Below are 230,686 nucleotides of genomic sequence, written 5' to 3' on the forward strand. Positions count from 1 at the left end.
AGAGGAGATCTTTGAGACAACAAACGGTTGGGACAGCAATCCTAATAGATTAAGTGAAGGGGATTCCATAAGCTTGCGCTATTCTGTGAAAAGTCCAGAAAACGTTATTACTGAACTGGAGGAGGAATTTTAGCTTAATGTTATTAAAAAACACAATGCTGATACTATCAGATGTTATTGTTAACAGGCCAAGGCCAATTTGCAAGATATCTGTCAGGAATGGAACTAGCTGATATCGACAAATAGCTCTGTTTTATTAGTAACAGTTTTGGTGATCTGAAAATGCCGCTAATGGTCTGGTAATAGTAACTACTATTTCCAAAAGCCATAGTAATATCGAAAAGTAAAATGGATGAATATAAGCCCGAAAAGGCAATCTGGACAGAAGAAGATTTTGACTTGATGGGATGGCACGATAAGCTTAATTGCTATTAATGGGAAGTAGAAGAATTCATGAATAAAGTAGATAGTATAATACTGAATATACTTTTTAGAATACCTGCAGTAGTTTTGTGCGGATATTTCTTATGGTGCATGTTCACAGGTAAGTCTATAGAGGAATTAAAAAGCGAGGATGACTTAAAGGAGGCCTTCAAAGGGACAGTGGACACCTTATTCCATGAGAAACAGAATCACAATATTAAAGTTGCACTTTTAAGAAGTGGCTATCGTTACGAGATTTTGCCCAATTGGGAAAGATTTATAGAGGTGGGGGACTCCTTAGTTAAACTACAAAATGAGCTTATTGTTAGGGTTTTTAAAAAGAATGGAGGGGATACGCTGAGCTTGAACTATCAGGATACGTATAAGAATCAATAACAAGTTTTTATCTCTTCCGCTATTTTGTAAATAATCTAGAAATTATCCTCACGGAGCTGAGGTGAAAGGGCTATTTACCGAACTAGAAAGGTAAGAAACAAAAAACTCTCCGACCAGCAGCCGGCCGAAGAGCATTACACATTAACACCGGATCTTTTTCTATTTGTTTGTCTTACGTTTTATAGCATGAGCATAGAAACGAATGTCTGAAGTGGGCATTCCCCAGGAGTAGTATTTGAAATTGCAAAGCTGAATTTTTCTGATGTCTCCTCCAACTAGCTCGGGCAGGCCGGTATTAAATGGAGAACCGTTATAAAAACTATTCCAGACAAGTAGAGGGTCGTCGCCCTTGGCTTTGCTTTCCCCTTTTTTGTAAATACTAAACACGCTGAAAGGTTTTCTTCTTATCTCTCCCACAGGCGAAACATTATAAAACGTTGCCGGATAATCGAGCTCTATCCAATCCGACTGGTTATCATCCTCTTGAGAAACTTTTGTGGAAAGTGATGTAGCAAACACTTCTGGCGAAACTATTTCTTTGGATCGGCTATTAACAACTCCCGGTTCAAGGTATTGGATATACCAGTAGGAATGATAGATGTCAATCTCGCTAACAGGGAAAACGGAGGGATCTGCCATTGAGCTGTAGAAACTAAAATAAATCTTAGTACTATCCCTAAAATCATGCGTGATACCTTCTTTTAGAACTTGAAGTTTAAATTTCGCGGGATCATCTAAATCAGCGCTTATACTCTGAAAAGTATAATACTGCCCGGAGGAGAGCTCCATTACAGTATCTAACAGCAAAAATTCCTTCTTGTACCGGAAAGGCTTTTGATTTTCATTGTATCTGAAAAAGCTAATCCTGTGTTTCCCAGAACTAATTTGCATCCATGCGCTGAGGTCGGCCTCATTTATATTTGGACCTACAGGATTGAAGGTTTTATTTCCGGGAAACTCAGTTGTAGCTGTGCCGGAATATCTGTACACGCCGAATTGGAAATTGCTCCTGGGCCATAATACTTCAGCTGAACTTGCTCCAAAGGGATGCTGATCTTCCTTTTCGAAGTTGCCGTCTATTACAAAGTAGAGCTTCGGGTTGCCAGTAGGAATTCCGGTGGCCCCCATCGGGCCTTCACCTAAACCGAAATTTGTTTGTCCCTGAAATGCTCTAATATAAGCTGGATTGGAAATGGGCTTCATGTCTTCTTTTTTTTCGCAGGCCACAAGGAAAGCCATGATCAAAGCTCCAAAAACTGTATTCTTTAAAAGTCTCATAAAACTCGTTGTAATTTTATTGATTGCCACAATGTGAAGTCTACTTGTTTGAGTGGGGGATAACTATAATCCTCGCTTTATCGGCAGGCGAATCAGAAGCTGTGCGCCCAATCAGGAAAACGGAGTACAAATCAGGATCTGCCTTTTCTGGCCCGCCTTGTGTGTATGTGAACGGAAAATCGAGCTCCAGACCTTCTATTTTAGTCCCAGGCAGCGCTTCAGTTGCCGATGCGTTAACAAACGCACTAAGTTTAACCGGGAAATAATCACTCCAGGGCTCGAGGTCAAAGGCCGAATAATCAATAAAAGCTTCCTGAATGTTTTTCTGCTCCAGCAGGGTTCTTCCCTGTTGCAGGTAGGTGGTCTTTTCATCCCCAGGCTCCCACTGATTATTGGGTATTGACTCGTCATTATTTTTTCGAAAAGTAACGAAGGCCGCATCCGAAAAATTGAAATACTGCGTTTTTACACCCGCGAGTTCACCACTGGTCTTTAATCTATTCTGAATAACCTTCACTGCTGGTTTGCCGTTTTTCTCAAATAGAATAAGAGTAAGGTTATCATTACCCTTAACCTCTATTTTGTCTTCAATGATCTGCTGACCTGCAGATCGGATAGATACAGGGTGATCTCCAGAAGGTATTAATGAATACCCTGAAAAAGCTCCGAAAGCAAGAGCCCCTGTTTTTAAGGATCCTATATTAAGCTCGGCAGAAGTTCCTGAGGGCAAGGCATTCAGGAACATAAGCTTCCCAAATTGCTCCTGCTGATACACCTTTTCTTCTATAATATCAAACATATGGTATCCTTCAGAATAGCTACTTGCAGTAAGGCAGACCACAGTGTAATTTCCTCCTGGTTTAAGAAAAACGGGTGTTGTAGCTTCTCTACCGCCAGCAATTTGGGTAAGGAAATTCGACAAGATCTGAGATCTGACGTTATTATCGTTATCCTTTACGGCTAGTCGATAGGTGCCATAAGGTAGTTCGATAAACGCCGACCTTTGTCCCAGTGGAACATCCTTTATCAACTCTCTTCCCTGGCTTAAATGAAGAGAGCAAAATTGTGCTGCGGTAGCCCTTGCAGGAAAGATGGACCCATAGTCAAGGTTTAAAAGTCTTATTTTGAAATGCCCAGGGGAAGGGGCTTCATTGTTCTTGGGAAATTCCTTCAAGGCATAGGAGGCCGATCTTGAATTATTATGGGTAACTCTGCTACCCGAAGCATAATAATAGATATCCTTATTGCCATTAGATATTACTTGGTTTACTACAGGCACGCCAGTCTGAAAAAAATGAAGTCGCAAGGTATCGTTAGTGAAGGCAGAGGTTGGAATGTTTACAGGGTTTCCTGGTTTTATGGAGCTTGAATTGCTGCTGATAAAACCTGTACTCTCATTCCAAATCCCTAGTTGAAACCCAGGATAAATTTTCGGGCTTCCAGTCATAGGATCTTCTTCGAAGTTAATACGGTGAATCCCCTCGTTTTCTCCTTTGGCCACGTTGTATAGCGTTACCTCTGAAAGTTCATTAACAGGAACTTCGTACAGATGGTCTGTTTCTTTACACGAGCCCAACAGTGCTAATAATGTAATAAATACTATTCTGATTGAAAGAAATCTTTTCATCGTTAAAAATTATAGTTTAAGCCAAGCATGAACTCTGTTCCTCTACGGTATTTTCTTCTGATATATTCTTCGTTATAGGTACCATATTTTCCTCCTCTTCCAGGTTTAGCGTACACCCTTTTAAAGTCAGGATCGAGAATATTCTTAGCAAAGCCGGTTAATTGAAGTCCTTTGTAAATCCTTTGCTTGAAAATAGCGTCAAGAACACCGGCAGGCTGCTCATACACGTCGGGGCCTCCGTTTAACTGAATCTCCACCAATCGCTCTCCGATCTGATTAAACTGGACGTTGAAGATTGAACCTGACTTTTTGTTATCGTAAGAAAGGCTGGCATTGATAACGTAAGGAGGTTGTTCAAATACCGGACTTTCATCTGGTGCATAACGATCGATCAGGCGGGCTGAGCTAAGTCTGTCTTTATTAAGTTTAACAGAACTGTTTGCAAGCATGAGTGAGCTACTTAAGTTGAAGTTGCGAAAACTTCTTCCCAATACGCCCAGATTTTTCTGTATCTCAAACTCTAATCCTATCACCCTACCGGTTTCTGAATTATTTTGATAGGATACCGATGGGGTAAATGCAGGGCCATCTGCTGCAACTCCTGAAGGCCCGCTAAACACCTTCTCAAGTTGGTTCTTGATCTTTTTGTGGAATACGGATACTGACAATACATCCGCCAATGCTGGAAACCATTCCCATCTGAAATCGAAGTTTTGTGCAGTAGAATTAATCAGGTCGCGATTACCTCTAACAAAAGCATTCTCGAAGGCATCGAATTGTGTAGTGGGAACGAACTCCCTAATTTCGGGCCGCTGAAGAGTGCGGGAATAGGCGGCACGGAAATTCATTTTTGGACTGTGCCTGTAAATAAAGGTTCCCGACCAGTACGGTTTAAAGTCTGTGTTATACCTGCTTCCGGAGAGCGAATCCTTCTGGAGTTTAGTAAAATTGCTTTGATCAATACCTATTCCAATGGTATCTACCACCCCGTGCATACGGGTTTGTTCGAAGCGTACCCCTCCAACAAGTTGAAATTTCTCCTTTAAGCGAATATCCAGCATCTGGTACATGGCGTCAACCTTCTGACTTCCAGTATAATTATTACGTGTTGGTCTTACATTGTAGAGGTGAGCGGTTTCGAAGCCAGTTCCCTCTCCTCCTGAAGCACCTTCGCGTATTCCAATATTCCCTGGCGCAACCAGCGCATTCAGGTCTCCATTCAAATACATTAACTGGCCAGCATCGGGCAGACCGAGTACTTGTTCGTTATAGTTACGCGAACGCTTTAGAAAGAAATAGCCGAACTTTAAATTCAGTTTGATATCGTCGTTTACTTTGAACTCTCGTGTTAAGTCGGCGAAATAGTTTCGGTTTCTCTCCTTCATGTTTCTGAAATACCGTCCGCTTAGTTCATCTCCATCTGGAAAGCTATACTCAGGGTAGCTCACTCTGTTCACGTCGTATACCTGGTTGGTATCAGTTACCAGGTTTACACTTCTAAAGTCGGGATCGTTTTGAATAGCATTTGAGCCGCTGGCGTTCCAGTTAAACCTCCAAGCTGATGCGGCTTTTCCAAGCTTATGTTCACCTTTAAATTGGAGGGTATGAAAATCACGCTCGGTGGTACGCAGGTTATAGATCTGGTTTCCAATATTAAACTTTTTCTGGGAAATTAGATTTGAAGATGGATATCCTCCAATAAGGTTCATGCCGGTAGCTTCGGCTCCCTTGCTGCCAACATAATGCGCACTTACCTCATGCTCGTTTGAGATCTTATACGCAACCGCTGCAAGTCCTCCATATGTTACTTGTTGAGTCCCGCTGTGTTCCCGGTAGTTTTGATACGGAAGCAAACGTATGTTATTAGGTGTAATAAAGTCGGGAATTTCGGTTCCTGTATTATAGCCTCCTGTTGCAGCGCCTCCGTAGAAGGAATAAGTATTAAATTCTCCACCCTGGTTTGCGTCTGTCCGACTAAAGTAGTTTGCACCGAGAATTACGCCAAGTTTCCTTTTAAATACAGTGTAATTGTTTCCAATCGTGAAGGAATACAACTGATTAGCATCGGCTTTTTTCAATGAGGTGGTAAGTACTGGATCAAAACTCTCCATAAGCCTGTTGAGCCTGAGGGCTTCCTGGTAGTTTGCCATGCTGCCGGCGCTGTTTCTAAATACAGACTGAATGCCACCTTCCACGTTCATGTATTGGTACCGAAGGTCCTTAAATTCTGCGGATAGATTTCTACGGCTAATTAGCTGACCAAATGTGCCTAGGTCGCTGCCCTGAAATGATGTGAAGTTACCATCGGCACCAATACGGTTATTAAAGCCCGAGGAGGCTGTAAAATTTATCGTAAGTTGTTCGGGAATGGATTTCGTTTTAAGCTCTACTACCCCAGCGGTTGCATCTGCGGGTTTATCTGGAGTAAGGGTTTTAATTACCGAGATGTTGTCGAGTAACATTGCGGGTATCAGGTCAAGTGGCACGGCGCTTCTATCCGCATTGGCTGTTGATAAGCGAGCACCATTAAGCTGTGCTACAATATTTCTGTCGCTTAATCCTCTGATGGCAACGTATTTTCCGTCTGAAACAGATACTCCCACTACTCGTTGCATTGCCTCCGAAGTACTTATACTGCCTGCCTTTGTAATACCCTCTGCACTAATACCATCCTGAACAGAGGATGATTTCTTCCGATCCGATAAGAGTGCTACGTCTGAGGCCGATGACCGCCGCCCGTGGATGACCACTACTTTCAGTCCTTGATTTACCTCTTTTAGCTTAACTGATATTTGCTCTTCTCCTGAGTATACCACTGTCTTGGTTTCAAAACCAAGGAATTGAAAAACAACTTTGTCGCCAGGTTCAACGGGAATTGAAAAGGTGCCGTTTACATCGGTAACTGCTGACCTTAGTTTACCCTCAACTTTTACAGAAACTCCCGGGAGGCTATTTCCTTTATCATCGGTAACCTTTCCCTTTAGGTGTTTAGGAGGAACTACCGATTTTTTCTCTTCAATTACTATGTAATCCTTTACTAGTTTGTAAGTAAGATTTGTTTGAGAAAGGATCAGTTTAAGCGTATTGGATACACTGATATCTTTCTGACTTATATTAACCGTTTTTTTTGCTTTGCTTACGGTTTGATTCAGGAACGAAATCTTAACACCACTTCTTCTTTCCAAAGCCACGAGGCTTTCAGCCAGGCTGGCATTGCTGATATGGAAATCAATTTTAAGATTATCAATATTTTGCTCTTTTCCTGGATTGGCGTACAGTATGGAGTAATTGTTAAGGAAAAGTAGCAGGGTAAAAAAAATCCTTACCCCGCAAAAGCGAGCACGATGGTACTGTTGTAGTACTTTTTGCATATTTTTGAAAATGTAACGGAATTATAGTTTAATACTGTTATATCAGAAGCATGGCTTCTATTCATAGCCAGCATTAACCCTGAGGCTGTCAATCCGTGGGTTAAGCAGGGCATTCGCCGTCCGCAGCATTTGCGGACGGTTTTTTCTACTATTTCTTTATTTCATTCTCCTCCTTCTTTTCGAGTAAAACTGTTTGGTTTTGTATTTTATAGTTAATATTTGCGGTACTTGAAATGATTTCTAGGATGTGCTTTAAGGGCTCAGTTCCATCGGCAGACAGGGTTAGCCGGTAGGCTTTCAGGTCATTGTTGACTATATGTATTTGGATATTATACCAGCGACTAAGTATAATTGCAATTTCTTCAAGGCTAGTGTTATTAAAAAAGAGCTTGCCATCCTTCCAGCCTTTAATTTCAGAAGGATCCAAATGGCCTCTGTTTACATTTCCATTGATTTCATTAAAGGCAATTTTTCCGCCAGGTGATAAATTAGCCAAAGCCTGCATTCTCCCATCGTGAGTTTCACTTACCCGTACCTTTCCTGTTGCTACAGCAACCACTACTCTTCTTTCGCGGGAATCAATTTTAAACGAGGTGCCTAATACCCTGGTTTGTATACTACCTGTACGAACTAAAAAAGGCTTTTTCTCATCTCTTCTGACTTCAAAAAATGCTTCTCCCTCCAGCCATACCTGTCGTTTGTCTTTTCCGAACTTTTCGGGATAGGACAAACAGCTGGCCGGGCCGAGGTACACTACCGAACTGTCAGGCAATACAACTTTTGAACGTTGGCCTGCAGGGTTTAGCTGTTCAACATTTTTTACCAGTGGAGCAGAATCTGATTGATTTTGAGATTTCCAGAACCAGGTTAGGATAGCCATCAATAGGCAGGCAGCAGCAGCATAGAAAAAGCGATAAATTGTGGGATTTCCAGTGGAACTATTACTCGCTTTCAGGGAATAAAAGCGCATTTTCCACCTTCTGAGTTCAACTTCTGGAAGGTCAGGGGCACTAAATTGTTTCCAATCCTCATCCAGCAAATGCTCTAGTTCTTTTTGCCCCTCAGCTTGCTGTAAGAGTTGCCGAACCTGCTGCAATTCGCTTGCATTGCATTGCTGGTTTATATACTTTTTAAGTAACTTTCTATTAGAATTTTCTGTCATAAAAACAATCCGATCTCAAGACGGATCATTTATAATGACGAGATAGCCCTATCTACCCCCCAATCTATTTTTAAAATTTATTTGATAGTAATAAGAAATAAAAGAATTCCCGCGACACCTGTCTTTTTTAGATATTGCTTCAAGAAATTCAATGCTGCGGTCATATGGTTTTCGACCGTTTTAGAGGAAATATTTAATTTTTGGGCTACTTCCGAAACAGATAAAAACTCATGACGACGTAATTCAAATACCTTTCGTCGTTGTTCGCTTAACTGCCCCAGTGCTTCGCAATATATTTTTTTGGTGTCTTTAAAATGAGCCTGAGCATCGGTACTGAAGCTAGAGCTGAGGTGCGTAGCTTCCTCAATTGGTTCGGTTTGTAAAGATTTCTTACGGTAATGATCTACAATTTTATTCCGCACGCTCTGGTACAAGAAAGCTTCAATATTCTCAACGGCGAGGAATTGTGTTCTTCTTTCCCAAAAGTTCAACATTACATCCATAATCAGATCTTCCGCCTTATGCTCATCTCTAAGATGCTTGCAGGCAAAAAGAAATAGTTTATGAAAATACTCCCTGAAAAGGAGGTCGAAGGCTTTGCCTTCGTCTTCTTTCAAGTACTTTGCTATTCTGTTATCTGCGTGATCTGTTGGTCGCATACCGATGAGCCGGCAAGCTAGGCTTATCGTTTTTACCAAAAGTTAACGCTGAATTAAATTTTTAGTGGTGTAGTAATATTTTTGCGTAGATCATCCCCTCCCTGTTATTATTAAAGATAATTTATTCCTTCCAGGAGATGTTATTCTTGATAGGTTTAGCTGGAACTCCTGCAGCAATAACTTCGTTTGGAATAGTGCCAGAGACAAGTGACATGGATCCTATAACAGAACCATTGCCAATACGAGCACCCTTCAAAATCGAAACCATGCGGCCTATCCATACGTGTTCGCCAATGTATATATTCTTATCCAGGTTAATTCGTTCTCCATCTGCGTTATAAATTCCATGACTATCGGTCGTCCTAACGTCTATTTTCGTTGAGAACAGGCATCTTGCACCAACTTCTACATTTGTTCCATTGTGCACAATAAAATCCGCGCCGTTAATACGCGTATTATTTCCGATTTTAATAGAATTCCCATCCCCGAACAGCTCAATGTTTCCTGTAAAAAATACACCCTCTTCCAGCTCCACTCTATTGTTATTCCCTCTTACCTTGATCGATGCATTTCTAAGACGGCACCCTTTACCAATAACTACCTTTGAATTTCCTTTAATTCTTATGGATGTATACAAAATATTACCAAGTATCTCAACCGAGCTTTCTTTGCTTTTTTTTATTGAATTTGTTACTCCCCATCTATTTCTTACTGAAATAAAGAATGTTTTTAGTTTTGCTTTCATGAAGTAGATATTTAATGTTTAATCGAATTACTTATTAAATGCGTAGATGCATAAGGGATAATAAGAATTATAGCGATAATTATACAAGTTTAAAAAAAAATTTTCTGTTAAATTAATGAAAATACTCTTTACTGATAGTTGAGAAGAGGTTAATTAGATTCAGTATATCTTTTTTATGAAACAAAGCCTTACCTCTTATTTGAACTTTTTTTCCATTAAAGAAATTTCTATATATTTAAATCATCAAATTAGAGATAACCTAAAGTATTTAACATGACAATTTCAGCCTTAAAACAATCACTCACGGCGTTAGCAATAATGCTTTTTTCCATTTCGTGTAGCAAAGACGAATCAACCGATCAGAAACCACCTGAAGTGACGTTAAGCGGGAAGGGAAAAGTATCCTATTTCGCAAAGGCATCAGGTTCGGCAACAAGCGGAATTGTTAAGACATTAGAAACCCCTGCATCATCTTCTTACGTTAAGTGGTCCTCAGCCTCCATTTTTATTGAGAAAATAGCTTTCGTGGGTAAAAATGGCAGTGTGATTGATACCACAATAACTGTTAATAAAAACTTAAACATCCTTAACTCAGATGTTCTGACAGGGGTTTTTAATCTACCTGCAGGCTCCTATAAAGATGTGAAAGTAAAGTTGTTTTTGAAGAAAGCGGGCTTTCCCGAACTGGCCTTTAATTTAAAAGGCACATTCGTTAATAAGACTGGTGGTACTGATAGTATTATGCTGGCTAGTTCTATGCCTTTTGAGGCTAACTTGGGTGTTAACGATTTCACAATTACTGCGTCTGACAATTATAAAGTTGTTTTTAACTATAATCTTGATAAAGTATTAGCAGGTATATCATCTACAAAACTACAAGAGGAAGCCAGAAGTCACCTTTCTGGGGGCAAAAAAATGTATTCTATTTGGAAAGGCGGAAGTCAGGATGAACCTTTATACAATGAAGTAAGTGCCAATTGGCAGACTGTTGCCACTGCAGTAATCTCTAAAGAGTAAACGACAATAAAGGGAAAAGAGCGGTTCGGTGAAAATTTTATTTCTATCTGAATTATGAATAACAACCATATCAACTACATAGAGTTGAAAGCCAAAGACCTTGAGGCAATAAAGAAATTTTATACACTAGCTTTTGGCTGGAATTTTACTGATTACGGTCCAGATTATGTTGCCTTTAATGAAAGTGGATTAGAGGGTGGTTTTGAAAGATGCTCAGAAGATGTTGTTAATGGAGCATTAGTGGTTCTTTATCACAACGACCTTGACAAAATTAAAGCGGACATTGTCGAAGCAAAAGGTGAAATATCAAAAGATATTTTCTCATTTCCTGGGGGCAGACGCTTTCATTTTCTTGACCCATCAGGAAATGAACTGGCAGTATGGTCAGATCAATAGGAATTTGAATAGAGATTTTGCCTTTAAGGGTCAATTGATTTTTTTAAAAAAAAAATAGTCGCTAAACAATATGCTATAAACTCTTGCGTTATTGTATCATAATTGGTTAGTTGGCTTGCGTCCCCATGATGCGGCCTTTCTTTTTTAAAGCATTCATTTCTTTCTTTAGGGCAATTATTCAAAACCAGTAATGGTATGGCTGGTTCTTATATTAAACCTTATAGTTATGAAGTTCACTGATCAAAATCCATTAAGTTATTTCCTGAATGAGCTATTTTCACGCTACAGGAAAGCCGTTCCTGCAGTTGACACGATTACTAATGCGCTAATAGAACATCAAGTAGTTGGGTCGCAGCAAGAGATCGTTAATGATCATGTGGCCTTCCGAACGCTCGGGCTGCCTTATCTTGGCATTGGCTCTTTTGAAAAGATCTTCCTTCGCCATGGCTATAAAAAAATGGAGCAGTACCATTTTGAAGAGAAAAAGCTTAACGCCTGGTGGTATGCTCCGCCAGCTCCCGTTTATCCTCGCGTATTTCTTAGTGAACTTCTTGTAGGAGAATTATCTTCTAACGCACAGGAAATCATCAATGGATACACCAGTCATATTCAAAAGGATCCCGTTGATGAACTCGATTTGAATTCAGGCGAACAAATTGCCGAATATCTGCACAGGCCGCTGTGGGACCTGCCGACAAAGAAAGACTATGAAACCTTGCTTGGCGAAAGTGAATATGCCGCCTGGGTTATCTACAACCGTTACTATTTGAACCACTACACTATTAGTGTTCATACCTTGAAACCGGGCTTTAGTAAACTCGAGCAGTTCAATGCTTTTGTTGAGGGACTTGGGATAAAACTTAATGATGCGGGCGGTAAGATTAAAACAAGCGGCGATGGGCTTTTAAGGCAAAGTGCCACAGTAGCGAATATGGTGAAGGCTGTGTTCGCAGGCGGAGAACAAAAGGAAATTGCAGGTAGCTATGTGGAGTTCGCCGAACGCAGCATTATTCCAGGTACCGAGCGTTATCGTGATGGTTTTGAAACCTCTAATGCGGATAAAATATTTGAGAGCACTTACACTTCACAAATCAAATAAGTAGTTCTTTATACTAGAGAAGCCCTTTCCCGGGTGATAAACTATGGCAAGGCTAGTAAGGCTCGAATATGATTGACAGGATAATTAGGGCTACAAGCATTTATGCAAATGCTTTACCTTTGGTTCCAGGTTTATTTAAATAAGATGAAGCTTGATGGCGAATGGTACACGGATAAAACTTCCCGCATCCTTTATGCGACAGATGCATCTGCGTATCGCGAACTACCTCTGGCTGTTGCTATTCCCAAAACAGAGGCTGATCTAAAAAAGCTTATTGCTTACGCTAAAGCAAATAACACTTGCCTGATTCCAAGAACAGCCGGCACCTCACTTGCTGGGCAGGTGGTAGGGAATGGAGTGGTAGTGGACGTTTCAAGATATTTTACAAAGATATTGGAAGTCAATGCTGAAGAACGTTGGGTACGTGTACAACCGGGTGTTATCCGGGACGACTTAAACCGTTACTTGAAAGCGTATGGATTATTTTTCGCCCCTGAAACCTCTACTGCTAACCGTGCCATGATTGGAGGGATGGTAGGAAATAATTCCTGTGGTTCAAATTCTGTAGTTTACGGAAGTACTCGTGAGCATTTACTATCAGCAAAAGCAATACTTTCGGATGGATCGGACGCCGTTTTCCAATCCTTATCTTTTTCAGAATTTATTGATAAATGTGACGGGGATTCCCTTGAAGCTACTATATATCGAAATATTCGTTCTCTATTGGGAGACTACCAAAATCAGGTTAGGATCCGTGAAGAGTTTCCCAAGCAGCAAGTGAGCCGGCGAAACACCGGATACGCTATTGACCTTTTACTTGATACTAATCCTTTCACGGCAGAAACCAAAAACTTTAATTTCTGTGAACTACTTACCGGGAGCGAGGGTACCTTAGCCTTCTTTACCGAACTTAAGCTTAACCTTGAGCCCATACCCAGGGGCGTCAGTGGTTTGCTTTGCATCCATTTAAATAGTATCAGCGATGCACTTCAGGCAAATATTATTGCTTTAAAACATCGTCCTCAGGTTAGTGAATTAATTGACCATTATATCCTGGACTGTACTCTGGAAAATCTGGAGCAGTCGAAAAACCGGTTCTTTGTAAAGGGGAATCCTAAAGCAATACTGGCTGTTGAATACCTCGCGGATAACTACGAATCAGTACTAGCCATTACTGATACAGTCGAGTCTGAATTACGTGCCCATAATCTTGGTTACCATTATCCTGTACTTTTTGGGGAGGATCGTAAAAAGGTTTGGGAGTTGCGTAAGGCTGGGCTTGGTTTGCTGAGTAACCTCCCTGGTGATGAGAAAGCAGTAGCCGTGATTGAAGATACTGCTGTGGCCGTGGAGGACTTACCTGATTATATCCGTGAGTTTAATGAGGTACTAAAGAAATACGATCTATATTCTGTCCACTATGCTCATGCCGGGTCAGGCGAATTGCATCTCCGTCCCATCATCAATTTGAAAACTGCTGAGGGGCAAATGCTTTTCAGAACTGTTGCTACAGAAGTTGCGGAACTAGTCAAGAAGTATAGAGGCTCTTTAAGTGGAGAACATGGAGATGGTAGGTTAAGGGGGGAGTTTATTCCCTACATGATCGGTCGCGAGAACTATAATTTATTGTGTGAGATAAAGAAAGCCTGGGATCCTGATAACATTTTTAATCCAGGAAAGATCACGGCGACTCCTCCTATGGATAAGCATCTCCGCTATTCCCCTGGTCAACATGTTCCTGAGATTAAAACTGTTTTTCGTTTCCAGGGGCAGAACATCCTGCAGCATGCCGAGCAGTGTAATGGCTCTGGCGATTGCCGTAAATTAGCCTCAGCGGGTGGGACAATGTGTCCTTCTTATATGGCTACTCGTAATGAAAAGGATACAACACGGGCAAGAGCAAATGTCCTAAGGGAGATTCTTACTTCCTCTACGAAGATAAACCGCTTCGACAGTGAGGAAATCAAGGAAGTGATGGAGCTGTGTATAAGTTGTAAAGGATGCAAGTCGGAATGTCCATCAAGTGTGGATATGGCTAAATTGAAAGCTGAATTCTTGCACCAATATCACCAAAGTCACGGTTTTTCCCTGCGTTCCAGACTTATCGGAAATATTGCTTCCATAAATAGGCTGGCAACTCCTTTTTCAAAGCTCTTCAATTTTCTTAATAATCTTTCCTGGGTTAAAAGCTTGCTGGGATTTTCTACTTATAGGTCATTGCCCAAGCTGCACTCATTTACGTTAAGAAGCTGGCTTCAAAAGAATCCATCTCCAACAGGTCGCCTAGTTTATTTATTCTGCGATGAGTTCAGTAATTATAACGATGTTACAATTGGGATTAAAGCAGTTGAATTGCTCCAAGGGCTAGGATACGAGGTGCATATTCCCTATCATAAGGAAAGTGGAAGGGCGGCTATTTCCAAAGGCTTACTGCATAAAGCTAAAACTTCAGCTAATCATAATGTTAAATTACTATCTACGCTTATTTCAGAAGAAACCCCGCTTATTGGCATTGAGCCCTCTGCAATTTTAACTTTCCGAGACGAGTATCCCGACCTGGTAGATGAGCATCTTGTGCCTGCTGCTCGCAAGTTAGCGCTTAACGCATTTTTAATAGAAGAATTCTTGGAGCTTGAAATGCAAAAAGGGAATGTACGGAAGGAACAATTTAAAGACGACGTCCGAAAAGTTAAGCTCCATGGGCATTGCCAGCAGAAGGCCTGGTTAGCGACTGGTGCCAGCAAGACAATCTTGTCTTTCCCTGAGAATTATACTGTTGAAGAAATCCCTTCTGGTTGCTGCGGTATGGCAGGTTCCTTCGGGTACGAGGCAGAACATTATGAGGTCTCAATGCAGATTGGAGAACTGGTACTATTTCCAGCGGTTAGGCAGTCTGACGAAGACACAATAATTGCAGCACCTGGAACTAGCTGTAGACATCAAATAAAGGATGGAACCGGGCGAATGGCTTTACATCCTGTAGAAATACTTTTTGAGGCTTTAAAGTAAATCTTTTACATAGACCAGGGGGAGAGGTAAGGTCAGATACTGTGTGATATAACTATCCCGGTTCTTACACAAAGGCCGGGATAGTAAATATTAAATGCTATTTATTAGCAGCAAGTGAATACTCGCTATTAAAGCTACGTGGATTAACAATTGATCCAGCAGGAATTGCAGTTGTACCCAATGTTGTGCCTGTCCCCTGAGCTGTATGAATTCCAGTCGCAGATCTGATAACATTACCAGGTACTCTGTTTGTAGAAGCTATCCAGGTAGTACCTAGATGTGTTCCAGTTCCTTTAGCGAAATTGGTTCCAGCGGCAGAGCGATTCAAAATCACCTTCGAGAAATTTGTAGAAGGTATATGATTTGTTCCCAAGTGAGTTCCAGTGCCTTTGGCTGTATGAGCACCGGTTGCGCTCCTAATTACAGAACCTGATTGTACCGGTTTATTTACATTCCATGTATAGTTTGCTCCGCCTTTTTGTGCGAAGGCTTTAGTACCTGCGAAAAGAGCAAATACCATCGCAACACCAACTAATCTCTTTGTTACTCGTTTCATAATTGTCTTAGATTTTGTTAGGTACTGTAATGCAATAGATATGCCTTTTTATAACAAAGATTTGTATCAATACTATTAAATGGATCATATTTAGAGCTACTTTATACAGGAAAATGAATTTACATGGTAACCTGTATTTCTCTATCAATTTTTTACATCTTCTCCTATAATTTTAAAAGTTTTATATGTTGGCCTTCCTGGTAGGATTTGAAGATAATCCAGTACGATGATCTCAAAAATTATCTTGTCCTAAGCCATATACAGGCTCTTATCAAATTTTAATTTTTTGTCCTGCAAGAGTTCTAAAAAGGCCTACATTTGCGCCTTCATTTTTGTGAACGGTCTTCTACGGCATTTCTCCCATTGTTATGAGTAATTTTCTTTATGGCTTAGATTTCGGAACTACTAACTCTGTTTTATCCATTTATGATGAAGATAAAAAAGAGATCATTGAAACGATAAGGGTTCCTTCGCTTATTTATTTTCCTGAGAAATTAGCATCTGCCGATGATAATTATGTTATAGGGGAAGAAGCAATCGTTGCCTATCTCGAAGAAGGAATGAAAGGACGGTTTATTAAATCAATCAAGCAAATACTTTCCCGTTCCAGTTTTATTGAAACACGCATTAATGGTAGAAGATATAATGCTTCTGATTTGGTTTCTCTGATTCTTAAGGATCTAAAATCTAAGGCTGATCAAATAACAGGAGAAGATTGCAGGAAGGCTGTTATTGGTCGCCCTGTTTTTTTTGATGATGATAATACTGCTAAAGATTCCCTGGCACAAACGCGACTGAGCAAGGCGGTTGAAATTGCGGGCTTTAGTAATGTTCGTTTTCAATTCGAGCCTATAGGTGCTGCTTTTGCTTATGAGCGCACCATAGAAAAGAAGGAAAGCGTACTGGTAGCCGACTTAGGTGGAGGAACTACCGACTTTACTTTTGTGGAACTAGATCCGGATCAAGCCAGGGTAAAAGATCGTCGAAATGATATGATAGCCAGCGGAGGTATTTATATCGGCGGAGATTCTTTCGATTCATCCTTTATGTGGATTAAGGGTACCCCTTACTTTGGTAAGGACACTTTATATGAAGCTACGCCAGGTAAGGTACTGAAAGTGCCTATTTCTTTATTCGATAACATCTGCACCTGGGATAAGATGAATTTCTTCAATAGCCTTAGGATAAAAAGGAGCATGGAGGAATATTACCATTATTCTAACAATGATCCAAAGTTCAGGAACCTTCTTACACTTATAGACAATAATTTGGGATACTCCGTCTTCCAATCTATTGAGAAGACAAAGATCGGTCTGTCTGTAGAAGATGTTTCACAATTCCAATATTCTAACATGGGAATTGAAATAAATGAGGCGATATCTATTAACGACTACAATGAGGTTATCCGCAAAGACGTTCAAAAGATTTCGGATTATCTGGACAGGTTTTTAAACGAGAATGGGATAGAAGCAGCTTCAATAGATAGTTTGTTTTTAACAGGTGGAAGTTCTATGGTAAAGGCTGTGAGAGACCTTTTCGTTACCAAGTTCCCAAATAGCAAAATAAATTCAGGGGATAACTTTATTAGTGTAGCAAACGGACTAGCTTATAGCGGCTACTTGTTTGAAGATTAGTTACAATAAGTTCTGAATCTTTGAGCGAATAAAAACAATTACTGGTCCCCCTGTTTAAGGAGAATGCGCGTTACCATATTTCTTTGAAGAAAAGTTAACGAAGTACTTTTTATTACTCAAATTAGCTCCATTAAAATAACATTTACTAAAAATTTATAAGTGATCAGTAACTATCAGGATTTCTGGAGCTGGTTCCTCCAGCATGAAAAGTCTTTCTACAAAGTTGTTAAATCAGGAAAGGATATAGAAAACGGTTTTTTTAAACACCTGTCGCAAAAGCTTGGGGAATTGGGGGAGGGGTATTACTTTCTTACGGGAATGCTTGATGAAGAGACCGTTGAACTTGTTCTAACAGCTGATGGGATAATTGAAAGGATTGTTTTTGTTGAGGAATTAGTTAATGAGGCTCCGGTGATTCCTGGTTGGAAGTTTACATCTTCAAAACCTCCCGTTGATGTTAAAGGTATGGCCATTAATCTGGATAATATTTCTGTTAGTCAGGATTATTTAAGCTTTTACCCTAACCTTCATCCTGATTTCCCTGATGAAATTGATATAACTATTGTCTGTGAAGGTTATACCCCTGAAAACGCCAATAAACTTGCTACTGCTGTTTATATCTTTTTAGATAATTATCTTGGTGAACTTCGCTCTGTAACTGTGATTGACAATCATTCTATTGTTGGTCCTGACCAGGCAAAAGCTGAACGGATACCTATTGAAAAGCTGAACGAATATTTGCGATGGAGGGAAAATGAGTTCGTAGAAAAATACGATGGCTTACGCTACAATACCGAAGACGACGAGTATACTCAGTTAAAGGCAGAGTTTCCCGATGGCAAGCCATTGTTGGTTACAATAAATTCAACGCTGCTTGATTGGGACCGTAAAGCCTCGCATCCCTGGATTTTTACTCTTGAAATTTATTACGACGGAAAGACAAATGATGGTTTGCCGACAGAGGAGCTCTATCAATTGCTTGAAGATATCGAATTAGAAGCTGAAGAGTATCTTCCTGATTTTGATGGCTACCTTAACCTCGGCAGAAAAACCGGTAACGGGGAAAGGGAAGTTTATTTTGCCTGTAAAGATTTTAGAAAACCTTCTAAGGTTGCAGAATACCTAATTCGCAAGTACCAGGGACAGCTGGAAATGGATTACTCTATCTACAAAGACAAATATTGGCAGGCTTTTAACAAATATCGCGTTGTATAATTAACATTATTAAAACGGCTGTAAAGGTTATAAACCGTTGACAGCCGTCTCGAAAGATATTTCTTTAGGCATCCGGTATTTCTGGCTCTACCAGTTTTATTAGTTTTTCCAGTGACTCCTGCCAACCCAAGTAACACATTTCTGCGGGTATAACGTCGGGAATACCTTCCTGTAAAACTTTTAATTCTGTGCCTACCATAGTTTTTTGAAAGGATATGGTATTAAGGATTTCTCCCGGTAAGTTAGGATCATCAAATTTGTCACTGTACTTTAGAAACTCATTCGGCCTAACCTCAAGATATTCACCGCCAAATGAATGAGTGCCGCCTGTGCTGAAATTGACAAAGGACATTCTAAATTTTCCGCCTTCCTTCACCTCCATTTGATGAACGGTGCAAAGAAAGCCGTATGGTGGAAGCCATGAAGCTATCGCAAGTGGATCAGTGAAGGCCTTGTAAACTTTCTCTGGAGATGCTTTAATTACTCTGTGCAGCGAAACTGAGTTACTTTTCATGATAAAATTATTAATGTTTATATCTGATTATCTTTTACAAATGTGAAGGAATAAACCGAGAAGCAGGAGGTGAGTATGCGACAAAATAGAGTCCGTTTGCGCCTCTTTAAATAATTCATCTTCTTTATCCATAATTTATTCAGTTCTGGACTTTCGGAGGCTATTGCGAATTACCCATTTTGTATTTACATTCGTCTTAAACCCCCTAAACTACGCTAAGGATGAGTTCTGATACTTTTAATTACAGGGAACAATTAATATCTATTTTCTGGGATCTTGATAATACTATCTCTAACCTGTTTCAAATGGGTTTCAATATTGGACTGGAGGAGGAGTGGCGGGATTTTAAGGAATCAATTAAAGAAGGCGATGCTATCCCTATTGATCTGGAGTACCTGCGGGCAATTGAGCACCCCACGTTAAAAGGAATTATTGAAATGATAGAGATCCTGGTAGAAACACGTAACTCGTTGGCTAACATTAATCAGCTTACAGATGAAGAACTTGTTTTGCCAGAAGGAATTTATGAAACAGAAGCTATTGAAGAGCAGGAGGGTCCACATGCGCACTATCTGGATGTTTGGATACAAGGACTATTTGGAGATTTAATTAATTTGTTCGAAGCTATATGGATCCTGGCCCACGGTACGGAGCCTCCGTCGGAAATTTACGACCAGTTTACCGAAAATTATTATGAAGGTGGTTTGGAGATAGAAAGTGACGATGAGAACGTACGATTTCTTCTCGAGGCATTAAACAGGGTTTTATTTACAAATGGGGGAACCGAATATTATGCCTGAGTTACTATAACGGGTATCTCAATATAAGAAATGAGCACTTATCTTAAATAAGTGCTCATTTTCTGTTTCTAATCGCCAATAAAAATTGCAGGAGGATCTAGTCTCCTTTACTTCTCCCTATACAATACCATTCCAGCATGGTAAAGAATGCCATCTATAAAATCACCATCGGCAGTGAAGCCTGTGTCATCTTTATAATCGATATGATCTTCTGAGATTTTATAGCTGCCCTGGTAAGCACTTTTTTTATTTCCTCTGGCTTCATCGTACCTGCCGTTTGGTAGAAGATGGTGTCGTATGTACCCATCGGCAGTTACCCACATTCCCGTGTAGCCTTTATTAGCTGGCATACTCAAAACCTGTTTTTGTTGCTAATTCTTTCCAATCTTCCAAATCCTTATTGAGCAAGTTTATTTTATCCTGCGCCAACTGGTAGGAGTCTTCGCCAAGGAAGAGATGAAGAGGAGGGTTTTTGCTTTCACTTGCTTTGATAATTACTTCAACAGCCTTTTCTGGGTCGCCAGGTTGATTGCCGTTGATATCTTCCTGATGCATTTGTTGAGTTTGTCGCACTTCCTTGTAAGCTTCCAGTGGGTTTTCGGGTGTACCAAGGGAACCGCTGGTAAGGAAATCAGTTCTGAAGTAGCCAGGAGAAACCAGAGTGGTATGTATTCCAAATGGTTTTACTTCAGCAGCTAATGATTCTGTAAGCCCGTGGACGGCGAACTTGGTAGCGCAGTAAATGCCGAAGCCAGGGAAAAGGCCGCTAAATCCGGCAATAGATGCGATATTGATAATATGTCCCTGCTTTTGCTCTCGCAACTGCGGTAATGCCTTCCGGATCACATTAAGGAGACCGAACACATTGACATCAAAGTTTTCCCGGGACTCGCGGTCGCTCAGTTCTTCTAAACTACCTACTAGTCCATATCCTGCGTTATTCACCACCACATCTAATCTTTCAAATTTGCTTACTGTTCTGGTAATTGCTTCCTCCACACTCTCTTCTGATTTAATGTTAACCGCGAGAGGCAGGAAGCTTTCAGATTCTGCACTAACAGCCTTTTGTAGATCACTTAAGTTTCTCGATGTTGCAGCTACCTTATGGCCAGCATCTAATAATTGTTTAACCAGGCTTAGTCCTAATCCCTTAGAAGCACCTGTTACGAACCATACTTTTTTAGTTTCCATGATATTTTTATCTGTCTTTTATTTAATTATTTATCCATTATATGCCATTGACCGAGCGAGCTCTTCACCTAATTTGAATTCTTGTGTCAGAAAATCCAGTTTTCGCATTGCTCTTGTATAGGCATCTTCGCCTAGAAGGAGATACAGTGGAGGCTCGGGTTCTTCGGCTGTTTGTATAATAGCCGCTGCTGCCTTTTCAGGATCTCCAGCTTGTTGTCCATTCATCTGGAGATATTTTTCATGAGATGCCCGTACACCCTGATATTCCTTTAGCGGACATTCGGGAAGAACAAGAGATTCTTTAGTCAGGAAACTTGTTCTGAATGCCCCTGGTGCAACTATTGTCACCTTCACTCCAAACTCTTTTACATCTTCAGCTAATACTTCCGTAAGTCCCACCACTGAGAATTTAGTAGCGGCATACATAGCCCAACCAGTTGTTGCAGCAAATCCAGCAATTGAAGACACGTTGAAGATGTGACCTGATCTTTGGTTTCGCATAAAGGGCATTACATGTCTCACTACATTCAGAGTGCCGAAGACATTTATTTCAAAACTATCCCTGCTTTCTTTATCACTCAATTCCTCGATACTACCTCCAATGCCATATCCAGCATTATTAATGACAACATCAATCCTGCGAAAGGTCTCAACAGTCTTTTCTATTGCATCTTTAACACTCCCTTCATTAGCAAGATCAACCTGTAGTGGAAGAAAGGAAGGAGAATTTATCCCTACAGCTGTCTTAAGTTGCTCCAAATTCCTTGATGTGGCTGCAACTGACTGTCCCTTTTCTAATAATTGCCTTACAAGGCTCAGCCCGAAACCTTTCGAAGCTCCTGTTATAAACCATATTTTTTTGCTTTCCATGTCTGATCTTTTGATGATTCAAAGTTAGCTCGCTTTTAGAGGGGCAGATTGTGAGATTCAATGAGATAGTTGCAAAATTCAAACAAGGGTAGGGGAGCAGGGAAGGAAGGAATGAATGAATGAATGAATGAATGAATGAATGAATGAATGAATGAATGAATGAAGGAAGGAAGGAAGGAAGGAAGGAAGGAAGGAGTGATAGAATGAGTGAAGGAGGGAAGGAGGGAATGAATGAAGGAAGGAATTGTTATTCTATTACGTCAAAATTACGCCGCCTGGTTATTACGGAATCTGCTTGGCGTTAATAAAGTGTGTTTTTTGAAGAAGTTGTTGAAGTGAGCCGGGTCTTCAAAGCCTAGGGAATATGCGATTTCTGATATATTCCAATTCGTGTGTTTCAGTAGAGCCTTTGCTTCAGATGTTAAACGTTCTGCTATCAGTAGGGTAGTTGTTTTTCCTGTTGATTCTTTAATGGCCCTGTTCAGGTGGTTTACGTGAACCGCCAGCTGCTCGGCGTAATCTTTTGCAGAACGCATAGTCAGGCGCTGTCCGGGACGCTCAATAGGGAACTGTCTTTCAAGTAGTTCTGTAAATACTGCAGTTATCCTCGACTTGGCGTCAGGGTGATGATATAAGGTTTCTGTTGGGCGTGACTTTAAAGCGAAATGGGTGATTTCGGTAACATAGTTCCTTATCAAATCCATTTTAAAAGCATAGTCTGAATTAATCTCCTCCAACATCTTTAAAAATATTGAGCTTACATGTTTGTCTTGATCAGCATCAAGTTTATAGGCAGGGCTCCCGCCCGGAGCATACATGGGAAGGTCGCCAAGTCCTCCTCTTATTTTTTCTGTGAAAAACGATTTTGAGAAAATACAGAAGAAACCTGTTTTATCTTCAGAAAGAGACTCCCAGGTATAGGGAATGTTCGGATTGAAAAACATAAGTGTGGAACCTGAAATTTCAACGCTCTTATCTGCATAATGATACCTGTTTCTCCCTCTAATAAGGCTGATTTTATAAAAGTCGCGGCGACTGTAGTTTACGGGACGCGCATTAGGGCCGTGGCAATCCTCCAGCCTGAACACATTGAAATGCCCGGTCTCCTGGTTTAGATTTCCCGGTAGACGATCGAACTTGATCCTGTAAAAGTCCTCAATTGTCTCTGTTTTCATAGATACATTCATCCTTGTAAACTTTAATAAAATTACCCATTCAGCAACAAGTTAAAGTTATGACGAAAAATTTAAATGAAATTGTATAATTCACATAATGACTTGCGAAATTCAAACAATCCAGATTGGAACAATTCTAGGACAGAAACGTTCTTTATTAGCATTATGAAAAAACTTCAAACTATAGGACTCCTACTATTATTAGCGGGAATTATCACTGGTTGCGGTAATAACACCAATAAAACCCCAACTACAGTCGAGAATGGAGAAGATACTAAGGAAAATCAGAAAACCACGGAACAAGAACCTTTAAAAGGTTGCTATATAGGAGTACTAAAGAGGGATACATTCCAATTAGCTATAACGGCTGTTAATGGAAATACCGTTGAAGGAAGTTTGTTGTACGACTTTTACGAGAAAGATAAGGCGAAGGGAACAATTCAGGGCCAGTTTTCCAATGGATTATTACTGGCAGACTATACTTTTCAATCGGAGGGAATTACTTCTGTAAGACAGGTTATCTTTAAAAAAACAGCTACAGGGTTTATTGAGGGCTATGGAAATACCAAGTCGGAGGGAGGGAAAGATTTGTTAGTCGATACCGCCGGAGTGAGTTACGATAATTCACTGGAGTTAAAGAGATCTGATATTTGTTTACCTTGAAAATTCTTTACATAAAACATTAAATATAAGTAGCTTAAATGTTTTCTTTTATATATTTGATTGGGTATAAGGAATGAGTGCAGGATTAATTAGTTAATAACAATACGAGGCAGGTACCATTCAACATTAAAAAACATGAAATCTAAAGTCTTTTTTCACAACTTTTTTTTAGCTGCTGGCATTATCTGGACCCTTTCGGCCCTGTCAATTCTTACTTTTGAACTTAATTTTCAGCCACGGGAAATTTTTCTAACGCTGATTTTTCCGCTGGCTTATGCCGTGGTAAGGTTATTTGATCGCGGTATCCCTCAGAAAGGATGAGTTCTCCGGTGATTCCCTTACATTCCCCCTAAAATTCCATTAATTTCTTCCTCGGTGCTTCTCAGTTTCTGTTGACAAAAGTTGATCAACACTGAAGCCCGCTTTACTTTCGTTGCAAGTTCGTCAATAGATACCTGCTCATTGTTTATATCCTGATAGATCTGCTCCAATTCTTTGTAGGCAGCCTCATAGTTCAAAGTCTCTTCCATTGTATGTTTCTATATTTTTAACTTCTGTGTTTATTAGTGTGTTATGTCTTATTACCTGGATTGTTTCTCCTGGTTTTAGTTCTTCCGAATCGGAGAGGATCTTCCCCTTTTTCTTCAATAAAGCGAAGCCTCTCTTTAATATTTTATTAGGGCTTGCAGCCGCAATACCTTCACCCAAACGCTCCAATGCTTTTTTTTGATCTATAAGCAAACGAGGAAGGGTAGAGCTTAATTGCGTTTGCAGTAGAGAGCTTTTTTGCTTTTCTTCCTTTAAAACCTGCTGCACCCGGTAACCCATTCGGAGCACTTTCTCCTGCACATTTTTCTCGTGCTTATGAAGGATATTTCTCGCTTTATTATTTAAGTTATACTGCCGCTGTTTCAAATCCTGTCCAGATTCGCTAAGCAGTTGCCGGGATCCTTCAACAATCCTCTCTGTTCTTCGGTCCAGCTCCTGCTCCCGCCGGTTTAGTTCCTGCTTTACCGACCTTAGGAAACCATCTTGCAATAAATGCAAACTTCTGTTATTCCGGGCTAGGAGATCCTGTCCCTTATTCTGAATACCTCCCGCCAAAAAATTCACCTGCTTTTCAAAGTTATTGTTATGATCGAGGATAAATTGTGCTGCAATACTCGGTGTTTTCGTATGGACTCTTGCAAAGAAATCGCAAATACCCTGATTCATATGGTGACCAATACCGGTGATAACCGGGATAGGGAAAGTGGCGAGGGCGAGACTGAGATGATAATCATCAAAAGGTAGAAAATCAGCAGGAGCACCACCACCTCGGGTTAGTACAACCACATCATAATTAACTTTTGAAATTCTTATTTTACTGAAGGCATCATAGAGGGAGGACTGAGCCCCATAGCCCTGTACCAATACGTTATATAAGTCGACCCTAAATTTGTACCCAAACTCATTGCTTTGCAAACAGTGACTAAAGTCAGAATAAGCGTCAGAACTAGCTGAAGTAATTAAGGCGATTCGTTGTATCGCCCTTGGTAAGCCCAGTCGTTTGTTTGGTGTTATAAAACTCCCGTTTTGAAATTGGATAACATGAGGATGATCCGCAAGAAGCTTCTTAAGAGTTTCCTTCCTTTGCAGCTCTATGCCTCCCAAGGTCAGCTCGGCATCGATCTCGCATAGCACCAGACTTAAACCGTAAACTGGATGATAGTTAATGGTTACCCTAGCTCCAACTTTTATTCCCTCTGTAAACTTTTGGCCTGTTACTTTTTCAAAGCCGGCTATTGCCATAGTACCTTCTCCCATAAAAGCGCAGGCTCTGATTTGTGCTACTTTAGCACCTTTGTCTAGTTCAATGAGATCGAAGTAAATATGACTCCCAATCTTCCTTACACCAGCAACTTCTCCCTTTACCCAGTATGAGGAAGGGAAACGCTCACGGATGGTATTCTGAACCTGGGTAAGCAGTTGCTTTAGTGAAATGTAAGATGCGGGCATGTTGTGATGCAAAGATAAGAGGAATGTTACATGATTCTGCTTATCAAATTTGAGGCAATTCTATTAGGAAAAGATATTATTCTGCATATTCGCCTTCTGGATACTTCAACCAAATGAATCCTTAATAGTAACCAAATTCAATGAAAAGACAATATTATCTATACATGATGCAGGTTTCGCTGCTTCTATTTTCCTGCTTATTTTTCTCTTGCGCCAAGTCGCTCAACCCAAGGAGTAATAAGGTAAAATACTCTCAGGAAATGGTGGAAAGAAGAGCATTAAAGAGTTTCTTTTCTAATCGCTCGGAGCAACAGTTAGCAAAGGCACATTGGGATTATGTTCCAGGTCTTGTCGCCTTTAGTGTTTTGAAGGCTTGGGAGCAATATCCTCAAAAGGAGGAGTATTACAAGGTGGTAAAAGCTTATGCCGATCATTGTCTTCAAGGGAAAGACACAATTGCGGTAGGAGCAAGCAATATCGACGACCTGGCAGCAGGAAAGATTTTTTTCACTCTTTATGAAAGGGAAATGAAAAAAGGAAATAAGGCTGATGCTGAGCGTTATAAAAACTGTGTTACTTTTCTAAGGAATAAATTGAAATATCAGCATAGCCGCATTGGTTCTGGCAAACCTGGTACCGGAGGTTTCTTTCATAAAGCGCAATATCCTAATCAAATGTGGTTAGACGGTCTTTATATGGGTCCAGCTATGTACGCCGGATGGCAGGGGACTTTTGGGACACAAGAAAGTCGCGAGGAGAATTACAAATCCTGGTCTGACATAGCAATGCAGTTCAAAATCCTCAACGAGCGGACTTATGATAAATCAAAACAGTTGAACTATCATGCATGGAGCGCAGACCCTCGGGACGAAAATTCTTTCTGGGCAAGAAAGGAAGGAGAATACAAGGGATGTTCTCCGGAATTTTGGGGTAGAGGAATGGGGTGGTTCTTCGCTGCATTGGTAGATGTTCTGGAGCTTATGCCTAAAGACCATCCAGATTATCAGGCCCTTGTTCAAATAACAAATCAGGTTGCTAAAGGGTTGGCCCGTCATCAGGATAAACGCAGCGGCAACTGGTATCAGTTACTGCAGTATGATGAACATAAAAGAGCCGATGACAAAGGTGATCTTATCAATGGCGAGGTTGTTAACAAGTGTGACAATAGTAACTATCTTGAGTCTTCAGCTTCGTCTATGTTCACGTATGCTTACCTGAAAGGTATCCGCTTAGGTGCTTTGGATAGAACGGAATTTATGCCTGTGGCAGAAAAGGCCTATAATGGCTTATTGACCAATTTTATCCGTGAAGGAGTTAATGGCGAATTAGACATCATTCAATCTTGCGCATCAGCAGGATTAGGCCCGGCCAAAGACAAATCGAGAACAGGAACTATCAATTACTATTTATGCGGAAAGGATGTTACTGTTACCCAGAATGAAGGAAAAGCTATCGGTCCGTTTATTTTAGCTAGCTTGGAATACGAGCGTAGGTAGAATGCTTTAGTCCTGACATTCAGCATACATTTCCCTACAATAAATCCAGAAATTAGGGGTTTATACTCTTAACTTGTTCACAAAATTCGGGTCTTATGAGAAATGCGTTAATGATGATCTTCACTTTCTTTGGATGCACAGCACTTGCTCAGGAAAAAACGTTAGACAAATTAGTTACAACTAAGCAGGAAACTGCGGAGGTGAAATTAGCCGGAGATGTTACTGTTTCTGCCAAGAAAAGTACTGAAATGGAGGGTGCTAAAACCTTAATCACGAAAGCAGAACGTCAAACCATCGGCCGCCTTAAGAACGTTTACAAAATAGATGAAGGAATCTTTCGATCTGAACAACCTGGGAGAAATGATTTTAGTGCTTTAGAAGAGATGGGGCTTACTGAAGTATTAAGCGTTCGTCGCTTTTGGAACGATGATAGGAAAACAAAACATACTGGCTTGAAAACTCATCATATATCTATGAAGGCTGGAGATATTGTTGAACACAAAGTAGTTAAAGCTTTGAAGGTTATCAGAGACAGAAAAGGACCTCTGTTGATTCACTGCTGGCATGGTGCCGATCGCACTGGAATGCTTGTGGCAATGTATCGCATGGTTTTTCAAAATTGGCCTAAAGAAGCAGCGATAGATGAAATGACAAAAGGAGATTTCGGTTTCCATTCTGTTTATGGCAATATCATAGATTTTATCAACGAGGCAGATATCCCGAAAATCAAAGAGAAGGTTCTAGGCAAAAATGCTAGTGAAGCAGTATTTGCTGCTGAATTTGAATAATTTACTACCAGGAACTAATAATACTTTTTCCTAATAATTTGTGTGGTACTACCGGCAAGCGAAGCTGATAGTACCACATTTTTGTTTAGCGCTGCTCCTCGCTTTTTAGGTAGTTTTTGATATAAAAGCGATACAACTGCAAGAGGATTACCACGGTATAGCATGCTAGTGTTAACCACAGTACAATCTGGGAATATGAAGAATGTGTAATAGATAAACCAACATATGTGATCATCCCGATTATTCTTAAAATTCCAATTAGTTGTTTCATTGTCGTTCTTGTTTATCTCCTTACTTTATATATGTCTTTATTTTTTCTTCAAGTTGTCCCTCTCCGTAACCTACCCATGATCCCAGTACTGTTCCTTCTGGCGAAATCATCACATAATGAGGGATTCCATTCACACCATATCTGGCGGCTATGCCTGCCATTCCTTTACCGTCATTCAAATTTTCCCAGGATACTTTATGCTGTTCAGAAGCCTTTTGCCAGTTGGCCTTTTTAACGTCTACAGATAAGCTTACTACAGTTAGTTTGTCCTTGTATTTTTCAGACACCTCCTTTAGTTCTGGCATAGCTGCGATACACGGGCCACAACCCATGCTCCAAAAGTCAAGTACCAAATATTTTCCTTTATAATCACTTAAAGATCTCTTTTGTCCAGCTAAATTTGAAAATATAGTGTCGGCCATGGGCTCCCCATTTTTAACCACCTTAGGAGGAAACAAATATGCTTCTATCTCATAACCCTTGTCGGTTTGTTTTTGATTAGGGCTTAGTCGTTTATATAATTCAATAGCAGGTCTTCTTAGAGCATTGTTTTGGTACCTTGCAGTCATTGCAACACCATGTAATTTATCTATCCAAATAGTTGTAACTGGAAGAGTTTGCAAAATTTTAATATCTTTTAGACAAACAAGATTGGATAGAGAATCCTCCATACGAATAATAGAATCTGCGCTGCGTTTGAATTTCTGTTTTTCATTCTCGTCCGAAGGTATTCCCTTGTTGTAAAGAATATTTCTTTTAATAGAAAGCTCCTGTAGTTGATCCAATTGTAACATGGAAGCTTTAGTGAAAAGACTTGCTTCTTTCTGTTCCTTCAAAGGGCTCTCTACCGTCCAGGTTCTAAGTAGTTTATTATTTCCGCTGATTTTTATGGTAATACCGGGGCCAGCCCATAGTTCTAACCATTGTGAAGGGAAGCCAGGGCCTCGTCCTAAAAGAATCAGCTTTGTCACTTGATCTACCGTTCCTCTAAATTTAAAAACACCAGCCCTTACTGTATCAGAAGCAATAGGTTTTAGAAGGTTTCCATCATCCTCGTTTAGTGTTATAGGAGTGCCATCTTCAAGCCCTTGCACGAATCCTTCAATCCAATACTGTTTCTGAGCTTTTGCTAACATTGACAACAACATAAAGGTTAGGGTAATTATGGGTTTCATAGCAGGAAAGTTTTATTTAAAGGTAAGAAAATAAATGTGTGGAAAAAGGAAAAGAATTTCTCGTTACAAAAAATGACTTTAATAGAGACCTTCAGATTTAAACGATTACTTTCAAGAATCCATTACTAGCTTAAATTATAATTGCTAAATTGACTTTTGAAATTATCCACAATAAACATTTATGAAAAATACTTTGTCACTTTTTTGCTTGCTTCTCGCTGCTTGTACCGGAACTCCAAATCGAAAGGCTGAAACAATTCGGGTTACCGGAGAGGGAAAGATCCGAGCAAAACCAGACCTTGTAATATTAACAATTCAAGTCGCATTTACTCAACTGAGAATGGCCGACGCGGTGAAGATGACCCAGAATACTGTTGATTCGGTTCTTAATATTCTTGAAAAATTTGGCACCAATGAGAATGATATAAAAACCAGTAGTATATCGGCTAATAAACATTATGAGTATAATGGAAGAGCCAATGTATTTACGGGTTATCAGGCAGAACAATCTATTGACTTCGTACTTCACGACATAAAAAAGTTCACAGTATTAACCGGAAAACTTTTGGAAACAAAGATCAGTAGTATTTCGAGAATCCAGTTTGACCATTCGAAATCTGACAGCTTGTTCCGGGAGGCCGATCTCCTGGCGTATGATGATGCTTTCCAGTCGGCCAAGAAGTTAAGTGACCGGGCAAACGTAAGTTTAGGTAAGCTTGTCTTCTTGAGCAATGCAGGAGGATCGGATACGAACGGAGATAACTACTACGGCTCTAATGAAGAGATTCAAACCTTTGCTAAAGGATATGGAGGGAACGGTTTTAAAATCTCACCAGAAGTGATGGAGTTTAAACGAACTGTTATCTCTGAGTACGAAATAGAATAGGTATACCAATAAACATCAGTTGGACCCTGGGTTGGCCTGGTACCGAAGGTGAGATAAAAAGTTCTGTAAGAGCAATTCGGATGAAGTTAACAAAAAAGCCAGTATCGAGACTTACAACTTCTTCAGAGCGATCTTCCTTAACTGGTTATTTTCCTCGTTCTGGGCAACTTTGGCAAGCTCTCTTTTATCAGTGAGCTTTTTGATCGCCATTTTCCTTAATTGGGTATTTTTCTCGTTTTCGGCTACATTTCCTAATTCACGCTGGTCTGTAAGTTTAGAGATAGCAAGTTGTCTTAATTGCCGGTCTTTTTCATGTTCAGCAACTTTGCCTAATTCCCTCTGGTTTGAAAGTCGCTCGATAGCAAGTTTCCTTAGTTGCTTGTTTTGCTCATGCTGTGCTACCTTACCTAACTCCCGTTGATTGGTCAGCCTTTCTATGGCTAACTTTCTCAATCTTACATTTTTCTCGTCCTCCGCAATGTCGCCAAGTTTGCGTTGACCGAGGCGCGTTTCTGATTTTTTGTAAGATGTTGATGCTAACTCTTGTTTAGATGAACATGCTTGTAAAGCTGTTACAAAAACTAGTAAGTAAATGAAGTTCCTCATGATTTGATTTTGCCTACTTTTCATTGGAGAGAATAAAGGTAATTAAGTTTAATCTCCGTATGCATTTAAAATACTTTTATTAAGTAGTGGACGTCTCAGTAGTTATAGGAATCGCGCGATCAGCACAATTTCTTTAACGTAACTATATATCCGTGCGGCTTAAAATTTCGTGGATCTTTGTATCTAACTCTTTAGTTGCGGCCTCAAGTAATCCTAATTCATCAGTTTTTCGAAGAGCGTTAGATTCTTTCATTAGCGACACTATTCCAAGGATTGAGGATACCGGACGTCGGAGCTCATGAGCTTGAATAAAAGCAATAGTATTTAGCGATTCACTTTTTTGGCGAGAAAGGTGTTCGTGCTTTACTTTTGAGGTTATATCTGAAAAATTAACTGATAATCCGAATATTTCCCCTTCTGTAGTAAATGCCGGTTCGATTTTAAGCAAGTACCAAAAATAACTGCCGCCAACCTCTAAATTGACTTCATCAAATACCGCCGTTCCTCCCAAGGCCTTTCTACAATCCATATAGAATTTACTGAAACTTTCCACAGGAAAATAATAGGTAATCGATCTTCCCTTTTCTGGTATTTCTCCATTAAGCTCCTTTACAAATCTTGCCCAAGTTTTATTAAATGCCAGAATCTCAAAGTCCCTTGATAAGAGTAAGTGATTATCAATAGAGCTTTCGAAAAAGGAGCGAAGTTCGTTTTCCTTCTTCTTTGCATCATCCAATTGTTCCCGGATCAGCTTCAAACTCTCGTCCAATTCAAGCAGGTAAACTACCTGCTTAGAAAGCATCTCTAAAGTCCGTTTCTGAAGGTCGCTTAATTCTCCCGGTGCCTGGTCAATTACACAAAGGCTTCCAAGATGGTATCCCTCCGAGGTGGTTAAAGGGCTTCCTGCATAAAAACGGATGTGAGGATTACCTGTTACCAAAGGATTCAAGGCAAACCGCTCATCCATTTGTGCATCTTTAACAACCATGAATGCTCCATTGTCAACCACATGAGTACAAAATGAATCTTGTCTTGAGGTTGTATCCGAATCGAAACCTTGTTTAAACCGGATATATTGAATATCCGTATCAATGAAGGTGATAAGAGCTGTAGGGGTCTTACAAACTTCTGCTGCAAGTTGAACAATCGTGTTAAGCTCACGCTCTACTTCGAATTCCCTATCAACAAACCGTTTTACCTGTTCTATTCTATTTTGCTCTTTTTCAGCCTGGATCATACCTCTGATATTTGATTTTCTATCGAATACCTTATACTATCTCTTAAATAAAAAAGTTTAAGATTGGTTTTGATATAGGTATTTTACTCTCAGTATTTGTGGCTGAAGTTTTTGCGAATTAAAAATATTGTTGAAAACGCTACAACAATTTATCTCGATGGTACCATAGACAGATGAATAAAGAAGCCTTTACCCTTTTCCCATTTAACAAGTCCCTCCTTTGCCAGATGAGTATAAGCCCTCATAGGGGTAGCTTTAGAAATGCTTAAGCTACGACTCAGTTCTACAATTGATGGAAGGGGCAAATGCGGCTCAAATTTCCCTTGTTTAATACCTTTTTTTAGTTGAACAGCCAATTGTTGATAAAGCGGCTTTGATGAAACCGAATCCAGTTTTAGCGACAGGCCTGACATAAGCTTTGATGAATAATTTAATAATTGATTATGTCCGAAGGTATGAAGGATAGGGAAATTTAACCCGTACTATACGTCCTGAATTTCCATCCTTAACGTTTCATTTTAGGAAAAAAAAGCGTTCCGGAGGCTTTTACACGCATATTTACTGGCGTATCTGGTCTTTTTGGTATTCGGAAGGGGATAATCCAAATTCCATTTTAAAGCACCTTCTGAAATGATCTGCATTGGCGAAGCCGACTAAAAAGGCTACCTCGTTTACATTAAATTTACGATCACTTAGTAATTGCTTTGCTCTTTTCAGTCTAATCTCTTTTATCAGATCAGCCACATTCAAACCACTAAGGGTTTTAATCTTTCTATACAACTGGGAGCGACTTATTCCAATGCTGTTACAAATAGTTTCAACATTTAATTCGGGGTCAGCAATACGTTCTTCAACTAGCTTGAGAAAGTTTTGGAGGAGCTTGTCGTCAGAGGAAACAGGAGCATCATTTGTTGGTTCTAAGGAGATCTGTTTCCTGTACTTCTCTTTTAAGTGTAGCCTCGACAGCAACAGGTTCTTTACGCGGGCCGTTAGATGTGCCAGGTTAAAAGGCTTGGTTATGTAATCATCGGCTCCTGTTTCATAACCTTCAATCTCACTTTCAATAGGTGTTTTGGCAGTAAGTAAGATTACCGGAACATGGGCTGTTTTGGGATTTGTTTTAATTCGTGCGCAAAACTCTTTTCCATCCATTTCAGGCATCATCACGTCTGAAATCACAAGGTCAGGAATATTTTTTTCTGCAAGTTCGAGCCCTTGTTTACCATTCGATGCTTCCTGTATATCGTAAAAGGGCTCGAAATGCTGACTAAGGTAATGTCGCAAGTCGGGACTATCATCAACGATCAGGAGTAACGGCCGGGCACCATTAATTAAAGCAGGATTTGAGTTACCAGGATCAAATAGGGAAGTAGTAAGGTCGCTGGGATATGTTTGTTGAGTTACCTGTACATTTTCTTCCCTTAGCTGTTCGTCATTAGCGGTTGCAGCAAGATTCATAGGAATAGCCACAGTAAATGTCGTCTTAAATAGCTCTTTATATTCTTTGGTTGAATCTATTGATCTTGAGCTTACTGTGATTGATCCACGATGTTGTTCAACTAGTCCCCGGGAATAGGCAAGACCAAGTCCCGTACCCCCTGTAATACTTGATTTACCTTGTTTAAATGGCTCAAAAATCACTTCCTTATCACTCTCTGGAATTTCTCTTCCTATATTTGACACAGCTATAATAACGAATTCTGTAGCATCCCTGATTTCTGATTGGAGATCTACTTCAATTATGGTATTTGATGCTCCGAACTTAATTGCGTTCGAAAGAAGATTGGAAAATATTTTTTCGATCTTATCCTCATCATAAATCAATACAATAGGGTTCTGAGGTGAGTTAAGCCTAATTGTCTTATTGTTTTCCTTCAAAAGTGGTTCAAAGGATATTATCAATTGCTTTATTAAGACCTCCAGATTATGCTGTTGCAGGTCAAGAGTCGTATTCCCTGTTTCCAACCGTCTGAAGTCTAGAAGTTGATTTACCATTCTTAGTAATCTCTCTGCATTGCTTCTCAATATCCGCAATTGTTCAGAAAAGGCAGCTGGGTCATGGACCAGGGTAGGTAGTTTTTCCAGTGGGGCAAGAATAAGTGTTAAGGGCGTTTTTACTTCATGCGAGACGTTTGTAAAGAACTGCAATTTTTGCTTCTCCAGTTCCTGCTCTTTGCTTTTCATCAACACCTGATTTTGTAAGGCATTGAAGCGAGAAGAATAGAGATGATAGATATAAATCAGTCCACCGGCAAGAAGAATATAGAAGAGGTAGGCGATGTTGCTTGCCCAAAAAGGTGGTTGTATAATGATTGAGAGTTGAACAGGCTTTTCATTCCAAATACCGTCACTATTGGATGACTTTACCTGAAAGGTATACGACCCCGGATCGAGATTTGAATAAGTAGCGACACGCCTTTTGGCATCAGTATAGGTCCAATCCTTGTCAAAACCATCTAGCTTATAAGCGTATTTGTTACCGTTAGGATTGGCATAATGCAGGCCTGCGAATTCAATAGAAAAGCTTTTGTCTTTATAGCCAAGTTGCAATTCTGCAGTAAGGTATAAAGGTTTTCTAAGAATCACCCGCCCGTTCACTTCCTGGTTTATTTCAATCGGATGTCCCAATATTTGCAGTTCTGTAAGAACTGTTCTTGGCAAGGTGCGATCAGTGCTGACTTTATCGGGATTGAAGTAATTTACACCGTTGTTAGATCCAAAATAAAGAATTCCCTCAGAGCTGTTTCTGAAGACAGCTTGCTCAGAAAAATCATTGCTCTGTAAACCATCCTGTATCGAATAGGTCCGAAATACCCCGGTTTTCTTCTCCAGCCTTGTAATCCCTTTCTTGTGGCTAATCCAAAGGCGTCCACTACTATCTTCGGTAATTGCCGCTATCAGAATTCCCTCTAATTCCGAGCCTTCAAAATATCGTGTGAATTTTTTCGAAGAGGGTGAATAGCGTTGTAAACCACCCCCGGTTCCTATCCATATTTCACCGTCCTTGTCCTCGTACAAGGAGTAAATATGATTATCTATAAGATCATTATTTTTGCTAAGAGATGCCAAAAAACGGTTTACCAGTTTTACCGTATCTCCAACAGGCTTTAAAACACTAATTCCACCAGTTTCTGTTCCTACCCATATTAAACCACTATTGTCTTGTAAGATGCACTTCGCGTCTCTTGTATTCAAGGTCTTTTTATGATGATATTTGATTAGAGTATCCCTTGAAACAATAAATTTGAAAATCCCCTCACGTCGCGTTGCTATCCAGATGTTACGGTCCTTGTCTTCAATAAGACCGAATACCGTATGTGTATATCTGTTAATACTTTCAAACCCACGAGTTTTGCCCGACCTTCCATCGTACTTTAACAAACCTTTTCTGCTTCCAATCCACACATCACCTCTACTATCACATAAAATAGATCTTACTTGGTTAAAGCTTAGTCCAATTTTGTCAGGCTTACCCAAGCTTAGTTGCCTTGTTCCTTTTGCACCAATGATAGTGATGCCTTTGTCGTAGGTTCCTACCCAAAGGTTTCCCTTTGAATCTTTGCCTATTGCAGTTACAACATTATCTGCAATGGAATTGGGATCTTGCGGATCGTGATAGTAATACTCGAAAGGTTTAGCCTTGATATTTGCTTTGCTTATACCCTTATTGAAAGTGCCAAGCCAAAGAATGTTGTTCCCTCCTTTATAAAGGTAAGATATGTTCAGGTCTCGAAGTGCCCAGGGATCCGTAGCATTAGTAAAATAGTATTTTTTCTGATTAGTCTTTGTATCGATCTGAACAAGATTTGTGTATTTCTCTAGTCTTAGAATATAATGCCCCAGGTTGTATTTGACCATTCTTCCATAAATTCTGCGGGAAAAGCTATTTACAAAGGCCTCGGGCAGTCTTTTGGTACTTATCCTGTCGAAGTTATCTTTCTCGTAATTATACCGGCAAAGCTCGTAACCTGCTTGCGTAGCCACCCAAATATTGCCTTTTGTGTCTTTAATTACGTTATCTATCTGGTTGCTATTGACACTATTTATATCGGCAGGATTAAAACGATAGATTTTAAACTGATAGCCATCGTAGCGACAAAGTCCATCAAGCGTTCCAAACCAGACGAAGCCATATTTATCCTCCGCAATTCCAAAAACTGTGTTTTGCGGCAGGCCTTCTTGCGTACTAATATTTTGAAATTTTAAATTAGGAAGTTGTGCGAAAAGCCCAACATTACTCAATATAAGCGCAATGAACAGAAACGGAAAATAGTGCCTCTTAAACCCCTTCATTGTAATATAATGGCCTTGAAGAATGAATTTTATTATTTCATTCTCAATTGTGATAGTATTTTCTCCTTTAATACATTTCAGACACTAAATATACTCTGTACTAATACTGTTTTCCAATTATTCTTTAAACATGTTTATAACCCAACGAGCTGCCCGTTATAAAGACAGCTCGTTGGGTTATAATTCGCTATGGCGTCCTCTAAGTTACTTCAGCCCAAAATCTTCCCACCTGTAAAATTGAAACGTTTTATCATCACTCATAGCCACAAACAATCCGTGTTTGAAATCTTCATTAAGCCGTACGGCCACAACATCCGATCCGTCGCTTGAAAGGGTAGATACCTTAATGGATTTTAATAACGTATGAGTATGCTTACCGCCACTACCTTCCCGGCTATAAACCTTGAATTCATTAGCGCTTTGATCTGATACCAGTATATAGCCTTTTCTTTTCGAGGTTTTATAAATACTGATACCTTCATTATCTTCCCGATATCCCTCAGTACCAAAAAGAGCAAGTTCCTCATTACCTTTGTTGGGGTCAGCAAAATACTTTCTAATACCGAACTGCTCGTCTGAATAGTATACATAGCCTAGTTCATTATCTACCGCAATAGCTTCTATTTCTTTTTTACCACTATATTTACCAAACTTTCGTACCAATATGGCTTTCACCTGTCCTTTGCCGTCGTCTTCCAGCAAGTATTGCCACAGATAGCCGTCTTTTGGCCCCGTCTTCCTACCAACAATCGCATAGATTTTACCAAAGGCATTTTTATATAGGGCAATACCCATAAGGTCTCTGTATTCTGGTTCGCTTTCATTAACAAAGACTGGTATGCCTCCGTTATCCACCGGCTGCATGTCGGGCAGAGAGAAGATGCGAAGATTATGGGTCATTCTTTCGGTCGCGACTGCTATATCTACCTTCCTGTTTCCAAGCTTTAAACCGTAAGCAATGTCGACGTTGTTAGGTCTTTTTAAACCTTTTACCGTTTTTTCCGGAACAATTTTACCCTTAAGATCAAACACATACAGGCCACCGTTTTCATTTTTATCGGTTCCTATTACCAGCGATTCGCCAGGCTTTTTTGAATTTACCCATATTGCCGGGTCGTCGGTATCGAACTCAACTGGTTCTGTTATATATAATGGCTTTATTACCTGGGATGATGTAGGGGGGCTAACAGGGCTCTGTCCAAGCTTTCCGTTTGAACAGGACGTGAAAAAAGCAAGAGTCAATGCAGCCGCTGATATTTTATATGGTTTTAAATCGAACATTCTTTAATGGATTATTCCTTGCTACTTTTCAAGTTTGAGGCTTACTTCTTCGGTTTCTATGTCATCGTATTCGCCCTTAAGGGTAAGAGTAAGGACTTTCCCTACCAATTTGAATGAGCCTTTGTAGCTAAACTCTTTTTCCTGGCCATTCTCCTGTTCCACTTCACCCTCAAGTTCAAGGTCGCCCTCCAGTTTATCATCTTCAATTTCCTCAAGGTCGGCCTCTATTTCAATTTCTTTATTTTTAATTTCTTTCTCGCCGCAATCGTCAACTTCTTCAGTTTCCTTTAGTACCACAACAGCTTTCAGCTCGCCGTATTCAAATTCGATCTCAATTTCCTTAACATCGTTTACTGATAGCTTGCGAATATCTTCGTTAACCAGCCCGAAAAGGCTTAGGAATTTTTGAAACTCTGCCGGGTCTTTAATGTCCAGCTCATATCCACCATAAATACCTTCATCATCCAGTACTTTATATTCAAAAGTATTAGAGGTATTAACCACTACTTTCTCATTTCCAGCCTTTAAACCGCTTAATTTGATTTCTAAGCCTCGTGAATTAGTGTTAAAAACTTTGTCGTCGAAAAGTTCCTCGTCTGTTTCAAACTCAACTTCTATTTCCTCTACTCCGGCGGGGAAGGTTACACTGCCTTTTCCCGTGTTCTTATCAAAAACAAGTTTAAGGTCAATATCCTGATCTTCAGAGGTTGTACAGTCGTCTATCTCATAAAAAGCTTTTGCATCCTTAATATAAGAGGAGAGGGTATTAAAACCCTTTAAGTCGGTAACCTCGAAAGATACAGTTACATCTTCTTTCAACGGAATTACTTTTCCGCCTAACTCTTCGCGATCGGGGTCTACACGGTCAGCCAAGGTTATTTTAAAGCTGAATTTATCTTCGTCTTCAAGACCTCCATCCCCCTCGTCCGAAAGTAAAAGGATCTGAGGAAAGTCGCCTTCCACAAGGGGACTAACAAGATTGTCGTTTTGTTTATCACAGGCTGAACATGCCAACAACATGGCGCATGCCAGATAATTGATCTTTTTCATTTTAAATTAATAGGATAGGGTTAGAAATTAAACTTCACGCCAAAACGCGACCAGTAGGAGTAGTATTCTCTTTGAATTAGTTGGGATTTATTCCCCTGATACATTTCAAATGGTGCATTGGTAAGGTTTAGGAATTCACCAAAAAGGCGTATTTGTCTGGTAAACGCATAACTCGCACTAGCATCCACTTGTATCCTGCTTTTTACATAGATATCTTCATTTTTTGTTCCGCCAACCTCCGACAACCTACTACCATTCAGGTTAATAGAAGCACGTAGGTTAAGCTTCTTTCGCTCGTATGCTAAAGATCCATTCCCTACACTTTCGGCTTGACCGGGTAGGCGTATTTCTTCTGTAACATTAGCCGATTCAGCATTAGCGCTGCGACTCTGAATAGTAGCTTTAGAGTTAGTATAGGTATAGTTCAGGTATACGCTGAAATCTTTTAATGCGGGAACAAAATTAAGCCTCCTTTGGAAAGCCAATTCAAATCCGGTAAGCTTGGCTTTGTTACCATTTTGCGCTTGTATAATATCAATTGCAGAGATCGATGGTGTTCCTGTTAGTGGATAGGGAGAATTGAACAATACTTTGCGATAAATAAAATCGTTTAACGACTTGTGGAATACCCCCGCTGATACTATCCCTACAGATCCAAAGTAGTGCTCAGCCATAAGATCATAATTAACTGCACCCACTGGTTTTAGTGCGGCATTACCAACATTTGCAATCCTATCTTCGCGGTTGATCTCCTGAGAAGGAATGATCTCAGAGAAATTAGGTCGGGCATATGACCAAGTAAGGGCAGCACGCAGGTTACTGAACTTATTTAACTCGTATTTCAAGTGAAACTGCGGAAGCAAGAAGTCATAATTGCTTTTTCCCGATACTGGTACGATATCCTCAAGATCGCCTGCCTCATCAATCAATACATCGCTTGAATTATATCTTACCCTGGTTTGTTCGTAACGAACACCGGCAAGTACCATCAGCTTTTTGATCTGCTGCCTTGCCATAAAATAGGCCGCCGTTACATCTTCTTCTGCAGAGAAAGCTTCCAGAGCTTCATCAATTGCCTTGTCTTCTATTTCAAGTTCAAAATTTGCCGGATTAGCATTGTAATAATTTATCAGGGAATTAATGGCAAGAGGACGTCCAAGATCGTATTTTCCTGAAAGAAACTCGTCTTTAACCGGATCTCCAGTAAATGCATCAAGATTAGGAACTCCCCCCAAATTGCCAAAGGTATTTTGTTTGATCCTATAACTTTTTGATTTTGACCTGATCTTGGCTCCAAACTTAATTAGTCCTGTACTTTCATTCAACTTGTAGGGGAGGCCGAAGTTAAATTTTGCAGTAAGATTTTTATCCTTTGCAAGGGTATTTCCGAAGCCGATCTCGTCAAATTCGTAGGATGAATTATCTGTATAGTTTGCCGCAACAATACTGGGATACCTGGGATTTGTAAAGCTTAAGTTGCTTGGGATACCAGCCACAAAAGATGCTTCGTTGTCGTAAGGGGTATGTTGTTCACCATAGCTGTATTGTGCCTCATAGTCCAAAAAGAAACGGCTGAAAGTATGCTTAGCACCTGCATTTAGTGAGGCAACAGATTGAGCTTCAAAACGATCTTTTGTAAGCTTTTCAATTTCCTCATCTTCAGGAATGAACACATATCTTCTACGCCACTCCCTGTCAGTAAAGCGAGAATAAAGCGATTTGAAATATATTTCATGTTTGTTATTGAATTTATAGTCGAGCGTAGAGCTTAAACCCAGCCGGGTACGCGTCAATTCATAATCTCTTAGCTCCACCTCGTTATCTGCAATTGCCCTCTCTACGTTGTCTGAACCAAGGTCGTTATGATAATAATTACCATTCACCATTACACCGAACTTCTGATTCTTTCCAAGACGCTGCCCGTACTGTAATTGCCCCTGCAGGTTACCTTTTTGCATCAGGTTATTATACCCACTACCTATCGAACCTACTATTTCTGGTTTGCTTGTTTGTGCAGAGCGGGTAATAAGGTTGATTGAGCCTCCTATGGCATCTCCGTCCATATCCGGTGTTAAGGCTTTTGATACCTCTACCGAAGCTAATTGGTCTGAAGGGATCGCATCCAAAGCAACGAAGCGAACATCGGCCTCAGGAGAAGGAATTTGTTCCCCGTTGATACTGGTATTAGTGAATTGAGGTGCCAGACCGCGAACAGCAACGTAGCGGCCTTCCCCCTGATCTCTTTCGAGTGTTATTCCAGGAACACGTTGTAGAGCTTCAGCTGCATTAGGATCAGGGAAACGCCCAATCTGATCTGCAGCTACAATATTTTTAATGTTGTCGGCATTTTTTTGTTGGTTGAGGGCCTTTGCTTGTCCTTGTGTGTACCCATTCACAGCCACGTTTCTTAATTGATGCTGTAGATTGGCCAGGGAGATATTAACTACCTTAACTTCCTTATCCTTCAATTGAACCTGGATAGTCGTGTCACGGTACCCAAGATAGCGAATAGATAAGCTAACGGTTCCGGAAGTGGTGAACAGTTCATATTCTCCACGAAGGTTACTAGTTGTTCCCTGATTGCTGCCACTAAGCACAACAGTAGCACCAGCAAGGGGATGCATACTTTCGCGTTCTGTTATTCTTCCTTTAACTACGCCACGTTGGGCCATTGCCAAAGAACCCAGCATTAAGATTGGAACAGAAATTAAAAATGATTTGAAGTACATATGATTTTAATTGTGCAGCAAAGATTAGGTAGCTCTATTTTCCTGGCAATTTTCAGGCGTTACAAAAAGGAAACAAGGCCTCGAAGTGCGTTAACAGGAAGGCAACAAACACGTGTTTTTGTCTTTCTTTCTATTGAAAGACAGAGTGTTATGGTGTTTTCTTTTGCCATTATCCTTTTGTTAACCATGTGTTAGCTTTAATGTTTAGAGGTTCTGAAGGAAGGCACTTAGGTTTTCTCCTTCCTCAAGGTTTAACTTTTTCCGCAAACGGTAACGAGCAATTCTAAGGCTGTCTTGCGATATTCCAAGCATTGTTGCAATGTCTGCAGAGTTAAGATTCATTTTAAGAAGGGCCACCAAACGATAATCAGAGGATGTAAGAGCGTTGGAATGTTTTTTTAGCCGATCGAAGAAGTTCTCATGTACACGCTCGAAAACGATCCTGAAATCTTCCCAGTTCTTATCCTGGTTGTTATTCTGGTTAATCAGATTGATCACCTGTTTTAATTCTTTGCGTTGATCCCTCTTGTCATCCTTGATCATCGCGTTAAGTTTGTCCTTTAACTCATCAAGCAGTTGGTTCTTTTTAATAAGGTGCAGCGTGTGACTGGTAAGTTCTTTGCTCTTTAGTTCCAACTCGCCTTTAAGACTTTCTTCCTTAAGGTGCTTACTTCGAAGATCAAACTCAAGCGACTTCTTCTGACTTTCGTATAACACCCGGTTCTGTTCATTAAGTTGTTGTTCATTTTTAATCTTCAGTCGCTGCCTGCTAATCACACTTATACCAAGGCAAACTAATAATATGGAGATCAGGATAGTGGAAAAGATGATAAGGAGGTTCAGTTGCTTGTCGTTCTGGAATTGTGCTATTGCATTGTCCTTCTGTTCTATTTCGAATAAGGTCTGAAGAACCATCTGTTGATTTTTATTGTCCTCTGAAAAAATCGTTTGGTATATCTCTCTTCCCGCGTCACTATAATAATAGGCGCTATCATTCCTACCCATTAGGTTGTAGGTTTTTGAAAGATCTCGATAAGCGCTTGCCAACTGATAGTGTTCTTTCATCCTTGTAGCTAGATCTGCAGCTTTGTGGGTGTAAAGTAAGGCCTGACGGTAATCGGCGCTTTTACGGTAAACGTCACCCAGGTTATTCAAAACCTCTATCTGGGCCATTTTATCACCTTGATTACTGTTATATAGCAAAGCGAGCTTAAAATGCTTCAGGGCCGAATCGAGTCGCATTTTATCCTCGTAGAGACTCCCTATATTTTCGTGTATCTTGGCAATTCCAGCCTGTGCCTGTGCTTTCTTATATTGTTCTAAGGCCTTGTTTTGAAAATCAAATGCCCTATTATGATCCCCGCTTTTCTCATATGCTTGTCCAATAAGACCCATAGATTCAGCAATTCCTATCTTATCCCTGATCCGGTTATAAATATCGAGAGCCTCTTTGAATATCTTTAATGCTACATCGTATTGGTGGGTGTAATAATAGGTGTTACCGATCTTATTGAGATTCTCTGCAGTTTCCCGGTCATATTTTTTCTTTCTAAAAAGAGCGTCGGCTTTGTAATAGTTATCCAGCGCCTGGGAAAATGCGGCTTGATGGTAAAAGATTTCGCCGATTTGCCTGTAGCACGCCCCGACGGTGTAAGTGTCGTCTTTGTTCAAAGCCTCCTGTAACAGACTTTTAATTTTAAGGTATGCAACATCAGGACTCTGATTGATCAGCATCTGAGTTTGTTGAAGTTTCTTGTCATACCGTCCTTGCCCGAAGACCAAGGATGCCGGCAGCAAGCAAAATGCAATAAGATAGAAAATGGATTTGTTAAGGCGACTTAAACTCATTGTGAATGCTTCATCATGGAAGCACAAAAGTATAGCCTGGAGGTTAAATAAAGATTATGCTAGTGTTAGCTGGTGTTTATTCAAAACAAGGGATTCTATAATCTGTATTAAGAAGAAGGGCAGTGGGGATAAATAATCACGTAACTTAAAACGCTACTATGGTTGAATTATTGATGGATTTTCCAGATCATGTAGCTGCTTACAGAGCAGTAGGATCAGTTAGTAAAGAAGAGTACGAAAGCATAGTGATGTCACGCGTTAATGAGGTGGCCGAAAAATATGGAAAGTTAAATTTCATAGTGCTTCTTGAAACCGATATGGACAACTACAGTATTGGTGCATTTCTAGAGTACCTTAAGATTAGCTTTCAACACTTTAGTAAGTGGAAGAGGATGGCAATTGTTAGCGACGAAAAATGGCTTAGGACTGCTTATGAAACTTTAAGCCTTCTTGTTCCTGGAGTTATTAAAAGTTATCCTTTGTCTGAATTTGATAAGGCAAAAGAATGGGTTTCTGGTCCGGCGGAGGTTTAACTTCTCTGCTTCGTAGTTTCCATAAAGAAATACTGTAAACCACATGTGCCAGCACAAGGTGCAGGTAGAAAGCCCTCTTGTTAATTTTTGGTCGATAACATGCTGCACGGAAAGATAACTCCCAAATTATAGAACCAGTAATTCCGCCGAATACACCAAAGGCAGCAGCATGCACGTAATTTGCTTTTGTGTCCTTATGTTTTAGAACGTAAAGCTGAATTGGCGACCACACGGCTCCCATGGTATAATGAATTAGCCACCCATCTGCTGTTAGCCTTTGCTGGCGCTTATCCTTCACCACCAAATGGTCTACAATTCCAGCCAGCAACTCTGGTTCCCGGTAGTTTTCCTTTTTCAGAGATGAAATAAGGTAACTAAAAGCAGTCATTATAGATGTTGCGACTGTACTGGTTAATAAGGTCCTTCTAATTTTCATCTGCCTCCTTATTCAATCGTTCTTTTTTGCGTTCCTCTCGTTTTTCCTTCCGTTCTTTCCTGCGAGTCTCCTTATCCTCACGATCCGGCCCGGCTATTGCTTTTGCAGCCTTAAGCAGTATGTTTTTGTCTGCACCTTTATCTTTCTGGTATACGCCCATCATCGCCGAAGACAACCCATCAACAGTAGCATCAAACTGAATTTTGAAGAACGATTGCCAGGCTTCACGCTTCACGTTAACAATCCCTTTTTTAAACTCTCCATTTTTTCGGGGATTATCGTTAGGTAGTACGGCATTAGACACAAAGGATAGAAAGCCTTTTTTATCAAGAGTATCCTTACCTCTGTCCTTTTCTAAAAAAGCAATCTTCATATCCGAATAATAAAAGTTAACTACCCCAGTGCCTGTGTACTCATTCATTTTAAGGTAAGTCTCCAGTTTATCAATACGACCTTTTCGTACCTCTATTTTACCTAGAGGTCTAGACAAGATGTTAAAAGCCCTGGCATCCATTGGGCCAAGAATTGAATAGGATGTGAAGCCCGCAGCAGGGTCTTTTAAATTAAATGTATACCATGATTCCATCACCCCCGCATTCATAACTTTCATTTTAGAATGTACTTGTATTGTTGGTTTTCGTTCTTTAGTCAGGCTGTGGTTGGTTAGATTATCTATTTCTGTAGTTGCTTGAGTTAAAGCCAGCGTCGAAACACTGTCTGTTTCCCGGGCAAGGATCCTGTAATAAATATCTCCCTTTATTATCTTCGTTTTACGGAAAGTAAGATCAAATGCAATAGTCTGGAACTTCTCCTGAGGATAGGCGTTTCGTCTGTTCTTTTCTTTCAGCGGGTAGTTATAATTGGAATAAATCTCCATCCATGACTTTGCTATGGTTTGCTTGTCAACAAACAATTGTTGTGTTTTGATGAACTGATCTACATCAATTCCGGTCCATGTAATTCTATCAAATTCCCAATGATAGCGATCTTTTGCAAAACCTGCTACTCTATGGAAGCTCGCCTTACTGTATCGTGGCATAACTGAAACATGGCCAATGAGTAGAGTTTTATTTGCGGGAAGCAAGGATACATTGTGTGAAATGATGTTGTAAAATTTGTCGGGCGTGGTCAAACGGAAATAGTCCATTGTTATATTCGTCCTTCCTTTTCCAATATCGTTTTTGGCCGGGCTGGTCTTCATGCCATTTATCACTATATCCATGTTTCTCAAATAATCCGTTGTGCCTCTGTTGCGATTATTGTATTTAAAGTCCAGGCTGCTGATCGTCATGTTTTTGACAGCCATCCTATTAAAAATCAGGCGGAAGGCCTTGTATAAAGCTGATGGATCGGAGGGTTTATTATTATAGGAACGAATCCTATTGTTTATTATAACCGATGGATTTCGGGCATAAATACTGTTTACTGCAAAATGGCGTCCTTTATCTGTTTCAGTAAACCCAATTCCTTTTAGTCGCATTTCAGGTACTACCACGCTTGAGACATTATTAGGGGCTTTTTTTTGAGCAATAAGGCGCTTGAGCACCTTTTGATCTGGGATGAGTCTTAGATCCTTAAGGTCGACATACCCAGAATCCATATTTATTTTGAACGTGGTGTAACTAATCCTGTAAAGACTGTCGCTTGCTTCTACCACCATATCCTTGATCTTATCTTCTAAAGCTTCCTTAATTCTCGGCGAAGTTTTTTCGATAAGTCTCTGTTTTATTTTTTTTGCAATGGGGACATCCTGATTATCAGTAGAAAAGAAAAGCCATAGAGCTACAGCAAGAAGCCCGGCAAGTATTGCTCCAATTCCCAGGCCCATCCACAGCTTTTCACTTTTTGTTTTCATAGTTATCGAGTGTCAAAACTCCTTGTTCAATACACCACCTAATACTCTTTTATTGAATAACTCTACCTTAAATATATCCAGCTGCGGCTTTTACACTGCTTCAACATAAAGGGATAACCATCTTTCGATAAAGAATGAGTTAAATCAAGCAAGCCTGCTTTTGGTATAGTTTTCATAGATAAAGTGTTTGCCTTATAACTCGCTTATTCTCATGTAGTTTAAGAAAGTCTTGAAATAGGTATTTATCCGGAAATTAAAGGAAGCATTAGTTTCTGTTCCTGCTAAGGTATAAAGGAAAGGGTTAGGGAGGAGACTCTATTAGCTTTATGAATAAACTCCAACAGATAAAGAGAGGAAATCACTAAAAGCCCCCGGGCACCGGGGGCTTGTTACTTTTAAGGATTTATTGCCGGCTTACTCTATAAATAACGCCATTGGTATCATCACCCACTAGCAAGGATCCATCTGTGTGAACAGCTAGTCCTACCAGTCTACCAAAATGAGCACGATTGTTATCTACAAGAAAGCCCGTTAGGAAGTCGTCAAACCTTACCGGCTTTCCATTTTCAAAATGAAGTCTCACCACTTTATATCCAACAGGTTTACTTCTGTTCCACGAGCCCCTCATAGTAACAAATGCATCATTTCTGTATTCTGCTGGAAACGCAGATGAAGTATAAAATACCATTTGCATAGGAGCTGCGTGAGCATCATAACTAAGCGATGGTAAAGTGGTCATGGCTAAATACTGTTGGAATGTAGCATCTCCCGGAGGAGGTTGAGTACCAGGATTATACTTTCCTTCATCATAGATGTAAGGCCAACCATAGAATGCGTTCTGCTTGATAAGGTTAACTTCCTCTTTCTGTTCATTGTCGCCTAACCAATCAATACCATGATCCATACCCCAGAATTCATTAGTTTCCGGGTGCCAGCCAAACCCAATGGTATTTCTCAGTCCCTTGGCATAAATGCTCATATTACTGCCATCAGCATTAGCTCTTACAATCGTAGCATTCATTTCATTAGGCTCATCACAGGAATTACAAGTACTTCCGACTGTAATGTACATCATCCCATCGGGACCGAATCCTAAGGTACGGTTCGGATGTTGTCCTCCGTCGGGAAGGTTGCTGATGATCATTTGAGGTTGCCCTAAAGTTCCGTCAGCATTGATATTTGCAGTATAAACTTCTCTTACAGCAGCTATATACATTTTGTTATTACGTATTGCTAGTCCATGCGCTTGTTTTATGGTTGCTACAATCTGTTTCACCTCCGCAATACCATCATTATTATTGTCTTTTAGCATTAATACAAGCCCAGCTTCACGGTCGGAGGCATAGACTGTGCCATTGCTATTAACCACAAGGATTCGTGGTTTACCTAATTGTTCGGCAAATTTGGCTACTTTGAAGCCTGCCGGTACTTTCAGCCGACTAACGTTTTCGGCAGTCGCCTTAACAAGGGCCGGACGAAATACATAACCGCTAATCTGGGCTGAAGTTGTTTCTTCTTCTGTTTCAGGAACAATAGTATCCCAGAAGCTGTCGCCATCTTTTTTACAGCTGTAAACCGCGCTTGTAAGCAGGAGTATCACTCCGAATGCACGGATTAAATTTGTTTTCATGTTAGATATTTTTTAAAAGTGTAATCAGGGGTTCAATACTACCTTAACGCAATCGTCTTCTTTCTTTTTAAAGATGTCATATGCATGAGATGCTTCACTAAGAGGTAGCTTGTGGGTAATAATATCGTCAAGCACAACTTTTCCTTCTTTAACCAATTCAATTAGTTCGTCAATATAGTTCAGAACCGGTGCTTGTCCCTGCTTTATGCTAATTCCCTTGTCGAACATCCGATGAACTGGGAAATTGTCAAAAGGAGTTCCATAAACACCAACTATAGTAACTGTGCCTCCGCGTCTTACTGCTTTAAAGCAGTTCTCAATTACTTTGCTGGTTCCTTTTTCAAAGTTTATGGTCGCTTTGAATTTCTCGAAGATGGTACGCTCAGCTTCAAAGCCTACCGCGTCTACACAAACATCCGCGCCCCGGCCTCCGGTCATTTCGCGAATAGCCTGGATAGGATCCACATCATGAGGGTTTATTGTTTCTACATTGTTTACTGCACGGGCTTTTTCCAACCGGTAGTTTAGAGGATCGATGGCAATTACACGGCTGGCTCCTTTAATCCAGGCTGCTTTCTGAGCCATTAATCCTACCGGGCCAGAACCGAAAATAGCAACAACTTCGCCGCCTTTCATTTGCGCCCAGTCAATTGCAGACCATCCAGTAGGAAATATATCGGTTAGGAAAAGTACTTGATCGTCGGTCATGTTATCAGGAACAATCCTGGGACTAATATCAGCATATGGCACTCTTACGTATTCGGCTTGTCCACCTGAATAACCCCCATACAAATCTGTATACCCAAAAAGGGCACCGCCTTTTCCGTCCATTAGGTCTCCTTCAGGACCGTAATATTCATAATTTGAGTTCTCGCAATGCGGAGAGGCCCCATGAGTACAAAAAAAGCACTGACCACAGGCAATAGGGAAGGGAACAACCACTCGATCTCCTTTTTTAAGACGTGTTACTGCTGACCCCACCTCTTCAACAATGCCCATAAACTCATGGCCCACGATCATATCTTTAACCTGCGGAATACCACCATCATAAATATGGAGATCAGACCCACAAATAGCCGTGGAAGTTACTTTCAGGATCACATCTCCCGGATCTTCAATACGAGGGTCGTCGACTGTTTCAACCCTGATATCTCCAGGTTTGTGAAATACTGCTGCTTTCATAGTAAATTTTTTCTTTTAGATGTAATGCTTTAACAGGTGATAGTCAGTGTAGTTCTGATTAATTTTAATCTGTGGTCTTTGTTGCAGGGTAGTATTGTATGGCTTCTTATTAAGAATCCTATGTGCTTTAATATAATTGGATTTAAGAAAATAATGAGATCGTCTCACTCACAATCACTGGTAATAGAAGGCCTGTTGGGGAAGGGCCAGCTACACATTGAAACTTTTTTATTACACTTAACTGGAACCATAATGCTTTTCTGATTTTTTGCTTTTTTTGCTTTCTTCTCAAACAAATGTTTAAACATCGTTTATTCTTTATAATTTCAGCCCGTAGTAAGAAAATGCTGATCAATTTATTCGTCACCTTCACCAATCCAATTTTTAATGAGTTTTCAAACGCGAATTAATAACTGGTTCAAAAAATTTAGAAAATATCTGTTGTTTTATCGGGATGGATATTTTGAATTACCATATTTGTCCAATTCTCCCGAGCTCATGATCGAGTCCCTTAAGCGGGTTCCTTTCACAAAACACGACCCATCTAACAACACCATTCAAACTAAGAGTATCTTCTCAGAGGGAACCTTTTACTATCGTAAAATTTCCGACGGCCTCTGGGTTTTAGTATCGGAAATCACGTTTAAAAAACACGTTGCAACCAAAGCATTAAAAGATAAGGGGGGATGCGATTACTATTTTCTTAATCACTTCAGATATAGTAGCAGGACCAGGGGAATTACAATAAATGGCCTCACTATTCCAAAACAAGGTTGGTCAATTTCTAAGCCGGGTACGGAAGTAAATAGCTATTTCAATCCAGGAGACAGCGGTGTTTTTATTAACATCGCTTTCAATGAGGAATGGCTGAAAAAAAATATCCGCTGGGATAAAGACAGCGAGTTCAGCAGCTTTAAAAAGTTTATTGATTCGAATAATACATTTAAGACTTGGGCCGATATCATTCCGGAAGGAAATAATCTTACAAACAATTTGTTGAATTATTTGCGCTCGGAAAATGAAAGCCTTGGCAATATTCAGCTAAGTATTGTGTGTCTTCAGCTTATTGCAAGTTTCCTTGCAAAAGTTTCAAAAAGCAATTATTCTAATGCTATGACTACAACCGAGGCAGACAGGAGGTTGTTAGCGAAGGCAGAGAAACTAATTACCGATTCGGTTACGCAACGGTTTCCAGGAATAGATACCATTGCCGCTGCTGTAAGTATAAGTCCGACAAAGTTAAAAACGATCTTCAAAGCCACGTACGGCGTTACTATGTTTCAGTATTATCAGGATAAACAAATGAAGGCTGCCACAGAACTTCTTAATGAAGGACGCACTGTAAAGGAAGTAGCTCTGATGATGGGATATGACAACCAAAGCAACTTTCGGGCTGCGTTTAAGAAGCATTACGGATACAATCCTTCTAATCTTTAAGGTTGATCTTCAGGGCAATAGTTAAATAAAGTCTTTTCTAACTACTTAAATGTCTTATCTAACTAAGCCATGAGCTGCCTTTGTTTCATCTTTGTTCAGTGACCAAGGGGAACAATCTATCTAAAACAATTTACTAAAATGCCTGTTATGGACTTGTCTCTCTTAAAATAATTAATGCTTTTAACTTATAATAATATAATAAATATCTACCATGAATTAAGCAAGCTTACATCTACCGTGAAAGCGATGCGCTCAAACTAATTCAACATAAAATTAAAAAAAACAAAAGGGTCAAGACAATAAGTCTTATGACGTGCAGCCCTGCAGCTACCTATGCCTCCGCCTCAATTCAAGGATACTTTCACATGAAGTTTCTGAAATGATATGAGCCGGAGGTTTTTCTTATCGAAATCTTTATATATTTAGCTAAAAATATAATGTATGATAGACGATAACCAAATCTTACACAAGCCATTCAGTGCAAGTATCAATATTTCAAAGATTGAGTACCCTGTTTCATTCCAGTTTAAGATAGGAACCTTTGCCAATGATTTTATAGCCACAGATGCTTCAGGCCGCACAATTGCATTTGTCCGTCAAAAGATGTTCAAATTCAAAGACGCGATAATGATCTATTCTGATGAAAGCAAAACCGAGCTACTTTACCAAATTAACGCGGATAAGTGGATTGACTTTAATGCAAGCTATTCCTTTTCGGATGGAAATGACATTCCATTAGGAAGTGTTGGGAGAAAAGGTATGAAATCCCTATGGAAAGCCAGTTACCAAATATTTGATGCCAGCAAGGTTTCTGAGTTTAATGTACGTGAGGAAAATCCCTGGGCTAAAGTTTTTGATGCCCTACTTTCGGAGGTTCCATTTTTGGGACTGTTCACAGGATATTTCTTTCATCCTAAGTACACGGTTGCTAATGAAAAAGGAGTGTTAGTTGCCCGCCTATCCAAAGAATCTTCATTTTTCGGAAGGAAATTCAGGTTGGATAAATTGGAAGATCTAGAGCCCGCTCAAAGTGAACGCATAATTCTTGGTCTTATGATGATGGTTTTGTTGGAAAGAAGGAGAGGGTAGATTATTACGCTTCCTCCTCAGGAAAGTTCAGGAAATCAAACTTGATATTTCCTGAACTTAAATAAATTGCGTTACACGCATTTGGCTATGTATATTGTCTCGATGGCAACTAAAATTAGCTTGCATACAAAATAAGCAAACTGAAAAAGGGCTGAATGCCCTTTCTGATCATTAATAAAAAGAACGATTATGTAATGCAAATATGGATGGTCATTATTAGCTCAAAATTAAGGTAATGCTATGAAATTTGTAAACTTGCTTTCTCTGGAGTATTAAAATAAACTACCACGCCAATTGCGTCCTCCGGTATTTTGAGCTTCTTCCATTTACGTAAAGTCTCAATGAAATGCTCTTACAAGAAACCTAATTGTTGTGAATTTTAAAAATTGCCCACATAATTGATTTGGAAATTACTTAATATTAATTCAAAGAAATCGACTAATTTAGACTTTCATTTCTGACCAAGTTGAGCCGATTTTGATGAGACTGATTGTTAAGTTATTTGCTTGTCCTGTATTGTTTCTACTATTATCTAACCTTGCAGGATTTTCACAAGACATTCAGTTTAAACATATCTCCTTTAGAGAGGGCCTCGCTCAAAGCCCTATTTCTACTATTTTCAAAGACAGTAAAGGTTTTATCTGGATTGGTAACTGGAAAGGATTGATCCGCTATGATGGCTATGAGTTTAAAACATTTAGTCACAAGGATAATGACAGCAGCAGTCTTAGTAATAACCGCGTGAACGCCATTTGCCAGGACAATGAAGAAAGGCTTTGGGTTGGTACCTCACATGGTTTAAACATTTATGATAAAAGAAACGAGACTTTCAGAGCTGTTGGAATCCAAAAGCAAGTCAAAGGAGGCGCTAATTACATTTCCTCGGTTATAAGGGATGAAATGGGAAATATTTGGGTAGGATCTTTTGGCGGAGTAAAGCTAGCAGACCCAACTCGTTTCACCGTTTCGGATGTTGAATCTTTTCGTTTTCAGAAGGATCTATATTCCGGGGTCGTTTTCACCTTATTTAAGGGTAAGCAAAAGCAAATTTGGGCAGGTACAAGAAAAGGGGTACAAACGTTTGATCCTGCAACAAAGAAGGTGCTTATGCTGCCAGAAGTTCTAAGGAAAAATGAAGCGTTGTCTAACGCGAAAGTCCTCGTCATCACTCAAGACAAGAGCGGAAATATGTGGTTCGGAACGGAAAGCTCGGGGCTCTTTAAATACGATAAAGAAGGTAGATCTCTTATTCAATACCAGCAAAGCGATCAGGGGGTAGGCCTGGCCTCCAACTGGATCAAAGGTTTACTTCCATTACAGGATAATAAGATCTGGATAGGCACCAGAGCAGGATTGAGTATATTCGATCCTTTAAAGAACACATTCAGCAATCACCATCATAGCCCTTTTAACACAAAGAGTTTAAGTGATAATACTATCTGGAGTTTTCTTGCCGATGATGCAGGAAGTATCTGGGTAGGTACTTTCGCCGGCGGGCTGAATATTTACAATCCATTAAATGCAAACTTTCAAAATATCGGAGAAAAATTAGGCCCAGGTATCGGGTTAAGCAATAGTGTAGTTAATGCAATCATTCCGTCAGGAGATGGAGGTTTTTGGACAGGAACACATAGCGGAGGCCTTAACTATGTTAATCCTAAGAAAGGAGAAAGTCGTAGCTATTCCATAAAAATGTATCCGAACCGCTCAAGCAATTATATCAAAACTTTAGCAGAAGATGGTAAAGGGAACATTTGGGTTGGTACTCTCGATGGATTGGCTTTATTCAATAAGGAAAGCAAGGAAACGAAGTATTTTTCATTTCCAGTAGAGGGAGCTAAGTTAAGTGGTAGTCTTGTTAATTTCGTTTTGCCCGACCGAGAGGGCGTATGGGCCGGTACAAACGGCTCGGGCTTACGTTTTAGAGCGCACGACGGTACTGTAATAACCTTTCAGAAATCCGAAGACAGGTACTCCATCGCAGATAACTTTGTAACTGCACTATTAAAAGACGCTAAAGGGAATTTATGGGTTGGTACCCAAGGTGGATTAAGTTATTTTGATGTGAGGCAGCAAAAGTTCACTCGCCGTTACCGGAAAGCGAAGGAGCGCTCTCTTAGTCATAGTACTGTCCTTTGTCTATTTCGTGATCGAAATCAACGCTTATGGATTGGGACGGAAGGCGGCGGATTAAATTACTTCGACCCAGCCTCAGAGTCTTTTTATTCCATCAATCAAGGCCTTGGTTTAAGTGATAATGTCGTCCATTCAATTATAGAAGATAATTCAAAGAATATCTGGGTGAGTACCGATGATGGCTTATTTAAAATACACTTCAATAAGTTTGTCGTGCCCTTTTCCAGGAAGAATGTTGAGGTAACTCAGTATACCGCAAATGATGGATTAGCAAGTAATCAATTTCTGACCAACGCGGCAATTAAAACAAAAGATGGGAAGCTGTTTTTTGGGGGTATTAACGGACTAACATCCTTTCATCCCGAAAAGATCCTCAAAAATAATTACAAACCTTTAGTGGTCCTTACTGATCTTCTAATTAAAAATAAGAAGGTAAACATCGGTGACGAGAATCAAGTTCTTGAGCATTCAATATCCGAAACTTCTGATATTACATTAGAGTACGACCAGGGCTTTATAACCCTTCGCTTTGCTGCTTTGAATTATGTAAATCCAGCTAATAATCGCTATGCCTATAAGTTGGAAGGATTAAAAAGAAATGATGACTGGAATTATTCGGGTACAAATAATACTGCAAATTACACCAATCTGGAGCCAGGGACCTATACCTTCAAGGTAAAGGCCGCCAATAACGACGGAATTTGGAATAATGAACCCACCGTCCTGAAAATAAAAGTATTGCCGCCTTTGTGGCGTACATGGTGGGCTTATCTACTTTACCTGATAACAATTACGATTGTTGCCACCGTAATCCTGCGGTTCCTTAAAATCCGCTCGGATCTGGAGCGGAACCTTTATTTTGAACATCGCGAAAACGAGCGTCAGAAGGAGCTATACCAGCAGAAGCTCGATTTTTTTACGAATATCTCTCACGAAATCAGGACTCCCTTAACGCTTATCGTTGGCCCACTTGAAAAGGCATTAGGAAGTTTAAGGAATAGTCCTTCGATTTTTAACCAGCTGAATATTGTAAGAAATAATGCCGAGAGACTGATGCGCCTGGTGAACGAGCTACTTGACTTTAGAAAAGCAGAGTCGGGCAATATGAAACTGCAGTTCAGTGAGTGTGATATTCAGAAATTTGTTGCAGAAATATTCTTGTCTTTCAAAGGCTTGGCGGCCACCCGTAATATTCATTATATGCTTATCCCAATCGACAAGCCTATCAAGGTTTATTTTGATAAAGATCAGTTGGAAAAGGTGTTATTCAATATTTTGTCAAACGCCTTTAAATTTACACCAGATAATGGGAAAATTACCGTAAAGCTGGAGGTTCATAAAGAAGTTGAAAGGGAATGGGTGAATATCATTATTTCTGATAATGGAAAGGGTATTCCTGAAGAGTTTCATGAGAAGCTTTTCGAAAACTTTTTCCAGGTAGAAGGCCGCGACTTTAGCATTGGAACAGGCATAGGACTTGCCCTGTCTAAAAGTATAATGGAACTTCATAAAGGCTCCATAAAGGTTAAAAGTCGTCTTCAGCAAAATGATAAGCCCGGCGAAACAAGCTTTACTGTTACACTTCTAATTGGGAAAGAACACCTTGAGAACGAAGTACTTGTTCCCGCCTATATGAATAGTGATAATGCAGATTTGTATCAGGTACAATCGGCGATAACAGAATGGATTGAAGATGATGTGAAAGTACCAGTTGAAAAACGGCATACAGTGCTGGTAGTAGAGGATAATGAAGATGTAAGACAGTTTATCAAAGATGCACTTAATTCACAATATCATATCCTTGAAAGTGCTGATGGTGTGGAGGGACTTTCTGCTGCATTTGAGAATATTCCTGATCTTATTGTTAGTGACGTTATGATGCCGAAAATGGATGGTCTTGACTTTTGCCGCAGAGTAAAAAATGACGAACGTACAAGTCACATTCCTGTGTTATTGCTTACTGCGCGTACAGCTTATATTCATCAGGTTCATGGCTTTGATAAGGGTGCTGACGCTTATATAACCAAACCATTTTCAGTACAGATCCTGCAATTACAAGTACGTAATATACTGGCATCGAAGGATGCTTTACGTCTCAAATACTCCTCACAGCTTATACTTCAGCCGCAAAATTTTACAGTAGAATCACCTGAAGAAAAATTCCTTCAAAGATTGATGGAAATAGTGGAGAAGAATATGGAAAGCGCAGAATTCGGAGTCGCCGACCTGGTAGATGAAATAGGAATGAGTAAAACTGTTCTCTACAAAAAAGTACAAGCTCTTACCGGTATTTCCATAGGCGATTTTATCAAATCTATCCGGCTAAAGCGCGCAGCTATGCTCCTCCAGCAAAATAAAATTGGAATTGCAGAAGTAGCCTACTCTGTAGGATTTAATGATCGTAAGTATTTCAGCAAGGAGTTTAAGAAACAATATAACTTATCACCCTCCGAGTATATTCAGCAGTTTAGTCCCGAAGAAGGTTAATACCCCAAAAATATTTTTCTACCCCTAAAAGCGGAAATCTGAACCCTTCCTCCTGCTTTAGTTAAATGCTTTTTTGTACTGTTCTTAACTGAAGATCTGTGATTGTGTATCTGCCTAACAGCAGGTACTAAGATTTGAAGAAGATCAAAAGCATTGCTCAAACTAAATAATTAACCATATAAACTAAATTTCATGAGAAAAAACAACCTCGCAGCTGTTGTAGCTGCCGCTATTCTTGCGGCTGTTAGCTTATCCTGTAAAAAGCCACAGACAGCGATCCCAGAAGATTTAACTGATTCTTCGAAGAACTCAAGCGGTAGTAAAGTCTCCGCTATAACGGCGCTCACTGCTATAGATAATATGGGAACAGGGTTTAATCTTGGGAACACTTTTGATAAACCAAGCCATTCTACTGATCCCAATAACATTAAGCCTATAATCGACCTTTATTATAATGCCGGCATGAGGCATATGCGTATTCCTATAACCTGGATGGATGAATTTACCAGCAGGCTAGCTGATGCCAACGGAAATCTTAATACCAATCACACGCGGTTGGCTCAATTAAATTCAGTAGTGGATTATGCACTCGGCAAGGGGATGTATGTAGTGATCAATGCTCATCACGAACATTGGCTTAAAGACAGTTACGATGGCTCTTCAAATTATAATACAAAGTTTACAACTTTATGGACGGGCATTGCGAATTACTTCAAAAATAAGTCAGACAAGTTGATGTTTGAGGTGCTCAATGAACCTGAAGGTAAGTTCGGGCAATGGGGAACATCAACTTTACCTACCAATAGTACAGCTATAAATCTAACACGACAGATCAATAAAGTGGGTTACGATGCAATCCGGGCAACCGGAGGGAATAATGCTACAAGAGTGATTATGATTTCGCCGAATGGACAGGCAAATGATGGGCAGCTGGACGATGTTTATCCTGCCAAAGCCGGTCTTCCAGGCGCAGGTAACGATCTCTATTTAGCTGCTCACGTTCATTCCTATGATCCATGGAACTTTTGCGGGCAGGAGGGAAGTAATTCCAACTATCCAGGCAGACAAGCTTTCATTAATGACATTAATACTACCGCCAGCCATGCAGGTGCTTTAGGTATCCCGGTAAATTATGGAGAATTTGGTGCGGGGAGAGTAAGTGCAACAGTATCCCAGAGAGATTCATGGCAGGTAAGGGAGTATTACCGCACTATGCGTACAACCATGCTTTCTCATGATATGGCTCCCACTGTTTGGGATGACAGAGGGTGGTTCTCACTTATTTCCGGATCAGGAAGCTCTTATAATTTCGTGAATTTTATCGTTCCGCATATGATGGCCGAATCTTTACTTGGCAAAACAGTAATTCTGCTTGGAAATAACTCAAAGTTTGTAGACGGCAAAAGTGGAAGTGCACCGATGTGGTGCAATTCAACGACAATAGGCAATTCTGAAGAGTTCCTTATTGAAGACCGGGGAAACGGCAAAGTAGCACTTAAAAGCTCCGGTTTCTACACCTCTTCGGAGAATGGCGCTACTACAGGGATGAATTGCAACCGTACTTCAGTAGGTGCAACGGAAGAATTCTGGGTGGTTTATCTTGGAGGTAATCAGATGGCCTTGATGGGCAACAACCAGAAGTTCGTTACTTCCGCAAATGGAACCTCGGTAATGACTACAACTTCTTCCAGTATTGGGGGCTGGGAAAAATTCAACTACACTGTTCAATAAGAATTAAATAACAAGATATGGTTTGAGGAAGGCGTCTGAAACAGACGCCTTTTTGGATAGAACTATACCAGTATTCAGATGAAAAAAGCCCCGGAACAATCATCAGGACGTTTTTACCCCTATTTTGGGAATCCAGGCACCCCTGTTTCCCCCGGTTGCAGTACATATTTGTCCAACCAATATGAACGAAGTATGAACAAATTTCAACCGATCACACCAGAAGGAATCAGACGTCACTATGTCGCACAGGTCACGTCTTAAGAAATTTCCTAAGCATTAAAAACTGAATTTTTTTAAGGTCTAATCAATTATTAACATGGAATTTTTTTACAAGAGATCCATTACTCTACTCATTTTGATCTTCAGTTCTGTGGCCGGAACTACCTTTGCTCAAACGCTCAGAGTAACCGGACTTGTAACAGACACTAAGGGTGAAACTTTACCTGCAGTAAGCATTAAAGTAAAAGGCAGTAACACCAGCACAGCAAGTGATATTAATGGGAAGTATAGTATCAGTGTTCCCAACGCAAATGCTGTTCTTGTATTTAGCTTCGTTGGATTCGAAACGCGCGAGATGCCAGTAGCCGGAAAGAGTACTATTAATGTTGCCCTTCAAACTACAAGTAAAGACCTTCAGGAGGTTGTAGTTGTGGCTTACGGTACACAGAAAAAATCCAGCTTAACTGCTGCTATCTCTACTGTTAAAGGCGAGGAAATACTAAAGTCACCAACATCTAACGTCACTAATAGTCTTGCTGGTCGCTTACCGGGCGTAACCGTTATTCAACGGAATGGGCAGCCGGGATTAAATGCTGCAGATATCAGGATCAGAGGGGTAGCCACTCCGTCTAACTCCTCTGCACTGATTTTTGTCGACGGGGTAGAAAGGTCTTCATTTGGCGACATTGATCCCAATGAGATCGAGTCGATATCTACACTAAAGGACGCATCAGCTACAGCGCTTTATGGTATCAGAGGAGCAAATGGAGTGGTTATTGTAACCACCAAAGCAGGTAAGGCTGGCCCTCCAAAGATTTCTTATAGTTCTAATGTAAGTATTCAAACGTATACCGCTATACCTAAGCAACTTAACTCCTATGATAATGCCCGTTTGATGAACGAGGCAATGGCCAATGATGGGCAAGCGCCACGCTGGACCGATGTGGAACTAGCCAAGTTTCAGGATGGCTCAGATCCTTATGCCTACCCTGATGTTAACTGGTTTGATTATGTTACAAGGAAATATTATCCTCAGACACAGCATAACCTGAACGTAAGTGGAGGTACAAGTCTTATAAAGTATTTTGCTTCAGTAGGATATCTTTTTGAAGATGGTATTTTTCGCGATCTTAAATCGCCTTACGGTTACAAAACAGCTCCTTCTTACAACAGGTATAACTTTCGATCCAATGTCGACTTTAATTTCACTAAAGACCTTACGGTTGGAGTAAGGTTGGGAGGCCGCTTAGGTAAGCGGTATCAACCTGCCGGGCAACGGGCATCCAGTGGTACCTTTAGTTACGACCACCTTCAGGGCATCATCTCCCGCATATTACAAACACCGTCATTTGCTTATGCTCCTGAATTGCCGGGAGGCCTTATTGCAGGTAATACCGACGTAGGTACAAATGTGTGGAACCCGCTGGCGGTATTAACTCGTTGGGGATATCGTGAAGACGAAAATAATGCTATCGAAAGTGTATTTAACCTGAATTACAAACTGGATAAGTTGTTACCCGGATTGGCGTTCAAAGGGTTATTTTCTTATGATTCTTATTTCAACGGAACAACGCGACGCAATGCTACCTGGGCAGAATATCTCTATAACCGGCAAAACGGCCAGATCTCGCTTAACTCTAATGGCACTCGTATAAACGATGAGCCTCCTGGCTCACTACTTGCTGATTTCAGTGGTAACGTAAATACTAATATCCAACTGGGTTTCAATTACTCACATAGCTTCGGCAGGCACAATGTCGGTAGTATGCTACAGGGGGTAAGGCAGTTGAACAGGACCGACCGCGATGGGGCTACCGATGCAGCACCCTTTGCGATGCAGGGTATAGTGTCAAGGACAACCTATAATTATGCAGAGAAATATTATCTGGAGTTTAACCTTGGCTATAATGGTTCAGAGCAGTTCGCCGGTTCCAAAAAATATGGTTTCTTCCCGGCTTATTCTGCAGGTTGGACTATATCAAAGGAGGATTTCTTTAAAGATCAAAAATGGGTTGATTACCTAAAGTTCAGAGGATCCTACGGTAAGGTTGGGAATGATAACATTGGCAATAACCGCTTCCTGTTTCTTACCCGTTATGAAACTACTGCAGGTGGTATTGGTTTCGGCTACCCTGGTCAAATTACCTCCACCCGCACTGTTAACCTGGCTCAACTTGGAAATCCAGGGGTAGAGTGGGAGACCGGTACTAAACGTAACTTTGGTTTTGAAGGGCGTTTTTGGAGAAACAGGGTTTCCTTAACAGCCGATATTTTCGACGAAACCAGGTCCGGAATACTTTTCCAGAGAAGCTCATCTCAAGGAAGCGGTATCCTTACATTCGGAGAAGATTATCCGGCTATCAATATCAATAAAGTTTATAACAAAGGATATGAAGTTGAACTAAGCTTTAATGATCGCTCTGGAAATTTGGGTTACGGTATCAGCTCTCAGCTATCTTTCGCCAGAAATAGATACGAGTATGCTGATGACCCTTCCAATACTCCAGACAACCTTAAGAACACTGGTCAGCGCATTAACCAATATCGTGGCTACATCACCGAGGGATTTTTCAATAGTGTTCAGGAGGTGAATGAATATATGACCAAAATAACGCCTATCGGGGGAGTAAGGCCGATTCCGGGAGATTTAAGATATCGCGATATGAATGCGGATAATAAAATCGATCAGGAAGACCGTGTACCTATCGGATATTCTAATGTCCCTGAGTATAATTACAGCATAACTCCAAATGTATCCTGGAAAGGTTTGTCGCTGTCGGTAATGTTCCAGGGCGTTGCAAATGTAAGTTCAGATGTAATTCTGACTGAGCAGAATAACGGTTTTCAGATGTATGAGCATCAGCTGAACCGTTGGACGGAAGCTACCAAAGCCACAGCAACATGGCCCGCATTACATTTCCGTGGTAATGGCTATTACAATTACCAGCTAAATGATTTCATTCTTCAGAACGCCTCCTATTTAAAACTAAGGAACGTAGAGTTTGCCTGGACGCTGCCTAAGAGGTGGATACAACCTGTTAAACTAAGTTCTGCGAGACTGTTTGTTAACGGGCAAAACCTGCACACCTGGACTAAATTCAAAATGTATCTTGATCCCGAGCAGATTAATACCTACAATACCGAGTTCTCCAGACAATCAATTTATCCATCATCCCGAATTTACAACGTAGGGGTTAACCTTCAATTTTGATTATATGAAAAGGTTATATACATACGCAGCCTTCGCGCTTGCGCTTGCCTTAACATCCTGTAACGATAACTACCTTGATCGTGCACCCGAAGTAGCGCTTCCGGAAAGTGCTGTCTTTGCCAATCCTACACTTGCCGCACAGTTTGCAGATAATGCCTATAATTTTCTTATTGACGACTATGCCAGGCTTAACGTCCATAGAGGCATTTCCGGTCAATTTTCAGATGAAGCTGTCTCTGCAAATAATGATGTGGCGGTTCGTACCATTAACTCTGGCGACTATCAGGCTCACGCCTATAGTGGTGTCACTAATGACATCCTTACTGTCTATGTTGATTCATACAAGGGCATCCGGATAGTAAATCAAGTTCTGGAACATTTAGATCAGATTCCTTTTCCTACTAGCGGCCGGGATCTGAGAAAGGAGTACCGTGGGCAAATGCATTTCCTAAGGGCATTTTATTACTCTGAGCTAGTGAAGCGCTTTGGAGGTGTGATCTTCGAAACAAAAGCTGAGGCCGACCCTAATGCTGATATTAGCAAGCCAAAAAGTACTTTCGATGAATGTGTAGCTTTTATTCTTTCAGACCTTGATATTGCAGATGCAAACCTTCCTCTTGAGTATCAGGATTCTGAGTACGGACGGGCAACCAAAGGGGCTGCTTATGCACTACGCGCACGATTACTGTTATTAGCCGCAAGTCCTTTACATAACCCTGAGAATGACCGGGCTAAATGGTCTGCTGCTGCTGCTGCCGCGCGCCGTTTGATGGTTGATCTGAATAATGAAAGGACTGTTCCTTATACACTCACAGGAACAGACTATAATCAGTTGCTTAATTATGCAAGATCTGACGAGTATATCATGATCAAACCGCGCAATGCGAGAAGCCGTGAGGGAATGTTAGTAGATTTCGTTATGTCGCCCCGCTCAGGGGGAGCTCAAGGCACCTTAAATCCTTCTCAAAACCATGTGGATCTGTATGAGATGCAGGCAACTGGTTTACCTATCTCAAATCCTGCATCAGGATACTCAGCACAAAACCCATATGCTGGCCGCGATCCCAGGTTCTATGCTAATATCTTGTATAATGACCGCCCATGGCAAGGATGGAGGATAGATATGTGGTCTCAGCACCCAACCGAGTCTGACTTTGTAGAAGGTAGCGTAAAGCATACTGTTACCGGCTATTACTGCCGCAAGTTCTGGCCTGAAGCTTACAAGGCTAACGCTACTAACCAGGCTTTTATCAACTATATATTTTTCAGATATGGTGAAGTACTGCTTAATTATGCGGAAGCGCAAAATGAAGCATTGGATGCTCCAGACGCGAGCGTTTACCAGGCTATAAAGCAGATAAGAGATCGTGCAGGAATGCCTGAACTGCCTGCAAGTCTCACTAAAGAGGAGATGAGACAGCGCATACGTAACGAACGGGCAGTTGAGTTGGCCTTCGAAGACATTCGATGGTATGATTTGCTCCGGTGGAGAGCAGCCGATGTAATTACCCAACCTATGCGAGCCGTCAGGGTAACAAGGAACAGTAACGGCAGATTTACTTATACATGTATCACGCTTCCTGAAAGTTACCAGAAAAGGCACGAGAGTTATATGGACTTATATCCCTTCCCACGAAATGAGGTCTATAAAAGTAACGGGAAGTTGATTCAGAATCCGGGATGGTAATCAGGAATTCTTAAACGCAGTACAATGAAATTCAAAGTTATAATCTATATCCTGCTGTGCAGCTTCTTTTACAGCTTCAGCAGCAAAGCTCAGAATGCTGCCAAACCTATCAGTGTGTCAGGTAAGGTAGCAGATGCGGATGGAAAACCATTGGAAGGAGTAAACATTCTTATCCAGGAAAAGAAAACAAACACAGTAACGTCGACCGACGGAAGTTTTGAGATTAGCGCCCTTAATACAGATGTTATCATCCTTAAAAAAACCGGATACATCACCGCAGAGCGTCGTGTGCTGGATGGTAAAGATCTACGTGTTACCCTACAGCAAGCTTTAATAGATGCCGGCGACGATGACAATGTCTTTATCCCTTTTGGGGTTCGCAAAAAAAGATATGTTTCCGCCTCTATAAGCACAGTTGCAGGTTCCGACCTTCCAAAGCTTCCTTTATCGTCGTTACCAAATACTTTGGCTGGAAGATTGCCGGGACTGTATGTGCAGCAGATGGGTTCTCGCCCTGGTATTGATGATGCATCCTTCACTATTCGCGGTCGCTCATCTTATAACAGTAATCAGCCTCCTCTTATCCTGGTTGACGGGATTGAACGGAGTTTTGATAATATGGATGTGAACGAGGTAGAAAGCATCAGCGTATTAAAGGATGCTGCCTCCATTTCCTGGTACGGAATGCGCGGAGCTAATGGTATTATTTATGTAACAACCAAACGTGGTAATCCTTCTGCAACCCGTTTCACATTTGATGCGCAGGGAGGTGTGCAAACGCCGGTATACACATCAAAAACACTTGATTCTTATACCTATGCGTCCTTATATAACCAGGCGCTGGCTAATGATGGAAACGCACCTTTATATACAAGTACGCAACTAGATGCCTATGCCACCGGCTCAGACCCTCTGCGCTATCCAAATAACAATTACAGTAGTATGTTTCTGAAGGATGCGTCCAGTGTGCAGCGATACGTTGCAACAGTAAGCGGAGGGAATGCTTTTGCCAGGTACTACGTATTGCTTAATCACATGAATCAGAATGGTTTGTTTGATAATGCCCGTACAGATAAGTACAAAACAAATGCAAATTACCAGAAGTATAACTTTAGGACCAACCTGGATCTACACATCACTAAAACTCTCGACGCTACGATCGATTTTGGAGGTCGCTCAGAAGTGATAAGATATCCATCTTCAGGTGTTCAAACCTTTATGGAGACTATCAATACCCTTCCTCCAAATGCCTTTCCATTAACCAATGCCGATGGTTCCTACGGTGGATCAGATCTATTCAGGAATACCCCCCTGGCAATGCTCCAAAGCAGTGGTAATATTAACGACCAGTCAAGAACCCTGCTCGCTACTATCAGCGCTAAGCAGAAACTTAACTTCCTGCCTGGCCTGTCGGCTAATATTCTTTACAGCTACGACATTATAGGAACCTACCAGTATGGAATAAGACAAACCTACGAGATCTTTAGTCAGGCCACAGATGGTACATACCAGAGGATTGGTACCGCAGAGAATGGCCCGATAGAATACCGGGATAACACCTTCGGAGGTAATCTCCGTAATAACGAGTTCTGGTTTGGATTTGACTATGACAACACCTTTGGCAAGCACGGCGTTAATTTCTCGACCAGACTTCATCGCACGGTTCAGGCTGCTCCCAATGTACTTGAGACACGTCATGAGGGCATATCCAATCGCTTGTCGTATGTTTACAAATCACGTTATTTTGCTGATTTCGTTGCTGCTTATACCGGATCTGAAAGATACGCTCCAGGCCGGAGGTTTGGTTTCTTTCCTGCAGTCTCAGCTGGCTGGATCGTTTCAGATGAAAGTTTCTTCAAACCTGTTTCTTCTGTACTGAACTACCTCAAGTTTCGCGGCTCATATGGTATTGTGGGAAGCGACGATATGGGTGTCAGGAGAGGAGCTTTCAATGACTTCTATAATCGCACAGGTACTGGCTATAATTTTGGAACAGGCTATAGTAATGCAAATGGTGCCGCCGAGATCAGTTTAAGTAATCCTTTTCTTACCTGGGAAAAGGCTAAGAAATCCAGTATTGGTTTAGATGCGCGTCTTCTTAAACAAACCCTAAATATCTCTTTTGATTACTTTAATGAAGACAGAGAAGACCTGCTGACTAACGACTTATCACCTCGGGTCCTTGGAATTGGTCGCATTCAGGTAAACAAGGGAGAAGCAAATTATAAAGGTTTTGAAACAGCAGCAAGCTATGTCAGAACTGTTAATAAAGTAACGTTTGCATTAAATGGAAACTTTACCAGGGTGAAAAGCAAGATCCTTGCATTGAACGAAGCTCCGGGATTACCTGCTTACCAGAGCGAAATTGGTCGTAATGTAGGGCGTTTAGCACTGTTCAATCGCGAAAATGATGTAGACTATCAGCGTATGTTCCTGGTATCCGACGGACTTTTCCGCACACAGGAAGAGATCGACAACGCACCTTCCCATACTTTTGGTGGAGGCGCAAGAATTGGAGATATCCGGTATAAAGATATGAACGGCGATAACAGGATAGATGCCAACGATATGGTCGCTTCTGATTATGCCGATATGCCCCGTTCTTACTACGGTTTCGGACTCTCCCTTAAGTTCAAAGGATTTGATCTCTCTGCAAATTTCCAGGGCGTTGAAGGACGCACCGTTTCTATAGCTAACATTGTAAATAGCGGCACTAATAATAATGGCTATATCAACCAGTTCTCCGCACAGAGATGGACGGCGGAAACTGCAGAAACTGCTATTTACCCAAGGCTTTCTATCGCTAACAGATCTAATAATACTCAGGCGTCCGACTTCTGGCTTCGCTCGGGTGATTATATGCGCCTGAAAGTAGCAGAGCTTGGTTATAGTTTCCCAGCGGAAAGTATTTTACGAAACAATCGCATCCGTGCGCTAAGATTCTATCTTACCGGATTCAATTTGTTAACCTTTAGCTCTTTGAATAAATTAAACATAGATCCCGAAATGCCTACTTCAGGGTATAATGCCTCTTATCCTTACGTGCGGACATTTTCAGCTGGCCTTAACCTAACTTTCTAAATCCAAGGAATATGAAAACAAGAAATTTAAAACTCGCCATACTACTTTTCCCATTCCTGATAGCAGGCTGTGAGAAATCAGATTTCCTGAACGACGGAAAGGACACAGGTGGCAATGAGGTAACCGAAGAGCAGTTTTGGAATCATCGCGACTGGCCGCGGAATTTCCTGAATAGTGCTTATTCACACCTTCCGGATGAATATAACCTTGATGGAGATGGAGCATTATTGGCTTCAGCATCTGATGAAGCCGTTAACTCGAATCCAAACTCTTCGGTTAATTGGATCAATAACGGCTCTTGGGGACCAGGGCGCACCTTCAACGATGTGTATGCTGATATGTATGAAGGAATTCGTAAAACCAATGTGTTTTTGGAAAATATTGAAAGAGCAAAGGCCATCGTTCCGGTGAAGGAGGAGGCTACCGAGGAACTTAACGAGAACAGTTACGGCCGTACTATTGAGCGACTCAAAGGACAAGCTTATTTTTTAAGAGCATTCTATCACTTTGAACTCTTGAAACGCTACGGTGGAGTCCCTGTACTCAACCGTTCTTTTGAGGCCTCCGAGGATCCTAATGTTCCTAAAAACGAGTATGATGAAGTGGTACGACAGATCGTAATGGATTGCGATTCGGCAGCTACACGTCTTCCTTTGTGGCACGGTACCTGGGATGCTGCTTTCCGCGGCCGGGCAACCAAAGCTGCTGCTCAGGCCCTTAAGTCCCGAACACTATTATATGCTGCAAGTCCTCTAAACAATGAGAATAATTCCCAGGAAAAGTGGCAGGCTGCTGCGCAGGCTACTCGCGACTTTATCCTTGATGCGGCAGGAGCAAATTCGCACAGGATCCATAGCAACTATAGCCAGGTCTTCACCCAGGTCTACAATCCGGAATATATCTTTGGTACCAGGGTCGACAACCGTAACGACATCGAAGCTAATAATGCACCCGTAAGCTACAACGGAGGAAAAGGCCGTACCAACCCCACTCAGGAAATGGTAGATGCATTCGAGGTGAAAGTTGGCAATAACAGCTACGCAATTTCAGACCCTGCTTCAGGATATACAGATCAAAACCTCACCTTGAACCGCGATCCCCGACTAGCTCTGAGTGTTATTATTAATGGGTCTAGCTGGAAAGGAACACCTTTGGTAGAAACCTTTGTTGGCGGGAAGGATGGTTTGAATGGTGGGGTGAATTACACAAGGTCTGGCTACTACCTGCGTAAGTTTATGCAATCGGCAGTGAATTATAATGTCACTCCAGCAAGTAATGCCCGTCGCCCATGGATCTTGTTTCGCTACGCCGAAATTCTCTTAAATTATGCTGAAGCTGTAAACGAATTGGCAGGACCAGATGCTTTACCAACAGCTTCCGATGCGAAAGCTTTTCCGCTTACGGCCCGTGCGGCAATTAATCAGGTGCGGGCACGTACAGGGATTGCGATGCCTCCCATACCAATAGGTCTGTCGAAGGATGCAATGCGTGAACGGATAAAGAATGAACGCCGGGTGGAGCTTTGTTTTGAAGGACACAGGTTTTATGATGTTCGTAGGTGGAAGGAGGGCGAAAAGTACCTGAATAAGCCAGTTACAGGTATGCGCATTACTAAGAACGCTAACAATACCTTCAATTATCAACGTTTCCCAATTGAAACACGTGTCTTTGAAGAAAAGAATTATCGCTTCCCATTCTCCCTGACAGACATTAACAGGCAGCCCGCCTTAATTCAAAATAAAGGCTATTAATACTATAAGCACATTCAATAAACAACACACTTATATCGCTGAAATACTCTTATTATGAAAATTAAAAGTTTTTTTTTATTGCTGCTTGCATTTACACTTACCGGGCACCTTGCACTTGCTCAGGGTTCGCTTATTCAGAATATTAAAGCCAGACAGATCCAGAGCCTTAATGGCCGCTGGAACTATATAGTCGATCCGTACGAAAATGGCTTCTATGATTACAGGAGAGAGGCATTTGATCAGACATCATCTGGCAAGGGTGGTTTCTACGACGACAAAAAGCCGAAAGATAAATCAGAACTTGTAGAATACGATTTTGATTTTTCACCGACCCTGAATGTTCCGGGCGACTGGAATTCCCAGGTGGAGAAACTGGAAATGTACGAGGGCACAGTTTGGTATCGTCGAAAATTTTCAGCTTCACCTAAAAAAGATAAAAAGTATTTCATTTATTTTGGTGCTGTAAACTACGAAGCCCATGTTTACCTTAACGGCAAAAAGCTGGGTATTCATAAAGGGGGATTTACACCCTTTCAGTTTGAAGTTACCAAACTTCTGCAAGAAGGAAATAATTCGCTTGTTGTGAAGGCTGACAATACCCGCAGGCAGGATGAAATTCCGACGATAAATACCGACTGGTGGAATTACGGAGGAATAACACGTGATGTTTTCCTTGCAGAGTTGCCTCAAACTTATATTGCTGATTATAAAGTCCAGCTGGCAATGCAGAACGAAGATATTATAGAAGCATCAGTGATACTGGCAGGTGCTGCAAAGTCACAATCCGTTAGCATTAAAATCCCTGAGCTTGGCATAAACACCTCAGCTAAAACAGACACTGCAGGGAAGATTTCTCTCAGCATTCCTGTGAAAAAAATAAGTTATTGGTCTCCCGAGAACCCTAAACTATATAACATTACTATCTCGTCGGGCTCTGAGAATTTGAAAGACCGGGTTGGCTTCAGAACTATTGAAACACGGGGAAAAGACATCCTGTTAAACGGAAAATCAATCTTTCTTCGGGGCATTTCCATTCACGATGAGAATCCTCTTTTGTCGGGTCGTCTGCGTTCTGAGGGTGATATGCGTATGATGCTGCAATGGGCAAAAGAATTGAACTGCAATTACGTTCGTTTAGCTCATTATCCTCACAGTGAAGACATGGTACGTTTGGCAGATGAAATGGGACTGCTTGTTTGGGCTGAGGTTCCGGTTTATTGGACTATCTCATGGAAGAATTCCGATACTTACGCTAATGCTGAAAAGCAGATGGGCGACCTGATCCACCGGGATAAGAATCGCGCCAGCGTTATTGTCTGGTCTATAGGAAACGAAACACCATTGAGCGAACCACGCCACCAATTTATGGGTAACCTGGCAGCTTTTGCCCGTTCTCAGGATAATACACGTTTGGTAGCAGCTGCCCTTGAAGTGCACCGTAATGGTACAGAGGTAATTGTAAACGATGTACTGGGCGAGAAGCTTGATTTGGTAAGCTTCAATGAGTACGCTGGCTGGTACTGGGGAGGCACACCAAAAGAGATCACTAAATATCACTTCAATATTAAGTACAACAAGCCTGTGGTGATCACGGAATTTGGAGGAGATGCGCTTGCTGGTTTTCACGCGGATGAAGACACACGTTGGTCTGAAGAATATCAGGAAGCCTTATACAAAAATCAAATCACAATGCTTAAAACCATTGATGGTTTGCGAGGAATGACACCATGGATCCTTACAGATTTCAAATCTCCGAGAAGACAACACCCTGTCTATCAAAATTTCTGGAATCGCAAAGGACTTCTTTCCGAAACCGGCGAGAAGAAGAAGGCATTCTTCGTCTTACAGTCTTTCTATACTCAAATGGCAGAAAAATATAGTAGTCAGAGTAGAAGTTTAAGCGCAGTTAAATAAGCCTTAATCAATGAGGACAATCTTAACAGCAGCTGTTCTAGCCCTGTTACTACAGGCTTCAGCACAAGATAGCACTGATTTTAAGCTTAAGGTAGCTGCAAGAAAGGGCATTAACCATGCTGATGGCAGTAATGATTTTACGGCTTACAAACAGTACTCCACACGAAGTTTAAGCACGCTTAATGGCTACAACTTCAAACCACAGCGTCTTAGTAAGTACGGAGGGTGGCTGGATCATAGAACAAAAGCAACCGGATTCTTTCAGGTGAAAAAGATCGATGGCCGTTGGTGGGCTATCGATCCTGAAGGGTATTATTATTTACACAATGCCCTAAATGCGGTGAATATGGGAAAATCAGAGAGGAATCAGAAGGCCTTGAAAGATAATTTCGGTACGCCTGGAAACTGGATGAAAGAGACACTTCGGCTTCTGCTAAGCAACGGGTTTAACGGGGCTGGTGCATGGTCAAATGTCGAGGCCATAAGAAAATCAGCCATCCAAAGCAAAAAGCCTTTGGCGTACACCATTAACCTCGATTTCATGAGTGCTTACGGTGATAAAAGAGGAGGAACATTTCAAGTGCCAGGCCATAAAGGCTACCCTAATAACGTGATCTTTTTATTCGATCCCGCATTTGAGGATTTTTGCAATGAATATGCAAAACGCCTTATTCAGAACAAAGACGACAAAAATCTTTTCGGATATTTTTCGGATAACGAACTGCCTTTAAGCCTGAAAAACCTTGAGGGATATCTTACTTTGAAAGATCAGACTGATCCTGGATACCTTGCCGCTAGCACTTGGCTCGAAAAAAAGGGAATCCGTAAAGAGCAGATCAATGACGAGGTTCGATCAGAATTTCTGGAATATGCCGCCGACCGTTATTTCTCTATAGTTTCAAAGGCTATCCGCAAATACGACCCCAATCACCTTTACCTCGGATGTCGTTTCTATGGTGGGCAACGCAATATTGCAGGACTGCAACGAGCGGTTGGAAGATATGCTGATGCGGTTTCTGTCAATTACTATAATCACTGGACGCCCAATATTTCCGAGATGAAGAAATGGGAAGAGTGGTCAGGGAAACCTTGCATTATCACCGAGTGGTATGTCAAAGGGGAGGACTCTGGTTTAGGGAACACTGCAGGAGCTGGTTGGATTGTAAAAACTCAGGAAGACCGCGGACTCTTCTATCAAAACTTTGTCCTCGGCCTGATTGAATCGAAAAGTTGCATTGGCTGGCACTGGTTTAAATACCTTGACAATGATCCCACTCAAAAGAACGCTGAGCCCTCCAATACCAACGCGAACAAGGGAATTGTGAATAATGATTATCAGGAATACACACCCTTGATTCAGAAATCGAAAGAACTGAACACACAAATGTACCCATTGACCGAATGGTTTGATAAGCATAATTAGAATGAAATTGAGTATTTACCAAAGAAGGCTGCTTATATATCTGGTAGCACTAGGCTTCTCCTGCTTTCCTGCATTTGGACAGAAAAAAACGATTAACCAACGGGTAGATTCCCTTTTAAAATTAATGACCATCGAAGAAAAGGTGGGTCAGTTGAATCAGTACTCTGGCAGGGAGGTAACAGGCCCTGTCACTAGCAGGCAAACTTACCTATTAAACGATATTAAGGCCGGCAGGGTAGGATCCATGCTCAATGTGCACGGAGTGAAGGATACCCGGGAGATCCAGGCCGTTGCCCTGCAATCGCGACTAAAGATTCCTTTGCTATTCAGCATGGATGTGATCCACGGCTATAAAACTGTCTTTCCAATTCCTTTGGCTGAGGCAGCGTCATGGGACCTGGAAGCGATTCGCACTTCGGCCCATATTGCGGCAAAAGAAGCCGCTGCGGTAGGCTTACATTGGACGTTCGCACCGATGGTCGACGTTGGCCGCGATGCAAGGTGGGGCAGATTGATGGAAGGAGCTGGCGAAGACACCTATCTCGGTAGCCTCATAGCACGTGCCCGTGTGCTTGGCTTCCAGGGTGAAAAACTAGGCGGAACAGATGCAGTAATGGCTTGTGCAAAACACTTTGCGGGCTACGGTGCGGCAATTGCCGGTCGCGACTATAATGCTGTTGACATGAGTAATCAATTACTTTGGGAGGCATATCTTCCGCCTTTTAAAGCAGCAGCAGATGCTGGTGTAGCCACTTTTATGAACTCTTTCAATACATTGAATGGAATTCCGGCAACAGGTAATTCTTATCTTCAACGTGATATTCTCAAAGGAAAGTGGGGGTATAAGGGTTTTGTAGTGAGCGATTGGGGTTCTATCGGCGAGATGGTACCCTGGGGGTACGCAAAGGATGAGAAAGATGCTGCCTTTAAAGCCATCATTGCCGGGAGTGATATGGATATGGAAGCAGAGGCCTACAAGAAGAATCTTGCAACTCTTGTGAAAGAAAAGAAGGTAGATATTAAACTAATTGATGATGCCGTAAGGAGGATCCTTTACAAGAAGTTCGAGCTGGGCCTATTCGATGATCCCTATCGTTTTTCAAACGCTGGCAGAGAGCAGAAGGTTTTGAATGACCCCCAACATAAATTGGTTGCAAGGGATGTTGCTCAAAAATCAATTGTGCTCCTGAAGAATGAAAAACAAGTATTGCCTCTTTCCGGAGCTGTAAAAACAATCGCCCTTATTGGCCCACTCGGAAAATCAAAAAGAGACCTTGAAGGCAGTTGGATCCCTCTTTCAGACACCAGTCTGGTAACCTCGGTTTACGAAGGACTTCGGAGTAAGATCAATCCATCCTCACAGATCATCCATGCCAAAGGCTGCGATATTACAGATAATGGCCAAGCCGGTTTTGCAGAGGCGATAGCGGCCGCAAAGCAAGCTGATGTAGTGGTAATGGCATTAGGAGAAAGCTATGATATGAGTGGAGAAGCAAAATCGCGCACTGATATACATCTTCCCGGAAAACAAGAGGAGCTTTTCGAAGCCGTTCAGGCCACGGGTAAACCAGTAGTTGTGGTATTAATGGCGGGCCGACCGTTGATCTTTCCAAAGATCACAGAAAAGGCATCGGCCATCGTGTACGCCTGGTGGCTGGGAGCAGAGGCGGGTAACGCTTTGGCTAATGTACTCACAGGAGAATACAATCCTGCCGGAAAACTGCCCATTTCCTTTCCCCGTTCGGTGGGACAAATACCAATCAGTTACAGTATGTATAATACTGGGCGGCCGGTAAAAAATCCTAAAGATATTAAATACAAATCGGCTTATATTGATTCTCCCAATAGTCCTCAGTACGGTTTTGGTTTTGGATTAAGCTATACTACGTTCTCTTATTCCAATCCAAAGATCAGCAAAACTACTATTAGGTCAACAGAGTCGGCAGAATTAAGCTTTACCATATCCAACACTGGAAATGTAGCTGGAGAAGAGGTGGCGCAACTATACATTCAGGACGAAATAGCTTCCGTAGCCCGCCCTCTGAAAGAACTGAAGGATTTCATCAAGGTAGCGTTAAAGCCCGGAGAATCAAAAGAGATCCACTTTAATATCAACAGAGAAAAGCTGGCCTTTTATAATAGCATTTTACAATGGACTGCCGAACCCGGAAACTTTAAGTTGATGGTTGGTGCCTCTTCTGACGATATAAAGTTTATCCAAAAGCTAGAGCTTAAATAGCCTCATAAATCATATTTCCAGGGGGTGGAACTAAACCTTCATCCCCTGGAAATATGAAGCTTTAGCTCCGGAATATTGATTTATCTTATCCAGCAGGAACCAAAGATCAAATGGTTTCTCTATGAACATATCCCAACCATAGTTACCCAATGAATTCAGGACCCTCGGATAAGCTGAAAGCATAATAACCGGGATTTCACTTGTTAACGGATTTTGTTTTACCTGGTGGCATAACTCCCCCCCGTTTATTGTAGGCAAAATGTAATCCACCACTACAAGGCTGGGCTGAAATTCCTGAACATCCGAAATCACGTCCCTGGTGCCCTCTATTGCTTTTACCTCCCAATTATCATCTCTTAACGTTTCCAGTAAGATCTCACGGAGATCTTTGTCATCCTCAATCAGGAGAAGGCGGTTATTGTTTTTCATATTGCTAGATTCTATTGCAAAGGTGAACAAATTGAAAACCATATTAAAGACGTGAAATACCCGTTTTAAAAGGTGTTTTTACCCGAATTGATAATAGTTTAAATCCTCTGAAATTAGTTGGTTTTTTCAGCGTTAGAGTTTCTACTTATACGATATGTATAGGACTTCAGTAGAAAGTACCGTAAGTTTTTTTAATACCCCCCCCCACACACACAAAAAAGATGAATTACTATTTTCTAATCTATTCCAGCATACCAAGCCGTGCCTTGGATGTTAAAGAGACCAATAAACTATTGGACAGCAGTGTAAAAACGAATAAGCGACACAATGTAACAGGAACTTTGTTGATGTTGGATGAAATGTATGTTCAGCTGATTGAAGGATCTAAAGGCGCGATTGATCAATTATATATGAATATTAGATTGGACAGACGTCATATGTTTGTTCAGAAATTGAAGGATGGCTATGTTGAAGAGCGGTATTTTCAAGATTGGGCAATGGGATATGATCAGCTTGATTTGAACATTGAGCAAGCAAAGAATACGGTGAATTTGGACGGTGAAAGGAGTCAGCGACTAATGCAGATTCTCCTTGGGTAGTAATTCCGTTAGATTAAAATGCCTTGCTCTTGCCCATTTGTTTTTTTCAAGATTCGCTTACCAAATTCTTTTTCCCTTGTTTAAGGGGTATCTAGTTTCTTAAAATGAACGATAAAACTCACTTTCATTCGCAAACCCGGTCAAGCCGCGAGCTCGAAAGCTTACTGCATCTGATAGATGCGGTTTCAGGGGTCGGAATTTATGAGGTGGATCTTCATACTAATACAATTTATTTCTCTGAAGGTATGTATAAGATTTTCGGGGAGGACTATAATTCTTTTGTTCCAAGCCTCGATTGGATAGATGGGCGTTCTAACCCTGATGATGCCATGATAATAAGGAGGATACTGGAAAGAGCAGCGATTGATAAGGATCCTTATTTTTACACCCGCAGGATAAAGCGAAAAGATGGATCCTGGAGAACCGTTGAATCACACGGGAAGGTAATCTCCGACAAAGGAGGCAATGCAATTAAATTTTTTGGGGTAGTTAAGGATATTACGGAGAAGGAAAAAGGTATTGATGATACTTTAGAACGTAAGGAAGCTGAAGCTGCGAATGCAAAGAATCTCGCTATTCTCGAGCAGTCAGAGCAGGTTGCCTCAATTGGTAGCTGGGAATACGACCTGAGCAGTAGAACAACCCTATGGTCAAAAGGCATGTATGTTCTTTTTGGGATCACTCCCGGAACCGAGGTTTCACCCCAACTATATCTTGATTTTGTAACAGAAAAGGATAAGCTCAAAGCCGAGAACCTGATTGACAAAATAACGAACAAATTTGTTCCCATCGATGAGCATATTGTAATTCAAACTGCTGAGCGAAAGAAATGCCTTCATATCAAAGCGGTGCCTTACAGCAATGAGTTTGGCGAAAAGATAAAAATGCTAGGAGTTGATATTGACATCTCAGAACGGAAAGAAGCAGAAGCAAAGCTGCGGCAGGCCGAAGAAGAAAAGCAAAACGCGATCCTAAATGCGGTAATGGAAACCCAGGAAGAGGAAAGGAGGCGTATAGCAGAAACCTTACACAATGAGTTTGGTCAGCTATTAACGGCAACAAAGTTTCAAATCAGGGGAAAAGCCAGGGAAGCCGAAAAATTACTTGATAGCGCGATTCAGTTAGTTCGTTCTATCTCCCACGAGCTTATGCCACCAATTTTGCAGGACTATGGCTTGGAGATAGCATTAAAAGACCTTTTTGATTCTAAGTTACCCGAATCGAACATTAAATATTATGTGCATATCACCGGTCTCAAGAAGAGAATTAACCAAATGACAGAGATCGCTGTATTCCGGATCATACAGGAGATTGTCAATAATATTGTTAAACACAGCAAAGCAACGCGGGTTGATGCAATGATAGAACGCCGGCAAGAAGATATATTTTTTAGGATATCAGACAATGGTATTGGAGTAAAGGAAACCGATCTCATCACGAAACGGAAAAGCTTTGGTTTAAATTATATATACAACCGCGTTCATCTTTTAAAGGGAGAAATAATTTTCGATTCAAAGCCAGGTAAGGGGTGCAGCCTAATTGTAACGATTCCCTATAAAGAGATTTAGAAGACCAAACCTTACTATTTTTCGCTGCTGCTACTAGCTACAGCTTTTAGTATTTCTGAAGAAAGCGGCTTCGAATAAAAACCTTTTACTGCCGAATAGAACTGAGACTTTGCCTTATCATTTGGATCAATAGAAGAAGTAACTATAAAAACTTTAATATCCTTGTTGATCAGTGCTCTCAGGTTTTCAAACATCTCAAGAAATTCCCATCCACTTACACCGGGCATATTTAAATCAAGTAAAATAATATCGGGCAGTTGACCAGTAGTATAATAAGCATCAACCAGGTCAATTAAAGCGGCCTTAGGATCAATATAACTACGGTAATCCTCCAACACTTTGTGATGTTTTATCAGCGCTTCTGCTAAGTAGTGATGGGTTGGATCGTCATCAATAAGTATAACCTGGTGCATATTTTCTAAGTGTAAATCCAATTTTATTGTTTAAGCGTCTTTTTAAAGCTTGAAATACAATAAACCAGGAGAGGTTTTAATTAATCAGTGGTTCTTGTACGGTATTAATTTCAAAAAGGTTTATAATTCTATTAGATATTACACTCAAATGTTAAGCTACCCTATGGATAGCTATAGGACAAGGTTAGGTGCTATATATACATGAAGGTATAGCGTAAAAATAAAAATGGCGAGAATAGGGTTCCGCTATAGTTAACCAGGAAAGGAAAGAGGTTGCCCGATGCCTATCTGAGCTTAAACTCATTTTTGTAATAGTACTTAATCTGCTTTTGTAAATACAAAATACTTCTTGGTGAGGAAGTTGAATACAGCTGTCAAACCCACAGCAAGAAACTTACTTGCTTTTATGTTTACCATTATTTGTTCTACAAAGAACCATAAAAGAAATTGGTTGAGCAGGGCACCCATTAGTGTGAAAACTGAAAAAAGAATAAAAGTATAGTTCTGACTATACCGGGATGAAACGAATACATGCTTGCGGGTAAGGTAGTAATTAGCAATGATGGCAACGCCCATAGCTGGATAGTTTGCTGTGGTATAGGGCACTCCCAGAACATCAACTAATAGGGAGAAAATACAGAATTCAATAAGAAAAGAGAAAACACCCACTATTAAAAAGCGTGTGATTTCATGTCTTGATAATTCTTTTAGACTTAAAATGCTCGTTTTATTCATAGCACGTTTTGTTCTTTTTTTGATATTTATAGAATATAAAGAGTATTCCCGGCATTTGCTCCGGGAATACTTTGGCAAATTCTAGTATTGAAAGGATTGCTTCAGGAACCAGTGTAAGGCCGGCATATCTACGTAGATCAGTAACATCACAAGGATGGTTACAAACGCAACGTACAGCATGAATTTTCTTTCCTTGTGCAGCTTCTCAGGGCCTTGGACCACCGAATTACGGTTTAGACCTAATTTAAGGTACCAGGCAAAGAGCAAGGCAATAAATGGAAAGCTTATCAGCAATTCAATACGGTGTTTAATTAGGAATACTCCCAGGAAGAAGGCAGCGGTAAGTGCATAAAAGAACATCGAAATAAGCAAGCTATTCTCAGTATAATACTTAAACGACTTCCGGTACAAACCTGCCTGTTCCGGGTCATTGATGAAGCGATACTCAGCGAAACGTTTAGTCGCCATCAAAAATGCTCCTCCCATCCAATAAGCAAGAATAATACTGCTAGGAGGGATAACAAGCCATGCCGGATCTGAAAATTGTTGAGGAAGTAAAGTGGCAGGAATAAAAATGAACCAACCAAGGGCTAGTCGTATCGGATTGTTTACCGATTCTGAAAGTACGTCGAGGTAAACTCTTTCCTTAGTTCTGAAGGGTCTCACGTTATACATAATTCCCATAAACAAAAGGAATGCTTCCAGAAGCAAGAAAGGAATGTTGATAAAATAAGAAAGTGTTAAACCTGCACCCGCCAGTAAAAGCCATTGTGCCATTACATACACAGGATTAAGTACTGTTTGTACAGCTGTCCTGTTTTTCTTAATTGGATGATGACGGTCAAATTCTGCGTCGAGATATTCGTTGATCACGTAGTTGGCAGAGGCAATCAAACAAGTACAGGCAATTCCTGTAATTGCTTTAAGTAGAAATGCCCCATCTATTGGTGTATTGTAAACCATGTAGGCAAACAACATGCCTGGCAGCATGAAGATGTTTTTAAACCAATGATCGGGACGTGCAATGGTAACGTATTCTTTAAACCCTGCAGGTCGGGTAGGGGATTCAATTCCAGGATGCGGAACAGCTAGAGGAGTTGTTTTCATTTTTCTTAGTTAGGTAGTTAATAGTAGATTCTGATTCTTTGGGGTGCGCGCATTTGGTGGCTCCCGGCTTGTAGGTGCTGGTCTGTGTATTTTCATAGGTGGTATTATTATCTTCGATGTTCGAAGAATGTTTTATTGTACTTCTGCGGAAGCGGGAGAAATTTCAGCAATCAGGTTTGTGTAAAAATCAAACGTGTTGAAAGGTTTTTTGTCGATAATGAGATAGGGCATTCCGGCGTTCATTGCACACTGGCCATCCAGTTCCTCCCGGTCGCCGATAAAAAGACAGCTGCTTGGCGGCAGTCCAAATTTATTGGCGATATAGAGCAAGGCCTTAGGATCGGGCTTTAAACGACTTATAAAAGGGTCTGTCGAGCTAATAATGAGATCAGCTTCCAGGTCCATTGCTTTAAGTTTATCTTCTGCTTTGTAATCAGAGTAAATTGCAACTTTCAAGCCCATTCCTTTCAATATACCGAACAGTTCTTTTATGCCAGGAAAAACACATCCTGGAAGGTATTGATTGGGTACATTAAACATCCACCGATCTACCAATTGCTTTATTTGCTCTGGCTTAAGATTTACCTTATCCGAACACCAGGTGTATTGCTCATTCTCCAGGTCTTCACAGGAATATCCAGGCCTTTTCTCCCTTTCAATGCGAAAATGGTATAAAGCCTGAAGTTCTTTGAATCGCCATGGACGCAATGAATAGTACTTCAATAAAATGAAAAGCATTTTTTTTCTTAATCTCGACTGTTCGTATAGTGTTCCGTCTACATCAAATATTACAGCCTTGATGTCTTCAATGTTGAGCCGCTTGTTCGCTTCCATTGTAATTAAATATTGAAAATACTACAACTTGTTCCGGTGAGTGTTTTGCTTTTTATTTGTACTATTTAATTATTGCGAAATTTATAAAAAATACTCTATAAAAAGGCCTTTTTTTATGAAATTTTATTTTTTAAAGTCTTTACCTTCGTTTTACATCTACTGCCCGTATTTTTTTAGGGCAAACATTTACCTGTTGAAAACGTATGCAAATAACAACAAGGACTGGAGCATTAAGTGGTGAAACCCAAACAAGCACTAAAGCTTTTACCTTTTCGAAATCAGCTTATAGAACATTAAGTTATGTTTTGATAGCCATTGGTATATTTTTTCGTCTCTTCCATTATATCTACAACCGGTCACTGTGGACAGACGAAATGTATTTAAGCCTTAGCTTTTTAAAGATGGATTTTCTGGAATTAGCGGTAAAGCCTCTTGAGTACCAACAAAAAGCACCCATTGGCTTTTTGTGGTTGGTGAAATTATCAGTCATGGCATTTGGAAAACAGGAAATGGCTCTCCGGCTTATTCCTCTCTTAAGTGGGATAGCTTCACTCTTCTTCTTTAAAAAAGTTGCCGAGCGTTTTCTAAGTACTGCTGCAGTCGCTGCCGCTGTTGGCATTCTCGCCTTGGCGCCACCTTTTATTTACCATTCGGTAGAAATTAAACAATACGGCGTCGAAGTACTTGTTACTATCCTTGCCCTTTATCTTTACGTCAGGTACCAGCATAAAAAGGAAATCCCTCAACTAATAGGTTGGGGTATAGGTGGAGCTCTTCTTATCTGGTTCTCCTATTCTTCAATTTTTGTCCTAACTGGAATGGCGTTAGCTATTACCATTAATAATATTATTCGTGGAAGATGGAAAAGAGCTTTTCTTCAGGCTATTCCATTCTCAATGTGGATGCTAAGTTTCCTCATGAACTTCTTCCTCTTTACCTACCAAAAAACAAATTCAGGGTGGTTAATCGACTGGTTTGACATCAGGCAAGCATACCTCCCTATTCCTCCTAAATCGTTTGCTGATTTGTCATTCCTACTGCAAATGCCATACAAGATGTTGTTTTACCCCCTAGGACTATTATGGGAGTTTGTGGATGTAGACAATGGAGTGGTTCGGATTATTGGTAGGATGGGTGTAATATCCTTAACATTGTGGGTTGTCGGTATGGTCTTTTATATCAGAAAGAATCCTAAGGTTTTCATGATACTATTTCTGCCAGTGCTGCTCGCCATGGTTGCCTCGGCTATTCGGCAATATCCCTTTTACGAGCGACTTATCCTCTTCTTATGTCCATTAATCATTATTTTCATTGCCAAAGGATTTGATCGTATTTCGCATACTTTTTCCAAAACAACCTATGTTCAGCCAGTTCTTCTATTTTTGCTACTACTCGGGCCGCTTGGTACTTCTGCCGCTCAGGTAGCTGATACTAATCTTTTTGGAGGATATAAAAGAAACTACCAAAGGGATTGCTGGCTATATGTTAACCAAAGGTTTCAGCCTGGGGATGCAGTCTATGTTTACTGGAACATTCGTTACGGTTATCTTTTCTATAAAGATTCGTATGATCTTAGATATGATGGAATTCGGGGGAACGATTACAGAAAAGTTTCTCAAAATGCGGAAGATTACTTGAATAACCTAAATAAGGATATTAATAACTTGAAGAAATACAAACGGGTTTGGATCGTGTACGAAAAGGATTACTGGGTGGATATCGGCGATTATGATGGACATCCAGAGTGGTACTGGAAAAATTATTCCCTTCGTAATAAAACACTCGAGCGTTTTTCCACTCTAGGAAAGCAGTCTGATGTTTTTGATACCAAGCAGGCGAGGGTTGTTTTGGTAACTGTAAAGCAATTAAAATAAAGAAGTCGAGGGGCTGCATTTCAGCCCCTTGATTTTTTCCGCTTCGTTAAAGCACCGGTATTTTATCTCGAATTTACTGGCAGCGAGACCCTCTAATTTACAGGAGAGACAGTATAAGCACCATGATACGGCATTTCAGATTCTCTCTTGATTAATGCCTTTGGATTATAACCCCTTCTTATTTATATTTACCACTAACAATTTATTGGTTCACACTTGTTAGTAATTGCCAAACCTTATGAATTTTGTTTTTTCAGCTCCAGCTTCCGCTAGTCGCTCCTTAAAAGCACTTTTAATTTCTTTTAGCATTATTGCCATTTCAGCATTTGCATCCAATGCAGCTCAAATTCCCAAGATCTTTTCCTCAGCTAATCCAACCTGGATCAACCCGATACTCGAATCAGCTCAAAGAGTAAATTCTCGTGAGGTAAGTGAAGGGTATTATTTCACTCTTGTGGATATGCAAGAGCATGTAGAAAAGGAAGTTTCCTACCTACATTACTGCAAGCAGATCATCAGTGAGTCGGGAGTACAGAATGCATCTCAAATTTCAGTTGATTTTGATCCCTCTTTTCAGAAACTGGAATTCCACAAAATCATTATTTGGAGAAATGGAAAGCCCTCCAACAGGTTGAATTTAAAAGCTTTTAAAGTAATTGCAAACGAGGAAGACCTTTCCCGTTTCATTTACCAGGGCACTTACTCTGCTTACCTTATCCTTGATGATATTCGAAAAGGAGATAAGATTGAATATTCATATTCCATTACTGGACGTAATCCTATTTTCAAAGGGAAATTTAGTAAGGAACTCTATCTCCAGGGATATACAGCTATTAATAAGGCTTATTTAAGTGTAGTTTGTTCTTCATCTCGAAATTTGAACTTTAAGTACTTCAACAAGGTTCACAGTCCTAAAATTGAAAGTTTTAATGGAATGAAACGTTACACCTGGGAGGCTTTAATGGTTAAGGCAGCAATCCAGGAAGAAAATCAACCTTCATGGTATAATGATTTTAAGAGGGTCCAAATCAGCGATTACCAGAATTGGAAAGAAGTAGCTATATGGGCTAATGAATTAAATAAGCCAATTACGAGTTTCTCAGGAGCACTTGCATCAAGGGTGCAGGCTCTGAAAAAGAAAAATGTAGGTAACCTTTCTGGTTACTTTCGTGATGCTGTTACCTTGGTTCAAGATGAGGTTAGATATATGGGAGTGGAGATGGGAGTTTATTCCCATAAAGCTCACAATCCTCAAAAAGTTTTTGACCAACGTTACGGCGACTGTAAGGATAAATCATTGTTGTTGATGTCTATCCTCGAATTTGGAGGTATCAAGGCAAATATGGCTTTGATTAATACCTATTACCAGGATAAAGTGGCAAGTTATTTGCCTTCACCTTTAAATTTCAACCATGCGGTTGTAATTGCCTATGTCGGTGGGAAGCAAATTTGGGTAGACCCTACCATTAGCGGACAGGGAGGCAAGGGTACGGACCTATGGTTCCCCAATTACCGCATGGCTCTTATAGTGTCTCCTGGTAGCAATACCTTAAGTACAATACCTGAGGTGGCAGCCGGATTTTCTACCATGCGGGAAACATTTACAGTTGATTCCGCGACGATGGGAGCAACCCTATATGTAAAGACAAAATATACAGGTAATATGGCCGAAAGTGTGCGATCGTCATTAGCAAATCAAAGCATTACAGAAGCTGAGAAAAGCTATTTAGACTATTATGCGCGACTATATAAGGAGATTGAAGCAGTTGATACGGTAAAGATTAATGACAACCGGGGCAAAAATGAACTCGAGATCGAGGAGTTCTACAAAATCGACAACTTCCTTAAAAGAGAAAAAGATAAGTCGGGGTGTAAGGGGGAGTTCTACGCCTACCAGATAGAAAACGTTCTGCCTAAGGTGGCTGCCACGAGAAAAAGTCCTGCCTACCTAAACTATCAGTACTCCATATCTTATACGGCTTCCATTGTACTCCCCGGTGGCTGGAGAATTGAGCCAGAGAACAAAGAAATATCACGAAGTCAGTACAGACTTTATTACCGCACATTTACAGTAGGAGATACATTAAATCTGGACTACCAGTACAGCCTTACTGCAGACCATATTCCAACATCAGATGTAAAACAGGTGGTAAAGGATGTCGAAGACATTGATAATAATTACCTTGGCTTTTCCTTTACTTATAACCCTGACGCGACAAAGGCTGGAGGAGGAACTAATTACCCCATGCTTCTCTTTGCCCTATTTATTTTAGCTTCAGGAGTTTATGCAATAATTCGTATAGCTACCATGCATACTGCAACCGAAATGCCTGAATACGAACCAGCAGGGATAGGAGGCTGGCTCATATTCCTGGCTTTTTCCCTTTTAGCAACAGTTATCAGACCGCTTTACTTTGTTATTAGTCAGGAATATTTTAGTTCAAATTTGTGGGCGGCATATGATGGCCGGCAGATGGTTACAGCTTTCAAAATTCTGCTTGTATTTGAAGTCGCAGGTAATATTCTTTTATCTCTGGGAGCCGCCTTTTGCCTGTTCCTAATGTATAAGAAGAGAGATATATTTCCAAAAGTTACCGGCGCTGTCCTAGGGTTCTCTTTAATTTTTGCGCTAGCAGATACCTTTTTGGCCTCCGTATTTTTGAATATAAAAGACACTACCGACGCAAATACAGTAAGAGGGATAATAGGTTCTTTTGTTTGGATTGCTTATTTATCTCGCTCATCCCGTGTAAAAGAAACATTTATAATTCCTTATCCTGAAGAATATTTTGAAGTGCAAGAAGAGGTGGAGAAAAAAGATGAAGAGATTGGAGTTTAAAATTTAAGAAATCAGCAGTTAAAACCTGCAATTCATGCTTATGAGCAAGCATTTAATTTTGCCCTTGGAAAGGAGCAATCCGACAATTTAAAAGAGGGTATTGAACGGGTAAAAAGCAAGTTCAGCAGTACGTCAATATTCGTATATAGCTGTTCTTAAAAAAAAGCGGTTATTTAAGTTTGGGTGAAGCTTTTCATTTCGCTTAGCCCGAACTTATTCTATGTAACCTGGTATCACTTGAATCTGAAGGAAAAAATATTATTTTCGTTTCAATATTTATCAGTTAACATCACCATTCTATCTATGGTTACAGATAACAAGCTGCCTATTAACATTCAAGAAGATATTCGTGCAATAACCGAAATTGAGGCAATTCCTGGCATATTGAAGGTAGTTTGCCATGCTACCGGATTGGGTTTTGCAGCTGTGGCCCGAGTTACTGATTTGCATTGGGTAGCATGCAGTGTAAAAGACGATATTGCTTTTGGCTTGCAAGCCGGAGAACAACTTCGTTTGGTAACTACTATTTGTAACGAGATTCGTCAACATAAACAACCCGTTGTTATCGATCATGTTAGCGAGGATGAAACTTTCGCCAATCATCATACTCCAGCAATGTATGGCTTTCAAAGTTATATATCCTATCCCATCTTCCGCCACAATGGTGAGTTTTTCGGAACCTTATGTGCTATTGATCCCAAGCCGGCCAAACTTAAAAATCCTCAAATTATGGAGATGTTTAAGCTGTTTGCCGAGCTCATTTCCTTTCACCTTCATACATTGCAACAAATCGAGGTAAGTAAATCTGAACTTCAGGAGGAACAAAAGACCGCAGAATTCAGGGAGCAATTCATTGCTATCCTTGCACACGATCTGCGTAATCCTCTGGGGGCAATCACCAGCGGAATTCAGGTGCTTAAACAAATGCCGCTTGAAAAAAAGGCTGATAAATTACTCGGCATTATTCAGAATTCCTCTTTTAGAATGCAGGCGCTGATAGAAAATATGCTTGATTTTGCCCGTGGACGCTTCGGCAACGGATTCTCGCTCCATCTACAATCAGAACCGGAACTTGACGTAGTATTGCACCACGTGATAGATGAGCTAAGAGTAATCTGGCCAAACCGCCAAATAGAAGTAAGTTTTAATGCTGATTTACCTGTTATTTGTGATAGTAAACGCATCGGACAACTATTTTCTAATATCCTTGGAAACGCACTGATCCATGGCGCGGCTGATAAACCTGTTTTTGTAACATCCGAAAGCAAAGAAAGTAGGTACATCTTAAAGGTTAAAAATTCCGGCGATCCTATCCCTTCAGCTGCAATGGAGCGATTGTTCAAGCCCTTCTCCCGGAGCGAAGTAAAACCAGGACAGCAGGGGCTAGGCTTAGGATTATATATCGCATCCGAAATAGCAAAGGCCCATGGTGGCAATCTTGTGGTAAGCTCTGATCCTGTAGAAACGTGTTTTAGTTTGATTTTATCATGCCGAGAATAAGTCTTTCCTGTTTGAAATCCTTGAAGGTTATCAAGGGAAATATAGTTATTCAAACGACAATTGGATTTAAGAACGTTCTACTTGAGGTAAAGTAAGCGCCTCCCCGGCGATGTTTCAATTTGAAATTGAGAGCCTTCAAACTACCATCCCTTGACTTAACGACAATTTTCATATAGCCTAAATACATATATTGGTAGAGGGAATTATCACAATGGTAGATTACATTTTTATTGTAACTAGTAAAGGGGCATTTTAGAATATCTAAGCGAATAAGATGAACAATCCTGAGATAAAATTACATTCTTACTTCTGGACTGGCTTATGTATTTCATTGATTACGGTCTATGCTTTGATTTCGACCCAATTACATAAAGATCCTCGGGACCAGATAACGGCAGTCTATGCTTCCTTCTCAATTATTATGTGGATAATGATACCCGGCTCCTTGATTTTTTATTTAAATTACTGTGTCTTGTTCAGACTAAAAGGAAAGAACCTTACCATTACAATTGCTTTTATCACAGTTTCATTTCTTCTTTTATTTGTATCGCGAATGATATTTGACCACAGATCATTCTGGACATCATTTGTAATTTCTATCCTCCCGGTAGTCATTGCCATGTGGGTACCATTTACCATTTTAAGTGCCATTGTTTATCTCATACAACGATCAAGAGTACAAAAGGAACTCAACAAGCAAATACTCAAACAAAGCGCGGAAGCAGAACTGGCATTATTAAAAGCTCAGTTGAACCCACATTTTTTATTCAATACGCTTAATAATATTGATACACTCATACAGGTAGACGAAAAGCAAAGGGCCTCCGAATCGTTGATAAGGATGTCTGAAATGATGAGGTATACTACCTACGAAAGCTCAAACGACATGGTTTTATTAGCTGATGAGATTGCTTACCTAAACAATTACATCGAGCTTGAGATGTTGCGATCGTCTAACAAGGAACTAGTAAAGCTTGATATAAGGGACGATGTAGGAGAGTTTAAAGTAGCTCCGATGTTGCTGATTCCATTTGTTGAAAACGCGTTCAAACACAGTTCAGACAAAAGATCCATTTTCGCCATCCGCGTGGGGCTGGAAATAGCTCAGGGTAATCTAATTTTTACCTGTGCTAACAAATATGATGAGAATAGTAAAGCCACGAAGGACAAGAGTTCGGGAGTAGGTCTGCAGAATATACAGCGACGCCTGAACCTTCTTTATCCTGATAAACATGAACTTTGTATCCTGAAAGAGAATGGAGTTTTTGATATAAGACTAATCCTTACCCAAAATGGAAATTAACTGCATCATCATTGACGACGAGCCCCTGGCGCGTGAAAAAATTAAGCAGTACGTAAGCCAGGTTCCTATGTTTAAACTTACCGGATGTTTTGAAGATCCGATTGAAGCACTCCTGTTTCTGAAGTCACACCCTGTTGACCTGATATTTCTAGACATTCAGATGGAGCAGCTCAACGGAATTCAGTTTATGCAAACAATATCTCATCCTCCTAAAATTATAATAACCTCGGCCTATAGCGAGTACGCCCTGCAGGGATTTGAGTTCCGGGTTAGCGATTATCTATTAAAGCCAATATCCTTCAGTCGCTTTATGAAAGCGGTTGAAAAAGTAATGGAAGAACTAAGGGGGAGTGAAATACAAACCTCCGGTATCTTTGTAAAGACGGAATACAGGATGGAAAGAGTTGATCTTTCAGAGATTATTTATATAGAAGGCATGAAGGATTACCTCAACATTGTTTGCGAGAAAAGGCATCTATTAACTCTCCAGAGTTTTTCAAATATGGAAAAGAAGTTGAATTCAAACTTCATCCGTGTACATAAATCCTATATCGTAGCCCTTGATAAGGTTAAAAGTATCGAAAGAAATATTATTCATTTAGATGGAAAGCAGATCAATATTGGTATTAGTTACCGTGATCGGTTCTTTCAATTGATAAATTCTAACAGATGAAGCCAGTTTATATTTACATTATTACTGTGGGTACTATTCTTAGTAGCTTATACTTCGGCGACAGATTGTTTAAACTCCAGCATAGCGAGCAACAGGTATACCATGTACAGAATTTTAAGGTCAAAGATTCCGTGTTTGTGGATGACGCCGTTGTTTTTACAGGCAAGAACATTTTTGGAGTGCAGGAAGCAATTCTAGTACCGGGGCCAGAGTCAACCGAAAACTTTATGTACATATACCTCCGTTTTTCTCCTGAATGGTTTAATGCGAACTTAAAACCCAGGCTAAAAGTAGGCTGGCCAAATAGGTATAAGGCAGAGAATAAGTTATTCGATAACGTAGTTCGGTGGCACAAAAATAATTTGAAACGAGTTTGGCATATAAACGATTTTCCGGTTATCGTTCCTGGTAATGAAGTTGTTGTCCTGCTAAAGGAGGCTTATGGAGGTGATTTGAAGGAGTATATCAAATAGAAATAAGGTATCTTGGCAACTCAAAAGAAATTAGTTCTACTACTTTACAGGCAAATTACTAGATTTCAAACCCTTTTTTCTTCAAGGCTTGGCAAATACTATTCTTAAATTTACCTGCTAAATGATCTCATAAAATGTTAAAACCCTCTTGCTTCGTATATCTCCTGACATATTTCTGCTTACAGGTTATAACCCTATCAAATGCTCAAGGACAAGTTGTTGATGATAGAATTATACCATCAGGAGCCATAATAAGACCGGATTTTAAAAAGTATTTTGATGAGTGCGAAGTGGAAGGTTCTGTTGTTATTCTCGATAACAATCGTAAGCAATGGTATATCTCAGATACGAGTAGTATATTCCTGGAAACTTTGCCTGCCTCCACCTTCAAAATCATCAATTTGCTAATCGCCCTCGAAACAAAAACTATTACTGACGAAAACCAGGTTATAAAATGGCAGGGATTGACAGACACCGTGAAGTATGGCAACAGGCCGGAAATATATCATGATATGTCTGTTAAAGAAGCTTTTCAAGTTTCAGCTGTTTGGGTTTTCCTGGAAATTACCAGGAAGCTTGATCGAAACATTTATATGAAATACCTCTCCGAATCCGGTTAAAGGAACTTAAACCTCGTAGAGCCGCAGATTGATTTCTGGAATTTTGGCCCAATGGGAATTACCCCTTTAAATCAGGTGGATTTTCTTAAAAGACTTTATGAAGGGAAATTACCATTCTCTAAAAGAAGCATAGACATTGTAAAAAGGGTTATGTTAACCGAACAAAGTTCCTCTTATACTATACGGGCTAAAACAGGCTGGGCAAGGTATAAACACCAGAACAATGGGTGGTGGGTAGGTTACGTCGAAACCAATGGCAACGTGTTTTTCTTTGCCACAAGGCTGCTCCAGGACCGGACCAAAAATCGAAAGGACTTTGCAGATTGTCGTAAGAATATAACCAAATCAGTACTAAAATCTCTGCAAGCAATTCAGTAAATAAGACAATTATTATAAGTAGGTTTAGAAAACAATGCCAAATCAGCAATAGGATACCGTTTTTACTGCCAATTATTCATCTATGATCGGTGGCACGTAGTTTGATTAAGTTGGTGTATCAGGATATTCTCACTGGGTAAATCAAGATATTCCCTGTTGGTTCCCGGTTCAACATATAAACGGTCCTGCTCTGAGCGAAATGCTCAGAGCACGAAAAGACCAGATAGTTCAAAGTCTTTCTTACAATCTCAAATTAGTCAAACATCACCAAATTCTCGCGCCTGCAATAGCTAATTATTTCTAAAAATCACAGTGATTAGAACGTTAGAAGCATGAAAAGAAACAGATTTGCGAAATATCAGGACGCGTTACAAGTTTTACAGATTCACCAGGATGAATCAGGTTGCTAGGGATGGTTCATTTCGATAAGAATGTAAGCGTATTCATTCTCGTAATCCAATAAAAACTCACTACGATCGAGTTCTTTAGCTAATCTTAAAATAGAAAGAGGTTTTTCCGGCCCAGGGAAGAACTTGTCCATGTCGAAGTTGCAAAAAATGGCCCACATAGTTACTTCAGCGTAATATTCCTGGTACGGCATCAATTCAAAGTCACGGTAACACATTTCGCAAGGGTCGTCATTCAATGCGGAGGAGATCGCAAACCATGCAAATTCTGCGGAAAGGAATTCTGTTTTCTTTAATCTGCAGGAATACAATGTGGTAGAGTTTTCCGGGGACACTGTTTCAGTAAATTGAACATGTTGAGCAGGTAAATCCTCATACTTGAGAAACTGCGACATCTGTTCTGACGATAAAAATTTTTCCTTATCCATTAAGCTTCAAACCAACTAGTGAGTAGGTTCATATAGTTTTTAGGTTTATTTGGCTAATGTACAAAGACATGATCAAAATAAGTTATTTATTAAAAATAGATTTTGATCGCCTTATAAATCAAGTCATATTTCTACCAGTACTTATGGTCTAGCTCTCTTCTTACCTCATGAGGAGGTTATAATTCGAGGGTAACTAAAGCTCGCCGGTTTACCTCAGTTTTAATATAGCCAATGAATCTATAGATTATTTCATTTGCTTCGATAAGATATTGTGCAGCCAGCTCTCTTTTGTACTTTGTTATTTTCTTGTCGTAAAAAAAATCATTATTTATCCTTGCTAGATCGATTTTTACTATTGTCTTAACATGTGCCGAATCTGGCAATTTAGAGGTAATAATCCTTGCGTTATCAACAAGCACTGTTAATTTATACATCCCGCTCTGCGCCTTAAAATCAGTTATTAAATCAATCACAAAAAGGTCGTCCTTTCTTACTGGTGTGTTATGCATGGTGGTTGCTAATAAAATTTTACCAGCCTCTTTATCAACTAGTCTGAAGTCATGCTCATCATTAGGCTCAAATGACTTAAGGAAAGCAGAAAAAATACACTTTTTCGTTACAATTGGATTATGGAGGTCTACCAATTCTTCCACAATAAGCTTCGAACCTTTAGTAGTAAAGGGTTTTAATTCGGCAGTCTGCGAATAGCTATTCAGAAATTCAATTACAAGCAGAGTTATGATAAGGCATTTTTTTTTCATGATAAAGAGATGGGTTTTGTAAAATAATTAAAAAAAGGATGCTGTCGATCTAATTCAACAAAATCCTTGGCATTAATAAGAGATAATGTAAAAATAAATAGAGTAACCAAAAGGACAAAAAGTTCCCTTGGGTATCCGAAAGTAATGATTATCATTAAAAGCTCCTACTGATCACTTTCATATACCCTTCATTATTCGACCTCTTAAAAATTATATCCCGGCATTGGTTGAATAACACAAAAGATTTTAATGAGGTTATCAGTTTTTCAATGGTAACTAGATCGAGTACAACAGGCTCAAAATGTAGATTGTGTACAATCAATACTTTAGCTTTTCGATCTGCCTTAGCGTCCATCCGGGCTATAAAGGTGTCTCCTGCAAGTATCGGAAGTGAGAAATAGCCATACTTTCTCTTATTGGCAGGGACAAAGCACTCAATCTGGTAGTCGAAATTGAAGAAATTCGCCAAGCGGGAACGGAACACATTAACTATATCAAAAGGTGAAAGAATAAACACATCATTATCTAATTCAACTTCGGTCTCCTGGCTTGCGAGCATATAGTGCGGACCTTTAATCCGCTCAATATTAACGATGTTAATCTCACCCTGCTCAACCATCTCTGCGAGAACATTTTTCAGCGGATTGCCTTTCACTCTTCTCGCATACCAGTTCATTTCTTTGGCTGAAGCAATCCCCATTGCCTTTAATGTGCGAAGAATAATAAAGCTAACAAATTCATTATCAGTCGGGACAGTCTGATCGGTTTCTGGAGGTACTAAGTTAAAGGGAAGATCATAGATCTTTTTAAAAGCCTTGTTTCGGCTAATCATGAGGTCTCCAATTAAATATAGCTTTTCGAGTACAACTTTGGAAGGTCTCCAATCCCACCATCCAGTGCTGGCTTCTATACGGTCATTTTCAAAATCTTCAACCATTACAGGACCGTTCCGCTCCACCATGTCCATAATTGTCTTTCTTAAATTATCCTGAGGGTTAGTGAAAGGTTTTCCCTGGGTCCTAAAAGCATTTTTTACTTTAAGAGAATAGCGGAAGTCGCGCATTGGTAAATAACCAGCATCGGAGAAAAAATACTCAAAGATCAGCCCTTCCTCTCCAAGTTCCGTTAGCCATTCGGTTTGGTAATCAGGGACACGAGCTTGAAGCACATGATGATGGGCGCGCTCAACAACATAATTAGTATCCAACTGCACAAAGCCCAAATGATCAATTACCTTGAAAACTGCGTCTTTTCCTGTTCCAAACTGCCCTTTCCTTGCTAAGCCGGCCGCTGAAAGAATAATTCTCCTTGCTTGTTTTTGTGTTAGTGAGATGGATTGCACGAGGTAAAAATAGCATTTGCTTTCAATGTATCCGCATATCGTAAAAACCACCTCGCGCAAATCAAGAACTTATCCCGTCGTAAATTCTAAACCTAACATTAATTTCTTACCTTCAGAATTTTAAACAAAATCAAGCGTTTATCCTTTAAAGGAATTGTATATCTGGAACTGTTATGATTTTATTAGACGGAAGTATTTTTGGAGCAAAGCAAATTCCTTTTGAGGAGATCACCAACCTTGAGAAAAATTCACCGCAATTAATTATTTATGCCATTCCTGCGATGGCTTTTTTTACTTTCCTCGAAATTGGTTATTCGTGGTATCTCCAAAACAAAAACTACCGTCTAAAGGAATCAATAGGCTCTGCCCTGGTTGGATTTGGAAGTGTAGGGATTGGTGTCTTTTTTAAGGTAGTAATCCTCTACGCAGCAGTTTGGATCTACAATTTAGTTCCGTGGCGCATGGAGTTCAACTGGTGGACCATCATTCCTTGTTATATCGTTTTCGACTTTTTTAGCTACTGGTCGCATCGTATATCTCATTTCAACCGGTTCTTTTGGGCTACCCACGTTGTTCATCACTCCGCCGAAACGTATAACTTGACGGTGTCATTCAGACTTAGCTGGATCCAAAACCTCAAGATCATATTCTTTGTGCCCGTTGCCTTGATGGCATTCCACCCCGTTATATTCTTCGTAGTGAGTCAAATTGCTGTACTCTTCCAATTTTGGGTACATACGGAGTATATTGGCAAACTTCATCCTGTGATAGAATATATATTCGCTACCCCATCCAATCACAGGGTGCACCATGGTTCGCAGGAGAAATACCTTGATAAAAACTTCGCTGCTACGTTTATCATTTGGGACAGGATATTCGGCACTTACCATGATGAAAATGAAAAGCCTGAATACGGCTTAACGAGTAAAATTGGCGACAGACTGGATCCAATATTCCTTAACTTTCATGAATTTGTAGATATGGCAAAAGACGTGAGGAAGGCAAAGGGCATTAAAGAAAAACTTTTTTATGCTTTTGCCAGTCCGGCTAAAATTCACGAACGAAAGCAAAAGTTAGGAACTTAACCATGAACTAGAATGAGTTCGTTGGGTTCAACCATTTTATTACCGCGAAGCTATAGGTGTTATTGAAGAGTTGATAGAAGTAGGCCGCTACCCGAAACGCGTAGCAGGCCTGATTCTTATTGAATACTAACTTAAACACCTACCTCAACATCAGCAATAGCTTTATCTAAAGCATTTTCCTGTATACCTGGAATGTTTAAACCTTCTGCTCGGTAAACAGTTACATCGGTCATTCCTAGAAAGCCTAGAACACTTTTAAGATAAGGAACTACAAAGTCATAAGGAGCATAAGGCCCAGATGAGTACACACCGCCAGTAGCTACCGCAATATAAACCTTCTTGCTTTTTACAAGACCTTCTGGACCTTCCTGACTATAGCGGAAGGTCTTACCTGACCGGGCAACATGGTCTATCCAGGCTTTAAGCGACGAATGTATAGTAAAATTATACATCGGTGCTCCAAGAACAATTACATCAGCCTCCATCAATTCTGAAATAGACTTATCAGAGTACAGAATGTTGTCGCGGTCATCAGAAGTGAGCTGTTCTTCGGGTGTGAAAAACGATTGTAGATGGGGCGCGTCAAGATGTGGGATGTTCTCGTTGAGCAGGTTCACCTCGTTTACCTTACTGCCTGGATATTTCTGCTGTAATTTTTCTACTATGGCTCTGCCTAATTGAATACTTACTGAAGCATCCTGGCGGGGACTTGAAATTAAGTGAAGAATAGTTTTCATTACTAATATTTTATAGAGTTTCGAATAAACCGGACATTTGCCGGTAATAACTTTAGACAAAGTTAGCCCTGGTGAATGGTTAAAAACCCTAACTTCCCTCCAGGGAAGCGCTTCCATCAAAGGAAGTGAGTACCTTTACATTTATGGAAATGATTGAAGATCAAATCATACATTCAGGGGAAACATGTATTACAAGCGTAAACTACATTAGCGACGCGCTGTACGTTTTGGGCGGCAAATGGAAGCTAGTTATTATTTTCTCACTTACTGAGTCTCCCCGACGCTTCGGGGAATTGCAAAAGATATTACACGGTATCGGTCCAAAGATGCTTGCTAAAGACCTTAAGGAGCTAGAGTTAAATGAGTTTATAGTCCGTCGTGTCTATAAAGGTTCGCCGGCAAAGGTTATTTATGAAGCCACTCCCTATAGTAAATCCTTGTCTAAAATACTGTTTGAATTGAGGGACTGGGGGATGCAGCACCGGGAAAAGATTAAGCAAAGTATGCGTAAATAATGAAGATCCGCTAAGCAGCAATCCATTACCATAAACTCTGTATGAATTCAAAAATAGTTACTCTTTAATTGCCATTCCGGCCAAAACTCACGAACCAAAGCAAAAGGCAGGATAGGGCTGGGATAATTATAATAACTTCCTTAAATAAACTGCGTACAAGTGGCCTGAACTACAATTTAGGTAAGTGGATAAAAAGGAAGAAGATAAAAAGAAGATAACCCAAATATCATCAACATCAATAGTAGTAGGTGTACTTTTAGCAGCTGCCTTTTACTTGCTGGGATTTAATTATTTAGGTGGTGCCATGGTAATCTATTGTTTGGTCATGTCGCTGCACTTATTACTGCTAAAAAAGGGATTCGTAAAAAATCCTACACTCAACAACACCTTTATAGTGAGCCTCTTTATTATCCTGGTAGTCTATTTGCAGGGACTAAAAGCTGGTGGATATATGTTTTTTCTGACGTTCTACATTGCTATTCCCTACATGATAGACACCACGAAAAAATTTAAAGAGGAAATGTTCCTTTATTTTGGTATCACTACTTTGTCCTTCCTTATTTGTATGTTCTTTGTGCCTGAAATAAGTACCTGGGAAAAAATTTCAGACGAACACTATCATTACCTTTTTATCGCTAATGGCCTATCCACAATAAGCATGGCATTAGGTTTTGTTTATCAGGGAGTTAAGTTTGCGAAACAACATGAAGATGCGCTAATTGCCGAGACCAATAATACTAAACAACTAAATGCCGACCTAAAAATTCAATCTCTCGAATTGCAGCAGCAATCAGATAATCTCCAAGCGCTGAATGAAGAACTGCAAACCCAGTCGGAAGAACTAAAATCTCAGGCCGAACATCTTTGCACAATGAATGAATTGCTGCAAACTGAGCGAGAACGGGCAGACATAGCCAATCAGGCAAAAAGTGTATTCCTGGCAACCATGAGTCATGAAATTCGCACTCCAATGAATGGAGTACTCGGAATGGCATCACTATTGGCTCAAACCCGGCTGGATGCAGAACAGGAAGAGTATGTAAACGTGATTAATAACAGCGGGGATGCCCTGCTACACGTCATAAACGATATCCTGGACTTTTCAAAGATCGAGTCGGGTAATCTTGAACTTGAAAAACATGACTTTAACCTTCGCCACTGTGTAGAGGCTGTACTCGATGTTTTTGCTAGTAAAGCAGGTCAACAAGGTTTAGACCTGGTGTATCAAATGGATCATTTGCTACCTGTAATGATAGTTGGAGACAGTATGCGTTTGCGACAGGTTCTAATCAACTTTGTTGGTAATGCAGTAAAATTTACTCAGCAGGGGGAAGTATTTGTAGAAGTCAATCTAGTTAATGCTGTAGGTGATGATCTTGACCTAAGTTTCAGTATTCATGATACAGGTATTGGGATCCCGGAAGATAAGTTATCCCGACTATTTAAGGCCTTCTCGCAAGTAGATTCTTCAACTACCCGCAAATATGGAGGATCGGGACTTGGCTTGGCTATCAGTGAACGTCTTATTAAACTTATGGGGGGAGATGTAAGCGTTTCCAGTACAGTAGGAGTAGGGACAACCTTTAAGTTCACTTTAAAAACCCGCGTAGCGCACAGTTCGGAAAGGCAATATGTAACACTAAGCACTGCAGGCCTCGATAAGAAAAAGGTGTTGATCCTAGATGATAATCAAACCAACTTGTCTATATTGCAAAAGCAGTTAGCTCTTTGGAATATTAAGGCCTTGCCTGCACTTTCCGGAGCCGAAGCTCTCGCCTTGTTGAAAGACCAGCATTTTGACTTGATCATCTCGGATATGCAAATGCCCGAAATGGATGGAGTAAGCTTTGCAAGGGCCGCGAAAGTTTTACATCCCGCAACTCCCATTGTTCTACTTAGTTCGGTAGGTGATGAATCACGTTCCAAATATCCAGAACTTTTTAACTCGGTAGTAAACAAACCTATTAAACAAGCGCAGCTAAAATCTATCGTGCAACAGGAACTGAAGCTAAAATCAGAAAACAGCCTTCCTGAAGCCGGAATGATTGTAACACTTAGCGATGATTTCGCTACAGCTTTTCCTTTCGATATCCTTATTGCTGAAGACAACCTAATCAACCAGAAGTTAGCAACTCGCGTCCTTAACAAATTAGGCTACTATCCAAAGATTGCAGCGAATGGGAAAGAAGCCGTAGATATGCTTAACGAGCACCCCTATGATCTTATCTTAATGGATATGCTGATGCCGGAGATGGATGGTATTGAAGCAACAATGACAATCAGGCTGAATAAAGATATTCAGCAACCTATAATCGTTGCTATGACTGCCAATGTAATGCCCGAGGATAAAGAAAAGTGTTTGAATGCTGGTATGAGCGCCTTTGTTTCAAAGCCATTCAAATTGGAGGATTTGAAGGATGTTCTTAAAGAAATGAGTAGCGTCCGCTGAAGAGCGCATAAAGGGAATTATCCTAATCCTCCTGCTATTCTTCAAGCTCCATAGGCACCTGCGGAAACTGTTTCAGGATCACCTTTTTCAGCTGCTCCTGATGTTCATCTCCCCAAAGCCCAATGGCATGGATCAGAGGTATCAATGATCTACCAAAATCAGTAAGATTGTATTCCACCTTTGGAGGCATCACAGCAAAGATCTGGCGCGTAATCAGTTCATGGTTTTCCAATTCTTTTAGTTGCATATTTAGAACACGCCTTGTAGCGTCCGGAATTTTGCGTTGCAGCTCACTCGGGCGTTTGTTACCCTCGTGAATGAACCAAAGTATGCGAATTTTCCACTTTCCATAAAGTACTTCTCCCACCAAGTCAAGCCCACAATTCAGGTATGGCAAAATCTTTCTTTCGTACATAAATACAAATATAACCCGGGCATTTCATTCGGGCAATAGGGATAAAATTCTCCCTATTTGAATCGTAAGTCCGTACTTGTTAGAGCCTTATGTACTATCGAAATTTGGACCAGAATCCAGCACAATCCAAAGCCCGTTGCAAACGGAGAAAGGCTAGGAGTGAAGGGTTCGTATGGCATAAATGAAAAATTAAATCTCATAAAACAGAAGTCCTATGGCACTAGAGTTCGAAAGTAAAAAAGAGTTAGAAGGTAAAATTGCCCTGGTAACAGGCGGCACCAAAGGAGCCGGTAAACCATTTTAAGGGTTGGCCTACGAAAACTCCTTATGAGTTTTATCTTTGGTTACCGGTTTAATTTATCAACAAACTAAAATGAATCTTAAACTTATCGCTTGTTTCTATTTATTTATGTCTGTCATCTTTATTTCTTGTAATAAAGACGAAAGGCCTCTTGAATTTCCCTTAACTATGAAAAGTCAAAAGGTTGAGAGGAAATCTGGTGTACAATTATTCACTAATCAACTGGAGGTGAAAGCGCCTGCTAAGATATCCGCTTTTGTTAACAACAGTGAGATGTTTAATGCAAACCTGATTGGAAAGCGGCTGGGGAACCTTACCTTTCGCAGTATTGATACAGCGTACTTTTCCAGTCCCGACTACCGGTATAGAGTAGAAAGGAAGGATGGGCTCAATTTATTCTACTCTCCTTATGTCGCAGACTACAGTTCCAATTACCGTCACCCTAGTTTGACCAGGTATGCCGATCCTTCAATTCAGGGCGGTGCTTATATTTATAGAAGAGAGATCCGCGTAGCGAGAGGTTCCTTAAACTCCCTAAGTTTTTCATGTTTTGCTTATAAACTGTCTCGAAACGAATATTTTCCAGAAAGAGGTGCAGCTCTGGCTTCAAGGGAGGAAGGAGTATTGTTCAATGAATTCAACGAGGAATTTGTAAAGAGCCTGGGTAAATACGATACACTTGCTATTCAGGAATTTGTAATAAGGGTAAGATAAATAAAGCTACCTGGATCTTCATTAAGCTCTTTCTAAGTTCAAAGTTGCAGTAGCTATTTTCAATGGCAAAAGATAACAGGTAACAAAAACCGGTTATCCTCGTAAAAGCCTATACACCACTTCAGATATTGTATACGTGAACTACTTCCATGATGGAGCCAGCCTTTTCTTTCATGAGAATCCTCAACCCATGTGGATTTTCCTGGCGAATACTTTACAAATAGTTGAGGTTAACGAAGCCGCAATTTCACAATATGGCTACAGTCGCGAGGAGTTTGTTGGCCTAACACTAAAAGACCTTCGCCCTCCCGAAGAATTGCCATTCCTTAGCGATTGTATCTCTAATTCTAACCCTCGCAAAAAGAATGTTTGGGAAACCAGGCACCTGGATAAGAACGGCAAGGCATTTTATGTCAAGGTTTACTCCTCACCATTTGACTACAATGGTCTTTCCTGCTGGCTCACTATTGTGCAAAATATGCAGGAGGCACTAGATTTCAAGCAGGAAATTGCTGATAAAGCTTACAAGTTACAGCAGGTAATGGATAACTCGGTAGACGTTATCTGCGCTTTCGATAAAGACGGTCGATTTATAGAATGCAACCAAGCTTCTATACAAGTCTGGGGATATAAGCCTGAAGAACTAATTGGACGCTTGTTTATGGATCTTGTAACTGAGGAAGATCATGAAGCTACCATTGAGGCTGGGAAAATGGTGATTAGTGGAAAGAATCTGACAAATTTTCAAAACAGGTATAAAAAAAAGGACGGCTCTCTTATTCCAGTAGTATGGTCAGCGCGATGGGACCCTAAAAATAGGATGTTGTTTTGCATAGCTAAAGACGCAACCGAAAAAGTGGAGGCAGAAAATCAGATCAAAAAGCAGTCTGAACGGGTAAAGGAAATTTTGGAGAGTATTACAGATAGCTTTTATGCAGTAGATTCTGATTGGAATGTGACCTACTGGAATTGCGAAGCGGAAAAAGTTCTCGGCATGCCTAGAGAGAAAATAATAAACCGCAACCTTTGGGACGTTTACCAAGACGCAATACCCTTGAAATTCTATTGCGAATTCCACCGGGCTATGAATGATCAGGTTTCGGTTCATTTCGAAGAATACTTTCCACCCTTGCAGATCTGGATCGATGTCTACGCCTATCCCTCTCAAAATGGTTTATCAGTATTCTTCAGAGACATTACTGAAAGAAAAAATACCCAAAAACAAATAGAAGAAAGCAAAGAGAGGTATGATCTTTTAGCTAGTGCGACAAACGATATTTTGTGGGATTGGGATCTTGAGAAGGATCACTTTCATTGGAGCAAAGCCTTTGGAATTCTTTTGGGGTATGAAACAACAGAAGGGCGTACGAGTAGCAGTTGGGTTTTTGAAAATGTTCACCCTGATGATAGGGAACATATTAAGGATAGTGTTTATAAAGCAACTGAAAAGCTGGGTAAGTGGGAAAAAGAATACCGCTTCAAATGCGCTGATGGTAGTTATAAGTATTTTGCAGATCGAGCCTTCGTCATGGAGGATAAGCAGGGAAAGGTTGTACGAATGATTGGGTCAATGCGCGATATTACTCCTTTAAAGTTGAAACAGAAAGAAATAGAGGCCAGAAATTTAAAGATCCTGGAAATTGCTCATTCAAACTCTCATCTGGTACGTAAACCGCTTGCCAATATTTTGGGAATTATTGATTTGCTCGCAGAGAAGGGAGATAATGAGTTACTGGATATGCTCAAGAACAGTGCTCATGAGCTTGACCATATCCTTAAAGATGTTGCAGAAAAAACTTCTCGATGGGATGACCTAACAAATATATAATTTCCCAAAATCCATCCCTTTAAAATATTCGTATCTCAGGTAATAATAGATACGAAATGAGAACAACCTTTACTACGCGTACAGCAGCTTTGTTTGTACTGCTCCTCGCAACAACTTTATTCAGCTGCAAAAAAGACAACAGCGATCCTCTAGCTGATAAGCCCGACCTGATGTTTACAGCACTAACATCTACAGGCACTCTTCAGTCCTACAACGCAAACAACCTTGGAATGATGCCAAATAGTATTAACATTACCGGTTTGCAAAGTGGCGAGACATTACTGGCCATTGACTATCGTCCCGCTACCGGTCAGCTTTACGGTTTGGGAAGCACTAGCCGCATTTATACTATTAGTTCCAGCGGAAAAGCTACAGCAATAGGCGCTGGTCCTTTCACGCCGGCACTATCAGGTAGCGTAGCAGGGTTCGACTTCAATCCTACGGTAGACCGTATCCGGATCGTAACCACCAGTGGTCAGAATTTACGCGCGCATCCTGAAACTGGTGCTGTTGCAGTTGTTGATGGAAATATCAATGGTGTAGCAGGCGCATCAATCTCAAGTGTTGCTTACACCAACAGTAAGGCTGGGGCAGCAAGTACCGTACTTTTTGATATTGACGTTACTGCTAAAAAGCTCTACAAACAAGACCCACCAAATGCTGGAACCCTTGTGGAAGTAGGTTCTCTCAGCTTCACAGGTTCTGCCACTGAGTCTTCCTTCGATATTTCTCCTTCAGGAATAGCACTTGCCTCCGTAGGGAATGGCAGTACTTCTGCACTTTACCAGATAAATGTAGAGAATGGAACAACTGTCAGTCTGGGTAACTTTCCTAATACCATTGTAGGTATCGCAATACCTACCGAGCCGGTTGCTTATGCTGTTGACGAGAGTAACAACCTGATGATCTTTAATCCTGAAAAGGCCGATATAATAACAAAAGCTATTACTGGTATGCAGGCAGGAGAAACTATTCACGGAATAGACTTCCGCCCCGTTAATGGTCAGCTGTATGCTTTAGGTAGCACCAGTAGAATCTATACAATTAACCTGTCAAGCGGAGCAGCAGCTCAGGTTGGTATGTCCCCTTTGGTTACTTTGCTTAGTGGAACTTCTTTTGGTTTCGACTTTAACCCTGTTGTAGACCGAATTCGTGTGATCAGTAATACGGGTCAAAACCTGCGTTTGGATCCAAATACCGGACTGATAGCCGCAGTTGATGGTTCATTAAATCCTGGTTCACCATCTGTAAGTGCTGGCGCCTATACCAATAACTTTCCCGGAACAACAACAACTACATTGTTCGATATAGATTCCGGAAACGATAAACTATACAAACAAGACCCACCAAATGCGGGCGGCTTAGTTGAAGTAGGCAGTCTGGGAGTTGATGCACAAGCAGCAAACGGCTTTGATATTGGCGGCACCTCAGGAATGGCTTACGCAGTGCTTACTGTAGGCGGCGCAACAAGACTATATACAATCAACACCACTACCGGCATGGCAACAGTTAAATCTGGCGTAAGCTTTAACTCACCAGTGCGTGGTTTTGCTATGGGATTAGGATTTTAAGATTCGTTTTTTTGATGCTTAGTAGAAAGCCGCCTGTGGTAGGGCGGCTTTTCTTTTTCCGGCAAAATGTTTTGTTTCCGAGCTGCTGAAAGCTATGCAATAAAGTTCCGAAAGTTTTAAACCTGCTACCTCCAGTACAGCCCGGCAGGCTAGCCCAACATTAAAAAATATACAAAGTTTAAAGTAAACAACATTTATCATAACATTACCTTAACTTCCAATGAAACAACGACCCTTACTTTTGGCCAATAAAACTTGAGAGAAATGAAAAACTTTTATTCAATTACCTTGTTGGCTACAGCCTTAGTTAGCAATGTTCTTGTTTCTTGTAAGCAGGATGAAACTAAGGACGAAGAGAACAAACCTGCACCATCAGTTGAGTTTAAAAATCGTTCAATTACCCCTGCCTTTGTTAAGATGGGCTCTGACTTTTCAAACGTGGGAGTTTACACACTAGTAAGTAGCGAAGACCCTATTCCAAATTCAGGCGATATGGTTTACGGAGGCGCTCCAGACGGCCAGGGTTTTATCGCGAATCCTGACGGTAGCGGATATATTATGGTTACCAATCATGAAAATACATGGGCGGTATCAAGACTTTATCTAGACAAACAATTAAATATAACCAAAGGGGAGTATATTGTAAATACAGACGGCGGTGGATTTAGACTTTGTTCTGCCACTATGGCTACACCTGCTGAGCATGGTTTTGGTCCTATGTTTTTAACAACAGGAGAATCCAATGTGAATGCCATGACGCATGCCATCGACCCTATTGCGGCTGCAGACCCTTCAAGAAACAACAGAACTAAACCAGCTTTAGGTAAATACAGTGGCGAGAATGCTGTTCCTCTTCATAAAAATGCTTATCCTGGAAAAACAGTGATCATCACTGGTGAAGACGCTTCTAACGGACAAGTTTATCTGTATGTTTCGAATACCGTTGGCGATCTGGACAACGGTAAGCTGTACGTTTTAAGAAGAACTGACTTGAATCAGGTTGAAACAGCAATGACCTGGAACAATACGTACAATGTTGAATTTGTTGAAGTTCCGAATGCGAAAAACTTAACCGGACCTGAAATTGAGAATTTAAATTCGACTCTTAAATCAATTCAGTTTGCCCGTGTTGAAGATTTGGATTATCGCAAAGGTTCTGCTGCTAACAACAGAGAGATCTATTTTGTATCAACAGGTGTAGCTGGTTCATCTGAAAAAACCTATATGGGAAGGATGTATCAACTGAAGCTGGATGCTAATGATCCGTTGAAAGGAACATTGAAAATTGCTGCCGATGGCGACGTTTCTCCAACCGGTGCAAACGTAAAGGGTTCGGATATTGTTAATCCAGATAATCTTTGTGTAACTGAAAACTACGTTTATATTCAGGAGGATGGAGATTCTTTCTGGCCTGAAGCCACACACAATTCCTTGATCTGGCAGTATAAAATCAGCGATGGAACCAAAAAAGTATTTATGGATATGACCCATGGCGACGCAAGTGTTTTAGGTACAAAATACAATCCTGCAGGCGCAAATCAATTAAAGAAAGGAATTTGGGAGCATGGAGCTATGGTTGATATTTCTGATGTAGTTGGAGTACCCGGCACATTTACTATCAATATCCATGCACATACTTGGGAAGAGGGAAATAAATTCTTAAATCCAAGCAAGGCAACTTCTGTTCAGTCTTACAAATCCGGAGGTCAAACACTTATCTTAAAGGGTGTTCCAAGGTAAAATATAATTACTGATAAAAGACCTTTCGTTTATATAAGCGAAAGGTCTTTTTGCTTATATAACGTTCAGTTTTGATGTATGACCAGAATACTGTTTTTAATTTTTACTTTACTATACGTTCTTTCTTGTACCAATAAAAGCCCTGAATCATTTGAAGATAGAATTCAGGCTAATATTGAAGCTAAAATTGATTCTTTAAATTTAACTTTAGAACAATTGGAGGAGGCCGGAAACAAAGAAACCCTCCTTTTAAACTTCAAACAAAGCAGAAAACAGTATAAGAACATTGAGCCTTTTGTTGAATACTATTTTCAAGGGCTCTCCAGAAGGATTAATGGGCCAGCCTTACCCGAAATCAAGACGGATGACAATATGATTAATGAGGCAGCCGGGTTTCAGGTAATCGAAGAAATAATTTATAGCGATAGCGTAGACCTGCAAGAATTAAAGAAACAAGTACGTATTTTAAGAACAGATTTAAATTTCGTACGTCAAAATTTTAAAGACCTTCCTGTCCAGAACCACCATTTTTACGAGGCAATTCAGCATCACATTATAAGAATTGCTACTTTGGGAATTACAGGCTTCGATTCTCCGGTAGCTTTTAACTCTATCGACGAGGCTAAGTATAGTATTGATGGAATTGAAGCGTTCTACCGGATGTACTGTGATGTGAACGACCATGAGGTTAGCACAAAGCTTATTGAATCGATAAAGAGAGCAAAACAGTATATCGAAAAGAATAATGATTTTGATAGTTTCAACCGATTGGAATTTATCAAATCGAGCTTAATGCCTCTAAGCATCACTTTTGAGGATGAATTTAAAAGCGTTCTAAAAGACGTCCCAAACTTTGGGGATAATAAAGTATTTTCCGGTCATCTTGCCGATTTAATGCAAGGAAAGAAATTAAATCCTGATGCCTTTTCGCCTTTTGCAGCCTCCAAATCAAGCGCTGAAAAAACGGCGTTGGGTAAAATATTATTTAACGACGTTCAGTTGTCAAGAAGTAATAGCATGAGTTGCGCCACTTGCCATAATGCAAAAATGGCATTCACAGATGGGAAAATCACTTCCAATGCAAACGTCCACAGCAACAGTATCAGGCGCAATTCTCCCACTCTGCTGTACGCTGCATTTCAAAAGTCATTCTTTTATGACATGCGCTCACAGGATTTAGAAAATCAGATTGAGAGTGTGATGAAGGACCCGGAAGAATTCAATCTATCTCCGGAAGAAATCAAAGAAAGGGTTTCTTCAAGTGACAAGCTACTAGAACTATTTAAAAAAGCATACCCCGATTCAAAGGCAATTACCCCTTTTGAGATCAGGAATGCCATTGCATCTTATGTTAGAAGCCTGATGCCCTTTAATTCGAAAATTGATCATTATTTCAAAGGTACGGGCAGTCTCAACGAAAGCGAAAAAAATGGTTTCAACCTTTTTGCTGGAAAGGCCAAATGCGCTACCTGCCATTTTATACCTGTTTATAGCGGAACGGTTCCGCCATGGTATAACAATACCGAGTCGGAAGTAATTGGTGTGCCTGAGAGTATTGCCTGGAGTAACGCGAAAATTGATTCTGACGTGGGCAGATATAAACAGAACCAATTAGAACCGCTTAAATTTTCGTTCAAAACACCAACGGTAAGGAATATAGCATTGACAGCACCATATATGCATAACGGGGTGTATAACACCCTGGAAGAGGTGTTGAAGTTTTATGAACTAGGCGGAGGCAATGGGATCGGAATGAACCTGGAGCATCAAACCTTACCCTTTGACAAACTGGCATTGAGCGAAAAAGAAAAACAAGACATCATTCATTTTTTAAGAACACTAACTGACGAAGAAAAATAGCAAAAGGCTCTTATTAAAGATCAGGAACTGTAGATGTTTTCTACTATCAAGGCCGTTTGCATTGCTGCAACAAGCATTTAATCTTAATTCATACTGGTCGTAGGCACTGCTACGACCAGTATCCCAATTATTTATATTAGCAAGTGAGAAGAATGTATGCTTTTCGCATTCGGCAGCACATGCACTTCGCGACATTCACAGTTGTATACTAGTATGATAAATTTAAAAAAGATTGTTGCTGTATTAAAGGAACGCACAAATTGAAGATCACTTTTATTTTACAAGATCCGAAATGGCCTGATAAACGTTTGAGGGCTCTTCCGCAAGTCTGTTAAATAAATAAAGGAACCATTCAGAGCCGTAAACAAAATAGACCTTCGCGGGATGTCCATTATTTTTCAATCTAGCCAGTCTTTGTGCCTGAATGCCATAGAGGCTTTCAAACTCATAATCTTCGTTCAGTGGGCTATGCAGCTCGATAAGTTTTTCAGACTGATCCTGAATGAGATCATCATGGGTTGCAATAGAACACTTGTGGCGTGTTGATAGCAAACGGTCTATATAGCCTAGGAAAGCAGTATTAAGTTCAGGAGATCTGCGCATTATCATCGATTCCGGAGCTTCGAAGGCTCCTTTAACAATCCGTATCCGACCGGGATACTTTAGGATTTCCTGGAAATCATCTTTCGTTCTATATAGATATGCCTGAAGCGTGATTCCAAGGTTTTTGTATTTCGGGGCCAATTCCGTGTAAACCCGAAGGACATCATCTGTCAATTTAACATTTTCAGCGCTAGCCATTACCTCTATATTACTTATCTGAGCCCTATTACAAAGTTTGGTCAAGTTCTCGAGCGCAAGTTCCCGCGACACAGTTAAGCCTATGTGGGATAGGTCTAGTGCTATCGATGTTTTTAATGACTGACTTGTTATAAGATCAGCTATTTTGAGAAATTCTTCTGTTGCCAATTCTGCAAGGGTACTAGTCGAGGTATTTTCGCCCATATACTCTACAGATGTTTTATATCCGCTTGAAAGGTACTGCTTCAGCTTCGAAGCAGCTTCGTCAAGAGTTTCTCCTCCTATATACCGATCGGCAGCTTTTCTCAGAATATGGTAAATAGTTTTATTCTCTAGGATGTAATTTTTAGCTTCCTGGTTCAACGCTATCTGTCTTAGCGCTTCTGATGCATTTTCAATTAATGTATTCATGTTTATAGTATTTGTATTAATAATGAAGTATTCTAGACCTTGAAGAGTGGTAGCAATGTGAGGCTAAAGTTTTCAAAAAGTCTTATCAAAAAACTTGAACCAGTTCAAGTTTTTTCAAGGCTGGAAATTGAAGATTTGCAAAAATATTTAATCTTCAAGAAAATGAAAATGTTGAACTCAACTACACAGTTATCAGGTTTCGCAGCGCGCATAATACTAGCTCTGGTGATTTTACCCCATGGTTTACAAATGGCCTTCGGGAACTTTGGTGGTTATGGTTTCAACGCTACCATGGCCTATTTTACAGAAAGCATGGGCTTGCCTTCTGTCCTCGGTATTGCTGTTATTGTGTTGGAAGTATTGTTGCCAATTCTTCTTCTCACGGGTTTTCTAGTGAGGTTTAGTGCTTTTGTTACTATGGTAATGTTCATCGGCATGATAATTACCAGTCACCTTTCCCATGGTTTCTTTATGAATTGGACTGGCCATCAAGGAGGAGAAGGGTATGAGTACCATCTCCTGGTAATCGGCCTTGCTTCTGTTCTTCTGTTGGACGGAGCCGGACGATTTTCTGTAGACCGGTGGATCTGGAATAGATATGCTCAAAAAGCATAAAAGAAATCTGGCTACATCCCCTAAAGATATTTGTTAAGTTTGCTTTGTGGAACTGCTTTTTGAATCCATTCGGAAACATGTAAAATTAAGTGCAGACGAGGCTCAAATGGTCCTGGAGCGATTTAAGACCAAGCAATATCGCCGCGGGGAAATTTTAGTATCACCGGGTAACGTTTGCAGGTATGACATTTTTATTCTTAAGGGTTCCATAAAGACTTATTATAGTGATATACGGGGAGCAAGCCATATTATCCAATTTGGAGTACCAGGATGGTGGGCTGGAGATTTTAACAGCTTCATAAAGCAAGTTCCAGCCACACTTACCACACAAGCGATGGAAGACACAACCGTTGGTCTAATATCTTACGGCGACCTCTCCAGTTTAATGAAAGAAATACCACAACTGGAGAGGTATTTCAGAATCATTATCCAAAACGCCTACGCTAATTTTCAGGAGAGGACTTTGCAAAACCTATCTGCTAATGCTGAAGAAAGGTATTTGAACTTCCAAATAAAATATCCCCAACTGGATCGTCTATTGCCCCAAAAAGAAATAGCAGCATACCTTGGGATGTCTGCCGAGTTCTTGAGCAAAATAAAAAAGAGACTTCATACAAAGTAATTTATTCATGAATTAAGCATGATTATTCCGGGTTGAGTAAGGGGATTAGTTTCCTATTTATGCATTGTCATAGGTTATTAAAAGCTATAAGCAATAGAAAAACCAAAGGCCTTGTTTCTCAGGCTTCCGTCTCGTTGTTCGCCACCTAGGTTAGGCTGTAGGTTTGCTAAGCCTATTTGCGTATTCATTAGGACAGAAAACTTTTCAAAAAACTCGTACCCCAGTAGAAAATTCACCTCATAGTCCCAAGATAATGAAATTCACATGCATGGAAAAACTAATTCAGTACACATTTTTGTGCCTGTATAAGATTCTCACCCCACTAAAACTTTTGCTTAACAGGGCTGTCCATAAAATGGATCGAATTGCCCGGCGCTGTTTTGGAACTGCTAATTATTTCAAGGGCTTTTTCCATGTATTCGTCCCGACCTTCTGAAATTGCTTTTATAGTTTGTTCAACCAGTATATCCGGTTGAATTCCTTTTGCCTGTAGTTGAGATCCATCCTGTTGGCGAACTTTCATTCCCGTAAATCGCACAATATAATTTCCGGGAAGCCTGAACATATTCACGTTGCCGTTAGCCCCGGCAGTAGGCTGTCCCACTATTGTAGCAAGTTTATACTGCTTGATAAAGCTCATATAGCTTTCTGCATAGCTGATTGCTCCGCCGCCAGTAAGAAAAACTACCTTTCCTGAAAGGTGCGGCTCCTTCGGTTTCATATCCCAGCCCATCGAATCAAAGCTCACTTTTTCATAGTCGGGATAACTAATTCTTGGCACAAACATCCATTTGTTGGTATCCTTCACGGTTAATAAGTGATTGATCAGTTCATGGTTTCCTTTAGGATAGCCCCGAAGGTCGCAGATGATCCCTTTTGCTTTCGACAAGTTAGGTAAGGCGGCCCTGATACTATCCATTGAGGCAGTGCTGATATCGATGTAATAATTATCGTCTCCTAGATATCGGATCGCCTCCTTATCATTCGTCGAACTAAACGGCGCTCTCTTAAGAACGACTTCTCTTTCTGCCTGGCCAACTTGTTGAACAACCAGGCGGATTTCCGAATCCTGTTTCCCCAGGAAGAGCTGTCTGAGGGCAACATCAGTTTTCCATTGCTTCGAACCCGAGATCCTGCTCCTCAATTCATCCAAAGCGTCCAATGCAGGCTTTCCATTTACTTTAAGCACGACATCTCCTGGTTTTAGAGGTACTTCCGGAATGGTTTTATCGTTATGATAAACTTTATCTATAACAATTTTCTCCTCAGCAAGGGTAAGAGCTACGGGAATTGTAAACCATTCGGGACTTTCAGGTCCACTGACGGAAACATGGCCATCTGCCAGTTTCTCAGTAAGCTGCTGCAGCAATATAAGATACTCTTTCCCGGTCTTAATGGTGCTGGCCGTTGTAAGGGAAGCCGGTAATTGTTCATCCCATCGCGTTTCAATCTCATCATGGTAGGGATAAAAATGCTTGAAGATATTCCATGTAGTAATTACCCCTGCCAGCCGAACATAAGGATCGGAAGGGTTAAATTGCTGCGGAGATGAAGCATTCATAGCACTTTGAATCGCTTTTAACGCAGTTGAATCGCCCACAGGATAGGTATGGGTGCTTGAGCCTTTTAATACAAGTGGAATCATTACCAAGATTCCGGATCCCAGATCCTTTTGTAGAAAATCGCCAAAAGCCGGTCTTTGCTTATATATAGCAGTGTCTATTGTCTCGTTTATCTTGTTTCTAATTAGCAAGGAACGTTTTCCATCTGTTGCAGCATCGTCAACTACTTCGTAAATATATCCGGGCGAAGCAGTGTTCCAATCCTCGGCTTTTGCAGCCGAAGTTTCAAAAGAAGAGTTTTTCAGTTCATGCACTTTCCATTTTCCCTGGTCTTCAAATTCAAGAATGAAATTATCCGCCCAAACTTTACCTTTGCCGCTAAGAAATACTCCAAAAGCTATTGCCATGGCGTCCTTATCTACAGTTCCCGTCGTTTCGTAACGCCCCCATTGGGTTTTAGTAACGGGACGGGAATCCATATTGTCAAAGAAGCCCATCTTATTACCGTCTCGATCTACCCTTACCCACATTTGTCCGCTACCTCCGGATCCATCGGTTTTAATCATAGAACGTAACCTGAAGCGTTTTCCTCTATAGGGAACTGCATCTATGCCTCTGGTTGCGGTACCAAAGCCATGAGATTTTATATTGTCGGGGGAGGATCTGTTAACGCGTACACTCTTATATAGTTGGTTATTAGAACCGCCAAAGCCGTAATGCTGCCAATAAATATCCTGCACTTGAGTTTCAGCAGGTGGTGTTAGTGCATTTTGGGGAAACTGAAAAGCAGGGCGGGCTGATATAATTACAGAAGGCGCAATAGGATTGAAAAGAAAATTAAGCTTCTTTTCTAGTTCTTGCCTGTTTTTTGCTGTTTCCACTGTTTTTGCACCATAATACAGGAAGCGGTCCCAATTTATTGTTGCTGCCACATCTGAAGGATGAAAATATCGAACGTAACCATACAAGCGGCCAAAGGTCGCCAAATTGTTGATCTTCTGCTGTCCGGGCACTTGAGGAAAAACCGTAAAGGGTAAAACAATAAGAACTAAGGATAGGAGATTTTTCATAATGCTTAGGATTAAAGCTTTGAAATTAACCGATTATTGTTTAATACCCAGAAATTTAACACAGGTTAACATCTTTAATTCCTTCGCGCCTTTTTTTGAAACTAGGTTTCCTTGTTTTTATTAGCATCGCTGCTGATAAACATTTCGTTTGCCGTTTCTGCCACAATATCCAAAAAGCGTTCGTAATGCTTAAGTACGTCGCTTATCAGTTCATTTTTCGTAAAATACTGCACATTATAACCTTCCCTCGAATCCCCAAAAAAGGTTTTGGGATAATAGATTTGCTTGTCCTGCAATTCAGGAAGGTTATGGTCGTCTATCAAGTGCTCTGAAACCATTCTTACCTGGCTTTTTACACCATAAATGAAATTGTTCACAACATCATGCGAGATCTCCAATTCAATCCTTTCAGGGTTCTGACTTGACTTTATCTTCACGTCAATGCCATTAGTAGCGAACTCTTTTTTAAGTTCCATAAAAGCTTCCAGGGCATTAACCTTTATGAACTCGTCAACAGATGGGCGGTTTTTAAACGAAATGATCTCCTTTAATCGTTGCCTCCACAAATCGCCCGACCAGGGAACAGTTGATACCGAAAAACCGCGTTGATAATACTTATAGTCGATCACAAGGCCTTTCATCAAAGCAACGGTAAACAGCAACATGATCAGTGAAAATGGTAAAGCAGTGATCAGGGTCATCGTTTGCAATGCTTGTAATCCACCTGCATTTAATAACATCAATGCTAGTACGGCTAATAAAACACCCCAGAATACCTTCTGCCAAACTGGCGACTTTCCCGAGTTTCTCGTTGCGATACTATCCATTACCAATATGCCCGAATCGGCCGAAGTCATGAAAAAGATAACGATGATGGTGATCACCAAAAAACTGGAGATAAACGGCATTGGCAGCAACTCCAAAAATCGGAACATCAGGGCGTCAGGATCGTTAACCAATTCGCTTAATGCCCCACCTGTAATGTTGAAGTCGAGCCAGATGGCACTATTCCCGAAAATAGAGAACCATATAAAATTAAATAAGGTGGGAAGGATCAGTACAGCGGAGACGAAGGATTTAATGGTACGGCCCTTTGATATGCGGGCAATAAATAAGCCTACGAATGGTGCCCATGAGATCCACCAAGCCCAGTAGAGGATACTCCAGTTGTAAAACCAGGGGAGCGTTTCCTCTTCGTACACGTGAGTATTAAAGGTGATATTAAAAAAATTGTTAATGTAATTACCTAAGCCATCCGTAAAGCTGCCGATCAAATACACGGTCGGCCCCACGGCTAAAACAAAAAGAAGCAGCACAATAGATGCTCCAATATTGATATTGCTAAGTATTTTTATTCCTTTATTCACCCCGGACGTTGCTGAAAAAATAGCAAATGAAACTAATACCGCTACAATTCCAACTTGGTATCCAAAACTCGTTTCAGGTAAGATCCCGAGGGTTTTCAAACCAGAATTAATCTGTACTACCCCAAATCCGAGAGTAGTGGTAATTCCGAAAAAAGTGCTGCACAAAGCAAAAACATCAATAGCAGTTCCCCATTTTCCATTTACTTTTCCTTTCAACAGTGGATAAAGGCAACTTCTAAGTGATAGAGGCAAGCGGTACCTGTATGCGAAATAAGCTAACGAAAGTCCAACAAGACCATAAACAGCCCAAGCATGGATCCCCCAGTGGAAGAACGTGTACAGTTGTGCGTTCTTTGCTCTGTTGATATAATATTTCCCAAAAGCTTCGGTTGAGTAATGAGAAATTGGTTCGGCAACAGCAAAGTACATAAGCCCAATTCCCATCCCCGCGGCAAACAACATAGAGATCCATGAAAAGAATGAATACTCAGGCTTACTGTCGTTAGACCCTAATTTGATGTCCCCGTATTTACTGAACATCAAATAGACCAAAAAGATCACAAATATGGTAACAGACCAAACATAAACCCAATTCAAATTAACAAAGATGAATTGTTTTATATGGTTTAAAACCTCCTCGGTACCCTGAGGGAAAAAGACCGAAAGGAGGCAAACGCCAATAATGAATGTTAGGCCTGGAACGGTAATGTCTCTGTCGAGGGTTGATTTTAAATTGCGTTGAACCATAGAACTTTATCCTTAACCTTCACAACAGGTTTTTTGTTGTCAAGATTATTTTAGGCTCCGATCTAAAGTACTGTAATATACATATGCGCCTGTTTTCCGCAGCCCTCTAAGCGCTATCACTCACGTAATTTACTTCAACTTAACCACCGCCTTCAAGGTAAAAATGGTATGAGCACTGAAAATCCCCAACGCGCCGTTATTGAAATTCGAATTGGGATTGGAGGGGGCTACAGGTGGACCGCCTTCTCCGGAAATTTGCGCAATGGCGAAGTAATATTTATAAACAGGCAAATCCAGCCCACGCATTTCAACTTCCAGGGAATCACCTTCTGCAAGCTCATCAAGATCGGTAAAAAGCGTTTCAGTAACATTATTCCCGTTAGTAAACCGGTCTTCGGTAAGGGATTCCTGTACTTCTTCATCCTTGGCTTTTATCCTGAACAAGTACTGATTTTTCGCTTCTTTGGGATCTTTGTAATAAGCAAGTGGAACAATCACTTCCTCGCCAAAAAAAGACAGTTTTCTAAAGCCCAGTGAATCCAGTTTTACGGCTAACGGCATGGTAGAACTTGCGGTATACACTTTACCTTCCACGTTTACATCAAGCACATATCTCGTTCCGGGCACTCCTGCAAACTTTGGACTTTTGTAAACGCCTTTTTCGGTTTCGGTGAAAGTAATCTTCTGTCCCCCGGGAGTACTTAGCACCACCTGGGCCCCTGAAAGACTATTGAACCTGTTTGTTTCAGTAAAGGGAATGGTTTTAGAAATCCTTACCACGTGATTGGTGTCCAAATCATTTACCTCGGCTTCAATAACCAGTTTAGGTTCTGAATCCTTTAGATCAATGTCTACTACTTTTTCACAACTTGCAAATAATATACCTGCAAGTAGAAGCAGCGTAAAAACCTTTGCTTCTGATTTCTTATATGTCAATGCGATCAATTGAGATACTTTCATAATTTAAAACTTGAAGTTCCAGGTAACAGATGGGATAATACCGAACAGTGTAGTTCGTACAGCTTGAGTCTTTGTTGCGTCATCCGGATCGTCCCTGAAGTCCATTGTATAAGTGTTTTGCCTGTTGTACAAATTGTAAATCCCAAACGACCAGCTCGACTGCAGTTTTTTCCCAGGCTTCGCTTCCAATGTAGCAGCCAGATCCAGCCGGTGATAATCCGGCAGACGGTCGGCGTTCCTCTCCGAATAATAAAATACAGTTTTGCCTTTCAACTGATATTTCCCGTTAGGGAAGGTAACGGCATTGCCTGTATTATAAACGAATGTTGATGAAAGTGTCCACCGCTTGCTTGCCTTGTAAATGCCCACCAGGGAAAGGTCATGAGTTCGATCCTGCTTTGACGGGAACCAGGTGCCGCCATTAATATCGTCAAACTGACGCTCCGTACGGGATAGGGTATAACCAACCCAGCCATTCAATTTTCCGAATCGCTTTTTAAGGAACAATTCTAGTCCGTATGCCCGGCCATCGCCATACAACAGATCACCCTCCACATTATTGTTACCTCGCAGATCGGTACCACTGCGGTACTCTATCTGATTAGCCATGCTTTTATAATAGACCTCTGCAGAAAACTCGTATCTGTCATTGTTAAAGTTCCGGAAGTATCCCACGGCCACCTGATCCGCAATTTCGGGTTTGATGTTGTTACTGTTCATTACATACAGATCAGTAGGAGAGGTGGATGTGGAATTTGACATCAAGTGCAAGTTCTGCGTGTTCCTCGTATAAGAGGCCTTTAGAGAACTGGATTTTCTCAACTGATAACTTGCAGAAATACGTGGTTCGGGGTTTATATACGTTTTAACAATTTCTCCTCCTGCATAAGTGCCGGTACCAATTGTATTTCCGTCCCTGTCATAGGTCCTAAAATCACCGGGACCAAAAGCTGAAAACGCACTGCCGCGAAGGCCGTAAGTAATATTTAGTTTGTCGCTAACCTTCCACTCATCCGAAATATAGATTGCAGTTTCCAGACCTGTGCGGTTTTGAATCTGATCATCATTTACCGACGAGGCCTCACTTGCCGTGATCTTACCAGGTCTTATGGTATGGTGTATCACATCAAGACCAAAGCGAAGATTATGCTGGTTCAGAGAGTATTGAAAATCCTGTTTAAGATTATAATCCTGGATAGCCGACTTTACTTTAAAATCGCTCTGCTCAATAAAGCTCTGAATTACGTAATTGTAATTGCTATAGATGAGCGATGTGTTTGAGAATAAACGGTTATTGAACAAATGGTTCCAGCGAAGAGTAGCGGTAGAGTTACCCCAATCGAAGCCGAAGGTTTTGTTCAGCCCTAGTTCATCCCTTCCAAAATACCCGGAGAGGTAAAGTGTATTATTCTCGTTTATGCGGTAATTCACTTTGGCATTTAGATCGTAGAAATACAACACGTTATTTCTAATGGAGGTGTCTGGAGCCAATTTTAGAAATGCATCAGCATAAGTTCTTCGTCCGCTGATAATAAACGAGCTTTTATCCTTGATCAACGGGCCTTCCACCTTTAACCGGGATGAGATCAATCCCAAACCACCTTCTACTCCGATGTCGTTCTGGTTACCGTCATTCATGCGGATATCCAATACAGAGGCCAATCTTCCACCATATTGAGCAGGCATTCCGCCTTTATAAACAGCTACATCTTTTATCGCATCTGAGTTGAAGGTAGAAAAGAAACCCAGGAGATGGGAGGCATTATAAACAGGAGCTTCATCCAACAGGATCAGGTTATGGTCAATTGATCCACCTCGAACGTAAAACCCGCTATTACCTTCACCTGCTGATTTTATCCCGGGAAGAAGCTGGAGTGTTTTGATAATATCACGTTCCCCAAATAAAACCGGAACATTCTCCACTTCAGCCATGTTCAGTTTGGCAAGCCCCATCTGGGCACTTGAAACATTAATGTCTTTTCGCTCTGAAGTAATTACCACCTCTGCCAGCTCATTATTTGCTTTTAGGGAAAGGTCGAAGCGAGTATTCTTATTTAGGTTTAAAGACCGGGTAAGAGTTTGGTAACCGATATAGCTAACTGTCAGACTATAGTCTCCCTTTGGTACGCTCAATGAATAATAACCGTATGCATTAGTGGTTGTAGCGTTATCTTTAGCTCCCCTAAGCTTTATCGTTGCACCAATTAAAGTTTCTCCGGAGGTAGAATCTTTGACGACCCCCGAAATAGTAAAGTTATTTTGGGCGAATCCATATCCCGCAAATGAAAGTAATGCCAGAATAAGTACGCCAACCTTTTTAAATTGATTCATCAACCTTTATTTGTCGTAAAAAATGTACCGCTAAGATGCGGTAAATTTTAATTTGTTACAGGATTTATGGAATCAATCTTGATGGCGGATGGTTAACGAAAAATACGAGCTGATGCTCAACCTATTCTGCTGCAGCTCTTCCTAGTCGGTCATTTATTGCCAGGCCAAGGCCTTCTTCAGGAAATACTTCAGCCAGGATAATGTCCAGTCCTTTAGAGTCAAGCTCATACAGAGCATTGAATAGGCCTTGTGCGGCTTCTTCCAGATTACCTGATGGCGATAAGATGAGCTGATGGGCAATAGCAGGATGGGTGTAATGAGTGTTGAAGGAAAGCACGCCTACTTGCTTTCCCTGCACATTAAGCAGGTGTTGTTTCACATCAGCAGTATGGATCAATTTTGCTCTTGGGGAGTAATGTTTTAGAAGCATGCCAGGTGATGCAGGGCTGGCAGATTCATGTGTGATAGTTTTTATCTCCACACCATCCAGTGCTGCTTCCAGCGCTTCTTTCGTTATTGCACCATGGCGATAAAGGTAAACACCGTCCGACTTAAAACCCACTACGGTAGATTCAATTCCTTTCTGGCATGGCCCCCCATCCAGAATAAAGGGAGCTCTTTCACCAAACGCTTTTCTAACGTTCTCTGCACTTGTCGGACTTATATAGTTCGAAGGATTGGCGCTTGGAGCAGCCAGCGGAAATCCTGTTTCCTGCAACAAGTTGAGAGCTATAGGGTGATTAGGCATTCGCACGGCAACCGTGTTACCTCCGGCGGTTATCACGTCTAAAATCGTATCTTGCTTTTCCAACACGAGCGTAAGAGGACCCGGCCAGAAATGACTGGCCAATTTTAATGCCGTATCCGGAATGTTCTTTGCCACTTCACTCAGCACTTCGAAGGATTTGATGTGTACGATAAGGGGATTGTTTGATGGCCGTCCTTTCAACTCAAAAATTGAACGTACCGCAGTAGCATCATAAATATTTGCAGCTAAGCCGTATACTGTTTCCGTGGGGATAACAACAACTTCCCCTTGTTGCAACATTTTCGCAGCTTTTGAAATTTCCGGACTAGACATGCCGCAAATTTACTGATCGTTGCAATATCATTGTGAAAATACTTTGGCGTAAACAAGTGTCAATAGTACTTTTCAGGATAGAATGAGGGCGAATTAGCACAAATCACAAAGTAATGCTTGTTCGCGATGAAGCAAATGGAGTGAATATAATTCATTACCTTGCTGTCTAGTCGCTTTCTTACATCAACACAATGACGAATAACATTTTTGAAGCCAGCCTTAAAACTATCGGTTTACTACATGTGAATGAGGATAGTCTTAAACTTATCAATTCTGAGGCTTACAAATCGTACATCAAGGCCATGTACTTACCTAAAGGATGCAGTATCAAAGTCGACTTTACTATTTACCATACTGGAGAGCCTTCGCTATTCTTTATAAGTCCCAATCAGGTTCTAAGTATTGAAGCTCTCTGCACGGAGCAGGGCTATTTTATATTTTATAATCGTGATTTCTATTGTATCCAGATCCATGATGAGGAAGTAGCTTGCGACGGCCTGCTGTATAATAACATTAATAATATGCCTATGACAGTGGTACCTGAGCAGGACGCCGCGTTCATCAATCATCTTTTCACCCAAATCCAAAGCGAGTTTGAGCTAAAAGATTCCTCACAAGAGGAAATGCTTCGCACCTATCTAAAGCAGTTGTTTATCAAATCCACAAGGCTTTGGAAAAAGCAGCATCTAAACGGGGTGCTCACCGATCAGAACAATGACCCTGACGCTTTTAGACAGTTTACCCAATTAGTTGAGGCCCATTATAAGCAGAAACATACCGTAGCAGACTATGCCGACTTGATGCTGGTCGCGCCTAAAACCCTTACTCATAAATTCAAACGGATGAATCTTCCTGCCCCAAATGATGTGATCAAGAACCGGATCATTCTCGAGGCTAAAAGACTTCTAGTACATACCACTCTGACTGCAAAAGAGATTGCGTATGAGTTAGGATACGATGATCCGGCTTACTTCAGCCGTTTGTTCTTAATAAAAACCGGCGAATCGCCTTCAGGATTCAAGTCGAAGTATTTAGGTCAAGGTCAACTGGATGCTGGTCCTGCATATCTTGCATCGGAGGCTTAAGGACTAAATTCAAATACATCCTCACAACTTTCTGTTAAAGCGAGCTCTCTAAGCAGCGCTATAATTTACCTTTTCCATCTGAAACTACACCGGTTCAGGGCTATTAAAATAGTTTTAATGGTACCAGGGAAAAATCTACAAGACACTCAGCTATATGTCCATTCCTCAGCCTCATGTTTCTGCCCACCTTTGTACTGTTCACTGATAACAATACAAAAAGAAACATAAATTAAAAGCTAAAACAATGAAAACACTTATCTTAACCATCAGTCTTCTAGCAGCACTAACCCTTAATAAAAACCTTAGTGCCCAGGTAAAGAGAACACCCGCTTCAGCAGGCAGAGCAGAGTACATCGAGGTAGAAAAGAATGTCAAATTACATGTGACAGACTTAGGTGAAGGACAGCCAGTTGTTTTGATCCATGGTTGGCCATTAAACGACGCTATGTATGAGTACCAATACCAATATCTTGTTAAAAAAGGATTCAGAGTGATCGGAATTTCATTAAGAGGATTTGGAAAATCAGACAGGCCTTATGGTAAGTATAACTTTGATGTTTTCTCAGACGATATTAAAGTTGTATTAGAGAAACTGAATATAGAGAAAGCCGTGCTCGGAGGCTTTTCAATGGGAGGAGCGGTAGTTACTCATTATACTGCTAAATATAATGGGGCGCATATCAGTAAGCTGGCACTGTTCGCTGCTGCAGCACCATCATGGAAACAACGGGCTGATTTTCCTTTCGGTGCGTCTGATGAAGCGGCCGCAGGTTTGATCAAAACAACAGAAACCAACAGACAACAGCTTATTGTAGACTTTGGAAACAGCTTTGGTGCCACTGAAAACAGCTTGTCGGCACCAGTGTCCAACTGGTTGGCCAGCATCAACTCAGATGCTTCACCTTATGCCACTACACAATCGATCACTGCATTAAGAGATCTTGACCTTCGTCCGGAACTAGCTAAGATCAAAATCCCGGTTGCTATTTTCCACGGAACAAAAGATAAGTTGTGTGAATTCGAATTCGCTAACCAACTGCATAAAGGCCTAAAGAACTCTTACATTGTTAAGTTCGAGAACAGTGGTCACGCATTGTTCCTTGAAGAAATGGATAAGTTTAACACAGAGCTTGAGAAATTCGCAAAATCATAAGAAGGATAAAGCTCTCCAATTACAGGAAGTTTAATTTCCAAAATAAAGGGAATAGGTGGCCGGTGCTAATCTATTCCCTTTTTTAGTAAAACACCTCGCACCGTTATGCTGAATTCATTTAAATATCTCTTGGTCTTTATAACCTCGCTGTCACCAGCACCAAAACAAGAACATCCCCACCTTGCACCGTCATGCTGAATTCATTTCAGCATCCCTTGAACTACACATTAATATCAATTATACCTATACTGTAAATGATTTAAAGTAAAAGCTTAACAATCAGCCCACACCAACTACTAATTGATTAGGTGAAACCCCATATTTCTTTTTAAAGATATAAGAGAAATGGGAGAGGTCTTCAAATCCAACTTCAAGGTACACCTCTGTGGGCTTCTTCTTTTTCTCCGCTAAATGATAATAAGCAAACTCGAGTCTTTTGTCGGTTAACCACTTCTGAGGGGTGGTATTAAATAGCTTTTTGAAATCCCTGTTGAATGTAGATAAACTCCGGCCAGTCAGGTATCCCAGTTTTTCCAGCGACATGTTAAACATGAAGTTCCGCTGCATAAAATCAACCAAATCGATCTTACCCGGAGCGTCGAAATTTGCCAGAACACTATCAACACCCGGATCGATCGTACGGAGGATACTTACAGCTTCTGTTATTTTCAGAGAAGCGATATCCTCTGGAAATTCACCCTTTACATCAAAGTAAGGTATTAGGGATGCTAAGCAGCTTTCTATTAATGGATGACCGCTGAAACTGAATATCTTTTGTTCCGGTTGCCTTTTCACCCTGACATCAATCTTCTCGTAATATTTCTTTTAGCGTTCAGTCGATAAATGCATCACCACGGTTTTATGAGGCAATCCGTTTTTGGGGTAATTAATAATAGTGGCCAATTGATTTCTAGGAATAAGAAAGATATCTCCTGTTCTGAAGTAAAAGGTTGTATCCCACTGGATAATCTTTGTTTCGCCTGAAATGAACCAGACTAGCATATGGTCGTCAAACATCAGGTCCGACTTGAACAGCTTGTCCTCATAAGACGATAGCTTAATCTCCTTGCTTAAGTACCGGGATATATGTTCCATTTTTTAAAGTTATTTATTTTAGTCAATGATATGAGTTCCTTTTTCAACTAGTTGGTTGCGAAGGATTTCTCGAACGAGGTGTAGCTGTAACAGATATTCCGCAAGTCCTGATAGATCTCGCACAACCTTGATGACTGATCATTATCGTCTTGTAAGATTTCCAGATCTTTGCCTGCACAGGCTTCAGAAAGTTCATCGGTGATCAAAAGATAGGAGGTTTGCGGAACCTTATTTTTTAGCAGCCGGTGAGCTTCCACAACCACTTGTCCGTATAGCTTTCTAAACCCACCCAGGTAATACTCGCTCATTGGTCCATAATGGGCTACAGCCTTAAGTTCCAGGTTCAATTTCAGGTTGTATTTTATTTCTAAAGTCGCCCTGGTTTGATCAAAAGCAGTTTTCATCGCTTTAAACTGTTCCATAATTTCATCGGTATCTGGTAGCTGTTGCCATTTGAAAAAGAATACTGCGTCGCCCTCGATCTCGGCTACCTCCAAATCCAATTTATTATTTTGGATGATTGATGAAAGTAGTTCATAGGTTATGCTTCTTCCCGTTATCTGGTCTGTGCTTCCCACAAGTTCTGTGAATCCGCTGATATCTGGTATAAATACCAGGCCCTTCCGGTCGGGCTGACCATTTGTGTAAGCCCTCTTTGTTACTGCTTTAATTCTGTTAAATATGTTAATCATGATAGTTTGTATTTTTTCATTATATCAGATAGCGATACCATTTAAGCCTCCGCTCATTAAGCCCACCGGGGAAGGGGCATTCAAGCTAATTCACTTCGAACCTTATGCCTGTCATCTGTTCGCTGAGGTTCCAGAGTTTTTTAGCATTTGTCTCATCCAGGGAGTAGGGTTGTACACCTCGTTCACCGAGACCGTTACCTGCTGTAAAATGGCCGAGGTCTAATTCCGCAATGTCTCCATCTTCGCAATAAACACCACCTATATCAGCTAGCAAGGGACTAGTGGCACACCAAATTGTTGTAGCTGCACCTTGAGGAATGCTTTTAAGACTTGCAAGGATCTCCTCACGCATATTGCCATTTTCATCAAAGAAGCCCATCTGTTTGAAAAGTTCCATGTCCGCTTGCCGACCTAGTTCTGTACCTGCGATAGAGCCAGGATGTAAAGAATATGCTCTTACATTAAAGGATTTGGCGCGATTATCCAGTTCAAGAGCGAACAGGTTGCTAGCTGTTTTCGACTGCCCATAACCCAGCAGCGTTTGGTATTCCCTGTGCTCAAAATTAGGATCTTCGAAATCGAAAGGCGCCATTTGATGCCCATAAGAAGATACATTTACAACCCTTGCACCACCGGCTGCTTTAAGCGCAGGCCATAACCTGGCTACCAGCTGATACTGTCCTAAGTAGTTTGTTGCTAATTGAGATTCGATACCCCGACTATCCCTTTGTAAAGGAACCCACATTATACCGGCATTATTAATCAGCAAATGAAGAGGTCTGCCCGAAGCAAGAAATTCACCTGCAAATGCATCAATAGTCTCTGGCTTGGTTAAATCCATTGCAGCGATCTCTACATTTGGAATGCCCTCTAAATTTCGCTTTGCTTTTTCAATGTCTCTCGCTGGAACGACCACCGTTGCCCCTGCTGATGCCAGAACCTTGGTTGTCTCCAGTCCAATACCTGTATTACCTCCAGTTACAATTGCTATTTTTCCAGTCAGGTCAATTCCTTGGATCACTTCAGCAGCTGGTGATTGAGCGTTAAATCCTGAGGCAATTGGAGTCTGTAACGCACCTTGATAATTGTTCTTTTCCATTTTGTTTTTTGTTAAATGATATAGAACAAATGTAGGCGGTTCAGGAAGGGGCAGTTTTGTTCAGGCAGTCAATTTACTTTGTTGAAAATGTCATGAGGGGAAGGGATTACGTTAGGGATTTTTGCGTTACAGGGGAATTAAGAAGAGTGGCGCAAAGTCGAATACTTAGTCCAAGCTTGAAAGGGAGAAATCAATAAGTAGGGTAGAGGTAAACCTGAAAGTTGAATCTCTTATCGAAACAGTTCAAATAAGAAGCTAGCAATTCCCACTCTAAAGAGATACAGACTAGTTATGAGAAAGGCAACTAACAGGTATGACTTTGCATGGCTGGAATTTCCCTTCATAAGATTAAAGTACAGCAATACAAAACAGACCATTAATACCGCCAAAAGAGCACCCCAATTTTCAATAAAAACATTTAGTGGCAGGCTTTCAATTCTCTGTGATTCTGCACCCTCTCCGAAAAGCAACCAATAGACAATAGGGATGATTAGCACATAAAGTAAGGAGCAGAGAATGAGGTTTAACAGGAAAACTATGGTAAAATGAAAGTATAGTGTTCTCGAATTAAGTATCCGTTTGATTGTTTTGGCCATGATATTCGACATCTGCAAATGTAATAAGCCGTTACTGTTTCAACTTCAACTGCAAATTACAGTATTTTTCAATAGAGTTAAACTTCAAGTCCTATAACGGAGTATTGTGGGGCTGATTTTTCAAACCCTGAAACCTGGACCACTAACACTCTGAATCACCTAGGGAAACACAGCAGCCCGTTGATTAACAATAAAAGCCGACCTTCTTTCCTTGTCGTGATCTTTGGGAATTGCCTCTTTATTGGGACCAGGTTCAACATGGTAATTGAAAGACAGTTCGCCGTCCGCTTTTTTCGAAACTTCAACCGTTTCAACTGAAACTATAGCGCCATTCATATCTGTTCCATACCAATGAGGCATCGGTTTTTGTTTCCAGGTAACCATTTTATATAGTTCCCCTTCATAATGCTGCTTGCTTTCATCCTTTGCAGATTGGAAGGCTAGATCGTTCCCATAAATAATAGAAATAGTGCCTTTTTTCTCATTAATAACAGAGCTGATCACTTTTAGCTCATCATTATCAAATAAATCTTCTGGAGCCAATCCAGGAGCATTATCGTTATTACATGACGATAACACCAGCGTCAGAGCTAAGGGATATAAGGCTATATTCACATAGGTTCTCATGGTATCACTTACTTTGTAGGAATATTAAAGACAAAATCATTCTCTGGTACTAATAGCTTGTGACAAGCAATGCAAGTCTTAGCAAAGGAGGCGGACTTTCCGAAAGGATTCAGCTCAAGTCCGTCGAATTTTGCAAATCCCCAGCCTTCTGTCGATGCATACTTTTTACTGTCCTTCACCATAAACTGAACGTTCTGAAAGTTCCCTGGAAAAATATTTCCCTCCTTATCTTCAATCTGTTTACCCCAAACAGCCTTAACCATCCTCGCACCATCAGGAAACGGAATTTCCTTGCTTTGTATAGCCTTCATCATAATGTCGTTTGCATACACCACCCGCATGCTTCCCCCGTCAAACTTGTCGGTAACACTTAAAACTTTCCATGTTTTATAATCATCTGAATAGGGGATACCCGTCAGCGAAATGGGATGTCTATTTCCGCCAGGAGTATTAGCCGCTGAGGAACCTAACGTTTTGATAATTTTTGCCGTATCAACCTTTGTTCTTCCAGGCAGCGTATTCACATAACGCTTCAAAACCGCCAGTTCAGAGGGACTTCCAGCTGCTTCCGGATGTACCATCCGGTACCGGTTTAAAGGCATTTTCTTTTGCTCTATAGCATTTACCATTTCCCAAAGCAGCACTTGTTGCAGTGGAGAAGGCAATTTACTCCATTCCGAAAAATTAAACCTTGAGCGGGCTTCATTCACATCATGAGCAACCAAATGCGATGCTGGTGCAATCCGGTCATACCATTTGGGATTGGACTGATTGGAATGGCAATCATAGCATGAGCGCTGCAATATATTCTTCACTTCCAGAGGAACATCAATTTCTCCCTCCGGAGGCTTATTTTCAATTTTTGGGGAGCTAAATTGGAGGCCTAAAAAAATAGCCAGGGCAATTGCTGCAATAACGAGAAGCTTTTTATTAAGGGTTAACCGGGAACGTAGCATTTTTTTCAAAGATTATTTAAGCTCAACGATCATTTCTACCTCCACAGCCATATTCAGGGGAAGGGTATTGGTTCCCAAAGCAGTGCGAGCATGCTGGCCCGATTCACCGAAGACCTTGATCAGTAGATCTGAAAAGCCATTGATTACTTTAGGCTGCTCATAAAATTGATTATCCGAATTCACATAGCCGTTAACTTTTACAATTCGCTTTACTTTATCCAGATCACCTAATTTCTGTTTTAATACCGCTATCTGGTTGATTGCGGTTAAGCTGGCTGCTTCGTAACCTTGCTCGGTGCTTAAGTCTTTCCCTAGTTTTCCGCTGATGTATTCGCCACTAGCTTTTCGTGGGCCTTTTCCTGATAGATAAAGTAACTTACCGACCTGCACAACATCGACATAACTCCCTATAGCTTCTGGCACAGGCGGCAACTCGAGATGCAATTGTTGTAATCGCTGTTCGTGCGACTGGGCGGAGGTTCGAGCAGTCAGCCATAATAGTATGGCTAGGAGAAAAATTGGTTTCATAGGATAACTGTAAATTCAAGAAACAACAACAGGCAAACGAAAGTCTGCCTGTTGCAAAAATGGATGCTATTAATTATTGTAGGCCAGCGTGTTGCTTTCCATAAACTTAACCAGCTCGGCATTGAATTTCTCGCGCTCTTCGATAAACAGGGCATGTCCGCTTTTTTCCAGAGGCACTAGTTTCGATTTAGTCAGAAGTTTATGCATCTGCTCTGCCAGATCATAAGAACAAATTTTATCATGAGAACCGTGCAGGATCAAAGTAGGGATCTTAATCTTTTTCAAGTCCGGTCGTAAGTCGCCGTCCCTAAGCGTTGCCAAGCATTGTCCCATAGCATAAGGAGAGGCTTGAGCTTGTATAGTTCCCAACCATGCACCTTGGCCCGGAGTAACACTTGATTCGTTTGCCGGAAATATCTTTCCGAAGTTTTCAAGTAGTTGTGGTCTGTCGGTATTATTCAAAGCAATCAGGCCGTTAACATCCTCTTTAGTCCATTGACCGTAGTTAAAATCCTCTCTCTTTGTCCAAACCGGGGCAGCTGCACCAAATAAAGCCATTTTAGAAACATGTGCACCGTTATGTTTAGCCACATAATGAATTACTGTTGCTCCTCCCATAGAGAATCCTCCAATGGTAGCCCCTTCGATCTTTAATTTATCCAGAACTACTTTAATATCGTCTGCAAAAACATCGTAATTGTATTTCCCGAACGGTTTATCCGACTGCCCGAATCCCCGTAGCGTAATACCGATAACCCGGTAGCCTTTTTGGATCAAATCAGCATACTGGTACTCGTACATAGCATCACTTAAAGGCCAGCCGTGGATCAATACTACAGGTTTGCCTTCTCCCAGATCAGTGACATGGAGTTTTACATTTTTTTCGACTTCAATAAATTCGGCTCTTCCTGCAGAAGCCCGTGCTACTTGAGCGCTGGCTTTGTAGGCAACAAGAGGAATTGCCAGTAAAAGGATTGTTTTTACTGTGTTTTTAAGAACTGATGGTGTTTTCATAATATTGTTTGCGTTAATAATTTACAGGATCTGGCAGGTCGTACCCTTAATTTTCCGGATCAACCCCTGTTATTCATATTCATATTTTTTGTTGCTGATTTAATCAATTAAAAGGTATGCCCGCTCATCTGTACCTGCACTTATCCTATTATAATGCCAATGCCAACGCTTGCATCCAAAATTTCAGAAAGGGGCTAATAGAGGCTTCCAGGACGACTTTCAGAAGGTTTTTATAGTATTAATGATTAGTCGCCCCCGGAGCTTTCTCCGATAATTTCGGATAAATCTCCATTATCTCCGAAGTAATCGGAGGGAAAGAAGTGTAAATCTGTTTTCAGCTAAGAGAATTTGATAGAAAAAATCCGATATCTTCGGAGTTTTAAGCAGAATAACCAGAAATGGGGGTTCTGCTTGTATATAATGTTTATTTACCAATGAGGTTTTATTGCCTGGTCGTTTATTTGTTATTAAGAGGGATGCTGTATAATTTCCCCATGCAGGCGCAGACTCTCATTCTGTTCCAGGCTCCTTCTTTAAAACAAAGTGCGGCAAGTAGTTCTACTACTCAAACCCGGGCAAAACAAGTAAACAATCGGGATGCTTCCCAATCCAATCTTACAGCAGAAGACTATATTCAATTAGGGAACAAATATTCCAATTCAGGTAATGAGCTCCACTTGAAAATTGAATGCTACAGGAAGGCGTTTGATCTTTATAAAAAAGAAGGTAATACGAAACAACAAGCTTCCACCTTAGAAGCCATAGCCCGGATGCACCATCAGCAGGGAAACCAACAACTGGCACTCGAAGAGTTGAAGCAAACCATCAGCCTTTATCGTTATAGTCATCATAACTCTTTTCATAATTCTTACGCCCTGCTATCCAGGGTATATAAAACATTAGGTAACTATCCTGAAGCTTTACGTTATGGTCAAGCGGCCATTAAAAACTCCCTCGATATCCATGATACCACAAGTCTTTCCTTCTATTACCTGCAGCTTGGATATCTATTCCATGATCTCAAACAGCCCGATGAGGCCTTAAAAAGTTGTGAAAATGCCATGCAGCATGTTCAGGAGTCAAGGAAGGACGATGATGTATACAATACGCTTTCTTTGGCGGTGAATGTTATGCTCGAGCAAAAAAAAGCAAAAGAAGCGCTTCATTATATTGGGAAGGTAACGAAAGATACTCCTCCAGGTTCTGTGAAAAGTGCTGCTATGGTCACCTTGTTCAAAGCCCAGTGCCATATTGCTCTGAAACAATATCCCTTAGCCAGGAAATTTATTATACGCTCCGAAGAATATTTGAACGAAATAGACAAAAGTAATGACCCTGCCTTTTTAAATGATTCTTACCGGATGGGAGTTTACCAGGTAGCTGGAGAACTGTATATGGCCACCAAAGAATATTCTAAATCCAGATACTATTTCAATAAGATGGTGCAGGTAAATGAACAGGTGAACTATTTAAGCGAGTCTGTACTGCATCAGTATCTATTATTTAAATTAGATTCGGCCCAGGGCAATTTTAAGGAAGCTCTACAACACCATCAACGCTACTTAGTATTAAAAGATTCAATCTTTAATGAAGCTAAAAGCCAGCAATTCGCTAACCTTCAAATACAATATGAAACACAGGCGAAGGTGCAAAGCATCGAATTGTTGACTAAAAGGAATGAAATGCAGCAGGCAAAGCTGAAACAAAAGGACTTCCAGCAAACCGTTTTCCTTATTGGCTCCGTTCTTTTGTTACTATTACTTATTCTGGTGTATAGCCGGTACCGCCTTAAACAAAAAAGTACCAAACTTCTTGAAGGCAAACAGGAAGAGATCAACCGGAAGAACGAATCGCTTCGGCAACTTCTGGAGGAAAAGGAGAGCCTTCTTCACAATAAGGATGAACTACTGGAAGAAAAGAGATGGCTCCTTAAAGAAGTTCACCATCGGGTAAAAAATAACCTGCAGATAGTCATGAGCCTACTTAACTCCCAGGCAGCCTATCTGGATGATGATAAAGCATTAACAGCCATTTCCGACAGTCAGCACAGAGTTCAAGCCATGTCCCTTATCCATCACAAACTTTATCAATCGGATAAAATGGGCACCATAGCCATGGATGAATACCTGAAGGAGCTTGTAAATAATTTGAGCGACTCTTACAGTTTGCATGATCGTATCCGGTTTCAATTAGATATTGCCCCTATAGAAATGGATGTCGCGGTTGCTGTTCCCCTCGGCTTACTCATTAATGAAGCCGTTACCAACTGCCTCAAATATGCCTTCCCTGAGCATAAAGAAGGAGTAGTTTATCTATCCTTAATTGAATTGAGTCGAACCCAATACCAGCTTACCATTGCCGATAACGGGATAGGAGTGATGGATACCTCCGACCTATTACCAGGAAGGTCTTTGGGGATGAAATTGATGAAAGGCCTAAGCAAACAGTTAGGTGGCAGTCTTACCCTTGACAATACAGAGGGTTTAAAAATAAATGTACTTTTTACTCCTACTTTAATTACGCAGTCCGATGGTCTCCAAACAAAATAATGCAGATTTTTCCTTATTGGCTAACCATATTGGTGGAAATGTTCTTATTGTAGAAGATGAATTCGTGGTGGCTAATGACCTGGAGATCATTCTGGAAAAGGCAGAATACCAGGTGACCGGCATTGCCTCTTCGGTAAAAGAGGCCCTAGACTTAATTGCCCATCAGAAACCCGATATTGTTTTGCTTGATATTATCCTGCAAGGGCAGGAAACAGGAATAGACCTGGCGGGGCAGTTAAGCCTGATGTGCATCCCTTTCATTTACCTATCGGCCAATTCTAATCAAAGTATTGTAGAGGCAGCTAAAACCACGCAGCCTTATGGGTTTCTGGTAAAGCCATTTCGCGAGAAAGATGTTTTAATAACCCTACAGCTAGCACTTTATCGTCATGCGCATAGTGTAGAGGCCTATTTGCGAAAGGAGCAGGCGCTGCAAATCGCTCTTTCCGATACGCTTTCCTCATGTGGCGACTGGAAACAGAAATTACATCAGATAGGCCAACTCTTCCAACCGTTCATTCCTTTTGATTTTCTGCTTGCTGGGATGGTAGGGAGCCAGGATAGCATTCCATTAACGGGTCTTTTTCGCATCGGTTTTGAAGAATTCCAGTACATCGGTATGCATGAGCTCTCTCAAATGAACGGCCTTGCTCCTGAAAAAGTTAAGGATATGCTGCCCGAATATTCTTGGGAACCCGGAATATCCGAAGGAGAGGATTTTACCATTAGGAAGAAAAGCGATCCATTTACCCAGCTCCTTGCCAAAACATTCCGCCTCGAGTCGACACTCAATCAGGTTATTGAACTGACCCACGGTGGTCTTTTGGTTATCTCATTTTATAGTCGCCAATCAACTATTTATCTTGGCAGACATTTGTCGTTACTAGAGCGATTGAAGAACCCATTATCTCTTACCCTCGACCGTTACCTGGCTTTTGAAGAGATAGAGAAGCTGAGACAAAAGCTGGAGCAGGAGAATCAATATCTACAGGAGGAAGTGAAAACGACCGTGAATTTCAATGAAATTATTGGCGAAAGCCCATCCCTGCATGTAGTGTTTGATCAGGTAAGACAAGTCTCTGGTACTGATACCTCCGTATTGATCCTGGGAGAAAGTGGTACCGGAAAAGAACTCATTGCCCGGTCCATCCATAATCTTTCTCCCCGTAAGAATAAATTGCTGGTAAAAATAAACTGTGCTGCGTTGCCTCCCAACCTGATCGAATCGGAGTTGTTTGGCCACGAAAAGGGCGCCTTTACAGGTGCAATCGACAAACGTATCGGGAAGTTCGAGTTAGCCAATGAAGGCAGCCTATTCCTTGATGAAATAGGAGAGATGCCGCTGGATCTTCAGGTAAAGCTCCTGAGGGTTTTGCAGGAAAAAGAAATAGAAAGAGTGGGAGGGAAAGGCCCTATCAAAACGGATGTACGTATCATCGCGGCAACAAACCGAAACCTGGAAAAGGAAGTTGCAGAAGGCAGGTTCAGACTCGATCTATACTACCGCTTGAACGTATTTCCAATAGTTCTTCCGGCCCTAAAGGAGCGAAGTGAAGACATTCCTTTGCTAGCTAACTTTTTCGGCCAAAAGCTCTGTAAAAAAATTGGCAGGCCCTTCCAGGGGATCAGTGACAAAGTAATCACGGAATTGCTAAACTATCAGTGGCCAGGAAATATCCGCGAACTGCAGAACATTATTGAACAGGCGGTTATTGTAAATGATGGCCAGAGTCCGCTGGATTTAGGCCGCCCTCTCGTAAACAAGATCACTTCCAATAGCAGTATTGGAGGGCTACCTTCTTTTGAGCATCCAAAAACCCTATCGGAGGTGAAGCAATTACAACAGGAAACAGAAAGGGAATATATCCTATCCATACTGAAGAAAGCCAATGGCCGAATCCGTGGTAAAAATGGAGCCGCAGAGTTATTGAACTTGAAGCCTACTACGCTAGAATCTCGGATGGAAAAGTTAGGCATCAGCAGATCAGACATCTAAACACTCAGCAATTACCTCATTCTGGGAAAATTTGTAATTTACCCTCTTGAATCATTATCACATGAAACTTACATCCGTACAAAACCTTCTCTCAGAAATAAGCAGGGCATGCAAGCGCTTCCCTGTTGAAGTTATTTTTGCCATTATTGCGTGTATTGCGGCAACTACCCTAATTCATAATGAGGATAAAAGCTTTTCGGTAAGCAGTTGGGGCTGGAGGGTAATGATGGCCTGTAATATTGGCCTGCTTACCAGCTTTGCCTCTTCGCTTTATTCCCGTTACAGAAATCTGGATAAAAAAGGGACTGCCATACTGTACCTCCTCAGCCTCACTATAAGTGTCACCTTCCTCTTTATACTTAATCCGATGGAGCAGGAGAGGGACATTGTCAGATTCTTCCTGATCAGCTTCTCGCTGCACCTTATGGTTGCTTTCGTTGCCTTTATTGGAAAAGCAGGCGACACGAATGCCTTTTGGCAATTTAATAAGACCATGTTCCTGCGCTTTCTGGCAGGAGTACTTTATTCTGCTGTTCTATACGGAGGTTTATGCGCAGCAATGGGAGCTACTAAATTCCTGTTTAACATTGATATTACCTGGAAGAGTTTCATGACCCTGTTCGCCTGGATCGCCATCCTTTTCCAAACCCTCTTTTTCCTTTCGGGAATTCCCGTTGATCTGCAGAAGTTGCAGGATGACCACGCGTACCCAAAAGGTCTCAAGCTTTTCACCCAATACGTTCTCATTCCCCTGGCCATCGTTTATGTGGTCATCCTCCTCTCGTACGAAGTGAAGATCCTCGTAGAATGGAATCTTCCTAAAGGTCTTGTTTCCTCGCTCATCCTCGGTTATGCTGTATTTGGTATTCTATCATTTCTATTAATATATCCACTACGCAAACAGGAAGAAAACAAGTGGATAGTTGCTTACAACAGAACGTTTTACTACCTCTTAATTCCATTATTAGCTCTCTTGTTTGTATCGGTGTATACCAGGGTTCAAAAGTATGGTATTACAGAGGAACGTTACTTCCTGATCATCCTTGCTTTATGGCTGGCTGGTATCACGGCCTATTTTCTGTTATCCCGCAAACAGAATATCCTGATCATCCCATTGTCTTTGTCGCTGGTAACCATTGCAGGAACTTACGGTCCCTTAAGTGCTTTCAACATTGCCGAGCGTTCGCAATTAGGCCAGTTAAAAGAAGTCCTTGAAAAGAATAAGTTGCTGAACAAAGGGAAATTAAAACCCATTACCTCAAAATTAGATTCTGCATCAAATGATAGAGTGATCCATTTAAGCAGGTACATGGTTGAGGAATACGGATTGTCAAGCCTTCAGCCTTTGTTGAACCAGGATCTGGAACTAGTAACAGATTCAATTAAAGAAAAACTTGAGCTAACTGAAAACAAGTATGGAGGCAACAGAAGAACTCACTCCTGGGATCTGAGGAACGCCGAGAGAGAATGGTTGGAAAAAAACTATAAGCTCCCCGTTGAATATACCGACTACAGTATAAGCTACCGGCATATTAAAGCCGATAACGGTAATGTTCTCCCGGCTGTTAATGCCGACTTTATAGTGCTTATCGATAACTCTTCCGATCTTTATCAGGCAACCACTCTTGCCGCTCTGGACAAAGATTCCTTGACCTTTCGGTTATCAGATTCCTCAATGACCATTGGTATTGAAAAGGACAGTATTAGTAGGAGTTTGATACCAATAATTAACAGACTGGAGAAGGTGAAACCTAGTCCGGAAATAAAAGGATCCGGGAAAACAAGCAGGATAGAAACAACGGGGAACTTAGTAGTACCAAGAGCCTCACTGACGGAAGAGTTTAAAATAGGCAAGTACAACATCAGGTTTTATATCAACGAAATTAACTACAGGATTTCGTCTCATGCTAAAGCAACAGGGAGGATTGAAGGGGTATTGATGATAAAGAAGCAAGAATAAAGCAACTACATCAGGTTAGAATGCCAGTATAGATGGAAAACTAAAATAAACGGATCTACCTATGGCAGGGAATTTATCAAAACGACTTAAGGACTTCATTGATGCACTACCGTTAAGAGAAGAATTAAGGATCCTTGAAATTGGGTGTGGATCCGGGGCCATGGCGAGAGAACTATCCAGAAGAGTTACCAAGGGGCAGGTGACTGCCATTGATCGATCAGCTAAAGCCATTAAGCTAGCTGTTTCTGGCTCAGCTCCTGAAATAGAGACCGGAAGACTTTCATTCAGAAATGTCGCAATTGAGAACTTCGAGCTTGAATCCGAAGAGGGTCCCTACGATATGGCAGTAGCTGTTCGGGTTGGTGCATTAGACGGCCGGCATCCCGAAATAGAAAAACAGGCGCTAATTAAAATAGCACAAGCCCTCGCCCCAAATGGAAAGCTATTTATTGACGGTGGAGACCCTCTAAAAGAAGTTTTACTGGATGAGTACCTTCCGCACTTGGATAAAGAGATTAGGTAGTATCTTCGCATTATTCAATGAAGAAGTATTTCACCCATAACGGCGTAAAGGAAGAAGGCCCTTTCACATTATCCGAATTAAGTACGAAGGGAATAAAAGCAGACACTCCAATATGGTTTGACGGTTTAAGTAATTGGACTGTTGCCGCTCTTATACCAGAGCTAGAGACACTCCTGGCGCCCAAAAGTACACCTCCGCCTTTTAAGCAACAGCAAAAGGCTGCTACACCCGCTCCGAAACAGCAAAAAGTAAGTACACCAGTCTCGAAGAGGGAAAAGGTGGCTCCCGCGAAGAATAATCCCGAGGAAGACAATAAGGAAGAGAAGAGTAACATGAAAATCTATGTCTGGGTTTTGGTGGTTACTTTAGCGTTCTTCTTATTTACCATAACAGTAACAGACGACGCAAGGCTACCTGCAATGAGTCAGGAGGCAACGCCAGAGGATACAAATTCACCAGCGAAAACTCCTGAGCAGGAGGAGGAGCAAGCATTAGAGAACGACAAAATGGTTTTGAGAAATGATTGGTCCAGCCACATTAGCGCCAAACCGAACGAGTATGAAGTTGACAAGCTTGGCGGGATATCGTTATTGGAAGTTAGGGTTACCAATAGCATGGCTTATCCCCTGGATGAAGTTAAGGTAGAAGTTAAGTACATAAAGGAAAATGGTGACGTTTTTGAAACAGAATACGTAAAGATTAAGAACGTCCCCGCAAATGGAAAAGCATCAATGCCCGCGCCGGATAGCAACCGGGGAACCAGCGTACAACTGAAAATCGTAGCTGTCCAATCAACAGCTCTTAATTTCTGCTACAATGCCGAAGTGGAATATACCAGTGCCGAGGATCCTTATCTTTGTAAGTAACTCTCGCCTAACAGAATGTAAAACTTAAAAAAAGATTTTCAGCGTAGGAAAAGCAAAGTATCTTCGCTGAAAAATACATCTATGACCTATTGGAAACTACCTTTAGTAGCGATTGCACTCGTTACAAGCACCCTTTTCTCTTGCCAATCAAATAAGGACGAAGAAACTACAACACTTCATACCCAGTCTTTTGAGATCAAAATTGATGGGAAAGTGATAAAAATGGCGCCGGATAAGCCAACGGATGGTACAGTTGTTCTTAGTGCTTTTGTTCAAGGATCTGAAAGAAATAGCCTTTCCATTAGTGCCACCCATAAATTAGAGGACTTTCAATTTGGTATAGACCTCAGGCAGATTCCCAGTTTAGTACCTGGCGTATACCCTGTATTTAAATGCCACGAGGCAGGAGCTGAGTGTGAGGACGATTATCAAAGTGCTCTTATCGGACGTTTTCCTTCATCCCAGGAGGCTCTATTAAGCGGGAAGCTGGCCTACCAGTCCCCAAAATTGGGACTTAAGCCTCTAATGCTCACTATTTCGAATGTGGAAGATGCCTATTGGGAAGGAGTTGGGAAGGTTAAAAAAATTAAGGGATCATTTGAAGGAACCCTGGCAAGATTAGAAAGAAACGCAAATAATGTAACCACGATAGCAGAAGCTACCAAAGTAGAAGGTTCATTTGACCTGTATTGTTTAGTTCAGAAAACTGAATAAGATGAATCGCTAATGGAGAGGTAGAAGATTCTCCTGGAATTAATTTGTAGCTTCTCCATTTACTAAAAGCTGAAGTACATTTTTTTATGTTAAGTAAAAGAGGTGAACGAATCTATATCGGTAAAAGTAAGGGGAAAAATATTTATATTATTCCTGTCGCGTTTTCATAACTTGCTTCGTCACTATAATAAACTAATTACCATGAGATACCTGAGCGCCCTATTACTATTATTGACTGTTATTTCCTGCACTAAAGATTCTAACAATAATGTCGAACCGCTTAACTCGTCATTTTTTTGGGTTCCTGACCTTATAGCAGATAGGGGAGATCAAAAGGTGGATTTAGTATTAAGAGATCCACGCCCGTATACAAGTTATTCTTCAGAACCAGCCACCCCCGATCATTTTGAAGTCTATTTCGGTACAGATAGCAGCTCGCTGAAGTTGTTTAAAAATGTTAAAGTGGGTACGGATAGAATCACCTTATCGAAGCTTAACAACAATGTTCCTTATTACTTCTTTGTAAAAACCTTCAAGGGTACAAAGTTCTATAATTCCGACACAGTAAGTGCTGTTCCCTCGGCTCCATTGGAAATTACGGAGGTATTTCCAGGAGAAATGCTTCAAGATCCATCCAAGTTCTCCTTCAATAATACATTTGTAGCTTCTCAAATAAACCCAGGCATTAAGGTAAGAAACCGCACTACCAATAGTGAAGTCAAAAACGAATCCAATGCTTCTGCCCCTAATTGGGCTCATCTGGTAAATAAGTTGGCTTTTTACAAAACAATCAAGGAGGGCAACACCGTATTTACTGATAAGATAATGGTTTACGATGCTGATGCTAATACTGAGGTTCTTGTATGGGACGTCGATCACAAGGAGTACGCAGTGAGCGGGATGGCTTTTTCGGCTGATGATAAAGCCCTTTTGATTAACACATTAGAGAAAAGAGCAGATAAGGCATTTATGAATATGTGGAAGATAGACCTTACAACAAAGGTTAAAACATCTATTGCTGATTTTGGTGCACTCAATTTTCACCCAACTGGTAGGATTTCTGCTGGTATAGATGGTAAATCTGTTTTAATAGATGGGGATTATAATCTCCCCCCAACATGGAGAAAGCGGGGTGGTATTTACAGATATAACTTTGAAACAAAGCAGCTGCAGCAACTTATTAATGGCCGCGGGCATGGTGGCAGCTTTGCTGAATCTCCTGATGGAGCTCATATTGCATTCGTAAGCAACTGGACCGGCAAAGATGAAGTTTGGTTATATAATACAACTACTAAAGGGTTAAAGCAATTGACTAATTCTTCCGGCCAACCTTTTTATTACACAAATGCAGACTTTAAATGGGGTGGGACAGATCTCTTAATCAACCTTTATTCTAATAACAGCCATAGCTTGTATAAGATAAAGCTATAGTCCCACTTTTCCAGTAGCCCAAAAAGCCTGGGTTATTATTTGCCTGGGCTTTATTCCACGTTGCTTTAATTCCTTTACAATTAGCTGGATTGCCTTTGCATTTCCAGTAAGGTAATAAACCGCCTCATTCCACCCAATTCTGTTTTCTAATTCCAGGGTATTAAACAGTTCGAGCGTTCGCTGGCCTGGGGTCGTTCCTTTTTCAACTGTTTTCACGTTCAATCCTAACTGTCTGGGAATCGTATCCAAATCACTAAGCTCAATTATACCGTCATAGGTTTGATTGTTACCATCAATCACTGAGGCCAAACTTCTATATATACTTAGTGATGTTTCGTCGCCAAAGAAGAAATGATGGCTTTTTTCAGCCTGATAGAAGGTTTTTCCTCTTGGTTCAATAAGCCGAACTTCGTCTCCGATCTTAAGTTCCGCTGCAAAATTACTACCTGGTCCCTTTCCGTGAAGATGAAATAAAACCCTACAAACGCCTGTTCTTCGATCGAAAAAACTAGGAGTATAATTCCTGAATTCTCTTTCTGTAACACGAAAGGCTAAGGCGTAGCCAACTTGGAAGTTGATACTTGAAAAATCGCCAGTAAACGTTACTTGCTTCAACTTGGGGTGTAAATACTCTACATCCGCAACCCTTACATAATGAATTTTGCTGCTAAAAGCTGTTTCAACTACATCTCCCAGCCATTTTGGTAAAGTAGGCATGATAATCTTATAAATAGACGGTTAACACCTGGACCGAACCTGTTATTTCTGATCCTTTAATATTTATTTTGATACAAACCTAGTTACCCTGAAGGTGCAATGGTATTGCAAAGAAGAGACGATTTAATACAATTTCTTAATGCCTGCTTTTACCAGAGTTTCTTTCCTTTCTTCATGTAACTAAACCGGGATTAGCCTACAAGGACCAGTAATTAGGCTACAAAAGCCATTTAGTGTTTGCCGAACTTTGTTGCTATAAGATCGAAATATTATGGAACATAGAGAAAATAAAGTATGGTTCATTACCGGCGCTTCACGTGGTTTAGGACGAATCTGGACAGAAGCAGCATTGGAAAGAGGTGACTTGGTGGCAGCAACCGCACGCAAAACAGAAGACTTGAGTAAGCTTAAAGACAAATATGGCGATAGAGTTCTTACTCTGCAACTTGATGTGACTAATGCCGAACAGGTAAAGGAAGTTGTTACCAGAGCCCATAGCTATTTTGGCCGACTGGACATCGTGTTGAATAATGCCGGTTACCCGCTTGTTGGTACAATCGAAGATGGAAACGCAGAAGATATCCGGGCCTTGTACGAAACGAATGTGTTGGGTCCGGTGACGGTAATTCAGGCCGCATTGCCTCTTTTAAGGGAGCAGGGTTACGGTCATATCCTGGGTACTTCCAGTAATTTGGGTCACATGGCTTTGCCCATCCTGGGTTATTATTGTTCTTCTAAGTGGGCTTTTGAGGCGATCTATGAAAGCCTTGCAATGGAAGTTTCTCAATTCGGCATCAATGTCACGATCGTTGAACCTGGCGCGTATGCAACCGAATTTGGTAGTGAACAGATTGGGAAGCTCTTCACGGGGAATGAAGTTTACCATGATTTCAAAACGAAATTTATGGAGGGGATGCGGGGCATGGAAAAGGGGAACCCTGCCGCTACACCGCAGGCCTTATTTAAGGTGGTGGATGCAGAAAACCCTCCGCTACGCTTTAACCTGGGCAGTCATAACCTGCCTGGTCTAAAAGCGGTGTATGCAGAGCGACTGGCTACCTGGGAAGCTTGGGACGAGATTTCCCGTTCAGCCCAGTGAAATGACAAAAATTGGACACCTGTCAGCATATAGTATGGATAGGTGTCCTTAATTTAGCTTTTATGAAAAAGAATGATCAACAGCCATTAAAATTGGAGTCGCTTACCGAAGCGCACCGGATGTTCGGCCTGCCTCAGCCTAAACATCCGCTGATCAGTCTGATTAATGGCGCTCATGGCGTACTTGAAGGAAAACTTTCAACACCGCATGTATTAGCTTATTACAAAATTGCGTACAAGCCAAAACTTGGCGGAAAGTTGAAATATGGCCAGAGTTATTATGATTTCGACGAGGGGGGCTTATTATTCGCTGCTCCCGGACAAATCATAGGGGGTAATGATCTGGAGGGATCTGTATGTTCTCAATACACCCTCCTTGTTCATCCTGATTTTTTCCTGGGTTACCCGCTTGCTAAAAAGGTTAAAGAGTATGGCTTCTTTTCCTACAGCACCAATGAAACGCTGCATCTATCGGAAGAAGAAAAGAATACGATTCTCGCTATCTTCGGTTTTGTAGAAAGGGAACTTGATAGCCGGATCGATAATTTCAGTCAGGACGTTATTATTTCTCAGCTGGAGTTATTGCTGAGTTATGCCAATCGTTTTTACAAGCGACAGTTCCTGACCCGGAAAGCCTCCAATGACAGTATTCTAGAACGCATGGAAGAGCTGCTGGATAATTATTTTAAAAATGGGCTGAGCGTTAATAAGGGTATACCTACCGTAGCGTACTTGGCTCAAAATCTTAACCTTTCTCCTAACTACCTGAGTGACATGTTGCGCTCGCTTACTGGCCAAAGTGCTCAGCAGCATATTCATGACAGGCTGATTGAGACGGCAAAAGAAAAGCTCTCAACCACAAGATTATCAGTTAGCGAGGTTGCCTATGCCTTGGGCTTTGAGCACTCACAATCCTTCAGCAAGTTATTTAAGACTAAAACCAAGCTTTCTCCCCTGGAGTTTAGAGCGTCGTTTAATTGATCCGTTTCCTGCATCATCTATTGCTTAACTCCTAACTCCTCCTGGATGAATGAATTGTCGCAAAAAACAATGATGATACTATAAGATCTTAGGATTTCAAGACTTAGTTCTCATCAATCACATAGATTGGAAAACCGCAGAAAACTTATACTATGTAGTCCAGCCAGCGGAATTATATTCTTACAAACGGGGGGAAATCAGTCAAGAAAATTTCTTCGGGAATTTTATAAAAGCGCATTAGAAAGATATCGTGACGTAAGTACGGAAAAAGGAGCAGGGCTTGTAGTAAATGGGCCGGTATTAATTTTAGATGGAAAGGCTATAACACAGGACCAAGAATATGAAGTGTTACCAAATATAAAATTGAATACTGTAGCAGGATTAAATCATACTATCATTTTTTGAGACTTGCATTTCTAATATTGCTCGCTCCATATACTATACCGGCAGTGTAAAATAAAAGGTACTCCCTTCGTCTACTTTACTTTCCGCCCATATTTCGCCATCGTGCCGCTTAATGATTTCACCACTCAGGTAGAGGCCGATACCGAAGCCCGCGATGTGCCTGTTTTCATCGCTTTCTACCCTGTAATAGCGCTCAAACAATTTAGGTAAATCTGTCTCGCTGATACCCCGACCTTCATCCTTCACACTGACTACCGCCTTTCCATCCTGTGTCGTGCAGGCGACCTGTATGGTGCTACTTTGTGGAGAGTATTTTGCCGCGTTGCTGATTAGGTTTTGTATCACCTGGGCAATCTTATCCCGATCAGCATTTACGATAGTGGGTTCAACAGGCGCAAAAACTACTTTATGGCTACTGATATGAGCCAGAGTATCTTCCTCCGTTTCTTTTATCAATTCGGCGAGATCAAAGTGCTTGTAGTCTATAAAGATCTGGGCTGATTCCAGCCGTGATACATTGAGGAAACCGTTGATCAGCGTAGTCATACGGCTAACTTGCTTATCAGCTTTATCGAGCATTGATACAGTTAGCTCATCCCCGTCTTTTTGGGCTTTTCGCTGTAATACCTGAACAAAGCTTTTAATAGAAGTTAGTGGGGTTTTCAGCTCATGGCTAACCATCGAGATAAAGTCATTTTTGCGCTGCTCGCTTTGCTTTTGCTCGGTAATATCAATAGATGCACTGACGTATCCCGCAAATGAACCGTCGGTATGCCAGCGTGCTGAACCATCAGCTAATAACCACCGGTACTCTCCATCTTTATTCAATATGCGAAAGTCGCCATGAAACGGACCTTTTACCTTGAATGCATCAAGGTAAATTTTAAGGTACCGCTCTTTATCTTCAGGGTGTAGCAGGTCTACCCAACCGTAAGCCATTAAATCTTCAACGGATCGGCCGGTTAATCTGCTCCATGCCCGGTTGAAATAAATAGCATTGCTTTCCTGGTCGGCCATGGCTATAAAGATATTGGTTCCCTCGGCCATGATACGAAAGCGGGCTTCGCTCTCTTCGACAGCCTGCTCCAATCTGATACGGCCCGTGATGTTTGTAGTGGTGTTAATGAGGTCGGCCACGTTACCTTCCTCATCAAAAATCGGTTCATTTAAGTTTGTCCAGTAGTGTGTTTCTTTCTTACCGGTATTGTCGACAACTATTTCATATTTGAATATGGGTAGCTCGTCGGGCTCCCTTGTTGTGATGACTCGCATAAATGAACTTTGAACGCTATTCTGCTCCGACGGATCACCCTCGCTTCCCGGGAACGCCTCAAAAAGGCCTTTACCCAATATTTCCCCGCGTTGTTTGTGCACGAGGTTTAAGTAATTATCACTGACCGCCAAAATGGTAAAACGGGGAGCGTCGGCCTTGAGCACCAAAGAACGCGGCGAGTTTTTGAAAAAATTATGAAATTCTTTACTGCTATAAAATGAATCGTTGTTTGATTGGCTCACGCACAAATGTATAAAAGCTTCGTAAGTAACAGAATAAATTGCCGTCGGTTTACGATTTAGGTTAATTAAATTAGGGATTGAACAACTCTCTGTAAGGACTGAAACTAAGTGACACGGTGGTAATCAAATATCCAAGCCGTGATGTCACTCTTGCTTACAACCAAGCGAGTTAGAAGTCAATTCATCGTTTTGTGAGACTGGTACTTATTTAGTATTTCATTGCTAAAAAGGGACGGGATGGAAAATCATCTTATAAGAATATCAAATCTGCCGGAGGTAATAGTGAGTAATTCTCCAGAATGCAGTTTAAAGACCAATTGAAAAGTTCCTGCTATAATCTTTCCATCGTAGTAAGTAATCTTGAGTTTATTTCCTGAATCATTTAAAAGCAGAACAGGCTCAGGATCTGAATTGTAATAGGCTAATTGTACGCTTTCTTCATTTTTTAGCTGGTACTCTCCAGTTTTAGGATCTTCAAATAAGAATAATAGTTGTGATGTTGAGTTCAACCCTTTCACGTATAATGTATTATTGCCCCGTACAGCACGAGTGGAAGATGTTTTGAAATCCTCGCTACGGTCCACCCACCGCTTACCATTTAAAAGAAATCCCATAGTACCATTGCCTGAATGAGTAGCAGGTGGTAAGGGAGAACCGTCTCCTTCACTTATTTTACGACATGAAAAAGCGCCAAAAAAACAACGAAAGAAAGGAGAGATAGGAAAAAGTAGAATTTTCTCATAATAAGGTTGGTAATAATAGTTGTGGCTTTGTATTCCTAAAAATACACTCAAATATCAGTAATCCAAATATAAAAAGGACCGCACTTTAAAAAAAGATAGGGTATCTTAACAATGGTTATTGTGAACCAAGAAGCGGACGTACGCGGGGTTACTACTCCAGGGCTTCCTATCCTTTTTTGAGATTTCAACTATCCTATGATTACCTCAGATATCCATATCAAAACACCTACTGCTAATTGGGCTATTTAAACCAGTCAGAGAATCTATGTGGAATTCTTACGGGTGAATTAATCAAGACATCAGTTATAATTACTTCAAAAATTTTCTTCGGTGGTTTGAACTTAAACCAAAAAACCTCATTACTTTTCTGCCATGAAGCCCATTCCAAAGAGAAAGCCTCAAAGTCATTTTTAAACACTAATCGGGTCCCTATTTCTTCTTTCTTGGCATTATATAGAACAAAATAGATCTGAAACCCCTTAAAATCGTAAATATGCTTTATTCCCCCATAATAAGTTCTATTTGGAGACCTAAACAATTTATTTTTGAAAAACCACTCATTCACAATTCCTAATTCTAGGCAACGGTTATAAGCATCAAGAAAAGAATCCTTATCCCAATTAAATTTCACTGCGCAGGCGATTATCGCTTCTAGTATCACATTAAGCAGTAACTTTTTTTTTGAATACTCATCTGTAGTGAGATAATGTTTACTATCAAAAGAGGAATAATAAGTTGCCACTTCTATTGGCAGAAATTCTATTCTAGGCTCAATCTTCTCCTCGCATAGATTAATATTTATTCTACGGTATTTCCCTGTATCCACTTTTTTTAGTTGCCGTAAGTAAAGGCTCACAATTGAATGTGCATTTCTTGAAGCTTCTATACTACTAACGACATCTATTTCAATAATATACAACATATCTATACATTAACCTTTGTTTTTAGACTCTTCTATTAAGCAGGATTAATCCTTTCCGATATTTTGCGTCCTTCTTCATTTCCATCGTTTTCTGAGACGTCAGGTAATGGCTAATGAAGACCTATTACTGTAATACTTTTCCTTATTAATCACCATATTATAAGCTGTCCAAGTCTCTCCGCTCACCTCCATGTGAGTTTCTAAACCAAATCTAATTTCAAATCCAATGCGTTGGTAACTTGCAATAGCATTGAGGTTTTAGTTGAAGACAGTCAAATCAACGGAATCGTGGCAAGTACTTTCAAATACACGATCTAATAAACTCCTTACAATAGCCTTACCCATACCTTGATTTCTTAATGTACTGTCTCCAATCAATATTCTTGAGAGTCTGGGAATCTGGTTCTGAAAATTTAGCTCACAGTGCCCAACAACTTCTCCTGTTGATATTAATCGAACCTTAAAAACTTGTCTTACTTTATTTGTTGAATATTGTATTAACTGCTCACGGGTCAACGGATATGTAAAAACGGGTCCCGCAAACTGGATCATTTCTTTTTCACTTTTTACCCAAGAAATAAGCCGGTCAAAATCTTCGTATCCAAATGTTTCTAGTTTAATCATGTGCGAATTATCATCGTTTTGAGGGACTTGCCTACATTTTCTCTGCGATTACTGCTAGTAACTCCGAGCATGGGAAGAAAACCACTTGGGCTAAAAGTGTTCCGATAACCCTGGCCACTACCATATAAATTATATACTTTCTGAAGGTGGATTCAGAGCATTTGCCCAATACCACATCGTCTGTCATTATTGATAAATGGGGATCAATAAATGTAAACATAAGGATAGTAGCGAAGCCATTAATAAAAGCAGATAGATTACTCGCCGTAGTTCTGTAATCAGGATTAATGTAAGATGCATATACCGCAGATAAAACACCTATAGTTAAAATCATAACGGCAACCACGTTTAGAATAAAAATTCTCCAGGGAAAACCATTGTCTAAACGTATCTGTGTAATATTCTCTTTTGCTGGTACTGTTAGGCTTTCCTTAAAATATAAAATCCCATTTTTTGAGAAGCCGTGCAGTAAAAGACGCGGGACGGATTTATATAAACTAAAGCTTAGAACAGCTTTTGAGAGTATCCGTTGAAATGTGGGGATCAGGAAAGCACCCAGAATAGTTCCAATGGTACACGATAAAATTACCCACCGAAAGGGCTCTATGTTACTGCTTATACCATTTTTAATATCATTTTCTACAGCCTTTGCAAGTAACGGCGCCTGGAACCCATTGGCTGTGCGAGATATTAATACCAAGATATTAAACAAGGCAAAGGATATTGCAATCCTTCCTGTCCGGATTCCTACAATTCTTACCGAGTAGGAAAGGGTAGTAATAATATTAATCACTAAGGTAAGAACCAGGACAATTGCGATCTGAGAGGTTATCATAGCACTATTAGAAAGTTCCTAAAATTATAAATAATCTACCGGTCTAATGGAAATTGAAAGCATCGTTTTTTGAGACAAGAGTAATGATTGATATGTAAGTTTGGAACGTCTTAAAGTAAGATAAGGATTCCGAACAAAAAACTTCGACTTGCATTACCTCCTTAAGGTATTAAGAAATGAAACCTATAGCAAATATGCTTATCGGAGCAGCAATCAACTTTTACCATTCCTTTCCAGGATATAACCTCTTGTTGTCGTAGTCCCAATCCATAAACAATCCTGCTGTTAATTTTTCATGGTTCGCTTTTATCAATTCTCTTGTAAGCCTTGGAATAATTCCAGTAATATCAAACCGCTCCAAATTCTGCAATTCTAAAATGGTCTCGTAGGAATTGTCAACTACAGATGAAGTTGTTAAATCTAGGTGTCTTAAATTTTTTAGATTACTATACGCCTTTAAACTTCTCAGTCGGAGTTTTTTTGGAGCAAATGCGTCCCCGCCCAAACGCAAGCCTTTCAACTGCGTCATTTGTCCAATTAGCTCATAATTCTCGACCTTGAATGAATTCTCGATCGAGAGTAATTGTAAATTTTTCAGTTCTAAAAGCGGGCTTATATCAATTAGTCGGCTAAAACTGTTCAAGTTTAATCGTTTAAGCTTTTGAAGCTTTGAAATACTAGAACTGTTTTCAACTGTTGAAGTCCAAAAGTGGAGCTGTTCGAGATTTTTCATTTTGCAAACTGCCTCAAAAAATTCTTGATTTACTCTATGTCGGACAGAGAGGGCCTTAACTGAGTCAAGAGTAGGAAGAACCTCTATCCATTTGTCCTCGAGTTCTTTTCTGTGCTTTAAGCTTGTACCAACTGGAAAGTCCATCGCCAAGGTATTTATTCCTAGTTCCGTGGCAGAGAAAACCTTCTCAGTAATTTCCTGCACATTCAAAATGTCGGGACCTTTTTCCTTCCTGGAATAGAACAAGTTTAATTTATGACGGTCTTTCATTCCTTTGCTTTTAACATCTTTATATAGGAGCTTTGCAAAACTCTCATATACCGGTTTTTATTTTAAGTCTAATTATTGCGGATACTATCGTTTTTTGAGACAGTACTTCGATTGAGCGACGTTATTTTTTTTTCAACCAGTGCCTATTTCCGCGATTTGGGAAATAAAACACCACGAGCAAGTTATTTTTATTCTCTTCTAAAATCTTTATTCTCTTGATATTTTCTAAATCATTTAGCTCATCCACAAGGTCAAATCCGCTCATTTCACCTAACACCACCTCGTAAAGTCCATACTTTCTAATTAGTTCTACGTTAGGGCGTCCCATTACACTTTTTCCAGTTACCTGCACTCTTAGATTGTCGTTGAAGTCATTACCATACGTTCTGTCTAATCCGAATCCAGTTAGTATAATTGCTATGAAAGGAATAAACATGGGCAGCATACTTAATCCTAAAAGAGTGGCTAAAGTCCATCCGTAAAATCTAACTCCTCTTTTACTCCAAAATTTTATAAGTATGTAAAGGGTATAGACTAGCCATATCCAGAAAAATATCCTGTCGGCCCAATATCCTTGCAGGCTAATACCTTTTACAATGTCAAGCACAAGGTTAAGGATTAAAGCTGCTGAGAGAATTAAGTAGATTAAGAAGATTCTTTTCATTTATTAATGACGCTCAATTTGTTTATATAACTCTAAAATATATTATAAAGGCAGGTTTTCGGAGGACCTCCTGTCATGAAGTTCATTAGGAAAACAAACGTCAAGTAAACAGCACATGCAATTATAACTGTCACCAGAGTTAGTGTTTTAACCCAAAATTTAACGTTTTCTTGATTCATCGCTTTTACATAAAACCTCTATTAACTGGGTAATTTATCCTTTTATGAGATAGTAGACGTAATGCTTTTTGACATTGTTTTAACCAGTCCTTTTCTTGAATAGCGACCACCGGCAATAGTTCAATTTCTGAGTACTTTTCAATTTCTTCTAAACACACTTTGGTTAGCTCTTGATCAAGTGTTCCGTATTCCAATATGAAGTGTACAGTCCAGAGTTGAACCAAATATTGTCCCTCCATCAGACCTTTCAGGGTGTGAGCAAAACTTCAATCTACAGTTGTTCTTACAGAATCCAGCTTTTTATACGGATAACTACTACTTTTATACCAATCGCCATTTGATTTGTATGCCCATAAAGCTACTTTTCCACCTATTGGCTTCCCAAGAATTGGATCGTAAATGCGACCGGTAACAATTGTAATCGTTTCCGATTCTTCTTCTTTACATCTTACCTGCAAGACTACAATCAAAAGTAGCAATAGGTATAATTTTGTCATAAGCTAATTTACATCAAAAAAACAAAAGACATTTAAATATCTGTTCTGTGGCTCTTCTAGACCATAACTCATACATGGTAGTATTGGGCAGGCAATTTAGTCCGCTGTTTCAGATTGTCGCCAGTCGAGAATATGTGTCAGGATTCCCTTATTCCAACAATCTAATGTTCCGCTTGCTGTTAATGAAAAAATATCTTTATTGTTTTGAGCGATAGTTTCTAAAGCCAGAACTGCTTCTCGTTCTAAGGTTGCTAATAAAGCCGTGGAAGTCCAAATTTTGACGGAGTCGTTGTTATGATTAAGTAGTTGATAAAATGCTTCCCGCGTTTCACTAGTACCTTTTCTAATCTGATTAATTGACTTCATCAAAGCTTTGTGAATCTTGTTCCCTTTTTTTGAATCACCATTCAAAATGCATTCCCCATGCTCACAAGCTAGTCTTATGTACTCTTGGATTGGATCGGTCATTGGTTTTTATCTTACTTGCCCTAACGGCTAAGGGTTTAAGTAGTGCCCGATTAGAAGCAATTCACTGTCACCCCGCACTAAGGTAAATAAAAAGAAGAAAAGGAACGAGATTTACGCCGCCCGGGCATAACATAAACACTGTATTGACTGCTGGGCTTTTTAGTCAGTCTTTTTGATAAACCTCTTATTTTCTTGGTGTGTAGCAATCTCGTCGCTAAGTATTACGGAGTCACCTTGGCGGATTACCTCAAAGCTTTCATCTTTTTTATTTTCGAAGTTTAAGTCCACTTGGTCGAAATCATGCAAGCTTAAATGCCATTTTCCCTTTTCGGTGCTAGGCGAGAGCGTTTCTTGTGTCAGCGAAAATGTACTATCGTCTAGTAGGGTTAATATCGTTTCATTATTTCCAAATAAAAAATAAGTTCCTACTAAATCTTTTATTAAGGTATTATGAGAACTGTTGCCGATAAGAAAATATAGTATTGGAAATAACAAAAAGAAAAACCTAAAACACATTTTAAAATTCTTCTTGTCGCCGATTTCTTAGTTCCTTGCAAAAGGAGCCCAACCCCCAAGGGTGGGACTAACAGCAAAAGTAAAGTTCCTATTGATTCCACGGAGGTTGTCGATTTTTTTAGGCTTGCAATTAACATCGCCTAAAGGCAATTGCGCTTACTTCCCATATATACGAAATTTTATCTAGCGTTCAAGAACTTATCTTCTTATAGCAATGGTGAACCAAGAAACAGATGTACACAGGCCTACTGTTCCAGAATGTAATCATTTCTTTTTCACTTTTTACCCAAGAAATAAGTCGGTCAAAATCTTCGTATCCAAATGTTTCTAGTTCTATCATCTGCAATTACTATCGTTTTTTGAGATCTTACGGCTTTTGGGGACCAGAACCATTTTGAGAATCTTTCCAAGAATATGCTCGGATATCTTCCTCAGGCTTTCGCTTTTCATAAACCGAGTTAATATCGCAGGTCCAGTCGTAGCCAGTACGCTCACTATAATATAGAATAAGTTTGTCATGCTTGATTTCATTTATTCTGGTAGATAAGTCATATAGAGCGTCGTTTACATCTTCTTCATGGTAGCAAGATATGTGTGTATGTATGTCTGTGCTTCCATCTGGATCTACCAAGCCAATTGTAATTTCAGAGTTATAAGTTGCAATCCAGATTGAAAATTCATTTGATAAGCTTCTAAGTTCGCAATCAAATGAACCGTCCACCTGATATTTTAGCGTCGGCAGGAACTCAGGGTATTTATTCTTTAAGAATAATTCAATCAATTCTGATAATCTAGTCTGGTTCACTCTGTGAATTTTTTCTGTGGCAAATATCCGAAGGCTTTAACAAATATGGCTATTCCTAGAATTAGCATAGTAATTGCAACCTGCAAAGGTTTCCTATCCTTTTTTGAGACAGTACTGTAAGTTATGACACCTATAAGTACAAACCTTTAGGTGACCAGAAGTCATTTTTTAGTTCCACACTCATTGTAAGCTTTGACGACAGCTTCTCTGTCTTTAGGAGAATATTTGTCTGTTTCAGTCCATGCTTTAAATAATTCTGGGCAGTCAGAAATCAGGCTTGCAATTCTCTGCCTAGGATTTATAACATTTAAATAAACAATCTTGTCGTCCTTAACCATTATTGGTAATATGGAAGTGGAGCCGTCATAAGGATGGGTTGAGTATAGATTGTAAAGTGAAAGTTTTCCTTTTATAACTTCATTAAAAAATCGGCTGTTGTCGCCAGTGAGAGAAACGAAAGTGTGGGACACACCTTGTTCGTCTTTAACAACAAAAGATTTTATGTCAGACGGGCCAAACTTTTTCTTTTCATTATTTTCAATTACTGTTAGGCGCTTTGCAAGAGCTGAAAAATTAATCTTTCCCGTAATTGTAGGGGTCGTTACTATTTGGCAAATAATTGTATCTCCACTTGTCGTTACGTAAGAGCCATCTTTCATTCTGCTTTGTGCTGCCAGTTGCAAAGTTGTGAAGAAAAGGAACAAGGATAATAGTACGATTTTCATGTTTTATAATTTCTGGGAACGTGTGAGGATAAACGCAATAGAGCTTTATTTCCCATATATACGAAGTTTTCTCTAAAGTTCAAGTGTTGAGGATATCATCGTTTTGTAAGACATAGGTACGTCTTCTTCAATGGTGGCGCTGTCCCTAAAAATCGTAGACAGTAACATCAACCAGCTTATCAACAATATGCGTAAATACGAGTGGTTCAATTTTATCCCATGATCCTCCAGCAAGACCACAGCCGATCCTAGGCATATGAACAGAAGCACTAAAGTCTTTAGCGAAATTTCCCACCTTGTCGAGCCCCGAAGCAACAGCATCATAACGGATTGGGGGCACACCATCTTTGTCTCTTCTTATATCCCGTTGCCCGATTACATTCGCTATCCAAGTATCCTTCTCTACCTGCACAAACTGCACTTCTCCTAGTTTGAAATTATCCTTCGATTTGTACCACTCGCGATATTTCTTCTCCGGTTCAGACCACTTCTGGGATAGGGCCATAACAAAACCTTTACCCCAACCACCTACGTCATTGCAGATATGAACGATAATTTTATTCCCCTTCGCTGTTGGGCTCGTTGCATCTCCTTTAATATATTTGATGTCTGTTATCATCAGTTACTATTTTTGTGCTTCGTACAATGTACTATCCTTTTTTGCGACTGACAAGCATGAGGGCTAAAAATTGAGAGGGTTGAATATCCTTCTTCCGTTTCCGCACTTAACTTGATAAAAACAGAGTAAACAAGGTAAACAAATCAAAAGCGATGTATGTACATGTTACTCCGTCGAATCGTAAGCCCATTGGGTTAAACGTAACTCGATGTTCAAGTGCCCGGCAATTCTAATGAATTGTGCAGGAAAACTGTCATGTTGAACCTCTATCTTTAATCCGTCTATTCTAGAATTATACGAAAAATCAATTGCGATACTGTCAATTGTCTTATCCATTTCCAGCTTCTCCAAATAATGCTTGTTATCTTTTAAAAAAGCAGTCGTTTCTTTTATCTGAGCAGGCAAGTCAGAATATTCTGCATTGCTAATGTCGTAAATTATTGTTGAGGTATTTCTCTTTTCGCCTTCAGGTTTAGTCTTTCTAAATGGTTCTCCTTTTCGATGAATTGTCGCTGGTCTCAAATCCCAGCCCAATATTAAAAAATCCGGATCAAGATCCTTACCCGATATTAGTAAAATCGCTCCCATTTCAGTCGTTAAGTATTTGTAACCTACGTTTCAATAATACATAAAATACCGTTAATGAGCAGAATATCGCAGCTACGGACGCATAAATATCATACCAGTCAAAGACCCGACCCCGCTGGTAATTATCTCTGATTTCATTAAGAATCATAAGTAAGAGAGTAATGGTACATGCAATAGGAAAGTGATTAACGGGCTTGTTCCGTCTGATTCTATTACTTACATAGATAAATGGTAAAGCGAATGCGAGTCCGAAATTTGGTACAAACCCCAGGATAAAAGATGCAGAATGATTATCAATAAAGGAGGCCCTTAAAAATTTAGATAGGTAGAGGGTAATACCAAAAATGATTGAACTGGTGATTATATTTTTCTCTTTTCTTACATCTATGTTGGTCATTGGCTTAAACTATATTATAAATAATTATGGCTTGCCACTAAAGTGCCCTCCATTCCAAAGGCTATCTGATTTAGGAAATATAATAGTATATGCGGGTAGAAAAAGTTGTGTTATAGACGCAGCCTTGCTTAATGCGAAAGGAAACCACACAAATAATGCCTCATCAAGCCTTATCAAATTTTCTGCTTTTTACCTACATTAGTACTTACAACTGGGGAGACGGTTTTATTGCAGCCAGCTTCTAGCGAAATGGTAACAATTGAAAACAATGTCAAGCGAATTGACAGGAAGTTAATAGAAAAGTACAATAATATACAATACGAATACACGGATTTTGAGTGCCATTAGCAAGTTGGGCATTTTGCTGACGACGGAAATGAAACCACAAATAAAATATATAGAATTAAAGACCAGCCATAACGATGATGGACCAGCATGGATAGCTGAAGTTGAACTTTCAAGATCCGGCAGGACGATATATTTTAATGGTCTTGCTCTCTTAGGTAAAGGTCATGGAGCTTGCACAGATTTAGAAACAGGTGACATCTACTGGATTTCAGGAATTAAGAAAAATGGGAAGGACAGACATAGAGCTGGCAAAGGGAAGATAATGGTCGATCGTAAGATTCTGGAGAGTTATTTGGATTTACGCGGCCTTAGCCTCCTTCACAGAAATAAGTATGAATTGATTGATATTCTTCCCACCAACAAGCGAAAGTTTGCTGAGATTGAAAATTCGTAATTTAAACAGCTTTAATAATCCAACGAACCTTGAAACAAGCCTAAAGATTTATCCAGCAAGGTCCATTCGAAACATCGGTTTCACCAGTTATAAGGTTGATTGTCGATGTCATACATTCGTTATAGCCGTTCACATAGCTTCTTATATCGACAATTTTTTCCAGATTATCTATTAATATGAGAGCTATCTCAAGAATAGTCATAAGTAATTAAAGGGTAGGGGCAAAAAGTCAAAAAGCCGAACAATATTCTTGATCGGCTTTTGGGCTGTTATGGAGCCTGAAGCTGCGTTGCATCGAAGTTAATTATTACGCGCTTTGACCGCCGTCAACGTTTAAGGTTGCGCCGGTAATATACCGGGCATCATCACTTGCCAGAAAAGCAACAGCTGCACTAATATCATCAGGCTCACCATAGCGGCCGAGAGCTACAGCCTGTACCATAGCAGCACTAAACGGCCCGTCAGAAGGATTCATATCGGTATTGATCAATCCCGGTTGAATGATATTCGCAGTGATGTTCCTAGTACCAAGATCTCTGGCCCAGCTTCGGGTATAGGCAGAAAGCGCTGCTTTTGTCGCCGAGTAATCGCTAATGCCGGGATAGGGTGATCTAGCCGCGCCAGTTGAGCCAATCGTGATAATCCTGCCTCCATCGTTCATTTTTGAAACTATTGTTCTTACAGTGTGCGCTACACCTATAACATTCACGTCCCACTGCTGTCTTAGTGCATTTTTGTCTACTGTCTCATCTTCAACTCCGCCAGTTACAAACAGGCCAGCGCTATTGATGAGAATATCGATGTTTCCAGATTCTGTTGCGGCAGCAATTGCAGCGTCAATCTGAACAGCACTACCAGTATCGGCTTTTATGGCTTTCGCTTTAACGCCGTAGCTTTCTATTTCCTTTACCAAAGCCTCTGCCTTATTTGCACTATTCACGTAAGTGAAAATTACATTAGCTCCTTCGGCTGCGAGCCTTTTTACAATTGCTGCCCCAATACCACGGCTTCCGCCAGTAACCAGCGCTGTTTTATTTGCTAATTTTAACATGATCTTGCTTATTTAAATTTTGTTAGTTCTTCTGTGATGTATTATGGATGGAATATTACTGACCCTGTTGTTTGACTGGATTCGAGATCCTGATGGGCTTTCGCCACGTCTGATAAATGGTAGATAGTAGGTTCAATTTTACCAAGAATACCAGTACTAAAGGCTTCAAACAGCTCTGCTGAAGCAGTGTCTACACTTTCGCGATCAGGCAAATATTGGCCGAGTGCCGGACGAACCAGTTTAATTTGATTAGCGGTAAGTAGTTTCTGATCGATAGAAGGTGCACCGGAGGCATTTCCATAAAGAACAGCCGTACCCCCAATTTTTATTAATTTGACCGACTCTTCAAATGTAGCTTTACCAACCCCATCAAATACCGCCTGCACACCCTCACCATGGATTATTGCATGGACAGCCACTCCTAAATCTTCTTTGTCAAGGGCTATTACATGATCTATACCTGCTTGTAAAACCCTCTCTTTTTTCGAAGAGCTCCCAACGGTTCCAATTACTTGAGCACCAAGCGCTTTTGCCCATCTGCTCACCAGCGATCCAACTCCGCCAGCTGCTGCGTGAACGATAACTACATCCCCTGGTTTTATAGCATAGGCCTGCTTAATCAACATTCTGGCAGTAAGTCCTTTGGCCATCAGAGAGGCAGCCTCGTCGAAGTGGATATTGTCAGGTATCTTTATTAAGTCACTTGCATTAATCAATCTTCTTTCAGCATATGCACCGATAGAGAAAAAATAAACCACCCTGTCGCCTTCTTTTAAATGAACAACATTTTCTCCAACAGCTTCAACCACTCCGGCTGCCTCTACGCCTATGATAGCAGGAAGCTGATTTACAGGGAAGCTTCCATTCCGAAAAAGAACATCGACAAAATTAAGAGCGATGGCCTTATGTCTGATCAATACTTCGCCGTTACCTGGTTCTCCAACAATTTGTTTTGAATATTCTAAAACGGATGGCGGGCCTTGTTTCTTGATTTGTACTACGCCAGTTTCTTCTGTTATTTTCATATTTTAATTTTTATTGCTGATTTGATATTTCAAAGTTGAGATTTCGCCGTGATGCTCAGCTTGACTTTCGCAGTAAATTGACATTGACTTTTATCAAGGGTAGTGGTCGGGTAACTGAGAATATTCAGCATTTTATTTTTTATTTTTGACCTTAAGTTGTTCATTTTCCATGCTGAAATTTCACGAAGATATTTTCGAGCCTTTTTTTGATTATATAGTAAACAAATCCAATCTCCCCATAAGTGAAGAAGATAAAAAGCTGATTAGGAATACATTTAAAATTAAACACTTAAGAAAGCGGCAGTATCTATTGCAGGAAGGGGACGTTTGTAAGTATATGGCCTTTATTGTGAAAGGAGCAGGGAAAATGTATATGGTGAATAAAAGCGGACAGGAAAACGTAATCCGTTTAGCAATAGAATCCTGGTGGTTAGGCGATTTCGAAAGCTACACCTTAAACTCGCCCTCCGTGTATAATATTGAAATGATAGAGGACTCTGACGTTCTATTGATTAATGATCAGAGTATGCAGGAGCTTATAGCTAAGGTTCCGCCCTTGGCGAAGATGATAAAAGAGATTGACCGTAACAGCGCAATTGCTACTCAACGTAGGATCCAGACGGCAATCAGCTTAGGTGCTGAGGAACGGTATGATGAAATGCTTCAATCTTATCCTGAATTTATCCGAAGATTTCCCCAAACAATGATAGCGTCATATTTAGGCATTTCCGCTGAAACCTTAAGCAGGATCAGGAAAAATCTATTACGTAAATAAAAATAAACTCTCAATTAGCAATTACACCTAAAAGATCGGATTTCCATTATTAATCGAGCCCCCTACATTGAAGCTCTAATGGAAAGGTTGTTACCAGATAAGATGCTTCTATAATTAGAACTGGCGGTAACGCTATTGGTGCGATCCCATTCTTTGTCTCGATGGCATCTTTTTTATTATATTTAAGATATGTTATAAATAATAAACGATAAAAATACAAGTACTTATGAGTCTGTAATATTCAGCAATTGTATTGTGATATTTCCTTTCTTTTGCGATCCCCCGGTCGGTTAATTTCAATTTCTTTTATTTATTAAACCTATTTAAACCCACAAAATCTTCATGAAAAGAAAGAAGTCTAGACAGAGTCCTGCGTTAAGCATAAGGACTAAGAAACGTATTATCAGAGTTTGCAAAGCCATAGACGCCCTGGGAGAGAATTCAGCAGATATTGTTGAAGGATTGGTTGCGATCTTTGGTACCCTGAACCAGCAGAAAGAACAGGGGGAGCAATTAAATAGCGAGGTACAAACAGTTATGTTAAATAAGAAGAGACAGCAGGTGTTTCGCGAAAGCTGGCTGGATCGGCAGGAGGTAATGCAACTGATGCCCATTAGCGATCGTAGCTTATACGACTTAACCAGGACAGGCGAATTACCTTCTTATACATTCAAAGGCAAGCTTTTCTTCAAGCTGGCCGACGTAGAAGCGCTTATGAAAAGGAGAGGTGGTGATGAAGGAGAAGATAGAATAGCGGTTTAATTCGTGAACTCTCATACAACAAAAATGTCCGGGCTATTCACCTGGACATTTTTTATTTAACCCCAATCAAGGACCATCGCCTTCCAGATCCTGGCCTTCATCTTTCCCTACCGCTGTACTGGATACAGCGGAGGCAACCAGTCCCGCTGTTACCAGGTAACCAGCAACTGTAGTTATCGCTACTGGCAAAGAAATAGGAGCGGAGAGGAGAGCTGAGCCGAGAGCACTGAGGATTAACCCAACGTTTCGGACCTTTTTGAAAAAGGGCGGCGTAGGGGATTTTAAACGGGCTATTATGGAGGATCTTTTCTTCATTATAGTAATGCTTTAAGTAATTTTAGTTGAAGTTTTTGTAGAGGTAGGAAGGACTGGTTTCTCACTACCGGCCACAACCTTCTTTTTCCTCATCAACGCTACTCCCGACTCTTCCTCAAAATGCTTCAATAAATAAACTTCCAGTTGCTCCAGGCGCTTTTCGTGGAAGTTGATGCGCTCGAATATTCTCACGCTTTCGGCGTTCATGTTGGCCTTGATCACTTCGGTGCTGGTGATGATCTCGCTGAGGTTTTGTTCTACCTTGCGGAAATCGCTATGCAGCTGCCGCACAAAAAAGGCGATGACTGAAAACAGCAGCGATAGTATCGCCCCTAAAATCAGATTGCTGTTGACTATACTTTCCATGTTTTTTTGAAATGAATGAATGAGAGAAGGAATGAATGAATGAGAGAATGAGAGAATGATGGATTGAAGGAATGAATGAGAGAATGAATGGATGAGAGAATGAGTGAATGAAGGATTGAATGAGAGAATGAAGGAATGAATGATTGAAAGACTGAATAGATAAAGATTTTTACCTTACGTGATACTTTATGTGGACTTCTCTAATCTGTTTCTTACTAATACCTCATTAAATCCTGCTTTAACCTCTTTTGCTAACATCTCATACACTTGCTGTTCTTCCCCTTAGCCATTCGAATGATCTTTATTGCCATTAGCTTTGATCATTTGGTGATTTAAGGATGGGCTCCCTGGTTCCAGGAAGCCCAATTCCTTAGGCAGTTACTGTTATTCGGCCTCCGTAGTACGTACGGGTCACTTCTTTGCCATTCGCTGAAGCCATGAACAAATAGGTTTCTACCTCCTTGCCATCCCATTCCGCTGGAAGCGTCATGCTCAAGGATCCATTCTCACGAGTGGCCTCGCTAAGAGTATACTCTACTTCATCTAACTCTGGGCAGAAGGCCAGGGTGAATACATTATCCGTTTTCAGAGATTTCCCTTTACCTGAATTGTCCGTCCAGCTAAAATCTACCTTCAACTCTGCTGCAGCTGCTACAGCCAGGTTAGTTGGCAAGAGTAATACACCACTGCTCAAGCTTAGGGCAGGGAAATCGACCAAAAACTGGGGATAGTTTCCGGTGATGGCATTCTTGATGTTTTCAGACAAAGCTACGTTGTAGGCAGTTGCCTTTTTGGCCTGATTCTTATAACCTACATCCAGTAAAGGGCGCAGAGGAGCCAGGAAGTCGGTCATCAGCGCAAAGCGATGTTGTTGTTCTACCTGAGCCTGGGTAGGCACCCTGTTCTTGTTGATCTTTGGCAGGCTCTTCAGGTAGTCGATGCCGCGCCAGCTGCTTCCTACTACATTCCCGATCTTTCCGTAAAAGTTTCCAAAAATTCCATTGCTAAATTTTCCCATGATGTTAAAAAATTAAACGTTAAAAATCTGTTAATTGGCCTCAATTACCGGTAATCTTCGAAAGCCTGAGACAAAAGTAGCGAGGGTTTTTGGTGTTTTTAGCACTCCTGGAGGCCCTTGCGGCGTTTTGCGGGGATATGCGGGCTTTTGCGGAGAATTGCGGAAGGATTGGTACTTTCTTCGGGAAGTGTTCGGAAAAAGGGGGTACTTTGTTCGGAAAATTGGGGGGACTTTCCGAACCTGTCTCGAACCTGTCCCGAAGCAGACCCTAACCTCACCATAACCGACACTCCCTAATTATTACCTGTAAAATACTTCCATTCAAAGTAAAAAAAGGTGCCATTTAGTGTTTGCTAAAATCTTACTACAAGCACTAATCAACCGTCCTGCCTACGCGCGAAATTTAAGGAAACCATAGCTAAACTGACATGATATATAGCATACGTGTATGTGTTGTATTTCAATTATTTAGATTAGTTTTTGCTTTGTTTTTTGATAAGGAATATTCTAGTTTCGCCACCTAAATATTTTCAATTTTTTTTAACGAATAAGTTATTTTTTATGAACCTTTTTTTGCAATTAGCAGCGGATGTAGAAGTCTTCGCTACAAACCTTAAGCCCTCTATCAACAATCACTTTACCTATAAGGAAATCATTAACGAAACGGAGCGATTGAAGACAGAACTAAAAGTTCGTTATTTCCAGGCAGGGTCAAAACCAGAGTTTCGGAAATTCACGGAATACCATCTGGAAAAGCTTTCTGAACTCTTAGGAACAGTCCGGGATATCGCTAGTGGAGTAGCCGCCAAATCAGGGGAAACTCATACGATAATTTCGTCTGAAAAGATGGCTGATGTTTTAGTGGTTTACCATAAGCTCCGGGCACTAATGGCCTTTTTTTATGAGATTTTTGGAAAATACCTCCCGAAAAATCATCATATCCCAGTGGTAAGTCAGCCAGTATTTATAAAGGAAGTAATGGGGTATAAGGAAGAAATCACCAGAAAGCTAACTCAGTCAGACCCACTATTAGCACAATGGCCCTTAAAACCATTCGACAACTTTGTTCAACTTAAAGAGTTGCGCACCTGGCACCAAGTTGACTATTGCCGCTCCCTACATCTGGCATTCGGGGAACTTCAAGCTGAAGGTACTGCCTTAAACACAGAGAAGATTCTCCGCTTTTTGGTAAAGATGAATTACAATTCTCCAGAATTTTATCGGTTTTGCATAGATCTTATCAAGAAGGAAGAAGTTTATCCTAATATCAAACGCCTGGAACACCTCAAGAAGGAAGTTGGGCAGATCCAGGTTAACAAGGGAATGCAGTACAGAAGCGATATGAAAAGCATTAAAAAGCAAATTCAATGTTGGATAAATGAAGAGATCCAATATTGGAAGGAATCGGAATTAATAAAAGAAATGGAGGAAGAGATAAAGGCTGCAAGCACTGATAAACCTGGTGTATCAGGAGGTAAGATAAATACGCGTTTCACTGAGCATGTTTTGGCCTTTAAAACATCAGTTGAGATAGAGGCGGGCCTACTTTTTGGTAAAGGGCATCCTCAAGGTGTGCTCAAGAAAACATTGGAGACCTACAATTGCATCAACCGGGATCATATATCCTATGAAAGCTTCAGAAAAAGATACTACGAACGCAATGTCGAAACTGCCAAGGAGTATAGACGACACCTACGCAAATGCCTTAACATAACAAATTTCTTTGTGTCAAATAACAGTGATACAGAGGATTAGGAAATTTTTGTCCACTTTGTACTTTGGCCGTTAGCTTTTGATTTTTTAACTATGCTTATTAATCAAAAATAAACGTATGATGAGAAAATTCAAAGGCGACCGCCTATCGAGAGTTTTTCCAGAGTTGCAGCGAAAACCTCACAATCAATTTAAACGAGAATTACAAATTCTACGCAACCTGGTTTCCCAGAAGCAAAAACTTAAAAGATCACAGCATTTATGAATTACATCTTGCACCTAAATGCCTTTTTCAAAAAGGCCAATGCCGATCCACGAATGAAAGCTTATCACATCAGTTTGTACATGGGCATTTTCCAGTTATGGAATGCAACGCATTTCCGGACCTCTTTTTACGTAAGCCGGCAGGAATTGATGGAACTGGCGAAAATAGGATCAACCACTACCTATCACCAATACCTGAAGGATCTGGACGCCTGGAATTACATCCAGTATTTCCCCTCCAAGGATATCTCCTCTGGCAGTCGCATTCGTTGCATCACATTTGCTACAAGCAGTCGCACAAGCAAAGCTACAAGCGATGATACAAATGCTGATACAAACAATGTTCTACAACTAGTACCTTCTAATAAACATATAGAAACTTTAGAAAACAGTACAAAAAGTATTTCAATAAAAAACATCAAAAAGTTTTTCGAGGAGAATGGTTCCACCAGCAGGCAGGCGAAGAAATTCATCGACTACTACGAAGCGCGGGATTGGATGATTGAAAATGAGACTGTCAGCAATTGGGAAGTACCAGCACGAAGCTGGATCGCCAAGGAGGAGGAATTCAGGAAGAGCCGATTGGGGAAATCAGAACCTGCCACGAAAAAAACTTCAATCATTGATTTAACTCCTAAAAATAAACGATATGACGAACCTTTGTAACACCAATCCTCAAACAGAACAGTCTAGCCAACAACCATTTAAAGTGCCCTCAGGTAAACCGGAATCTAATGCACGATACCTGGATTTTGATGAAGTTATCGAAAATATAAACCAAAATGGTTCTGATCTTTTTCGGAAACGCTATAAGGTGGATAAGAAGGATTACAATCCGGTTTACAAACTAGTGGTTTACCATTACCGTGATCAGCAGCATGCAGAAGAATTAGGAATAGATTTACGAAAGGGTTTGCTAACGGTGGGACCAGTGGGTTGTGGCAAAACCTCATTGATGCAGATTTTGCAGCACATGAAAATTATTGACAAACCCTATCAGATCGTTTCGGTACGCGACGTATGCATGAAGTTTACTGAAAAGGGATTTTCTGTAATACGGGAATATGGTGCAACCGCGCAAAAGCAAGCTCCCATTTTCTGTTTTGATGATCTCGGATGTGAACCCAATACCCGCTTCTTTGGAGCCCAAACCAATGTGATGAAGGAGATCTTGTTATCGCGCTACGATCTGTTTATGCAAAAAGGAGTTCCGACCCATGTAACCACTAATCTTTCAGCATCGGAATTAGAAAGCATGTATGGCAGTCGGGTCAGGTCGCGGTTGAGGGAGATGTTCAACCAGATCGTCTTCCCGGCAGATTCCTATGACAAAAGAAGGTTGTAGCAGCGCCGCAGAAAACTTTATCCGATAATTACCTTATTTCTAACAATGCACAATGAATACAATAACTTCCAATTACTTAAAACCCTTCATCAAACTCCACACACGTCTAAACAATACGATCAACAACCTCTATTACATGGCCTTTAGCGTGGGGCTGCAGTGGGAGTGGCAGGAACTTAAAAGCGAGATCAAAAACCGGGGTTGGTTACCATTAGATATGGCTCATCTAAAGGTAATAGAACATCCAGCAGTGCCGGGAATCATCCAAATGATAGAAATTCTGGAGGAAGCCAGGGAAAAGCTTGCTGAAAATAATAGGGTCAGCAAGGAAGAGGCGAAAATTTCCGTCGAAGTTGGTCCCATTCAGGACGGATGGTTATCAGAAGATTACAGCGAGGAAGAAAATATCGACATGTGGCAACAAAACCTGTTCGTTGATCTGCTTTCGATCTTTGAAGCCTGCTGGTTTATGGAGCATGATTGCAGCCCTTCCATGTCTGTTTACGACCAGTTTGGCAAGATGTATTTCGAGGGTTCTATTGAAATAAGCTCTGAAAATGAAATAGTGCAGCCGTTAATAGCAGCACTAAATGAAGTTTTAAAGGTGAATAAAAAGTCGGTATTAGCGGTAGTGGAATAGAATTAATTGAAAGGTAAAAATATTTCGATATGTGACGAAGATCATTGTTGATTATGCTGCTAATGTTGAGATTTAATTTATTCAATAAACCTGAACATATATGCTTCCAAACGCAAGCAACTATTATAAACTAATTATTCAGATCCTTAGTTACGTTAGCGATTCACTTTTTAAAACTCTTGTTATCAATTCTGATAACGCTCTCGCCCTACATCCCGTCTATACAAGGGTTCCGGAGAGATTTCGTGTGGTAGGTGGAACCCTTGTATTGAATTCTTTTTCTGTTAGCGGGAATTATTATGAAGTATTACTATAAACCTTAATATTCAAACAATGGAGCCAAACACCGAGGATTACCGAATGCAACTAGTGACAATTTACCATCGCCTCTTTTCAATGATGGTAAACCTTTATCGTGCAGGGTATCAAATTGCCATAAAATACGAATGGAAGGATTTGAAACATGATGACGGAACCCCAATGAAGCATTCTTATAGAATGGAATACTTGCAAACAGCGGAAAATCCGTTAGTTCAAATGGTTGTAAAAATGATTCGAATTGTTGATGAAGGTTACGCACAAGTAAGGTTTGCAAACAATCTCAGTGAGAAGGAGCTATATGGGGTAGAAACGACAGATGACGATGATTCAGACGACGAAGATTATGATGAAGAACTGGAAGTTCAGAATGAATTGGAATTACCAGAAGACGAGGAGTTGAACAAGGAGCCAAAACCTGAATGTATTTCAGAACCTAACTATTTAACGGTAGCTTGTAAGGTCATTCCCACTTTATTTATCGACATCGTATATCTATCGGGTAAACCGCTGGACCCTGAAATCATAGAAGAATTAAATAGAAATTTTTTGAATGGGAATCTCACTCTTAAGTCGGAAGATTTTAACGTACATTTTTTAATTGATATAGTAAATCGCTTAATGAAAACCGTGAGTGGTTTAATTGATGATTTCAAAGATCAATTAGATTGAGAAGTAATTGATGTGCAGTTTAAATTAAGCTTAATTTTTAGCTGCTATTGCATAAACAAATTCTCTTGCGCACTTTTATAAAGGAGTTTAGAATATCACAATTCATGGAAACATCAGAAAACCTAATCACTGTTGAAACAGAAGAAGTAGAATATCCTTTGCTGCTCGAACGATTTCAATCAACTTTTATCGACACCTTTTTTATCCTTGTGATGATGGTTGTTTTTAGCCAGGTGCTTGACTTTTTCAACAACCCGCCAGATTGGTTAAGAGTAAGTCTTTTTATTAGTATCTGGTTTTTATACGAGCCTCTGTGTACTGCTTTTGGTTGTACCATCGGTAATTATATGAAGGGAATCAGGGTTAGGAACAGGGAAGACCATACCGAACGGATCAATCTATTTCAGGCCTTTATGAGATATGTTTTTAAAATCGCACTGGGAGCTATTTCATTTTTATTTATTCTTTCAAATAATGAGAAGAGGGCATTGCACGATATGGTTTCGGGGAGTGTTGTGTTGAAGTTGCAGGGGTAAGGGAGGGGCTTGGACATTGATATATCAACAAATATTGACCAAGATGGGATTCCTGCTGGCTATTTAGATGACAAGGGTCTTTTCTATCAGCACAGTCTCAGTAGAGCTTTTTGTAATCTAGTTCAAGCAAGAGGAGCTGAGAATAAACTCACTCTTGACCTTATTTCGGAGCCTTTTATGAGGATCACGTTCTTTAACCAAAATTTCTATATTTAGCCTTCAATTACCTTATTACATCGTATGTTCGGTATAAGCTATATAAAATTCGATTCTATGACCTATGTTATCCATTACAAAAATGGAAGCATAGCAAAAGAGGGCAGGGGCTTGTCTTTTTTCTATTTCACTCCGAATAGTTCAATCGCAGCAATTCCGTTGGGAAGTAATGACCTTCCTTTTATCTTTAACGAGACCACTCACGATTACCAGAGTATCTCTATCCAGGGACAGATCACCTATAAGATCGGTAATCCTAAACAGCTGGCAGAAATGCTTGATTTTACCGTTAACGGCAGTGGAATCTATAAAAAGAATGATGCAGAGAAGCTTAATCAGCGTTTGATCAACGAAGCGCAGACTGCAACCTCCTCCTTTATCCATCAACTGGGATTAAAGGAAGCCATTCGTTCCGCAAAAATGATAGAGGAGAAAATTACGGAAGGGTTAAAGACCTCACAAGCTATTTCACTATTGGGGATTGAAATCTTAAGTGTCACTATCCTTGCCATCAAAGCTACTCCTGAAATGGCCAGGGCCTTGGAAACCGAAACGCGGGAGAAGCTTTCACAAGAAGCAGATCAGGCGGTTTATCAAAGAAGGAACTTCGCGGTTGAGCAGGAGCGCATTATCAAAGAGAGTGAGCTGAGCACAGAAATAGCTGTAGAAGAGAAACGAAAGAAGATCGATGAAAAGAAGATGGAGGCTGAGGTTCAGAAAGCCGACAATGATCGTAAACTTCGCGAGATGAGAATTCAGGCAGACATTGCGGTGGAGAACCAGCGTAAACTCCTGATAGACCAGAAAACAGAGAACGACCGGAAAGAAGCTGACGCACAAGGCTACGTGATTGAAACGACATTGAAGCCATATAAGGAAATGGATTGGAAGACCATCACTGCGCTTAATAATAATCCCGATCCTAAATTCAATATCGCACTAGCCTTCCGGCAGATGGCAGACAATGCAGATAAGATCGGAAACCTGAATATCAGTCCCGAATTGCTTGATTCTATTTTAAAAGAGAGTAGCGACAAACGATGAGTTATGAGTACGCCATTCTTGTAAAAAATAAAACCCGCCTGGAAGTACTTATAGAAAGATTTAATACCAAGGCACAGGCGGAGTTTTACATTGAGCGGTCGGGAGGGAACTTTAAAGAATATGAGATCGAGCATGACCGCTTTCAGGAATCGCTATCGTTTATTCAGAGGAAACTCTCGAAGGTAATAAAGAACAAGATCGTAGACCGTTCTTTCCTGCCGTCGTTTCTGTTTAATGAAACCCACCTGCTTATTGTAGTTGGGCAAGATGGACTGGTCGCGAATACTGCAAAGTACGTTAACGGAATTCCGATGATAGCTGTGAATCCCGATACAGATCGTTACGACGGCCTGCTATTACCTTTTCAGCCTAATAACTTTATCAATGCTGTAGAGAAGGTGATCAAAAATGATTTCAAGGCCAGAGAGGTTAGGATGGCAGAGGCAAATTTAAGCGACGGACAGCGGCTTCTTGCTTTTAATGACCTTTTTATTGGAGCATCATCTCATGTTTCCGCCCGTTATAAAATTACATATCGGGATGTTACAGAGAATCACTCATCGTCCGGCATCATCGTGTCTACACAAGCAGGATCAACTGGCTGGCTGAGTTCTATTTTCAATATGACTTTCGGCATGCAGCAGTTTATTCAAAAAAGCGATTCCAAAAAGAAGATCGCCAAGCTAAAGGAGCATCAATTAATGTTCGTGATCCGGGAGCCGTTTGAAAGTAAGAAAACGCAGGCGGGGCTTACAGCCGGTATAGTTACAGAGCAGAATAAACTCATTATCGAATCTTTTATGCCTACTAATGGGGTGATCTTCTCTGATGGGGTGGAAACTGATTTTTTGAGTTTTAATTCTGGGGCGATTGCTACTATTGGGGTGGCGAAGGAGACGGCGAGGTTGGTGGTTTGAATTTGTTTTATTTATGTTCACAAGATATTTCATACCTAAGCTTATACTGGTTAGTTTTCTAAGCTGTTGTGCTGATAGACCAACAAGCGGAATAAGCAACAATTTAAAAGAAAACTATTCTGTTATTGGTGGTGCCAGGGAAGCTGTTGATAGTAATTTCAATGATTTTATTGAGAAATTTAGCAGCGATACGGCCTTTCAAATAAGCAGAACAAGATTTCCTCTAAAAGTCAAATGGTACAACAATGAGAATGACAGGGACTCTTTGATTTACAAGGATAGATCAGCTTTTGAAATGATAGACTTTCGCAAGAAGAAGTCTGATACGAAGTATGATAAGTGGGAACAAAAAAGAATGGTAGACAAGGCCACATCTGCAAGAATAGAGATTCGTGGAATTGATAATGGTATTATGGTAGACTACCTGTTTGAGAAGATCAAAGGAGCCTGGATGCTTATTGAAATAGATGATGATTCTACATAAAGCTGCTGCTCAGGATCCACAGAGCGCTGAGGTTTTCGTAAATCGTGGTTTTTTGTATAGATTTTGAGTTGCCAATGGGAGAGAAGTATAATGAGTTCATAGCGGAACTGATTAGCCAGAATGAGAGGAATTGAAGTTTCTGTCTGGAATAATATATATCGCTGCAAACCTGTTATCAATTTAACCTACAGAAGGTTTACAATTTACATTTTTAATAAGATGAAATCGGGAAACGGTTGGGGGACACAGAGAAAGACAAAAGATCTATTTCAGAGATGCTTAAATTCTGGCCTGAATTGACAGAAAAATCAGAATAAACACAGCTAATTTGATGTATGGGACTTGATAGCGTAGAACTGGTAATGGAATGGGAGGATTTTTTCAAACTAAAAATACCGGATCTGGAAGCAGCAAAAATGGCAACCATTGCGGACGCGGTAACTTACATTTCCTCTCAAGTGGAATTTGTGGAACGCGGTGTTGATATAAAAGCTACAATGTTAAGCGACCTTGAAGGTATTTTCTCTCTCAAGAGTCATGTTTCGCTAGAAGAATTTTTACGGACTGGTGTTCCACCTGATGAAAAAGCGCTTTGGAAGAAAATGTCAGGCTTGTCCGGTTATGAATTACCAATACCTACCAATTCCCATCGCGTTGAAAAATGGTATGATAAGCTGTTGCCGAAAAAAGCTCCTTATGAGCCGGTAACGATAAACCGGTACATTGACCTAGTTTGTGCTGTTAATTATAATGCATTGATCCAAGGTTCCATTCAAAATCAGTATGAGGTAATGATAGCAGTTATGGGCATTACCATCGAAAAAAACGGACTGGATCCATTTGAAGTGTATTGGGACAGCTCTTTTACTAACGATTTGGGTATTGATTAATAGCCAGGCTTACAATTTCACTTCCTTTGACCCCATGTAGTGCTGTTAATTCTAATTTGTAACTCATTATTAAATCCGGATGTGCGATCATCTAATTGAACTGGAAAAAGATCTAAAAGATCGAGGAATTATTGAAACCTACTGGGGCAGGGCATGGTCAGTAGGTTGTTGGGAATGGGTCTACTTTGATTGCCAATTGGATCTTGAAAGCCTAAGACGCAAATACAAGTTTGAGAGTTTCGTAGTAGATCACAGATATGATGACAATAAATCTGGGGGACGTTCTATTTCTTCTTGCACTGTCTCGGTTTCAGGTTTGCATACTCAAAGCCGTACAAGTAACATTAATACGGTTTCAACAACTTCTGCAATTTGCGGTTCGCCTACTAAAACCACTGGCGGGCCCTGCCAGAGACCGGTTCGAATTGAGGGCAATTGTTGGCAGCATCGATAGGCAAAAGGTATTACAAGTTAAATAAAAATTTATTTTCACATATTTGAACACTTGTCTAATTTTCAAAATATTGATATAATTCTATTAATATCAAGGCTTGAATGGCGATGCATAGCTAATTCCCGCTACATTTGTAAAGATGGAAAAACTTAAAGTAAGTTCACTTGGCCCCATAAGCGAGGCTTCTATCAATTTTAATGATTTAACACTGTTTGTTGGCCCACATGCCAGCGGCAAAAGCATTCTGCTTCAACTGTTGAAATTACTCATTGATAAACAGCATATTCGAAGGACGCTCGAACAGTACGGTTTTGTTTGGGGGAATAGTCCAAAAGATGTCAATGAAAGATACTTTGGTGAAGGAATGTCTGAAATATGGAATGCAAATACTTCGATTAACTTTAATAGTAAAGCTTATACTCTCGATTTTCTGACTCCCAGAAGGAAAGAAAATATTAAAGATGCAGAAGAGAAGCTTTTCTATGTGCCGGCGCAGCGGGTAATGTGTTTTGAAAATGGCTGGCCTAAATTTTTCACCAGCTTTGAAGGATCGGTTCCATTTGTTTTGCGTGATTTTAGCGAATCATTACGGCAATACCTTGAGAACGAATTGGGGAGAAATGATGATGATATATTTCCCAAGTCGCAGCGCTTGAAAGAGCCATTGCGTAAATCATTTAACGATAGTGTGTTTCATGATGCAAAGGTGTTAATAGACAGGGGCAGCAAGAAGCAGTTGAAGTTGAATATTAGTGATAGCAACATTCCGTTTATGGCCTGGAGTGCCGGGCAAAAGGAGTTTATGCCATTGCTTCTAAGCTTTTATTGGTTATGCCCAGCTTCGAGAGCAACCACTAAGGATGGAATAAAATATGTAATTATTGAGGAGCCTGAAATGGGTTTGCATCCTCAAGCTATTAAGTCAGTTATTCTCCAGGTGCTCGACTTGATGTCAAGAGGGTATAAAGTAATTGTTTCTACTCATTCTCCTATGTTCCTGGAATTTGCCTGGGCATTTAATATCTTAAAAGATGTTAATGCTGATAAGAAAGCTCTCTATGAATTATTTGATCTTGAAAGTTCGGCACCCCTGAACCGATTGTTCAAGGATCAACTGGGGGAAAAGGGGATCAACACTTATTATTTTGACCGGGATAAGGATAAAGTATTGGTAAAGGATATATCCAGTCTTGACGCAGGAAGTGATGATCCGGCCGTGTCAGAATGGGGGGGACTTTCCTATTTCAGCTCAAAGGCAAATGATATTGTTTCTCGATTAGTTGCAGCAAATGGCTAAGAAAAATAATAGGTTTCAGATAGCTGTAGAAGCTACACCTGATATAAAAAACAGCTACATGCCGGGACTAAAGGCATTGGGAAATAACAGCAACAAAATTGAATTGGCTGCTACATGCGTGGGAAGTGTAGATATAGATAAAGCCGTAGAAAAGAAATATTCACGGTCAAATCGCTGGGATTATTGCTTCTCTTATAGAGAGCAAGTGTATTTTGTGGAGGTCCATCCTGCAAGTACAAGTGAGGTGGAAACCGTTCTGAAAAAATTGGACTGGTTAAAAAATTGGTTAAAATCGGATGCGCCAGAAGTAAATAAACTAAAAGCATCCGAGCATCCCTGGGTCTGGATCATGACCAAAGGGCAAAGCATCACCTCTGGGTCAAGGCAAGCCAGAAGATTAGCGATGAGCGGGATTAAGTTGACCTCGAAGTTGGTGCTAAAGTAAAAGGAGACATAATAGCTTGTTCCGGAAAGCAAATCCGAGCCCTATCTTTTTGTCTAGGAAATATTCTCCAACAATATTACATTTGAATTTCCTTCCTGAACTAAATGTATGATGCTGAGCACCAAGTCTGATCCTTATAACTGAAAAAAATGAATACTATCTCTATCCCGAGAGGAAAATGCCTTGGCTTTTGATTTTTTATGTCACATCCACGGGCAATGCATACCAACCTCCAACCAGACGCACAACAGAACTCCATAGCATTCATTGATACTGAAATAGATCCGAAAACTTCAAAGATACTGGATATCGGAGGTTTAAGGGCGGATGGCGGTACCTTTCATAAAGCATCGGTTCCAGAGTTCATTCAGTTCCTTAACGGAACCAGGTACGTTTGCGGGCATAACATTATCAAGCATGATATTAAGTATATAGGACGGGCACTTAATGAAGCCCAAATTTCTGACTATAGCGCCATTGATACTTTATATCTCTCACCCCTGTTATTTCCGTCCAGACCCTATCATGCCCTATTAAAGGACGATAAACTGCAGACGGAGGATGCTAATAATCCCCTGAACGATGCGATTAAAGCGAGGGACTTGTTCTATGATGAAGTAGCGGCATTTCGTCAATTAGACGATAAACTTAAACATATCTATTATTCCCTCTTGAATGACCAGAAAGAGTTTCGCTCATTTTTTTCATTCCTGGGCTATGTAAGTGAACCTATTGACACCGAAGTTCTGATCCGGCTGAAGTTTGGAAACGAAATCTGTGAGCAGGTAGACCTGAAGAAAATCATTTCAGATCATCCGGTAGCGTTATCCTACTGCTTGTCCCTTCTCAATTCTTTTATTACAAACCAGAAAACCTACTCCATCACACCTCCATGGGTATTGAAGAATTACCCAGAGGTGGAACGGATCATGTTTCGACTGCGGAATAAGCCTTGCCTGACGGGATGTTGGTACTGTGATCAGGCGCTGGACGTACATAAAGCACTGAAACGTTTTTTCGGCTATGATGCTTACAGAAGCTACGGGGGAGAGCCTTTGCAGGAGAAGGCAGTAAAAGCTGCCGTTAACAATAAGTCCATTCTGGCAGTTTTTCCCACAGGTGGAGGAAAGTCGATCACCTTTCAGGTTCCTGCCTTGATAGGCGGCGAAAGTTCCAGGGGATTAACTGTGGTTATTTCTCCGTTGCAATCCTTGATGAAGGATCAGGTGGATAATCTGGAAAGGGCCGGAATTACAGAAGCGGTAACTATCAACGGTTTGCTCGACCCGATTGAAAGGGCTAAGTCAATTGAGCGGGTTGAAGACGGCTCTGCTTGTATTCTTTACATCTCGCCCGAATCATTACGCTCAGGGACAATCGAACGATTGTTGCTCGGGAGAAAGATTGTACGATTTGTGATAGATGAAGCGCACTGCTTTTCATCCTGGGGACAGGATTTCAGGGTTGACTACCTCTATATAGGCGACTTTATCAGATCGCTTCAGGAAAAGAAGAATCTGGAGGATGGTATTCCTGTGTCCTGCTTTACAGCAACTGCCAAGCAAAAAGTGATTGAAGATATCCGTGAATATTTTAAGGAGAAGCTTTCCCTTGAACTGGAACTGTTCACATCCAAGGCTTCACGGACAAACCTTCATTATAACGTTTTTGAGAAAGACAACGAAGAAGAAAAGTATCAGGCTGTAAGAGATCTGATAGAAGAAAAGAATTGCCCCACCATCATTTATGTATCCAGAACGAGGAAGGCTTACTCACTTGCAGAACGATTAAGCAGCGACGGCTTCAACGCCCGACCTTACCACGGCAAAATGGAGGCTAAGGAAAAGACAGCCAATCAGAATGCTTTTATAGCTGGCGAAGTTCCCATTATTGTGGCTACGTCGGCCTTCGGGATGGGTGTAGACAAGAAGGATGTTGGCCTTGTGATTCACTTCGAGATTTCCGACTCGCTGGAGAACTATGTGCAGGAAGCAGGCAGGGCGGGACGTGATGAGAAGATGATGGCGGATTGTTTTGTGTTGTTCAACGAGGAAGACCTTAGCAAGCATTTCATTCTGTTGAATCAAACCAAGCTTTCCCTTAAGGAAATCCAGCAAGTTTGGAAGGCAATCAAAGACATTACCAGGCTTCGCTCTACAGTATCCAACTCGGCGTTAGAGATAGCGCGACAAGCCGGTTGGGATGATAGTGTAGCAGAAATAGAGACAAGAGTAAAAACGGCAATTGCTGCTTTGGAAGATGCAGGGTATCTAAAGCGGGGCCAGAACATGCCTCGTGTTTTTGCTAATAGTATTTTATCGAAGACCGCACAGGAAGCAATTGATAAGATCACCGCTTCGAAGCGCTTTGACGAGAAGCAAAAGGAAAAAGCAATTAGAATTATCAAGAAGCTCTTTTCCAGTAAAAGCAGGAAGCAAGCAAGTGAGGAGTCTGCCGAGTCCAGGATCGATTATATCAGCGATCACCTCGGAATCGTAAAAGAAGAAGTGATTAAAATTGTAAATCTCCTTCGTGAAGAGAAGATTTTAGCAGATGCAAAAGATCTTACTGCTTTCATCAGGAGAGGTGAAAACAAAAACAAGTCCCTGAGCATCCTTGAGGCATTCGTCAAGGTCGAAAACTTTCTGCTTCCCTATATTCATGATCAGGAAAAGGTCCTCCATATTAAAGAATTGAATGAGGAAGCAGAGGCAAAAGGCTTTGGAGAGGTAAGCACAAACAGGATAAAGACCATCCTCAATTTCTGGGCAATAAAGAATTGGATTAAGCGAAGGAACCTTGAACACCATAAAAACCATATCGCTGTACTTTCCCTTCATCCAGAGGAAACACTGAAGAAAAAGCTGGAGAAAAGGCATGAGCTTGCTACGTTCCTGGTGGGGTATCTCTATGAGAAAAGTCGCCTGGGTTTATCAGAGGAAGACAAAAACAAGGAAGAGGTTTTGGTTGAGTTCTTGGTGCATGAATTAAAGGCAGCATTCGAACGGGAGTGGAGACTTTTTGAAATGCAGGTATCGGTGGAGGAAATTGAAGATGCGCTTTTCTACCTGTCAAAAATTGAAGCCCTTAAAATTGAGGGTGGTTTTCTGGTAGTTTATAACAGTCTCACCATCGAACGACTGGAACAGGACAACAAGGTACGCTACAAGGTAGAGGATTATAAAAAGCTCAACCAGTTTTACGAAAGCAAGGTTCAGCAGATCCATATAGTGGGGGAGTACGCCAAGCAGATGATCAGCGACTACAAAAACGCGCTGCAGTTTGTGGAGGATTATTTCCAGTTAAATTATCAGGCCTTCCTTAGTAAATACTTCAAAGGCAGTCGCCAGGATGAAATCCGCCGCAATGTTACTCCCGCTAAATTCAAACAGCTTTTCGGTGAGCTTTCTCCCACTCAATTAAAGATCATCAACGATAACAATTCCAGGTACATTGTGGTAGCAGCAGGGCCTGGGAGCGGAAAAACAAGAGTGCTAGTGCACAAGCTTGCCTCATTGCTTTTAATGGAAGATGTAAAGCATGAACAATTGCTGATGCTCACCTTTTCCCGGGCGGCAGTCACCGAATTCAAGAAGCGCTTACTGAAGCTCATCGGCAATGCGGCAAATTTCATCGAGATAAAAACATTTCATTCCTACTGCTTTGATCTGTTGGGTAAGGTGGGCAGCCTGCAAAAGTCGGATGTGATCTTGAAAAAGACGATTGAGATGATCAGAAACAAAGAGGTGGAAGCAAGCCGCATTACAAAAACGGTTTTAGTGATCGATGAAGCACAGGACATGGATGAGGATGAGTTTCATCTTGTGAAGGCGCTGATGGAGCAGAATGAAGAGATGAGGGTAATTGCCGTAGGGGACGATGATCAGAACATCTATGAATTCAGAGGTGCAAGTTCCCAGTTTCTGGAACTGTTCCTCAAGAGTAAGCAGTCGGTTAAATACGAGCTTGTTGAAAATTACAGAAGTAAGAGCAATCTGGTTGAGTTCACCAATCAGTTTGTCAGCAGAATACAGCACCGTCTAAAAGAGACGCCGGTAATTGCCAAACAAAGGGACAATGGGACAATAAAAGTGGTGCAGCATCATGGCGGAAACCTAATTACACCATTGGTTCGAGACTTGGTAGCTGCCGAGTTAAAAGGCACAACCTGTGTCCTTACCAAGACCAACGAAGAGGCGTTACAAATTGCGGGACTGCTCCTTAAAAATAACATCCCTGCGAAACTAATCCAGTCGAACGATAGCTTTAGTTTATACAATCTCCTGGAAGTCCGATCCTTCCTGCAATCCTTGAACCTTGACGACGAAACTTATATTATCCCGGATGAGGACTGGGAACGTGCGAAGCGGGAGCTAGTGAACCGATACCACAAGAGCTCCAAGCTGGAAGTCTGCAAGAACATCATCAAGGATTTTGAAGCCACCAATCCGAAGAGAAAGTACAAAACAGACCTGGAGGTTTTTATCCGGGAATCGAGGCTGGAAGATTTCTTTAATGAGAAGGGAGATACGGTCTTTGTTTCAACCATTCATAAAGCGAAGGGGAAAGAGTTTGATCAGGTGTTCCTGATGCTCGAGAACTTCGACGTAGCAACTGACGCCGCAAAACGGCAGCTCTACGTTGCCATTACCCGTGCAAAGCAGAATCTTAGCATTCACCTTAATGGTCATTTCCTTGATAGCCTTACTGCGAATAATCTGGAAAGGGTAGATGATAGGGAAAGGTATTTACCACCCGTTGAACTAACCATGCAGCTCGGCTTTAAGGATATCTGGCTGGATTACTTTATTAATAGACAGCACCTTGTTTCTCATCTGACCAGTGGGGAATTGTTGACTGTAAAAGGCAATGAGTGTTTGAATTCGAAGGGGGAATGTGTTTTGAGGTTTTCTCAGAAGTTCCTGGAGCAAATTGAGGTATTGAAAGAGAAGAATTACGTTCTCAAAAGTGCCAGGGTGAATTTTATTATTTACTGGCTCAAGGAAGGAGCGGAGAAGGAGGTAAAGGTGGTTTTGCCGGAACTGGGGTTTGAGAAGGGGTAGGAAAAGTCCCAATTGGATATAATGTTTAAGATTTACTGTCTCAAACGGTCTTCTTTATGGAAGAACGGATATTGACTAATAGCTGTCATTAAAAATAAGTGCTTATTTCTAGTTTTATATTCTATGGCCTTGCGGAAGTAAGGTCATTTTTGTTTATGCCTTGTGCACGTAGTTCAGGGTTGGAATTTAAGCTATAGAAGGTGCTTCTTTTAACCTTCAGTTAATTGTAAATAAACTTTCACATGTTAGAACACTTATTTATTTTTCAAAAATTAAATCTTTAAGTATTACAGACGTTACTCCTGATATAGAAGTTGGTTAACAGCTTGTAAATAAGAAGTTTAAAAGTCTGTCGGCAATTTTGATTATTTGTACACCCATCAGGATTCGAACCTGAGACCGATGTTTTGATAATTAGATAACCTTTTACAGTTGTACCCAGAGCCGGAGTCGAACCGGTATGATGATTTAGATAAATATTAACAACGATAATACAAATATATTTTGGATTTGAATTCAAAATAGAATTATATATTACAATGAATCACGCAGTTCACAATAAACTTGTTTCCTTTATTTGGTCTATCGCCGACGATTGTTTGCGCGATGTATACGTTCGAGGTAAGTACCGCGATGTAATTCTTCCGATGGTCGTATTACGCCGCTTGGATGCATTACTAGAGCCTACCAAAGAAGCCGTAATGGAAGAATTGCGTTTCCAAAGGGAAGATGCAGGCTTTACAGAGCTGGACCCTGAAGGTTTAAGAGAGGCTTCCGGTTATGTTTTTTATAATACAAGTCCCTGGACTCTACAGCGACTTCATGATACAGCTTCCAACAACCAGCAGTTATTGGAAGCAAACTTCCGTGAATATCTGGACGGTTTCAGCGAAAACGTTAAAGAGATCATCGAAAAGTTTCACCTGAAAGCTCAGGTGAGGCACATGGCCAGTAAAGATGTGCTGCTGGATGTCTTAGAAAAATTTACTTCTCCCCGTATCAATCTAACTCCGTTTACCAAAATAGATCCTGACGGAAGGAAACTTCCGGAGCTAAGTAACCTGGGCATGGGTTACGTGTTTGAGGAGCTGATCCGCAAGTTTAACGAAGAAAACAACGAAGAAGCTGGAGAACACTTTACCCCTCGTGAGGTGATCGACTTGATGACGCATATTATCTTCGAACCCATCATGGACAACCTTCCTCCGGTAATGACCATCTATGACCCGGCTTGCGGATCCGGAGGTATGTTGACAGAATCACAGAACTTTATCAAAGATCCGGAAGGCTTAATTAAAGCAGAAGGCGCCGTAGAACTGTACGGTAAAGAGATCAACGACGAGACCTACGCCATTTGTAAGTCGGATATGATGATCAAGGGGAATAACCCTGAAAATATTAAAAATGGCTCTACGCTTTCTACAGATGAATTTGCAGGTATGAGTTTCGACTTTATGCTTTCCAATCCGCCTTACGGTAAATCATGGGCAGGAGAGGTAAGGTATATTAAGGATGGGTCAGACGTGATAGATCCCCGTTTCCAGGTGAAGCTGAAGGACTATTGGGGAATAGAGCAGGATGCCGATGCGACGCCACGTTCTTCTGACGGACAATTGCTGTTCCTAATGGAGATGGTAAACAAAATGAAGCCTTTAACGATAAGTCCCTGGGGTTCCCGAATTGCTTCGGTACATAACGGATCCAGTTTGTTTACTGGAGATGCAGGAGGTGGCGAAAGTAATATCCGTCGCTATATCATCGAGAACGATTTGCTGGAAGCGATTATCCAGCTTCCGAACAACCTTTTCTACAATACGGGTATCACCACCTATATCTGGATATTAAGCAATAACAAGGCAGACCAGCGCAAAGGCAAAGTGCAGTTGATCGATGCCGGACAAATGTATCGCAAGCTCCGTAAAAACCTTGGAGCCAAAAATTGTGAGTTCGCGCCTGAACATATTGACGAAATTGTAAGGGCCTATAAAGAGCTAGAAGCCAGAGAGCGGGCCCCTGATCAGGATTTGACGAGTAAGATCTTTGATAACAGCGACTTTGGGTATTACAAAGTAACCATAGAACGGCCTAAGCGATTAAAAGCTCAGTTTACTGCTGAACGAATAGCGGATCTCCGCTTTGACCGAAGCCTAAAAGAACCTATGCAATGGGCCTGGCAGGAATTTGGCGAGCAGGTGTACCAGGATTTGAAATCGCTGGAAAAGCCTATTAAAGAATGGTGTGAGAAGCAGGAGTTGAACCTTTCTAAGAAACAGGAAGAAGCCTTGCTAAAGCCTGCCACCTGGGAAAAACAGCAGAACCTATTGCGTGTGGCGAATTTTCTGCTGGATGCACTGGGTAACGAGGAGTATAACAACTTCAATGTGTTCTCGCAAAAGGTGGAGGAAGTACTGAAAGCACAAAAGGAAAAACTATCAGCCGGAGAAAAGAAAGCCATTCTGGATGCGGTGAGCTGGTACGATGCGGAAGCAGATAAAGTGCTGAAAGGTATTGTGAAGTTGAAGGATGATAAGCTGCAGTCTTTGATGGAACGCCTGGGATGCAGGGAGGAACAGCTACCTGAGTATGGCTATTACCCTTCCGATAAAAAAGGAGAGTACCTGGTGTACGAAACGGAAAGTGACCTCCGCGACTTTGAGAATATTCCTTTGAAAGAAAAGGTATACGACTACTTCTTACGAGAAGTGAAACCGCACGTGGAGGAAGCCTGGATCAATCTGGATGCAACAAAGATTGGTTACGAGATCAGCTTCAATAAGTACTTCTATAAACATGAACCTTTACGAAACTTGGAAGAAGTAAGTGCGGACATTCTTCAATTGGAAGAAGAGAGTGAAGGATTAATTAAGGAAATCTTAAATCTCATATAAGTTATGGAGACTTTAAGTTTAGAAATGGCAACTTATTCCAAGTATAAAAATTCGGGTTTTGAATGGATTGGTGAAATTCCCATTCATTGGAAAGTGGAAAAAGGAAAATGGCTATTTCAGAAAGAAAACCGTCTTCCACTCGAGGGGGATGGAATCGTTACTGCTTTTCGTGATGGGCAAGTAACTCTAAGATCTAATAGAAGAGAAGATGGATTTACTAATGCTATACAAGAGCATGGTTACCAAAGGATTAAAAAGGGAGATCTAGTTATCCATGCAATGGATGCATTTGCTGGAGCAATTGGAGTTTCAGATTCCGATGGAAAGTCTTCACCGGTTTATGCTGCTTGCACTCCAAGGCAGAAGGAAACTGTTGACGCTTATTACTACGCTTATCTTTTAAGAAATTTAGCAAAAACTGGTTTTATCGAATCTCTGGCAAAGGGAATAAGGGAACGTTCTACCGATTTTAGATATAAAGATTTTGGATTGCTTGAATTGCCGCTTCCCCCTCTTCCCGAACAAACCGCTATTGCCAATTTCCTTAACAAAAAAACCGAACAAATAGATCAGGCGATTGCACAAAAGGAAAGGCTGATAGAACTTTTAAAAGAACGAAGACAAATCCTTATTCATAAAGCCGTTACCCGCGGGCTTAATCCTGATGTAAAGATGAAGGATAGTGGGGTGGAATGGATTGGGGAGGTGCCGGAGCATTGGAAGGTATCTGCGTTGAGTTATGTCGCCAGAATAGAGACGGGCTCTACGCCGGATAGAACCAGACCGACTTATTGGGGTGGCGATATCCCTTGGGTAAAAACAGGAGAAGTTAATTATACTACAATTAGGACAACAGAGGAAAAAATAACTGAACAAGGTCTAAAAAACTCAGCTACAAGGCTCGCTGAACCTGAAACGATTCTGATGGCGATGTATGGTCAAGGAGTAACAAGAGGTAGGGTTGCAATTCTGGGAGTTCATGCCGCTTATAATCAGGCTTGCTGTGCAATTAAATTCGATCATAGAATCAAACACAAGTTCGGATATTACTTTTTCATCGCCGCCTATCCCCATGTTAGAGATGCAGGTAATGAAACTAGCCAAATGAATCTTAGTTCTGGATATATTTCCAAGTTGAAAGTTCCAATCCCAACTAAAAGCGAACAGGAAGAAATAATCAGCTTTATAGAGTTTTGTAATTTGAAAGCTGATAGTGCCATTATTATCAAAACAAAAGAAATCGATAAGCTCAAAGAATACAAAGCAACATTAATTAATGCTGTGGTAACGGGGAAAATAAAAGTAAGCGCCTAAACATCACTCACTATATGACCAATAAAGTTCTATCAGATATAGAAAAATCATATGATACGGTTCAGGGAACCGCCGCCGCCTCAATATTCAACAAACATTATGAGTATTATAAGAATATAGGAATTGAAACCATAAAGCAGCAGTCGGGCCAGGTTGAACAAGTGAGTGCAGATTATCAGGGACGGGTTATTTTCGAATTATTACAAAACGCCTTTGATAAAGCCGAAAAGAATATTCTGGTAAAGGTAGCTGATAATTCTTTATACGTAGCTAATGACGGCAGCAGTTTTACCTATGTTACCGATTTTGATTATAAGAACGGAACATCGCCAAGAGGCGATTTTCAATCGCTTTGTTCAATATCTACCTCAACGAAACAAATAGCTAGCAGTATCGGGAATAAGGGAGTCGGTTTTAAATCCGCATTCTCCATTGCTGCTGAGAATTATGTTAATATATTCACCCAGGCCGATATTATCAATGAAGACGGTAGCGGCCTTCCGGGACTCATAGCTTTTCGAGTGTACGACTCATTTAAAGATCCGAATTCCATTGATGTTCTTTTTGAAACAGAGCTGAAACTGAACCTGAAACAAAAGATTGAGCAGGTTCAGGTAGAGCGAAAAGACCGTGGAGTACCGGGTTATTACTTTCCTATACAAATTCCCGTAAATGCACAGGTAATTGATGAGCTTTTTGCAGCAGGATTTGTCACTGTAGTTCAAATACCATTTTCCAGAGATAGAGAAGAGAGCATAAAACTGCTTTTTAAGGAAATTGAGAAAATTCATTTCCAGTTTGTTCGGTTAAAGTATGATACAGATTTCGAAATTACTTTTGACTGGGAGGGACAAATTGTCAGAAAAAGAGTAGAACGGAATGTAAAGGGGCTGATTTCGGGAGAGTTGAGGAAAGAGGAAATCCAACGGCTTGCAGAAAAAGCCGGTGTTAAAATAGATACACCGCGGGTAGCTTTTTTTATAGATGAGAATAATCGGGGTAGCTTATTTAACTATTTACCTACAAGAGTTACGTCGCCTTTTAAATATGTTGATTTTCATGCCGATTTTCAGACAAAGGTAGACAGGACCTCTATAAACTTCAATCTTAATAGCGACGTTGGCGCATACAATAACGCATTACTCAAAGCTTGTATTGAGTTGTTTTTTTATAGTCTCAAGTCATCTTACGATGAGGGTGATAAGATGTGCCTGAAATTTAAATATATTGATGAGTCAAGCCTGAAGGGATCCTTTGAGAAGTTTGATTGGAGCCTCCTGAAGCTGGGAGATAGCTCACTTGCTTTTCATCATGTGCGAGATATATTGTCAATCTGGAATTTTTCATATAAGCCCGCTAGTGAGTTTTTAGTTCAGCTTGCAAAGCCTTATTTTTCAGTAAATCGGGCGATAAATGAGCACTCTGCATTCTTTGAAATAGCATCAGAATTTGTAAATCATTTTGGTAGAGAACATAATCAGGATTATAAATGGCTGGATTATTTTAAGAAAGACCTAGGATCTGCATTGATAGCAGGAAATGTTGCCGTTATTCCTGGAGTTGTGCTTTCTGATGATAATGAAGTGTTTTTTCGTAAAGCTTCGGATAAGGTATTACACTTACCTGATTTCGTCAATGTAAGCGTCACGAATTTTGAGGTAAAAGACGAAAGTTTACGCAAGAGTTTACGGATTAAAGACTTTAACGACTATAATGAAATATTAAAGTATTTTAAACAAGTAAGCTTTACTGGAGAATACAGCAGCGATTCCTTATCAGAAGAACAGCAAATCGAAATGTTGAAAAGCATCGCTAAGATGATGAGTAACAAAAACGAATCGATATATTCCAGTACCCATCGCTACGCAAGAGTATTTACTTCAGAATCCAGAAGAAATAATTCGGCGATAAACCAGGCGTATTTCAGTATATCGACTGTTTTTCTTAAGACAGTTGATGGTAATTATAAGCCCTCTCAGCTATGCCGCAGGTCCGATGTGGATGATGTTTTTTTGGGCCGGTTAGAGTTGGGAGATCAGTTGAACGAATTTCTGCGCTTCATCGGAGTATCGTTAGATGACAACTATATCTTCGCTGATAAGCGAATTTTTGATAAGCTGAATGACGGCCTTGACTATATTCCAAGACTAATCAACCGACACGAATCGGATGACAAATTATTTGGAGAAGCATTGTTAAATAACATCAGGGTGATTTCTGAAGAAGGAGAACAAACTCACCCTGCCTTGATAAATAACAACTATTCATTTTTGCAGGGTATAAGTGGTAAAAGTATTAAGGATGAGTTAGCAGTTCTTAAAACAGACTATGAAAAATTTCCGAAGGAATATCTTGAGATCCTATACCAGCATTTAAACAGACCAACTGCTGGAGTAGAACGACTTTATCCTAATCTATTTCATCGGTTTTTTGAAGAACTTAAGCTCGTTCTCATTTCAAATAAAGGTGTTAATGAATGGGTTAAAAGCGATACACACTTTTATGTTGCAAAGAATAGACATGAGTATAATTTGTTAAAGGCACAGGCTATTCCTCTTTTATGTTATTTTGCCTCTGAGCTGCCTGGTGAATTAGTTGCTAAACAAGTAACACTCCAGGAGGGACAAATAAGCAAAGCCGGGCTACTGGAAGTAACTGAAGAATACTCCAAGCTGCTAAACTCGAGAATGCCGTATTTAATGGCTTCTATCAGCAATAGCAGCCTTTCAGAATTAAACTTGAAGAGCGATTCGAGCCGAGTAAAAGACATTCAGTCACTTCTTTCCAAAACACAAGTTTTTGAATGCGAAGAGTTGTCGCAAAATATAAAATGCAAAGAAGCAAATCTTGAGTTTAATAACAGTGCCGATGCGCTGGTAGACAAGGATTTGAGAATTGTTTACATAAAGAAGGGATCTGGTACTAAGACAAAGGCCGAGCTGTTTTCCAGATATCTTTTCAATAACATAAGTATCGTAAGTGAATTTGAACTCATAGTCTTTTTTAAGAGCGTCGAAAATTTAGAATCTGATTTGCCTAAAGAGGATGTGAAACTAATAAAAAGGTTCTGGATCACAGACTATGATACACATTTGCAAAATTTTCAGGTTGAGCTGTTCGACGGCTTAATTGACGATCTATCAAGATTAAAGCCACATTGCCTGGAGTATAGCCGGTCTCACAAGAGTGAAATTATACTTGAAATATTTAACTCTGGCAAACTATATGAACTGGAAACCCGGTTAAGCGCATTAAAATCTAAATACAACGGCTTGTTTGATGATCTTGATCTGCGCATAGATTATGAAATGAATGATAGCCGGATATCTCTTATGCTGGAATTTCTTAAAGCTTTAGATGACGGGGGTGCTGATTTATACATGACTGAATTGGAACAGTTATCTAAAACCATAGGTCAAGAGGAGAGACTAGATGAAATAGAACAGGTACTACGTGAACAATTTCAATTTGACCCTAAGCAACAAGAATTCGCGAACTGTAACCAGTCAAAAAAGAAGTTGAGTTTGGATCGGACTATAGATCAGATTTTCGCGAAATTACCCTCATTGAGTTCGGCTAAGACCAGTTTATTTACTGCTATAGGGGTTGCGAGATCATCCACTTTAGCTATAAACAGTAAAAAACTTATATTTCAGGATAATGAAGCAAGTGTAAAAAATGGTGAGTTTTTAGAACAGACTGGAGCAAAAGGCGAAGAGCAAGTTTTGGGATACTACATACAAAACTTTTTAACGCTATCTTCAGTCGACCGTACAAAAGCAATAAATGAAATGTACGATGTCATTGAACAAAAGTTAGGGAACGATTCGCATGCTGTTTTCAGAGATGCATGCCTATTGGCCATAACAGAAGATGAAGCTTTAATTAAGGCATTAATAAGCTTTTGCTACATCGCTTTACACCACAAATTCTCCTATTTTGATTTAATCGTTTACAAGAATGGAAAGCCGACTATGGTTGAGGTGAAATCAACCAATAGCTCGAATAATGATAGTTTCTACATTTCAATAGCGGAGGTAAATGAAGCAATTAGTGAAGAGAACTATGAAATAGTTCGCGTAACTCCGCAGGAGATAATTTTTATGGGAAACCCAATAAAGCTTCTGGAAGATAAAATAACGTCTATCAACGGTTCGAATTACAGGATGAAGCCAAGAAACTTCAAATTCGAATTTAATCGTCAAGCTAATGACTAGCCTTACTAACGAACAAGCCCTAGAATCAGCTATAGAGAAAAAGCTTACGGGCACCAGCCTTGAAGAGTTAAAATCTTTTGGCATCAACAATGCCTTTGCAGAAGCCAGTGAACAGTACCGTTCCGGAAATGGGTATTGGATTGGGAATGCTCAGGATTTTAACAAAGAGTATGCGATTGATGAAAAGCGTTTCTGGCATTTTCTCGAAACTACTCAAAACATAGAGCTGGAGAAGTTAAAGGGGCAGCCGCAATGGCAATTGCGAATTATTCAGCGGCTCGACCGTATGATTAAAAAGCATGGTGTATTACATGTTCTGCGAAAAGGACTGGATGTAGACGATGCCTCATTTACCTTGATGTACCCGGCGCCTCTTGCTTCGAGTAGTCAGGCTGTAAAAGATAATTTCGAGTCGAACGAGTTTAGTGTTACACGCCAGATTCGATATTCCATAGCGAAGCCTTTGGAAGAAATTGATATGGTGGTATTTGTAAACGGCTTGCCGCTAGCGACGATAGAATTGAAAAATGCCTGGACGGGACAAACAGCCAGAGTAAACGCTATTAAGCAATATAAGTATGACCGGGACCCTTCGCAACCTTTACTTCAATTCGCCCGTTGCCTGGTTCACTTTGCCGTTGATACGGATGAAATCTATATGACGACCAAGTTGAACGGAAAGGATACTTTCTTTTTGCCGTTCAACAAAGGTCATAACCACGGAGCAGGTAATCCACCCAATCCATTTGGTCATAAAACCGCTTATTTATGGGAAGAGGTACTGACCCGTCAAAGCCTATGCAATATCATTCAGCATTTTGTAACGCTGGAAGGAAAGGCTACGGATCCCTTATCAAAGCGAACTCTATTATTTCCCCGCTACCACCAGTTGGATGTGGTGCGTAAGCTTTTATCAGATGCTGCCACAAAAGGGGTAGGGCAAACTTACCTGATTCAGCATTCTGCAGGTTCAGGAAAATCAAATTCCATTACCTGGACCTCTTATCAGTTGATTGAAACCTATCCCGCTGCACCAGATGTTCCGGGAAGCAAAGGTGCCGGTACTCCCTTGTTTGATTCAGTAATTGTAGTGACTGATCGCCGTATTCTGGATAAGCAGTTGCGGGAAACAATTACGGACTTTGTGGAAGTGAAAAAGATCATTGCTCCGGCATTCAGCGCTCAGGAGTTAAGATCAAATCTTGAGAGTGGCAAGAAGATCATTATCACCACCATCCAGAAATTTCCTTTTATTGTAGACGGCATTGCAGATTTAAGTGATAAGCGTTTTGCTGTGATCATTGATGAAGCCCATAGTTCTCAAAGCGGTTCTGCTCATGATAAAATGAACCAGGCTATGGGAAATAATGTATCGGATGAGGATGAAGAGGAGCTTGACGTTCAGGATAAGATTTTGGAAATCATGCGTACCCGTAAAATGCGTGGGAATGCATCTTACTTTGCTTTTACAGCCACTCCAAAAGCTACCACTCTTGAGAAGTTCGGCGTAAAACAGGAAGACGGGACCTTCAAGCCTTTTCATTTATACTCCATGAAGCAGGCAATTGGAGAGGGTTTTATTTTAGATGTCCTGTCAAACTACACCACATACAAAAGCTATTACGAAATAGAGAAGTCGGTAGAGGACAATCCGGAGTTCGAGACCAGCAAAGCGCAGAAGAAGCTACGGGCTTTCGTAGAACAACATCCTGAAACAATCGGAACTAAAGCTGAAATAATGCTTGATCATTTTATTAACAAGGTGGTCAATACCAAGAAGCTAAAGGGAAAAGCTAAGGGGATGGTGGTAACACAAAGTATCGAATCTGCTATCCATTATTTCTTTGCCATACGGGAATTACTTACTAAAAAAGGTTCGCCTTTTAAAGCGATGATTGCCTTTTCCGGAAAGAAGATAGTGAAGGGAATTGAACATACTGAAGATTCCATCAACGGCTTTTCCGGGAAAGACATTAAGGAAAAGTTCGACACGGATGAATACCGCTTGCTTGTTGTTGCCAATAAATTTCTTACTGGCTTTGATCAGCCTAAGCTCACCGCCATGTACATAGATAAGAAGCTGCAGAGCGTTTTGGCTGTACAGGCGCTTTCCAGATTAAACCGCTCGGCAAATTCATTGGGGAAAAAGACAGAAGACCTCTTTATTCTCGATTTCTTCAACTCAGTAGATGAAATTAAAGCTTCTTTCGACCCTTTTTATACTTCTACTACGCTCAGTGCTGCTACTGATGTGAACGTACTTCATGAGCTTAAGGACTTGCTTGATCAGGTAGGAGTGTATGAATGGAAGGAAGTGGAGGATTTCGTCACAAAGTACTTTAATAATGTAGATGCACAGCAGCTAAGCCCTATCATTGATACCGCTGCTGCCCGCTTCAATTCTGAACTGGAATTAACGGATGATGAGAAAGCTGACTTTAAGATTAAAGCTAAACAGTTTGTAAAAATCTATGGACAAGTGGCATGCATCATTCAATATGAAATTGTCCGCTGGGAAAAGTTGTTCTGGTTCCTTAAGTTCCTGATTCCAAAATTAGTTGTGCGAGATAGAGAAGCTGAAGCTTTAGATGAACTGCTCAACTCTGTAGATCTTTCTACTTACGGCCTGGAGCGCACAAAGCTCTCTCATTCTATCGGGCTGGACGATTCGGAGTCTGAATTAAACCCTCAGAATTCTAACCCAAGAGGTGCACATGGGGGAGATGATGAAGAAAAAGATCCGCTTGACTTAATCATACGCAGCTTTAACGAAAAATGGTTCCAGGGCTGGGATGCAACACCTGAAGAGCAGCGAGTGAAGTTCGTAAGCATTGCCCGTCATGTTCAGGAGAATCCGAATTTTCAATCTCAGTTTGTGAATAACCCAGATACTCAGAACAGAGAACTTGCTTTGATGCGGATGATTAATGAGGCGATTAATAAGCAGAGGAAAAGTGAGCTGGAATTGTACAAATTGTATTCGCAGGATGAAGGATTTAAGTTGGCGATGCAGGATACGATTAGGAGGATGTTGAGTTTGTAGGAAAATTATAACATAAGTAAATGAGCACTAAGCTTAAGAACAAAATTAATAGAAGCAATATTATACGCTTTGCATCTTACAAAGCATTTGTAGTTAATAAAAATTTGGTTGAGAACTATCACGCTTATAATCCAAATGTATTTGCCTATTCTTTCTTATTAATAGTATTATTAACTTGGTTAAACACGCCTTTCATAAAAATATTTGAAGAGTTCTTCGTCAATCCTCTTTTTGGGTGGATTCCAGATGAGCCTATGGGAACATGGGTTGGATTAGGGTACATAAGTGTTTTAATTATTTGTTTTAAGTTATTAGACAAAAAGTTCTCTTCACAAAAATACTTGGCGTCCTCCCTTTTTATATCTCTATTGTTTTGGATAAGTATACTTTATTGGTTTGAAAGATTAATTATCAAGAAATACTACTTTATTCCCATTTTTTCTCACAAATATTTAGAGGGTTTTCCAGTCATTCTTGACCCCATTTTCATATTTATCTTTATAGCTTTTTTTAAATACCTAAAAGCCTCTATAAATCTTAAGCCCCTTAAAAACCAGCCTTCTTTTGTTAATACAGATCAACCAATCAAATATATTTCAGATGACTTGTTAGAACGAAAACAATTTGTAAAAAAAATTGGGGACAAAATAAATGAATTAAGAACAGCCAATAATCACAGCTTTGTAATTGGAATTAACGGCAAATGGGGTTTTGGAAAAAGCTCAATTTTGAAGATATTGTATGAGTACCTCGATTCTAAATCTGTTAAGGTTGAGTTCAATCCATGGATTTCTAATAATAACAACAATTTAATACAAGATTTTTTTAATACCCTTGATAAAACGCTGTCCGGTTACATTTCGACTTCAAACATATTCATTAAATACGGAGAAAGCCTTTCAAAAATTGACTCTGACAAAAATCCCTTAAAACCTTTTGGTTCTTTCTTCAAAGAAAAGGTTTTACAAGAAAGATTTGCAGAAATAACTTCCCTGATAAAGAAAATTCATAAGCCAGTCTATGTATTTATTGATGACATTGATAGGCTTAATAAAGAGGAGATATTTGATATTCTTAGGTTAATAAGAAGTTCTGCCAGCTTTCCCAATATGATATTTATTGTAGCATATGACCGATCTTATATAGAGGAAGCTTTGGCGGAACTCAAGATACCACACAGTGATCGTTATTTAGAAAAAATAATTCAATTAGAGGTAGAGCTACCAAGAATTAGGGAGACAATCATGCCATCACTTTTGATAAAAGAGTTGGAAAATAGATTAGCATTTAATTTTAATCAAACACAGAAAATCTATTATGACGAAGCATTATTGCAGTTGAGTAATTTAGTTTTCGGACATTCCACGCACTCTGGCACTATTAAGTACGGTGTTTACAAGCACCTAGGAAAAATATTCTTCAATATGCGGGATATCAACCGATTCTGTAACTCGTTTATTACCAAATACAGTGTCTTGTTTGAAGCACTATATTTACCTGATATTTTTATAGTAGAACTGTTAAAGTTTGTTTCACCCAAAATTTATAATTTGATCGCTACTGGTAGAAACTTCCTGGTGGATGAAAACATTAATGGAACCGGCTTGATCGGTCTAACGTTCTACTCAACGGCCTATAATAAAAGTCCTTTTGATTTAAGGGAATATTATGAGATTAATGAAAAGGTTAAACTATTAGAATCGGACGCCACTAGGCAACCGGTAATAATGTCGTTACTAGAATCTTTAATCTCAGAACCACTTCCTAGTGAGAAGAATAATGAGTTTAGTATTTATTACCGAGATTATTATGAAAGCTATTTTACGCTTGTAGTAACAGATAACGAGATTAGTACAAACTTCGTGCAATCTTTAATCTCCGTTAACCCATGAAGTCGCAACGGCATTTTAATATTCAAAAGGAGGTGAGTCGAATTTTAGATAGCGGCAAAGGAGATAAATTGTTGCAAAAGCTGGAGTTTGAATATGTTATCAACAATAAGGAAGAATTCGCAAATTACCTTACGATAATTACTTGCTTTATAGAGAATAGCTTTTTTAGAGAAGCTGGCTCTAATTTGCTTTTAAGGAAGATATTAAAGAATCTTGAAAGGTACAGGTTTCTTTCTAATAGTATGGAGGCTTTTGAGATCTTGCGAGAGATCGCTATCTTTCCATATGTAGGGCTGTCGCAAATGGTCAAGCGGTTAATTGCAACAATAATATATCAAAGGGAGGATGATTTCGAGATAATTAAGAGTTGGCCCGATAAAGATTATCTAGCCAATTTTAATATCTATTTATTACGAAGCAACCTGGAAAAGAACCCAAAAGATGCAGTGGATGCAACACAATTGTTATATAACTGTGTGATTGATATTCTAAAAGAAGACTCAAGAATCATTCTTAGTTCTGAAGCAACTAAGCAATTTAAAAGTCACTTAGATCTGAGCAGAGAATTTTTGATGTCCTATTTATCCTGTTTTATTCGCTTTAAGTGGTACGGAGGATCGAGGGAGTGGAGTGAGGGTAGAGAGATTGTACCTGAACCATTTTATACTCAAATTTTTGGTTCTGCGAAAGACTTTATTGCATTCCTGGAAATGCAGAAATTTAAAGAAAGCTCTCAAGCAGACAGTTACAAATTGATTTCAGATATTGTAGATTTTATAAAAGCATTTTTGACCCGAGAAGTTGTGCTGTATGATAGAATAGATATTCAAGTTAATTTACATAAGCATCTAATTCAGGAATTAAAGCCGAATAGACAATGACATTAAAAGAAGCAGTACTTAAAAGTTTAGAAGACATAGGTGGAATTACTAACTACTCAACAGTTTATAAACACGTAGTAGAGAACAACTATTACGACTTTAAAACTAATAAAACACCTGGGAATACAATTTCAGCTATCCTTGGTGACTTTGTTCGTGCTGGTGATACTAGGGTAAAACGAATAGGTCAAGAAGGTGGGACCTATTCTTATTATCTTACCAAAAACGAGTCGAATATATCGATAGAAGTATTAAGTGGCTCTACAGTATCCCAATCTTCATCGGACCAGAAGCCAATAAAAACCGAAACATACGACGAGCGGGATTTGCATTTGCTTTTAAGTAGCTATCTGAAAAATGCCGGTATATATTCGAAAACTATATTTCATGAACAATCTACTTACAACAAAGACAGTAATCAAATCTGGACGCATCCGGATATGATTGGAATCAAATTTCTGAATTTGCAGTCCAATGCAAGTAGGAATTTCTTGAAATCTGTCAACCGAGTAGATAGTTTTAAACTCAGTTCTTATGAGCTTAAGAAGGAAATTAATACTGACGCTGAGCTTAAGAAGGCATATTTTCAGGCTGTATCTAACTCAAGTTGGGCGAATTATGGGTATTTAGTAGCGTTTGAATTTAGCAGTGGTTTAAATGAAGAGATAGAACGACTTAACCAATCTTTCGGTATAGGTGTTATACAGTTGGACGCTAATCCATTCAAAACTAAAACTTTATTCCCAGCACAGTACCGAGATTTGGATTTCAAAACGATAGATAAGCTTTGCAAGATTAATAAGGACTTTGAAAGGTTTATTGAACACACGGAAACAGTGTTGGTAGCGGAGGAAAAGTATCATAAGGCAGTTGAGAAGGAATTAGACGAATTCTGCGATTCTTACTTGAAGACTGATGAGCAAGTTCAAAAATACTGTCAGGAAAAACATATTCCGTACTTTTTAGAACAAGACCTGCAGGAGGGATAACGCTTTTATAACCCTTAGATTAAAAACAGTTGAAACCGAGTAAGAAGTTTTTAGAATTTTTAGAGCAAAAGCTTAAGGTAGGTAATATTAGATCTATTCATCTCAATGCTGTTCCGGGCAAAAGCAACAAGAGATTAGACATTTCATTGTTGAAGTATTTGCAGGTTGATCAACCGTCTCTGTTTCTATCAGAACTTTTGAACAAGAAATGCTTTACACATAAGATAAGTGCGAAGGATGTTAATTTGAGCAAGGCTAAACAGGAAACACTCGTTTACATTGATTCTGTTTTCAAGAAACTTGAAAATATTTACCTCGAGAATATAAGTGATGAGTTGGAGCACGGGGTAAAGACATTTGCATGCGGATACCCTCTTTTAGTCAAACGCGCAACAGACGATCAGAAGAAGGTGATTATTGCGCCTTTGATCATCTGGAGGTTGGATCTAAAGATGGATCCACGAAATAATAACTTATATACCATAAGCAGGTCGGAAGAGGATGATATTTTTTTCAATCCCCAACTTAAGGCCTTTTTAAAGTCGGATGAGAAGCTTGAAGTAAGTGGAGTTCCGGATGAGCTTTTGGAAGATGGCATTTTACAAGAAGATGAACTACTGAAGGTCATCAATCAGACATTACGGGAGCTGAAGAGCCCTGAAGTTGAGCAACTGGAGGAAGTGTCGGCATGCGAGGATAAGACGACACTTGTTAAAAGAACAGGAAATACTGCCTGGATTAAGTGGAGCGGGGTATTTGGTTTATTTCGATCACAAAAGGAATCAATTATAAAAGATATTGAAGAGTTGATTTCAGGGTACGATAAATACACATTGGAGCCGCCTGAGAATGCCTTCAAAGATAGTTTTATTACAAGCGCCAATGCTGTAGATCCAAGTCAGGAAGAATTGCTTAATAATTTAAATACCAACCAAAAGATCATCATTCAAGGTCCCCCGGGCACCGGTAAAAGCCAGTCCCTGACAGCTTTGATTACTCATGCTCTTGCTCACGGAAGAAAAGTGCTTGTGGTGTGTGAGAAAAAGACAGCAATAGAAGTATTGTACAATAATTTAAGCAAGCTTGGCTTGGGCCATTTGAGTGCAACGGTAGACGATATAAATAAGGATAGGAAAAAACTTGTTACTTACGTTAGATCGCTCATTGATGATCCACAATCTGTTCCTGGTGCAATTAATATAAGCAAACACCAATTGTTACATAACCGGTTTGTAGAGGTTAGAAGCAGAGTGGTTAGCAAATTAAACAACACCAGAACAAAGTTCTTCTCAGACTATACCTGGAAGGAAGTAGTTTCTGAGTACTTATATCATAAAGGGTTTGAAGGGAAGGAGTTAATTACAGGCATTAGTGAATTTGAGCTGGAATTAAGCTTCGATGAATTCGAATATTTATGCAGTTTGATCTCGGATTCCCAAAGTTTATATGGTCAGATAGCGACGATAAATCCTGAGTACGATTTTTTAAATCAAAAATTATTTCAGGAGAATGTGTCTCAAAAAAGATTGCTTGAATTACGGGAACTCATCACTAGTAAGCAGCTTCAGGTCAACGAGCTTACTGAAAGAGTACTTGCTGCTAAAAGGAAATATGAAGCAAGCACGATAGCGAAAAGCGTTCAACCTGGAATATTTAATAAGTTATTAGCACTTTTTAATAAGAAGCTAGCCGGGGCAATAAAGGAAACAGAGGAAATTGACCTTTTGTACAAGAAATTATCAATTGATATTTCGATGGTCCTTGATGCGGATTTAAGCATTCCGGATAAAAATAGCTTTCACAGTACACTTAATGAAAATCTAGATTCTATTAGTAGTTTGTTTTCCGATATTCTAAAAGATTTCGGAACGTTTACGCAGTTTTATAGCTGGAGGAATCATGCCCAGTCGGTTAAGAAACAGTGTTATTATAAGTTACTAAAAGATCTTACCAATGCTAAAGATCAGGACTGGCTTCAAGTTTTCAAAGGCTGGTATTTCCATTGCTTGCTATTAATGAACGAGCAGACGGTAGGGCAGGTAATAAAGGACGATCAGGAAATTATTCAGTTGAGGGATGCGGATAGCGAATTGCGTAAAAGCCAGATTGGAGCGATCTGTCATAAATGGAGAGAGATTATAATTAGTAGTATCAATAAACAGCCGAGAAACGATATTAAGCAGCTGTATAATCTGGCAAAGAATAAAAAGTACAACGTTAGGAATTCTTTAAGACGGTTGATTGAGCATAACTTTAATTTCTTTACGAATATTTTTCCTGTTGTTTTCGTAAATCCGTCAACCGCTTCTTCTATTTTGCCGCTTAAAGAAAACCTCTTCGACTATATAATATTTGATGAAGCTAGTCAGCTAAAAATTGAAGATACCTTCGCTGCTCTTGTAAGAGGGAAATACCGTATAGTTTCCGGAGATATGCACCAAATGCCGCCTTCGGATTCATTTGCCACTAAAGGTGTGTTAGATTCAGTGGATTCCGTTGAAGATGAAGAAATAGAAAATGATATTGACGCAGCAGATAAAGAATCTTTATTAAAGTTCGCTGATGATAAGGGCTACAAGTTTAGTTACCTTAATTTTCACTATCGATCAAGGCATCCTTATTTGATCGACTTTTCCAATGCTGCATTCTATGATTCCCGATTAGTGCCTATGCCGGCAGGTAAAAACTATAGTCCGATTTCTTTTATTTCCGTTAACGGTGTTTATGAAAATAATACTAATCCAACTGAGGCTAAAAAAGTCGTTGAGATACTACTAGACGAGATTGTGCCTGACGAAACAGGAGAATTGCCTTCTGTGGGTGTTGCCACCTTTAATATCATGCAGAGAAATCTTATTTATGAGCTTATTTTCCAGGCTGCTGAGCAGTCTGAAGAAGCCTACGAAAAGATTTCAGCGCTGAATAGGTCTGGACTTTTTGTAAAAAATTTAGAGAATATTCAAGGAGACGAGCGGGATATCATTATCATGTCAACAACTTTCGGTTACGACGTTACCGGCAACTTTGCTCAGCGCTTCGGTCCGATTAATCAGGAAAAAGGATATAAGCTTCTTAATGTTATTGTAACTCGTGCAAAATCTAAATTGTACGTCCTGACCTCTATTCCTAATAAATACTATTCCAAATATCAGCAGGAACTGGTTACTTCAGGAAATAAGGGTAAAGGCGTATTTTATGCTTATCTGGCTTACGCTGAAGCTTGTAGCCTGAAGAATGAACAGGTGAGGCAAAATATACTTGGTTTGCTTGAACAGAATAGTGAAAGCAATGGTGGGGCAATAGCTAGCAAATCTGAATCTTTAGGAAATACGGAATCAGTTTTTGAAGAAGAGGTTTTAAATTATCTGAACCAATATTTGCCGGATCTCGATGTACAGCTACAGTACAAGCTAGGGGGATTCAGGATCGATATGATGGTGCTGGATAATTTAAATCAACCAATTATAGCAATTGAATGCGATGGTAAAAGCTACCACAGTTCTGCTGAAGCGTACCGTTATGACTTGCACCGGCAAAAAATTATTGAAGATCTAGGAATAAAAGTATACCGGATATGGTCCACGAACTGGTGGATAGATCCACTTGCGGAGACGAATAAGCTGGTTAAGTTTATTGAGGGGAATTTAAAAGTTGAACTAAGTTCTATTGTCTACAAATAGTAGTGCTTATATTCCAGGTTTAAAATCAAATTAAACTTAAATTACAAAATATATGATGAATTTGATAGTGGAAAAGGAAGATGAAAGTACCGACCGGATGCGCCGGTTAGGCTATAAAATTATTGTAGATCCGATAGTTTTTAAAGTTGCCGAAGTTAGGAAAGTTCTATCTCCTGGAGCAATGATAGTTGGAACCTATCATTTTTTAGATTCAATAGTTGTTGATTACAATAGGGGAACAGGAACTGCATATCTAAGGGCAAGAGCTGCTGCTATTATTAAAGTTGAAGACAAGACCTACGGGGTTGTGGATCATTTTAACGTTAGCAACCTTTTATCTGGATTTTCTGCAAAAGTTGTGGGAGCTGGAAAAATTAAGGGGTACGATCTATATGAGAACTTCAGTGGAGATAATGATATGGATAAAAAGAGGAATTATATTGAAAATCATATAATCAATAACGCTATAGAAGTAGTAAGGGAAACCAGTCCAAATTGTATCGAATGGAGGTTTATCAAAAAGTCCGAATACATGGCAAGAATCCAATCTATCGCTGGCTCACTTGATTTTACGGAATATCTTTCGGCTAAAGAGTATGAGTTAATAAAAGACTAGAAGCTGTTTTCTAATAATAAATAAAGGTAGGTTATCAATAAACTTATTGTGGTTCTCAAAGAAATCTAATATACCGTTCGAAATTAAACGCATACCCCGCACTACAACTTCATCTTTTAAATGAGCTCCAAGTTCAATTGGTTCGCTTTTTCGTGATCCGACTATGTACCACCTCTCATCTTCTTTTCGAACGGCAAAACTTGCATTTTTATTTTTCTGTAAATATCCAACTGCTTGGGAAAAGTAACTTGTCCATTCTTTTTTCCTCGATTTATTTTATCAAAAAATTTTGTTATATGCACTATACATTGCGTTTGGTTTATGTCAATAGCTATATTCTGAATTCATATTTCCCCATGGATGCCAAAACCAGCCGGTGAAGCCTGGATATAAACTAATATTGTTGTAAAGTAAACCGATATCGTATCCCTCTCTAGGGTACCGGATGCCTCCAGGTGTACATATGGCATAAGGAAGTCCATCTTTCGTAACATAACTTGGCCTATTAATTCGTGAATCAATACCAGCATCATCGAAAGTTCCAAAAAGGGATTTAGTTACAAGATCTGTAGCTGTTCTGCCAGGCAAATGTATCTCATATCGTTGACCTTGGTTAATCCGGAAAATAAAAGGATTATACTCTCCAAATCCAAAATCTATAAAACGTGGTCCATTTTTAAGCTTTAGTATAAATTCGTATGTCTTAGGTGCAATATATGCCTCACCTTTAATGGTATTCATCCCGTTCATTTCCTCCAAGGAGTTTTTGAAAAAGATGAGAGTTGCCCTTGTTTGCCCTTTTTCTAAGGTAGCACCCTGCACGCTTTCCACACCGTTGGTAGATACTGGAAACTCAATACCAAACCCGTTAGGAAATATACCTCCGCGGGCTTCAAGAACATATTTCCCTTTGACTTCAACTACTCGATTTTGGGCATTGGTTATTACCCTTAATTGATATCTAAATACAAGATCATTCATATCAAAATCACCTTTCTGAGGCCACATATCTTCAAATAGCAGCGAATTATAATGTCCAGAACTTTCCGCGATATTATAGGGGTAGTAGCTGTAAAAGGCCCTTTCTGGATCGTTAGGAAACTGATCAAAAGAACCCCAAATTCCATCACGATCAGGATCTTCATATCCTCCTTCACCATTTCCTTCCGTACAGATGTTTGGTTGGATAAATAGATTGCACCCCTGCCTAGCCCCGGTACCAAAGAAGGAGGGAGGGATCAACTTGGAATAACATAATTGAATATTTCCAGTGATCTTTTTTATTCCAGCATCAAATGCATCTTGACTTATATATCCAGGCACTTTGACAACAGAATAAGTACCGGTAACCTCGCCGGAGAAGTCAACAATATTAGCGGTCGAAAAAACTGAATTTGTAAGTTCAACTTTTGAACTAGGATAGATACGAGTATTTGCTTTTACCAAAATACTTCCTCCGTTACTGCTTAAAAGTTTTTTTACGTTCAAATTGTTAGCCGTAAGCTTACAGGTATTCGAAATTATGCCACGCTCTAGTACTGTCAGTTCACCGACGTTAGCCGATCTCTTATTAAAAAATGTTCCATTAACAACTTCTAAAGATCCCGAAACCAAGGTTCCTTCATTCACAAGAGTCCGTCCTCCTTCAATTGTAATAGGACCATCAACAGCTAATGATCCACTGTTTACAAAATCAGTACTGATATAGAGCTTCGAGGCAGTCACGTAGCCCATGTTGATTAACATGTGGTTGAGTTGGGTTAATCGCAGATCTTGAAAATGAATTCCTGTTTCAGTGCTTAGAATTATGGAGCAGGGAGAGCTTCCCGAATCAAATTTAACGGATTTAACCACAAGACCAGAACCGCAGATATTAACTTTTCCGCCACCCGGTCCAAATTCTATATCAAACGTTTTATCACTGCTATTAATACAAATCGACTTACCATCTTCGACGGTTACCACTTGATTGTCAGAAGTTAAGATAATGGGCTTTGAGCATTCAGAATTGCAATTAGGTGGATATCGATTATACTGCTTTATCAGTATATCATAAGGGTCCACCATTTCCGGATAAAACAAAGTTTTGCTTGAACTTTTAGAGTAAGAAGTTGGATTAGCAATAGGTGTTGTAAATGTTAGATCAGCTTCAGGTCGTGGCAAGTCTAATGCTTGTGAATCATTTGAATTATCGGGGGCTGTCTTGATGACATAAATACGATCTATATTTCCAGAAACCTTGAAACTAGCAGCGAATGAAGATGATTTACTTGCAGCTCCCTGCACATATAGATTTCCTTTTCCATCATACACAGAAATGATAAAAGCTGCATCGCCAAAACGAGTATCGGCAATATTTACATTTAATTTGACTGGTGAAGTGGACTCCCAATTAAACCCTTCTGGAGGCTTAGCATCAGCGAGTTTCTGGGACTTTGAATTTGGGCCTTCGGCCTTTTTGCAGGAATTAAAAAAAATTGAAAGCAGAACAATGCTTAACCTGAAAAGAAAAGAGATGCGCATCAGTAAAGGTTGCTAATGAAATAATTTTTCCCTTTTTTGGGGATTTCTAAACTCAAAGCAAATATATAATAATAGTCGATTATTTGCTAGTAGTGTTAGACCGAGGAAAACGAAGGTGTAAGTTTAAAGGTCTCACTTAATTACCTATTGTAAAAAGAGTTTTAATATTTAACCTCGCGTGTTCTTTTAATACAGGATTAACAACCTTCTATTTAGTAAACACAAGAAAATCAATAATTAAGGACGCCACTTCTCCTTCTTCTGTAATCCCCCAATAGCTAGGATAAACTCCATCACCGAAGCCAGATTGGAACATAATGATGTTATTTGCTGAATTAGGAATTTTAAAGTTTACCCAATCACCAGCATCGTTTGGATCATCTTTAACCTCAGCGTTCTTCTTAAATTCTGTTGCTAAAAGATCATCGTAGATATTATTGCCTGGATGCTCCTTCATGAATTTGTTTTCGAATTCCTGGTACTCAATAACTGTTGACTTATCTGCAAAACAGGCCAAGCCAGCGTCTACGGGAAAGCCTAAATACTCATCCTTTGCTAAGTCGGAGATGTTATCATTCATCTTCAGAGCAAGAACCCATTTTAATGCTTTCTTTTCTGAGAATTTCAGTTGCGCCAGAGCATACCGGTTTCCGCTTGAATCAGTTTTTGCAACGACAACATTAACAGGATATTTACCAGGATTAACTGGTTTTGTAAAAGGTTCTGGTGATAACATAACGAGGGGATCTCCGGCTACTATTAATCCCGTAGGAAGTGTAAGTTCGCCTAGATTTAATATTTCAAGAGGGGTGGAGTTGTAAGAATCATGGTTTAGTAGTAGGTTGTAGTCGACCATGGATAAATGTTCCTGATATTCACTTCCTGGTGCCTTTTTTTCAACCATTACCCTCTTTGTTAACTCAGGCTTTTTACTGTCCTTAACCCGGTAGTATATAATAAATATAATTGCTATAAATACTAAAGCTAAGATGAATGGGATTAAGGACTTAGACATGGGAAATTGGAAGTTACTCATTAAAGAATTAGGAAAGATACAAAACAGATTTATAGTAGGTCTAAAAACACCAGAACCGGCGGACCAATAAGTGCAAAAAAGTGTAATGAAAAGGATAACCAATTAACTGTTCGATTAAAGAACTTATACAATCCCCGGAGGAACATTATCAGTGTTGCTATCCATAGGAAGAAAGGAAGCATGATGTCTAGATTTGGAGTGCAAGGGCCAGATTTAAAGTGGACGCTTGATTCAACATAGAAAAGAAAAGGAATTGCTAGGCCATAATAGATGGCGGTGTAATAGGGCCGTAAGGAGGATGTTGTTTCGGTATTAGGTTTTTCAATCATAGAGTGAAATTTGTAAAATTATCTAGTTATTAGGGTATTGGCCAATACACTAGCTTCCATTCTGGAAACAGTCTGCTGGCTTACCCCTAATTCAAACGGAAGGTATCTTGCTTCATATTTTTCAATTCACGAATACGACTAATTTTTCTTCCGATATGTGCGGGCTTTAATGAGGTTTCCATATCCCAAATATAGATTTTTTTCAGAAGTGTAATGAAACCTCCTTTTGCCTAACATATAAAATAAACAGGCAAATAGTAAGGCTGGTAGAATTGGTGCGAAATATATTTTTACTGCGCAAAAAGACTGCATACTGAGTATTAACCTTTGAACTGTCAAAATAATTAAAGGATGAATTTTAAGATTGAAAACGGGCTCAACAAGATTACCATTGGATATAATGATCTTGGAACTTATGTGAAAATCAGCAAGCCTGTATCAATGACCTGGAGCGACTGCCAAGGTTCGGTAGGGCAATATCTTGCCATGATGCCGCTTACCCCGGAAGAGAGAAAACTTATTTATGACCAGTTTCAACTTGATCTCTACGGAAATTTCAACGATAAGGAAGCCGAGTTATTCGAGGTGTTGCAGCCTTTGCTGAGACTATTGGAAAATGGAGAATACTATCTTGGGTATAGTGATGGTACAGCTAGGCCTGTTGTGCATAGTTCGAACGGAAACTATGAGCAGGGTTGGTATATTGCGTATCCTAATGTTGCAAATCCGACCAATGTTGAAAGGGAGAAAGAAAGGTATTTGGAACACCGGAAGAACTATGTGCTTGGTGATTACAGGGAAGATATGGTTAGTTTCAGTAGCAGCTGGTTGTATGATACCTGGACTAACGAAATCTTTATCGCAACACGTCCGGAAAAAGAATTGGATCCTAAGAGGGTAGACTATTTTGAGGAACGTATAAGTGCGGGTGAACGGCCTTTTATTCTTACATTATCTGCAAGTTATCTGCCGGAATATGAACATACCGAATCTTTTATCCTTGATGGCCATCATAAATTGGAAGCTTACCAGCGTCTGAAGATCGATCCTCCACGCGCAGTTCTTGTGCGAAACTTTCATAGTATGGAAGAAGCTGAGTTTGATCTTCCGGCTCTTGCCGATCGATTGTACCCGTGGCAGTTCAGGCATATTTTGGATAATATGGATAACAAATCGACTGTGTTAAAGCATTTCCTTGATAAGCCTGGGAATTCCTTGATTCAACATATTCGTCACGGTGAATTTATAGATCATTATGCAAATGGCAAGATAAAGTCGAAAGGGAATTTCGTCCTGGATGAACCTCATGGGAAGGTAACGGAGTATTATGACAACGGAAATAAGAAGGCCGAGAAACTATATGAAATGGGTCAGAGTGTGGGCTTATGGCGAGAATGGTTTAAGAATGGTCGTATAGAAGCTGAGTTTTCATTTATCGACGGCCAGTATTCTGGTCCCTATATTTCTTATATGGAAGACGGATCTGTAAGGGCAAAGGGAACTTATGTAAACGGACGGCAGGAGGGCTATTGCTTTAGCCGGTATATGCATACTGGAAAATTGGATAGCGAATGCTGGTATAGTAATGGGAAATTGATTGAAATAAAAAGTTACAGTGATGTGGGCAGTTTGGTTCGGCACGAGAAGTATTCTGAAGTGCAGAACAAAATGGTTTCTGTTTTATCTGCTCCTCAACGTGAATATTCCTACCAGGGATGGGAGTTGAACAATGGCGGAGACTTCAGTGAGCTTTGGCGGATATTGGCAATTGTTGCCCTTATCATCTGTGGAATGTCTCAGTGTTTTCGTTGATAGGACGTGAGATGTAAAATGACCCCTGCTATAAACGGCTGAATGGTCTTATCAATAAAGTAGTTTGCGTTTGATGAGGCGTTAATCAACGAGTCTGAAATTTCGGGCTCCTTCTTCAGAATAGCCGCATATTGGTATCTTTACCCATTCTGCTGAATTTCATAGCCTTCGATTCGTCCATGGAATGACAAGAGCTTATTCGGTGCGTTACACAAAACAAAAAATGAAAGTTTTTAAGAGTATTATAGTTACCTTTTTATTCCTTATCACAGTCCAATTGTTTGCTCAAACTCCTCAGCAGCTGGTTAAAGCTAGCTTTGATAATTACAAGAAGGCTATTTTAACCGACAATGCAAAAGCTGCCTTAGCAGAGGTAGATTCGAGGACCAAAAAATACTATCAGGAGCTACTGGTAAAGACTAAAATGCTCGACAGTGTTGGCGTGAACAAGCTTCCTGTAGTTGACAAGTTTACAGTGTTGGTTATCCGGCATAAACTTTCGAAAGAAGAAATCCTTAGAATGCAGGGCACCGATTTATTTCTATATGCTATTGAATCTGGAATGGTAGGAAAGTCGTCGGTTTCAGACAACTCTATAGGAAACGTCACGATCGCTGGAGATTTTGCAAAAGGACAACTTGTATCAAAAGGTAAAGCAGTTCCTTTTTTCATCCACTTCTACAAAGAAGATTCGAAATGGCGATTCAACCTTACTTCTTTGTTTCCCTTGGCAAATATGTCGTTTAAGAAATTAGTGGAAGATAGTGGTAAAACACAAAATGAGTTTCTGTTCTATATGATGGAACTTATGACAGGGGCAAAACCGGAGGCATCTGTTTGGAGGCCCGTGCAATAAATTGTAGCGTGGAAGAAATCCTTCTTTTTCCGATATTGGCTAATAGAAAGTCTATTAATGGTATGAGGTTTCGTAGAATAGTATGGTTACTTCTTCTAGTATTTCCTTTATGTGTACAGGGGCAAAGAAAATTTACCGTCAAATCTGTAGCGGCAAAGGGATGGACTCGTCAGTATTATCTGGTGGATGATAAGGGAAAAACGGTCAGAAAACTGGATACCGCAAGATTTAAGATGTTTTTAAGTGGATTTCGGCCAGGCTATTTTGCTGTTTTTAGTATTAAAGGCGTTAAGGGTTGGTCTGCGATAGATATTAACGAAAAGATATTATTTAAAGTTTATAATACGAGTTCCGGCGAACTTAGTCCTGACGAGTTAAGGGAAGGCAAAATCAGAATTGTTGATGCTTCTGGAAAAATAGGTTTTGCAAACTCTCTCGGAAAAGTTGTGATTAAGCCTCAGTTTGAAATTGCAAGCTCTTTTTACAAGGGTAAAGCCATGATTGGACAAAAGTGTAAGAATGTACCCTGGGATAAACACGAGGATGAGAGCAGTGCTTTTCACCATTATTCCATAGTGTGTCAGGAGCAGGGTTATATAAATTCTGAAGGAAAAGTGGTGTTAATTGGAAACTTTACCTACGAACAGATCAAGAAAAGAATCAAATGGAAAAGTTAGGATGAATAGGCGGTCCATAGGGAACGGAAATCATTACGAGGAGTTTAGATTGATTTTGTCGAAAGGGGAAAATGCGATGTTCTGGTAGGGGTATTGACTTGAAGCCATCAGCTCTGTCCTTATTGTTTTTTCAAAAAATTGTAAGGAGCTTTTGGATGGATAGAAACCATTTGTATATTGCATTTATGTGAGGCTAAGGAATCTAAACCGTTTTGTAGTTAATTGATTTCCCTTTACTTTAATTCATAATTTTTGTAGTAAGAATCTAGATCACAATGGCATCTTGTTATAACTGTGGCGCGCCTAAATCTTCTTTTAGAAGATATGTCAAAACAGGCTTTTCGAAAACTAACTATTGGGGATCCAGATATTCGGGAAGCAGCAGTAGAACTTACCATGGAGTACGGAGTCTTTGCGAAAACTGTGCGTATAATATTGATCGGAAAGCTGCGCTTCAAAAGCTCACTATCCAAATTATTATTACCATTATTCTTGTGGTTCTTGTTATTAAGTACAAAATGTAATGAAAGATTGGAATTATATAAGGAGGATAAAGAGGCGGGCCAACTTCCTTCTTTTGTTAAACATTGTTTTAGTTGCTATTTTGTTTCTTGCACCATCATCAAAGTCTTCTTCAGATGAATCTTCTTCTCTATCTGCTACCATAAATGCAAAGAGAGGCGTTAAGCTTAGAGTGGAACCCAATGTCAGTTCTAAAGATATTGTAACCATCCCTCCAGATGCCCGAGTATCTATTCTTTCTACTGATACAGTTTTAACTAACAAATGGGTGAGAGTGAAATTTAATAAGACAATAGGATGGGTATGGGGCGATTATATTAAAATAAAGAATAAAGAATAATGGAAATATCCGTAGAGATAACAAAAGAAGACTACCTAAACTTCAATAAATTTTATTTTCAAAAGAAAAAGTCCAAGCAGCGGTACATTAGAACAGGGATATTTTCTGTACTCCTTGCTCTATTAGTACGTGCTGATTACACATTCGACCTTGAAGCCTTTATACTTATTACAATAGGAACTTTTGTTTTCCAACTTCTGATGCTTCAAGTATTTCTGCCTCCCCTAATGAAATTAATGGGCCATACACCGGCAAAGAATGGATCGATCCTTGGTAAAAGAGTCTTTCGCATTACTGACGAGGGAATAACGGAGGAGTCTGAAAACTCAACCTCTTTTCATAAATGGAAGTCTGTAAAGTCTGTTGATGAAAATGATCGTTCTCTATTTATCTTCGTTGATACTATCGCTGCCTATATTATTCCAAAGCGCTACTTTGAAAACGACGAGCATTTAGCAAGTTTTTCAAAGCTCGTTGAGGAGCATGTGGAAAGGGCAAATCTGTGATAAGAACGTTAATGTGGAATTTACGAACTTTTATTTAATAACTTCGAGAAAAACGGCCTGGATTTGAACTCTGCTGAAAGGGAGTTAATTCAGTCATTTTTTAAAGCACAGAAAATACCGGAAAAACCGATATGTAATACAGCAAGGTGACGTATCCCGGTACGAAACTTTCGTCAACAAAGAGATGTTGCGACTTACCTTATGCTCAGTTCTTGCTCATACCTTGTTAACCCTTTGTTCAGTTAAACAGACCGGAAACGCAGTTTTACCTGAACAAAAACTGAACAAGTACTAGCGGAGAGCTGAAGAACCGCCATGAAAAAAAGAGGCAAAAAAACGTTTTGGGGTCCAAATGAGGTCAAAAAGGGGTCTTTGGAGCTTAGCTAATTCAGTTTCTAGTACTCGTTTTATTGCTTGTAATATCCCAATTACGTTCTTAAACCGGACGGCAATTAGATCTATAAATTTACATTTGAACCCAAATTGTCTCCACATATTGGAAAAGGGCTTCCTAAAACTTTAGCGGGTTATAAAAGAGTGATTCCTTCTGTGATTCATGGTAACGCTGTTTATCTGGATTTTAGGTATTTTGAAAAATGGTGACTCGGGATGTAGGTTTATAAATAACAGAAAAGCATCTAAGGTTAGTTAAAGTGAATTTAATGGGCACCAGCTCCGGATAAAGAAGCTTGGTCGGCTTCTGGGTTGCGGATACCATTAGATGTCACAAATTTACAGCAGATGCGCTACAGGAGTGGTTGACTTAGCCGCTCGCTTCATCTTCACTTTCATGTTTGCTTTTAGCTTTTTTTGCCTCGGCTTCAGCACGCTCTTTATGTTCTTTTTTTTCCTTAAATTCTTTTTGTCGCTGCTTCTTTTGTTGCTCTGCTGCTTTAGTACTCATGGTCTGACTGCTTTGGTAGATCTATTTAAAAAAAAGCTGGTTTCCCAAGGCCGGTTTAAAATGAAATTCTATAACAAAAACAACTTATGTGCCAATCGCAAGCTGGAGATGTAAAGTTGCGAAAAAGTATTAAAGGATTAGGTTCATTAGTTAGGTTTTGAAAAAGGACAACCACGGTATTTTGAAGAGTAAAGGAACCTGGAGTTGGTTTCGGAGGGTTATGGGATTTGTGTTTAGTTCCTTTGGGATTCTTGCAATGTATTCCTTGAGAGTCGGTGGAGTTACGACGTGAATAAATTACTCGTCTTTCGATAACGGAATTAAGTATATTTGATAAACCTCATGTCTTATGAAACAACATTCAACAAGCCTTACTACCATAACCCTCCTTTTTCTTTTTCTATCCCTGCATACTAAAGCGCAGGAATTCAAGGCAGAGATAAAAGACCTCAGCTTCATACAAGGCAAATGGCAATTAAAACACCAATGGGGAGACATGGAAGAATTCTAGGGTGCTCCAACGGGTGATAATATGCTCAGCAGCTACCGTTGTGTTAAAGATGGCAAAATTGTCTTTTACGAATTTGTAGTGATCGAACAGAAAGGGCAGGTACCGGTAATGTATCTCCGGCACTTTAACCCGGGAAGTGTTGGCTGGGAAGAAAAGGATGCTCCCAATCCTTATCCTCTCATTAGTTTAAAGAAGAACCACGCGGTTTTTAAAGGCGCAGATGGGACTGAGCTAAGTTACACATTAAAAGCCCCTGACAAATTAATGGTCACCTTGAAAGAAAAGAACAAAGAAGGGAAGGAAGAAATCACAATGTTTCCTTATTCCAAATAAAAGTGCCCTGATTCATTTCAGTTGAAGACCTTTAATATTTTCTTTGTTTGCAAGGCATCTGCCGGAGAATGCACATACCAAGTATCTTACCTACGACGGTTCTTATTAATCGGATGTGTATTAGCTCCTGAAGATTTATTTTAAAAGAGCATTCTTTATATGAGGTTTCCAAGGTCCCTTTATTTCTATTTAGAAAGAAATTTATCCTCCTTTTGACTTTGTAAGTAATATATCCAGGCAAATGAGTAAAACACCAGTATAATTGGTGGGGTACCGCTTTCACTCTGCCGAAATTAGTATTGCAAGGAAAAGGAGGAATTAATAAATACTCAGGGATGGTGAAAATGCAATAGGAATTCTAAGTATTACTAATTCCATGACAGGGAAGGAGATCTAAAATCAACAATAAATAACCTGCATATGGAACCCACATCGCAAACTGCTCTTAATCACACTGAATCTCCTAGAGGCATGAGCCTAGAGGAAGAAGTCTCTGGAGAAGGTAATAAAAAGCTAAATAAAGCCATCGAATCACATGTAATCTATCTATTGGAGGCCGCACCTGCGCAGATAATGAAAAGGGAGGGGGAATTTTTAGACACCGTGCAATTGATTCAGCAGGCCTGGCACAGAAAGGAGGAATAAGGGAATGGAAGCTGTTTATCTTTCTGAAGACCGCTCTAATCCACCTGCTAACTTGGCTAGCTTGCATCTGCTGGAAAACTTGCAGACTTTCCCAATCGCAAATGAGCTGGATCAGGAGCAAGCAGTTCTGGAGTTCCTGGTTCGTGTAGTAAAGCCTGATATGATATTTAGGGTGGAGAAGCGAACGGACTGTATTCCGTATTGGTACGATTTCGTGCTGGTGTTAGCAGGCACTCCTGGTCAGTCCTTCCGCGAACTTGAGCCTGTGCTTGATTTTGCAACTGCCTGCTGCGCTTCTATTTCCTGTTCGCTGCTTAATTGGGGCCAGCTAAAGGAGCTGCTATACAAGGGAGAGTTCTTTTACCTGACCAATTGTTGTTATCAGAACCTTGTGTACAATAGAACTGCTTCCAAACTTCCCAAAGTTTCTTTTGCTGCACTGCTTGCTACTAGGCAAAGAGCTTCAGCAACTTTTGAAGCAGGTAAAAAGCTTTCTGGTCTGTTTTTTCAGGGAGCCTGCATGTACGCTGCGGGAAGGGAAAATACCATGGCAACCTTTATGCTGCAACAAACTATTGAGCATTGTTACCGCTGGCTTACCCGCTCCTTTTACGGGAGAGACCAGAAAACGCATTCACTAAGAGCACTGAAGACTCATATCCGCCGCATTGCTCCAAGTCTTATGAATTACTTTCCGGATGAGACAGAGGAAGACAAGGAAATCCTGGATCTTTTAGAGCGTGCTTACCTTGATTCGCGGTATACTTCTGATTTCTTAGTAAGTGACAAACAGCTTGCTATATTGATGCAGGGCACAAAGGGCCTGTTGGAGGAAGCGGCAAAAGTGTTTGAGGAAAAGATGAGAGTGTTGGATATAGGGGAGTAGCCTTTTTTCTTACCCGTGTTCGGGAATGCTTGTAGACTGATTCGGAGTCCCTCCGTCTCTCAGACGACTCTCCTCCGAGTCTTGGCCGACTTTAGACGAAGCGCAGTAAAAGAAAAGTAAAAGCGTTCCCGAAGCGTTCCCGAACCAGTCTGGAAGAAGAGTAAAAGCGGAGTCGAATAAAAGACGAAGATGAGTAGAAGAAGATTAGTAGGGAACACAAGTGTGCCAGGGTACTTTATCTGAATGGCAGGAATAAGCTGAAAGACAGTACTAATATACAAATATTTCTATTAGGAACAATATATTTTACAGTTGCAATCAATTAGAAACAAAACGAAATGAAAGCTATTTTTACAATGATGAAGAAACTGATTTTTATTCTGCTATTGGTAGGTGCAAAAGGGGCTGTGGCTCAGATCCAGGCACCACCATCTTATCCACGACCAACGCAGGCAGCTACCGAAAGGATAAAATTTATCACCGCAGATAAGGTAGGCGAGCATATTGGTGATTCCGTCAGGGTTGCCGATTCGGTATACAGCACCCGTTTTATCGCTGGTAATACCCCCATCACTTTCCTAAACCTTGGCGGTAACTATCCTAACCAGAAATTAACCATAGTGATTAAAGGCGAAGCAAGAAAGAACTTTTCAGCAGCTCCGGAGGAGGTATATAAGGGTAAATACATTGCAGTTGAAGGCAACATCACGGAATATAAAGGTCGGCCACAAATGGAGGTTTATGATCCTCGGCAGATTCACTTTATGGAGAAGATGGCGGCGAGGGAAGTGAAGTGATAAATATTCTTTTTCCAAAATTGGCAATCGGAAAAACTATTAATGGTATGAGGTTTCTTAGAATAATATGGTTACTTCTTCTAGCAGTACCAATAGTTCTGCAGGCGCAACGAAAATTTACTGTTAAAGAAGTAGTTGGAAAGGGATGGAAGTCTCAGTACTATATGGTTGATGAAAAGGGAAAAACAGTTAAAAAACTGGATATGGCGAAATACACGATGTGTTTAAGTGGATTTAAGCCCGGCTATTTTGCAGTTTTTGGTATTAAAGGAGTAAAGGGTTGGTCAGCGATAGACATTAACGAAAAGATTTTGTTTAAAGTTTACAACACGAGTTTTGGTGAACCTAGTCCCGACGAGTTAAGGGAAGGCAAAATCAGAATTGTGGATGCTTCTGGAAAAATAGGTTTTGCCAACTACCTCGGAAAAGTTGTGATCAAACCTCAGTTTGAAATCGCAAGCTCTTTTTATAAGGGGAAAGCTTTGATTGGACAAAAGTGTAAGATGGTGCCTTGGGATAAACACGCGGATGAGAAAAGTGCTTGTCACCACTATGATATAGTATGTAAGGAGCAAGGCTATATAAACTCTGAAGGGAAAGTAGAGCTGATTGGAAACTTCACTTACGAACAGGTGAAAAAGAGAATACAATGGAAAAGTGAGTATGAATAGGGGTGTAGAAGAAATCTTTGATTTTTAAGCTCAAAAGCCAGCTAGTTCAATTACCTACTTTATATTCCTTAATTAATGCTTCCACCGGAATTTGTAAAAGTCGGCTAAATTTCCTAATCATGGTTAGAGAAAGAGCCTGCTTGTAATTTAAAACTTTACTTATAGTGCCCTTATCTCCATATTCCTTTGCCGGGTTTGCAGATTTATATCCAAAATCTTCCATTCTGATCTTTATCAGCTCTACTGGATCTACTTCAGGAAGATCATCCTGCGACTTTTTGTACTGTGAAATGAGGTGCGCTAGTAAAACCTTTTCTTTATGTTCATCAGAGCCTCTCGATGTGCGTTTGATTTGTTCATACCTGGAAACGGCATTGTTATAGTCGTCTTCAGATTCGATTAAATACCATTGTGGTTTTCCAGTCATATCTTTTTCTATTTAAATATTAAGGCCAAATCCATTCAGATCGTTTTAGCGTCCACTTTGTCGTACTCCTGGTGATATTGAAACTTCCTACGCCGGGTCGTTCCCGCTATTCAGCGAAAATTTCTCAGGGAAAAATAGGCTCCTTTGATAAGTTTTGTTACCTACTCTGTAAGCATATTTAATTCTGGTATCTTCTTTATGGATTTTAATATCCTAATCCCCACAGTGATTGCGCTACCTCCTTAAATAGGCTATAAGAAGGTTGGTCAAGTAAAAAGACTTTGGATTCGTTACGAAGGATCATAGCGGGGTTATCCTTTAATACTTCAGCGGCAAATGAAGCATCCCGTGCTCCAAGATCAAACTTTGTTCCTCCAATAATTATCCAATTACCACTATTCTTAGCCTTGTCGTAGTTCCTGTCTACAAAATCCTGGTCCCCAATATTAAGCGACAATTGACTAATAGCCTCTGGCTCAAACCTGATACGATTATCAAGGAAAAGCTTACTAAATGCAGCAATTGCACCGACAGGAAGAGTTAAGATCGCCACCAATAAAGTAAAGACACTCAGTGCTTCTATAATACCAATCTTAATTAGATCCAATACCCCTGTTAAGACTCCAAAAATGGCGAAGTTGATGATAGCGACGTTCACTATCTTATTAAGGAGTCTTTCTGTGTTTGATATAAATTGTAATGTCAAGGAAAGATTGCGGAAATTTTATGTTTATACTAATGTAGTAGAAAGTGTTGAAATTTAAAAGATATTGTCACCCATTTTTGTGCGGTGCTCAATATAAAAATTCCACGGAAGACATCGGCATATTTATGTATCTAAGGTGCCAAATCGAATATCCAAATCTACAAGTGCCTAACCAGGAAGGCCGAGTGTAGAATTTGGATGAGACTTCAAATAAGTACAGGGGCGTGCGCTTGGAAGCACCGAGGTCTTGTACTTGTAAGATTTGCTAAAGTAGACAGGATTATTGTTTTTGTTTGTCTACCTAAGTTTTTTTGACCCCTTCTTTTTCCGATATTGGTAAATTGAAAGTCTTTCACAATGATTCAATCAAGGGCCCTTCTACTATTGCTAGTTATTATAAACATCAAACTATCCTTTGCCCAGTTAGCAATAATTAAAGATCCGGATGGCTATGTAAATGTCCGGCAGGATAAAAGTATTGAAGCAAAAGTTATTGCCAAGCTGTTCAATGACGACATTGTTATGGTATATTACGAGCCGGGAACTTTGTGGCGGGAGGTTTTCAAAACCTCCAAGTTCGGGGACATACACGGTTATATAAATAAAAGCAGGCTGACTGAGCTTACTCAGCTTGAATCGATAGCTGGAACGAGTGCTTTTCGAAACCGAAATGGAAATTCACTTTCCATTACCAACGATACCCTGTCGTTTTCTATTTCACTTAAACCATTCAATATTAAAGCACACCAAATTGAAAGGACAAAAGAAGGATACGTGCAAAAGATAGATGGAAGAATACCCTGGGGTATTGATGGAAATCTCCCCAAAATGGAAATATCAGGAATTTCTTTAAAAATTAAGGGAAAACTTGTTGTCATTCCCCCCAGCTGCTACAAAGATTTATTTGAAATTGGGCTGGAAAGTCTGAATATCTACCACGACAATAGAGGAACTACCTATATTTATTTTCCTAATAACAGCGATGGAGCGGGAGGGTATTTTGGTACTTGGGTAATAAAGGGGGGATTGTATAAGAACAGGTATGTGGATACTCTTTAAGGGAGAAGGAACAAGAGCAGGACTAGTTGCAGCTCGTTCAAGAGGCCACTCCGGCGACCACAGGGATAATCAGACAATAGGAACGGGGAATCATTACCAGGAATTCAGACTGATTTTGTGGAAAGGGAAGAACCCGATGTTCTGGTAGATTTATTCTCCTGGTATAAGGATTAAAAGATTGAGGGATTTATAAATACGATCCCCCGATCCATGATCATTGCAGGTAGGTCAATTATTTTAAACTTACCGGCCTAAGGGTATACCCCGCACTTTTTAATAACTCAATTATACCTTCTTTTCCTGGTAAGTGCCCTGCGCCAACAGCCAGAAACACGTTTCCTTTATTAAAAAAATCTGGTAAAAGCTTTACCCATTCCTTGTTGCGGTCGGTTAATAATGTTTTTAATTGTTCTGCACTGGAGTCGGGGCTTTCGCGGATTAATTTTTCTATCTGTGAAAGGTTTTCTGATTTGTAAGCTTCAAATAGTTTTTTTGATTCATTTGCGTAGCGCTCATTGTTACGTACCGTTTTCAAAAGGTCTTTCTTCTGTTTCTCGATTGGTGTATTGAGCAATAATGCGGACTGCTTTTCAATAGTCTCGAGGCCGGCTACCTGTTTGCCAGTCTTTGCGCCTTCTTTTTGGAAAAATATATCCAGTCCGGGGTTTTCCGGACTTATATTCCCTGGAGCAATTTTTGCCACCAGGATGATTTGTACGGTTGCGGGCTTAAGGGCATTGTAAACAGATAGCGGTGCGCCTGTCTTTGCCTTCATTACAGCATCCACCTCTGAAAACTCTGCAGGCGAAAGTACTTCATTCAAACCTTTCCCCTGTAAGGTCATATAAGGCATCATTTTTTGAGCCATTGTCATTTCGTCCTCAATAACAATCTCTCCAATAACAAGCTTAGAGTTCTGAAATACCTTCATCAGGCCGGGTAAGGTGTCAGTGAAACTTTTTCCCATAAGGTGGTAAGTCCCGTACAGGTACGATTTTTCTTGTAAGCCTTTACCGCTTATTTCCCAGAGCAAACCATTTTCGGATGTACTGGATTGGGCAAAAGATTGTAGCGCGAATAGCGCCGCGATGATAAGATTTAATAGTTTTATTTTCATTTTTATTAATTGATGTACTGCAAGATCACCAAAGGTCGGCCAAAGTTCTGTTTCTACGGTCTCATGCCTGTTTAATAATCTGATCGAAGTTTTGATTATCGAAATTTGGCGAGCTCTGAAAACTGCTTCCCAGTAGCTAAGTTAGGGAAAAAGCATATACCTACTTTCTCCATTTGATATTTCACTTAAACGGTGTTGTATCGGTTTTTGCGAGCGATCTACTGTTGCTTTTTTTATAAAAACTCATATTTCCGGTGCTGGAAATAAGTAAATTATATAAATTTAGGGCTTTAATTCTAATCGAATTAAAGTTTGATGAGTATGAGACTAGCCTTTATTGCAATTGCAGCACTATGTTCTATTAGCTGTAAGCCTTCTATTGAAAATCAGTTGCAGGGTAAGTGGGATTTCTACAAGGTCGAGTCCAGGGCCGAACGCGAATTTGAAAACAGCGACCACTTATCGATTAAAGTATTTGATGGTGTTTCCTCGCGTATTTTTGCCTCTAACTATATGTACTTCGAGGATGAAAAGAAGTGCACGGGTATACTTGGAGCAGAGACCGGAAATTATTTCTCAGGTAACTGGCATATAGAACCTAAAGATTCTACTTTATATTTAACTATTGAGGGGAAGGACGTTGCTTTCTTTAAAATTGAAAATATTGTAGATGATAAACTATACTGTACTTTTAAGAAAGCGCAGAAGAAATATTCATTGATCAGTCTTGATCAAATCCTTGTATTTAAGAGATCGCAGGAGGGAAATGAAGATGAAATGTCTTATACGAAGCCGCAGTTCAACCAGTGGCGCATCAAACCGAAGACATCTGAAAACTTCAATCAAATTAAAGAGCGTGTAAAAGGTGCCCTTCGCTATTCTGCCCTTGTGTGTAAGCTTGGTATGAAGTATAAAAGCAGGTCGGTTTCTACAGCCACTTTCAACCTGCCTTTGAAATATTATTCTAACGGGGTTATGATGAAGCCTCTTGGGGAATGTAAAGATTGGACGGCTCTTTTCTATGATGAGTACGATGCCCTTGTAGGCTACAATATTGTTGTTAAAGCCATTAAATCTGATTTGATCGTTCCTAGACTAGACTCTCCCATGGAAACGAATGAATTTATATTTACAGAGTTGTTGAAAACGATGAATTAAGAAAAGTACTAGACAGCAGGAGTATTTTTTTAGGAGCAGGCATACTCCAAATCCTTTTATTTTCAATTTCACTTATAATAATAAGAATTGTTTTATTCTATGAAAAAATGCAACTCCACATACTAATCATTAGCACTCTTTTTTTATCTGCTTGTTTCTCTGATGATCCGAAGAGTACTTTCGCGGAACGGACAGGATTGACAATTAGTGAATCAACATCCAATCTTGTTGTTACTGATGGATATGCTTTTTTATCAGGCGAATATAGTATTGTATTTAGGACTACAAATAGCCAAATAAAAAAGTGGTTAGCTTCTGCGCCGCCTTGGAATAATGGGCGCTGGCATAAAGGAAGTATCCCACACAACATTGGGGTGGCCTGTCAGTTTAATTTCAAAGAAAGGGTTGGACTGGTAGAAACTGAAAAGGGTGAAAAGTGGTATTATGGTGATGATGATTTATCTAAGCTTCTTAATGATACTACAAACTATTTTAGTTATGTTGAGGATTGCTGTTCCAATGATAAAGGCCTGAGGTTTCATGATCGTCGTCTACTAATTATTCAACCTGCCACGAAGATGGTGTATTATAGCGTATGGGATTATTAGAGCTTGTTTGTAATTTAGAACTATACCTAAAGGAATGCGATCCTTGCCCTCACTTAAAAAATTGCAAAAAAGAATTTAAGCATAAAAACCTCTGCTGGTCAGCAGAGGTTTTCACACTATTAACAGTGGCATAAATTAATCCCAAGCCATAAATCCTTGATATGCAAAATACAGTATAGCTATGTAAAAGCTGTATTTGATGATTTTTTTGATGGCTTTGTAGGTTGCGAACAAATAGGGGTTGTACATTGATTTGTCGAAAGTTGTTTTTGGTGCTTGTTCCATTTTATTGATATTTAGATGATTAATTAGATTATTGTTTTTCAGCTTCGGCTTTCAGATTGTTCAGCCATGTTTGTAATGATTGTTCCAGTCCGTTTTGAAATTTAGCTTGCATTAATGTAACTAGCCATCCTTCCATGCTTTCCTCAACACGAACGACCGTATTGTCGCCGTCCTGCAGAAATTGCCAATTGTGAATGGCGAAGGCTCCTAAGGCTTTGCCTGACCAGCCAATTTTCTGGGCGGGTATTGCGGTATGTAAGGTTGAATGAATAGTTAATCCACCACTTTTCCAATCAAAGCTGCTGCCTTTTGCAAATGGTCCTGTTAATATAGGCTCTTGGACGTCATTGTGCCATTCATCCCAATGATCTATTTCACTCATAATTTTATAGACCTTCTGTGGCGAGGCATTTATTGTTATTTGCTGGTAGGTCTTTACCGGTGCATCGGGGTTAATGGATTCAGATACAGTATATGAACTGAAGATTTCTAGACCGACGATGGTAATTGCTAGTAAACCGATGGCTGCAAGCGAAACGTATAGTAACTTTTTCATTTCTTTTTTACGGGTTAGGGTTAATTGAAGAAGTTCTTATAATCGTTTACAAACTGCTCGAAGCTGGCGGCAGGATGTCCCGTGATCTCAGGCACTGTATCAAAAACTTCTGAGGCTTCTCCTCTTGCATAGTGCGCGTAATCCTCAATGAGACCACCTACCTGCCATTCCGGAAAACCGGCAGCAGTTAATGCCCCTTGCATTTGTTCGGGACTTATATCTACATAGGTAATTTCGGTTCCCAGTACACGTGAGAAGATTTCGGCCATTTGGAAATGGGTAAGTGCTTCTGGTCCCGTAATGTTATAGATCTTATTTTCATGGTCAGGTTCAGTTAAAGCTTTTGCAGCTACCTCTGCTATATCCCTAATATCGACTGCGCTTACACTGGCGTTCCCTAAAGAGCCATAAAATTTCCGTTCCTTTCTTATATAGTGGCTGAATGCTGTAAATCCCTGCATAAATAGATTTGGACGCAGAAAGGTGTAATTCATGCCTAGCTCTTTGATCCTATTTTCGACGACCGCATGATATCGAAGAAAGCGTACCGGTGAAGCTTCATCAGCGGCTAGCTGCGATAGCTTTACAATTTGTTTAACGCCGACCTTATGCGCTGCGTTTACAAAGTTTAACTGGAGTTGCTCGGCGTTTTCTGATGAGTTAGTTAATAGAAATGCATTGTCAATGCCCTGCAACTCTTTCTCCAAGCTCTCGTTGTCGGCTAGATCACCAACGATTATCTGGGCTTGAGGTAAATGAGCCATTAAATCACCTTGTTCTTTATTCCGGACAAGTACTTTGAAAGAAGCTTTCAAATTCACTAATTTCTTTACGAGTTGCGTTCCTACGCTTCCTGTTGCTCCTGTAATTAAAAGATTTGTTTGTTCCATGATCTTGTTTTTTGATACTGTAAAATTCGGTTTAGTTGAAGAGGCAGAATTGTAAGAAAACGAAATGGGAACAGACCGGAACTAATTGGCCAAGCTCTAATTAAAATTGCGAGGGGTGGTATTGCGGGATTACCTTGGTAGATAAAAACAAGGTTTCGTGTTGTAGATGTCTAGAAATATCTTCGGGTGATTGCAATGCAATTAAAGGGTAGAGGGCATGGTGTCGATTCTGTGAGAGGTTAGCTCCTGGGATTACAGATTGCTTCCTGGAATTTGAGATATTTTGAGGGACTAATCCGCAAGTAATGGTTAAAATCTTTGATCAGCTGGCTTTGATCATAATAACCACATTGATCAATGATCTCAAACCAATCAACCTTAGTGTTTTCACATGAAATGGTCTGAACCATTTGTATCGCTTTTAAGAACCGGGAGTAACGATACATTTCTTTCGAACTGTATCCAAAATGCTTTTTATGATTGACTTGTATATACCTCTCAGATAATTTATTCTTTCTGGAGATTTCTTTTATCGGACTGAAGGTGGTACGGTCAAATTGGGCAAGCTGTTCGGCAATCTCATTCCGGTTTCTTAAATAAGGTTTGGCGAAATCCAGTACCTTTTGAATCCGGTCAGTGTTGCTATCAATATCTTTTATTTCAGACCATAATGTAGTGAAGCAATCTTGGCTTATTAATTCGTCGGGGTGAACGGACAGCCCTTGGGTAAGATCTGCATTTCCGAAAAATCTAAAAAAGGCATCGTCTTTGAAATTGCAAACTAATATCTCTGCACCAATTGGCAATATATAGTTAAATGCTTGTTTTATAGGACCCAGGACTATGCACCTTTCAACCGTAATGAGCTCTCCGGTTTGGGAAATAAAGGATGCAGGAAGTCCAAAATTGAAAATCATGATGGTTTGGTACGAAGGCAATAATGTTTTTTCGATTACTTCACCCGACTTATTCTCGGCGCAATAAAAATGAGAAAAAACATCTTTAAAGTCTGGCAGAGTCGAGATTCGGCAACTAGTATAACCTTCCATGTTTTCCAATCTACTGAAAAATAAAGCGTTTGAAATTCTAAAAAACGAATAGGCAGTTCTTTTAGCATTGCAAAATAAAGGCTTTTTTCAATAGCAAAGAAGCCAATGAATATTTTATTTTGACAAGGGATACGGTAAAAAGGCGAAGAAGTAGCACTTATGTAAATTCGGAAACATTACCGGGGAGGAATGGTAAGAAAACGAAGCGGCGGATTATGTCCATTTTGTTATTTTTACCTGCAACCTTATGTACGAACTGCTATTTAATAACTTCGAGAAAAACGGACTGGACTTGGACACTGCTGAAAGGGAGTTGATTCAGTCATTTTTCAAGCACAGGAAATACCGGAAAAACCAGTATGTAGTACAGCAGGGTGACGTATCCAAGTACGAAACCTTTGTCAACAAAGGTATGTTGAGGACGTACCTGGTGGACGATATAGGGCAGGAGCATACGATGAAGTTTAGTCCCGAAGACTGGTGGGCCGGCGACTTGTATAGCTTTACAACTGGTAACCCAAGCAGTTATAATGTGCAGTGCCTGGAGGATACGGAAGTACTGCAGATCTCGCAGCCGGACATGGAGCTTTTATTTGCAAGGGTTCCGAAAATGAACCTTTATTTCAGGATACTTTATCGCAATTCAGTAATAGCGTATAACAGGAGGGTTGCAGCAACACTATGTAACACTGCCCTTGAAAGATATTTGGAGTTTTTGAATAAGTATCCTCATATTCAGCAACGTGTACCTAATCATTTGATAGCCTCTTATCTCGGTATTGCTCCCCAAAGCCTAAGCCGGATACGGAAGCAGGTGCTGGTAAAAAGTTAACCTAGGTTAACAAAATTTCTTAACCTGGGCGTTCGCCCAAAATTCATCGTCTGCGGAAATTTGTAACAATAGATTTTCAGAAGCCTTGCATGCTTCGAGGAAAGCTCCAAAATACAATAGACAGATGAAATCAAACACGTACAAGGAATGGGGTGAGAAAATCTGCACCCAGCTTCCGTTCAGGAATGGAAAAACGGAAAAATCATTAGTGAACAATTTATTTAACCTAAAAAAATGAGAGAGTTGATTTTTAAGACGGGCCAGTCCTATGCCCCTTTAGTTCTGAGAATTCTTTTAGCAGCAGTTCTTTTTCCCCACGGGGCGCAGAAACTGTTGGGCTGGTTCGGAGGATTCGGATTTAGTGGTACCATGAATTTCTTTACCGAAACAATGAGTATTCCCTGGATAATTAGTTTCCTGGTAATCGTTCTAGAGTTTTTCGGTCCGGTGCTGTTGCTGTTAGGACTGGCAACTAGACTGGTTAGTGGAGCAATAACCGTCCTTATGCTGGGTATTCTGCTTACCTCTCACATGGAATATGGCTTTTTTATGAACTGGTTTGGTAATCAAAAGGGAGAAGGTATAGAATACTTTATACTTTTTCTGGCCGGAACGATTTCCTTGTTCTTGTCAGGAGGAGGTTTATGGTCAGCAGATAGGTTGATTTATAATACAAAGGACTAATACAATGAATGTACAGGTGAATATTGTAAACGCATTCAGCTATAATGAGGAGGGAGGAAATAAAGCTGGTGTGGTGCTTGACGCAGACGACCTATCCAAGGAACAGAAGCAGGAGGTAGCCCGGAAAATTGGCCTTTCAGAAACAGCCTTTATAAGTAGATCTGACCTTGCTGATTTTAAGCTTGAGTTTTTTACCCCAAGTCGCCAAATAGCTCATTGCGGTCACGCAACCATTGCAAGTTTTGCTTTTCTAAAGGAAAAGGGCAGAGTAGGGAACAAGAGTGCGACCAGTAAGGAGACGATTGACGGGATCAGGGAGATAAGGTTTTTAGATGGGGAAGTTTACATGGAACAGAAAACTCCCATCTTTACTTACCCCGATCAAAGGGAAACAAAAATGATCTTGGACTCCCTGGGCTTGCATATGGTGCCTAACGTTCCTCCATGCTTCGTAAACACCGGAAACAGCTTCATGGTTCTGGACGTGGGGGATGAAGTTACTCTCAGAGGATTGGAACCGGACTATACAAAGATTACAGAGATTACCCAGCGAAATAATCTGATCGGGTACTATGTATTTTTCAAGAGTTTTGGCGACTTCGATGCCTCTGCAAGGATGTTTGCCCCGGCGTACGGGATAGAGGAGGAAGCTGCCACTGGTATGGCTGCTGGACCATTAGCGGCTTGGCTTTATGAATATGGGAAGAAAAAAGAGGAGTACAGGATAGCTCAGGGATACTTTATGAAGGAGCCTTCCCCCAGCCGTATCGCAGTAAAGCTTCAGGCGGAGAGTGCCCTAATAGCCTCCATGTTTGCTGGGGGAGAAGCTACCGTATCGGAGGTGAGATCAGTTGAGGTATTTTGAGTCTTTCAATTGTTAAAAAAAGATCATGAATTATTACCTTTTTTGTAAATTAATATTCGCTCGTTTCAAACGAAAGGTACGAAGTTATGGTAGATCTCCCGGCATGCGGGAGATCATTTGCGCTGTAATCTTTACGAAATAACAGTTTGAGAAAAAACACCTCCATGAATTCCCTACATGTTCAGTTTGCCCATGTCTAACGTTGTTTCAGAGGGTGTGTAACCCCTTACTTGAAACACCTGCCTGTTAGCAGGAAGGTAATTAGCCTCGCCTCCACGCCGGGTATAAATTGCAAGGCCACCACCTCCACCTCCGGGAGCGCCGAAGAAAGGTGGGGGATATGCTTTTACGATTGCTATATCTGTTATGGGTATATTTGCAATATCCTGTGCCGACACCCTCATCTCATTTATAAAAAACGTTACAGGTGAACCGCGCCACCTGGCCGTACCCCCATTAAAACCACCTGGTGCTATTTGCAAACCGGCGACTCTACCCTGCAGGTAGGCGAAAATATCCGTAAAGCCTAATGCATTAGGGTCATCCATAATACTAATTAGCCGTTCGTTGCCGGATCGGAATAAGCCGCTGGCGTATTCTTCATTGAACTGCTGAGCGGGACTTTTGGCGGTAGCCTTTACTACCACTGCCTGAAGTTCAATCCTTGGGCCTGCGAAACTAGTCTGTGGCGCTTTTACGGGCTGATCGAGTTTTGAACGTATTGCTGATGGTGGATTGCCCAGATAAAATACTCGTCCCGCTACTGCTAAAGGTTGATAAGTAGAATCGAGTAGAGTGCTTATGCGGATGTCTAGTTGCCGGTTAGTGTTTCCGGCATCGGAAAAGGCCATCAGTGCATTATCTTCAAATAGCCAGTTATTGATGGAGAACGTACCGTTAGTTGCCACGGGAACTTCCTGGTAGTCCCACTCGCCAGTTTTGGTCAATAACATCGCTTGGATACTGCCTAATTTCTTTGCGTCCTGTATTTTACCTCTCACTTCGAAGAAGCGTTGCTGCAAACCTGCCAGAAGCGTGTATTTGCCTTTTGCCAGCGATTCAGGTAAATACAAAGCCCCGGAAGCCTGTCCTTTAATCATAGGCCAGCGGAGATGTGTACGCAGTCCTTGTTCGTTTTCAACAATCAGCTCCAGCGTTGCCAGGCCCTGATCTATTATCTTACCGCTGTTATCTTTGTAATCCACTTTTACAATTAAGGAATCCCCGGGCTGTAATACGTTCTTGTTCAGTTGTATATCCAGCTGGTTCCTGTTCTGTTGTGCCTGTAAGGTGAACGTCATCAACAGGCAGGTAAAAAGGGATAAAATCGCGCTTCTCATAATAATAAATTAAACAATATTGAGGCCAGACAGTGCTGACGAAATAGAAAAGAAAAATAAATTCAAAAGGGGACTGCTTTCGAAACGGCTAAGCAGCCAGAACAATCCCTCTGATTATTAATAAACGGTAGAAATGATTGAAAATTTTGAGATTTACAGGAAAAACTTTAGTGGGCCGAAGCTCACAAACGGAGGGCTGGAAGGTTCGTAGTTCAAAGGTTCGGGACATTATTAGGAAGAACTTGGGGGAAGGGCTAAACAGCCATCTGATTTAAAATCAGATGACTGGCGACTAGACCTTTTTGGGTGGCAAATCAAATGCAATTGCTTCATGGTCAAAATGACCGTTGTGAGCTCCATCACAAAATGGTTTGTTCTTAGAAAGTCCGCAGCGACAGATAGATACTACGGTGCGGCCTTGCAAGCCATAAGAATTCCCATTCTTATCCACTATCTCGAAATCTCCTTCGATTCTAACAGAACCGTTATTGTTAATTGTAAGTTTTGTTGTTGCCATTATCTGTTTTGGGCAAAAGTAGAATAATGCATCGAAATACAAGGATCTAAATTTAGAATACCTTCCTCAGCAGATAGTCGAACGTAAACTTTGGTTCAAACCCTAAAATGCGTTTAGCTTTCTTAGTAACATAAACCCGGTCAATACTATCTGGGAAGGACCAGTTTTTAGACGCATAGATGGTTTCGGCTTTGGGATAAAGTTTTAAAATAGCCTCTTCAGGGTTTTCCACAACGGCCTTACCAAGCTTACCTGTCGACCCTGTTACTAATACTCTCATTAGGACTTTTTTTCAAAAATATTTTAAAAAAAGCCACACCGTCCGTGTCTCCTGTCAAATGGATTTTCTAAACACTCTCTTCCCCGATCCCTTCTTCTTTTAAATAGCGGTAACACTAATTAAATATTCACGAATGTTTAGGCTCTTTCTATTTGAGTTGTAATGGTTCTATCAGTGATTTTATCATCATCTGCCAGCATGATGGCTTTGCTGATAATCACGGAAAGTCCTGAATCTCCCTCAAAAGGTAGAAATAGTTTTTCAGTTGGATCTTTCCTAGAACGATCAGGAACAATACACAAATATTGGTCATTGGGCTCCATGAGGATGTTGGTACTACCCAAATGTATCTTATAAGTCCGCTTTTTACCTTTTACAATTAAGAACTTGTCTTTTAGCTCGGCTACTTTAGAAATCTTTAACCTGGGTAATAAGCGTTTAACTGTTTCCCTTCTGTTTTTAGCAACCTCAGACAATTCTCCAAAAGAGTACGAGCTCCAATATTCATGGTACCCGGGGAGCCCTCCATTATCTCGCCAAAGTGGATCATTTCCAACACTTGACACTGCAACGAAAAGATCTACATCTCTCATCACTTCAGAAAAGACATGAACAGGTACCTCCGCTAATGGTACCGTTTCCCTGGTATTCTGATTTAAAAAGCGCACCTGATCTGTAGTAATATACCCGAAAATACCTGCGTCTGTTGCTTGTTCTCCATCTACAGGTATTGTCCAATATTGCGCGATGAGGCCTGAGGTAGGCAGAGTGGTAGAAGCAATACCATCTGCGCCGTTATCGAACTGCCCTTGGATCATATACCTCCAGTTTCGAGCTTTTGCCAATGGCATGAACTGATGCTGTTTTAAGATATGGGCTGCCATCCGGTTACTGTAAACATTTGTGTTAACCTCAGCATCCGTTAACAAATACACTTCCCGGAAGGCTTGCTTTATTGGTTGGGTAATTTCTTTTCTGATCAATAATTGTCTCCAGGCTTTCACTTCCTCCGTTGAGGCTGTGGCAGGATGCCAGAGGCTGATGGAACACCCTTTGGGAAATTGAACCACTTCTCCACTGCTGTTGATCCAATTTGAGTCTAACCACAATAAATTTACCTGTTGGTCTTCCGTACTAAACGACCAAATAAGTTTCCTGGTAAGGAGGGAAAGTAGCCCGTGGTTGAAGTAGCAGTTGAAAAAGTGCTCAGCAGAGTATTTGGAAAGCATCTTGAAGTTATTGTCAAGGCGCTCCTTTTGGGCGCTCAAGCTTTGCTCTATTTGCTTAACCATTATCTTAACCTTCTTTAGCTCACCAGAATATTGTTCTTTCAAACTAGAGGGCTCTGCTTTTTGATAGCTGTTATCTTTCTTTCGCCATAGAACATTTACCTTCAATTTTTCTACACGAAGGACTGCAGTATAATCTCCTATTTCAATAGCTTTGGAAGCATCTACTAGACCGAAATCGTCGACCGACAGGTCTTCTAGATCCGAAACCGGAATTCGACGTTCCGCTGCAGCCATTTCTAAATTCTTTTCAATAATGCGAAGCGTACTGGGAAGTTTAATTTTTACCCGTAATCGCGACAGTAAACCAATACCTTCAAGTCCCTCTGATTTTGCCAGTGCAACAACACAGGCATTTCCAACTACAGTACAGATCTGCCCATGCCATGGTATTTTCTTATAACATTTATCAGCTAAGGAAGCTATTACTTCAAGAACGTCCCTTTCCGGAAAACAAGCCGCAACCCAAACAAGTCCTTTCATGGTTTCTGCCGCCGGAGCAGAGATGAATTGGTATTGAAAATAAGGGCCCTCATCTGGTACTGTTGTTTCTGTTCCCTTAAAAGAGATTAAAAATTCGGCTAAGTGAATAAATGCTTTCTTAAATTCAGGAAGTGCCTCTATACCTATTAATTTTTTAGCTTCCTGTAAATACTTTAGTGCCGGCTTTGAGCCGCTAGCTTTAGTGCTAAGGTTAATTATACTCAACCAAAGCTTTTTTTCGCTGCTGGTGAGGTTGTTGAGATATGAATTAGCAAATTCAACAAAAGGATCTTCGCCAGGAAACCGGAGTAGGTCTGTTTCATTCTTACTGGAATGCGTACCTAAAATTTCTCTGATAAGTCCTTTTATTTTATGATGTTCAACATCTGAACAAAAGTCTGTGGAGCTTGTAAGTTTGGTATCAAGATCTGATAATACCTGTTTAAGATTCTCAGGGAGATCAGGGTTTTTATATTTTTTTGATATTTGATTGAGAATACCTTGAAGCGGAACAAACACAGGATATTTACTCCGATTATTATACTTAATTGCAGCTCTTATTAATGCTTCCGACCTCTCATCGTCTGCTTGAGGGCGGCTCTTCATGATCTGCCCCATGAAAAGTCTTGCGACCCAAGATTTACGATAAGGTCTGTCGTCGCCTGTATAAGAGCTTGTTGTACTGTAAAAAGAGGCCGTGAATTTGGCCATATATAGGTAGAAATCTATTTTCTGGGCATCGTCAAAACAAGCAACAACCCTTTCATAGACTTCAAAATCATGATGTTTTAATTTCCACCAACTATCTTTTAAATTGCCTTCAACCACTGCTCGATCTAAGATTCCATCAAAAATTTCTTCAAAATTTTGTATTTCCTTAGCCTCGTTTGTTTTCACAAATAGGTTTTTGATAGTATCAGATATTCCCATTTTATCCGCCAACTAAAGGTGTTAGTTTTATAAAGCTTACTTCAGTGCGTTGGTTTACCAGCACCTCTTGGTCCAGGTATTCAGCCTGATTATTATCTATCAAGACAAAGAAGCCGTTTTGTTGAAAAGCATCTAGCGCAGTGTAGATCTGCTGCTCTGGATCAATTTTCATATCTCTCTTCCTTAATCTGTACCCGTTCAACTCGGACTCAGAATCAGAAGGCTTCACTAACCCGTAATAAACCAGTGGTGATCTTTGATTATAATCTTGAACTTCTGCCGTTACTCGTGCCTCAATTATCTCCCTAACCGTAGTTCTTTCAGACGCTATTTGAATTTTTATCTCATTAAGGATGTTGCCTCCAATGGTTTCGTCTTTAATTGTAATAGTAAGGTTACTCATAAAACGTTTACTTGTCATGAAGCTACATATTTTCATTGAAATTTAAAATGAATAGAAGATTAATAGACGTTAGGGCGAGGTTGGCGGTGGGTGAAGGTATTAGGGTGCGCTTATCGTTCGAAACAACCTTCGGTCAGGACGGGTTAAAGCAACATGCAAAAAGGTGAATTAAATCGATTTATGGAGGCGCAGCAGGAAGATTATGCCGTCGCGCTTAGCGAAATTAAGCAGGGCCGTAAACGTAGTCACTGGATGTGGTATATCTTTCCCCAACTAAATGGCTTAGGTTATTCTGCTATGTCCATAAAATACGGCATAAAAGACCTAAAAGAAGCAGAAGTTTACCTTAAGCACCCAGTGCTGGGGGCAAGACTTGTGGAGATCAGCAAGGAATTGCTGGAGTTGTCCCAGCAGAATGCTACAGAAATCTTTGGTTCGCCGGATGATATGAAACTGCATTCTTCAATGACCTTATTTTCTTGTGTAACAGGAGCTGATGAGATTTTTGATAAAGTGCTTCTGAAATTCTTTGGTGGGAAAAAGGATGCGCAAACGCTAAGGTTGCTTGGTAGATAATTATGAATATTTGATAGGAGAAAGCAGGAAACAATGTATATTGCAAGTAAGTATGTTTAAGGAAAAAATATTTTAATCTTCCGTTTTATCAATTGCTCCGCCTTTTTGATCTAAACTTTTGGGTAAAAATAGCTAGACCTTTGAACTAGTTCGATGAAAATCGTAAATAGAATGAATATAAAAACAACCTTTTCCTTTGCTATTGCTGCGTTAAGCGCATCTCTTTCTTTCGGCCAAGACCATCATACAGGGAGTTTAGAGAAGGCGTAAATGAACCTAAGTACTTTTTTTAATTCATATTTAATTTTCACCTTGATCATTGTTTTCGTTTCCTGTAGTAAACCGAAAATAATTATGGACCCAGGTTATACAGAAGGTACTTTCCACGGAGGCACAATGAACGGCAGAAACTACTTAGCTACCTACAGCTATTATGTCCAAGGACAGCCATAAATTTTGCAATACGGACCTGTCAGTAGCGATTTTATCGTTGGCGATAAGTTTCTTTTCGAATACAGTAAAAAAGAGCCACAGATAGCTCGTATTATTCATTGCAAACCTTTGTTTGGAAAGGCGGAAAAAATTGACACTACCAGCACCAATTACATAACTGTTTCGCCCTATGATAGAACCATCAATTTCCGTTACCGGGTTAACGGTAGAGATTATACAAGATGTCAGGAAATTAGTGATACTGTAGATATAGATTTGTTTAGAGCTGCCAGAAGGTTCAAGCTGAGGTATTTAGTAAGCAATCCAGAGAGAAGTATTTTAGATTTCTGAAATGATAAATAAAACTAGACGTGCGAATTTTTTTTTGATTTTTCTATTGGTTTTAGGCCTTGCTGTAACCTATTACTACTCATATCCCGAGGAAAAAATTAAGAGAGGTGTTATAATTGATAAAATACTAGTCCTTAAAGCAAAAAGGAAACTTTTGGTATATTCTAATGGAACCTTGGTAAAGTCATATACTATTGCATTAGGGAGGAGTCCCATTGGTGATAAGCAATTCGAGGGCGACAATAAAACTCCAGAAGGAATTTATAAGATATATGCAAAAAACCCTCGCAGTGGCTGGCATAAGAACCTTGGCATTTCATATCCCAACTTGGAAGATCGCAGACAAGCAAAACCTCTAAATAAATCCCCTGGTGGTGAAATAAAAATTCATGGTTTGAAGAATGGAAGAGGCTTTATTGGAAGATTTCATCGTTGGAAGGATTGGACTCAGGGTTGTATTGCGTTAACTAATGAGGAAGTAGACGAAATTTATGAACATACCCCAATTGGTACAACTATAGAGATTCGGCAATAAAAGTTCGTGTAAATAGTAATACCGCTGTAGTGGTATCTTATCTAACAGAAAACCAGCAAGGAACATTAGGAGTAGCTTTATTCTATCGGTTGGAGAAATGCAGGATTTGTTATGAATTATTTAATTGCCAATTAAAAGGACTTTAGCCAATTAGAATGGTAGGTGAGTTGATGAAAGAAATATGACGGATTGGGATGATTCATTTTAAGAAAGTTGAAATTTAGAAATCTAGATTCTATTAAATTAGGGCACCAATAGGAAATAACTCGATACTGAAAAATGACATCACCAAAACTAGCAAAGGAAGAAGAAAGTCCAGATTATATGAGGGGACTGTTCAAATGCTACATCAAAGATACTCTCGGGGGGTTACCCAAAGAAAAACACGAAGTCTTAAATAATATGAAACTATACGAGGTGTTTAGCTTGCCGGAAGCAGATTGGAAAGTGGTGATAGCCAAAGTGCTTAACCTTTCAGAGACTATCGATATAGCTATCTGGGACCTATGGATAAAATTTGAGAAGAAAAAATATGAATACACGATAGAGGATTATGCTTCCGACTTTATAGACCAGTACTACAAAGAGGATAGCAGAGTAGATGTATGGCAATCCGAGGAACAATTAGAATTGGCCAAACGAAGAATAGTAGAGTATAATGACATGAAGGTTTCCCGATAGGGTAAAGGAGATCCTACAAATTACACTTCACAAAATTATCCTTTTGATTTCTCTATTAGTAAGCCTGAACAGTTTTTTAAGCCCCGTCAAGAATTGGATGATACAGAAATCTAGATAAATAGTACTCCTTCCGACAGCAGCACAAATTCTTAATAGTACGCAATATTTTCCAAGACTAGAAAAAGTACCCTGGCTACTTTTGAATAAAATTAAGGTTATGAAAAAGCTTATTTATTTGATAGTACTAATACTAATTGCATGTGGAGCACAAGCACAGACAACAGTTCAACGCAAAGACCTATTAAGCGTTGAATTCGCAGCCAGAAGTTTCAATCGAGTGGATGCAAAAGAAATAGTAATGCAGCCAGGCCAAAAGGCCCCGCTTCACCACCATCCCTGTCCGGTAGTGGGCTACATAGCGGAGGGAAATTTGATCTACCAGGTGAAAGGGAAGCCAGAACAGCGTTTAAAGACAGGCGATTCCTTTTATGAGCCATCAGGAACAGCGATCTTACGGTTTGATAATGCATCAAAAGAACAACCTCTGAAGTTTATCGCATTCTATTTAAATGCTGGAGAACCCGAGCTAACAGAACTTCTTAAAGTAGACTAAAATAAGGTAAAGGCTTGTTAAATTAGCACAATAGAAAACTGAAGATGTTCGAAACTTGGAAGCTGAAAGCATTCGACAACCTTGAACTTGTAAGATCTACTGCAATACAAATGGATGCGCCAAAACATTTTCATGAAGGCTTTGCCATAGGAATTGCGACAAAAGGACTTCAGACAATGCAGTTGGAGAAAGGTGATTACACTATCCCTCCAGGATCTTTGATGTTCTTAAACCCCCGCGAGACACATGCTCACAAACAAATACCGTATTCACCTTGGTCTCACCAGATGGTTTACATCAGTCCCGAGTACATCTTCTGGTTACAAAAAGAAGGAATAATCACAAGAAAAGGGGAGTTATGGTTTGATGCTCCCATTGCAACCAGTCCAGAAATATATAATAACTTCCTTAATTTCCACAGATTGCTTGCTTCTGGTAACACCTGCCCGCATACCACCTTAATCTTCAACGAAACCATTGCTGCAATATTTAACAATTGGAGCATAACGAAAGGAAAAGAGGAAAGACCTTCTTTAGTTGGGCAGGTGGAGAATATACAGAATTATCTGGAACAGCATTACCGGACAAAGCTAAATTTGGATGAACTAGCGGCTCGGTTTAAGATTAACAAGTTCCAGCTAATCCGGGATTTTAAGCGCTCTAAAGGCGTTACTCCTAATGAATACTTAAACATTATAAGAATTGAAGCAGCGAAGAAGTATTTAGCAGAGGGCCATTCCCTTGTGGCTTCCGCTTATATGACGGGCTTTTATGACCAGAGCCATTTTTCAAACTACTTCTTGAAGTACACCTGCTTTACACCCGGTCAGTTCCAACGAAGCTGTATTGCCTGAGCCTTAATTTTTATAAGTAGACAGGAAGAAAGCAACTTCGGTAGGCGGATTATGAGTTGAAGGTGCGGAATAGTATAAACTAAACTTTTAATTGGATGGGATAGTATCTTTTGATAGGGGCAGACTGAAATAAAATGTACTGCCTTTTTCCGGGGTTGAGTTAAACCAGATCCTTCCGCCGGCTCTGTCGATGATCTCCTTAGAAATGTAGAGACCGAGACCTAAGTTTAACCCTGCTCCGGGATTACTTTTTTCTGCTTGATGGAAGCGGTTAAAGATAAAGGGCTTCTGATCATCTGGGATCCCTATTCCAAAATCCTCAATGCTTACCACCAATTGACCGTCTTCTTGTAATACGGATATGTTTACAGTATCAGCACCGGGAGAGTACCGAACAGCGTTTGTTATTAGGTTAATTAACACTTGACTTATCCGGTTCTTGTCGGCATTTACGATCAAAGATGGGTTTTGAAGGATCACGAGCCTGTGTGAAGGTGAAACTAATTGCAGATCGCGCACAAGATTGCTTATCAATTCACTTATGTCGAACACCTCTTCCTTAAATTCCAGCTTTCCGGATTCAATTCGCGAAACGTCGAGCAGATCCCGGATAAGGACTTCCAGTCTGCTTATTTGAGCTTCCATCCTCTGCACGTGACTTCTATTGCCACAGTTTTCGTTCTTAAGGATTTCGCGATGCAGAAGTTGTGTATATGCCTTTAGGGAAGTAACGGGCGTTTTAAGTTCGTGACTAACCGTGCTCACAAATTCATCTTTTTGTTTCTGCATCTGCATGATCATCTCAATATCGGTAGCAGTTCCTATCCAGATCTGCTCCTCATCTCCCGCGAAATCTAGCGGCTTCAAGGTATTTAGATGCCATCGGTAGGAGCCATCGTAACGGCGCAAACGGCATCTGAATTCCCCAGCCTTTTGTTCAGAGAACAGGTTATTAAAAACTTCACGTGTTTTATTATAGTCATCCGGATGGATAATCTCAGCCAAACCAATTCCCTGGTTATTTGAATGATTCGACCCTGTATAGTCCAACCATTTCTTATTCAGGAATTGGATTTCGCCTTTCTGATTGGTGGTCCAGGTTATTTGGGCCAGGCTGTTCAGCATACTTTTGAGTCGCTCCTCACTTTCCTCTACTAGTCGCCTTGATAATACCCGATCGGTAACGTTATGGCCATAAACCCTTATGCCGTCAATTTGCCCATCATCTGAATACCTTGCCTGAATAACAAAATCGAGGTAATAGTGAACAAATTCAGTTTGATTGTCTTGCGGTATTGAAACAAGGGACTCTCTTCCTTCAAAGCTCTGACCCGTTTGGTAGACCTGATCCATTACATCAAGGAAGCCTTGTTCAACGAGTTCTGGTAAAGCTTCAGCAAAGGTTTTGCCGAGCAATTCTCTACCGGGAAAAAGCTGTTGAAAGCCGGGATTTATAAAGTCGAAGACAAATTTGGGGCCACTATAAACGCAAATAACAGCGGGAGCTTCCATAAGTAAACGATATAGGGATTTACGCCTGCTTTCTGCTACTTCGAAACTGATGCGTTCTTTTTTAGCCAATTCGAAAGCCCCTGTAATGTCAACAACGGTATGATTGATGAACTTCACATCTCCATTGCTGTCCAGAATAGGTGTATTAGATGCTTCCCAGTATTTTAATTGAAACTCATCTGTGCCTCTTATTGGTATGTCGTACCGCTGAGCTGGCAGACGACTTTTCTTTTTGCTACTTAGGCACTCTTCCAGACTACCCCTTAAGGCTTCAACAGGCTCATTTTCCGTATCATTTGGATTTTTAGGGAAGGCGGTAAATACTGGCTTTCCGATTAAATCTAATTCCGTTGTGTTCGTTGCCCTGTAATATTCTTGATTGGCAAATAGAATGGTATAGACAGGTGGGTTTGCTTCTAATATTAGGCAAGGCGGCGCTGCTTCTAAAAACTGGTAAGTCTCATTTGAAAGGTGCATGAACTGTGACTAGCAATAATAATGCTACCAGTAACAGCTATTGCGAGATTCTGGTTTTTGGGAAGATAAAATCTAGTGATACCTTTTACAATTATGAGTTCTTTGAGAAGGATTTCAACAATTCGAAAAACCCGATAAAGTGAAGAAGCAGGGGAAGAAGGGTGCAAAATAAAACACCCAGTTTGATTTTTTTTTCGCCTATTTTCAGGCCCGCTCGGAAAATGAAACACTAAGAAGAGGGGTAAAAAAGGCTATATTTGCCCTTCTAATTTTATCACATTAATGAAGAAAGCTCTACACCTCCTTACACTGCTTTGTTTTTTTACCGTTACACACGCCCAAACCTGGCAATCTTTAGGGCCAGATGATAACAACAGAATTACTCCCTTTGCTACTTATTTCGACAATGCTTATCCATCACTATTTCTTCGAAATGGAATTCCCTACGTTTCTTATAGGGATAATAACAGCAGGAGAGCTTATGTAAAAAAATATGAAAGTGAGACATGGCAGCTTATCGGCGATGGTCCAATTTCAGAAGGATCTATTTCTTATTCTGATATAACGGCCGATGAGTCTGCAATTTACATTGTTTATACTGACGGTAACGCTTCCTCAAAAGTTACTGTAAAGAAATACAATGGGAAGGCTTGGCAGTTGGTGGGAAACCAGGGTTTTTCTGCAGGCGCTGCGGCCTTTACCCGAATAATAAATTTTAAAAATAGCCTCTTCGTAGCTTACCAGGACGCCAGTCAAGGTAATAAAATCTCTGTACAAAAATTCAATGGAGAGACCTGGGAACTAATAGGTTCAGCAGGATTTAGTAACGGAGCATCTACGGATATATCAATTTGTACTGACAACACAAGCCTGTATGTTTGTTACCGCGATGGGTCTGATGGAAACAAGGCTGTTGTGAAAAAATTTAACAGTAATAAGTGGGAAACAGTAGGAACTACAAGTGCTAGCCCCGGGAGAGCGGTAAGTTTGGCATTTGCGATTAACAAAGCTGTACCATATGTGCTTTATATGGATGACTCAGAGTCACCAAAGAAGGTGGTGGTTCGCAAATTCGATGGAAACGAGTGGGTGACAGTAGGGGCTTCGATAAGTGAAAGTAATATTCAATATTGCAGTATCGCTTTTGATGGTGATCAACCCTACATTGCTTATCGGGCCGCATCTTATGCGGTGGCATTTATAAAACGGCTTATTAATAACGATTGGGAATCCGTTGGTTATTTCACAATGTATGGAAATAATATTCAGATTGCTTTTTATAATCGCACACCTTTCGTTCTTTCTTCCGATAAACTGTTAGAAGTTCAAAAATTTGAAAATGACGCTTGGAAATCACTTGGAGCTGGAACCGGGGTTGGCGCTAGTACGATTAAACCCGCCCTAGCAATTCTCAATAATACGCCCTATTTAGCTTATCTGGACAATGATACCTATAAGGTAACCGTAAAGAAATTTAATGGAACTTCCTGGGAAACGATCCTTAAATCAGGAATTTATGCAAGAACCATTGCTGGCCTGACCTTAAGTACTAGCGGTAATGCCTTATACCTTGGGTATGTTGATCACCAAAGTGCAATTGCAAGAAAATATGATGGCAGTAACTGGCAGCTTTTAAGCTCTGGAACTATTTATAGTTCTTCGCTTCCTAGCTGGACGGCAAGCTTTGCCTTTGATGGTGGTTCTGCCTGGGTAGCTTATGATGATCCTGATGCCAATAAAAAGCTAACGGTAAAGAAGGTGAATGGTAGTGCGTGGGTTTTACAGGGTACGGCCGGGGTCTTTACTTCTGGAGGTAAATATAAACTGGCGGCTAATGGAGGTGCACCTTACCTCGCTTATGTCGACGGGGTCAATGGCAATAAGGTTTCCGTTAAGAAATTTGACGGCACTAAATGGCTGGTTGTGGGAGCGGTCTTGACACCGATATATTCAGGAGATCATGACCTATCGCTGGTTTTTGGAAATAATGTTCCGTACTTGCACTTCAAATCCAACGCATTTCCTCCAAATTTCCTTGTAAAAAAAGTTAGTGGAAGCGGTTGGGCAGATGTAGGTACTGCACGATTTACCACTGATATTCTTTCTGCCGACTGTGAACTTGCCTTTGGCAATAATCAGGTCCTGGCACTTTATACAGATAACGGCGCCGGTAACAAGCCCGCGGTGAAGAGGTCAACAGCCACTTCTTGGTTGGGTTCAGGTTGGATGTCTGTCGGTAGTGCAAGCAGGCCTACAATTGCAAGCGACGATAAGAACATAATTGCTGCTTATGACTCAGACGGCATATTTGTTAAAAGTATGAGATTTGACGTGCTTGCGGTAAAAATTGCAGGTGTAAACCTTAAAGAAACCCTCGCTGGGGCTGTCCGACTTGATTGGAGGGTTCTAACTTCGAGTGACAGTCATAGCTTTTTAATAGAAAGAAGTCGGGACCTAAAAGAGTTCGAAGAAGTGGGCAGAATTTTTAGCAATAATCGTATCGGGACTTTTTCATTTGAAGACCTTAGTCCGATCGATGGAATTAGTTATTACCGACTTAGTGAAATTGATGTAAACGGAGTGGTTACTGAGTTGGAAACAAAAAGTTTAAGTTCGGGTAATTCCAGCGGCAAAAGTTTTGTGTATCCCAATCCAACTACTAACCGGATATATATTAAAAACGGAAAACTTTCTGGTTTCTACCACGTGAGGCTGTTTAATAGCGATGGTGCTGTTGTACAAAGTAGCTACGTTAAGTTTGAGAATGGGATAGCCGATCTATCTTTAAATAGTAACCTAGCTGCCGGACTTTACCTTGTTGGAGTTGACGGTTTGTCTAGATCTTATATGTTCACTTTGCAGAAATAAGATTTGAATAGTTATGAATAATAGCCTTTTAAGCTGGCAGTAGCAGCTTAAATAGCTGGTGCTGACTCTCGCTGGTGTTGCGTCAACCCATATTTTTGCCTGCTCTATATCTGATTGCTTCACAAATATAGAGACCTAGGCTTAGGTTTAAACTAATATCCGAAGTCTATGGCTGTGCTATTAAGATTAGTTTCATAAATTCTGTTTCTTCCACTTAAATATAATTTCTAACGGACAGCATGGAGGTGGGATCCACCGCCAAAGCGAAACAAAGTTTAGACGTGACTGATGAATAACAAGATATCTCCCAGTGTTTATTGTTTGGTTCGATTGATGAATAAATTAGTAATACTATTTTGTATTTCTGGATGCACGTACGACAAGAAAGACTTTGACTTCAATACAAAAGATCTTCGCCCTGTTTCTTCTTTCAAAGAAGGTGATACTATTTACTTCGAAGGTCCATCAGGCGATCTTGATACAATCATGATTTATAAGATTGACAGTATCCAAAAGAGAAGTTGGGGAGCATTCATGGCTCCGGCGGCCGAAAATCACCTATTTGTCGCAATCAAACACTTACCGAATCACATATTGTGGACCTATACTGTTACAGAGGGAAGTACCTTTGATACCAAAGTATATTACCAAAACCTCATCACTGTAACTAAACGACCGCAAACGAAGGAAGTTTCATACTCTATAGCGTTCAAAGATTTTTCAGCTTCTAATGGTAAGAACGGGACACTAGGCGCAATCAGGAAGGATACAGTAATTGTCAATCGGAAAAACATAACTAACTTCTATGAAATTGAAAGTGATCAACCTCAAAGTAAATCCGACTTGGGTTGTATGGAAACTATTTACTGGACAGATAATGAAGGATTAATGGCATATAAGAATAAACGAGGGGATTGGTGGACTAAAATAAGCAAGCGCTAAAATGAATATGAGGTTGTATAAATTTAGATAAAATGCTGTACCCCATATACCTCCTCTAAATTTGCACCAACAGTGGTGATTTTATATAAAATACACGTCGTGTGTAACAAAATAACTCAAACCATCGTCTTATATTTATAGTATTAAATTATATCAGAATGAAAGCGGCAGTATATACCTTTATAGTATGTGTTGTTCTGGCCTTAAATAGCCGGGCGCAGAGTACAACAAATCTGGTTTCGGATCAAAATCCACGATACAAGGAGAGCCTTCAGAAATATGCCCCACTAGCTGATTCATTAACTAGAAACTTGGGTACAACCACTCAACATACCTACAAGGCTTATGATTTTTATGAAGCTCGTTTGGCCCGTCGTGCCCAGCGTCGCGAATGGAGA

The 230,686-nt window shown here is 40.3% G+C and carries 192 protein-coding genes and 3 pseudogenes (1 of these 195 cut by a window edge); 109 read left to right on the forward strand and 86 right to left on the reverse strand.

Translation table 11 applies throughout. The features are described from left to right. Nucleotides 1–453 precede the first annotated feature (453 nt). A complete protein-coding gene (locus J4N25_RS12990) occupies nt 454–819 on the forward strand; it encodes a BTB/POZ domain-containing protein (RefSeq protein ID WP_207420074.1) in 366 nt (121 codons plus the stop codon). A gap of 159 nt (nt 820–978) precedes the next feature. Here J4N25_RS12990 and J4N25_RS12995 read toward each other — a convergent pair whose 3' ends face one another. The 6 genes from J4N25_RS12995 to J4N25_RS13020 form a co-directional block, all read right to left on the reverse strand. Beyond that, nucleotides 979–2,097, reverse strand: a complete 1,119-nt coding sequence (locus tag J4N25_RS12995; protein WP_207420075.1) for a hypothetical protein — start codon at nt 2,095–2,097, stop codon at nt 979–981. A gap of 40 nt (nt 2,098–2,137) precedes the next feature. Further along, the gene (locus J4N25_RS13000) at nt 2,138–3,724 is read right to left on the reverse strand and encodes a DUF4397 domain-containing protein (RefSeq protein WP_207420076.1); all 1,587 of its coding nucleotides are present in this window, start codon (nt 3,722–3,724) and stop codon (nt 2,138–2,140) included. Between the two features lie 2 nt (nt 3,725–3,726). Continuing rightward, nucleotides 3,727–7,095, reverse strand: a complete 3,369-nt coding sequence (locus tag J4N25_RS13005; RefSeq protein WP_207420077.1) for a TonB-dependent receptor domain-containing protein — start codon at nt 7,093–7,095, stop codon at nt 3,727–3,729. Between the two features lie 148 nt (nt 7,096–7,243). Then, complete coding sequence (locus J4N25_RS13010; protein WP_207420078.1) at nt 7,244–8,257, reverse strand: FecR family protein; 1,014 nt, start codon at nt 8,255–8,257, stop codon at nt 7,244–7,246. A gap of 77 nt (nt 8,258–8,334) precedes the next feature. Continuing rightward, nucleotides 8,335–8,916: an RNA polymerase sigma-70 factor gene (locus J4N25_RS13015; protein WP_207420079.1), complete on the reverse strand. Its 582-nt coding sequence runs from the start codon at nt 8,914–8,916 to the stop codon at nt 8,335–8,337. A 121-nt stretch (nt 8,917–9,037) separates the two neighbouring features. Next, nucleotides 9,038–9,661 carry an acyltransferase gene (locus J4N25_RS13020; RefSeq protein ID WP_207420080.1) on the reverse strand — a complete coding sequence of 208 codons (624 nt, stop codon included), beginning with the start codon at nt 9,659–9,661 and terminating at the stop codon, nt 9,038–9,040. A gap of 273 nt (nt 9,662–9,934) precedes the next feature. On the opposite strand from J4N25_RS13020, the gene J4N25_RS13025 reads away from it, so the two are divergent. The 4 genes from J4N25_RS13025 to J4N25_RS13040 all read left to right on the forward strand — a co-directional run bounded on the left by J4N25_RS13025 (nt 9,935) and on the right by J4N25_RS13040 (nt 15,182). Then, nucleotides 9,935–10,678 carry a hypothetical protein gene (locus tag J4N25_RS13025; RefSeq protein ID WP_242695743.1) on the forward strand — a complete coding sequence of 248 codons (744 nt, stop codon included), beginning with the start codon at nt 9,935–9,937 and terminating at the stop codon, nt 10,676–10,678. 54 nt (nt 10,679–10,732) lie between these two features. Next, nucleotides 10,733–11,074, forward strand: coding sequence for a VOC family protein (locus J4N25_RS13030; protein ID WP_207420081.1), 342 nt, complete (start codon nt 10,733–10,735; stop codon nt 11,072–11,074). A 226-nt stretch (nt 11,075–11,300) separates the two neighbouring features. Continuing rightward, a complete protein-coding gene (locus J4N25_RS13035) occupies nt 11,301–12,173 on the forward strand; it encodes a DUF1338 domain-containing protein (RefSeq protein WP_207420082.1) in 873 nt (290 codons plus the stop codon). A 108-nt stretch (nt 12,174–12,281) separates the two neighbouring features. Then, the gene (locus tag J4N25_RS13040; RefSeq protein WP_207420083.1) at nt 12,282–15,182 is read left to right on the forward strand and encodes an FAD-binding and (Fe-S)-binding domain-containing protein; all 2,901 of its coding nucleotides are present in this window, start codon (nt 12,282–12,284) and stop codon (nt 15,180–15,182) included. 97 nt (nt 15,183–15,279) lie between these two features. Here J4N25_RS13040 and J4N25_RS13045 read toward each other — a convergent pair whose 3' ends face one another. After that, entirely contained in the window at nt 15,280–15,738 is a 459-nt protein-coding gene (locus J4N25_RS13045; RefSeq protein ID WP_207420084.1) for a hypothetical protein, read from the reverse strand. Between the two features lie 368 nt (nt 15,739–16,106). On the opposite strand from J4N25_RS13045, the gene J4N25_RS13050 reads away from it, so the two are divergent. Together J4N25_RS13050 and J4N25_RS13055 are read left to right on the forward strand one after the other, a co-directional pair. Beyond that, a complete protein-coding gene (locus J4N25_RS13050) occupies nt 16,107–17,372 on the forward strand; it encodes an Hsp70 family protein (RefSeq protein WP_207420085.1) in 1,266 nt (421 codons plus the stop codon). A 159-nt stretch (nt 17,373–17,531) separates the two neighbouring features. Then, nucleotides 17,532–18,587, forward strand: a complete 1,056-nt coding sequence (locus J4N25_RS13055; protein ID WP_207420086.1) for a DUF695 domain-containing protein — start codon at nt 17,532–17,534, stop codon at nt 18,585–18,587. A 64-nt stretch (nt 18,588–18,651) separates the two neighbouring features. Here J4N25_RS13055 and J4N25_RS13060 read toward each other — a convergent pair whose 3' ends face one another. Continuing rightward, on the reverse strand, nt 18,652–19,101 hold the full coding sequence (locus J4N25_RS13060; RefSeq protein WP_207420087.1) for an SRPBCC family protein: 450 nt from the start codon (nt 19,099–19,101) through the stop codon (nt 18,652–18,654). A 221-nt stretch (nt 19,102–19,322) separates the two neighbouring features. Between J4N25_RS13060 and J4N25_RS13065 the strand changes: the two genes are divergently transcribed. Beyond that, nucleotides 19,323–19,901 carry a hypothetical protein gene (locus tag J4N25_RS13065; protein ID WP_207420088.1) on the forward strand — a complete coding sequence of 193 codons (579 nt, stop codon included), beginning with the start codon at nt 19,323–19,325 and terminating at the stop codon, nt 19,899–19,901. 107 nt (nt 19,902–20,008) lie between these two features. Here the strand turns inward: J4N25_RS13065 and J4N25_RS13070 are convergent, their stop codons facing one another. The 4 genes from J4N25_RS13070 to J4N25_RS13085 all read right to left on the reverse strand — a co-directional run bounded on the left by J4N25_RS13070 (nt 20,009) and on the right by J4N25_RS13085 (nt 23,137). After that, nucleotides 20,009–20,251, reverse strand: a complete 243-nt coding sequence (locus J4N25_RS13070; protein ID WP_207420089.1) for an Atu4866 domain-containing protein — start codon at nt 20,249–20,251, stop codon at nt 20,009–20,011. After that, a complete protein-coding gene (locus J4N25_RS13075) occupies nt 20,241–21,092 on the reverse strand; it encodes an SDR family oxidoreductase (protein WP_207420090.1) in 852 nt (283 codons plus the stop codon). The genes J4N25_RS13070 and J4N25_RS13075 overlap by 11 nt, the downstream gene beginning before the upstream one ends. 30 nt (nt 21,093–21,122) lie before the next feature. Next, nucleotides 21,123–21,962, reverse strand: a complete 840-nt coding sequence (locus J4N25_RS13080) for an SDR family oxidoreductase (RefSeq protein ID WP_207420091.1) — start codon at nt 21,960–21,962, stop codon at nt 21,123–21,125. A 266-nt stretch (nt 21,963–22,228) separates the two neighbouring features. Beyond that, nucleotides 22,229–23,137: a helix-turn-helix domain-containing protein gene (locus J4N25_RS13085; protein WP_207420092.1), complete on the reverse strand. Its 909-nt coding sequence runs from the start codon at nt 23,135–23,137 to the stop codon at nt 22,229–22,231. Between the two features lie 165 nt (nt 23,138–23,302). On the opposite strand from J4N25_RS13085, the gene J4N25_RS13090 reads away from it, so the two are divergent. Then, nucleotides 23,303–23,800 carry a hypothetical protein gene (locus J4N25_RS13090; RefSeq protein ID WP_207420093.1) on the forward strand — a complete coding sequence of 166 codons (498 nt, stop codon included), beginning with the start codon at nt 23,303–23,305 and terminating at the stop codon, nt 23,798–23,800. Between the two features lie 338 nt (nt 23,801–24,138). Here the strand turns inward: J4N25_RS13090 and xseB are convergent, their stop codons facing one another. Then, nucleotides 24,139–24,330, reverse strand: coding sequence for an exodeoxyribonuclease VII small subunit (gene xseB / locus J4N25_RS13095; protein WP_207420094.1), 192 nt, complete (start codon nt 24,328–24,330; stop codon nt 24,139–24,141). Beyond that, entirely contained in the window at nt 24,308–25,798 is a 1,491-nt protein-coding gene (xseA, locus tag J4N25_RS13100; protein WP_207420095.1) for an exodeoxyribonuclease VII large subunit, read from the reverse strand. Before xseA ends, xseB begins: the two co-directional genes overlap by 23 nt. A gap of 140 nt (nt 25,799–25,938) precedes the next feature. Here xseA and J4N25_RS13105 point away from each other — a divergent pair, with 140 nt between their 5' ends. After that, a complete protein-coding gene (locus tag J4N25_RS13105) occupies nt 25,939–27,294 on the forward strand; it encodes a glycoside hydrolase family 88/105 protein (protein ID WP_207420096.1) in 1,356 nt (451 codons plus the stop codon). Nucleotides 27,295–27,389: 95 nt separating this feature from the next. Beyond that, complete coding sequence (locus J4N25_RS13110) at nt 27,390–28,082, forward strand: tyrosine-protein phosphatase (RefSeq protein ID WP_207420097.1); 693 nt, start codon at nt 27,390–27,392, stop codon at nt 28,080–28,082. A gap of 291 nt (nt 28,083–28,373) precedes the next feature. On the opposite strand, the gene J4N25_RS13115 is transcribed toward J4N25_RS13110, so the two are convergent. Beyond that, on the reverse strand, nt 28,374–29,528 hold the full coding sequence (locus tag J4N25_RS13115; RefSeq protein ID WP_207420098.1) for a TlpA disulfide reductase family protein: 1,155 nt from the start codon (nt 29,526–29,528) through the stop codon (nt 28,374–28,376). A 181-nt stretch (nt 29,529–29,709) separates the two neighbouring features. Between J4N25_RS13115 and J4N25_RS13120 the strand changes: the two genes are divergently transcribed. Then, entirely contained in the window at nt 29,710–30,414 is a 705-nt protein-coding gene (locus J4N25_RS13120) for an SIMPL domain-containing protein (protein WP_207420099.1), read from the forward strand. A 111-nt stretch (nt 30,415–30,525) separates the two neighbouring features. Here J4N25_RS13120 and J4N25_RS13125 read toward each other — a convergent pair whose 3' ends face one another. The 8 genes from J4N25_RS13125 to J4N25_RS13160 form a co-directional block, all read right to left on the reverse strand. Next, a complete protein-coding gene (locus J4N25_RS13125) occupies nt 30,526–31,044 on the reverse strand; it encodes a hypothetical protein (RefSeq protein ID WP_207420100.1) in 519 nt (172 codons plus the stop codon). 118 nt (nt 31,045–31,162) lie between these two features. Further along, the gene (locus J4N25_RS13130; RefSeq protein WP_207420101.1) at nt 31,163–32,257 is read right to left on the reverse strand and encodes a GAF domain-containing protein; all 1,095 of its coding nucleotides are present in this window, start codon (nt 32,255–32,257) and stop codon (nt 31,163–31,165) included. Between the two features lie 149 nt (nt 32,258–32,406). Continuing rightward, the gene (locus tag J4N25_RS13135) at nt 32,407–32,670 is read right to left on the reverse strand and encodes a GntR family transcriptional regulator (RefSeq protein WP_207420102.1); all 264 of its coding nucleotides are present in this window, start codon (nt 32,668–32,670) and stop codon (nt 32,407–32,409) included. Nucleotides 32,671–32,815: 145 nt separating this feature from the next. Continuing rightward, the gene (locus tag J4N25_RS13140) at nt 32,816–36,550 is read right to left on the reverse strand and encodes a hybrid sensor histidine kinase/response regulator transcription factor (protein ID WP_207420103.1); all 3,735 of its coding nucleotides are present in this window, start codon (nt 36,548–36,550) and stop codon (nt 32,816–32,818) included. 204 nt (nt 36,551–36,754) lie between these two features. Beyond that, nucleotides 36,755–37,831 carry a phytase gene (locus tag J4N25_RS13145; RefSeq protein ID WP_207420104.1) on the reverse strand — a complete coding sequence of 359 codons (1,077 nt, stop codon included), beginning with the start codon at nt 37,829–37,831 and terminating at the stop codon, nt 36,755–36,757. Between the two features lie 21 nt (nt 37,832–37,852). After that, on the reverse strand, nt 37,853–38,881 hold the full coding sequence (locus J4N25_RS13150) for a hypothetical protein (RefSeq protein WP_207420105.1): 1,029 nt from the start codon (nt 38,879–38,881) through the stop codon (nt 37,853–37,855). Nucleotides 38,882–38,901: 20 nt separating this feature from the next. After that, nucleotides 38,902–41,610: a TonB-dependent receptor gene (locus tag J4N25_RS13155; RefSeq protein ID WP_207420106.1), complete on the reverse strand. Its 2,709-nt coding sequence runs from the start codon at nt 41,608–41,610 to the stop codon at nt 38,902–38,904. Between the two features lie 204 nt (nt 41,611–41,814). Continuing rightward, nucleotides 41,815–43,458, reverse strand: coding sequence for a tetratricopeptide repeat protein (locus J4N25_RS13160; protein WP_207420107.1), 1,644 nt, complete (start codon nt 43,456–43,458; stop codon nt 41,815–41,817). 158 nt (nt 43,459–43,616) lie between these two features. Here J4N25_RS13160 and J4N25_RS13165 point away from each other — a divergent pair, with 158 nt between their 5' ends. Further along, complete coding sequence (locus J4N25_RS13165) at nt 43,617–43,991, forward strand: SpoIIAA family protein (RefSeq protein WP_207420108.1); 375 nt, start codon at nt 43,617–43,619, stop codon at nt 43,989–43,991. On the opposite strand, the gene J4N25_RS13170 is transcribed toward J4N25_RS13165, so the two are convergent. From J4N25_RS13170 to J4N25_RS13185, 4 genes are all read right to left on the reverse strand, one after another. Next, complete coding sequence (locus J4N25_RS13170; RefSeq protein WP_207420109.1) at nt 43,924–44,427, reverse strand: hypothetical protein; 504 nt, start codon at nt 44,425–44,427, stop codon at nt 43,924–43,926. The two genes, J4N25_RS13165 and J4N25_RS13170, sit on opposite strands and share 68 nt — an antisense overlap. Then, the gene (locus J4N25_RS13175) at nt 44,417–46,282 is read right to left on the reverse strand and encodes a hypothetical protein (protein ID WP_207420110.1); all 1,866 of its coding nucleotides are present in this window, start codon (nt 46,280–46,282) and stop codon (nt 44,417–44,419) included. Before J4N25_RS13175 ends, J4N25_RS13170 begins: the two co-directional genes overlap by 11 nt. 403 nt (nt 46,283–46,685) lie before the next feature. Continuing rightward, nucleotides 46,686–47,912 carry a PQQ-dependent sugar dehydrogenase gene (locus tag J4N25_RS13180; protein WP_207420111.1) on the reverse strand — a complete coding sequence of 409 codons (1,227 nt, stop codon included), beginning with the start codon at nt 47,910–47,912 and terminating at the stop codon, nt 46,686–46,688. Nucleotides 47,913–47,936: 24 nt separating this feature from the next. Further along, a complete protein-coding gene (locus J4N25_RS13185) occupies nt 47,937–49,094 on the reverse strand; it encodes a zinc-dependent alcohol dehydrogenase (RefSeq protein ID WP_207420112.1) in 1,158 nt (385 codons plus the stop codon). 387 nt (nt 49,095–49,481) lie between these two features. Between J4N25_RS13185 and J4N25_RS13190 the strand changes: the two genes are divergently transcribed. The 11 genes from J4N25_RS13190 (at nt 49,482) to J4N25_RS13240 (ending at nt 73,499) form a co-directional block, all read left to right on the forward strand. Continuing rightward, a complete protein-coding gene (locus J4N25_RS13190) occupies nt 49,482–50,531 on the forward strand; it encodes a helix-turn-helix domain-containing protein (RefSeq protein ID WP_207420113.1) in 1,050 nt (349 codons plus the stop codon). A gap of 441 nt (nt 50,532–50,972) precedes the next feature. Next, a complete protein-coding gene (locus J4N25_RS13195; RefSeq protein WP_207420114.1) occupies nt 50,973–51,620 on the forward strand; it encodes an LURP-one-related family protein in 648 nt (215 codons plus the stop codon). 480 nt (nt 51,621–52,100) lie between these two features. Beyond that, the gene (locus J4N25_RS13200; RefSeq protein ID WP_207420115.1) at nt 52,101–56,243 is read left to right on the forward strand and encodes a hybrid sensor histidine kinase/response regulator transcription factor; all 4,143 of its coding nucleotides are present in this window, start codon (nt 52,101–52,103) and stop codon (nt 56,241–56,243) included. A 192-nt stretch (nt 56,244–56,435) separates the two neighbouring features. Further along, nucleotides 56,436–57,974 carry a glycoside hydrolase family 5 protein gene (locus J4N25_RS13205; protein ID WP_207420116.1) on the forward strand — a complete coding sequence of 513 codons (1,539 nt, stop codon included), beginning with the start codon at nt 56,436–56,438 and terminating at the stop codon, nt 57,972–57,974. Between the two features lie 316 nt (nt 57,975–58,290). Further along, entirely contained in the window at nt 58,291–61,404 is a 3,114-nt protein-coding gene (locus tag J4N25_RS13210) for a SusC/RagA family TonB-linked outer membrane protein (protein WP_207420117.1), read from the forward strand. Between the two features lie 4 nt (nt 61,405–61,408). Next, nucleotides 61,409–63,091 (forward strand): RagB/SusD family nutrient uptake outer membrane protein, encoded by a 1,683-nt coding sequence (locus tag J4N25_RS13215; RefSeq protein WP_207420118.1) that lies wholly within the window; start codon nt 61,409–61,411, stop codon nt 63,089–63,091. A gap of 24 nt (nt 63,092–63,115) precedes the next feature. Next, complete coding sequence (locus J4N25_RS13220) at nt 63,116–66,172, forward strand: SusC/RagA family TonB-linked outer membrane protein (protein WP_207420119.1); 3,057 nt, start codon at nt 63,116–63,118, stop codon at nt 66,170–66,172. Between the two features lie 11 nt (nt 66,173–66,183). Beyond that, nucleotides 66,184–67,923: a RagB/SusD family nutrient uptake outer membrane protein gene (locus J4N25_RS13225; RefSeq protein ID WP_207420120.1), complete on the forward strand. Its 1,740-nt coding sequence runs from the start codon at nt 66,184–66,186 to the stop codon at nt 67,921–67,923. A 54-nt stretch (nt 67,924–67,977) separates the two neighbouring features. Further along, nucleotides 67,978–69,837 (forward strand): glycoside hydrolase family 2 protein, encoded by a 1,860-nt coding sequence (locus J4N25_RS13230; protein WP_207420121.1) that lies wholly within the window; start codon nt 67,978–67,980, stop codon nt 69,835–69,837. A 10-nt stretch (nt 69,838–69,847) separates the two neighbouring features. Next, nucleotides 69,848–71,260, forward strand: coding sequence for a hypothetical protein (locus tag J4N25_RS13235; RefSeq protein ID WP_207420122.1), 1,413 nt, complete (start codon nt 69,848–69,850; stop codon nt 71,258–71,260). 1 nt (nt 71,261) lies between these two features. Beyond that, nucleotides 71,262–73,499: a glycoside hydrolase family 3 N-terminal domain-containing protein gene (locus J4N25_RS13240; RefSeq protein ID WP_207420123.1), complete on the forward strand. Its 2,238-nt coding sequence runs from the start codon at nt 71,262–71,264 to the stop codon at nt 73,497–73,499. A gap of 30 nt (nt 73,500–73,529) precedes the next feature. Here J4N25_RS13240 and J4N25_RS13245 read toward each other — a convergent pair whose 3' ends face one another. Further along, the gene (locus J4N25_RS13245; RefSeq protein ID WP_207420124.1) at nt 73,530–73,928 is read right to left on the reverse strand and encodes a response regulator; all 399 of its coding nucleotides are present in this window, start codon (nt 73,926–73,928) and stop codon (nt 73,530–73,532) included. Nucleotides 73,929–74,149: 221 nt separating this feature from the next. On the opposite strand from J4N25_RS13245, the gene J4N25_RS13250 reads away from it, so the two are divergent. Both J4N25_RS13250 and J4N25_RS13255 read left to right on the forward strand, forming a co-directional pair. Further along, a complete protein-coding gene (locus J4N25_RS13250) occupies nt 74,150–74,527 on the forward strand; it encodes a BLUF domain-containing protein (RefSeq protein WP_207420125.1) in 378 nt (125 codons plus the stop codon). 104 nt (nt 74,528–74,631) lie between these two features. After that, complete coding sequence (locus tag J4N25_RS13255; RefSeq protein ID WP_207420126.1) at nt 74,632–76,095, forward strand: PAS domain-containing sensor histidine kinase; 1,464 nt, start codon at nt 74,632–74,634, stop codon at nt 76,093–76,095. 14 nt (nt 76,096–76,109) lie between these two features. Here the strand turns inward: J4N25_RS13255 and J4N25_RS13260 are convergent, their stop codons facing one another. From J4N25_RS13260 to J4N25_RS13275, 4 genes are all read right to left on the reverse strand, one after another. Next, nucleotides 76,110–76,529, reverse strand: a complete 420-nt coding sequence (locus tag J4N25_RS13260; protein ID WP_207420127.1) for a response regulator — start codon at nt 76,527–76,529, stop codon at nt 76,110–76,112. 297 nt (nt 76,530–76,826) lie between these two features. Beyond that, nucleotides 76,827–77,243: a GtrA family protein gene (locus J4N25_RS13265; RefSeq protein WP_207420128.1), complete on the reverse strand. Its 417-nt coding sequence runs from the start codon at nt 77,241–77,243 to the stop codon at nt 76,827–76,829. A gap of 81 nt (nt 77,244–77,324) precedes the next feature. Then, the gene (locus J4N25_RS13270) at nt 77,325–78,350 is read right to left on the reverse strand and encodes a UbiA family prenyltransferase (RefSeq protein WP_207420129.1); all 1,026 of its coding nucleotides are present in this window, start codon (nt 78,348–78,350) and stop codon (nt 77,325–77,327) included. Nucleotides 78,351–78,482: 132 nt separating this feature from the next. Next, nucleotides 78,483–79,184, reverse strand: a complete 702-nt coding sequence (locus tag J4N25_RS13275) for an HAD family hydrolase (protein ID WP_207420130.1) — start codon at nt 79,182–79,184, stop codon at nt 78,483–78,485. 203 nt (nt 79,185–79,387) lie between these two features. On the opposite strand from J4N25_RS13275, the gene J4N25_RS13280 reads away from it, so the two are divergent. The 7 genes and pseudogenes from J4N25_RS13280 (at nt 79,388) to J4N25_RS13310 (ending at nt 88,844) form a co-directional block, all read left to right on the forward strand. Further along, on the forward strand, nt 79,388–81,058 hold the full coding sequence (locus tag J4N25_RS13280; protein ID WP_207420131.1) for a glycosyltransferase family 39 protein: 1,671 nt from the start codon (nt 79,388–79,390) through the stop codon (nt 81,056–81,058). A gap of 238 nt (nt 81,059–81,296) precedes the next feature. Then, the gene (locus J4N25_RS13285) at nt 81,297–83,897 is read left to right on the forward strand and encodes a DUF3857 domain-containing protein (RefSeq protein ID WP_207420132.1); all 2,601 of its coding nucleotides are present in this window, start codon (nt 81,297–81,299) and stop codon (nt 83,895–83,897) included. Between the two features lie 303 nt (nt 83,898–84,200). After that, a complete protein-coding gene (locus J4N25_RS13290; protein ID WP_207420133.1) occupies nt 84,201–85,397 on the forward strand; it encodes a GAF domain-containing sensor histidine kinase in 1,197 nt (398 codons plus the stop codon). A gap of 472 nt (nt 85,398–85,869) precedes the next feature. Next, entirely contained in the window at nt 85,870–86,700 is an 831-nt protein-coding gene (locus tag J4N25_RS13295) for a sensor histidine kinase (protein ID WP_207420134.1), read from the forward strand. Next, a complete protein-coding gene (locus tag J4N25_RS13300) occupies nt 86,690–87,373 on the forward strand; it encodes a LytR/AlgR family response regulator transcription factor (protein ID WP_207420135.1) in 684 nt (227 codons plus the stop codon). The genes J4N25_RS13295 and J4N25_RS13300 overlap by 11 nt, the downstream gene beginning before the upstream one ends. Next, nucleotides 87,370–87,846, forward strand: coding sequence for a hypothetical protein (locus tag J4N25_RS13305; RefSeq protein WP_207420136.1), 477 nt, complete (start codon nt 87,370–87,372; stop codon nt 87,844–87,846). The genes J4N25_RS13300 and J4N25_RS13305 overlap by 4 nt, the downstream gene beginning before the upstream one ends. A gap of 134 nt (nt 87,847–87,980) precedes the next feature. Next, nucleotides 87,981–88,844 (forward strand): annotated as a pseudogene (locus tag J4N25_RS13310) (penicillin-binding transpeptidase domain-containing protein). A 406-nt stretch (nt 88,845–89,250) separates the two neighbouring features. Here J4N25_RS13310 and J4N25_RS13315 read toward each other — a convergent pair. The 3 genes from J4N25_RS13315 to J4N25_RS13325 form a co-directional block, all read right to left on the reverse strand. Then, on the reverse strand, nt 89,251–89,679 hold the full coding sequence (locus J4N25_RS13315; protein WP_207420137.1) for a hypothetical protein: 429 nt from the start codon (nt 89,677–89,679) through the stop codon (nt 89,251–89,253). Nucleotides 89,680–89,855: 176 nt separating this feature from the next. Further along, on the reverse strand, nt 89,856–90,440 hold the full coding sequence (locus tag J4N25_RS13320; RefSeq protein ID WP_207420138.1) for a hypothetical protein: 585 nt from the start codon (nt 90,438–90,440) through the stop codon (nt 89,856–89,858). Between the two features lie 154 nt (nt 90,441–90,594). Next, nucleotides 90,595–91,782, reverse strand: coding sequence for a winged helix-turn-helix domain-containing protein (locus J4N25_RS13325; protein WP_207420139.1), 1,188 nt, complete (start codon nt 91,780–91,782; stop codon nt 90,595–90,597). Between the two features lie 173 nt (nt 91,783–91,955). Between J4N25_RS13325 and J4N25_RS13330 the strand changes: the two genes are divergently transcribed. Next, nucleotides 91,956–92,867, forward strand: coding sequence for a sterol desaturase family protein (locus tag J4N25_RS13330; protein WP_207420140.1), 912 nt, complete (start codon nt 91,956–91,958; stop codon nt 92,865–92,867). 131 nt (nt 92,868–92,998) lie between these two features. Here J4N25_RS13330 and J4N25_RS13335 read toward each other — a convergent pair whose 3' ends face one another. Beyond that, nucleotides 92,999–93,604, reverse strand: coding sequence for an FMN-dependent NADH-azoreductase (locus J4N25_RS13335; RefSeq protein WP_207420141.1), 606 nt, complete (start codon nt 93,602–93,604; stop codon nt 92,999–93,001). 149 nt (nt 93,605–93,753) lie between these two features. On the opposite strand from J4N25_RS13335, the gene J4N25_RS13340 reads away from it, so the two are divergent. After that, nucleotides 93,754–94,119 (forward strand): winged helix-turn-helix transcriptional regulator, encoded by a 366-nt coding sequence (locus J4N25_RS13340; RefSeq protein WP_207420142.1) that lies wholly within the window; start codon nt 93,754–93,756, stop codon nt 94,117–94,119. Nucleotides 94,120–94,303: 184 nt separating this feature from the next. Beyond that, nucleotides 94,304–96,568, forward strand: coding sequence for a response regulator (locus J4N25_RS13345; RefSeq protein ID WP_207420143.1), 2,265 nt, complete (start codon nt 94,304–94,306; stop codon nt 96,566–96,568). 34 nt (nt 96,569–96,602) lie between these two features. On the opposite strand, the gene J4N25_RS13350 is transcribed toward J4N25_RS13345, so the two are convergent. Then, nucleotides 96,603–96,983, reverse strand: coding sequence for a winged helix-turn-helix transcriptional regulator (locus tag J4N25_RS13350; protein ID WP_207420144.1), 381 nt, complete (start codon nt 96,981–96,983; stop codon nt 96,603–96,605). A gap of 469 nt (nt 96,984–97,452) precedes the next feature. Between J4N25_RS13350 and J4N25_RS13355 the strand changes: the two genes are divergently transcribed. The 5 genes from J4N25_RS13355 (at nt 97,453) to J4N25_RS13375 (ending at nt 104,997) form a co-directional block, all read left to right on the forward strand. After that, entirely contained in the window at nt 97,453–97,998 is a 546-nt protein-coding gene (locus tag J4N25_RS13355) for a hypothetical protein (protein WP_207420145.1), read from the forward strand. Between the two features lie 136 nt (nt 97,999–98,134). Then, the gene (locus J4N25_RS13360) at nt 98,135–99,826 is read left to right on the forward strand and encodes a PAS domain S-box protein (protein WP_207420146.1); all 1,692 of its coding nucleotides are present in this window, start codon (nt 98,135–98,137) and stop codon (nt 99,824–99,826) included. A gap of 56 nt (nt 99,827–99,882) precedes the next feature. Then, nucleotides 99,883–101,397: a DUF4394 domain-containing protein gene (locus tag J4N25_RS13365; RefSeq protein WP_207420148.1), complete on the forward strand. Its 1,515-nt coding sequence runs from the start codon at nt 99,883–99,885 to the stop codon at nt 101,395–101,397. Between the two features lie 264 nt (nt 101,398–101,661). Beyond that, a complete protein-coding gene (locus J4N25_RS13370) occupies nt 101,662–103,137 on the forward strand; it encodes an alkaline phosphatase PhoX (RefSeq protein WP_207420150.1) in 1,476 nt (491 codons plus the stop codon). Between the two features lie 78 nt (nt 103,138–103,215). Next, nucleotides 103,216–104,997, forward strand: a complete 1,782-nt coding sequence (locus J4N25_RS13375; RefSeq protein WP_207420152.1) for a cytochrome-c peroxidase — start codon at nt 103,216–103,218, stop codon at nt 104,995–104,997. Here J4N25_RS13375 and J4N25_RS13380 read toward each other — a convergent pair. Together J4N25_RS13380 and J4N25_RS13385 are read right to left on the reverse strand one after the other, a co-directional pair. After that, nucleotides 104,977–105,192 carry a hypothetical protein gene (locus J4N25_RS13380; protein WP_207420154.1) on the reverse strand — a complete coding sequence of 72 codons (216 nt, stop codon included), beginning with the start codon at nt 105,190–105,192 and terminating at the stop codon, nt 104,977–104,979. The genes J4N25_RS13375 and J4N25_RS13380 overlap by 21 nt on opposite strands. A 78-nt stretch (nt 105,193–105,270) precedes the next feature. Next, nucleotides 105,271–106,209: a proline dehydrogenase family protein gene (locus J4N25_RS13385; RefSeq protein WP_207420156.1), complete on the reverse strand. Its 939-nt coding sequence runs from the start codon at nt 106,207–106,209 to the stop codon at nt 105,271–105,273. A gap of 168 nt (nt 106,210–106,377) precedes the next feature. On the opposite strand from J4N25_RS13385, the gene J4N25_RS13390 reads away from it, so the two are divergent. Then, nucleotides 106,378–106,824, forward strand: a complete 447-nt coding sequence (locus J4N25_RS13390) for a DoxX family protein (protein WP_207420158.1) — start codon at nt 106,378–106,380, stop codon at nt 106,822–106,824. Nucleotides 106,825–106,870: 46 nt separating this feature from the next. Beyond that, nucleotides 106,871–107,446, forward strand: a complete 576-nt coding sequence (locus J4N25_RS13395) for a Crp/Fnr family transcriptional regulator (RefSeq protein ID WP_207420159.1) — start codon at nt 106,871–106,873, stop codon at nt 107,444–107,446. 322 nt (nt 107,447–107,768) lie between these two features. Here J4N25_RS13395 and J4N25_RS13400 read toward each other — a convergent pair whose 3' ends face one another. From J4N25_RS13400 to J4N25_RS13420, 5 genes are all read right to left on the reverse strand, one after another. Beyond that, entirely contained in the window at nt 107,769–110,078 is a 2,310-nt protein-coding gene (locus J4N25_RS13400) for a S41 family peptidase (protein WP_207420160.1), read from the reverse strand. Between the two features lie 101 nt (nt 110,079–110,179). Continuing rightward, the gene (locus tag J4N25_RS13405; protein ID WP_207420161.1) at nt 110,180–112,192 is read right to left on the reverse strand and encodes a BCCT family transporter; all 2,013 of its coding nucleotides are present in this window, start codon (nt 112,190–112,192) and stop codon (nt 110,180–110,182) included. A gap of 129 nt (nt 112,193–112,321) precedes the next feature. Beyond that, on the reverse strand, nt 112,322–113,152 hold the full coding sequence (locus J4N25_RS13410) for a DUF4249 domain-containing protein (RefSeq protein WP_207420162.1): 831 nt from the start codon (nt 113,150–113,152) through the stop codon (nt 112,322–112,324). Between the two features lie 3 nt (nt 113,153–113,155). Continuing rightward, nucleotides 113,156–115,483, reverse strand: coding sequence for a TonB-dependent receptor (locus J4N25_RS13415; protein ID WP_207420163.1), 2,328 nt, complete (start codon nt 115,481–115,483; stop codon nt 113,156–113,158). Nucleotides 115,484–115,604: 121 nt separating this feature from the next. After that, nucleotides 115,605–116,564 carry an L-threonylcarbamoyladenylate synthase gene (locus J4N25_RS13420; RefSeq protein ID WP_207420172.1) on the reverse strand — a complete coding sequence of 320 codons (960 nt, stop codon included), beginning with the start codon at nt 116,562–116,564 and terminating at the stop codon, nt 115,605–115,607. A gap of 191 nt (nt 116,565–116,755) precedes the next feature. Between J4N25_RS13420 and J4N25_RS13425 the strand changes: the two genes are divergently transcribed. Further along, nucleotides 116,756–117,649 (forward strand): helix-turn-helix domain-containing protein, encoded by an 894-nt coding sequence (locus tag J4N25_RS13425; RefSeq protein ID WP_207420173.1) that lies wholly within the window; start codon nt 116,756–116,758, stop codon nt 117,647–117,649. A 244-nt stretch (nt 117,650–117,893) separates the two neighbouring features. Next, nucleotides 117,894–118,802 (forward strand): alpha/beta fold hydrolase, encoded by a 909-nt coding sequence (locus J4N25_RS13430; protein ID WP_207420174.1) that lies wholly within the window; start codon nt 117,894–117,896, stop codon nt 118,800–118,802. Nucleotides 118,803–119,081: 279 nt separating this feature from the next. On the opposite strand, the gene J4N25_RS27140 is transcribed toward J4N25_RS13430, so the two are convergent. The 8 genes from J4N25_RS27140 to J4N25_RS13465 all read right to left on the reverse strand — a co-directional run bounded on the left by J4N25_RS27140 (nt 119,082) and on the right by J4N25_RS13465 (nt 125,409). Beyond that, nucleotides 119,082–119,597: a helix-turn-helix domain-containing protein gene (locus tag J4N25_RS27140; protein WP_369410815.1), complete on the reverse strand. Its 516-nt coding sequence runs from the start codon at nt 119,595–119,597 to the stop codon at nt 119,082–119,084. A 30-nt stretch (nt 119,598–119,627) separates the two neighbouring features. Further along, nucleotides 119,628–119,897, reverse strand: coding sequence for a hypothetical protein (locus tag J4N25_RS26785; RefSeq protein WP_242695744.1), 270 nt, complete (start codon nt 119,895–119,897; stop codon nt 119,628–119,630). A gap of 47 nt (nt 119,898–119,944) precedes the next feature. Further along, entirely contained in the window at nt 119,945–120,589 is a 645-nt protein-coding gene (locus J4N25_RS13440) for a DUF2652 domain-containing protein (protein WP_207420175.1), read from the reverse strand. An 85-nt stretch (nt 120,590–120,674) separates the two neighbouring features. After that, the gene (locus J4N25_RS13445; protein ID WP_207420182.1) at nt 120,675–121,688 is read right to left on the reverse strand and encodes an SDR family NAD(P)-dependent oxidoreductase; all 1,014 of its coding nucleotides are present in this window, start codon (nt 121,686–121,688) and stop codon (nt 120,675–120,677) included. Nucleotides 121,689–122,443: 755 nt separating this feature from the next. Continuing rightward, the gene (locus J4N25_RS13450; RefSeq protein ID WP_207420183.1) at nt 122,444–122,911 is read right to left on the reverse strand and encodes a hypothetical protein; all 468 of its coding nucleotides are present in this window, start codon (nt 122,909–122,911) and stop codon (nt 122,444–122,446) included. Nucleotides 122,912–122,919: 8 nt separating this feature from the next. After that, nucleotides 122,920–123,867 carry a cytochrome P460 family protein gene (locus J4N25_RS13455; RefSeq protein ID WP_207420184.1) on the reverse strand — a complete coding sequence of 316 codons (948 nt, stop codon included), beginning with the start codon at nt 123,865–123,867 and terminating at the stop codon, nt 122,920–122,922. A gap of 12 nt (nt 123,868–123,879) precedes the next feature. Beyond that, a complete protein-coding gene (locus J4N25_RS13460) occupies nt 123,880–124,395 on the reverse strand; it encodes a RidA family protein (RefSeq protein ID WP_207420185.1) in 516 nt (171 codons plus the stop codon). Nucleotides 124,396–124,464: 69 nt separating this feature from the next. Continuing rightward, nucleotides 124,465–125,409 carry an alpha/beta fold hydrolase gene (locus J4N25_RS13465; RefSeq protein ID WP_207420186.1) on the reverse strand — a complete coding sequence of 315 codons (945 nt, stop codon included), beginning with the start codon at nt 125,407–125,409 and terminating at the stop codon, nt 124,465–124,467. Nucleotides 125,410–125,903: 494 nt separating this feature from the next. On the opposite strand from J4N25_RS13465, the gene J4N25_RS13470 reads away from it, so the two are divergent. The 7 genes from J4N25_RS13470 (at nt 125,904) to J4N25_RS13500 (ending at nt 135,448) form a co-directional block, all read left to right on the forward strand. Continuing rightward, nucleotides 125,904–127,958: a histidine kinase dimerization/phosphoacceptor domain -containing protein gene (locus J4N25_RS13470; RefSeq protein WP_207420187.1), complete on the forward strand. Its 2,055-nt coding sequence runs from the start codon at nt 125,904–125,906 to the stop codon at nt 127,956–127,958. Next, on the forward strand, nt 127,939–129,954 hold the full coding sequence (locus J4N25_RS13475) for a sigma 54-interacting transcriptional regulator (protein ID WP_207420188.1): 2,016 nt from the start codon (nt 127,939–127,941) through the stop codon (nt 129,952–129,954). Before J4N25_RS13470 ends, J4N25_RS13475 begins: the two co-directional genes overlap by 20 nt. Nucleotides 129,955–130,015: 61 nt before the next feature. Then, nucleotides 130,016–131,914 carry a DUF4153 domain-containing protein gene (locus J4N25_RS13480; protein ID WP_207420189.1) on the forward strand — a complete coding sequence of 633 codons (1,899 nt, stop codon included), beginning with the start codon at nt 130,016–130,018 and terminating at the stop codon, nt 131,912–131,914. A 61-nt stretch (nt 131,915–131,975) separates the two neighbouring features. Further along, nucleotides 131,976–132,437 (forward strand): class I SAM-dependent methyltransferase, encoded by a 462-nt coding sequence (locus tag J4N25_RS13485; protein WP_207420190.1) that lies wholly within the window; start codon nt 131,976–131,978, stop codon nt 132,435–132,437. 17 nt (nt 132,438–132,454) lie between these two features. Further along, the gene (locus J4N25_RS13490) at nt 132,455–133,303 is read left to right on the forward strand and encodes a DUF4339 domain-containing protein (protein ID WP_207420191.1); all 849 of its coding nucleotides are present in this window, start codon (nt 132,455–132,457) and stop codon (nt 133,301–133,303) included. A gap of 81 nt (nt 133,304–133,384) precedes the next feature. Then, complete coding sequence (locus tag J4N25_RS13495; RefSeq protein WP_207420192.1) at nt 133,385–134,017, forward strand: hypothetical protein; 633 nt, start codon at nt 133,385–133,387, stop codon at nt 134,015–134,017. A 201-nt stretch (nt 134,018–134,218) separates the two neighbouring features. Beyond that, nucleotides 134,219–135,448: a TolB family protein gene (locus tag J4N25_RS13500; RefSeq protein ID WP_207420193.1), complete on the forward strand. Its 1,230-nt coding sequence runs from the start codon at nt 134,219–134,221 to the stop codon at nt 135,446–135,448. Here the strand turns inward: J4N25_RS13500 and J4N25_RS13505 are convergent. Beyond that, nucleotides 135,443–136,165, reverse strand: coding sequence for a siderophore-interacting protein (locus J4N25_RS13505; protein ID WP_207420194.1), 723 nt, complete (start codon nt 136,163–136,165; stop codon nt 135,443–135,445). The two genes, J4N25_RS13500 and J4N25_RS13505, sit on opposite strands and share 6 nt — an antisense overlap. Before the next feature lie 271 nt (nt 136,166–136,436). Between J4N25_RS13505 and J4N25_RS13510 the strand changes: the two genes are divergently transcribed. Further along, nucleotides 136,437–137,264 (forward strand): SDR family NAD(P)-dependent oxidoreductase, encoded by an 828-nt coding sequence (locus tag J4N25_RS13510; protein WP_207420195.1) that lies wholly within the window; start codon nt 136,437–136,439, stop codon nt 137,262–137,264. Between the two features lie 62 nt (nt 137,265–137,326). Continuing rightward, the gene (locus J4N25_RS13515; RefSeq protein ID WP_207420196.1) at nt 137,327–138,244 is read left to right on the forward strand and encodes a helix-turn-helix domain-containing protein; all 918 of its coding nucleotides are present in this window, start codon (nt 137,327–137,329) and stop codon (nt 138,242–138,244) included. Between the two features lie 438 nt (nt 138,245–138,682). Here J4N25_RS13515 and J4N25_RS13520 read toward each other — a convergent pair whose 3' ends face one another. The 13 genes from J4N25_RS13520 to J4N25_RS13580 form a co-directional block, all read right to left on the reverse strand. Continuing rightward, nucleotides 138,683–140,164 (reverse strand): ATP-binding protein, encoded by a 1,482-nt coding sequence (locus tag J4N25_RS13520; protein WP_207420197.1) that lies wholly within the window; start codon nt 140,162–140,164, stop codon nt 138,683–138,685. A 245-nt stretch (nt 140,165–140,409) separates the two neighbouring features. Next, nucleotides 140,410–140,958 carry a Riean_0653 family protein gene (locus J4N25_RS13525; protein ID WP_500784465.1) on the reverse strand — a complete coding sequence of 183 codons (549 nt, stop codon included), beginning with the start codon at nt 140,956–140,958 and terminating at the stop codon, nt 140,410–140,412. A gap of 190 nt (nt 140,959–141,148) precedes the next feature. Beyond that, nucleotides 141,149–141,829: a hypothetical protein gene (locus tag J4N25_RS13530; RefSeq protein WP_207420199.1), complete on the reverse strand. Its 681-nt coding sequence runs from the start codon at nt 141,827–141,829 to the stop codon at nt 141,149–141,151. 258 nt (nt 141,830–142,087) lie between these two features. Then, nucleotides 142,088–142,453 carry a GNAT family N-acetyltransferase gene (locus tag J4N25_RS13535; protein ID WP_207420200.1) on the reverse strand — a complete coding sequence of 122 codons (366 nt, stop codon included), beginning with the start codon at nt 142,451–142,453 and terminating at the stop codon, nt 142,088–142,090. A 31-nt stretch (nt 142,454–142,484) separates the two neighbouring features. Then, nucleotides 142,485–143,288: a lipid II flippase Amj family protein gene (locus J4N25_RS13540; RefSeq protein WP_242695745.1), complete on the reverse strand. Its 804-nt coding sequence runs from the start codon at nt 143,286–143,288 to the stop codon at nt 142,485–142,487. A 220-nt stretch (nt 143,289–143,508) separates the two neighbouring features. Then, nucleotides 143,509–144,291 carry a hypothetical protein gene (locus J4N25_RS13545; RefSeq protein WP_207420201.1) on the reverse strand — a complete coding sequence of 261 codons (783 nt, stop codon included), beginning with the start codon at nt 144,289–144,291 and terminating at the stop codon, nt 143,509–143,511. Between the two features lie 121 nt (nt 144,292–144,412). After that, entirely contained in the window at nt 144,413–144,955 is a 543-nt protein-coding gene (locus J4N25_RS13550) for a hypothetical protein (protein ID WP_207420202.1), read from the reverse strand. A gap of 445 nt (nt 144,956–145,400) precedes the next feature. Beyond that, on the reverse strand, nt 145,401–145,631 hold the full coding sequence (locus J4N25_RS13555) for a hypothetical protein (RefSeq protein WP_207420203.1): 231 nt from the start codon (nt 145,629–145,631) through the stop codon (nt 145,401–145,403). Nucleotides 145,632–145,727: 96 nt separating this feature from the next. Further along, a complete protein-coding gene (locus J4N25_RS13560) occupies nt 145,728–146,099 on the reverse strand; it encodes a DUF2019 domain-containing protein (protein ID WP_207420204.1) in 372 nt (123 codons plus the stop codon). Between the two features lie 883 nt (nt 146,100–146,982). Further along, on the reverse strand, nt 146,983–147,420 hold the full coding sequence (locus J4N25_RS13565; RefSeq protein WP_207420205.1) for a hypothetical protein: 438 nt from the start codon (nt 147,418–147,420) through the stop codon (nt 146,983–146,985). A 161-nt stretch (nt 147,421–147,581) separates the two neighbouring features. After that, a complete protein-coding gene (locus J4N25_RS13570; RefSeq protein WP_207420206.1) occupies nt 147,582–148,145 on the reverse strand; it encodes a hypothetical protein in 564 nt (187 codons plus the stop codon). A 145-nt stretch (nt 148,146–148,290) separates the two neighbouring features. Beyond that, nucleotides 148,291–148,764 carry a macro domain-containing protein gene (locus J4N25_RS13575; RefSeq protein WP_242695746.1) on the reverse strand — a complete coding sequence of 158 codons (474 nt, stop codon included), beginning with the start codon at nt 148,762–148,764 and terminating at the stop codon, nt 148,291–148,293. Between the two features lie 165 nt (nt 148,765–148,929). Next, nucleotides 148,930–149,352, reverse strand: a complete 423-nt coding sequence (locus tag J4N25_RS13580) for a DUF4279 domain-containing protein (RefSeq protein ID WP_207420207.1) — start codon at nt 149,350–149,352, stop codon at nt 148,930–148,932. A gap of 773 nt (nt 149,353–150,125) precedes the next feature. Between J4N25_RS13580 and J4N25_RS13585 the strand changes: the two genes are divergently transcribed. Beyond that, the gene (locus J4N25_RS13585) at nt 150,126–150,491 is read left to right on the forward strand and encodes a hypothetical protein (protein WP_207420208.1); all 366 of its coding nucleotides are present in this window, start codon (nt 150,126–150,128) and stop codon (nt 150,489–150,491) included. A 307-nt stretch (nt 150,492–150,798) separates the two neighbouring features. On the opposite strand, the gene J4N25_RS13590 is transcribed toward J4N25_RS13585, so the two are convergent. Next, nucleotides 150,799–151,542 (reverse strand): SDR family NAD(P)-dependent oxidoreductase, encoded by a 744-nt coding sequence (locus J4N25_RS13590; protein ID WP_207420209.1) that lies wholly within the window; start codon nt 151,540–151,542, stop codon nt 150,799–150,801. A gap of 41 nt (nt 151,543–151,583) precedes the next feature. Next, nucleotides 151,584–152,567, reverse strand: coding sequence for a quinone oxidoreductase family protein (locus tag J4N25_RS13595; RefSeq protein WP_207420210.1), 984 nt, complete (start codon nt 152,565–152,567; stop codon nt 151,584–151,586). Nucleotides 152,568–152,736: 169 nt separating this feature from the next. Here J4N25_RS13595 and J4N25_RS13600 point away from each other — a divergent pair, with 169 nt between their 5' ends. Then, complete coding sequence (locus J4N25_RS13600; protein WP_207420211.1) at nt 152,737–153,342, forward strand: Crp/Fnr family transcriptional regulator; 606 nt, start codon at nt 152,737–152,739, stop codon at nt 153,340–153,342. Between the two features lie 342 nt (nt 153,343–153,684). Then, complete coding sequence (locus J4N25_RS13605; RefSeq protein ID WP_207420212.1) at nt 153,685–154,104, forward strand: helix-turn-helix domain-containing protein; 420 nt, start codon at nt 153,685–153,687, stop codon at nt 154,102–154,104. A 66-nt stretch (nt 154,105–154,170) separates the two neighbouring features. Here J4N25_RS13605 and J4N25_RS13610 read toward each other — a convergent pair whose 3' ends face one another. The 3 genes from J4N25_RS13610 to J4N25_RS13620 all read right to left on the reverse strand — a co-directional run bounded on the left by J4N25_RS13610 (nt 154,171) and on the right by J4N25_RS13620 (nt 155,803). Then, the gene (locus tag J4N25_RS13610; protein WP_207420213.1) at nt 154,171–154,419 is read right to left on the reverse strand and encodes a hypothetical protein; all 249 of its coding nucleotides are present in this window, start codon (nt 154,417–154,419) and stop codon (nt 154,171–154,173) included. Between the two features lie 12 nt (nt 154,420–154,431). Then, nucleotides 154,432–154,785 carry a hypothetical protein gene (locus J4N25_RS13615; protein WP_207420214.1) on the reverse strand — a complete coding sequence of 118 codons (354 nt, stop codon included), beginning with the start codon at nt 154,783–154,785 and terminating at the stop codon, nt 154,432–154,434. Nucleotides 154,786–155,155: 370 nt separating this feature from the next. After that, nucleotides 155,156–155,803, reverse strand: a complete 648-nt coding sequence (locus J4N25_RS13620) for a DUF6266 family protein (RefSeq protein ID WP_207420215.1) — start codon at nt 155,801–155,803, stop codon at nt 155,156–155,158. A 561-nt stretch (nt 155,804–156,364) separates the two neighbouring features. On the opposite strand from J4N25_RS13620, the gene J4N25_RS13625 reads away from it, so the two are divergent. From J4N25_RS13625 to J4N25_RS13740, 24 genes are all read left to right on the forward strand, one after another. Further along, complete coding sequence (locus J4N25_RS13625; protein WP_207420216.1) at nt 156,365–157,558, forward strand: hypothetical protein; 1,194 nt, start codon at nt 156,365–156,367, stop codon at nt 157,556–157,558. Between the two features lie 219 nt (nt 157,559–157,777). Further along, nucleotides 157,778–158,446 carry a hypothetical protein gene (locus tag J4N25_RS13630; RefSeq protein ID WP_207420217.1) on the forward strand — a complete coding sequence of 223 codons (669 nt, stop codon included), beginning with the start codon at nt 157,778–157,780 and terminating at the stop codon, nt 158,444–158,446. Continuing rightward, entirely contained in the window at nt 158,430–159,125 is a 696-nt protein-coding gene (locus J4N25_RS13635; RefSeq protein WP_207420218.1) for an AAA family ATPase, read from the forward strand. The genes J4N25_RS13630 and J4N25_RS13635 overlap by 17 nt, the downstream gene beginning before the upstream one ends. Before the next feature lie 52 nt (nt 159,126–159,177). After that, nucleotides 159,178–159,765, forward strand: coding sequence for a hypothetical protein (locus tag J4N25_RS13640; RefSeq protein ID WP_207420219.1), 588 nt, complete (start codon nt 159,178–159,180; stop codon nt 159,763–159,765). Between the two features lie 100 nt (nt 159,766–159,865). Continuing rightward, the gene (locus tag J4N25_RS13645; protein ID WP_207420220.1) at nt 159,866–160,081 is read left to right on the forward strand and encodes a hypothetical protein; all 216 of its coding nucleotides are present in this window, start codon (nt 159,866–159,868) and stop codon (nt 160,079–160,081) included. A gap of 17 nt (nt 160,082–160,098) precedes the next feature. Further along, on the forward strand, nt 160,099–160,755 hold the full coding sequence (locus tag J4N25_RS13650) for a hypothetical protein (RefSeq protein WP_207420221.1): 657 nt from the start codon (nt 160,099–160,101) through the stop codon (nt 160,753–160,755). Nucleotides 160,756–160,859: 104 nt separating this feature from the next. Continuing rightward, nucleotides 160,860–161,291 carry an RDD family protein gene (locus tag J4N25_RS13655; protein WP_207420222.1) on the forward strand — a complete coding sequence of 144 codons (432 nt, stop codon included), beginning with the start codon at nt 160,860–160,862 and terminating at the stop codon, nt 161,289–161,291. Nucleotides 161,292–161,564: 273 nt separating this feature from the next. Then, nucleotides 161,565–162,551: an SPFH domain-containing protein gene (locus J4N25_RS13660; protein WP_207420223.1), complete on the forward strand. Its 987-nt coding sequence runs from the start codon at nt 161,565–161,567 to the stop codon at nt 162,549–162,551. Beyond that, the gene (locus tag J4N25_RS13665) at nt 162,548–163,468 is read left to right on the forward strand and encodes an NAD(+)/NADH kinase (protein WP_207420224.1); all 921 of its coding nucleotides are present in this window, start codon (nt 162,548–162,550) and stop codon (nt 163,466–163,468) included. Before J4N25_RS13660 ends, J4N25_RS13665 begins: the two co-directional genes overlap by 4 nt. 13 nt (nt 163,469–163,481) lie before the next feature. Next, nucleotides 163,482–163,952, forward strand: coding sequence for a DUF4348 domain-containing protein (locus J4N25_RS13670; RefSeq protein WP_207420225.1), 471 nt, complete (start codon nt 163,482–163,484; stop codon nt 163,950–163,952). Between the two features lie 335 nt (nt 163,953–164,287). Further along, nucleotides 164,288–164,842: an acyl carrier protein gene (locus J4N25_RS13675; RefSeq protein ID WP_207420226.1), complete on the forward strand. Its 555-nt coding sequence runs from the start codon at nt 164,288–164,290 to the stop codon at nt 164,840–164,842. Nucleotides 164,843–164,921: 79 nt separating this feature from the next. Next, on the forward strand, nt 164,922–165,296 hold the full coding sequence (locus J4N25_RS13680; protein ID WP_207420227.1) for a hypothetical protein: 375 nt from the start codon (nt 164,922–164,924) through the stop codon (nt 165,294–165,296). A gap of 139 nt (nt 165,297–165,435) precedes the next feature. Next, nucleotides 165,436–166,593, forward strand: coding sequence for an AAA family ATPase (locus J4N25_RS13685; protein ID WP_207420228.1), 1,158 nt, complete (start codon nt 165,436–165,438; stop codon nt 166,591–166,593). Continuing rightward, a complete protein-coding gene (locus J4N25_RS13690; RefSeq protein WP_207420229.1) occupies nt 166,586–167,038 on the forward strand; it encodes a hypothetical protein in 453 nt (150 codons plus the stop codon). Before J4N25_RS13685 ends, J4N25_RS13690 begins: the two co-directional genes overlap by 8 nt. Before the next feature lie 200 nt (nt 167,039–167,238). Beyond that, a complete protein-coding gene (locus J4N25_RS13695) occupies nt 167,239–172,101 on the forward strand; it encodes a RecQ family ATP-dependent DNA helicase (protein ID WP_207420230.1) in 4,863 nt (1,620 codons plus the stop codon). A gap of 539 nt (nt 172,102–172,640) precedes the next feature. After that, nucleotides 172,641–174,989 (forward strand): type I restriction-modification system subunit M, encoded by a 2,349-nt coding sequence (locus J4N25_RS13700; RefSeq protein ID WP_207420231.1) that lies wholly within the window; start codon nt 172,641–172,643, stop codon nt 174,987–174,989. Nucleotides 174,990–174,992: 3 nt separating this feature from the next. Continuing rightward, a complete protein-coding gene (locus J4N25_RS13705) occupies nt 174,993–176,303 on the forward strand; it encodes a restriction endonuclease subunit S (protein ID WP_207420232.1) in 1,311 nt (436 codons plus the stop codon). 14 nt (nt 176,304–176,317) lie between these two features. Next, on the forward strand, nt 176,318–180,520 hold the full coding sequence (locus J4N25_RS13710) for a sacsin N-terminal ATP-binding-like domain-containing protein (protein ID WP_207420233.1): 4,203 nt from the start codon (nt 176,318–176,320) through the stop codon (nt 180,518–180,520). Then, the gene (locus J4N25_RS13715; protein ID WP_207420234.1) at nt 180,513–183,563 is read left to right on the forward strand and encodes a type I restriction endonuclease subunit R; all 3,051 of its coding nucleotides are present in this window, start codon (nt 180,513–180,515) and stop codon (nt 183,561–183,563) included. The genes J4N25_RS13710 and J4N25_RS13715 overlap by 8 nt, the downstream gene beginning before the upstream one ends. Before the next feature lie 20 nt (nt 183,564–183,583). Further along, nucleotides 183,584–185,455 carry a KAP family P-loop NTPase fold protein gene (locus J4N25_RS13720; RefSeq protein ID WP_207420235.1) on the forward strand — a complete coding sequence of 624 codons (1,872 nt, stop codon included), beginning with the start codon at nt 183,584–183,586 and terminating at the stop codon, nt 185,453–185,455. Further along, nucleotides 185,452–186,336 (forward strand): hypothetical protein, encoded by an 885-nt coding sequence (locus J4N25_RS13725; protein WP_207420236.1) that lies wholly within the window; start codon nt 185,452–185,454, stop codon nt 186,334–186,336. The genes J4N25_RS13720 and J4N25_RS13725 overlap by 4 nt, the downstream gene beginning before the upstream one ends. Then, nucleotides 186,333–187,325, forward strand: coding sequence for a hypothetical protein (locus J4N25_RS13730; protein ID WP_207420237.1), 993 nt, complete (start codon nt 186,333–186,335; stop codon nt 187,323–187,325). Before J4N25_RS13725 ends, J4N25_RS13730 begins: the two co-directional genes overlap by 4 nt. A gap of 29 nt (nt 187,326–187,354) precedes the next feature. Then, complete coding sequence (locus J4N25_RS13735; protein WP_207420238.1) at nt 187,355–191,005, forward strand: PDDEXK-like endonuclease domain-containing protein; 3,651 nt, start codon at nt 187,355–187,357, stop codon at nt 191,003–191,005. Between the two features lie 52 nt (nt 191,006–191,057). Continuing rightward, entirely contained in the window at nt 191,058–191,621 is a 564-nt protein-coding gene (locus tag J4N25_RS13740) for a hypothetical protein (RefSeq protein WP_207420239.1), read from the forward strand. Between the two features lie 324 nt (nt 191,622–191,945). Here J4N25_RS13740 and J4N25_RS13745 read toward each other — a convergent pair whose 3' ends face one another. Both J4N25_RS13745 and J4N25_RS13750 read right to left on the reverse strand, forming a co-directional pair. Then, nucleotides 191,946–194,144, reverse strand: coding sequence for an LruC domain-containing protein (locus J4N25_RS13745; RefSeq protein ID WP_207420240.1), 2,199 nt, complete (start codon nt 194,142–194,144; stop codon nt 191,946–191,948). Between the two features lie 208 nt (nt 194,145–194,352). Beyond that, nucleotides 194,353–195,048, reverse strand: a complete 696-nt coding sequence (locus J4N25_RS13750) for a DUF4241 domain-containing protein (RefSeq protein WP_207420241.1) — start codon at nt 195,046–195,048, stop codon at nt 194,353–194,355. An 812-nt stretch (nt 195,049–195,860) separates the two neighbouring features. Between J4N25_RS13750 and J4N25_RS13755 the strand changes: the two genes are divergently transcribed. From J4N25_RS13755 to J4N25_RS13775, 5 genes are all read left to right on the forward strand, one after another. Then, nucleotides 195,861–197,321 (forward strand): hypothetical protein, encoded by a 1,461-nt coding sequence (locus tag J4N25_RS13755; protein ID WP_207420242.1) that lies wholly within the window; start codon nt 195,861–195,863, stop codon nt 197,319–197,321. Nucleotides 197,322–197,544: 223 nt separating this feature from the next. Next, nucleotides 197,545–198,177, forward strand: coding sequence for a hypothetical protein (locus tag J4N25_RS13760; protein ID WP_207420243.1), 633 nt, complete (start codon nt 197,545–197,547; stop codon nt 198,175–198,177). 62 nt (nt 198,178–198,239) lie between these two features. Next, the gene (locus J4N25_RS13765) at nt 198,240–198,854 is read left to right on the forward strand and encodes a WG repeat-containing protein (RefSeq protein ID WP_207420244.1); all 615 of its coding nucleotides are present in this window, start codon (nt 198,240–198,242) and stop codon (nt 198,852–198,854) included. Nucleotides 198,855–199,377: 523 nt separating this feature from the next. Next, nucleotides 199,378–199,716 carry an SH3 domain-containing protein gene (locus J4N25_RS13770; protein WP_207420245.1) on the forward strand — a complete coding sequence of 113 codons (339 nt, stop codon included), beginning with the start codon at nt 199,378–199,380 and terminating at the stop codon, nt 199,714–199,716. Further along, on the forward strand, nt 199,716–200,222 hold the full coding sequence (locus J4N25_RS13775) for a YcxB family protein (protein ID WP_207420246.1): 507 nt from the start codon (nt 199,716–199,718) through the stop codon (nt 200,220–200,222). Before J4N25_RS13770 ends, J4N25_RS13775 begins: the two co-directional genes overlap by 1 nt. Before the next feature lie 763 nt (nt 200,223–200,985). Here J4N25_RS13775 and J4N25_RS13780 read toward each other — a convergent pair. After that, nucleotides 200,986–201,126 carry a hypothetical protein gene (locus J4N25_RS13780; protein WP_207420247.1) on the reverse strand — a complete coding sequence of 47 codons (141 nt, stop codon included), beginning with the start codon at nt 201,124–201,126 and terminating at the stop codon, nt 200,986–200,988. A 349-nt stretch (nt 201,127–201,475) separates the two neighbouring features. On the opposite strand from J4N25_RS13780, the gene J4N25_RS13785 reads away from it, so the two are divergent. The 6 genes and pseudogenes from J4N25_RS13785 to J4N25_RS13810 all read left to right on the forward strand — a co-directional run bounded on the left by J4N25_RS13785 (nt 201,476) and on the right by J4N25_RS13810 (nt 204,969). Beyond that, entirely contained in the window at nt 201,476–201,637 is a 162-nt protein-coding gene (locus J4N25_RS13785) for a hypothetical protein (RefSeq protein ID WP_207420248.1), read from the forward strand. Nucleotides 201,638–201,652: 15 nt separating this feature from the next. Then, nucleotides 201,653–201,970 (forward strand): annotated as a pseudogene (locus J4N25_RS13790) (DUF6265 family protein); the annotation flags it as partial. Nucleotides 201,971–202,390: 420 nt separating this feature from the next. Further along, a complete protein-coding gene (locus tag J4N25_RS13795) occupies nt 202,391–202,615 on the forward strand; it encodes a hypothetical protein (RefSeq protein WP_207420250.1) in 225 nt (74 codons plus the stop codon). 4 nt (nt 202,616–202,619) lie between these two features. Continuing rightward, nucleotides 202,620–203,501, forward strand: a complete 882-nt coding sequence (locus tag J4N25_RS13800; RefSeq protein WP_207420251.1) for a HEPN domain-containing protein — start codon at nt 202,620–202,622, stop codon at nt 203,499–203,501. A gap of 338 nt (nt 203,502–203,839) precedes the next feature. Beyond that, a complete protein-coding gene (locus J4N25_RS13805) occupies nt 203,840–204,298 on the forward strand; it encodes a hypothetical protein (RefSeq protein ID WP_207420252.1) in 459 nt (152 codons plus the stop codon). A gap of 47 nt (nt 204,299–204,345) precedes the next feature. Next, nucleotides 204,346–204,969 carry a WG repeat-containing protein gene (locus tag J4N25_RS13810; protein ID WP_207420253.1) on the forward strand — a complete coding sequence of 208 codons (624 nt, stop codon included), beginning with the start codon at nt 204,346–204,348 and terminating at the stop codon, nt 204,967–204,969. A 46-nt stretch (nt 204,970–205,015) separates the two neighbouring features. Here J4N25_RS13810 and J4N25_RS13815 read toward each other — a convergent pair whose 3' ends face one another. Next, nucleotides 205,016–205,396 (reverse strand): helix-turn-helix domain-containing protein, encoded by a 381-nt coding sequence (locus J4N25_RS13815; RefSeq protein WP_207420254.1) that lies wholly within the window; start codon nt 205,394–205,396, stop codon nt 205,016–205,018. A 205-nt stretch (nt 205,397–205,601) separates the two neighbouring features. After that, nucleotides 205,602–206,054: a hypothetical protein gene (locus J4N25_RS13820; RefSeq protein ID WP_207420255.1), complete on the reverse strand. Its 453-nt coding sequence runs from the start codon at nt 206,052–206,054 to the stop codon at nt 205,602–205,604. Between the two features lie 405 nt (nt 206,055–206,459). On the opposite strand from J4N25_RS13820, the gene J4N25_RS13825 reads away from it, so the two are divergent. Both J4N25_RS13825 and J4N25_RS13830 read left to right on the forward strand, forming a co-directional pair. After that, nucleotides 206,460–207,161 carry an SH3 domain-containing protein gene (locus J4N25_RS13825; protein WP_207420256.1) on the forward strand — a complete coding sequence of 234 codons (702 nt, stop codon included), beginning with the start codon at nt 206,460–206,462 and terminating at the stop codon, nt 207,159–207,161. Continuing rightward, nucleotides 207,145–207,309 carry a hypothetical protein gene (locus J4N25_RS13830; protein WP_207420257.1) on the forward strand — a complete coding sequence of 55 codons (165 nt, stop codon included), beginning with the start codon at nt 207,145–207,147 and terminating at the stop codon, nt 207,307–207,309. The genes J4N25_RS13825 and J4N25_RS13830 overlap by 17 nt, the downstream gene beginning before the upstream one ends. A gap of 84 nt (nt 207,310–207,393) precedes the next feature. On the opposite strand, the gene J4N25_RS13835 is transcribed toward J4N25_RS13830, so the two are convergent. After that, nucleotides 207,394–208,278 carry a TraB/GumN family protein gene (locus tag J4N25_RS13835; protein ID WP_207420258.1) on the reverse strand — a complete coding sequence of 295 codons (885 nt, stop codon included), beginning with the start codon at nt 208,276–208,278 and terminating at the stop codon, nt 207,394–207,396. Between the two features lie 321 nt (nt 208,279–208,599). On the opposite strand from J4N25_RS13835, the gene J4N25_RS13840 reads away from it, so the two are divergent. Together J4N25_RS13840 and J4N25_RS13845 are read left to right on the forward strand one after the other, a co-directional pair. After that, complete coding sequence (locus J4N25_RS13840; protein ID WP_207420259.1) at nt 208,600–209,436, forward strand: hypothetical protein; 837 nt, start codon at nt 208,600–208,602, stop codon at nt 209,434–209,436. A gap of 107 nt (nt 209,437–209,543) precedes the next feature. Then, entirely contained in the window at nt 209,544–210,044 is a 501-nt protein-coding gene (locus J4N25_RS13845; protein ID WP_207420260.1) for a hypothetical protein, read from the forward strand. A 313-nt stretch (nt 210,045–210,357) separates the two neighbouring features. On the opposite strand, the gene J4N25_RS13850 is transcribed toward J4N25_RS13845, so the two are convergent. The 3 genes from J4N25_RS13850 to J4N25_RS13860 form a co-directional block, all read right to left on the reverse strand. Further along, a complete protein-coding gene (locus tag J4N25_RS13850) occupies nt 210,358–210,885 on the reverse strand; it encodes an SRPBCC family protein (protein WP_207420261.1) in 528 nt (175 codons plus the stop codon). Between the two features lie 20 nt (nt 210,886–210,905). Further along, on the reverse strand, nt 210,906–211,775 hold the full coding sequence (locus tag J4N25_RS13855; RefSeq protein ID WP_207420262.1) for an SDR family oxidoreductase: 870 nt from the start codon (nt 211,773–211,775) through the stop codon (nt 210,906–210,908). A gap of 239 nt (nt 211,776–212,014) precedes the next feature. Continuing rightward, complete coding sequence (locus tag J4N25_RS13860; RefSeq protein WP_207420263.1) at nt 212,015–212,824, reverse strand: helix-turn-helix domain-containing protein; 810 nt, start codon at nt 212,822–212,824, stop codon at nt 212,015–212,017. 247 nt (nt 212,825–213,071) lie between these two features. Here J4N25_RS13860 and J4N25_RS13865 point away from each other — a divergent pair, with 247 nt between their 5' ends. From J4N25_RS13865 to J4N25_RS13875, 4 genes and pseudogenes are all read left to right on the forward strand, one after another. After that, nucleotides 213,072–213,656, forward strand: coding sequence for a Crp/Fnr family transcriptional regulator (locus tag J4N25_RS13865; RefSeq protein ID WP_207420264.1), 585 nt, complete (start codon nt 213,072–213,074; stop codon nt 213,654–213,656). Nucleotides 213,657–213,702: 46 nt separating this feature from the next. Continuing rightward, nucleotides 213,703–213,894: pseudogene (locus J4N25_RS27145) on the forward strand (hypothetical protein); the annotation flags it as partial. Continuing rightward, nucleotides 213,891–214,340, forward strand: a complete 450-nt coding sequence (locus J4N25_RS13870; RefSeq protein WP_207420265.1) for a DoxX family protein — start codon at nt 213,891–213,893, stop codon at nt 214,338–214,340. The pseudogene J4N25_RS27145 and the gene J4N25_RS13870, both read left to right, overlap by 4 nt. Nucleotides 214,341–214,344: 4 nt before the next feature. Next, nucleotides 214,345–215,205: a PhzF family phenazine biosynthesis protein gene (locus J4N25_RS13875; RefSeq protein ID WP_207420266.1), complete on the forward strand. Its 861-nt coding sequence runs from the start codon at nt 214,345–214,347 to the stop codon at nt 215,203–215,205. A gap of 173 nt (nt 215,206–215,378) precedes the next feature. Here J4N25_RS13875 and J4N25_RS13880 read toward each other — a convergent pair whose 3' ends face one another. From J4N25_RS13880 to J4N25_RS13900, 5 genes are all read right to left on the reverse strand, one after another. Beyond that, nucleotides 215,379–216,545, reverse strand: coding sequence for a hypothetical protein (locus J4N25_RS13880; RefSeq protein ID WP_207420267.1), 1,167 nt, complete (start codon nt 216,543–216,545; stop codon nt 215,379–215,381). Between the two features lie 292 nt (nt 216,546–216,837). Then, nucleotides 216,838–217,062, reverse strand: coding sequence for a CDGSH iron-sulfur domain-containing protein (locus J4N25_RS13885; RefSeq protein WP_207420268.1), 225 nt, complete (start codon nt 217,060–217,062; stop codon nt 216,838–216,840). A gap of 52 nt (nt 217,063–217,114) precedes the next feature. Beyond that, complete coding sequence (locus J4N25_RS13890) at nt 217,115–217,342, reverse strand: hypothetical protein (RefSeq protein ID WP_207420269.1); 228 nt, start codon at nt 217,340–217,342, stop codon at nt 217,115–217,117. Between the two features lie 137 nt (nt 217,343–217,479). Then, nucleotides 217,480–220,011, reverse strand: a complete 2,532-nt coding sequence (locus J4N25_RS27150) for a DUF4132 domain-containing protein (RefSeq protein ID WP_207420270.1) — start codon at nt 220,009–220,011, stop codon at nt 217,480–217,482. Between the two features lie 34 nt (nt 220,012–220,045). Further along, the gene (locus J4N25_RS13900; protein WP_207420271.1) at nt 220,046–220,465 is read right to left on the reverse strand and encodes a hypothetical protein; all 420 of its coding nucleotides are present in this window, start codon (nt 220,463–220,465) and stop codon (nt 220,046–220,048) included. A 135-nt stretch (nt 220,466–220,600) separates the two neighbouring features. Here J4N25_RS13900 and J4N25_RS13905 point away from each other — a divergent pair, with 135 nt between their 5' ends. The 6 genes from J4N25_RS13905 (at nt 220,601) to J4N25_RS13930 (ending at nt 224,489) form a co-directional block, all read left to right on the forward strand. Next, on the forward strand, nt 220,601–221,023 hold the full coding sequence (locus tag J4N25_RS13905; protein ID WP_207420272.1) for a DUF1810 domain-containing protein: 423 nt from the start codon (nt 220,601–220,603) through the stop codon (nt 221,021–221,023). Nucleotides 221,024–221,479: 456 nt separating this feature from the next. Continuing rightward, entirely contained in the window at nt 221,480–221,806 is a 327-nt protein-coding gene (locus tag J4N25_RS13910; protein WP_207420273.1) for a hypothetical protein, read from the forward strand. A gap of 1 nt (nt 221,807) precedes the next feature. After that, entirely contained in the window at nt 221,808–222,341 is a 534-nt protein-coding gene (locus J4N25_RS13915; protein WP_207420274.1) for a L,D-transpeptidase family protein, read from the forward strand. Nucleotides 222,342–222,743: 402 nt separating this feature from the next. After that, on the forward strand, nt 222,744–223,022 hold the full coding sequence (locus J4N25_RS13920) for a hypothetical protein (RefSeq protein WP_207420275.1): 279 nt from the start codon (nt 222,744–222,746) through the stop codon (nt 223,020–223,022). 217 nt (nt 223,023–223,239) lie between these two features. After that, nucleotides 223,240–223,635 carry a cupin domain-containing protein gene (locus J4N25_RS13925; protein WP_207420276.1) on the forward strand — a complete coding sequence of 132 codons (396 nt, stop codon included), beginning with the start codon at nt 223,240–223,242 and terminating at the stop codon, nt 223,633–223,635. Nucleotides 223,636–223,679: 44 nt separating this feature from the next. Beyond that, nucleotides 223,680–224,489 carry an AraC family transcriptional regulator gene (locus tag J4N25_RS13930; protein ID WP_207420277.1) on the forward strand — a complete coding sequence of 270 codons (810 nt, stop codon included), beginning with the start codon at nt 223,680–223,682 and terminating at the stop codon, nt 224,487–224,489. 87 nt (nt 224,490–224,576) lie between these two features. Here the strand turns inward: J4N25_RS13930 and J4N25_RS13935 are convergent, their stop codons facing one another. Continuing rightward, nucleotides 224,577–226,478, reverse strand: a complete 1,902-nt coding sequence (locus tag J4N25_RS13935) for an ATP-binding protein (protein ID WP_207420278.1) — start codon at nt 226,476–226,478, stop codon at nt 224,577–224,579. A gap of 282 nt (nt 226,479–226,760) precedes the next feature. Here J4N25_RS13935 and J4N25_RS13940 point away from each other — a divergent pair, with 282 nt between their 5' ends. The 3 genes from J4N25_RS13940 to J4N25_RS13950 form a co-directional block, all read left to right on the forward strand. Then, the gene (locus J4N25_RS13940; protein ID WP_207420279.1) at nt 226,761–229,346 is read left to right on the forward strand and encodes a T9SS type A sorting domain-containing protein; all 2,586 of its coding nucleotides are present in this window, start codon (nt 226,761–226,763) and stop codon (nt 229,344–229,346) included. Between the two features lie 333 nt (nt 229,347–229,679). Then, nucleotides 229,680–230,288 (forward strand): hypothetical protein, encoded by a 609-nt coding sequence (locus tag J4N25_RS13945; RefSeq protein ID WP_207420280.1) that lies wholly within the window; start codon nt 229,680–229,682, stop codon nt 230,286–230,288. A gap of 158 nt (nt 230,289–230,446) precedes the next feature. After that, nucleotides 230,447–230,686: the 5' portion of a hypothetical protein gene (locus tag J4N25_RS13950; protein WP_207420281.1), read on the forward strand. The gene runs 141 nt beyond the window's last position; 240 of the gene's 381 nt are visible here — the first part of the coding sequence; its start codon is at nt 230,447–230,449; its stop codon lies off the right edge, out of view.

Source organism: Desertivirga brevis (genome assembly GCF_017355835.1).

Coding starts and splice junctions, on each gene's coding strand:
- J4N25_RS12990 (WP_207420074.1), top strand. CDS start 454: ATGAATAAAGTAGATAGTATAATACTGAATATACTTTTTAGAATACCT.
- J4N25_RS12995 (WP_207420075.1), bottom strand. CDS start 2,097: ATGAGACTTTTAAAGAATACAGTTTTTGGAGCTTTGATCATGGCTTTC.
- J4N25_RS13000 (WP_207420076.1), bottom strand. CDS start 3,724: ATGAAAAGATTTCTTTCAATCAGAATAGTATTTATTACATTATTAGCA.
- J4N25_RS13005 (WP_207420077.1), bottom strand. CDS start 7,095: ATGCAAAAAGTACTACAACAGTACCATCGTGCTCGCTTTTGCGGGGTA.
- J4N25_RS13010 (WP_207420078.1), bottom strand. CDS start 8,257: ATGACAGAAAATTCTAATAGAAAGTTACTTAAAAAGTATATAAACCAG.
- J4N25_RS13015 (WP_207420079.1), bottom strand. CDS start 8,916: ATGCGACCAACAGATCACGCAGATAACAGAATAGCAAAGTACTTGAAA.
- J4N25_RS13020 (WP_207420080.1), bottom strand. CDS start 9,661: ATGAAAGCAAAACTAAAAACATTCTTTATTTCAGTAAGAAATAGATGG.
- J4N25_RS13025 (WP_242695743.1), top strand. CDS start 9,935: ATGACAATTTCAGCCTTAAAACAATCACTCACGGCGTTAGCAATAATG.
- J4N25_RS13030 (WP_207420081.1), top strand. CDS start 10,733: ATGAATAACAACCATATCAACTACATAGAGTTGAAAGCCAAAGACCTT.
- J4N25_RS13035 (WP_207420082.1), top strand. CDS start 11,301: ATGAAGTTCACTGATCAAAATCCATTAAGTTATTTCCTGAATGAGCTA.
- J4N25_RS13040 (WP_207420083.1), top strand. CDS start 12,282: ATGCTTTACCTTTGGTTCCAGGTTTATTTAAATAAGATGAAGCTTGAT.
- J4N25_RS13045 (WP_207420084.1), bottom strand. CDS start 15,738: ATGAAACGAGTAACAAAGAGATTAGTTGGTGTTGCGATGGTATTTGCT.
- J4N25_RS13050 (WP_207420085.1), top strand. CDS start 16,107: ATGAGTAATTTTCTTTATGGCTTAGATTTCGGAACTACTAACTCTGTT.
- J4N25_RS13060 (WP_207420087.1), bottom strand. CDS start 19,101: ATGAAAAGTAACTCAGTTTCGCTGCACAGAGTAATTAAAGCATCTCCA.
- J4N25_RS13065 (WP_207420088.1), top strand. CDS start 19,323: ATGAGTTCTGATACTTTTAATTACAGGGAACAATTAATATCTATTTTC.
- J4N25_RS13070 (WP_207420089.1), bottom strand. CDS start 20,251: ATGCCAGCTAATAAAGGCTACACGGGAATGTGGGTAACTGCCGATGGG.
- J4N25_RS13075 (WP_207420090.1), bottom strand. CDS start 21,092: ATGGAAACTAAAAAAGTATGGTTCGTAACAGGTGCTTCTAAGGGATTA.
- J4N25_RS13080 (WP_207420091.1), bottom strand. CDS start 21,962: ATGGAAAGCAAAAAAATATGGTTTATAACAGGAGCTTCGAAAGGTTTC.
- J4N25_RS13085 (WP_207420092.1), bottom strand. CDS start 23,137: ATGAAAACAGAGACAATTGAGGACTTTTACAGGATCAAGTTCGATCGT.
- J4N25_RS13090 (WP_207420093.1), top strand. CDS start 23,303: ATGAAAAAACTTCAAACTATAGGACTCCTACTATTATTAGCGGGAATT.
- xseB (WP_207420094.1), bottom strand. CDS start 24,330: ATGGAAGAGACTTTGAACTATGAGGCTGCCTACAAAGAATTGGAGCAG.
- xseA (WP_207420095.1), bottom strand. CDS start 25,798: ATGCCCGCATCTTACATTTCACTAAAGCAACTGCTTACCCAGGTTCAG.
- J4N25_RS13105 (WP_207420096.1), top strand. CDS start 25,939: ATGAAAAGACAATATTATCTATACATGATGCAGGTTTCGCTGCTTCTA.
- J4N25_RS13110 (WP_207420097.1), top strand. CDS start 27,390: ATGAGAAATGCGTTAATGATGATCTTCACTTTCTTTGGATGCACAGCA.
- J4N25_RS13115 (WP_207420098.1), bottom strand. CDS start 29,528: ATGAAACCCATAATTACCCTAACCTTTATGTTGTTGTCAATGTTAGCA.
- J4N25_RS13120 (WP_207420099.1), top strand. CDS start 29,710: ATGAAAAATACTTTGTCACTTTTTTGCTTGCTTCTCGCTGCTTGTACC.
- J4N25_RS13125 (WP_207420100.1), bottom strand. CDS start 31,044: ATGAAAAGTAGGCAAAATCAAATCATGAGGAACTTCATTTACTTACTA.
- J4N25_RS13130 (WP_207420101.1), bottom strand. CDS start 32,257: ATGATCCAGGCTGAAAAAGAGCAAAATAGAATAGAACAGGTAAAACGG.
- J4N25_RS13135 (WP_207420102.1), bottom strand. CDS start 32,670: ATGTCAGGCCTGTCGCTAAAACTGGATTCGGTTTCATCAAAGCCGCTT.
- J4N25_RS13140 (WP_207420103.1), bottom strand. CDS start 36,550: ATGAAGGGGTTTAAGAGGCACTATTTTCCGTTTCTGTTCATTGCGCTT.
- J4N25_RS13145 (WP_207420104.1), bottom strand. CDS start 37,831: ATGTTCGATTTAAAACCATATAAAATATCAGCGGCTGCATTGACTCTT.
- J4N25_RS13150 (WP_207420105.1), bottom strand. CDS start 38,881: ATGAAAAAGATCAATTATCTGGCATGCGCCATGTTGTTGGCATGTTCA.
- J4N25_RS13155 (WP_207420106.1), bottom strand. CDS start 41,610: ATGTACTTCAAATCATTTTTAATTTCTGTTCCAATCTTAATGCTGGGT.
- J4N25_RS13160 (WP_207420107.1), bottom strand. CDS start 43,458: ATGAGTTTAAGTCGCCTTAACAAATCCATTTTCTATCTTATTGCATTT.
- J4N25_RS13165 (WP_207420108.1), top strand. CDS start 43,617: ATGGTTGAATTATTGATGGATTTTCCAGATCATGTAGCTGCTTACAGA.
- J4N25_RS13170 (WP_207420109.1), bottom strand. CDS start 44,427: ATGAAAATTAGAAGGACCTTATTAACCAGTACAGTCGCAACATCTATA.
- J4N25_RS13175 (WP_207420110.1), bottom strand. CDS start 46,282: ATGAAAACAAAAAGTGAAAAGCTGTGGATGGGCCTGGGAATTGGAGCA.
- J4N25_RS13180 (WP_207420111.1), bottom strand. CDS start 47,912: ATGAAAACAAATTTAATCCGTGCATTCGGAGTGATACTCCTGCTTACA.
- J4N25_RS13185 (WP_207420112.1), bottom strand. CDS start 49,094: ATGAAAGCAGCAGTATTTCACAAACCTGGAGATATCAGGGTTGAAACA.
- J4N25_RS13190 (WP_207420113.1), top strand. CDS start 49,482: ATGAGTTTTCAAACGCGAATTAATAACTGGTTCAAAAAATTTAGAAAA.
- J4N25_RS13195 (WP_207420114.1), top strand. CDS start 50,973: ATGATAGACGATAACCAAATCTTACACAAGCCATTCAGTGCAAGTATC.
- J4N25_RS13200 (WP_207420115.1), top strand. CDS start 52,101: ATGAGACTGATTGTTAAGTTATTTGCTTGTCCTGTATTGTTTCTACTA.
- J4N25_RS13205 (WP_207420116.1), top strand. CDS start 56,436: ATGAGAAAAAACAACCTCGCAGCTGTTGTAGCTGCCGCTATTCTTGCG.
- J4N25_RS13210 (WP_207420117.1), top strand. CDS start 58,291: ATGGAATTTTTTTACAAGAGATCCATTACTCTACTCATTTTGATCTTC.
- J4N25_RS13215 (WP_207420118.1), top strand. CDS start 61,409: ATGAAAAGGTTATATACATACGCAGCCTTCGCGCTTGCGCTTGCCTTA.
- J4N25_RS13220 (WP_207420119.1), top strand. CDS start 63,116: ATGAAATTCAAAGTTATAATCTATATCCTGCTGTGCAGCTTCTTTTAC.
- J4N25_RS13225 (WP_207420120.1), top strand. CDS start 66,184: ATGAAAACAAGAAATTTAAAACTCGCCATACTACTTTTCCCATTCCTG.
- J4N25_RS13230 (WP_207420121.1), top strand. CDS start 67,978: ATGAAAATTAAAAGTTTTTTTTTATTGCTGCTTGCATTTACACTTACC.
- J4N25_RS13235 (WP_207420122.1), top strand. CDS start 69,848: ATGAGGACAATCTTAACAGCAGCTGTTCTAGCCCTGTTACTACAGGCT.
- J4N25_RS13240 (WP_207420123.1), top strand. CDS start 71,262: ATGAAATTGAGTATTTACCAAAGAAGGCTGCTTATATATCTGGTAGCA.
- J4N25_RS13245 (WP_207420124.1), bottom strand. CDS start 73,928: ATGAAAAACAATAACCGCCTTCTCCTGATTGAGGATGACAAAGATCTC.
- J4N25_RS13250 (WP_207420125.1), top strand. CDS start 74,150: ATGAATTACTATTTTCTAATCTATTCCAGCATACCAAGCCGTGCCTTG.
- J4N25_RS13255 (WP_207420126.1), top strand. CDS start 74,632: ATGAACGATAAAACTCACTTTCATTCGCAAACCCGGTCAAGCCGCGAG.
- J4N25_RS13265 (WP_207420128.1), bottom strand. CDS start 77,243: ATGAATAAAACGAGCATTTTAAGTCTAAAAGAATTATCAAGACATGAA.
- J4N25_RS13270 (WP_207420129.1), bottom strand. CDS start 78,350: ATGAAAACAACTCCTCTAGCTGTTCCGCATCCTGGAATTGAATCCCCT.
- J4N25_RS13275 (WP_207420130.1), bottom strand. CDS start 79,184: ATGGAAGCGAACAAGCGGCTCAACATTGAAGACATCAAGGCTGTAATA.
- J4N25_RS13280 (WP_207420131.1), top strand. CDS start 79,388: ATGCAAATAACAACAAGGACTGGAGCATTAAGTGGTGAAACCCAAACA.
- J4N25_RS13285 (WP_207420132.1), top strand. CDS start 81,297: ATGAATTTTGTTTTTTCAGCTCCAGCTTCCGCTAGTCGCTCCTTAAAA.
- J4N25_RS13290 (WP_207420133.1), top strand. CDS start 84,201: ATGGTTACAGATAACAAGCTGCCTATTAACATTCAAGAAGATATTCGT.
- J4N25_RS13300 (WP_207420135.1), top strand. CDS start 86,690: ATGGAAATTAACTGCATCATCATTGACGACGAGCCCCTGGCGCGTGAA.
- J4N25_RS13305 (WP_207420136.1), top strand. CDS start 87,370: ATGAAGCCAGTTTATATTTACATTATTACTGTGGGTACTATTCTTAGT.
- J4N25_RS13315 (WP_207420137.1), bottom strand. CDS start 89,679: ATGGATAAGGAAAAATTTTTATCGTCAGAACAGATGTCGCAGTTTCTC.
- J4N25_RS13320 (WP_207420138.1), bottom strand. CDS start 90,440: ATGAAAAAAAAATGCCTTATCATAACTCTGCTTGTAATTGAATTTCTG.
- J4N25_RS13330 (WP_207420140.1), top strand. CDS start 91,956: ATGATTTTATTAGACGGAAGTATTTTTGGAGCAAAGCAAATTCCTTTT.
- J4N25_RS13335 (WP_207420141.1), bottom strand. CDS start 93,604: ATGAAAACTATTCTTCACTTAATTTCAAGTCCCCGCCAGGATGCTTCA.
- J4N25_RS13340 (WP_207420142.1), top strand. CDS start 93,754: ATGATTGAAGATCAAATCATACATTCAGGGGAAACATGTATTACAAGC.
- J4N25_RS13350 (WP_207420144.1), bottom strand. CDS start 96,983: ATGTACGAAAGAAAGATTTTGCCATACCTGAATTGTGGGCTTGACTTG.
- J4N25_RS13355 (WP_207420145.1), top strand. CDS start 97,453: ATGAAAAGTCAAAAGGTTGAGAGGAAATCTGGTGTACAATTATTCACT.
- J4N25_RS13365 (WP_207420148.1), top strand. CDS start 99,883: ATGAGAACAACCTTTACTACGCGTACAGCAGCTTTGTTTGTACTGCTC.
- J4N25_RS13370 (WP_207420150.1), top strand. CDS start 101,662: ATGAAAAACTTTTATTCAATTACCTTGTTGGCTACAGCCTTAGTTAGC.
- J4N25_RS13375 (WP_207420152.1), top strand. CDS start 103,216: ATGACCAGAATACTGTTTTTAATTTTTACTTTACTATACGTTCTTTCT.
- J4N25_RS13380 (WP_207420154.1), bottom strand. CDS start 105,192: ATGTCGCGAAGTGCATGTGCTGCCGAATGCGAAAAGCATACATTCTTC.
- J4N25_RS13385 (WP_207420156.1), bottom strand. CDS start 106,209: ATGAATACATTAATTGAAAATGCATCAGAAGCGCTAAGACAGATAGCG.
- J4N25_RS13390 (WP_207420158.1), top strand. CDS start 106,378: ATGTTGAACTCAACTACACAGTTATCAGGTTTCGCAGCGCGCATAATA.
- J4N25_RS13400 (WP_207420160.1), bottom strand. CDS start 110,078: ATGAAAAATCTCCTATCCTTAGTTCTTATTGTTTTACCCTTTACGGTT.
- J4N25_RS13405 (WP_207420161.1), bottom strand. CDS start 112,192: ATGGTTCAACGCAATTTAAAATCAACCCTCGACAGAGACATTACCGTT.
- J4N25_RS13410 (WP_207420162.1), bottom strand. CDS start 113,152: ATGAAAGTATCTCAATTGATCGCATTGACATATAAGAAATCAGAAGCA.
- J4N25_RS13415 (WP_207420163.1), bottom strand. CDS start 115,483: ATGAATCAATTTAAAAAGGTTGGCGTACTTATTCTGGCATTACTTTCA.
- J4N25_RS13420 (WP_207420172.1), bottom strand. CDS start 116,564: ATGTCTAGTCCGGAAATTTCAAAAGCTGCGAAAATGTTGCAACAAGGG.
- J4N25_RS13425 (WP_207420173.1), top strand. CDS start 116,756: ATGACGAATAACATTTTTGAAGCCAGCCTTAAAACTATCGGTTTACTA.
- J4N25_RS13430 (WP_207420174.1), top strand. CDS start 117,894: ATGAAAACACTTATCTTAACCATCAGTCTTCTAGCAGCACTAACCCTT.
- J4N25_RS26785 (WP_242695744.1), bottom strand. CDS start 119,897: ATGGAACATATATCCCGGTACTTAAGCAAGGAGATTAAGCTATCGTCT.
- J4N25_RS13440 (WP_207420175.1), bottom strand. CDS start 120,589: ATGATTAACATATTTAACAGAATTAAAGCAGTAACAAAGAGGGCTTAC.
- J4N25_RS13445 (WP_207420182.1), bottom strand. CDS start 121,688: ATGGAAAAGAACAATTATCAAGGTGCGTTACAGACTCCAATTGCCTCA.
- J4N25_RS13450 (WP_207420183.1), bottom strand. CDS start 122,911: ATGAGAACCTATGTGAATATAGCCTTATATCCCTTAGCTCTGACGCTG.
- J4N25_RS13455 (WP_207420184.1), bottom strand. CDS start 123,867: ATGCTACGTTCCCGGTTAACCCTTAATAAAAAGCTTCTCGTTATTGCA.
- J4N25_RS13460 (WP_207420185.1), bottom strand. CDS start 124,395: ATGAAACCAATTTTTCTCCTAGCCATACTATTATGGCTGACTGCTCGA.
- J4N25_RS13465 (WP_207420186.1), bottom strand. CDS start 125,409: ATGAAAACACCATCAGTTCTTAAAAACACAGTAAAAACAATCCTTTTA.
- J4N25_RS13470 (WP_207420187.1), top strand. CDS start 125,904: ATGCAGGCGCAGACTCTCATTCTGTTCCAGGCTCCTTCTTTAAAACAA.
- J4N25_RS13475 (WP_207420188.1), top strand. CDS start 127,939: ATGGTCTCCAAACAAAATAATGCAGATTTTTCCTTATTGGCTAACCAT.
- J4N25_RS13480 (WP_207420189.1), top strand. CDS start 130,016: ATGAAACTTACATCCGTACAAAACCTTCTCTCAGAAATAAGCAGGGCA.
- J4N25_RS13485 (WP_207420190.1), top strand. CDS start 131,976: ATGGCAGGGAATTTATCAAAACGACTTAAGGACTTCATTGATGCACTA.
- J4N25_RS13490 (WP_207420191.1), top strand. CDS start 132,455: ATGAAGAAGTATTTCACCCATAACGGCGTAAAGGAAGAAGGCCCTTTC.
- J4N25_RS13495 (WP_207420192.1), top strand. CDS start 133,385: ATGACCTATTGGAAACTACCTTTAGTAGCGATTGCACTCGTTACAAGC.
- J4N25_RS13500 (WP_207420193.1), top strand. CDS start 134,219: ATGAGATACCTGAGCGCCCTATTACTATTATTGACTGTTATTTCCTGC.
- J4N25_RS13505 (WP_207420194.1), bottom strand. CDS start 136,165: ATGCCTACTTTACCAAAATGGCTGGGAGATGTAGTTGAAACAGCTTTT.
- J4N25_RS13510 (WP_207420195.1), top strand. CDS start 136,437: ATGGAACATAGAGAAAATAAAGTATGGTTCATTACCGGCGCTTCACGT.
- J4N25_RS13515 (WP_207420196.1), top strand. CDS start 137,327: ATGAAAAAGAATGATCAACAGCCATTAAAATTGGAGTCGCTTACCGAA.
- J4N25_RS13530 (WP_207420199.1), bottom strand. CDS start 141,829: ATGTTGTATATTATTGAAATAGATGTCGTTAGTAGTATAGAAGCTTCA.
- J4N25_RS13535 (WP_207420200.1), bottom strand. CDS start 142,453: ATGATTAAACTAGAAACATTTGGATACGAAGATTTTGACCGGCTTATT.
- J4N25_RS13540 (WP_242695745.1), bottom strand. CDS start 143,288: ATGATAACCTCTCAGATCGCAATTGTCCTGGTTCTTACCTTAGTGATT.
- J4N25_RS13545 (WP_207420201.1), bottom strand. CDS start 144,291: ATGAAAGACCGTCATAAATTAAACTTGTTCTATTCCAGGAAGGAAAAA.
- J4N25_RS13550 (WP_207420202.1), bottom strand. CDS start 144,955: ATGAAAAGAATCTTCTTAATCTACTTAATTCTCTCAGCAGCTTTAATC.
- J4N25_RS13555 (WP_207420203.1), bottom strand. CDS start 145,631: ATGACAAAATTATACCTATTGCTACTTTTGATTGTAGTCTTGCAGGTA.
- J4N25_RS13560 (WP_207420204.1), bottom strand. CDS start 146,099: ATGACCGATCCAATCCAAGAGTACATAAGACTAGCTTGTGAGCATGGG.
- J4N25_RS13570 (WP_207420206.1), bottom strand. CDS start 148,145: ATGAAAATCGTACTATTATCCTTGTTCCTTTTCTTCACAACTTTGCAA.
- J4N25_RS13575 (WP_242695746.1), bottom strand. CDS start 148,764: ATGATAACAGACATCAAATATATTAAAGGAGATGCAACGAGCCCAACA.
- J4N25_RS13580 (WP_207420207.1), bottom strand. CDS start 149,352: ATGGGAGCGATTTTACTAATATCGGGTAAGGATCTTGATCCGGATTTT.
- J4N25_RS13585 (WP_207420208.1), top strand. CDS start 150,126: ATGAAACCACAAATAAAATATATAGAATTAAAGACCAGCCATAACGAT.
- J4N25_RS13590 (WP_207420209.1), bottom strand. CDS start 151,542: ATGTTAAAATTAGCAAATAAAACAGCGCTGGTTACTGGCGGAAGCCGT.
- J4N25_RS13595 (WP_207420210.1), bottom strand. CDS start 152,567: ATGAAAATAACAGAAGAAACTGGCGTAGTACAAATCAAGAAACAAGGC.
- J4N25_RS13600 (WP_207420211.1), top strand. CDS start 152,737: ATGCTGAAATTTCACGAAGATATTTTCGAGCCTTTTTTTGATTATATA.
- J4N25_RS13605 (WP_207420212.1), top strand. CDS start 153,685: ATGAAAAGAAAGAAGTCTAGACAGAGTCCTGCGTTAAGCATAAGGACT.
- J4N25_RS13610 (WP_207420213.1), bottom strand. CDS start 154,419: ATGAAGAAAAGATCCTCCATAATAGCCCGTTTAAAATCCCCTACGCCG.
- J4N25_RS13615 (WP_207420214.1), bottom strand. CDS start 154,785: ATGGAAAGTATAGTCAACAGCAATCTGATTTTAGGGGCGATACTATCG.
- J4N25_RS13620 (WP_207420215.1), bottom strand. CDS start 155,803: ATGGGAAAATTTAGCAATGGAATTTTTGGAAACTTTTACGGAAAGATC.
- J4N25_RS13625 (WP_207420216.1), top strand. CDS start 156,365: ATGAACCTTTTTTTGCAATTAGCAGCGGATGTAGAAGTCTTCGCTACA.
- J4N25_RS13630 (WP_207420217.1), top strand. CDS start 157,778: ATGAATTACATCTTGCACCTAAATGCCTTTTTCAAAAAGGCCAATGCC.
- J4N25_RS13635 (WP_207420218.1), top strand. CDS start 158,430: ATGACGAACCTTTGTAACACCAATCCTCAAACAGAACAGTCTAGCCAA.
- J4N25_RS13640 (WP_207420219.1), top strand. CDS start 159,178: ATGAATACAATAACTTCCAATTACTTAAAACCCTTCATCAAACTCCAC.
- J4N25_RS13645 (WP_207420220.1), top strand. CDS start 159,866: ATGCTTCCAAACGCAAGCAACTATTATAAACTAATTATTCAGATCCTT.
- J4N25_RS13650 (WP_207420221.1), top strand. CDS start 160,099: ATGGAGCCAAACACCGAGGATTACCGAATGCAACTAGTGACAATTTAC.
- J4N25_RS13655 (WP_207420222.1), top strand. CDS start 160,860: ATGGAAACATCAGAAAACCTAATCACTGTTGAAACAGAAGAAGTAGAA.
- J4N25_RS13660 (WP_207420223.1), top strand. CDS start 161,565: ATGACCTATGTTATCCATTACAAAAATGGAAGCATAGCAAAAGAGGGC.
- J4N25_RS13665 (WP_207420224.1), top strand. CDS start 162,548: ATGAGTTATGAGTACGCCATTCTTGTAAAAAATAAAACCCGCCTGGAA.
- J4N25_RS13670 (WP_207420225.1), top strand. CDS start 163,482: ATGTTCACAAGATATTTCATACCTAAGCTTATACTGGTTAGTTTTCTA.
- J4N25_RS13675 (WP_207420226.1), top strand. CDS start 164,288: ATGGGACTTGATAGCGTAGAACTGGTAATGGAATGGGAGGATTTTTTC.
- J4N25_RS13680 (WP_207420227.1), top strand. CDS start 164,922: ATGTGCGATCATCTAATTGAACTGGAAAAAGATCTAAAAGATCGAGGA.
- J4N25_RS13685 (WP_207420228.1), top strand. CDS start 165,436: ATGGAAAAACTTAAAGTAAGTTCACTTGGCCCCATAAGCGAGGCTTCT.
- J4N25_RS13690 (WP_207420229.1), top strand. CDS start 166,586: ATGGCTAAGAAAAATAATAGGTTTCAGATAGCTGTAGAAGCTACACCT.
- J4N25_RS13695 (WP_207420230.1), top strand. CDS start 167,239: ATGTCACATCCACGGGCAATGCATACCAACCTCCAACCAGACGCACAA.
- J4N25_RS13700 (WP_207420231.1), top strand. CDS start 172,641: ATGAATCACGCAGTTCACAATAAACTTGTTTCCTTTATTTGGTCTATC.
- J4N25_RS13705 (WP_207420232.1), top strand. CDS start 174,993: ATGGAGACTTTAAGTTTAGAAATGGCAACTTATTCCAAGTATAAAAAT.
- J4N25_RS13710 (WP_207420233.1), top strand. CDS start 176,318: ATGACCAATAAAGTTCTATCAGATATAGAAAAATCATATGATACGGTT.
- J4N25_RS13715 (WP_207420234.1), top strand. CDS start 180,513: ATGACTAGCCTTACTAACGAACAAGCCCTAGAATCAGCTATAGAGAAA.
- J4N25_RS13720 (WP_207420235.1), top strand. CDS start 183,584: ATGAGCACTAAGCTTAAGAACAAAATTAATAGAAGCAATATTATACGC.
- J4N25_RS13725 (WP_207420236.1), top strand. CDS start 185,452: ATGAAGTCGCAACGGCATTTTAATATTCAAAAGGAGGTGAGTCGAATT.
- J4N25_RS13730 (WP_207420237.1), top strand. CDS start 186,333: ATGACATTAAAAGAAGCAGTACTTAAAAGTTTAGAAGACATAGGTGGA.
- J4N25_RS13740 (WP_207420239.1), top strand. CDS start 191,058: ATGATGAATTTGATAGTGGAAAAGGAAGATGAAAGTACCGACCGGATG.
- J4N25_RS13745 (WP_207420240.1), bottom strand. CDS start 194,144: ATGCGCATCTCTTTTCTTTTCAGGTTAAGCATTGTTCTGCTTTCAATT.
- J4N25_RS13750 (WP_207420241.1), bottom strand. CDS start 195,048: ATGGTTGAAAAAAAGGCACCAGGAAGTGAATATCAGGAACATTTATCC.
- J4N25_RS13755 (WP_207420242.1), top strand. CDS start 195,861: ATGAATTTTAAGATTGAAAACGGGCTCAACAAGATTACCATTGGATAT.
- J4N25_RS13760 (WP_207420243.1), top strand. CDS start 197,545: ATGAAAGTTTTTAAGAGTATTATAGTTACCTTTTTATTCCTTATCACA.
- J4N25_RS13765 (WP_207420244.1), top strand. CDS start 198,240: ATGAGGTTTCGTAGAATAGTATGGTTACTTCTTCTAGTATTTCCTTTA.
- J4N25_RS13770 (WP_207420245.1), top strand. CDS start 199,378: ATGAAAGATTGGAATTATATAAGGAGGATAAAGAGGCGGGCCAACTTC.
- J4N25_RS13775 (WP_207420246.1), top strand. CDS start 199,716: ATGGAAATATCCGTAGAGATAACAAAAGAAGACTACCTAAACTTCAAT.
- J4N25_RS13780 (WP_207420247.1), bottom strand. CDS start 201,126: ATGAGTACTAAAGCAGCAGAGCAACAAAAGAAGCAGCGACAAAAAGAA.
- J4N25_RS13785 (WP_207420248.1), top strand. CDS start 201,476: ATGAAACAACATTCAACAAGCCTTACTACCATAACCCTCCTTTTTCTT.
- J4N25_RS13795 (WP_207420250.1), top strand. CDS start 202,391: ATGGAACCCACATCGCAAACTGCTCTTAATCACACTGAATCTCCTAGA.
- J4N25_RS13800 (WP_207420251.1), top strand. CDS start 202,620: ATGGAAGCTGTTTATCTTTCTGAAGACCGCTCTAATCCACCTGCTAAC.
- J4N25_RS13805 (WP_207420252.1), top strand. CDS start 203,840: ATGAAAGCTATTTTTACAATGATGAAGAAACTGATTTTTATTCTGCTA.
- J4N25_RS13810 (WP_207420253.1), top strand. CDS start 204,346: ATGAGGTTTCTTAGAATAATATGGTTACTTCTTCTAGCAGTACCAATA.
- J4N25_RS13815 (WP_207420254.1), bottom strand. CDS start 205,396: ATGACTGGAAAACCACAATGGTATTTAATCGAATCTGAAGACGACTAT.
- J4N25_RS13825 (WP_207420256.1), top strand. CDS start 206,460: ATGATTCAATCAAGGGCCCTTCTACTATTGCTAGTTATTATAAACATC.
- J4N25_RS13830 (WP_207420257.1), top strand. CDS start 207,145: ATGTGGATACTCTTTAAGGGAGAAGGAACAAGAGCAGGACTAGTTGCA.
- J4N25_RS13835 (WP_207420258.1), bottom strand. CDS start 208,278: ATGAAAATAAAACTATTAAATCTTATCATCGCGGCGCTATTCGCGCTA.
- J4N25_RS13840 (WP_207420259.1), top strand. CDS start 208,600: ATGAGACTAGCCTTTATTGCAATTGCAGCACTATGTTCTATTAGCTGT.
- J4N25_RS13845 (WP_207420260.1), top strand. CDS start 209,544: ATGCAACTCCACATACTAATCATTAGCACTCTTTTTTTATCTGCTTGT.
- J4N25_RS13850 (WP_207420261.1), bottom strand. CDS start 210,885: ATGAAAAAGTTACTATACGTTTCGCTTGCAGCCATCGGTTTACTAGCA.
- J4N25_RS13855 (WP_207420262.1), bottom strand. CDS start 211,775: ATGGAACAAACAAATCTTTTAATTACAGGAGCAACAGGAAGCGTAGGA.
- J4N25_RS13860 (WP_207420263.1), bottom strand. CDS start 212,824: ATGGAAGGTTATACTAGTTGCCGAATCTCGACTCTGCCAGACTTTAAA.
- J4N25_RS13865 (WP_207420264.1), top strand. CDS start 213,072: ATGTACGAACTGCTATTTAATAACTTCGAGAAAAACGGACTGGACTTG.
- J4N25_RS13870 (WP_207420265.1), top strand. CDS start 213,891: ATGAGAGAGTTGATTTTTAAGACGGGCCAGTCCTATGCCCCTTTAGTT.
- J4N25_RS13875 (WP_207420266.1), top strand. CDS start 214,345: ATGAATGTACAGGTGAATATTGTAAACGCATTCAGCTATAATGAGGAG.
- J4N25_RS13880 (WP_207420267.1), bottom strand. CDS start 216,545: ATGAGAAGCGCGATTTTATCCCTTTTTACCTGCCTGTTGATGACGTTC.
- J4N25_RS13885 (WP_207420268.1), bottom strand. CDS start 217,062: ATGGCAACAACAAAACTTACAATTAACAATAACGGTTCTGTTAGAATC.
- J4N25_RS13890 (WP_207420269.1), bottom strand. CDS start 217,342: ATGAGAGTATTAGTAACAGGGTCGACAGGTAAGCTTGGTAAGGCCGTT.
- J4N25_RS13900 (WP_207420271.1), bottom strand. CDS start 220,465: ATGACAAGTAAACGTTTTATGAGTAACCTTACTATTACAATTAAAGAC.
- J4N25_RS13905 (WP_207420272.1), top strand. CDS start 220,601: ATGCAAAAAGGTGAATTAAATCGATTTATGGAGGCGCAGCAGGAAGAT.
- J4N25_RS13915 (WP_207420274.1), top strand. CDS start 221,808: ATGATAAATAAAACTAGACGTGCGAATTTTTTTTTGATTTTTCTATTG.
- J4N25_RS13920 (WP_207420275.1), top strand. CDS start 222,744: ATGAAACTATACGAGGTGTTTAGCTTGCCGGAAGCAGATTGGAAAGTG.
- J4N25_RS13925 (WP_207420276.1), top strand. CDS start 223,240: ATGAAAAAGCTTATTTATTTGATAGTACTAATACTAATTGCATGTGGA.
- J4N25_RS13930 (WP_207420277.1), top strand. CDS start 223,680: ATGTTCGAAACTTGGAAGCTGAAAGCATTCGACAACCTTGAACTTGTA.
- J4N25_RS13935 (WP_207420278.1), bottom strand. CDS start 226,478: ATGCACCTTTCAAATGAGACTTACCAGTTTTTAGAAGCAGCGCCGCCT.
- J4N25_RS13940 (WP_207420279.1), top strand. CDS start 226,761: ATGAAGAAAGCTCTACACCTCCTTACACTGCTTTGTTTTTTTACCGTT.
- J4N25_RS13945 (WP_207420280.1), top strand. CDS start 229,680: ATGAATAAATTAGTAATACTATTTTGTATTTCTGGATGCACGTACGAC.